The organism is Amycolatopsis sp. NPDC054798 (genome assembly GCF_053611505.1).
The window spans coordinates 1-162,005 of sequence record NZ_JBSHAM010000010.1; the positions used below are offsets into that span (position 1 = coordinate 1).

Here is a 162,005-nt window from a genome sequence, read left to right on the forward strand (position 1 = left end):
TCGGCCCGATCACGGCCCGCCCGGGCCGGATCACCGCGACCACCGAGGACGCCGACGACGGCCCGTACCGCACCGGCGTGCACCTGGCCGAACTGTCCACAGCGGACTGGGACCTGCTGCTCGACCGCGCGGCCGACCACTCCGGGCACCTCGCCGCCCTGCTCGACCGGCATCTGCCGCCGGAATTGGCCGAGGTCGTCCCGCTGCTGCCCGGCATCGGCGACCTCGACCCGGACTGCGACTGCCCCGGCTGGGAACTCCCGTGCCGGCACGCCGCCGCGCTGTCGTTCCAGGTCGCGTGGCTGCTCGACGCCGACCCGTTCCTGCTGCTGCTCGCCAGGGGCCGGACCGAGCAGGAGGTGCTGGACGAACTCGGCCGCCGCACCGCCACCCGGGTCACCACGGGAATGCTGGCCGCGGACGCGTACGCGCGGGAGGTGCCGCCGTTGCCGGATCTCGCGGAGTTCACGCCCCGCGTCCGCTGAGCCTGCTCTGCCGCGGGCGGCAAGGGCCCGTTGAAGTCGCTCTGCCACCAGGCGGCAGGCCGCACAGTCGCCGGTCACCCGATCCGGTTGCTCGCACCCCAGCGACTCTGCCCCCGGCATTGGGGGACAGGCGCCTTTCGGCATGGATTTCCTCAGGCTGATCCCGGGCACGACGGCCACTGGTGGCAGGGCTTCATCTCGGCGGGCGCGGCGGCGGAGCGCCGAGCGGACGGCGGTCGGCACAACCGCTGGCTCCGCATTCGCAGGCCCATCGGTAGGGCGGCGCGGTGCTGCCGGGAATCACGTCGCGCCCGGTGGCCTCGGCCCAGAGCCGTCCCTGCCGAGCCGCGACGTCGTTCTCGAACGCTCTCTGCTCGGCCAGTTCGCGCCCCGGAGCGAGCCTGCCGGTGATGCCGGGCGCGAGAGCGGATGCCACGGCGTCGTACGTCGCGGGCCAGTCCGGGTCGTCGGGCACCTCGATCACCGGGCGACCGGCAGCGGCGGCCTCGCTGCGGACCAGCTCGGCGATCACGGTGTCGCGAGCGACGAGGCGTTCCAGACGCTCCGGATCAGCCTCCGGCCGAGACGAGCGCGCCGCGCGCGTCCGCTCCGGCGAGGGTAGGAGGAACACGGCGCTTCCTATCGGCAGCAAGGCAGCCATCGACGGCAGCAGCTGCGGCCCCTCGACCAGCACGGGCACGGGTTCCGCGGCCCGGGCGCGCACGTCGGCGACGATGAGCGGCAGGCGCGCGTGCGCGGTCGCGACGAAGGCGGCAGCGGCGTGCTCAGGGCCTTGAGCGAGTTGCTCGTCCAGGGTCGTGCTCGCTGCGGGGAGCCGCTCCTGGTGGTCGTAGGTCCACAGATCCACCGGGTGCAGCGGAAGATCGAAACGCCGGCTCACCAGCCACGCGATCGTCGACTTGCCAGCTCCTTGCGCGCCGCCGAGCCAGATCATCGCCGGCCACGGCCTGTCCATCACAAATCCCGGTCCATCACAGCCCCCCGCAGTGCTGACGGTCTCCGACCGGGTTGAGCGGGTTTCCCGGCACCCCCAGGGAAGCCGGGAAACCCGCTCAACCCGGCTACGTCCTCATCGCTGCGAGCCGAACCATTGCAACAAGCGCATGTCCAGCTCGTGCTGATCCTCGCCGGCCCAGACCACGTGCCCGTCCGGCCGCAGCAGCGCGGCCGGCACGTCGAGGTCCTCGCTCACGTCCACGACGCGGTCGACCCGGTCCGCCCAGCCCTCCGCGGACAGCTGCCCGTTCTGGTCCAGCAGCAGCCCGCGGCCCTGGTGCATCAGCTCGTACAGCCGCCCTCGCTTGAGCGCCAGGTCCGGCATCCGCCGCCCGAGCAGCGGATGGCCGTCGCCGAAGTCGTAGCGGATGTCGAGCGCCAGCACCTTCTCCAGCAGCAGCCGGTTGACCTCCTCGAAGGCCATCAGCTCCGTCATCAGCCGCCGCATCGCGCGGCCGTCCGGATCCGGCGACATCACCACGGCCTGTGCGCGGACGTTGTCCAGCACGGCGTCCGCGACCGGATGCCGTTCGGCCTCGTAGGTGTCCAGCAGCCCCTCCGGAGCCCAGCCGTTGACCTCGGCGGCGAGCTTCCACCCGAGGTTGAACGCGTCCTGAAGGCCGAGGTTGAGCCCCTGCCCGCCCAGCGGCGGGTGGACGTGCGCCGCGTCGCCGGCCAGCAGCACCCGGCCGACCCGGTAGTGCTCGGCCTGCCGCGTCGCGTCCCCGAACCGCGAGAGCCAGCGAGGGGAGTGCACGCCGAAGTCCGTCCCGGCGTACTCGCGCAGCTGCTGTTTGACCTCGTCCAGCGTCGGCGTCCGTGCCTCCCGGTCCTCGACCACCCCGGCCGCGGGCACCACCACGCGGAACATCCCGTTGCCGATCGGCCCGACCCCGAACCACAGCTGCGTTTTGCGGATTTCCATGACCAGCGCGGTGATTTCGGCGGGATCCGCCGTCGCCTCCATCTCGCCCAGCAGCACCTCGCGCCGCGCGGGCTCGCCCGGGAACGCGACGCCGAGCGCCTTGCGCACCGTGCTCCGCCCGCCGTCGCAGCCGACGAGGAAGCGCGCCCGCAGTTCGCTGCCGTCGGCCAGAGAGACGCTCACCCCGTCCTCGTCCTGGCTCAGCCCGACGACCTCGCAGCCGCGCCGGATCTCCGCGCCCGCCTTGACCGCGTGCTCGGCCAGCAGCCGGTCGGTGATGGGCTGCGGAAGCCCCAGCACGTACGGATGCGAGGTGTCGAGCCGTTCCGGCGCGGGCCGAGGGATCCCCGCGAAGAAACCCCCGACCGGGTGCGTCGAGCCCTCCGCGAGGAACGGCTCCAGCATCCCCCGCTGGTCCAGCACCTCCATGCTGCGCGAGTGCATTCCCAGCGCCCGCACGAACTTCGGCGGTTCCGCCTCCTTCTCCAGCACGACCACGCGCACCCCGTGCAGCCGCAGTTCCGCCGCCAGCATCACGCCCGCCGGCCCGGCCCCCACCACGATCACGTCCACCATGAACTTTGCGTCCCCTGTACCGGAGCCGCGTTCCCGCCGGCGGTCTTTCCGCTGGCAGCGGCTCCGGCGGACGATTGTGGAGCACCACCCGGGTCTTGCCGCAAGCCCCGGGTGGTGCTATATGTTTAAGTGGGCAGGGAGAGCTTCCTGCCCACTTCTGTATCCAGGGGACTTTTCTCAGCCCTCCCGGCGGGCCATCAAGTACGCCTGGTCCGTCGAGTCGAACGGCGGCTCCGGAGCGCGCACCAGCCGGGCCTCCACCGCGAAACCGGCGGCGGTCAGCAGCTGCGCGACGAAGTCCGGGTCCAGCCGGTACGCGTCCGCCCCGATGTCGTGGCCGTAGGCGTTCTCGATGCGCTTGCGCTCGTTGCCGCCCACCTGGAACGCGGTCAGCAGCCAGCCGTCCGGGCGCACCACCCGCGCGAGTTCCTTGGCCAGCACCGGAAGCTGCTCCGGCGGCGTGTGGATGAGCGAGTACCAGGCGAGCGCCCCGGCGAGAGAGGCGTCGGCCAGGTCGAGCGCGGCCAGCGACCCGACTTCGAACCGCAGGCCCGGATGCGTCCGGCGGGCGATCTCGACCATCGCGGGGGACAGGTCGACGCCGAACACGTCCAGGCCCAGCGAGGCGACGTACCCGGTCAGCCGGCCCGGGCCGCAGCCGAGGTCGCCCACCGGACCCTCTCCGGTCCGCTCGGCGAACGCGCCCAGCATCGCCCGGTCCCACGTGCTCGCCTTGAGCGCGTCCTTCAGCAATTCAGCGTAATTCTCGGCAACAGTGTCGTACGCGGTCCGCGTCTCGGTCACGTAAACAGGTTCGGTCACGGGCAGGGACAGTAGCCCGCTCCGCCGGACCCTGTCCGGCGAAACACGCGGACTAGACGCGGGCGCGGGCGATGATCGCGGAAATGTCGGTTCCAGCGGGCAAAGTGCCGAAAGCCAGGCCCCAGTCGCCGCCGAACCGCGTGCCGCAGAACGCGTCCGCCACCGCGCGCGGCGCGTGCCGCACGAGCAGCGAACCCTGCAGCACCAACGCCATCGACTCGACGACCCGCCGCGCCCTGAACTCCAGATCGTCCACATCGGACAGATCCTTCTTGAGCCGGTCGACCGCGTCGTCCAGCCGCGCGTCGCCGCCCGCGGCGAGTTCGACCTCGGCGAAATACGCCGCCACCGACTCCGGCTGCCGCCCCATCGCGCGCAACGCGTCGAGCGCGGCGACGTTGCCCGAGCCCTCCCAGATCGACATCAGCGGCGCTTCCCGGTACAGCCTCGGCATGCCCGATTCCTCGACGTACCCGTTGCCGCCAAAGCATTCCAGCGCCTCGGCGGCATGCATCGGGGCACGCTTGCACACCCAGTACTTGGTCACCGCGAGCCCCAGCCGGCGGAACGCCTGCTCCTGCTCGTCGCCGGGCCGATCGCCCGCCGCGGCGAGCCGCATCGACGCCGCCACCGCCGCTTCCGCCTCGATCACCAGGTCCGCCAGCACGTTCGCCATCAACGGCTGGTCCACGAGCGCCTTGCCGAACGCGTACCGGTGCGTCGCGTGGTGCACCGCGCGGACCGCGCCCAGCCGCATGCCCGAAGAACTGCCGAGCGCGCAGTCGAGCCGCGTGTTGTTGACCATCTCGATGATCGTGCGGACCCCTCGGCCCTCCTCGCCGACGAGCCAGCCCACCGCGTCGTCGTACTCGATCTCCGACGAAGCGTTCGACCGGTTGCCGAGCTTGTCCTTCAAACGCTGCAACCGGATCGGGTTCCGGCTGCCGTCCGGGAGCACGCGGGGGAGCAGGAAGCAGGACAGCCCGCCGGGGGCCTGCGCGAGAGTGAGGAACATGTCCGACATCGGCGCGCTCGTGAACCACTTGTGCCCGACCAGCCGGTAACTGCCGTCGCCCGCGGGCCGCGCCGCGGTGGTGTTGGCCCGGACGTCCGAGCCGCCCTGCTTCTCGGTCATCGACATGCCCGCGATCAGGCCGCGTTTCGTGCCCGGCTCGCGCAGCCCGAAGTCGTATTCGGTCGACGCCAGCAGCGGCTCGTACTTCCCGGCCAGCTCCGGATTCGCGCGCAACGCCGGAACCGCCGCGTACGTCATGGAAATCGGGCAGGTGTGCCCGGCCTCGGACTGGCTCCAGACATAGAACTTCGCCGCCCGCGCCGCGTGCGCGCCCGGCCGCTCGTCCCGCCACGGCGCGGCCTGCAACCCGTGCGACACCGCGACGTTCATCAGGTCGTGCCAATGCGGATGGAACTCGACCTCGTCGATCCGGCGCCCGTAACGGTCGTGCGTGCGCAGCACCGGCTCGTTCTCGTTGACCAGCCGGCTCCACTCCTGCACCTGCTCGCTGCCGGCCAGCCGCCCCAGCTCGTGCAGCTCGTCGGCGACCCACGACGCGTCCGTGCGCCCGACCGCCTCCGCCAGCGCCGGATCGGCGGCGGTGTCGTGCTCCAGCGGCGGAACCTGATTGACGACCTCATGCGTTGCGGGCATTCGAACCTCCCAGTGACCGCACGACGAACGTGCGCAACTCGCTGACCTCAGCCGACCCGCCGCTGGTCAGCGGGCCGATCAACACCTCCGCCGCGGCGCCCACCAGCGCCGCCGCGCTCACCGCCGCGTCCTGCGCGGGCAACACCCCGGCCCGCACCCCCTCGGCGACGTGCCCGGCCACGACGTCCCGGAACACCCGCCGGAACTCGAGCCGCTCCGCGTCGATCACCGCGTCCACCGGCTCGGCCAGCAGCGCATACGCCAGCCGCGGCGCCTTCAACGCCCGCATCGCGAACGTCTCGAACACCGCCACCACCCGCGTCACCGGATCGGCCGGCCCGGCCGCCGCCGACCGCACCGCCTCGACCTCGCGCGACACGACCTGCCGGAACACCCGCACGACCAGATCGGCCTTGGTGGGGAAGTGCCGGTAAACCGTGCCGACCGCGACGCCCGCCCGCTCGGCGACGGCCGCTACCGAGCAACCGGCGTACCCGTGCTCGGCCAGCTGCTGCACGGTGGCGTCCAGGATGGAGTCGCGAAGCGCGTCGAGACGCTCCTGGACTTTGGGCGTTCTGCGGTAGGCCACGGCAAGGAGTGAACCACTGATTCACAACTTGCGTCAACGGTCTCGTGCGGATGCGCGTCACCGCCTTATTCGCTTGCCGCACCAGGTCCGGCCCCGGGACCATGCCCGGTATGCGCTTCTCGATCAACATCCCGAACTTCGGCGACTTCGCCGATGCCCGGACCGTGGCGAGAGTGGCGGCAGCGGCCGAACAAGAAGGCTGGGACGCGCTGTTCCTCTGGGACCACGTGGTCCACGACAAAGAAATCCGCCGAGGCCAGCCCTTCGGCGACCCCTGGATGCTGCTGACCGCGGCCGCGCTCGCGACCTCCAAGCTCAAAATCGGCACCCTGGTCACCGCGGTGCCCCGACGCCGCCCCGAACACCTCGCCCGCCAGGTGGCCACCCTCGACGCCCTCAGCGGCGGACGGGTCATCTTCGGCGCCGGGCTCGGCGGGCCGATCCAGGACGAATTCGGCAGTTTCGGCGAACCCACCGACCCGGTCGTCCTCGCCGAACACCTCGACGAAAGCCTCGGCCTGCTCGACCGATACTGGTCCGGCAACCCCGTCGACCACGACGGCAAGCACTACCAAGTCCGCGACGTCACGCTCCTGCCCGCCACCGTCCAGCAACCGCGCCCGCCGGTCTGGCTGGCCGCCGTCTGGCCCAACCGCAGGCCCGTCCGCCGCGCCGCACGCTGGGACGGCATCGCCCCGCTGTTCAAAAACGCCACCCACGGCGTCGTCCCGGCCGCGGAAGACGTCCGCGATGTCGTGTCCTACGCCCGAAAACACGGCGCGGGGGAGAAGTTCGAAGTCGTCGTCGGCGGCCGTACCCCGGGCGACCCGGCCCGGGCCCGCGACCTCATCGCCCCGCTCGCCGAAGCCGGCGCGACCTGGTGGGACGAACGGCAGCTGATCACCACCAGCGACCTCGACCGCCTCGAACCCACCCTGCGCCGCATCAGCCAAGGCCCGCCAAGGGGAGTGGGCTAAACCTCGACCACCAGCACCCGGCTCAACCGCTCCGCCAGCGGCCGCACCGACTCAGCCGACACCCCGCCGCGCAATCCGGCAGCCGGGAGAAACCGCACCGTCGTCCCGGTGGTCCCGTCCGACGGCACCGCAACCAGTTCGTCAGCCGGGATGCCGTGGTGATACCGCTGCGTCCACGCACCCTCGGCGCGGCGATTCGTATGCACCAGCCACTCGCTCAACGCGGCGACCACCGACATCCCGTACCGCGGATGCCCGTCAGGAAGGGGAGTGGCGGGCGGGGAATCGAAGTACCGCAAGTCCTTCGTCGCCATCACCGGTTTCCGCACCGGCCGCCCGTCATCGCCGACTGTCATCTGCGTCCCGCGGCCATCGTCCGAAATCGAAACCGAACCATCCGGGTGAAATTCGACCACCGCGCGACCGGCACCTTGATCCTCAGCCTCGTCAGCGGCGTAGGCGAGCACTTCGAGAATCAGGTGAGCCATCCCGGCAGGGGCGTACCGCGCCGGATTCTCGCGGATCAGCCGCAGATGCTCAGGATCGTGATCACGGGACCAGTCGTGTGTCGTCGGCTCAGGCAGCGGCATCCACCGATCCTTCCACCGCAGCTTGACCTTGTCTGCACTCCAGCACCTAGCGTCGCGGCCATGACCACAACACTGATTACCGGTGCCACCAAAGGACTCGGCTACGAAACCGCCCGGCGCCTGATCGCCGCCGGACACACCGTGTACCTCGGCGCGCGCGACACGGCCCGAGGCCAACGAGCCGCAGAAGAACTTGGCGCACGAACCGTCCAGCTCGACGTCACCGATGAAGCGTCAGTCCTCGCCGCAGCGAAAACCGTCGAAGCCGACGGGGGACTGGACGTTCTCGTCAACAACGCGGGCATCGCGGTCGAGTTGAAGAGCGACGGAGAGCCAATCGGTGCCGCGGAAGTCACTGCTGACTTAATGCGGGAAACGTTCGAGACCAACGTCTTCGGCGTCGTGCGAGTGCTGCGTGCGTTTCTGCCGCTCCTCGAACGTTCGTCAGCGCCGGTGGTGGTGAACGTCAGCAGCGCGCTGGGGTCGCTGGGCAGGATGACAGACCAGGCGACGCACCAGTACGCGTACGCCGGTGTCGCATACCCGGCGTCGAAGGCTGCGGTCAACATGGTGACCGTGCAGTACGCCAAAGCGTTCCCAGGCATCCGGATCAACGCTGTCGAACCTGGCTACACCCGGACGGACATCAACGGACTCCGCGGCGGACAGCCAGTCGAGAAGGGCGCGGAGATCATCGTCCGGATGGCGCAGATCGGCACAGACGGACCGACCGGCACCTACACGGACATCGACGGCCCGCTCCAGTGGTGATTCGATAGGCGGAGCGCTCGGCCAGCTAGGGGGAGGATGACCGAGTACCACTGGCCGGAAGGCTTCGAGGGTCTCATGGATCGCGCTTCGGCGGCATGGACTGTCACGTGCGAGATGCTGCCGATCGGCTCGCCGGTCCGAGGCAAGGTGATCGGACGGCAGCCGTTCGGCGTGCTGTTGCGCATCGAAGACGTCGCCGATGCGATCGGTCTGACGGAGACCGTCGTCATCCCGCAAGGCAAGCCGCTGCCAGCGCTCGGCGACACGGTCGTCGGCGAGGTGATTGGGCATGCCGCGCACAACTGCCAGATAAGGATCCGGCCCCGAAGCTGACGGGCGAGGGGCCAGCGGAGGCGGCAGGGGCTCCACATCTGCCTTACTTGACATAATGTACATTATCGGCGTTTTGCTGACCTGCGGATCAGCGGGTTGAGGAGAGGTTTCTCCGAGGGTTTCGATGCCGTCGCACAACGCGTCTCTGCACGCGTGGACGTGAGCCCCGAGCGCTCCCGGTCCGGCGGCAGCTGACGTCCCTACGTTGCACCCGGGTTCCGGCCGGGCCTCCAGGAGTCGGCTCGGCGAGCAGCTCGGGATCCCCGACGGGAACTGCCGCACCAGTCGCACTTAATTCGTCACCGTGACGAATTAAGTGCGACTGGCTGGACGTTGAGGTTGGAGCACAACAACTTTCTCCAGTGCGCGGATGCTGACTCAGGCGGCTTGAAGATCCACTCGACCAGATGAACGCGTCGCTGATCCGTCCGAGCGACAGCTCTGCTCGCGGCGCTCAGACAAGCCTGAACAGTGACTTTTCACGTCGTGCAGGGAGCTTTCGGATGCGAGCGGGTTGATCGGAAAGTGCTGTCCCCCAAGGGGATTCAACCCCTTCTCAAGTTCGGCAGAAGCCCTCCCGCGGCCATGTTTCATGCATAATCGCTATTATGCATCATATATCAGACAGCGGGTAGCGTCGAAATTGTCGGTGCTGTGCGGTACAAGATCACTATGCTCGTTTCCGAGGCACAGCAAGCGTTCTTCGCGGCACGGCGGCCGCGCAAGGACTCGCCGCACACCACTGCCGCCTATCGGCGCGACCTCGCCGGGATCACCGCTCTCCTGCTGGCGGAGCTGGGTCGCGACGAGGTGGACGTCGAAGAGCTGACAGCGCCGGTGCTGCGGGCCGCCTTCGGCGCGTTCGCCGACAACCACGCGAAAAGCTCGGTGTTGCGGGCGTGGTCGACGTGGAACCAGTTCCTCACCTTCTGCGTGTCGGACGGACTGCTCCCGGGCAATCCGATGGGCGCGGTCGCGCGGCCCAAGACTCCCCCGCTCACGCCGAAACCCTTGCGGGGCGAGGAAACTCCCGAGCAACTGCTGACCGCGGCGGCCGACGGCGCCCGGCGGGCCCGGGATCCCTGGCCGGAGCGGGACGTGCTGGTTTTGGCGCTGGGTCTGGTCGCGGGCTTGCGGGCAGCGGAAATGCGCGCGCTGACGCCGCGGTCGGTGGTCGGGCGAGACGGCGAGCTGCGGCTGCACGTCCACGGCAAGGGCAGCCGGGACCGGTCGATCCCGGTGCAGCCCGCGATGGCGAAACTGATCGAGGACTACCAGGCTTCGTGCCGCCGGCGGTTTCCGCGGCAGCGCTTCCCGGCGAGCGAACCGCTGCTGCGGGACCGGGCGGGCGAGCCGATCGGCCGCGGTGCGCTGGAGTACCTGGTGAAGTCGTGCTACCGATGGGCGGGCTTGCATGACCGGGTGCCGACGGGCGCGAATCTCCACGCGCTGCGGCATACGTTCGCCACGCGGCTGGCGGAGGACGGGGCGACGGCGTCGGAGATCATGTCGCTGCTGGGCCACGCGAGCCTGGCGACGAGTCAGAACTACATCGAAGCGACCGGCCGGGAACAGCGGGCAGCGGCGGCGAGCAACCGTACTTATCGGGCGTTGAACGGCCTGGCCCGGGAGGACTCTTCTCGAGAGGGCACCGCGCGGGAGGTCGATGTGATTGCATGAGCGCGTGACTGACGAACCCTCGCGCGTCGTGCGCGCCAGCCGTGAGATCGAGGCGTCCGCGGAGCGGATTTTCGAGCTGATCGCCGAGCCGTCACAGCAGCCGAGCTGGGACGGCAACGACAATCTGGCCGAGGCGGAACCGGGCCAGCGCGTTCACGCGGTCGGCGACGTGTTCACGACGATCCTCCGGAACGGCAAGGTCCGGGAGAACCACGTCGTGGAGTTCGAGGAAGCCCGCCGGTTGGCGTGGCGGCCGGCGGAAACGGGCAAGGAACCGGCGGGGCATTTGTGGCGCTGGGAGTTGAACCCGCTCGGCGCGACGCGTACGGAGGTGACGCACACCTACGACTGGTCTGACCTGAGCCTCGAGGACACCAGGCGAGTCACCCGCGCGCGGTCCACGACGGCGGACAGTTTGCGGGCGTCGCTGGAGAATCTCGCGAAGGCGGCGGAACTTTCGCAATCGTAAGCCGGGTTGGCGCGGCGTGGCCGCGGATTCGGTGCCACACCGGATCCGCACCGGGTGCGATCAGGTCAGCTCGCTTTCGTCTCCGCCGCGCTCCGCAGACCACGCGGGCTACCACGCGGACTGCCTGCCGCTGACGACGTCGCACTGGCCCTGAAGGAACTCGCCACCGGCACACTGCGTCCGCTCCCCTGGCGTCGCCGCCGAGCTTCAACACCAGCGGGCGGCGACGCGGGGTGTGCCTCAGACCTGGGCGTAGCCGCCGTCCACGGCGAGTTCGGAGCCGTTGACGTAGCTGGACGCGTCGGAGGCGAGGAAGACGGCCGCTGCGGCGATTTCTTCTGGTTCGGCCAGTCGGCCGAGCGGAACCGATGCCCCGGCGGCGGCGAGTTCGTCGGGGCCGATCAGGTCTTGCAGACCCTGGGTGCGGGTGCCGCCGGGCGAGAGCAGGTTAATCCGGTACTGACGCGTCCCGGCGTCGTGGGCGAACCCTCGGACCAGGTTGCGGAGCGCGGCTTTGGTCGCCCCGTACACGGGCAGGTAGGGCTGGGGGCGCGAGACCGCCGTCGACCCGGTGAGGATGATCGAGGCCCCTGGCGTCAGCAGCGGCAACGCCTTCTGCACGGTGAAGAGCGAGCCCTTGACGTTGGTGGTGAACATGGCGTCGAACTGCTCCTCGGTGATCTCCCCCAGCGGGGCGGCGATCCCGATGCCCGCGTTGGCCACCAGGACGTCGATCCGGCCCGCCTGCTCGGCGACGGCCGCGTAAAGCGCGTCGAGGTCTTCGAGCCGGCCCACGTCGCAGCGAATCCCGGTGACCTCGGGCCCGAGTTCGGCCTCGACCTCGTCGAGCTGCGCCTGGCGGCGACCGGCGACGAACACCCGCGCCCCCTGTGCGCGGTAGGCGCTCGCGATCGCCAGCCCGATCCCCGCGTTCGCCCCGGTCACGACCGCGACCTTGCCCTCCAGCACCTTCATGGCAGCTCCCGTCGATGTTATTGACCACTTAGTCCATAACTTTCCCCATATGGACCGCGCGGTCAATAACCTCAGGAGCCCTGTGCCTCACCCCACAGCAGCAGGAGTGCTCAGGACGTCGGCAGCAGACCGTCGAGCAGAGTCTCGGCCATCGCCGACAACACGGCCTGGTCCTGACCGACTCGACCGAGCACGATCAGCCCGAGCTGACCGGCCAGCACCGCGCGGGCGGTGGCGTCCGGGTCGAGGCGGGGCGCGACGTCGCCCTCGCGCTGCGCTCGTCGTATCGCGCCGGCTAGCACGGCAGTGGTCGATGCGTAGCTGCGCCGCGCTTCCGCGGCCACCTCGGCGGCGTTCACCGACAGCTCCATCGCAGCGTTGGCGAGCAAGCAGCCTCGACGGGCCTGCTCGCCGCTGGGATCACGTACAGGCCCGGTCACGAAACCCCGGATCACCTCGATGCCGCGCTCGGCTTGTTCGAGCTGGCTGCGCAGCATGTGTTCATTGGCCTCGTCGTACATGCGCAGCACGCGCAGGAACAAGCACTTCTTGTCCCCGAACGCTCCGTACAGACTCCCCTTGCCGAGCCCGCTGGCGGCCAGGAGATCTTCGAGCGAGGTGCCCGCGTAGCCGTTGTCCCAGAACGCCGCCTGCACAGCCGACAGCACGCGCTCTTCATCGAACTGTCGTGGACGTGGCACGCGGCCGATGCTACCTATAGTGGACCGGTCGGTCCAGCATCGTCGAAACCCCGGCGCATTCCGCGCGGAGCCTCAGCGAAGCTGTTCGAGATCCTTGGCCGCAGCAGCGATCTCCTCGGCGAGCTGACGCAGTTCGCTTGCCGACGCTCCGTCCGCCGCGGCGGTCACGATGTCCTCCGCCGCGCAGCGGAGCTGGAAGAGCCGGTCCTGGAGGGCGGCGATCTCGGTGTCCGACAGGACGACCGCGTCCTCGGGCAGGCCGCTGCGCTGCAGCGCGGTGCGGCGTTCGTAGGCGCGCTGGCGGCAGGACTGTCCGCAGTAGCGGCGGCGGCGTCCGACGTTGCCCGCTTCGGGCAGGCGGCGGCCGCACCAGCCGCAGTGTTTCGGGGCGTTCGTGCGGCGCGGCACGACGCGTTCGTCGCCGGTCAGAGCGTGTTCGGCCAGTTCCCTCACCCGCCGGACTCTAGCTGTCCATCACGTTCTCACGACGGGGCCACACCGATGGCGCAGACTGGAAGCATGCGTCCACCGTTTCCGTATCTCGCCGACTCGCTCCCCCGTGCCTTCGCCCACCGCGGCTGGCACCTCGGCGACCTGGAGGGGCTGGAGAACTCGTTGCCGGCGTTCCAGCGCGCGGTCGCCGAGGGGTACCGCTATCTCGAAACCGACGTGCACGCGACGTCGGACGGGGTGGTCGTCGTGCATCACGACGCGACGCTCGATCGCACGACCGACGGGCGCGGCGCGATCGCGACGCAGACCTGGGCGCAGCTCAAGGACGTCAAGATCGACGGCCGGGCGCCGTTGTCGCGGCTGGAGGATCTGCTCGAAGAGCTGCCGGACGCGTTTTTCAACATCGATGTGAAGGCCGACAGCGCGGTGGTCCCGTTCGTGCGGGCGCTGCGGCGGACCGGGGCGATCGAGCGGGTCGCCGCGGCGTCCTTTTCGGACTCGCGGCTCGCGCGGTTGCGCCGGTTGGCCGGGCCGGAGCTGCTGACTGCGATGGGGCCGCGCTCGGCGTTCCTGTTGTGGGCGAACGGCTGGGCTCCGTTGCTGCCGGTGAGCCGGTTCGCGCGTGGCTGGCTCGCGCAGGTGCCGGTGCGGCAGGGGCCGTTGACGGTGGTCGACCGGTCGTTCGTGAAGTCGGCGGTGCGGCGCGGGTTCGAGGTGCACACGTGGACGATCGACGACGCGGATCAGATGCGGACGCTGCTGGACCTCGGCGTGCACGGGATCGTGACCGACCGGCCGGATCTGCTGCGCGAGGTGCTGCAGGAGCGGGGTGCGTGGAAGTAGCGGACTGAACCTGACCGCTGCTCCGGGCAGGATCGAGGGCGTGCCGAAAACCTCCGCGCGGCTGTTGTCGCTGCTTTCGTTGCTTCAGGCTCGGCGGGATTGGCCGGGTGCGCTGCTGGCCGAGCGGCTGGAGGTCAGTCCGCGCACGGTGCGCCGAGACGTGGACCGGTTGCGGGAGCTCGGCTATCCCATCGTCACGACGAAGGGACCGGACGGCGGTTATCGGCTGGATGCCGGTGCGCAGCTTCCGCCGTTGCTGTTCGACGACGACCAGGCCGTGGCACTCGCTATCGCGTTGCAGGCGGCGACCGGGGCTGGGATCGAGGAGGCGGCCAAGCGGGCGTTGCAGACGGTGCGGCAGGTGATGCCTGCGCGGCTGCGGCATCGGGTGGACGCCTTGAGTTTCACTGCCGTCGAACACCCGGTGCCCAGCGCGGATCCGCAAACCCTCGTCGCGTTGAGCGCCGCGGTGCGCGCCCGGGAGGTGCTGCGGTTCGATTACGCCCCCACGGACACCCCGCCGCGGCGCGTGGAGCCGCATCATCTCGTCACCTGGGGCCAGCGCTGGTACCTGGTCGCGTGGGATCTCGATCGCGAGGACTGGCGCATCTTCCGGGCGGACCGGATCACGCCGCGCACGCCCACCGGGCCGCGGTTCGCCGAGCGCGGGCTGCCCGACGTCGCCGCGTTCGTGGCCGCCCGGTTCCGCGGGATGGATCTGTCCGGCGAATGGCCGTGTCGCGGCGAGGCGATCCTGCGTCTCCCGGCGACGGAAGCGGCGAGTTACCTGGCCGGCGGCGTGATCGAGGCGCTCGGGCCGGACCGGTGCCGGGTGAGTATCGGCGCCTGGTCGTGGCGGGGGCTGGCCGCCTTGTTCGGCCGGGTCGACGCCGAGATCGAGGTCGTCGGCCCGGCCGAGCTCAAGACAGCGTTCCGGCAGCTCGCCGCGCGCTACGCCGCTGCGGGGCAGGTCAGCGCGGAGCCTTGCCTTCCCACGCGGCCTTCCACGTCTTCGGGCCCAGCCGGCCCGAGTCGTTGATGCCGTTGGCGCGCTGCAGGTCGAGGACCGCGGTGCGGGTCTTGTCGTAGTAGCAGCCGGTGCCGCTGAAGCCGTAGCCGAAGGCGTTCATCCGCAGCTGGAAGGTGCGCAGTGCGGGCGCGCAGTCGCCGTAGGCGTAGACGAGGCCGGGCCAGGCGGGGGTCGCGCCGGGCGGTCCGGGAGGCGGGGCGGGCTGCGGCTTGGGCGCGGGCGGGGCCGGGAGTCCGCCGCCGCCGATGTAGGCGGCCTCTTCCCAGGCCGGGACGCGCTTGCTGCGGGCGTCGCCGTCGTTGGACAGGCCGAGCATGCCGCCGCATTCCCAGGGCTGCCAGCCGCGCATCCGGTAGAGGTAGAGCGCGCGGTAGTCCTGCTCGCGGGGGGTGGCCTGGTCGGGGCGGCCCTGGCCGCCGACGCTGCGCCAGGTGGGGAGGTCGAACTGGTAGGCGCCGTAGTAGCCGTTGCCGGTGTTGATCGTGTAGCGGCCGCTCGACTCGCACATGCGGAGCTTGGCCCAGGTGCCCGAGGCGGGGTCCGCGGAGGCGGCGCCGGTGACGACGAGTTCCATGCCGAGGACGGCGACCACGAGCAGGAAGGCTCTGGCGGCGGCCCGTCTGGCAGTGCGAACGCGGTTGGTCATGTCACGCACACTAAGCACGCGACTCAGGGACCACAAGAGTCACACCACGCCCAGCAGTCTCACATGACACGCCCGGAAATCCCGGCAGCGACACGCCCGGCGCGGCGTGTCGCGCGTTCCGCCGCACGGCGTGGCGGAAACCGGAAGCGACGAACCGGACACGGTTTGCCCCCTTCGGCGGTACCGTGCGGGCCGGCGCCAGTAATGTCCGGCGCGACCTGGAGATTCGCGACCGAACGAGGAGCCGTGGATGACGCTGGCCGAGACCCGGGACAGCAAGCGGGAACGGTGGGGCTGGTACTTCTACGACTGGGCCAACTCGCCGTTCTATTCGTCGGTCACGACGGTGTTCGGGGCGCTCTATATGAGCACTGTCGCGGCCGCGGACGCGAAGCAGAACATCACCCTTAACGGGGACAGGGCTTGTCTCAACGCGTCCGGAGTGGACGACAAGCTCAACCACTGCGACGTGTCTCTGTTCGGCCTCCACTTCCCCGCCGGTTCGCTGTGGGGCTACCTGCTGTCGGTGGCGACCGTGGTGCAGGTCCTGGTGCTGCCGATCGCGGGCGCGGTGGCCGACCGCAGCCGCAACAAGCGCAAGATCCTCGGCGGGTTCGCGGCGCTGGGCGCGGCGGCGTCGGCGCTGATGTTCTTCATGGCCGGTTCGGACTGGCAGCTGGGCGCGGCGCTGTTCATCGTCGCGAACATCGGGTACGGCGGCTCGCTGGTCGTCTACTACTCGTTCCTGGTGGACATCGCGACGCCGGACGAGCGCGACGACGTCTCGGCGAAGGGCTGGGCGTTCGGCTACCTCGGCGGTGGGCTCGCGCTCGCGCTGCAGCTCGCCTTCTACCTCAGCCGCGAATCGCTCGGCATCGACACCGGCCTGGCGGTGCGGATCTGCTTCCTCACGTCGGGCATCTGGTGGGCGGTCTTCACCGTCCCGACGCTGCGCAGGCTCCCCCGCATCCACGTGCCGGCCGCGACCGAACGCGGCGTCTCCGTGCTGCGGTCCGGGTTCCGCGAACTGCGCCAGACGCTCGGCGAGGCGAAGGCGTATCCGCTCACGCTCGCTTTCCTCGGCAGCTACCTGCTCTTCGCGGACGGGATCAACACCGTCGTCACGGTCTCGGCGCAGTACGGGAAGGACGAGCTGCGCTTCACCGACGAGGTGTTGATCATCACGGTGCTGGTGATCCAGTTCCTCGCCTACGCGGGCGGCGTCCTGCACGGCCTGGTCGCGCGCCGCCTCGGCGCGAAGCGGACGATCCTGGTCAGTCTCGTGCTGTGGGTCGTGGTCCTGGGCGGGGCGTACTTCGTGCAGCCGAGGCAGCCGCTGCAGTTCTTCGCGGTGGCGATCGGCATCGGGCTGGTGCTGGGCGGGACGAACGCGCTGGCCAGGTCGCTGTTCAGCCAGATGATCCCGGCCGGGAAGGACGCGCAGTACTACTCGCTCTACGTCGTGGGAGAGAAGGGCACGTCGTGGCTCGGGCCGCTGGTGTTCGCCGGCGTCGGGCAGGCGACCGGGTCGTTCCGGCTGGCGATCATCGCGCTCGTGGTGTTCTTCGTGCTCGGCTTCGTGTTCGTCGCGCTGGTGCCGGTGCGGCGCGCCATCTCCGCGGCCGGGAACCGTCCTCCGGAGGTGCTGTGAGGCCCAGATAGGGTCGGGCGTCGTGACCGCTGCAGACGACGTTGTTCTCGACGACCCCACCGACGCGCTTTCCGCGGCCCCGCCCGCCGGGGCCCGGCGCAACGGTCCCGCGCGGGGACGGCTGAAGTTCTGCTACGGCCCGATGGACTGCGGGAAGTCGACGCTCGCGCTGCAGATCGACCACAACCACGCGCGCCAGGGCCGCCGCGGTCTCGTGCTGGTCCGCCACGACCGCTCCGGCGCGCCGCAGATCACCAGCCGGATCGGCCTCGCGCGGCGGGCGACCGAGGTCGCGCCGGGCACCGACCTTCGCGACCTGGTGCGCGAGCAGTGGGCGCGCGGGCACCACGTGGACTACGTGATCGTGGACGAGGCGCAGTTCCTCTCCCCCGCGCAGGTCGACCAGCTCGCCGAACTCGCCGACGAGGCGGGCGTGGACGTGTACTGCTTCGGCATCGCGACGGATTTCCGCAGCAGGCTGTTCCCCGGGGCCGCCCGGCTGTTCGAGATCGCCGACGAGCTCCAGCCGGTCCAGGTCGAGGTGCTCTGCTGGTGCGGGCTGCCCGGCCGGTTCAACGCGCGGGTGCGCGGCGATGTGATTCTCCGTGACGGAGACACCGTTGTGGTAGCAGATACCGAACACTCCGTAGTTGAATCTTCAGCTTCAGCACCGTCTGATGCTGAACCGGTCACGGTCCGTTATCAGGTACTGTGCCGTCTCCACTTCCGCTCGGGGGATCTGGGACCCTCCGCTGCCCAGTACGGTCAGTTACGGTTGTCCTAGAGCTAACCTAACTAGCCCGACTGGGGGATATCCGCACTAAGAAGGCGGTATCCGCGTCACGTCAGAGGGCGAAACGACTCCCTCTGGAGGAAGCTGAAGACCACGGGTGACGCAGCTCATCGTGAGCAGCGACATGGTGTGCCGGGAATCCCCCGGGCACCTCGTTCGTTGCATAGGGTGAGCATCACCCTGGCTCCACCCGGAGCTGACTGAAAGGAATCCCACTATGGCCGACCGTGTTCTCCGTGGAAGCCGGCTGGGAGCGGTCAGCTACGAGACCGACCGCAATCACGACCTCGCTCCGCGCCGTACCGTGCGCTACGCCTGCCCCAAGAACCACGAGTTCGAGGTGCCGTTCTCCGACGACGCCGAGATCCCGACGGTGTGGGAGTGCCGCCTGCACGGCAGCGAGTCCGAGATCGTCGACGGCGGGCAGCCCGAGCAGAAAAAGGTCAAGCCCCCCAGGACCCACTGGGACATGCTGCTGGAGCGCCGCTCCATCCCCGAGCTCGAGGACCTGCTGAACGAACGTCTCGCCGAGCTCAAGGGACGCCGGACCAGCCGGTCCGCTTGAGCCTCGGCCAGTAGCTGGCTCCCATCACCGAACAGGAAAAGCCCCCGCGACCTCCCCCCGCGGGGGCTTTTCCGCGTCCGCGGCACTCCGGCGGGCAGCCACAGCGCGGCTCGCGGCCAGCCGGTCCGGTGCGCCGCGAGCGACGCGCCGCCGAGCAGGTGCGGTGCCCGCAGTTGCTCGGCCACGAGCTGGTTGGCCAGGTTTCGCCCCGTCCACTCGGTGCCGCGTTGTCCCGCCGGTCGGACCTGACGAGGCGCACGGTCCGGTCGAACTCGGCCAGTGCCCGGCGGTGTCACTCGAGCAGGTCCCTGAGTTCGATCTCGCCTGAACCCCCGCGCGATCAGGCCGCCGCGTCGGCGCGGGCTCGCCGCCAGCGAGGGCTGTCGACGTAGTGGTTGTCGTACTGCTCGGAGGAAGCGGCGATCTCCTTCGGGTCCGCCTCGCCGCGTGCGACGCGGTCGAGCAGCCGGTAGTAGTCGAAGCGCTCCATGCCGGGGGTGAAGACCACCAGCACATCGGCGGCGGAGCCCGCGGCCGGGCCGAAGGCGTGCGGGACGGTCGGCGGCACGGCGAGGAAGTCGCCGGTTTCCAGGGTGTGCAGTTCGTCGCCGGCCAGGACCTGGAGGGCTCCGCCGAGGACGTAGAAGAACTCGGTCGCGCGGGTGTGGAAGTGCGCGGGCGTACCGAAGACGCCCTGGTCCAGAGTGGCGCGGTTGGCGGTGAACCGGTTGCCGGTGGTGCCGGAGTCGGCCAGCAGGGCGATCAGGCTGCCGGGAGCGTCGGACAGGACTTCGGCTTCGGCGGAGCGGATCAGGGTTGTTCCGGACATCGGTTCCTCCGTGGGACGCTGGTTTGACAAGGGCTACTTTTCCGCCGTTGAGCTGGGCGAACAACGGCGATCCGCGCATCGGTTGATAAGCTCTGGGTTATCGATCGGAGGCGCGGGTGGAACACCGGGACATCGAGGTTTTCCTCGCGCTCGCCGAGGAGCTGCACTTCGGCCGGACCGCGGAACGGCTGCGGGTGTCGCAGGCCCGGGTCAGCCAGTCGGTCAAGACGATGGAACGCCGGATCGGGGCGCGGCTGTTCGACCGCACCAGCCGGCGGGTCTCCCTGACTCCGATCGGCCGAAGGCTGGAGGCCGACATCCGGCCCGCTTACCGCCAGCTGCTGGCCGGGATCGAGCGCGCGGCCGCGGCGGGACGCGGCGTCGAAGGCACCCTGCGGCTCGCCTTCGAAGCTCCGGCGGTGGCGAACCTGATCTCCGCTGCGACGGCCGCTTTCCGGGCCCGGTATCCAGGCAGCGAGGTCGACGTCAGCGAAGCCCCGTTCGAGGATCCGCTCGCCACGCTCCGTTCCGGCGAGGCCGACCTGGCCGTGGTCCTGCTGCCGGTCGACGCCCCCGCGATCACGACGGGCCCGGTGGTGCTCACCGAGCCGATGGTGCTCGCGGTCGCGTCCGGGCATCCGTTCGCCCGCCGGGAGTTCGTCACGTTGGAGGATCTCGGCCGCGACACGGTCCTGCGCGCCGCGCACCCGCCGCCCGCCTACTGGCGAGAGCCGCCCGAGCCGTGGACGACGCCCGCCGGTGTCCCCATCACCCGCGGGCGCGCCTGCCGCACCTTTCAGGAACTTCTGCTGCTCATCGGAGCGCGCGAAGGAATCTGCCCGCTCGCCGCGCACGCCGCCGAGTACTTCGCGCGCCCCGGCATCGCTTTCGTGCCCTTCCGCGACACCCCGCCGGCGCAGTGGGGATTGATGTGGCGCAGCGGCGGGGAAACCGCTCTGGTCAGGGCGTTCGCGACGGTAGCCGCCGAGCACCGGACCTAGCCGACGCCCAGACCACGAACGCGCACCCGGCGAACGCCGCGCCCAGCACGCTGGAGCCGGTCCAGCCCGCCGCCGCGAAAGCGGTGGTCGTCGTGGCCGCTCCCAGGGCGGAGCCGAGCGAGTAGAAGATCATGTAGCCGCCGATGACGCTGCTGGTGCGGTCCGGATGAGCAGCGGTGAGCAGATGCTGATTGCTGACGTGCACCGCCTGCACGGCGAAGTCGAGCACCAGCACGCCCAGGCTCAGCAGCCACAGCGACGGCTGTCCGACGGCCAGCCAGGACGCGGCCAGCAGGACCAGCGCCCCGCCGGTGACCAGGCTCGCGTGTCCCCGGTCGGCCCAGCTCCCGGCTCGGGCGGCGCCCAGCGCGCCAGCTAGGCCGACCAGCCCGAACAGACCGATCTGCGCCGTGCTCAGGTTCCACGGGTCCTCGGCGAGCGGCAGCGACAGGCCGCTCCACAGCGTGCCGAACGAGGCGAACAGGAAGAACGCGATCAACCCCCGCGAGAGGAAAAGCGGTTCGCGGAACAAGCCGCCGAGCGACGTCAGGACCTGCCTGTAGGTGGTGCCGTCGCGGCGCGGGTCCGGCGGCATCGTCTTCAGCACGAGACCGGCGAGCACCGTCAGCAGCACCGCGAGCGCGACGTAGACGCTGCGCCAACCCCACAGTTCGGCCAGCGCACCGGCCGCGACGCGGGCGCCGAGGATGCCGATGACGACGCCGGAGGTGACGGCACCGAGGGTTCGGCCGCGCTCGGCGGGAGTGGACAGCGCGGCGGCGTAGGCGACTGTCGTCTGCACGACGACCGCGAACAGGCCCGCGAGCGCTAGCCCGGTCAGCAGCAGCCAGGTTTGGGCGGCGGCAGCGGCCAGCGCGGTGCCGACGGCGGTCAGCAGCAGGTGTGCGGCGATGAGCTTGCGCCGGTCGACGAGATCGCCCAGCGGCACCAGCGCGGCGAGCCCGGCCAGGTAGCCGAGCTGTCCGGCGGCGACGATCCAGCCCAGGCCGGCGTCCGGGATGCCCAGGTCCCCGCCGATCTGCGCCAGAACCGGCTGAGCTGCGTAGATGCTCGCGACAGCGACCGCGCACACCGCGGCGAAGACAGTCCGATGGCCCGTGGTGAGGCCCATGAGTCCCCCAATCAGTAGCGAATTGCAACTAATCGCACCGTACGGCAGAATGGTTTCAAAGAGCAACTCATCGAGGAGGCGCGAGAGCGTGGACGGCACTCCGGCCTGGACCGACCCGTCGTGTCCGGTCGCCCGCACCCTGGATCTCGTCGGCGACCGGTGGAGCCTGCTGATCGTGCGCGACGCGATGGACGGCGCGCGGGCGTTCACCGACTTCCAGCAGCGCACCGGCATCGCCCGCAACATCCTCACCGACCGGCTGCGCCGCCTCGTCGAACGCGGCGTCCTCGACCGGCAGACCGCGGAGTCGGGCAAACGGCAGGTCTACTCGCTCACCCCGGCCGGGCGCGACCTGTTCACCGTCGTCGTCGCCCTCCGGCAGTGGGGCGAACGGCACGCCTTCTCCCCCGGCGAAAACCACTCAGTGCTCGTCGACGAGGCCGGACACCCGATCCCGCCGCTCAAGCCGGTCGCGGCGAGCGGCGCGGCGGTCGGCGTCGAGACGACCTCGGTGCGCAAAAGCTGAATCCAGCTTCCCCCTTGCCCGCGCGACGTGCCGGGCCTATTGTCAACGTACTGCTTGATAAAGAGATCGGTTGATAAAGATGTCCGTTGACAACCGTGACGACCGGCTGGACCGGGCGTTCACCGCGCTCGGCGACCCGATCCGGCGGGCACTGATCGCCCGTCTCTCGCGCGGCGAAGCGACCGTGAACGAACTGGCCGAGCCGTTCCCGGTCACGAAACAAGCCGTTTCCCGGCACGTGCAGGTGCTGGAGGCGGCCGGGCTCATCACGCGCAGCCGCGACGGCCAGCGCCGCCCGTGCCACCTCAACGCGGCCGCCCTCGAAGAACTGACCAGCTGGATCGACACCTACCGGCTCACCCGCGAACGCGAGTACCGCCGCCTCGACGACCTTCTCGAAGAGACCAAGGAGCAAGAACGATGACCGCGAACCCGACCACCGTCACCGCCCAGCCCGGCAGCCCGTTCATCGAGGTCGTCCGCGAGTTCGACGCGACGCCCGCTCAGCTCTTCCGTGCTTACACCGACCCCGACCTGATCACCCGCTGGCTCGGTCCGCGCGACGTCGAAATGCGCCTCCTCGAATTCGACGCGCACTCCGGCGGGGCGTACCGCTACGTGCACGTCGACACCGACGGCGGCGAGCACGTCTTCCATGGCGTCTTCCATGCCGTGGAGAGAGCCGAGCGGATAGTCCAGACCTTTGAGTACGAAGGCGCGCCGGGCAACGTCAGCCTGGACACCCTGACCTTCGAGGAACTGGACGGCCGGACGCGGCTGCGGACCCGGTCGGTCTTCCCGAGCGTCGAGGTGCGCGACGCCATGATCGCGAGCGGGATGGAACGCGGCGTCCGCGATTCGATGGACCGGCTCGACGAGCTGACCCGCGACCAGGACCGGCCGGGAACGAGCCGGGTGGTCCTGGACATCTCGATGTCGCTGGACGGCTATGTCACCGCGCCGGGAGCCGGTCCGGAAAACGGGCTCGGCGTGGGCGGCGAACCGCTGCACGCCTGGGTGTCCGACCCGACCCCGCGCGACGTGGAGATCCTGCACCGCTCGTTCACCGAGACCGGCGCGGTCATCATGGGCCGCACCATGTTCGACGTCGTGGACAGCCCGAACGGCTGGGCCGACGAGGACGGCTACGGCGAAGGCGAGGACCGGGTCGCCGCGCCGCCGGTGTTCGTCGTCACCCACTCCCGCCCGGAGAAAGTGCGGCTGGGCGAACGGTTCCGGTTCGCCACCGACGGACTCGAGCACGCTGTCGAGCAGGCCCGCGCGGCCGCGGGCGGCAAGGACGTCATGGTGATCGGCGGCGGGTCGATCGCGTCGCAGGTCCTCTACGCCGGACTGGCGGACGTGCTGCGGATCCACCTCGCGCCGATCGTCCTCGGCGACGGAACCCCGTTGTTCCCCAAGGGAAATCCGGGACCGGTGCGGCTGGAGCCGCTCGGTTCGGTGTCGACGCCGGGCGCCGAACACCTCACCTACCGCGTCCTGAAGTAAAAGCCGTCGCCCCGCGCCTGCCGACCCCGTCCTCGAGCGAGACGGCCCGATTCGCGGGCAGACCCGCCACACCGGGACTTGCCAGCGGGGCAAGGAATCCCGGTGCGGCGGCATGCGAGTAAAGCCGTCAGCCGCGGCCCAGCAGCCTCTTCAGCTGGGCCAGGCGGCGCTGCACGCCCCACTCCGCGACCCGGAAAAACGCCTCGGACATGATGCCGCCGCTCATCTTCGACACGCCGATCTCCCGGTCGGTGAAGGTGATCGGCACCTCGACGATGTCGAACCCGGCGTCCGCGGTGCGGCGCGTGAGGTCGATCTGGAAGCAGTAGCCGTGCGAGGCGACCTCGTTCAGCGCCAGCTTCTCCAGCACCGGCCGGCGGTACGCGCGGAACCCGGCGGTCATGTCCGCGACCTTGATCCCCAGTGCGATCCGCGAGTACAGGTTCGCCCCGCGCGAGAGCAGCGTCCGGCGCAGCGGCCAGTTCACCGTGCTGCCGCCGGGCACGTACCGCGACCCGATCGACAGGTCCGCGTCGCCGACCGCGTCCAGCAGCCGCGGCAGGTCCTCCGGCGCGTGCGAGCCGTCCGCGTCCATCTCCACGAACGTCGCGTAGCCGCGCTCCATCCCCCAATGGAACCCGGCGATGTAGGCCTTGCCCAGGCCCTCCTTCGCGGTGCGGTGCAGCACGTGCACCCGCTTGTCCGCGGCCGCGCGCTCGTCGGCGAGCTCGCCGGTGCCGTCCGGGCTGCCGTCGTCGACGACGAGCACGTCGACGTCCGGAAGTGCCTTGTGGAGCCGGTCCAGCACCGGGCCGAGGTTGTCCCGCTCGTTGTAGGTCGGGATCACCACCAGCACCGGTTCGATCGTTTCGGCCCCCCGCGGCGCCTGCGCCATCCGTGTCCTCCGCATCCGGCGGATCAGCCCGCCGCTTCCCCTGCTGTGGTCCCCGTTTCCGAGGCCGGCACTGTCTTGCCGGTACCGCGCCGGGTGCGAAAACGGAGCACGAACCCGCCGGCGAGACCCGCGATCGCCAACGCCAGCAGTCCGTACTCCGTCCACGCACCGATTCGATCCGACAGCGTAGTCTGCGTGCGCAGCGGCACGCGCCCGACCAGGGCGTCCGCCGTGAAAAGGCCGGTGGAGCTGGTGATCGTCCCGTCCGGGGCGACGAACGCGCTCACCCCGGACACCGCCGACACCACCACCGCGCGCCCGTGTTCGACCGCGCGCAGCCGCGCCATCGCCAGCTGCTGGTAGCTCATCTCCCCCGGCCCATACCACGCGTTGTTGGTCGGCACGACGAGCAGCTCGCCGCCCGCGTTCGTCGCGTCCCTCGCGGGGCCGTCGAACGCCGACTCGTAGCAGACGAACACGCCGATCTTCGTTCCCGCGACCGACAGCGCGGCGTTGGAGCCGTCGCCGGGACGCATGTCGCGGGTGTCGTCGATGAACGGCGTCACCAGCCGCGCGATGGCGCGGGCGGGCACGTATTCGCCGAACGGCACCAGATCCTGTTTGACGTAACGCTGCCCCGGGCCGGTCTTCGGATCCCAGACGACAGCCGAGTTTTCCGCGGCGCCGTCCGGCGTGCGCACGAGCGCGCCGATGATCGCGGGGGCGCCGTAGGCCGAGACCATCTGGTCGACGCCCGGGTCGTCGCCGTCCAGCGGGGTCGAGGTTTCCGGCCACAGCAGCAGATCCGGCTTCGGAGCCTGTCCGGATTGGACTTTCCGCAGCAAGCGGGCGCTCTCGGCGAGGGCGTTGGCGCGCAGCAGCCCGCGCTGCCCCTGCAGGGCGAGGCCGATGTCCGGCGCGTTGCCCTGCACGGAGCCGACGGTGAGCGACCCGTTCTGCGCCTCGGTGCCGATCGTCGGCCACACCGCGAGCCCGGCCGCGGCGGGAAGAACGGTGAAGACCGCGGGCCACACCAGCGCGCGGTCCCAGGCTTTGCGCGTACGCCAGAGCCGCGCGATCACCGCCGCGAGGCCGAATCCGGTGAGCACGACGGCGAAACCGACCAGCGGCGCGCCGCCGACCGACGCCAGCGACAGGAACGCGCCCTCGGGCTGGCTGAACGCGACCCGGCCCCACGGGAACCCGCCGAGCGGGAACCAGGTGCGCGGCGTTTCGAGAGCGATGAACACCAGCGCGCCCCACAGCGGCGCCAGCGGCAGCCGCGCCACGACCCGGATCAGCCACCCGGCGAGTCCGAAGTAGAGCGACAGCGCGAACGACAGCGCCAGCCACGGCAGCGGCCCGAAGTCGCGGCCGAGGAAGTCCTGCAGCCACACCAGCAGCGGCACGAAGAACGCCATGCCGAACACGAAGCCGTACCCGAACGCGCCGCGGAACGACCGTCCACGAAGGACCAGCGCGAACGCGGCGAACGCGAGCGGGGCCAGCCACCACAGCGGGCGCGGCGCGAAGCTGAGGTAGTAGCCGTAACCCGTCGCAGCCGTCGCGACGACGCGCGCGAGCCAAGGCTTCCACGCCCGCTTTCGCTTGGTCTTGTGCGCGACGCCCGAATCGGCGTCCGCCACGCTCACTGCCACACCCGGAACTCTATGCGGCCGGTGTGAACTCGTCGTAGATGACCGTGCCGCCGCGGACCGTGCGCAGGCAGCGCGGCAGCGGCGTTCCCGGTTCCAGTCTCGGCAGCGGCGGCACGCCCGAGCGCGGGTCGGTGGACCAGCGCTGCACGCGGCTGTCGGCCGTGGCGACGACCAGGTCGGCCGCGTCCCAGATCGCGTAGTGCGCGGGCGCGCCGGGAACGAGACTGCCGGTCACGCCGTCGTTGACGCCCGCCGCGCGGTGCCCGGCGCGCGTGTGCGCGGTGAACGCGGCGCGGGCGGAGAGGCGCGCTTCGGGAGTGTGGTGGTGCACGGCCGCGCGGACCGCCGCCCACGGGTCGACCGCGGTCACCGGCGCATCGCTGCCGAACGCGAGCACGACTCCTTCGGCAGCGAGCTGCGCGAAGGGGTTCAACGCTGCCGCGCGGGCGCCGAGGCGTTCCGCGTACATCCCGGAGCCGCCGCCCCAGGCTTCGTCGAACAGCGGCTGCACGGACGCGACGACCCCCCACCCGGCGAGTGCGCGCGCCTGGTCGGCGGTGACCATCTCCAGATGCTCCAGCCGGTGGTGCCGGGCGGCGAGGGAACGCTGGCCGACCTGCTTCTCCGCGAGCCGGAAGCCCTCGACCACCTCGCCGGCGGCGGCGTCGCCGATGACGTGGAAGCCCGCCTGCAGCCCGGCTTCGGTGCAGGCGACGAGATGGTCGGCGATGACCGCGGCGTCGGCGTAGAGGGAGCCGGACGTACCGGGCTCGTCGGAGTACGGCGCGGTGAGGGCCGCGGTGCGGGAGCCCAGGGCTCCGTCCACGAAAAGGTCTCCGGCGACGCCGTGCGCGCCGAGGCGGCGGGCGGTCTCGATGCCGTCCAGCTGGCCCCAGTAGCCGACGATCTCCGGCAGCGTCGGGTCGGCCAGCGCGAGGAGGTCGGCGAAGTCTTCCTCGCCGGAGATGTCCGGGCCCGCGCATTCGTGCACTGAGACGATCCCGCGCGCGGCGGCCGTCGCGAGGAACGCGCGCTGGGCCGCCTGGCGCTGCTCGCGGGTGACCGCGTCGCGGGCCGCGCCGCGGACGCGGTGGTGGGCTTCGCGGGTCAGCGGGCCGTCGGCCGACCATCCGGCAGCGGATTCGACGCCCGGGGCGAGTCTGGCCAGCGCGCTCGACACCAGCGCGGAGTGGACGTCGACGCGGCTCAGGTAGACGGGGACGTCTCCGGCGGCGTCGTCCAGCTCGGACCGGCTCGGCAGCCGCTGATCGGTCCAGGACGACTCGTCCCAGCCGTGGGCGAGCAGGACCTGCCCGGGAACGACGGCCCCGCGCACCGCGGCGAGCAGTTCGGCGGAGCTGCGGACCGCGGTCAGGTCGAGACCGGTCAGGTGCAGCCCGGTAGAAGTGGCGTGCACGTGCGCGTCCACGAACGCCGGCGCGACGAACGCCCCGTCCAGGTCGACCACCTCGGCGTCCGGGTGCAGCGCACGGGCCGGAGCGTCCTGGCCGACCCACACCACGGTGCCGCCGGAAACCGCCATCGCGGTGGCGTCCGGGGAGGACGGGGTGTAGACGCGGCCGCCGAGCAGGAGCGTGGTGCTGTCGTTCACTCCCCGAGTCTCCCGCCTGGTCTCCCGAGCAGGGCAGACCGGGTCACCGTGCAGAAAGATTTACGGTCGACTAACGTTATGGCAGGATATTTTCACGCGTTCCCGACGACTAGGAGTACAGATGACTGCGATCCAGGAACCTGTGCCGACTGCCGCCGCCTTCGACCAGCCGTACGAGTACGTCCGCGCCGAGTTGGTGGAACCCGACTGGCGCCGCTTCCCCGGCTGGCACGACGTGACCGAAGCAGAGTGGCGGGACGCCCAGTGGCAGCGCGTGCACTGCGTGCGCAACGTCAAACAGCTGCGCGCCCTGATGGGCGACCTGCTGGAGGACCGGTTCTACGAGGACCTGCTCGCCGACCAGCGCGAGATGGCCACGATGTCGATGCTGCTGCCGCCGCAGATGATCAACACCATGGCCCCGCACGCGGGCACCGACCCGGCGAAGGTGACCGAGGCGTTCTACGCCGACCCGATCCGCCGCTACATGCTCCCGGTCCGCAGCGACCGGCACCCGGCGTGGCCCAGCCACCCGCACGCGGAACGCGACTCCCTGCACGAGGCCGAGATGTGGGTGGTCGAGGGGCTCACCCACCGCTACCCGACCAAGGTGCTGGCCGAGATGATCTCGACCTGCCCGCAGTACTGCGGGCACTGCACCCGGATGGACCTCGTCGGCAACTCGACCGAACAGGTCGAGAAGCACAAGCTCTCGCTCAAGCCGGTCGACCGCCAGGACGCCATGATCGACTACCTCAAGCGCACCCCCGGAGTGCGCGACGTAGTGGTCTCCGGCGGCGACGTGGCGAACGTGCCGTGGCCGCAGCTGGAGTCGTTCCTGATGCGGCTGATGGACATCGAGACGGTGCGCGACATCCGTCTCGCCACGAAGGCGCTCGCGGCGCTGCCGCAGCACTGGCTCCAGCCGAAGGTGACCGAAGGCTTGCAGCGGGTCGCGCTCACCGCGCAGGCGCGCGGGGTCAACCTGGCGATCCACACGCACGTGAACCACGCGCAGTCGGTGACGCCGCTGGTAGCGGAAGCCGCGCGGACGGCGTTGCAGGTCGGGGTGCGGGATGTGCGGAATCAGGGCGTGCTGATGCGCGGGGTGAATGCCACTCCGGCGGCGTTGCTGGATCTTTGCTTCGCGTTGCAGGGCGAGGCTAATATTTTGCCGTATTACTTTTATATGTGCGACATGATTCCGAATGCGGAGCACTGGCGGGTTTCTGTGCATGAGGCGCAGGAATTGCAGCACTCGATCATGGGGTATTTGCCGGGGTACGCGACGCCGCGGATTGTGTGCGACGTTCCCTATGTGGGGAAGCGGTGGGTCCACCAGTTGGCTGAGTACGACCGGGAACGCGGGATCTCGTACTGGACGAAGAACTACCTGACCAGCGTCGATGCCGCCGCGACCGACGACCGCGCCGAGGCGCTGCAGCAGCGCTACCCCTACTACGACCCGATCCAGACACTGCCCGAAGCCGGGCAGCAGTGGTGGGCCGGCCAGCCTCGCTGACCCCCTCCGTCGATGCTCCGGTGCCGGGCCATGCGGGCCCGCGCCGGAGCATTTCGCAATTTCTGAGCACATTCAAGGTTCCCGCAGGTCAGACCCCGGTTGGTCCCGATCAAAACTGAACCCCGATATGCCCCAGACCGTCCACAATGTACAACTTAGAAGAACTGCTTCCACGCGCTCCAGGGAAACTTTTTCAGGTTTCCTTAAATCGTTTCATGGCCGAATTTCGGACTCTCGAAGCGTGCTTGGACGCGACCGCGGCGCAGTCTTGCGGTCGCAAGGACGACGCGGAATGGACGCTGGTCGGCGAGATCGACGTCCAGGCCGACAACCCGGTGATCATCCCCGAACAGACCCGCATTTAACTCCCTGTACGTGTACGGTGGCTGCGCGCACTTGCCCTGACGGGCGGCTTTCACATCGACGTCGACAAGGTCGACGAAGCAGCGTCAGGAATACGGCAGGGCGTCGCCGACCAGGACAGCTTCGCTCTGCGGGGCCTGTGCGGCGACGCCGAACTGTACGGCCACGCCGGCATCCACGACGCGCTGATGAACGTGTGCGTGCGCTGGAGCGACGGCCTCGACACCCTGACCGGCGACGCCGGCGCCATCGGCGACGTCCTCGACCGTGCGGCGAAGGCGTACCGGGCAGCCGACGGGGCCGCGACACGAACTCTGAAGACCGACCCCGGTCAGGGAGCGGTCGACGATGGCTGAACTCGGCGAGACCGGCGACCCGCGGGCGCTCGTGCCGGGCAGCCCGGACGCGATCGAGGAGAACGTCCGCGTGCTCGCGGCCCGCGGCGACGCGGCCGAGCGTGCCGCCGAAGGCCTGCGGTCGATCGACACCGGGGCCTGGGAAGGCCCGGCGGCGCGGGCCTTCCACGACAAGTTCAGCTACGAGCCCAACAAGTGGTATGACGCGTCCGATTCCCTCCAGCGAGCCGCGCACCTGCTCGGCGACTACGCCGGCACGCTGCGCTGGGCCCAATCGCAAGCAGGTGAGGCCGTCGCCCTGTGGGACAGAGGACAGGCCGCGACCGAGCGAGCCAAGGCCGCCCACGACAAAGCCGTGGCGCAAGCCTCGGCCGCCGACCAGCCCCCGCCCGCCTTCGCCGACCCCGGCGAGCCGGACCGGCAAGCGGCACGGGCCACCCTCGATCGCGCCCGCACACGGCTCGTCCGGGCGGGCGACTCGATAGCGAGCATGCTGGCCGCCGAAGCCGACGAAGCTCCCCGGCAGTCCGACTGGCTCGACGACCTCGGGAACTTCGCCCGAGACTTCGGCGCGCACGCGATCAACGGACTGGCGTCGTTCGGCAAGGCCATGCTCGACCATCCGGTCGAAACAGCGGGATTCGTCGGCGGAATCGCGCTCACCGCCATCAGTGCCGTCGGCGAGGGTGGCGGCCTGGTCTTGGACGCCACCGGTGTCGGCGCCGTCGCCGGAGTGCCGCTCAACGTGGTCTCCGCCGCGGGCATCGCCACCGGCGGCGCGATGGCAGTGGGCTCGGCGAGCGAACTCGCCCGCCACGCGATGACCGACGACAAGGTAGAAGTCGTCAAGCCGCGCACGAACCCGACGACGCCGACCAAGACCGACCGCCTCAAGGAACACCTGACCGAGAAGGACCTCGACGGTGCGCGCCGCGAAGCCGCCGGCGAGGTCGTCAAACGCAAAAGCTCCGGAGTCCCCTACGATCACGTCGACGAAGTCCGCAACGCACAGGACGGCCTGGTCAAACGCATCGACCGGCTGAAAAGAATGCTGGGCGATTCCCGGCTGAAGCCGGACGACCGCCCTCCGCTGGAAAGCGAACTGTCCGAGGCGAGTAAAATTCTGGACTATTCCGAGCAATGGCTGCCCAGACACTGATGCGCGCACAGGCGGCGGAAGGCGGGAACATGGCGAACGACCAGGCAGAGAACCAGTATCGGACCCTCGAAGAGATCGAGGGAGAGTCGTGGGGCGACGCCCCTGAGGACGAGTCCTACCTGGTGCGCACCGTTCACCGGCTCCGCCGGAAACCTCTCGGGCAGCTGACCGTGGAGGATCTCCGCATTCTCCTGGGGCAGAACGTCGGCACAGAACACATTCTCCCACTCGGTTTGAGGAAACTGGAAAAAGACCCGCTCGCGGAGGGAGACTACTACCCTGGCGACCTTCTGGTCGCTGCGATGAAATTGCCCGTGGAGTCATGGGCGAAGCATCCGGACTGGGAAAACCGCATGGGACGGGTCGTCTCGCAGGTCGAAGCGACCGACCCTGCGACGAACCCGGACGTAGACGACCAGTTGCTCGGCAAAATCAAGGAATACCGCGACGCCCGCACCTGCCGGTAATCCAGAACAAGACTCGCCTCTGGACGGACCCAGCCGGGCCTCGAGCCAGACCCCGGAACCGGGCGACTCAGCCAGTCCCCGCGCGAACCCGCACATGGAGGCACCGGCAGGACGCCACGACATCACCTGTCACGGGCACGCTCCGGCAGTTAGCCTCGTGCTGTCGTCGGGAGGTGCCGTCCATGGCCGGTGAGAACGCAGTGAAGCTCGCAGTGCTGATCGACGCGGACAACGCACGGCCCTCGATCATCGAGAGCCTGCTGGCCGAGGTCGCCAAGTACGGCACCGCACACGTCAAGCGCGCCTACGGCGACTGGACCGGCACCAACCTCAAAGGATGGAAAGACCACCTCCTGTCCCAGTCGATCCAGCCCGTCCAGCAATTCGCCTACACCACCGGCAAAAACGCCACCGACGCAGCGATGGTCATCGACGCCATGGACCTGCTCTACTCCGAGCGCTTCGACGGCTTCTGCCTCGTCTCCAGCGACAGCGACTTCACCCGCCTCGCCTCCCGCCTGCGCGAATCCGGCCTCACCGTCTACGGATTCGGCGAACGCAAAACACCCCAGCCCTTCGTCGCCGCCTGCGACAAATTCGTCTACACCGAAAACCTCGCCTACCCCCACAGCCCCGCCGCGCCGGCCGAAACCCCGCCCAGGCAAAAATCAGTCATGTCCGCCGCCCAGCTCAAGTCCGACACCGCGCTGGTCAACCAGTTGCGCAATGCCGTCGAAGCAGCCTCCGACGACGACGGATGGGCAACGCTGAGCGCCATCGGAAACATCATCACCAAACAGCGGCCCGACTTCGACTCCCGCACCTACGGCTACCCCAAACTCAGCACCCTCATCACCGCGACCACGCTGTTCAACATCGAACGGCACATCCCCGGCGACGGCAAACCAGCAGTCGTCTACGCCCGCGACAAGCGACACCTGCCGGACAAACAGGTCTCATCGTCTGCAGGAGACACCTGATCGCGGCAGGTGACCTAATACGCCGCTGTGCCGACGCAGGTTCAGGCAACCTGCGCCCTGCTCTCCGGTCGACGAGTCGAATTCCTCGACGTCGCGCCATGATTTGCCGGTGGCCTTTGAAGAGCTGGTGGCGATTGAGCCGGCTGACGACGAGCGCGAGGGTGCCGCGTCGACAGGTGCCGGCTGCGGACGGCGCGCCTCGCCATCGAGCCGCTGAGCGCGCAGGATTGGCGACGGATGCTGGTTGCCGCGGAAATCGTCTTCGCGAGCGACGCGTTCGGGTACGGCATGGACCGGTCGATCTTGACCGGCTTCTCGGACAAGCAGGCGATCAAGATCCTGCTACGGTCGCAACGAACGATCGCCCGCGCTCCGCATCGCACTCCACCGTCGCGACGACCGAGCGTTCCAGCCCCGGCCGTTCCTGGCCCGTGTACATTCTCGACGGGCCGGCCCCGTACACCACGTCGCCGTCTAGGCCGCCGACCCCGACGACGGCGCGCTGGCCTCGCTGCTGGCCGAGCTGCGCGTCGCCCCGCTGCCCATACGTCCCCGCCCCAACGCCGTCGAACTCGCGCCAATTGCCCACGCCAGCCACGTCCGCACCGGCGGAGGCCGCATCTTCCTCGTCGCTTCCGCCGACGGCCGCCCAGCCGACATCGCCCACTCCCAGGCCGGTGCGCTGCCCCGCTACTCCCTCGGGCGAGTCCCGACGCGGGCGACCAGCACCGGGCACAGCGCGTATGAGATCAGCGCCTGGCTCGTGGATCCCAGCGCCAGGCCGCTGAACCCGCCCCGGCCCCGGCTGCCGACGACCAGCAACTGTGCCCGGTCGGCAAGATCGAGCAGCACCTCGGCCGGACGCCCCGCCCGCACGACCTGCTCGACGACGACGTCCGGATATTTCTCCTGCCACCCGGCCAGCCGCTGCGCGAGCAGCTCGTGCTCGTGCTCCTCGACTGCCGCGCGGTCCATTCCCCGCCGACCCTCTTCGAAGATCTCGGCCAGGAACGTTTCGCTCCAGCTGTGGACCGCCACCAACCGCGCATTCCGCCAGGTCGCCTCTTCGAATGCGGCCGCGATCGCGGCTTCGCCGTTGGGAGTGGCGTCGACGCCCAGCACGACCGGCCCCTCAGTCGGAGCTTCGTCCTCACCGACGTGCGGCCGGATCACCGCGACCGGACACGGCGCGTGCGCGGCCAGCGCGACCGACACCGACCCGAGCAAGACCCGGCCCGCCGTGCTCCGGCCGGGACTGCCGAGAACGATCATGCTCGCGTCGGCCGCCTCGGCCAGCAACGCCTCCGCTGGCCCTTCGGTCCGCACCGCGGTCGCCGCCTCGACACCCGGCGCAGCCTGGGCAGCCGCGTCGCCCGCTTCGGCCAGCACTCGCGCGCCGCGCGCGCCGGCAGCTTCCTGCATCTGCTCGAACGAAAGCTCGGCTGCGGGAAAGGACGCCGGCAGCTCAGGCAACGCATGGACCAGGCGAAGACCCCGGTGACGTTCCCGCGCGACCCGTGCCGCCCAGCGCACTGCAGTCAGAGCGGCCGCGGAACCGTCGACGCCGACCACCACTGCTGACTCCGACCCCGTCATCCGATCCCTGCTTTCCCTTGTACGGACAGTCCGTGCAAGGAAGCTACCGGCCGAAGGCCGTTCCAGCCCGTCGTCACACCCCGACGGGGGAAGAGACAGATGTCGACCGCGGCTCCTGCCGGTACACAGTAGACAGTCGCCGGTGTTCACCCGCCCAACGTCGGATACGCGATTTCACGAGTCTCAAAGGCAGTCATTGGCGACGAGGTTCCGTGCAGCTCGCCACGATCTCGTTTCCATTCGGGACGCAGACCGGAGGGGATCGGAATATTTCGCCAACGCGCAGCCGGTCCCTTCGGCCGGATGACCTCCGACGACCGTTTCCAGACACTGCGGCTGCCCGGACCCGAAAACAACGGAGAACCCATCCAGGCAGCGCTGACCGCTGAATCCGAAGAGTTCGCGCGCGCCAACGTATCCGCCGCGCTCAACCTCTTCCTCCGCCGATCCTGACCGATCGCGCCACCGGAGTCTCGGCACCGAGAACCCGGTTGTCGTAGCGGAGCACGGGACGGTCAATGGACAGCGGACAACCGTCCGGTCGCCGGTCGCCGGATGCTGAGCTATGGTGACGGTGTCGCGAAAAACGATGCTCCGCGGTGCAAACCGCCGAACATCGCGCACACATCGACGCAGACGTTTCTGCTCGGTCAGCGGCTCCTTGCCGAGATCGGGTCTTTCCGCCCCTTCTCGGAGAACAACCTTGCCGGCGCGTGCCGGCTCGACAGAGGAGCGCACCATGCAGAAGTCCGTCGCCATCATCGGAGCGGGGCTGGGCGGCCTGACGCTCGCCCGGGTGCTTCAGGTCAACGGTGTCACCGCGACGATCTACGAGGGCGAGGCGTCGGCGACCGCCCGCGCGCAAGGCGGCTTGCTCGACATTCACGAAGAGACCGGACAAGCCGCTCTCCGCGCAGCCGGTCTGTACGACGAGTTCCTCAGCCTGGTCCGTCCTGGCGAGGACGCCAAGCGCGTGGTCGACCACGCCGGCACGGTCCTGTTCGACCTGCCCGGGGATCCCGGATCGGCGCGCCCGGAGGTCGATCGCGGCGAACTCCGGGACCTGCTCATCGAGTCGCTCGCACCCGGCACCATCAAGTGGGGGCACAAACTCGACTCGATTCGGCACCGTCCGGAGGACGGCTACGACCTCGCCTTCGCGACCGGGAGGGCCGCGCACGCCGAACTGGTCGTCGGTGCGGACGGGGCCTGGTCGAAGGTGCGCCCGCTGCTCACCCCCGCCAAGCCGCTCTACAGCGGGACCTGCTTCATCGAGATCGGCCTCGCCTCCGGCGGCCCGGACCACCGGGCGAGCGTGGAGGCGATCGGCAGCGGCACGCTGATGGCGGTCGAGCCGGGCAAAGGCATCATCGCCCATCGCTATGCCGACGGGCGCGTATCCGGCTACGTGGCGCTGAACAAGCCCGAGGAGTGGGCGAAGTCGATCGACTTCGGCGACCCGTCCGAGGGCCTGCGCCAAGTCGCCGCCGAGTTCGCCGGCTGGTCGCCGCTGCTTACGGCGTTCGTCTCCGAAAGCGACGTGGAGCCGCGGCTCCGGCCCATCTACGCCCTTCCCGTCGGCGTCAAGTGGGACCGGGTACCCGGCGTGACGCTCATCGGCGACGCCGCGCATCTGATGTCCCCCTTTGCCGGCGAAGGCGCGAACCTCGCCATGTACGACGGTGCCGACCTGGCGGGCGAACTGGTCGGGCAATCCGACGTCGAGGGCGCGCTCGCCGCCTACGAGGAACGGCTGTTCCCGCGTAGTGGCGAGGTGGCCGGCCTCTCGGCACAGAACCTGGAGAACTTCTTCGGCCGGGAAGCGCCGCATAGCGTGGTCGCTCTCTTCGATCGCTCTTAGGGAGCCGCGCGACGGCTTGGCCTCGGCACCGCGAACGCCGAGGCCAAGCCGAAAGTCCGCTAATCGCCGGTGCAGCAGGACGTGCGGGCGCTCTCCACGTAGCGCGGGTCGTGCCACCAGAAGGCCGCGTTGTCCGGATGATCCGGAACCGGCGTGCGCCGGGTGCTGGCCGGAGCGGCTGAGCTGGCCGACGCGAACGGGGCGAGCAACTCGTCCACTGTGTGCACGCGCCCGCTCGCGAGGACCTGGCGGACGTCGGCGGCGGCCTTGATATCGGTGAGCGGGTCGCTGCCGAGGACCACCAGGTCGGCGTGACAACCCCGGGCGACGCGGCCCAGCGGTTCGCCCAGGACGTCGCCCGGGATGCTCGTCGCGGTGATCAGCGCTTCGTACGGGGTGAAGCCGTAGGCGACCATCGCACGCAGGTTCATGTGCGTGCTGACCGCGGTGTGGTCGATCGGCGAATCGGTGCCGGTCACGATCCGGCCGCCGCCGCGCAGGATCGCCGCCGCCTCTTTCACTTGGCGGGCCAGGCTGTTGAGCGCGGCGGTCTGGTCGGCGGTCTTCGCGATTTCGACGGTCTTCTGCAACGACTTGTACTCCCACGCCGGATACAGTGTCCGCACCCTTCGGTCGGTCGCCAGGCTCTCGTCGTCGCGGAACAGCGCGGTGGCGGCGAACAGCGTGGGCGTGCGCGCGGCGCCGCGGCGCAGGAACAGGTCCACTACGTCGTCGTATCCGGCGCCGAGCAGGGAGTATGTGCGGGAGTAGCCGAACCGGCTGGTGGCGCCCATGTGCTCCATGCCGTCGCCTCCGAAGGCGAGCGCCGGGTAGTGGTAGTGCGAGGTCGTCGGCAGCCGCCGCTGGTGGCCCCATTCGATCACCCGGTGCTGCATTTCCGGGCTGATCCGCACGTAGGCCTTGAGCAGGTCGTAGTCGAGCTTCTCGGCCCGTTCCAACTCGAGTTCCAGCTGCCGCTCGTCGAAAGTGGGCCGCATGAAGTTGTAGAAGACGCGCGAGCCGTCGATCGCCTCGCCGGTGGCGAAATACCGCGGCCCGAGCCGGGCGCCGGACTGGATCGACTCCCGCTCCTCCACCATGTGATACGCCGGGCTGCCCGGCGATCGCGTCGTGGTGAACCCGAGCGACAGCCACAGCCTGCCCTGCCGGTCGCCGTAGCCGTATCCCTGCATCTGGCGGTGATGGTGCATGTCGACGAGCCCGGGGATGACCACGCCGTCGCGCGCGTCGACGATCTCGCCGTCCAGCCCGCTGCCGGTCGGCTCCACCCCGGCGATCCGGCCGCCGTCCACCACGATGTCCACGTCCGTGCGCGAAGTGTGCGAAGTCCCGTCCCACATCCGCCCGGCGCGCACAATCACCCGGCCGCGGTTGCGGGCGTTGGTCCAGGTCAGGCGCGTCGGCACGGTGCGGGGCGCGCCGCCGACCGCCGCGATCAGCCGCAACCGGCCGTTGTTCAGGTACAGCAGGGTCTTCGAGTCGCCGCTCCAGCTCGGTGCGTCGGTGACCTCGTCGGTGACCTGCCGCGGCGGGCCGGCGGGCGTGCCGTCCGGGTGCACGTCGACCACCCACAGCACGCTGGCCGCGACGAACGCCATCCGCCGGCCGTCCGGCGACCACACCGGGCCGTCGTCACCGCGGGTCTGGATGGACCGCTCCGGCATCGGGTCCACGTAACGGCCGGCGCCGGTTTCAGTGTCGACCAGCAGGATCTTGTTCAACCCCTCGCGGAAGCGCGTCGAGTACGGCTTCACCGCGGCGAGTGCGATGACCTTGCCGTCCGGCGACCAGGACGGACGGCCGGGCTCGAAGGTCGCGGTGAATACCTGCCGCACGGTGCCGGTCGCGACCTCGACCGTGTGCAGCGCGCCGGTCTGGTCGAGGAACGCGACCCGGGAGCCGTCCGGCGACCAGGCGCTCGACGTCGCGGCCAGATCCGGCAGGTTCGTCAGTTGCCGGTCCCGTCCGGTCTTCAGATCGCGGATCCACAGGTCGAGCGTGCCGCCGCGATCGGTGGAGTAGACCAGCCTGCCTCCGTCGGGCGAGAACGCCGGATCGCTTTTCCACCACGTGTCGCGGGTCAGCGGGCGCGGCAACCGGCCCAGCTCCATCAGATAAAGGTCGTTCAACGCGCGGAACACGACCTGGCGGCCGTCCGGCGACAGCACCGGGCTGCCGATCCCGACCACTGGTTTCGGGGTGGTTGAGGCAAAATCCCGCGGACGCGCGTGCAGCGGCCCTTCGGCGACGGTGACCGGCGCGCAGAACGGGATGTCCGTCGCCGCGCCGCCGCCGAGCTTCCGCCGCCGCAGCGCACCGTCTGCGGTGTAGAGATATTCGTCGTCGCTGAGCCAGGAAACGCGGAAGGGGAACACGTCCTCCCCGGAGAACAACGGTTTCCTGGCGCACGCCAGCTCCACCGCGGCGGGCGGCAGCGGCTTCGGACCGCCGACGACCCGGGTGTACACGACGTCCTTCCCGTCCGGAGTCCACATCGGACTGTGCAGCACCGCGTCCGGTTCGCTGACCAGCGTGGAACGGGCGCCGTCAGCGACGGAGACGACGTCGACGCGTTTGGCGCCTGCGACGAACGCGAGTTTGGCGCCGTCCGGCGACCAGGCCGGTTCGTACTCCTCCTCCGGGCTGTCGGCGATCACCCGGCTGGTCCCGGAAGCGATGTCCAGCACCCGGATGCCGTAACTGCCGCCCTCGTCGGAGGAGTAGGCGACGGCGCGGCCGTCCGGGGAAAAGACCGGTTCACGGTGATCGAACGGCCCGCTCGTCAGCCGCCGCAAGCCGCTGCCGTCGGCCCGGATCGTCCACAGATCGAAGATGCCTTCGCGGTAGGACTGGAACACCAGCGTCGTGCCGTCCGGGGACCAGGACGGCAATCCGATGTCGAAAAGGTCCCCGGTAAGCCGTTTCGCCGTTCCGCCCCGCGACGGCAGCAGCCACAGCACGCCGAGCAGGTCGATCGCGACGGTCCGGCCGTCCGGCGACAGCTGAGCCGCCACATTCGTCCCCCGCCGGACCGAAAGTGGTTGCGCAGCAGGGGATTCCGCCTGCGCCTCGGGTACCGGACCGGTCACGCCGAGCCCCACCGCCCCGGCCGTTCCCGCTACTCCGGCCAGAAAACCACGCCTGTTCACCGTCATCTGCGCCCCCAGTGCACTGCCGTTCGATGATCTGGCCCAGCCTAACGTCGTTTCCAGGCATTCAGCCGCGATCATCCTGTCGGCTGTAGGCCCAACTGCCGCACCGTAATGCCGCTTCCGTGCCGAAACCGCGTTTTGCCCCCTGGCCACCGTCCGCAAAGACGAGAACTTACGAGGACTTGCCGATCGACGCCGTGCAATCGCTCGGCGAGCGGAGCTGTGCGCGTGGGACCCGGTGGCCGAGACATGGGCTCGATCAAGGTCGGTGCCGGGGCCCCTTCTTGTGCGCAGTGAACCACTCCGCAGCTCGGCGGGCGAGGTCCTCGACGGACGCTCCGTCTGCGGGGTGGATCAAACCGTCGGGTCCCGATAGCTCGATCAGGGCGTCCTCCGCTCTCACCTCACCGTCCCAGTTGAGGCAGGCCGGGCTCCATCCACCGCGAATGCCACGCTCGTCGAAGTCCAGTCGCAAAGTGGCGAGCACAGCGTTGTCTTCGACGATGTCGAGGGAAATCAGGAGCCAGGGGGTGCCATCGTCGTCAGCGTGCAGCCAGTAGTCCAACCCAGGAACGAGCGCGTCCAACGAGAGGGCGAAGACGCGTTCAGCCTCCGTCGCTACGCCCTCGCGCTGCCCACCCCAGTCGATCTTCCCCGCGGTCACCAGACGAATGTAGTCGCCTGACGCACCGGCTGACATTCGAGTTTCTGAGCAAGTGCGCCGAGAAGTGACAGATGGCTTGGTCAGGTGAAGTTTCCCCGATCGGCACTTTTCCCACTCATTGTTCGCGGTTCTCGGATGCGGGCTACCAGTCACCGGAGGCGAGGACGCTCGCTCATCCGGCCCCGTGGTCGGCGGATCGTGGTTGAGCGCTGCAGGTTGCCGGTTGAGCGACCTGGCTGGCGTTGTGGTCCTCCACGTGGACGGCCAGATGAGTCAGGGGGATCGGCCGCGCCCACCTCGCAGAGTGGGGCGGCGGCCGCGCTGCGGGCCAGCTCGATTCTGACCCGCAGCGTCATCCACTGCGCAAGCGCTCCGACCAGCCGCGCGGTGCCTCGCGCGCCGACGATCATCATCGCAACGCGGTTGAAGCCGCTCAGTGCGCCGCAGCCGCCCGAAGGATCGCTGCGGCCGAGCGCTCGACGTCGGACTCGGTGGTCGACCAGTTCGAGACCGAGATTCGCAGGTAGCGACGACCGCGCCAGGTGGTGCCGCCCAACCAGCAGGTGCCGTCACGTTGAACCGCGTCGATGATCGCGTCGATGCGGTCGTCATCGCCGAATCCGACCAGCACCTGGTTCAGGACGACGTCGTTGGCGATCTCGGCGCCACCTTCGGAGAGGATCGTGGCGAACCGACGCGCAAGCCTGCAGCAGCGGTCGACGAGGTCGGCCACCCCATCGCGCCCCAGCTCCCGCAACGCCGCCCACACCGCGAACACCCGTGCGCGACGCGATGCCTCGAGCGTGAGGTCGCCCATTCGGGACAGCTCGGCAGAGCCTGCGAGGTAGGGCGCGCGGTAGGCGATGGTCTCGGCGTGCAGCGCCGGGTGAGCGCAGAACGCGAAGCCGGAGTCGTAGGGGACGTTCAGCCACTTGTGACCGTCGCACGCCCAGGAGTCGGCCAGCTCCAGGCCGTCGACCAACGCCGCTGTCGCCGGGTTGGCACCTGCCCAGAGTCCGAAGGCGCCGTCGATATGGACCCAGGCACCGTGCCTCTTCGCGAGCGTGCAGGCGGCGCGCAGGTCGTCGCAGGCACCGGTGTTCACGTTTCCCGCCTGCAGACAGACGATCGTGGGGCCCTCGCCCGCGACGAGAACTCTGGCCAGGTCCGCAACGTCGATCGCGCCCTGCGGACCCGCGGCCACCTCCTGGATCGCCCTGGTTCCGATACCGAGCAACCGCAGCGAGCGGTCGATGGTCGCGTGCCGCTCGGCGCTTGCGACAACCCGGAGAGCGGGCGCTCCCGCCAAGCCGTCCCGTTCGACGTCCCACCCGGCTTGAGCGAGGACGTGGTGACGCGCCACCGCGAGCCCGACCGTGTTGGCCTCCTGCCCTCCGGTGACGAACCCGGTCGACGCGGTGGCCGGAATGCCCAGGAGGTCCCTGAGCCACCTGCCGGCGACGTCCTCCGCAGCGGCCGCGGCAGGCGACAGAGCGGGGTTGAAGCTGTTCTGGTCCCATGCCGCCGCCAGGAAGTCCGCCGCGACGGCGGATCTCAAGGCCCCGCCGATGACCAACCCGAAGAACCGCGGACCCGCCGTTGCCACGAGCCCGTCGTCGGCGATGCGAGCAAGTTCGTCGACGACGGCTTCAGGAGGGGTGGAGCCGCGAGAAAGTTCTTCTCCGAATGCTTGCCGCAAGACCGCGAGGTCGACAGGCTGCGCGACAGGCCGATCGTCCAGGCCGGCCACATATTCGGCGGCCAACTCCGCGGCCCGCGTGAAGAGAGAGTGCTCCTCGTGCATGAACGTCCTTCCGGATGCCACGACTACGTGGTTTGTCAGGCTTCTCATACGCCTGAACGGTGATTCGGTCAACGACGCATCAGGCCGCTGCGGGTGATCGAGGAACACGACATCCGTTCCGGGAAAACAGGTTTCACAACCAGCACGTCGTCCGAAGTCGCAGAAGCTTTTAACCGCACGACATGCAGCCGCCCTGCTTGAGCCTGGTGGATCCGGCAACAGAGACTTCTCTAGCCCAACAAGCGCGAACCCGGCTCCACGATGCGCGTATCGGCGAAAGCGCTGATGAAGTACGAGAATCCGACATCGTCGAGCGGGCCGACAGCATCTGCCGGCACCTTGAAACAGTGCAGAACGGCACGGACCTGCTCCACGGTCACCGGATATCCCTCGGGCAAGGACAGGTCGTCCATGCCGAGCACGGCCTCCAAGGCGGGATGGCTGATCCCGGCGGGAAGATCCACGGACCAGTCCAAAAGTTCGTCCGACTCGCGAAATGCCTCGATCTGCCACCCGACGACACGATCATCCACGGTTCGACCTCCCGAGCGGGAACAGAGCTTCCCCCAGGAACCGGCTGGCCTGTGCTGGGATCAAGAACACCTCGACGCAAGCCACGCCAGTCATACCTCTCCCCTTCGCCGTGCGCGAGTCCCACTCGTAGATCCTCCTCTTGCTGTCGTTCTGGCAAGACGGCGGGCGTCGGCGGCCCGGCGAGCGTCTCCCGTCACGGCCGCTACAGCGCGCCGTCCGGCCCTCGAACGCCGCGCGTAGTCACGGCGGCTCTCGCACTCGTCGAATTCTGCCTGGAAACATCTGGGCAGGCGCACACAGCACCAACGGCAAAGATGGACGCGGAACGCATTCCATTGGCGGCTTCGCGGGCCGGGACGATCTCGATGCCGGTGAATCTGGCAGGGGCGAGCCCGTCGAGGTGCTCGGCGAAGGACAGCGCCCTGGCGATGCAGCCGACGTTGGCACCGCGTTTCGGCGCACGGCGGTAGAAAAGGCGGAGGTCATGGTCAAGTCGTAGCGCGCTCCGGCGGGTTGGATGCCATCGGTGGAGAATCCGTGTTCATCCACACCGCCAGTCGCGTGTATGGCGCGCCCGGCGATCGGTTCACCCATACGAGTGCCCTCGCCTGGTCCAGTTTCGTCCTGGTGTAGCAGGACGGGGCCCCTGAGCGACTTCGCGGTGGAGAGGTTCGCGACCGAGCTACCACCGTGGATATGGAGCGCGACATGGGCTGGTCTGGCTGGCACCCGATTGCGGAAAACAAGATCATTTACGTCTCCGTGCACGAGCTCCCGAACAAACAGCATCTCTTCGCACGCGACGTCGGTGGCGCGTATTACCACTGGGGCGACTGGAATGCGCCAGCCATGGATCCTTCCAGCTGGGTGCCGTTCGACATCTCCTTTGTCGCAGCCGACTGGGCGGCGCCGGCGATTGCCGCAGCCTCTTGGGACCAGGGGCGGGTGGACGTCATCTCGATCGAAGACCACGGCCATGGCCAATTCCCGACCCATCGGTTCCGGTTCAATTTCCCGTTCGGCGAGTGGACTGCATGGCAGAACATCGGCGGGCAGCCGACGACGATCGCGATGCCAGCTGTCACCGCGGAACGTCCCGGTCAGCTGAACCTCTTCACAGTCCAGTACGGCCCGGTGCCGAAGAAGATCATTCATCGCTGGTACGTGAACGACCGGTGGAGCGGCGGCGATGTGCTTGACAGTTCCAATGTCGACAGCATCAGCGCCTGCAGCTGGGGACCGGGCAGGCAAGACGTGTTCGCTATCGGGCCGGTGCAGAACAACGTCGTGCACATGAGGTATGAAAACGGGTGGTCGGGCTGGGAAAGCCTCGGCGGATGGTCAAGTTTGCCGCCCGCGGTCGCAACGTGGCCAGGTCGCATCGACGTCTTTATCACGGGTGGCGACCGGCACATTTACCACAAGGTATTCGCTGATGGCAGGTGGTCTCCGGATTGGGAGCCGCTCGGCGGCACGGTCCATGATCGGTATCGACACCTGGCCGCTTCCGCGGGCAACGGCGGACCGCTTCGTGTTTACCACACCGGCACGGATCTTAAGATGTACGAGAACTGGCTGATGTGATCGCTATCGGCTTGCCATGAATCCCGCAGGTGATTGTCACTCAATCGAACCCGGCCCTTGGGAGATCGTACTCGGCGGGGCGAAACACCCCGTTCAGGTACGGGATGGGACGGCTCGCGCGCCGCAATGGCTATACCGAATACCCGAAGCCTTGCGCTCCGCGGTTGCCTTCGGCGTAGTCGCTACTGCGGAAGTTTCCGCCGTCTCGACAAGCCAGGAAGGTCGTTTCAGTCGTCGAACAGTTCGCGTCGGGATGCGCGAGGTCGCTTATCGGGTGCTGCGTAAGAGGCTGTTGGTCCCCGTTTCGCGGTAGTTCCGGCCCTGCGCGCGATCTCGGATATGCGGGAGCGTGGACACCGGCCGTCACGCGCGGGTGCCGAAGGAGAACCCCTCCCATGAGGCGTTTCAGGCGAGTCCGGAAAACCCCGGGAACGGCAGCGAGACCCCGGTCTCGTACACCCCGGCGCGCAGCAGTCCTGGCGTGCGGCGTGCTCGCCGCCGTGTCGGCGACAGCCGGGCCCCCGCAGGCGGCGTACCCCGGCGACAACGGCAAGATCTTCTTCACCCAGTCCGGCGCCATTCTCTCGATGAATCCGGACGGCACCGGGGTCGCCACGGTCGTCGGCGGGCAGGACTCCTTCATCCCGCGCGTGTCCGCGGACGGGACCAAGGTCGCGTTCGAACGGCGCGTCGGCCCCGATGTCCAAGTCTTCACCATGAATCCGGACGGCACCGAGATCACCCAGATAACGTCCGGAGCCTACGCCGACGGCCAGTCGCTGACCTGGTCCCCGGACGGCACCCGGATCGCCTACAGCTCCTCTGACGGGCTGATCTCCACCATCAAGCCCGACGGCACCGGGAATGCCCCTCTGGTAAGCATTCCGGGCCATACCCTGCACCACCCGCGCTGGTCTCCGGACGGCACGCAGATCGCCTTCTGGGCATTCACCTTCTCGGCATTCAACTCCGATCCGCCGGGTGCCCACGTCTACACGGCGAACGCCGACGGCACCAACCCGACCAACATCTCCGGCGCCAACGACAACGACGTGTTCCCCGTGTGGTCCCCGGACAGCGCCCTGATCCTGTTCATGGTCGACACCCAAGGGCTGCTGGTGATGAACGCCGACGGCACCAACCGGACCCAGATCTACGCCAGCGCCACCGGCATTCCTCCGAGCCCCGGCGATTGGGCCGCCGTCCCCGGACCAAGCCCGCGGCCGCTTCGTCCCCAACTCGACAACCTCCACCGCGAACAGCCCGCGCGGCCCTGGCGCTGAGGCTGTGCTTGCCCGCGCAGCGTGGAACCATCTCGCCGAGAGCAAATCGGCGCAGGACTCGGCCACGACAGCCGATTCCTCGCTCGCCGCAGAACGGTCGCGCGGCCTCAGGACGCCTAGCGCTGGACGCGGATCGCCGGCGTTGCCAGCGTTGCCAGCGCGAGCAGCATCGGGCCGAAGCCACGGCCAGCCATCATGGTCCAAGTACCCTTCTGGTCTGCGGCTGGACCCGCGGTCGGCCACGCTGATCGCCTGCGCGTCGAATACCCCATCGCACCGCCCCGGCTGTGCGCCGAACGGCCGTCGCGTCGATTCGCGCCAACCCGCCGGATCGAGTCGACGGGCCGTTGGATGCCGCGTTCAAGACGTCCCGGGAGTCGCCTTGAACGCGGCTGGGTGCAGCAGTGCATTTCCGGGATGGACAAGGCAGTTTCAAGCGTCGGGGCGTTGATCGTCTGCAGCAGCGGGTGTGCCGATGAGGTTCTGCACGACCTGGTCGAAGTCGAGCGCGAAGGTGTGGATTCGGTCAGGCGACCAGCCCGGGAGAGCGCTCAGCACGAGATCGTTGAGGCGCGCGCGCAGCGTCTGGATGCAGCGCTCGCCCTCTGGCGTCAGCTGGAGCACGGTGGCACGCAGGTCGTGGGGGCTGGGTTGCCTTGTCAGCAGCCCGGCCTCCTGCAACCGGGTTGCGTAACGGGTGGTGACGGTGCGGTCGAGGCCGATCTGGTCGGCGAGTTCGCTGGCGGAGGACGAGCCGACCCGGGCGAGTCCGGAGAGCACCGGGTAGGTCCACCGATCGATGCCGGTGTGGCCCTCAAGGAGCGTGTCGTAGAGATGCATCCGGTTTGCGCGCAACAGCAGGGCGCCGATTGCCGAAGCGATGCGCTCGGCGTCGGCGTGCGCCGGCTTGTCCTGTGACATGGCCACGATTTTACGTGCGCCACGCACGCGCATGAGTTAGGGTGGCAAATGCGTGCACGGCGCACGCTTATAGAGGAGGAACCATGTCCAAGCCGATTCGCCCCGAAGACGTCCTGCCCGACGGCGTCGACCGCACTACCCTCGGCGGCCTCGAGGTCCGCAAAGGCGCCGTCGCGGCGTTCGTGGCCAACGTGAAGCAACTCGAGCAGGCCGAGCCGGGAGGAACCGAACACGAGCAGATCGTCGACCAGCTCAAGCAGCTGGTCCCGACCTTGCGGGCGGTGGGCGTGCTGGACGTCTTCCAGCCACGTTCGGCGGCGGTGGCCCAGCTCATCGACGCGGTCTAGGTGTTTTTGCATCCCGCGGCGGCCACCTCGGCGAGGCGACCGTTGCGGGATGATGAGAACCGCGGAGACCACGCACACCGCGGCAAGATCTGGCAACAGCCACCGCAGAAGTCGTGCTCGCCCGGTCAACCAGCCCGGTCGGCGGTGTCCGACAGCGTCTCCGCCATTCGTTCGGCGAGGCGCAATGTCCGGCGGTCGTCGAACCGTGCTCCTTGGATGGTCAGCCCGACCGGAAGACCTGTCGCGGGGACAGTCAGCGGGAAGGTGACCATGGGTGCCCCGAGCATCGCGCCTGGCGTCGTGTTCCGGGTGTAGAGCTCGAAAGCGTCGACGCGGCTGCCCAGATGCTCCACAGTCTCGTCGCAGTCGACGGGCGGAGCCGGGGCGGGCGTGGCGGGAAATGCGAGCGCGCTGAGTTCGTGCCTGCGCAGCAGTTCCGCGTAGCGCTCTCTCGCTTGTTCGGTTTGCCGCTGGGCGATCGCGTACTCGTCGGGCGTCACCGGGGACGACGCCTCCGCTTCCAGGATCTGCCGGACATCAGGACTGCGCACGTCAGCGACCAGCCGGGCGAACGCCTGCTCGGAGTTCATGCCCAGGGCGCGGGCGGCGACGTCTCCGAGCAGCCGGCGGGCTTCCCAGCAGACGATCGGCATCGCCGCCGCGCGGCTGAGTTCCCAGATCTCCGCGAGCTTCACCGGCACCAGCTCGATGGTGTCCGCGAGCGCGTCCAAGGCCGGTTCGAGCGCCGCTCGCGTGCTGGGGTGCAGCTCGCGGACCAGCTCGGCGGGCACCCCGATCCGCGGGCGCGCAAGGTCCTGGTGCGTTGTTCCGCCGAGCATCGTCAGGTCGATCTCGGCGAGGCGCCGCACCGATCGCGCGAAGACCCCGGGGGCGTCCCGCGTCCACGACAGGCCGACGATGCCCGCGCTCGGCCAGCGTCCGGTGCTGGGGCGGAATCCCGCGACCCCGCACAGGCTGGCCGGGATCGAGATCGAGCCCCCGGTGTCCGTGCCCAGTGCGACCTCGGCGTGGCCGCGCGCGACGACCGCGGCGCTGCCGCCCGAGGATCCCCCTGCCGAGCAGTCCGGACGTCCGGGCAAGCGCACCGCGCCGTAGGAGGCGTTTCGAGAAGTGATCCCGAAGGCGAGTTCGTGCATGTTCGCCATGCCCACGACCACCGCGCCGGAGCGGCGCAGCTGCGCGACGACCGGGGCGTCGGCCTCCTCCGGCGCGATGTCCAGAAGCTCGCATCCCGCGGATCGGCGCAGTCCGCGCACCGCGATGTTCGCTTTCACCGCGAGCGGATACGGCTTTCCGCCCGCCAACGGAAGCTGGGCCGCGATTTCGCCGGCAGTACAGGTTTGCGTCCACTCTCCCGGTTCCGGTCGTTCGACTGCGGCCAGGACAGCGGGGGGGGGGCGGTGACGCCCGCTGAGGTAAGCGGCATCCGGGGCTCCTTTGCAGCGAATGAGGCTTATCCGGGAGTCTCGGCATGCCGCGCGGCCTCCGCCATCGTCATTTCTGACGATGGCGGAGGTGGTGTGCCGCCAGGGCCGCGCGGTTGGCGGCACCGGTCTTGGCGAACGCGTTGCTCAGGTGGGTCCGCAAAGTCGGCGGCGAGATGCCGAGGGCCGCGGCGATCTGCTTGTCGCTGTAGCCGTCCGCGACCAGCTCCGCGACCTCGGTTTCGCGCCGGGACAACGGTTTCTGACCGGACGGCGCCTCCCGGGGCCAGGTGCGGGCGACCAGATCCCCGAAAGACCGCAAAACCCGCGCGTCCGCCTCGGTGAACGCGCGGCCGCCGCGTCCACGCCACAATCGCAGGTCGACGGAACCGGGGCCGGCGCTCGCCGGGAAGTAGTTCATGCCGTGGTACATGCCGCCGCGATGCAGGAAGTCCTGGACGAACTCGGCGGAGACCCCGGCGGCCGGAGTGATCCGCGAAGCGCTCCCCCGCGCGAAAAGCTTCGGGGTCAGGTCGTCGACGTGCCGGAAATGCCGGTGGTAGGCGCGAAGCGCGCCGTCGCCGAGGTCGAGCTGAACCGGATCGGCGTAGGGCCCGGACGTATCGCAGACATAGGAGGCGAAGATGTCCGCCCCCAGCATGCGACGCAGGACATCGCCCAGCAGAAGGCGCTTCGCCTTCACCGGAGAGTCAGAGAGGACGATATCGATCGCTTCGCACGTCAGTGCGTACTGCTGGCCCATGCTGCCTCGCTTCGGTGCGAAGTAGCGAGCGCGACGCTGGCTCAGCTACGTTGGCTCCCTGTTCGCACGGAAGTGTACGGGGGCCTCGCGCGTGCGCGAGATGCCCGCGCGGCTGTCGGTGGTGTCACCGCGTCACCGCTTGCCGCAGCGAGTTCAGGAACGCCGCGCGCGATGCGTCGAAGACCACGGTGGCGTTCGCGGGGCGCGCGGTGAGTCCTGTGTGGTCGATGACGGTCTGGCCGCGCCCCAACCCGTCGGCGGTGTCGATCTGGACCGGGAGGGCGGCCTTCCTCGTGGCGACACCGGGGTCGAGCGCGACGGCCATCGCGATGGGATCGGGGAGGTCGAGCCCGGCCAGTTTCGAGGAAGTGCGGGCGAAAACCGAGACGGTCCGGTTGATGTCGACAGCGAACTCCGCGAGCGGCCCGAGCCGGCGCAATTCGTCGAGTTCGGCGTCGTCGAACACGGCGTGCTTGCGGGAGATGTCCCAGCCGACGATCTCCAGCGGCAGGCCCGACCGCATCACCATCTGCGCGGCGTGCGGGTCGGCCCAGACATTGAACTCGGCCACCGGCGTGATGTTCCCGCGCCCGTCGCCGGTGCCGCCCATGACGACGCACCGGGTGACCCACTGCGCCAGCCGCGGTTCGCGCGACACGGCGATCGCGAGATCGGTCAGCGGCCCCAGCGCGACCAGAGTGACCTCGCCGGCGTGCCGTTCCGCCGTCGCGATCAGCGCGTCCACCGCGTGCCCGGCCGCGGCGGTCCTGCCATGCAGCGGCAACCCCAGATCTCCCATCCCGTCCTTGCCGTGAACGTGCTGGGCCGTGGCCTGCTCCACCAGCAGCGGCCGCTCGGCGCCGCGATACACCGGCACGCCACCGGCACCGGCCAACTCGGCTGTATACAGAGCGTTCTGCACGCCTTGGTCGACCGGCACATTGCCTGCCACCACCGTGATGGCCTCGACCGTGACGTCCGGATGGCGAAGCGCCATCAGCAGGGCGACAGCATCGTCGGACGCCGTGTCCGTATCGATGATCATGTGGGTCATGCAGCACTCCTCCGCGCTTCGCTGCGGCGGGACGGTAGTCAAACGAATGACTTGGGTCAATAGAGCTTCTGTTGAGGACAAGTCATACGTTTGACTCAGCGTGCTGTCATTCGTACGCTGCCGCCAGTACGGGAGTTGATCGAGAGGACCGCTGGTGAGCGTTCTGCCCTGTGTGCCGCCGAAGGTCGAACTGCACCTGCACCTGGATTGCTGCCTCAGCTATGCCTGCACCCGCGCGCTGCGCCCCCAGACGAGCCTCGCGGAGTACCTGCACGATTACGCAGCTCCAGCGAAATGCGGAGATCTGGTCGATTTTCTGCGGCGTCCGACGAGGCTCGTGGAACTCATGCAGACCGAGGCCGCACTGCGGCTGGTGACCGACGACCTGTTCGCCCAGTTGCTGGCCGACAACGTCGTCTACGCCGAGATCCGCTTCGCTCCCCTGTTGCACACCGACGGCGGGCTGACCGCGGCGCAGGTCGTCGACACGGTCGAGGCAGCAGTAGCCGAGGCCAGCGCCGCGACCGGCGTGTGGTCGAGCGTCATCTTGTGCACGCTGCGGCACTACACCCGCGAGCAAAGCATGACGACCGCGCGGCTGGCTGCCGAACGGCTCGACGGCGGAGTGATCACCGGCCTCGATCTCGCCGGCGACGAAGCCGGCTTCGGCTTGGACGCGCACGTCGACGCGTTCCGCTTCGCCCGCGAACACGGCGTGCGCCTCACCGCACATGCCGGCGAGGCACGCGGCGCGGCCAGCGTCACCGACGTCCTCGACCGCCTCCGGCCGGAGCGGATCGGACACGGCGTGCGCAGCATCGAGGATCCCGCCACCGTCCAGCGCCTGGCCTCCGAGGGCACCCACCTCGAAGTGTGTCCCACCTCGAACGTGCAGACCATGGGCACGATCGTTCCCGCCTACCGCGACCACCCGATCGACGCGCTCAAACGAGCCAAGGTGGCGGTGTCGGTCAACACGGACGCGCGCACGGTTTCCCGCGTCACTCTCGACCAGGAATACGCCCGGCTCCGGCAGGCGTTCGGATGGACCGACGCCGATTTCGCCGACTGCAACCGCGCCGCGATCGACGCGTCCTTCACCACCGAAGAGACCAAGCAGACGGTGCGAGCCCTGCTCGCCGCGCCCGGCCGCGCCGAGGCCCACCGGCTATGATCCCGGCACCATGACACCCGCGCACCGCCGACGCCCGACCGGACGGGACGTCGCCCAGATGGCCGGTGTCTCCCAATCGACGGTTTCGCTCGTCTTCTCCGGCAAGGCACAGGGCCGGGCGTCCGCTGAAGTGATCGCACGCGTCCAGCAGGCCGCGGCCCAGCTGGCGTACCGGCCGCACGCGGGAGCCAGCACCCTCCGCGGCGGCCGGGCCCGCACTGTCGGCCTCATGGTTCCCGACGTCACCAACCCGTTCCTCGGCCGTGTGCTGCGAGGTGCCCAGCAGAGCGGAAGAACCAGCCGCATCACCGTCGCGCTCATCGAACCCGGGCCCGAACGGGACTGGCAACTGACCGCGATGGACTCGCTCAACGCCGCCGCGATCGACGGCACCATGCTCTTCGCGATCGAACCGCGGCCCCTGACCACCCCCGATCAGCTCGGCCCCACGGTCCTCGTCGAAGCCGTCGCCGACGGCTTCCCCAGCATCCTGCTCGACGTCACTCAAGGCACCAAGGACGCCATCGACTACCTGCTCGAACTCGGCCACCGGAACATCGCCCATCTCGGCGTCGACCTGCCGCCGACGACCTTCGCCGCACGCAGCAGCCAATGGCGGCGCAGCCTCGGCGCCGCCGGTCTCGCGCACGTCCCGGCACACGAAATCCTCACCGGGTTCGACCTGCACGCCGCACGCGGCGCAGCCCATCAACTGCTGTCCACCGCGCATCCGCCGACCGCGCTGTTCTGCGACGACGACCTCCTCGCCGCGGGCGCGTTGCTCGCCGCACACGACCTCGGCGTCAACGTCCCCGAAAAACTGTCCATCATCGGATTCGCCGGCACCGTTCTCTCCGAAGCCGCCACCCCGCAACTGTCCACAGTGGCCGCACCCGCGGAGAAACTCGGCGAACTGGCGATGCAGGCGCTGATTCAGGTGATGGACGGCCAACCCGCGGACTCACAGCACGTTCCGATGTCGCTCGTGCCCAGAGCATCCACCGCCTCGGCACCGCCTTCCTGACCGAGAAACGGGGACGTATGCACGCGGTGGCGTCGCCCGCTGTCGAGCAGGGTCGGCTTAAGGAATGGTGATCCCGAAGGGTGGATCGCCGTCCTGCTGCCCCGCGACCGGCGGCTTGTCGCCGACGTTCAATTCCGCCGGGCGGACGTCCGTTGTCTCCGGGCCTGGCTGTGCTTTGTCGCTCAAGGCGTTCAGCACTTCGTGCGGTTCTTTGTGCAGCCAGGGCCGGTGGTTCAACGCGAGCTGCTGTGCGGGGGTGAGCTGCAGGACGGTGAGGAGGCCGTCTGCTTTCACGATGAGCACGGGTCCCATCCGCACCACGGCGTTCTGTTCCGGTTGCAGCGCGGTGATGACGCCTTGCACGCCGTTCATCAGCTTTTCGGCGATGACCGCGTCCTTCTCCAGCGCGACCCGCTGCTCCAGTCCGTGCAGGGCGACCGCCATCGCCTCTCTTCCGGCCGGAGTCGCAGCGGCCTCGCGCAACCGTGCGCGCATGTTGCGGAACCACGACCCGCGTTGCGGGTCCTCGCGTCCGATCACCGACATTCCGGCCTGTGCCAAGGCCTTCTCGACGGCGGCTTCGATCCGTTCGTGGTCGCGGCCGTCGCCGAGATAGATCGAGACCGGTAAAACAGGCGCTTCCTCCCTCGTCCGACGCCAGACACGGCTGCGCAGCAGGGCCCTCTCCTCGGCACCGACCAGCACGGTCTTCACGCTCTTGAAGTCGACCGTGGCGGCTGCGCGGTCCACGGCCGTGTCCTCGTCTCCGGTCTCGACCGGATTTCTCGGCGATGACTCCTGCAGGAGCCGGAGGAGGTCTCGGCCTTCCCGCACCACGTCGAGATGGAAAACAGCTGCGCTGGGGTAGCGAAGTTCGGTCGACGCGGTGAAAGCGGTTGCGGTGAGCGCCGTGCCGGGGCTCCGCTCCCCCAACCAGGTCTCCACCTCGTGAGCCATGGCGGCGACCGCGTCGTCGGAACTCAGCACGACATCAAGCAGGAACCGCGCGCTGCCGAAAGGACGACTGGACCCGGGCGGCTTCTCCCTGACCACGGCCTTCGCGCCCGGCAGTTCGCCGAGCCGGTGTCCCAAATCGTCGAGCGCGGCCCGGCCCGCGTCGTCCTTCACGGTCATCACGATTCGGATCTCCGCCATCGCCCCTCCGTCCGTCGGCACACCGCAGCGTATCGCCGATATGAGAGGAGATGTCCTGCCAACGACGGGAGCACTTGACGCGGGCCGGGATCGTCAATGCTGCCAACGCAAGCAGGCGGCAGGACCCGCGGGGCCAGCTCGACCTACCGCCTTCGGGCGTCCTCGTTCGGTGCGGTGTGGCGGTGAGGCCGTTCAGCATCCAGCCCAGTCGCCGCTGACTCGGTCGTGCGCCAGGCCGCCCGAAGCGCTTCGAGTTCGTGCCGGGGGAAGGGGCGGCCCCACTGGGTTTGATAGCCGGCCTCGCTCAGGTCGGCGACGAGGGTGTCGAACGCCCTGAGCACAGCTTTGGCGAGCGTGGCCGTGGGCTGTTCGCTGTGCCAGATCAGGGTTCCGTCGTGCTGCGGTGTCCTCGAGTCGGCTGCGTGGACAAGCCGGATGGCGACTGTGTTCGCGTCCCGACGGAAGAACCAGCGGTAGACGTCGGGTTCGGCTTCGAATTCGGCCTGCGTATCGGTTTCGTACAGAGTAATCCTGGCTACGGCCCGCAGCAGTTGTTCGGGACCGTCGGTGACGTAGGACGCGACTGCCTCGGCGCTGGTGTGCTGGTCCGTGACCGAGCAGAAGGCCCAACCGTGGTGTTTCAGCGTCCAGGTAAGTCGCACGTTCGGCATTATGGCCGGACACGATGCCCGTCGTCATACGTCAATGAAATGCGCGGATCTTGGCCCGGAACTCTCGCCAAACCTCCCGGGACGCAGCACCCGTCATTGCTCGATGGCGCGGCCCGGCTGACGGTCCGGGTGCGGTGCGGCGGTGTCCGTCGTCGGCGCGGTCCAGCTGGCGAGCAGGTTCATGGCTCGCCGGGACGGTGACCCTTCCCGAGTCGTGTAGACGAACAGGGTGGTGTCCGGGTCGCCGGGCGGGGTGAGGGTCTCGTATTCGACGGTCAGGTCCCCGACGAGGGGGTGGAGCAGCCGTTTCGATCCGTGCGTGCGCTGGTGGACTCGGTGCTGGTCCCACCACTGGCTGAATTCACGGCTGTGTGCGCGGAGTTCGGCGACCAGCTCGGCGGTGGCCCGGTCGTCGGGATCGCGCCCGACCTCGAACCGCAGGTTCTCGACGGCGGCCCTGGCTTGGTCCGGCCAGTCCACGAACAGCGATCGGGCGTCCTCGTCGAGGAACATCCAGCGGGCGTAGTTGCGCCGGGCGGCCGGCAGCTGGTCGAAGTCGGCGAACAACGCCTTGGCCATCCGGTTGGCGGCGAGGATGTCGGTGCGACGGCCGAGGACGAGCGCGGGTTCGCCGTCGAGGGCGTCGAGAAGCTGGTGGAGACCGGGACGGATGCGCTGCGCGCTTCGGGCTTGCCGGCGAGCCGGGGCCGTGGCGTGTCCGATGAGGTCCTCGAGGTGGGCGCGTCCAGCAGTGTCGAGTTCGAGCGCGCGGCCGATCGCCGCCACGACTGCTGCGGAGGGGGTGATGCGGCGTCCCTGCTCGAGACGGGCGTAGTAGTCGGTCGACACGCCGGCCAACCGGGCGACTTCCTCGCGACGCAGACCAGGCACGCGGCGCACGCGTCCGTCCGGCGGCAGCCCTGCCCGCGCGGGGTCGGCCTGGGCACGGGCGCGCCGCAGGAAATCGGCGAGTTCGCGATTGGTGTCGGCCACGCGCTCCATTGTCTCCGACGTCCCTGGTCCGCGCCTGGACCTGTGCGTCCTAGGATGCCGGGTCCGAGGTCGCACAGGGCGCGAGATGAGCCGCTGACCAGGGTTTCGTTCCGGCACGCTTGAGCCGTGCCGGAAACGGGCGCCGCGGGACGGCAGGTCCCGGGAACAGTCAGCAAAGGATTCGATTCGTGAGCAAGATTCTGATCGTCATGTCCGCCGCGAGCACCTGGGTGCGCACCGACGGCTCGTCCTATCCGACCGGCTACTGGGCCGAGGAACTCGCGGCGCCGCACCAGAAATTCGCCGAAGCCGGCTACACGGTCGACTTCGCGTCCCCCGGCGGCGTGCTGCAGCCGCTCGACCAGCACAGCGCCGACCCGGAGATCGCCGGCGCGAACTGCGCCGAATACGTGGTGCACGCGGAAAAGGCGCTGCGGGAGTTCGGCCCGTTGCTCAACCTCGGCGAGGTCGAGATCGACGACTACGTCGCGGTGGTGCTGCCCGGCGGACACGGCCCGGTGGTGGACCTCTACCAGGATTCCGACCTCGGCCGCCTGCTCGCCGAGGCGGACGCCGCCGGGAAGCTCATCGGCGCCGTCTGCCACGGCCCGGCTGCTCTTCTGTCCGCTGTGGACGAAGAAGGCAAGTGGTTGTTCGCCGGACGGGAAATGACGGCGTTCACCGACGAGGAGGAGCAGCTGTTCGGCACGGCCGACGGAGCGCCGTGGCTGCTCGCCAGCCGCTTGCGCGAGCAGGGGGCGAAGCATGTCGGCGGGCCTGCTTACCAGGCGTTCACCACTCGCGATCGGAATCTGTTCACCGGCCAGAACCCGGCGTCGAGTGCTCCGATGGCCGAAGCCATGATCGCCGCCCTCCGCTGACGGCACCCGCACGCTCGCAACCGGCCAGCCCCTGCGCGTCCAGGGGCTGGCCGCCAAGCCAGGATCCACGATCAACTCAGGAAGAACGGTGAAACTCGGTGGTCGCCTCCCTAACCGAACCCGATGTCGTCGGCCGGGTGGAAAAGCGTCTGCTCATCGACGGGCAGTGGCGGCAGGCAGCGGGAGGAGGAACCTTTCCGGTGGAAGATCCGGCCACGGGCCGGACGTTGTGCGAGGTCTCCGACGGAACGCCCGACGACGCGACAGCCGCCCTCGACGCCGCCGACCGGGCACAAGCGACGTGGGCGGCGGTGCCCCCGCGTCGGCGGGGCGAGATCTTGCGTCGTGCCTACGACCTGCTGATCGCGCGTAAAGACGAGTTCGCGCTGCTGATCACCCTGGAGATGGGAAAGTCGCTCAGCGAGTCGAGGGCCGAGGTCGACTACGGCGCGAACTACCTGCGGTGGTTCGGCGAGGAAGCCGTACGGATCGACGGCAGCTGGAAGGTCAGCGAGGACGGCACGGCCCGAGTGCTGGTCATGAGGCAGCCGGTCGGACCGTGCCTGTTGATCACGCCGTGGAACGCGCCGCTGGCCATGCCCGCCCGCAAAATCGGACCGGCCGTCGCGGCTGGTTGCACCATGATCGTCAAACCGGCGCCCCAGGCGCCACTGACGACAGCCGCCCTTGCCGAAGTGCTCGCCGAAGCAGGCTTGCCCGACGGAGTCCTCAACATCATCCCCACCACGAACGCGGCCGCGGTCACCGAGCCACTGCTGCGGGACGGACGACTGCGCAAACTGTCCTTCACCGGGTCCACCCCTGTCGGGCGTCTCCTGCTGGGCCAAGCGGCCGGCACCGTCCTGCGCGTCTCGATGGAACTCGGCGGGAACGCCCCCTTCATCGTCTGCCAGGACGCCGACCTCGACGCCGCTGTCGAGGGTGCGATGACCGCCAAGCTCCGCAACATCGGCGAGGCGTGCATCGCCGCCAACCGTTTTCACGTCCACGCCGCCGTCGCCGAGGAGTTCAGCGAGAAACTCGTCGCGCGGATGACCACGCTCGCCCTCGGGCCGGGAACCGACCCGGGCACTGACCTCGGCCCGCTCATCGACGAGGGCCAGCGACGCAAAGTCGCCGAGTTGGTCGACGAGACCGTCGCCGCCGGAGCCCGCGTGCGCACGGGCGGCTTCGTCCCGGCAGGACCGGGGTACTTCTACCCGCCCACCGTGCTCACCGACGTGCCCGCCGGCTCTCGCATCACCCGGGAAGAGATTTTCGGCCCTGTGGCGGCGATCCAGACGTTCACCACGGAGGCCGAGGTCCTTCGCGACGCCAACAACACCGAATTCGGTCTCGTGAGCTACCTCTACACCCGCGACCTGAGCCAGGCACTGCGCATGAGCGAACAACTGGAAACCGGCATGGTCGGCCTCAACCGCGGCTACGTCTCCGACCCCAGCGCCCCCTTCGGCGGCATGAAGCAATCAGGCATCGGCCGCGAAGGCGGCGGCACCGGCATCGACGAGTACCTGGAGCAGAAGTACGTCGCCATCGACGCACGCCCCGCCGCCAGTGGAGCACCTCGGTGAGCAGCACGGTCTTCGACTCCTTCTTGTTCCGCAACCTGTTCGGAACAACCGAGATGCGCGCGATCTTCAGCGACGACGCCTACCTGAACACCGTTGTCCGCGTCGAAGTCGAATTGGCCAGGGCCCAGGCGCGGGTCGGTGTCATCCCCGGCTGGGCCGCTGACGCCATTGCCGCGTCCTGCGATCCCGCCCGCCTCGACCGCGAGCGTCTCCGCAGCGGCACCGACAACGTCGGCTACCCGATCCTGCCGATCGTCGCCCAACTCGCCGAGCAATGCGGCGAAGCGGGCGGTTATCTGCACTGGGGCGCCACGACCCAGGACATCATGGACACGGCGACGGTGCTCCAGTGCGCCGAGGGACTGGCGTTGATTTCCGAAGCACTGGACCAACTACGGGAGCACCTGCGGCAGTTGGCGCGGACCCACCTCGGCACGGTCGCCGCCGGGCGAACACACCTCCAGCACGCCCTGCCCATCACCTTCGGCTATCGGGCGGCCGTCTGGCTGTCGGCCCTCGACCGCCACGCCGCTCGCCTGGCCGCGGCCCGGCAGCGGGACCTGATGGTCCAGTTCGGAGGCGCGACGGGAACCCTCGCCTCCCTCGGCCCCGGCCCGGACGGCCTCCGGGCAAGAGCGGCTCTCGCCGACCAGCTCGGCCTGCGCGATCCCGAGATCACCTGGCACGTCGCCCGCGACGGTTTCGCCGAGATCGTCAGCCTGCTCGCCGCGATCGGCGCGTCGGTCGGCAAGATCGGCACCGACGTCGCCGCCCTGTGCTCGACCGAGTTCGGAGAACTGGCCGAGCCCTTCGTGACCGGGCGGGGAGCCAGCTCCACCATGCCCCAGAAACGCAATCCGGTCTCCAGCGAACTCATGATCGCCGCGGCCAAACTGCTGCGGGACAAGTCCTCGGCCATGCTGGACGCGATGGTGCAGGACTTCGAACGCGCCACCGGTCCGTGGCACGTCGAATGGGCCGTCATCCCGGAAACGTTCCTCCTGCTGTCCTCCTCGCTCGCCCAGGCCGTGCACACGATGACCGGCCTCCACGTCGATGCGGAGCGGATGCGCGCCAATCTTGGCCTCACCAACGGGCTCATCGCCGCGGAAGCGGTCATGATGGCCCTCGCGCCTGTTCTCGGCCGCCAGCGCGCGCATGAACTCGTCTACGCCACCTGCGCTCAAGTGATCAGCTCCGGCAGCGATCTGGCTACCGAGCTGTGCAGGCAACCGGAAGTCACGGCGAGTCTCGACGCAGAGCAGATCCTCCGGCTTTGTGATCCGGCCGGATATCTGGGAAGCGCTCAGGCCATGACGCGATCGGTCGTAGGACTGCCGCCTGAGCAGGATTGACCCGGCCGCTGAGCGCGCTGCTTGATCACAATCCAGGACGGTTGCCGGGCGGGATCTCGGCGTGACTATCGGCAGCTTTCCGGACGGCCGTGCGGTTGGCGAGCGTGATTGTGACGCCGGCCAGGAGGACGGCGAGGACGGCACCGAGGGTGTTCATCGCCCAATCGTTGGTGTCGCAGGCGCGTCCGATGGCGGGCACCAGTGCCTGGACGGCCTCGATCGCGGCGGACAGACCCGCACCGGCCGCGAGCATCAGCAACGGCCGCCGCGTGGCCAGCACGGCGAAAAACACCGGCGGGAAAAACAACGCCACGTTGGCCAGCAGTTCCACGCTGGTCAACGTGGGCACGGAAAACTGGATCACGCAGACGACATAATCCACTCGGCTTGAAGCCGGAACAAGGGTCAGCGCAACGACCGGCAGCACGGACAGCAGCACGAGCACCCACAGGATCCGGTGCCTGTAGCGCATCTTGGGGATACGCAGGATCAAGTAGCCGACGCCGACACAGACGACGGCGATGAGGAGCAGCACCACCGGCACCAGCGCCGCGTTGTCCAGCAGGAAGTTGGTGATCATCAGGGAGCTGATCCTACGGCCAGCAGCGCCGCCCAGGCCCCGCGGGCTGACGTCCCCTGGTCGCCGATTTTCGTTCCTGTACGACGGAAGCCGCCAGCAGGCGGCGGCGACGTCGCCCGCCCGCTGACGACCGTCCTCGGTCGCGCCGCCCCCTCAGCCCCCTAGGGCTCGGACGGTCAGCCATTCCGTCAGCAACTGACCTTGACGACCGGACTTATCGTGGTGCCGCTGGCCGACTGCGGCGTATACCCTTTCGGGAACACCACGGAATGGTGCCCCAGGGTGTAGTAGTAGGCGCTGCCGCCTGGACACAGATCGTTGGCTGCCGACGTGACATACGTTCCGGGACCGTACCTGTATCCCCCTACTCCGGCCAGAGCCCAGCCATAGCCGGGCAGCCATCGGTACAACTCAGCCTGCGTGGCGACCGACGGAACCGGAACCGGACAGCTTGTCGTGGATTCGCCGGCGACAAATCCCGGCAGGTGCTGAGATCGATGCGGATAGTTCGCTCTGATCGGGCAAGTGATGACGCTCTGGGCGCCAAATCCTTTGGCGTTGCCGGGTCTGGCGCTCAGAACCACATTTTCCGCAACCGGTGCTGCGGGAATTTCCGCGGACGGCGACTCGGCACTGCTGGCGGCCGAGGCTGGATGCGCCGCGAAGACGCTGAGAAGAACTGCGGCGGTCGACGCGAATACCGCTGCTCGAGATGACAATCTCGTCATGGCCCCTCCTCTGAAGACGTGCGATACCGGACCAGCGTGACCGGCCGACCGTTGGGAAACCTTTGCCGGACCTTGTCAGAGGCTGGCCAGCAGCGCGGCGGTCTGCTTCGCCTCCGGCACGCCGAGGCGGCGGTGGATCGTCAAGGCCTGGCCGAGCAGCCTGGCCGCGCCGGCGACGTCGGCCGGGAGCAGGCAACGCGCCTGTCCGGCCAGCGCGTTGGCTTCGGGCAAGTCCGAGCCGCTGGCGCGGGCGAGGCCGAGGGCCGCGTCGAAGTGGGCGCGGGGATCGCCGGCAGCGGGATGCGTCAACGCCAGTTCGCCCAGCGCGTTGCGGGTCTCGGCTTCGCCATCGGGGTCGCCTAGTTCGGTGAACAGGGCCAGTGCCTGATTGAGCGATTCGGTGGCCGACGTCAGGCGTCCTGTCCGGTGCAGCAGGAGGCCCAGGCCCAGCTCCACGTTGGCGAGACCGTGCCGATTGCCCAGTTCGGCGTGGAGACTTCGTGCGCGGGCGAGGCTGGCTTCGGCCGCCTCGTAGTCGCCTTGGAGGCGCTGCACGTCACCGAGAATGAGGAGGGCCATGGCCTGGCCCAGCGGATTGTCGAGGTCAGTGTGGAGGGTGTGGGCGCGGGTGAGGCTGGTTGCGGCAGCTTCGTAGTCGCCCCGCAGACGCTGCACGTCGCCGAGCGTGGTGAGAGTGGTGGCTTGGCCGAGCGGGTTGTCGAGGTCGGTGAACAGCCGGTGCGCGCGGGCAAGGCTTGAGGCAGCGGCCTCGTAGTCGCCGCGCACGCGCTGCACCAGGCCGAGAATGTCCAGGACGTCGGCTTGCCCCAGCGCATTGCCGAGATCTGCGAACAAGGCGTAGGCGCGGTCGAGGTCCGCGGCGGCTGCGGCGAGGTCGGCCCGCCCGTACTCCACGAAACCGAGGACGGTGAGGGCGGTGGCTTGGCCGAGCGGGTCGTCGAGGTCGGTGAACAGCCCATGCGCGCGGGCAAGGCTTGAGGCAGCGGCCTCGTAGTCGCCGCGTACGCGCTGGACGTCGCCGATGTTGACGAGCGTGCGGGCTTGGCCTGCTCGGTCGTCCGCGCGAGACGCCGCGCGCAAGGCGGTCTGGTGGATTCTGAGTGCGCGGTCCCAATTTCCTTGGGTCCGGAGGAAGTCGTGCATCGCAGCGGCCAGCTGGACCGAGCGAGCCGAAAAGGCGGCGTGCTGCGCGGCCAGTTCGACGACCGAGACCACCGTGGCGGTTTCGGCGCGCAACCAGCCGCGGGCCTGGCCGGCGTCGCCGACCGGACACGGGTGGGCCGGAATCGCAGGTGCGACCGGCGGGCCGGGCAGGCGCCACGCAGGCAGTTGGCGGGCCGCGGCACGGGCGGCGTGCAGGTAGTACTCCAGGATCCGCGCGACAGCCCGATCGCGTTCCTCAGCGTCGAGGCGGGCGGCGCGGTCGCGGGCGTGCGCGCGGAGCAGATCGTGCAGGCGGTAGCGGCCGGGCGTGCTCTCCTCGAGCAGATGTCGGCTGTACAGGGATTCCAGTGAACGCCCGGCGCTGGCGGGAGTGGTGTCGGCCAGTGCCGCGGCGGCGTGCTTGTCGATCTCCGGGCCGGGATGTATTCCCAGCAACACGAACAGGTCCCGCAGCTCCGCGGGCAAGTCGCGCAGGGAAGCGTCGAAAGCGGCGCGGACACTGCGCTGCCCGGATTGGAGTTCGGCGAGACGGTCGTGGTCGTGTGCGAGCTGGTCGGCCAGATAGCGGAGGTCCCACGCGGGATGCGCCCGCAGCTGGGACGCGGTGATCGCGATGGCCAATGGCAAGCGCCCGCACAAAGCCACCACGCGGGCGAGTTCTCCGGAGTCGCGGGGACTGGGTGCGCGGCGCGCCAGGCGCAGCAACATCCGTTCGGCGTCGCCAGGACTGAGAACATCCACCGAAAGCGGCAGCGCACCGTCGAGTTCGAGGAGCCGGTTGCGGCTGGTGACCAGCACCGGACAGCCCGGGGTGCTTGGCAGCAGCGGGGCGATCTGCTCGTAGGTGGCGGCGTCGTCCAGCACAAGCAGCATCCGGCGGCCGGGAATCAGGCTGCGCCACAGCCGGGCCCGGTCCTCGACAGTCTTGTGGCCAGCGATTGCCGAAGGATGCACGTCCAGCATCGTGAGGATTTCCCGGAGCGCGTCGAACGGAGAGCGCGGCTGCTGATCGGGGGAATGACCGTGCAATGGCACGAACAGCTGGCCGTCCGGGCAATGAGGGCCGAGCAGGTGCGCGGCACGCAGGCCTAGCGCGGTCTTGCCCACGCCGGGCATGCCGTCGATCGCGTGGATGACGATCGAGCTGGCGAAGTCGGACGCGCTCGCGAGGATGCGGTCGAGTTCCGCGGCCCTGCCGGTGAACAGCGGCGGTCCGGCCGGAAGCTGCGGTGCGATCCGTGGTGCGTTCCCAGCAGATTCCGCAGATTTTGTAGCCGTGGCAACGGAAAGCTCGAGATCCGCGGTCAGGATCCGCCGATGCAGGGCCTGAAGCGGCGGTCCGGGATCGATTCCCAGTTCCTCGGCAAGACGGCCTCGAATCTGCTGGTAGTGCTCCAACGCGTCGGCTTGCCTCCCGCTGCGGTACAGGGCGAGCATGAGCTGCCCGGCTATCCGCTCGTCCAACGGGTACTGGACGGCCCGATCGTTCAGGGCGGGCAGCAACTCGGCATGCTTGCCGCCGCGAAGCCGGATGTCGGCGTGATCGAGCGCGGCGGACCGTCGCTCGGCGTCCAATGCCGTCCGGACCGCGGTAAACCACGGAGTGTCCAGACCCGTGAACGCCGGTCCGCGCCACAAGCCGAGCGCTTCTTCGAACAGGCACGCGGCACGTTCGTCGTCATCGGCGGCGCGTGCCTCCTCGAGCAAACGCGTGAACCGGTGCAGGTCGACGGTGTCCGGATCCGCCGTGAGCACATACCCGGCCGGGCGGCGCACGATCGCGGCTCCTTCCGCGCCCCGCAGCGACCGCCGCAGCAACGACAGATAGCGGTAGAGAGTGTCGCGGGGATGACGAGGCAAGCATCCGTCCCACACCCGCTCCACGAGCTGGTCCACCGACACGGTCTGGTTCGCCTCGGCCAGCAGCACCGCCAGCACGCACCGCTGGCGAGCATGCCCGATGTCCGCCAACCGGCCGTCGATCCGCGCCTGGACGTCGCCGAGCACACCGAACTCCACCCCCATAGCCCCACATCCCTGGTGCGTCGTCCCTGCCTCGGCGAGCGCTTGTCACCTCTCTCCGCCTTCATTGGATCGGTCCCGGGGCACGACCATGTGCGGCCGGGGGCAGCTGTGTCCGAACGGAGAGAAAGCTGTGACGGCAACGCACTCTGCGCTCAGGTGCGGACCGCTCAACCAGTAACGCCTCGCAGTTCCAGCACCGCGAATGCCTCCCCTGTCTTACTGCGCCGACGGCGTGAAGAGGATTCCGTACTGATTGCGTGCGTTGGCGACACAAAACTCTCCGCCTGGTCGAGATGGCCACGTTTCAGCGTGCGCCGGGCTGCCGTTGCGGTGGGTGTGCACTCAGGCGGGGTCGGTGGCCCTATACGGCAGCCGCTACCCCGTCGTCGGCGTGTGGGCCGCGATCACGCAGTGGCATCCCGACCGGTCAACGCGCGGCGCGCCTTTCCGGGCGTGTGCGGTGCTCGACCTGTTCCCGCCGCTCGCCGACCGTCCGGAAGCAGCCGCGATCGCCCGCGCACCGGGAAAACCGGTACAGCAACGACTGGACCGCCCGCCACCACTACCCCACCCGCCGTCTGCGGGTCGAGCGCACGGCAGTCCCCGGTCGTCGAACTAGCCTGCTGATCCGTCCGCGGCCGACGTTTCCCCCCTGCCCCGCGGACTTCAGATCCTCCACCCGGCCGGCCCGTCGCAGTCGGCGCGACGCTGCTCGTCCGAGTGAAGCGGAGCCGGACGTCGCACAATCTCAGCTATCTCGCCCTATCCTAGGGCGGTCCTGCATTCCTAGAAAAGGGAAAAAATGCGAAAAATTATTTGGCGCGCTGCGGTCGGAGCTTTCGCCGTTACTGCTCTGTCGCTCGTGGGCGGCACCGCGGATTCCCAGGGTGCCGCGGGCAAGGACGCCGGCACCGCGAGCCCGGCAGCTAGCGTCAAATTCGCACCTCTTGAGGAGTTAGACGTCAAAGAGGTGGGGATCGCGGGCTCCGCGACTGTGGCACTGATTGCGTGACGTTCGCGCACGATGGACCGGGGTCGACCACCAAGGGCGAGCGGCCACCCGACAGGCCACTGCCCGGCAGCGAACCGAACTGCAGGCACTGTCGGCCTGTGACCATTCATCAGCCGTCCCCGCAGGTGACTCAAAGCAACACCGAGCACAAATGACCCGTCGGCCAGCGGCGGATATTCCAGGCAGTGGAGCCCGTAGATTTTCCTCACATCCGAGCTGCGGACTGTTCCCTTGAATTCAACGGCCGGTCGCGAACTCCGCGAACCCGAAACTTAATTCAGAAATTCTGATCTCGTCGGTGGTCGCGAAATCTTCTCTACGAGACCGGTTTGGTTCATGTCGCCGACTGCTTCGGCGACCTCCGGTGTCGAGATCGTGTCAAAGGAAGGACATCGGCGACCTCGCGACCCTGCATGGCGGATCAGCCTGACTGGGCATGCCCACGTCCGTCGAGGTGCCCGGCCCGGTCACGATCACCGGTGGCGCGGTGCGGTTAAGCCATCCGCTGGCTTGTTCCGCTGTCTACGCGGTGCTCGCCGTTCCGCCGGATGGGGCGAACCATGTCTTGATCGCTTTTGTGAGCCCGTCGGCGCCGGCCCAGGCCACGTTGCCGTCCGGGCGGATCAGCAACGCATCAGCGGGCGGATCGTCGCAGTGGGCCTTGACCACGTCGATCCAGTCGTCCTGGCCGCCGTTGAGCCTCGTCTCGGCGCCCAGGTCGAGCAGGACGGGACGGCCTCGACGCATGAGTTCGGCCACCCGTCGTGCGCCGGTGCCGGTCGTGAGCGGAAGGTCGGGCACCAGGCGGCCGACCAGGGGCTGACCGGTGGCGGCGTATGGGGTGTCGCTGCCGTGCAGCAGGTCGGCCAGGTGCCGCAACGGTTGCTCGTAGGCGAACACCTCGGTGAGCAGTGTGCGCAGGGCCTCGCCGTCCTCGCCTTCTAGGCGGTCGAGCGCGGCTTGGGCTCGGGTGTGCACAAGGGCGCGTTCCGCGGCGGGCCGTCGCTCGGATTCGTAGGTGTCGAGCAGGTCCTCCGGGCCGCGGCCGTGAAGCCGGGCGGACAGTTTCCAGCCGAGGTTGACCGCGTCCATCATGCCGATGTTGAGCGACGAACCGCCCGCGGGGAACAGGTGGGCGGCGTCCCCGGCCAGAAACACTCGGCCTGCCCGGTAGTGCTCGGCGAGCCGGGCCTGGGCCACCGTGCTGGACAGCCAGGTGGGCTCGCCCAGCGGCAGGTCCCTGCCGAGCACCCTGCGGACGGCCGCCTGGAACTCGCCAAGCGTGACCGGGCCCGGAGTACGGGTTCCTTTCTCCCGCACGCCCACGAGGTGCACGCCCGGCTGGAGCGAGGCGAGGATCAGCCGCCCACCCTCGGTTCGGTTCCAGCCCGGCCGCAGCCCGGTCATGTCGGGGCTGTCGAAGACTCCGGTCCTCGTGTCGGTGGCGAAGTGACCGAGTCGCAGCACCTCGTCGTCCGTCGTGCCCGGGAAGTCGATGCCCGCAAGCTCCCGGACCCGGCTGCGGCCACCGTCGCAGCCCACCACATAGCCGGCCTCCAGGCGGAAACCCGCACCGTCGAGTGTCACGCCGGTCTGGTGCTGGGTGAGCGAAGTCAGCTCGTGGCCCCACCGGATCCGCACCCCCAACTCGTCCGCGCGCTCGCCCAGCAGCCGCTCCAGCCGGGGCTGCTGGATCATCAGCAGGCGCAACGGGATGCCGTCCGCTCCGGCGAAGCGCAGCGGGACCGAACCGAACGGGAACCCCGGCGGGACACCACAGAACGGGCTGCCCGCACTCAGCCGCTCCAGCAGCCCGCGGTGGTCCAGCAACTCGATGATCTGCCCGCCCAGCCCGTTGGCCTTGGGCACCTCGCCCGGCCCTGGCCGCTTGTCGAGCACGACCGGCACCACACCGGTCAGGCTCAGCTCGCACGCCAGCATGAGCCCGACCGGACCCGCCCCGATGATCACAACTTCGTCCATGCCTGTCAGGCTAGATTGACAGAATCCCGGCTGTCAATCTAGCCTGACGCGGTGGAGCTGGAAGAACTGTCCAAGCAGATCAGGTCAGCCGACCCCGCTGTGGGGTTACGCGCGGTCGGCGCGCTGCACCGACTCGCCGAGCAGGTCGAGGCTGTCTCGGTCTCGCTGGCCCGGGAGCAAGGGTGGACCTGGGAGCAGATCGGCGATGCACTCGGCATGTCACGCCAGTCCGTGCACGCCAAGTACGGGAAGTGAGGGATCGCGATGTTCGGCGCGGAGAAAAGCCCCTTCGTCGTCGCCGTGAAAGCCGCGGCCGAGGAAGCCAGACGCCGTGGCGACCGGCGAATCGGCACCGAGCACCTCCTGCTCGGCCTGCTCGCCGCAGCCGAGGTCGCCAGCACCCGCGCACCAGGCGCGGATGTGCTCGGCGCGGACCTGGCTGCCGCCCGAGCCGCGCTGGCAGAACTGGACGCGGCCGCACTGCGCGCAATCGGGCTCGATGTCGATGAGGCACCTCAACCCAGAGCAGTGCGCACACATCCCGCCGTTCCGGCCACCGCACTCACCACGAGCGCCAGAGCTGCCATCAACCAGGCGATCAAGACAACCACGCGCAAGAACAGAAACACTCAAGCCCTCCGCCAACTCCTGCTCGCGTTGCTTACCCGCAACCGCCCCGACCCGGTCGCCGACCTGCTGGAACACCTCGGCGTGGACCGCGCCGCGGCACGCGCGCACATCGCCTCGGGCGGCTAGCACGGCCATTGAGGCTGCGGTCGCTCACCGGCCATAGCTCGAATGCCGACGAGAGATTTCGGCGGCACAGGTTGCGCTGGATGGGTGGACGAGCCGAGCCCGAGCCACTGCTCGACTCCCGCTGGCACCTCCCCGGCTGGGGCCGCTTCCTCACCTCCCGACCCCGCCGGACAAGAAACCAATCACTACGGCTACGCCCATAACGGCCCCATCAACAACAGCGATCCCACCGCGCATACTCCACGGTGAACTTGGGAACAGATATCGGCAGCGCGGTGGGTGGGCTGGCGGCAGCCAGCCTCACTGGTGCCGCTTGCTTCGCGACCGGCGGCATCGGTTGCCTCATCGCGGGTGTTGCGCATGGTTCGCTGATTGGCGGACTTGGCGGCGGGGCTGGCGCACTGATCGGCGGAGGCAATTCCGGTGAAGTTCGGGACGGCTTCCTCAGTGGTGCCGTCGGCGGCATCATCGGATCGGCCGGAGGTGGCGTGAGCGGCAAGATAACGAAGTTTCTGACTCGTCGATAGAGATCAGCGCGGCCAATGGAGCGCAGCGCTGCTGGCCACGTACTGCGAACCCTGGGAGGCGGCACAATGGAACGTCATGAGCCCACCACGGAAGATCAAAAGAAATATATGTGGAAATGTGCCGCAATTCTCGTTGCGCTTGCTGCTGCTTTCTTCTACTTTGCGCTGCAGATTCCGCCAAACTGGCCGATATTGTTCGTTCTGGCGGTCCTTGGCACAGCGGTGATGGGATTCGCCTTGAGGTTCGCGCTTCGCAAGACTCAGAAGAGGAGAACTCGATGAACCACGACGGCACCAAACCGGCACCTCCGCACGGAATCTTCGCAGCCAGTTTAGCGCTGCTCGCGGTGCTATCATCGGCGCAGTGATGGCTGTGAATCATACCTCGACTCTTTACCTGATCCTCGGCATTGTGATCTGCGCGGGCCGTGCGCTGCTGAGCGCCTTATTCGCGTATGCGGGCATCAAAGGCAAGCGTGCTAACCATGGGTGAGCCGAAGAGCGGGCCAGATCACGAGAGGCCGCGCAGCACTGCGCGACGGCGAGGTCTGCGGACTCCCCAAGGTTCAGCGGGCTCGCTCGGGAGACCATTGCAGCAGGAACCGCAGCGCCTCCTCGCTCGGTGAGCCCGGTTCCGCGGTATAGGCGACCAGCAGTTGCTCCGGATGAGTGTCCACTGTGAACTGCTGGACGTCGAGTTCGAGCTTCCCGGCCACCGGATGGCGATAGACCTTCGACAGCGCACGCGGCCCGCGCACCTGGTGATCCGCCCACCACCGCCGGAAATCCGGGTCCCGCACGCTCAGTTCGCCGACCAGCGCGCTCAGCGCCGGATCGTGCGGTGTCCGGCCGGCTTCCATCCGCAGCACCGAGACGCACTCGCGCGCGGCCCGCGGCCAGTCCGCGTACAGCGAGCGGAACGATTCGTCCATAAAGGTCAGCCGGATCAGATTTCTTTCCGGCACCGGCAATTTTTCGAAATCGGTCAGCAATGCGGCGCTCCCGCGGTTCCAGGCCAGCACGTCCATCCTGCGGTGCAGCACCATGGCCGGGACGTCGCGAATCGTGTCCAGCAGCTGCCGCAGCCGGGGCGCGACCTCAGGCCGGGCCGGGGGCCGCGGCGAGACCGGCGCGACGTCGGCGACCGTGAAGAGGTACGAGCGTTCGTCCGGTGCGAGTTGCAGGGCATCGGCGAGCGCGTCGAGCACCGACCGGGACACGCGGTTCGTGCGGCCCTGTTCGAGGCGGACGATGTAGTCGATGCTGAGGTGTGCGAGCTGAGCCAGCTCCTCGCGGCGCAAGCCGGGGACACGCCGCTGTCTTCCGTCGTCCGGGTACCCGGCCTGCCGCGGGTCGAGCGCCGCTCGGCGGGCGCGCAGGAACTCGCCCAGTTCGTTTGCCATGTCTCCAGTGTGCCGGGTGGGTCGCGCTGTTTGCCTGGTACTGGGGTCCATAGGCAGCACTGTCCCTGGTTCCGGCTCTGAACCGCGCCGAAGCTGGAGGCATGCGAAACGACGTCTCCTTCCCCAGCAACAACCTCCGCATCGCCGCCCACCTCTATCTTCCGGACGCCCCTGGTCCGCATCCCGCGCTGGTCGTCGGGCACCCGGGCACCGGCGTCAAGGAACAGACCGCGGGCAAGTACGCCGAGCTGATGGCTGCGCGCGGTTACGCTGCTCTCGCCTTCGACGCTGCTTACCAGGGCGAAAGCGAGGGCCTGCCGCGCGGACTCGAAGACCCGGCTCAGCGAGTCGAGGACTTCAAAGCCGCCGTCAGCTACCTGACCAGCCGCGAGGACATCGACCCCGCACGGATCGGTTTGCTCGGCATCTGCGCGTCCGGCGGCTACTCGCTGACCGCCGCCTCCACCGACCGCCGGGTGCGAGCTGTCGCCACGGTCAGTGCCGCCGATGTTTCCCGCCAGCTGCGCCTGGGCTCCGACGGAACCCAGGACCCAGCGGTGTTCGACGCGATGCTGACCGCTTCCCGCACCGCTTCCGGCGGCCTGCCGGTCTTCCCGGCGAACGAACAGGAAGCCCGTGCCGCCGGCGAGCACGCCTACGAAGGCTGGGAGTACTACTGCACCCCGCGTGGCGCGCACTCCCGGTCCGCCAAGACGTTGACCTGGGACAGCATCGACCGGCTCGCGTTCTTCGACGCTTTCTCGCCGCTCTCGCTGCTCGGCCCGCGGCCGCTGCTGCTGATCATCGGCGACCGCGCTGAGACCGCGTGGATGAGCATCGAGGCGTTCCAGCGCGCGACCGGTCCGAAGGAGATGTTCCGGGTCGCCGGAGCGTCCCATGTGGACCTTTACGACCGTCCGGCGGCGGTCGGTGCGGCGGCGGAGAAGCTGGCCGAGTTCTTCGGCAAACACCTGTGAGCGTTGGGCGGCAGGAGGTTCTCTGCCGCCCCATGAGCCTCAGCGGCGCCAGCGGTTGTCAAGGGAGCGGCGTTGTGCACCGGCCGCAGCGCCTCGTCCCGCGACGAACGCGGGCCGGGCGTTGCCGAGAACGACGAGGCCGAGCCAGGTCCGGGCAGCGGCGGACGAGCCAGCGCTCGACGTCTTCGAAGAACAAGTCGTACAAGCGCGCAGCGCCGCGGCGGCCGGTGCAGACGACCTCGGCTCGGCATGGGCGTCGAGCAGCGCAGATCGTCCCGGGGAAAGAGGTCCCCGCCATAAGCTCAATATGTTCCATCGAAAGGGTGGCCGCTGTTGTCGGCCGCCAGACCATCAACTATGTGTACATGCGTGATCACTCAACGTCCTCCGATGATGGGGAGGCGCGGTTTTCTTGGTGCCGCGGCGCTGGCGGCAGGAGCAACTCTGACCGGCATCGGCGACGCCGCGTCAGCCGCTCCTCAACCATCAGCGACAGCCGACGACGCCAGCAGGGAGTTGGCGCGCAAGCTGCTGCTTGTCGGCGACGACGGCGAGGACCTCAAGCTCGGCTATCTCAAGATCCTCATCGACAACGGTCTGGCAAAGACCTCGAAACCCAAGAGGATTCTTGTTGTCGGCGCAGGCATCGCCGGCCTGGCGGCCGCCGACTTGCTGCGCGAAGCCGGGCACACCGTCACGGTTCTCGAAGCGAACGCCAATCGCACCGGCGGACGCATCAAGACTTTCCGCGGCGTCTTCGCGGACAAGAGTCTGTATGCCGAGGCCGGTGCGATGCGGCTGCCCGACGTCCATCCGATGGTCCTCGCGCTGGCCGACAAACTCGGCGTCCGGCGCAGGCTGTTCTACAACGCCGACGTCGCCCCCGGCGCAAAACCGATCGGCACGCTGCCGCCGGTGACGTACCGCTCCTTCACCGGGCAGTCATGGGCCAACGGCGCGACGACCCGCTTCGAGCCGCCCGCGCCGACGGGACGCACTCTGATGCGCGTCAACGGAATTCAAGTGACGCGCAGCCAGTACGCGGCCAACCCCGCAGCGATCAACCAGTCGTTCGGTACGCGGTTGGGCACGACCACCGCCAAAGCTGTAGATGCGACATTCGCCGCGGTGACAGTCCCGGCGACAGGAAGGATCGAGCACCAGATCGAAGAGTGGGCCAGGCTCATCCGGACCTACGACGACTACTCCACCCACCGCTACCTAGTGGAGACGGCCGGATGGAGCCTGGCCGACCTCGAAGCCGCCGGCACGCTGGAGAACCTGACCTCCCGGCTGCACTGCTCGCTTTTCCCCGCGCTGATGGACCATGCCCTGATCAACCCCGGCTCGCGGTACTGGGAACTGGAGAACGGCACAGCGTCGCTCACTGACAAATTGACCGACAAGCTGGACCGCCACGGGGTGATCCGCCGCGACCGCCGGATGACAGAGCTCGCCCAGACCGCCGGCGGGGTGCGGATCCGGGCTGTCTCCGAGACGGGAGCCGAAGAAAGTGGTTCCGGCGGTCCGACAAAGGAGCACGAAGTCTTCGACGCCGACTACGCGATCGTCGCCGTGCCGCTGACCGCGCTGAGATTCTGCGAATTCACCCCCGCCCTCTCCTATCCGAAACGGCGGACGATCGCGGCTTTGCACTACGACGCGGCGACAAAGGTCCTGCTGGAGTTCAAGACCCGGTTCTGGGAGAAAGGCCCGCAAGGTTTCACCGGCGGCGGCTGCGTGACCGACAACGCCAACCGGTTCACCTATTTCCCCTCGCACGTTCCAGGCTCTCCCGGCGGCGTAGCACTCGCCTCCTACACCTGGTCCGACGACGCGATGCGGTGGGACTCGCTTACCGACGACGAACGCTACGCCTTCGCGCTGGACAACATGGCTCGCATGTTCGGACGGCAGGTCTACGACGAATACACCGGTCACGGCGTCACGCAGTCCTGGGCTCGCAACCGGTACGCGCTGGGAGAGGCAGCCATTTTCACGCCCGGACAGTTGCACGAGTACCACACGGCAACCCGGACCGTCGAGGGACGAGTGCACTTCGCGGGCGAGCACACCAGTCTCAAACCAGCGTGGATCGAGGGCGCACTGGAAAGCGCGGTGCGCGCCGCGCTGGAACTGAACCAGCGATGACCCTTCCGTCACTGGCGCATTCCTGACCGCAGCGGCGTACCCGGCCGCGCTATCGATACGGCCGTGAGTGCCGCCAAACCGGAACTCACCCGTTTTGGCGGCATGACGGGATGACCGCCGGAGTTCCGGGAACTTTTCCTGGCGGGTACTTGCCATCAATTTCTACGGTGAAAAGGTGAAGAATTGATGCGAAACAGGATTCGGCCGCAGTTGTGCGCCGTGCTGATCGCGGCGACCTTGGCCGCGGCCAGCGCCCCTGCCGCGTCGGCCGCGGGGGCTGGGCACGACGTCGATTTCCGGCTGTTCTACGACGCACCGGTCGTCGCCGCGAGCGGCAGCGGAACGCAAACCTTCACCGTGGACAACGCAGGGGCCGACGCCACCGGGGCCGCCGTGCTCGCGATCGCCCTTCCGGCGTTCGTCCGGACCGGTTCCGGCCCGCTCCCCGCCGGATGTTCGGTGTCCTACACCGATCGCGGCGACCCCGCGATGCCCGAAGTCCTCGGATGCGTGCTCCCGCCGCTGAAAACCGGCCAGAACCAGACACTGCCCGTCCCGATCACCGTCGCCGACATCGCACCGGGCGGCGTGCTGTGGGGAACCGGGACGGTGCTGCCCGCCGCGCAGTCGACCGATATCGAACGGAACGCGTCCGACAATTCGGGAACTCCTTCGGCCACCGTGAATCCCGCCCGGCCGCCGCGATCGCCGGCTCAGCACGCCACAGACCTGTACCTGACCACCGACCTCCCGGCGCTGGCGTCCGGCCGGTCGCACCCCGAGGTGTTCACCGCCGGCAACCGGGGCCCCGGTGCCACCTCCGGCCCGGTCCGGCTGGCACTGGTCACCCCGCCGTTCGTCCGCGTGGACCACACCCAGCCCTTGCCCGACGGGTGCGAGTACCGGCTCACCGGGGCCGAGCCCGCCGCGCCGGAAGTCGTACGCTGCCGCTTGTCCCGCGTGCTGGCTCCCGGCGCGGAGACGACCGTCCCGATCCCGCTCACCGCGGAGCCCGGCGCGCCAGTCCAGACGCTCTGGGGCATCGCCAACGTCATGCCCGACCCGGACACGCATTCAGTGGACACCGATCCCGTGCTGGCCAACAACACCGTGTCCGCCGGAGCACAGGCCATCGGATAGTTCAGTCGACGCCCGAGGAAACCGAAGTTCATGCTCGCTGGTGACACCGCGATCCCGATCGGCTCGTGCCCTGCCGCCGGATATCGGCCGAGTGCTGATCGCGGCTCCGTCGACAATCTTGGTCGTCCTTGTCCTGATCGTCCTCGCACTGCCCGGCTCGCGATGACCACGACGGGTCCGGCTTCCGTCATGTTCCGGGGCGTGCCATGGCCGGGGTAGTTCTCTGGTGCGTCCTGGCCGCGTTGTCCGCCACCGCGCTGGTGGGCTGGCTGGCGGTCGGGCTGCGCCGGACCCGTCTCGGCGTGCGACGGCAACGCTGGCACGATCAGACCACCGGCCCGTGCGGCGCGTTGTTCAACGCCCTGTTCCTGGCCGCTTTCGCGATGAGTGCGATCATCGCCTGGCAGAACTATGACCACGCGCGAGATCACGTCGTCGAGGAAAGCACCAGCCTGCTCAAGCTCTCCACCGGAGTGAGCATGCTGCCCGACGGCGCCCGGCTGCGCGGTGAAGTGGTCAGCTACCTCAAAACCGTGGTCGATGACGAATGGCCCTTATTGCCGCACGGAAAATCCTCGGAGAACGCCTACACCGCGCTGACCGGCCTCTATACCGGCATTCTGACCACCGCGCCACGCGATTCCGCCGCCACCACCGCTTGCAGCGAAGCGGCCAAATACTGGAGCGCCGCGTTCGACGCCCGGCAAGCCCGCCTCCGCGACAGCACCACCGAACTCCCCCTGGGCTTGCTGCTCTGCGTCGTCATCACGGCGCTGCTGGTCGTCGGGCACAGCCTGATCATGGGCCTGCCCCATTCGCTGTCGTCCCTGATCCCCCTGTTGGCGAAAACCGCGACCGTGACCGCCGCCATCGTGTTGCTCGTCCTCATCCGCCACCCCTACCAAGGCCCCCTGACGATCGACACCGCCAGACTCGACCACGTCCGCGAGGAGGTACACCCGACCGGTCAATGAGACCTGCCGGCCGCGCCGGCCGCCCCGGCCATCGCGACCGCCAGCACGACCACCGCGTCGGTCAACGGATCGTCCAGTCCGGACGATTCCGGCCGGGGCCCTGCGTCCTGAGCCGGAACAATCATCACCCCAGCGCTGCCTGCGGGCACCGGCTCAGGGACCGGATCGGCAACGGCGGACGGGTCGCCACCAGACGGCGCGACGACGGCCGCGGAAGGTTCCGGGCCCCGGGTTCGATCCGGCTGTGCCCCCTGCGTCGGCGGCACCTCCGCCTGCGGCGCGGGGGCAGACGACCCCGACGCAGGAGCAGTAGTCATCGCTGGCGTCGTCCGCGTCCCCGGTTCCGTCCCGCACCCGGCCGGGGCACGAGGAGGACACTGCGACGGCGGCGGCATGGGACGCGGAAGAGAGGGAGGCAGCCGCGTCGTGGACAACGTCGGTGACGGTGCCTCCGACGGCTCAGAACAGCCGGCCGGTGCCCGCGGCGGGCACGTCGCTGCATGCCCGTCGCCGGAAGACAGCAGTGCCCCGGCGAATGCCACGCACCCGACGACGCACCCTGACAGCCACACTGCCGCGCACGACATTCGCCGAACGTCCGGGCGGCTCACGAGAATCCGCGCCCCAGCACCACGTTCGTCCCTTCCCGAAATCCGTCTTGCCAAGACAACCGCCCCGACCATCGCACCACCGCAGCCGGGCACAACGCACGCCGAAGATACCCGACAAACGCTCTGCGGGCTGTCTTCGAAACGATTTCGACTGCACTCCGCCCGGCGACTGTCCGGTGGACTTCGCCGCCGAAACCACGTTGGCAAGCAGAGGCCGAGCCAGCATGGGCGAACCGAACCTGCGAGCTCGCCAATTGATTTCGACGCGCCAATGCAGCATTTCCGCACTCAGCATCACTAGCCCTATTGTTTAATTCGGTGACGAGCTGGACATCACCGACGCCCTGGGAGACCACCACCACGCCGACCGGCTCGTCCTGGCCCTACCCCCTGGCCAGGCCTCCCGGCTGCTCGAACCACTCGCCGGCACGACGGCGGTATGCACAGCCCTTGGCGCTTTCGATTACGTGGACGTCACCGTCACCGCCCACACAGACGCCGCCTACCTGCCCACAGACCGGCACCACTGGTCCACCAACACCATCACCGTCCACAATGGATGGGCAGAAACCACCACCTGGTACGGCCCGATCAGCGGCGCCCACGTCTTCAAAAGCTGGACCACCCACCGGCCCCAGCCGCCACGAGAACCACTCGCCCGCGCAGACTTCCGGCAACTCCGGCTCACCCCAGCCGCGATCCGCTCCCGCGCCCACCTCCAAGCTGCCCAAGGCGACGGGAATATCCACTTCGCCGGTCACTACCTCCAGTACATCGACAGCCAGGAATCCGCCATCAGCAGCGCCCTCGCCACCGCGCGACGCCTCGCCCCCGGCAGTCCTCGGCTCAAAGAACTCGCGTTCTGACACCGCTGCGGCGTCGCCGGGCACCCAAGTTCAGACCTTCGCTCAGCCGATGATGTTGAGCTCGCGCGGATCGCCCCGGGAAACTGTCGGTGCCGCATGCGAAGGTGGCGACATGGAAGTGCACTTCGACGCTGAGCTGTGGATCTGGGACGCGCGGCGGACCGACACCTGGACCTTCGTCAGCCTGCCCGGTGACATCTCGGACGAAATCCGCGAGCTGGGCGGACCGCGCCGCGGCTTCGGATCACTGCGCGTGCAGGTCCGGGTCGGCAGCACTGCCTGGCGAACCTCGATCTTCCCGGACAGCACGCGCGGCTACGTGCTGCCGGTGAAACGCGCGGTACGCAAAGCCGAGAAACTCGATCCCGGGGACATCGCGAAGGTGACCGTCACGATTCTCGACCTCTGACGTCGGCGAAGCCGGTCTGCCCTGAGCACCGCCGAAACCGCGGCTCACCGACCGGGCAGGGTTGCGGACGCCGCGACAACCTCGCCGGGGAGAACACCCGGCGGAGCTGCGATTGATGTGTTCGCCGACAGCGCCATCGCCGCACCCGACCGCTTCGGCGGTTGCTGGTCCTTCTCGACGGCCAGGCCCCGGCCCGGATCACCAGTTTCGCCACCGACGCACCCACGGCGACATCCGACTGCGCGGCTCGGCCCCGTCGCGGACGTCGTGTTTGCCGAGAACCGCCGCGGGCACCACGGCCGTGCGAAAGCGCGAACGCCAGCCGCCAGAATCAGGCCAGCAAGGAGCCCCCGACGGTCTGCTTCGCCTTCAGCGTGAGCGGCGAGCCGGTGGAACATCGTGCAGAGGCGGGCCGACCACCACGGTGTTGTGAATGGCACCGATCCCTTGCACGGTCATCCGGAGAGTGTGGCCGACCTGCAGAGGCGGTGGTTACCGGTCGCCGTCACCGGGCCCAGGTGTTGCGGCTGGCCGTCCCCGAAATGAAGAGTGCCGGTGCTCAGGCGGGCCGCCTATTCGGTTGTGACCACGCCCGTCGACGTATCGGCGGGCGCCCAGCCCGTCGGACCATGCCACTGGCAGACGAGGCAAGGCTCCTCTCCGAAGGCAAAAGGCGCTGCGCACTCACCGAGCTGGCGTGATCATCCCGGTTTCGTACGCGACGATGACCAGCTGTGCGCGGTCCCGCACGGCCAGTTTCGCCAGCAAGTGGCTGACGTGGGTTTTCACGGTGCCCTTGCCGAGCTGCAGGTGCGCGGCGATCTCGGCGTTGGACAGGCCGCGCGCGACCAGGGCGAGCACTTCCCGCTCCCGGGCGGTCAGCGCGGCCAGTTCGCCGGTGGGCGGCGGCGCGGGCGTTCCGCGGCAGAACTCGGCGATGAGGCGGCGGGTCACGGAGGGGGCCAGCAACGCCTCACCGGCCGCGACGGTTCTGATCGCGGCGAGCAAACCGGCCGGGGGCGTGTCCTTGAGCAGGAAGCCGCTGGCCCCGGCGCGCAGCGCGGCATGGACGTAGGCGTCCAGGTCGAACATGGTGAGGACAAGGACCCGCGTCCGTGCGGTCTCGGGAGAACCGCAGATCCGGCGGGTGGCCTCGATGCCGTCCATCTCCGGCATGCGGACATCCATCAGCACCACGTCCGGCTGGTGGACCGCGGCGAGCGCGACGGCCTCCGCCCCGGTCGCCGCCACGCCGACCGTGACCAGGTCCGGCGCGGTCTGCAGCAGGGCACGGAAACTGCCGCGCAGCAACGCTTGGTCGTCGGCGATCAGGACGCGGATCGGAGCCGCGTCGGCGTGGTTCATTCGTCCGTCCCGGGGATCGTGGCGAGAGGCAGTCGCACGGAGACCCCGAATCCGCCGTCCGGCCGCGGTCCTGCGGTGAATTCTCCTCGGTACATCAGCACCCGTTCCTGAATCCCGATCAGCCCCCTGCCGCCTTCGGTCGCGCTGCCGTGGCCGGTTCCGTCGTCGACGATGTCGATCCGGAGGTCGGCCGCGCTCGCCCGGACAGTCACCGCGCACCGTGCGGGAGCGGCGTGTTTCATCACGTTGGTCAGCGCCTCCTGCACGATCCGGTAGGCCGTCAGCTCCATGCCCGCGGCCAGCGGTGGCGTGCCCTGCACGTCCAGTTCGACCTGCACTCCCGCTGGTGCGGCCAGCCCGGCGAGTTCGTCGAGGCCGTCGAGCCCCGGCTGCGGGCGCAACTGGCTGTCCTCGGCGTGGTCCCGGTCCGGGCGCAGCACGCCGAGCATCCGGCGCATCTCGACGAGCGAATTGCGCCCGGCCGTCTCGATGTCCGCGAGCGCCTCCGCCATCTCGGGATCGGCGTCGGGCCGGGAACGGAGGACGTGGTTGGCGACACCGGCTCTGACCGCGATCAGGCCCACGCCGTGCGTGACGATGTCGTGCAGTTCCCGGGCGATCCGCAGACGTTCCTCAGCGACAGCCTGCCCGGCCATCCGCCGTGCTGCCGACGCGGCGTAGGTCCGTCGAGCCTGAACCGCGCGGCCGAGGGTCCAGGCGAGGCCGAGTGCGAGCGCGCCGACCAGGAGCAGATTTTCGCTGCTGTCGTTCCCTATGGCGGGGTACAGGCCGACCAGGGGAAGCGCGACGACGCCGACCACACTGGCAGCCAGGATCGCTCTGGTCGTCATCCGGGCGCGTCTCGGCTTGGCGAGCGCGACGGTGTAGAGCGCGAACGCGGCGGCGAAGAACGGTTCGCCGACCAGGCCGAGGATCGCCGCCAGAACGGACAGTCCGGCGACCGCGGCGAAGACTGTACGAGGCCAGATCCGCCGTACCGCCAACGGTCCCGCGATACCAGCGGCGAGCAGGCACTCGGTCCAGCTCCCGTGCCTGGCCAGGATGCTTGCCACCAGCACGATGGCGTATTCGAGCGCCAGCAGGCCGTCGAGCGCGATCAGGTGTTTGCGGCCGAGCCTGGCAAACGGTGGCGCCTGGCCGGACTCGTCCATGGCGCAACGCTATCGGTGCCGGTCGCCGCGCACATCCGGCCGTGGGATGTCGGTCTCGGGACAGAGCCGGCGCCGGTATCGGTGCTCCGGCTATGCCTCTGGACAGAGCCGGGAAATCGGATTTCCGGCAGATGTGCGCGACCGGGCGCGTCCGGAACGGTTGGCGCATGATCAAACGACACCTCCGCCGACTCGTCACCGCCGCGGCGGTCGTCGCGCTCGCACCGCTCACGGTCGCCTCGGCGGCCGCGGAACCGGCCTCCGCACCGCGCCTCGCCTGGGGACCGTGCCCGCAGGGCGGCGGCAAGTTCGGGATCGAATGCGCGACGCTCGACGTCCCGGTGGACTGGTCCAAACCACGCGGTCGAACCATGACACTCGCGCTCGGCCGGCTGAAAGCCGAAGGACTCGCCGAAGGCACCGTGCTGGCCGCCTTCGGCGGTCCCGCCGGCGGCTACGTGCGAGGTCTGGGCGACTACCTCGGCGAGCACTACGGCGAGCTGCGCCGCCGGATGGACATCGTCACCTGGGACATCCGCGGCGGCCCCGGCAGTCTCGGCATGAGCACCCCGCCCCTGCGGTGCGATTGGCGGACCATGGCAGTCCCCCAATACCCGCGGAACGAAGCCGAGTTCGAAAAGCTCGCCGCGACGAACCGCGCGGACGCGGCGAAATGCCGCGACACCGACCCGGAGCTGTTCGACCGCGTGGATTCGGCGAACCACGCCAGGGACATGGAGGCGATCAGGCGCGCACTCGGCGAGCCGAAACTGAACTTCTACGGCGCCTCCTACAGCGGCTTCTTCGGTCAGGCATACGCCCGGCTGTTCCCGCATCGGGTGCGCACCATGGTGCTGGACGGGACTTGGAGCCACAGCACCGCAGACTGGCAGGCCGAACTCGGCGCGCTCGCCCAGGACAATGAGCGCACCCTGCGACGGTTTTTCGATTGGTGTGCCACGAATGCCTCCTGCGTGATGCACGGCAGCGATGTGTCCCGCCGCTGGCGCGACGTGACCGCCGCGGCGGACCGTCAGCCGATTCCCGCCCCCGCGGCAGGCGTCAGCTACAGCGGCCGGGATCTGCGCGCCCTCGGGCTGTCCGTCGCGCTTCGGAACCAGGAACGCTGGGGCGAACTGGCCGAGGCCATCCGGGACGCCGAGCGCGGCGACGCTTCGGGATTCGCGCGGCCCGGCGCGAACCTCCCCTACCCGGCTGTCCCGGCTCCCGCCGCGGTGGAATGCCTCGACTGGCCGCGTGCGGGCAGTTATCGGCGCCTGGCCGCCACGACAGACCGGCTCCGCCGAACCGCGCCGCACGTCGGCGCCTCGGCCCCGATCCCGATGAACCTGTTGCGGTGCGAGGGATGGCCGGCCCCGGTGACCAATCCGCCCCAGCCGTTGCCCCGGCACCTGCCGCCGTTGCTCGGCACGGGCGCGTGGAACGAGTCCGACGCGGTCGGCAGGGTCCTCGCGCAGGTACCGGGAAGCGGATCGGTCCGGCACGAAGGAACCGGGCACACGCTGTATTTCGGCAACGGGTGCGCGCGGGCGCACATCGACCGCTATCTCACCGACCGTGTCGTGCCGAAACTTGCGACCGAGTGCTGAGCCGCTGGACCTGGCCCGGCTTCACCGCCGGGCCAGGTCCAGGTTCTTGGTCTCCCGGAAGGCAAATCCGACGACCAGGGACGACACCACCGCGATCGCCATCAGGTAAACCCCCGGCGCCAGCGAGTTGCCGGTGAGCGAGACGAGCCCGGTCGCCACGAACGGAGCTGTCCCTCCGAAGAGGACATACGCCGCGGTGTAGCCGATCGCCGAGCCGCTGGCGCGGACCGGGCCCGGGAACATCTCCACCATCGCGGGCACGTTCGACGTGCCGATGACCGCGACCAGCACGGCGAGCACGGCGGTGCCGACCAGCGCCCCGGCGAATCCGGCGTGCATGAGCGCGAACGCGGGCAGCGTGCACACGACGAACCCGACGCACGACACCAGCAGCATCCGTTTGCGTCCGTACCGGTCGCTCGCCGAGGCCATGAACGGGCAGGCCGCGCTGTAGCACAGCATCGACACCACGCTCGCGATCAGCGCCTGGGTGCGCGAGTAGTGCAGCTGGTCGGCCATGTACGTGATCATGTAGCTGCTCATCAGGTAGTACGCGATCGCGTTGGTGATGCTGTAGCCGAAAAGCGTGCAGATCTGCCGTCTGTGCGAGCGAAGCGCGTCGCGCAGCGGCTTGCGCTGCACGGAGTTCTCGCTTTGCAGCTGCCGGAACACCGGGCTGTCCTCGACCCGGCGGCGCAGATACAGCCCGATCAGCCCGAGCGGGCCGGCCAGCAGGAACGGCACCCGCCAGCCCCAGGTGTGCAGCGCACCGGAGGACAAGGTCGAGGTCAGCAGCACCCCGACCGCCGATCCGGCCACGCTGGCCAGGCCGACGGTGGCGGGCACGGTGCTGGCGAAACGGGCACGCCTGCCGTCCGGCGCGTGCTCCATGATGAACGCCGAAGCACCGGTGTACTCGCCGCCGGTGGAAAAACCCTGCAGCGTCCGCAGGACGAAGAGCAGGATGGGCGCGGCGACCCCGAGCGCGGAGTACGTGGGCAGCACGCCCATCAGGAACGTCGCCCCGCTCATCAGCAGCACGCTCAGCGCGAGCGTCCGGTTGCGGCCGATCCGGTCCCCGTAGTGCCCGAAGAACGCCGCGCCCAGCGGCCGCGCGACGAAACCGCCCGCGAAGATCGCCCACGTGGCCAGCAGCGCCGCGGACGGGTCGTTCTTCGGAAAGAACTCGGCGGCGATGGTGGAGGACATCGTCGCGTAGGCGGCGGAGTCGAACCATTCGGTGAAGTTGCCGATCCCCGAGGCGAGCGCGATCTTCCGCCTGCCGCGGGAAAGGCTCGCGGGCTGTTCGGTCCGGACGGTCATTGGCCGGCTCCTCGTCAGTCGGTGCCGGTACCGCGATCGCGGTCCCGGAGGTCGGCCCGGCGGATCTTGCCGGTGGCGGAGCGGGGCAGCACCTGCACGAATTCGATGTGCCGCGGGTAGGCGAAACGCGAGTAGGTCTCCTTGGCGAACGCGCGCAGTTCTTCGGCGAGCGCGTCGCCGCCGTCGTAACCGGGCGCGGGTTGCACCCAGGCTTTGACCGCCTGGCCGCGCACCGGGTCCGGAACGCCGACCACCCCGGCGTCGGCCACCGCCGGATGGGCCCGCAGGGCGTGCTCCACCTCGAACGGGCTGACCCGGTACCCGGACGTCTTGATCACGTCGTCGGTGCGGCCGAGGAACCAGAAGTAGCCGTCCTCGTCGGCGAAAGCCTGGTCGTTGGTGTGGTACCAGCCGCCGCCGAACACCGCCGCGGAGTCCTCCGGCCGGTTCCAGTAGCCCAGCGGGTACTGCGGGTTCGACCGGGCGCGCAGGCAGATCTCCCCCGGTTCGCCCTGGGGCACGGGCTGCTCTCGCGCGTCCAGCAGCGCGACGTCCCAGCCCGGCAGCGGACGGCCCATCGAACCGGGTTTCACCGGTACGCCGGGGAAATTGCCGACCAGCGGGTAGGACTCGGTCGAGCCGTAGTAGTCCAGCAGCGGCACGCCGAACTGCCCGGTGAACCAGTCGATCAGATCGGCGGTCAACGGTTCGTTCGAGGAGCACACCACCCGCAGTTTGTGCGGGAAGCGCAGGCCCGCGTCCGGCACGTCGGCGGCCATCTTGCGCAGGAACGTCGGGTTCACCAGAGCGGTGGTGACCCCGTTGCGGGACAGGGAATCGAGCAGTCCTTCGGGATCGAACCCGCCGGCCGGGCGGTAGACCAGCTGCGTCGCGCCGGCGCGCAGCGGGCCCAGCAGCTTCGCCATCGACCACGCCCAGTCCCCCGCGCCGTAGAAGACGTCCCCGGGCCGCAGGTCGTGGCAGTAGCGGAACTCGTTGTGCCCCAGCAACGTCCGGTGGGCGTGCACGATGCCCTTGGCCTGGCCGGTGGTGCCCGAGGTGTAGAAGATCAGCGCCGGATCGTCCGCCGCGGTGTCCACGGTCTCGAATCGCGGAGGCAGCTCTTCGATCGCCGGGTCGTCGATCTCGACGATGTGCCCGGCGAAGCCGTCGGCCCGGTCGCGCGCCTCGGGCTCGGTCACGAGCACGGTGGCTCCGGAGTCGGCCAGCCGGTAGCGGATCGGCTCGTCGGCCCACAACAGGGACATGGTCACCAGGATCGCGCCGGTGCGCAGCACGCCGAGGTAGGCGGCCGGGGTGTCGGGCCGTTGCGGGAGAAGCACCGCCACCCGGTCGCCGGGGCGCACTCCCAGGTTCCACAGATGCGCGGCCACCTGGCGGGAGCGGTCCTGCACCTCGCCCCAGGAGATCTCGCGGTGCGAGCCGAGGTGGTCCTCGAAGATCAGCGCGGTGGCGGCGCGGTCGTGGCGGTCGGCCACGTCCGCGGCCATGTTGTAGCGCGACGGGACTTCCCAGTCGTGTCCGGCGCGCAGTTCGTCGTAGTTCACCCGATGCCCCTTCAACGCTGCTTGGCGGCCAGGAAACGCGCCATCTCCCGCTGCGGCTCCCCAGTGGCGTAAGCGGCGGAGTGGATCTTCTTCGCCGCGGTCACCGCCTGCGCCAGCGCCTCGTCGTCCAGTTCGCGAAGCCGCGCCTTGGTGAGCGCGACGGCGCCCGGCGGCAGCGCGGCGACCGCGCGCGCCTGTTCGACTGCGGCGTCGAGCACCTCGTCCTCGGCGACGAGCCGCGTGAGCAGGCCGAGGCGGTGCGCCTCGACGCCGTCGACGAGCTGGGCGGTCAGGGCGAACTCGGCGGTCTTGGCGCGGCCGAGGATGTCCCACATCGCCCAGATCCCGGTGATGCTGGGGATCCCGGAGGCCACTTCGGGCTGGCCCATGGTGACCCCGGCGTGCCCGATCCGCAGGTCGGCCACCAGCGCGTACTGAAAGCCGGAACCGGCCACGACGCCGTTGACCGCGGCGACGGTCGGCTTCCGCAACTCGCGGACCGCGCGGTACAGGCGATCGAAATCGTCGATCCACGCCTCCGCGGCGGCGTGGTCGTCCGGGCGGATCGAGGCCGTCTCCGCGAGGTCCTGCCCGGCGCAGAACGCCCGCCCGGCGCCGGTCAGCACCACGCCGCGGCAGGTCGGGTCCTCGTCCAGTTCCCGCAGGTGCCCGATCAGCCGCTCCCGCATCGCGTGGGTCCACGCGTTGAGCTTCTCCGGCCGGTTCAACGTCAGGACGGCGATCTCGTCCCGGCGGTCGAGCAGCACTGTTTCACTCATGGAGGTCGTTCCTTCGCTCGTCGTCTGCGTCGCGGACAAGAAAAACAGCGGGAGGCCGCCGCTGGCCAACACCAACTGCGACCTGCGGCGATATCAGGTTGGTATGGTTCGGCTGATGGAACTGCGGCATCTGCGGTACTTCGTCGTCCTGAGCGAGGAGCTGCACTTCGGCCGGGCCGCGAAACGGCTGCACATGGCGCAGCCGCCGCTGTCGCAGCGGATCCGGGACCTGGAGCGCGAGCTGGGCGTCGAACTGTTCCATCGCGGCCGGGGCGGCGTGCGGCTCACCGAGGCCGGCGCGCTTCTGCTCGAACACACCCGGCCGGTGCTCGAAGGCGTGGACAGCGCGCGGGAGGCGATGCGCCGGATCCTGCCCGGCACGTCGGGCACGCTGCGCGCGGGAATTCCCCCGGACACGACCCCCACGGTGTTGCGCACGATCGCCGCCGCGTTCGCCGAGAAGGCACCGGACGTTCTGCTGGAACTGCACGAGGTGAGCACGGACGAGCAGATCGCCCGGCTCCGGGAAGGCAAGCTCGACGTCGGAATCGTGCGCCATCCCTCCGACACCGTCGGGCTGGAATCAGGGCCGGTCCTGTCCCGCCCTCTCGGGGTCGTGCTGCCAGTGGCGCACCGGCTCGCGGCCTCGGACGTCGTGCGGCTGCGCGACCTCAACGGCACCCCGCTGGTCGTGTTCCAGCGCGAGATGGCACCGCGGCTGTACGACCACATCCTCGCGATCTGTCGCGACAACGGCTTCCTGCCCGGCGCGATCCGGCACGCGCGCAACCCGAACTTCACACACGGGCTCGTGCTCGCCGGGATGGGCGTGCACTTCAACGAGGAACACCCATTGCCCGACGGCCTGACGTGGCGCCCGCTCGACGAGGGCAGGCTGCGGTGGTCGAGTTCGGTCGTCTGGGTGCCGACGCGGGCCAACGACGTCATCGCCGGATTCGCCGCGGTGGCCGAGGAAGCCCTGCGCGCCGCCGGTCATGGAATGTCTACTGTGGACTAATCTCTGGCAGGGCAAGGCCGCGAGTCAGAGCCGGTCAGGCACCAGGTTCTCGCTTCGGCAAGCAGGCGGATTTCCGCGTCCCGTCCGGCAAAGGAGGGGACGTCCCGGAGCAGCGTGTTCACGGACGTGCCCGGCGACGGGAGTCTGCCTTCCCGCCTGGATGTCGTCGAGTTGCTCGCGCAACCGGACCAGTGCCGCCGCCGCTTCCTCGATCGCGCGGCGCCGCTCCTGTTCGATCGTTTCGCCGGCGGTGACTTTTTCCAGGCATTTGGCGACGTAGCCGGCCACGAGCACCAGGTCGGGCGGGGTGGCGCTGGTGCGGTGAACGCTCTGGTCCTCGGCAGGGACCGACGTAGCCTCGAATCCGGAGGTGGGCCGTGGACTGTCCGAGTTACCGCACCACCAACGACGTGGCGTACGCCGTCGGCGGCTCGGTCGTCCAGACCGGCGTCGTGCATGGCGACATTCATGTCCACGGTTCCGGTCTCCGGTCCGCGCCCCGCCAGCTTCCTCCGTCGCCGGCGCATCAGCGGGCGGGCAGGCGAATTGCGGGCACTGACGGACGCGCTGAGCGGCGGCTCCGACCGGCACCGGCCCGCCATCGCCGCCGTGACCGGTCCGGGAGGGGCGGGCAAAACCGCCGTCGCGTTGCACTGGTTGCATCAGGCGCAGGAGCGTTATCCCGACGGCCAGCTCTACGCCGGCCTGTCCGCACACGGACCGGCTGGCCCCGCCACATCGTGGTGGCGCTGGCAGTGATCGTGGTGGTGCTGTCCGTGATGCTGGTACGCCGGGTCCGGAACCGCGACACCGCAGCTCCGAGGACCTCCTCGGAGGACGAAAGTCCTCGCGACCCATGACATTGGCCGGGTGATCACCAGGCCCGGCTCGACGAAGCTGGACGACGTGCGGCTGGCACCGAAGCGGTGCCGTGGCGATTTCGGTTCGCCGTGCCGGAACGTCCGAAGGAGTCGCGTCTCGTGTCCACCCACCCAGTCCCCGCCAACGATCAGGTGCCCGGGCACCGCGCCCTGCTCGGCGTCCGCCGGTTCCTCACCAAGGAGACCGTCGGCGACCACGGGCGGACCCTGCACCAGATCGACGCGAACGCGTGGGAGTCCTTCTACCGCGACCGCTGGAGCTACGACCGGGTGGTGCGCTCCACCCACGGGGTCAACTGCACCGGCTCGTGCTCCTGGAACGTCTTCGTCAAGGACGACCTGATCACCTGGGAGCACCAGGCCACCGACTACCCGACCACCGGTCCGGACAGCCCGGACTACGAGCCGCGCGGCTGTCCTCGCGGAGCGTCGTTCTCCTGGTACGAGTACTCGCCGTCGCGGGTCCGGCATCCCTACGTCCGCGGCTCGCTGCTCACCATGTTCCGTGCGGGCCTGAAACGCTTCGGGGACCCGGTCGCGGCGTGGGCGGACATCGTCGGCGACCCGCACAAGGCGGAAGCCTACAAAGGACAGCGGGGGCGCGGCGGGTTCGTCCGCGCGTCGTGGGACGAGGCGATCGCGATGGTCGCCGCCGCGCACGTGCACACCACCAAGGCTTTCGGGCCGGACCGGGTCGTCGGGTTCTCGCCCATCCCGGCGATGTCGATGGCCTCGTTCGCCGCGGGCACCCGGTACCACGCGCTGCTCGGCGGCACGCTGCTGTCGTTCTACGACTGGTACGCCGACCTTCCGGTCGCGTCGCCGCAGATCTGGGGCGACCAGACCGACGTCCCCGAGGCCGGCGACTGGTGGAACTCGACCTATCTCGTCATGTGGGGATCCAACATCCCGGTCACCCGCACCCCGGACGCGCACTTTCTCGCCGAAGCCCGCTACCGCGGCACGAAGGTCGTCGCGGTCAGCCCCGACTACGCCGACAACGTGAAGTTCGCCGACGACTGGCTCGCCCCGCACCCCGGCACCGACGGCGCGCTCGCGATGGCGATGGGCCACGTCGTGCTCACCGAGTTCTTCCGCGACCGGGAGGTCCCGTACTTCGCCGGCTACGCGCGGTCGTACACGGACCTGCCGTTCCTCGTGACGCTGCGGGAACGGGAACCGGGCGTCTACGCGACCGACCGGTTCCTCACCGCCGCCGACCTCGGCGACGACGCTCCCGGCGCGGAGCACAAGACTGTGCTGCTCGACGACGCCACCGGCGAACCCGTGGTGCCCAACGGATCCCTCGGCTTCCGCTACGGCGCCGCGGGCGAAGGCCGGTGGAATCTCGACCTCGGCGAGGTGGTCCCCGCACTCGGCGTGCTCGGCCACGCCACCGGTCAGGTCGCCGTCGACCTCGCCCGGTTCGACATCGGCGAGACCGAGGGCGGCGCCACGATGCGTCGCGGAGTCCCGGTGCGCCGCGTCGGCGGGCAGCTGGTCACCAGCGTCTTCGACCTGTTGATGGCCCAGTACGGCGTCCGCCGCGGCGATCTGCCCGGAGAGTGGCCCGCCGGTTACGACGACGCCGACGCCCCGCACACCCCGGCGTGGCAGGAGCGGATCACCGGCGTGCCCGCCGCGCTGGCGGCCCGGATCGGGCGCGAATTCGCCCGCAACGCCGAACGCAGCCAGGGCCGGTCGCTCATCGCGCTCGGCGCGGGCGCGAACCAGTGGTTCCACTCGGACATGACCTACCGGGCGCTGATCGCACTGGTCGCCCTCACCGGCTGCCAGGGAGTCAACGGCGGCGGCTGGGCGCACTACGTCGGACAGGAGAAGGCCCGCCCGCTCACCGGGCAGCAGCACCTGAGCTTCGCCTTCGACTGGCAGCGCCCGATGCGCCACCAGGCCGCCACGCCGTTCTGGTACCTGCACACCGACCAATGGCGCTACGAGAAGGTGCCCGCCGACGAACTCGCCTCGCCGCTGGGGCAGGGCAGGCTGGCGGGCTTGGCTTTCGCTGACACTGTCGCGGCGGCGCAGCGCATGGGCTGGTCGCCCGGCCACCCGGCATTCGACCGGAACCCGCTCGACCTGGCAGACGAGGCCGCCGCCGCGGGAGTGAGCGCCGCCGAGCACGTCGTCGGCGAACTGCGCGCCGGTCGGCTGCACGCGGTCGCCGACGATCCCGACGACCCAGCCAACTTCCCGCGCTGCCTGACCCTGTGGCGGGCCAACCTGCTCGGCTCGTCCGGCAAGGGCAACGAGTTCTTCATGAAGCACCTGCTCGGCGTCGATTCCCTCGCCTCGGCCGACGAATGCGAGCCCGGCGAGCGCCCGCGCGACGTGGCGTGGCGGGACGACGCCCCCACCGGCAAGCTCGACCTGCTCACCACCATCGACTTCCGGATGACGAACACCGGCCTGCACTCGGACATCGTGCTGCCGACCGCCACCTGGTACGAGAAGCACGACATCTCCACCACCGACATGCACCCCTTCGTGCACGCCTTCTCCCCCGCTGTCGAACCGCCGGCCGGGGTGCACACCGACTACGACGCGTTCCTCGCCCTCGCCGACAAGGTCAGCGAACTCGCGGTCGCGCACCTCGGCACCCGCCGCGACGTGCTGGCCGCGCCGCTGCAGCACGACACCCCCGACGAGCTGGCGACCCCGTCCGGGCGCGTCCGGGACTGGGGCCGCGGCGAATGCGAGCCGGTGCCGGGCGTGACGATGCCGAAGCTGATCGAGATCGAGCGCGACTACACCCTCCTCGGCGCCAAGATGCGCACCGTCGGACCGCTGCTGGACAAGCTCGGCACCACGACCAAGGGCATCACCGTCGACGTCGCCCCCGAGCTGGAATACCTGCGCCGCCGCAACGGAACCGTGTCCGGCGGGCCGTTCGCCGGCCGTCCGTCGCTGGCCACCGCGGACCGGATGTGCGAAGCGATCCTCGCGCTGTCCGGCACTACCAACGGCCGCGTCGCGCACGAAGGATTTCTGCAGCTGGAGAAGCGGACCGGACAGCCGTTCACCGACCTGATCGAGGGGCACGAGACCGACCAGGTCACCTACGCGGCGACCCAGGAGGCGCCGCAGCCGGTCTTCACCAGCCCGGAGTGGTCCGGTTCGGAGAAGGGCGGACGCCGGTACTCGCCGTTCACCGTGAACGTCGAACGGCGCAAACCGTGGCACACCCTCACCGGACGGCAGCACTTCTTCGTGGAGCACGACTGGATCGCCGAACTCGGCGAGCACCTGCCCGGCTACCGGCCGCCGCTGAACATGGCCCGGCACTTCGGCAAACCCGGCGAACTCGCCGACGGCGGCGTCACCGTCCGGTTCCTGACCCCGCACGCGAAGTGGTCGGTCCATTCGATGTACCACGACAACGAGCTGATGCTCGCGCTGTCCCGCGGCGGCCCGGTGATCTGGATGAGCGTCGAGGACGCGGCGAAGATCGGCGTGGCGGACAACGACTGGGTCGAGGCGGTCAACCGCAACGGCGTGGTCGCCGCGCGCGCGGTGGTCAGCCACCGGATGCCCGAGGGCACGGTCTTCCAGTACCACTCTCCCGAGCGGACGGTCAACGTCCCGAAGACCGAAAAGGACGGCCCCGGCAAGGGAAAACGCGGCGGCTACCACAACTCGATGACCCGGCTGCTCGTCAAGCCGACGCATCTGGCCGGCGGGCACGCCCAGCTCACCTACGCCTTCAACTACTACGGACCCATCGGCAGCCAGCGCGACGAAATCACCGTGATCCGGCGGCGCGGCCAGAAAGTGGAGTACTGACATGCGCATCCGCGCCCAGGTCGCGATGGTGATGAACCTCGACAAGTGCATCGGCTGCCACACCTGCTCGGTGACCTGCAAGCAGACGTGGACCAACCGCGAAGGCACCGAATACGTGTGGTTCAACAACGTCGAGACCAAACCCGGCATCGGCTATCCCCAGCACTACGAGGACCAGGACCGCTGGAAGGGCGGCTGGCAGCTCGACGCGAAGGGCAGGCTCGTCCTGCGTTCCGGCGGCCGCGCGAAGCGGCTGTCGCGGATTTTCGCCAACCCCGACCTGCCTTCGCTGGAGGACTACTACGAGCCCGCGAAGTTCGACCGCGACGCCCTCGCGGCCGCACCGTCCGGACTCGCCGACACGCCGGTCAACCAGCCGCGCTCGGCGCTGACCGGCAAGCCGATGAACCTGGAATGGGGTGCCAACTGGGAAGACAGTCTCGGCGGCGCTCCCGAACGGGCCGGCACCGACCCGAATCTCGTCGCGATGGACCCCGAAGCGGCGGCGAGGGTGAAATTCGAGTTCGAGAAGACGTTCATGTTCCACCTTCCGCGCATCTGCGAGCACTGCCTCAACCCCGCGTGCGTGTCGGCCTGCCCGTCCGGCGCGATGTACAAGCGCGAGGAGGACGGCATCGTCCTCCTCGACCAGGACCGCTGCCGCGGCTGGCGGATGTGCGTGAGCGCCTGCCCGTACAAGAAGGTCTACGTCAACCACTCCACCGGCAAAGCCGAGAAATGCACTTTCTGTTTCCCGCGCATCGAAGCGGGCCAGCCCACGATCTGCTCGGAGACCTGCGTCGGCAGGCTGCGCTACCTCGGGCTGGTCTTCTACGACGAGGACGCCGTGCTCGCCGCGGCCTCGGTCGAGGACGAGCACGAACTGCTCGCCGCGCAGCGCGACGTGTTCCTCGACCCGCACGACCCGGAAACAGTGCGGCTGGCGACCGAAGCGGGGCTGCCGGAGGAATGGGTGCTCGCCGCGCAGGCCTCGCCGGTGTGGCGGCTGATCAGCGAATACCGGATCGCGCTGCCGCTGCACCCGGAATACCGCACCCTGCCGATGGTCTGGTACGTCCCGCCGCTGTCGCCGGTGCTGGACGCGGTCGGCGCCGCCGGGCTCGACGACACCGATCCGGACGACGTCTTCCACACCATCCGCGACCTCCGGATCCCGGTCGAGTACTTGGCCGAACTGTTCACCGCGGGCGACGCGGACGCGGTGGCCGGTGTGCTGATGAAACTCGCCGCGATGCGCTCCTACATGCGCGCCCGCACGCTCGACGGCACCGTCGCGGACGAACTCTGCGAAGCCGTGGGCATGACCGGCGAACAGATCGAAGCGATGTACCGGCTCCTGGCCATCGCCAAGTACGACGATCGCTACGTCGTTCCGGTCGCCTACACGAAAGACGCCGCCGCGCTCGAAGCACAGGCAGCGTCCACTTCGGACTGCTCGCTCGACTGCGCGGGCGGCCCGGGGATGACCGAAGCGGCCGCCGCGGAGCGGTTCCACCTCGTCGCGGACGACCAGCAGGTCCGCCCCGGCCGGCGGAATCTTTTCAGCCGCCGCAGCGACGGCAGGCTCGGCCTGACGATCGACCCGGCCGGAGGACGGTCATGACAGTGTCCGCGGAGGACCGCGCCCGGTTGTTCGACCTCGCGTCCGTCCTGCTTTCCTACCCCGACGCCCGGCTGTTCGGCGCGGCGGGCGAACTGCGGGCCGCCGTCTCCCGAATCGCCCAACCGGAAGCGCGCGAACGGCTCTCGGCGTTCCTCGAGTGGTTCCTGACCGCCGATCCGGTCGACGTCGAAACCCACTACGTGCACACGTTCGACCTTCGCCGCCGCAGCGGGTTGTACCTCACTTACTACCTGCACGGCGATACCCGCAAACGCGGCGTCGCCCTGCTCGCGCTCAAACAGCGGTACCGCGCGCACGGCCTGCGGCTGGCCGATGGCGAACTGCCCGATCTGCTGCCGGTGGTGCTGGAATTCGCCGCTGCCGCCGGTCCGGGCGACGGCGAAGCTCCGCTGCGCCAGCACCGGCGCGGACTGGAACTGCTGCGCGGCGCACTGGAAGAAACCGGTTCGCCGTACCGGCATTTGCTCGAAGCAGTCGTCGCCGCGCTGCCGCCGCTGACCGACGCCGACCGCGAAGCGATCCGGGCCCTCGCCGCCGACGGACCGCCCGCGGAATCGGTCGGGCTCTCGCCCTACGGCGCCGACGTCGACGCGATCGGCCTCGGCCCGCGACTCAGCCCTGGCTCGTGCCCTTCCCTGGAGCGTGTCCCGTGAACACCTTTGCCTGGATTGTCCTCCCCTACGCCTGCCTGGCGGTGTTCGTCCTCGGGCACGTCTGGCGCTGGCGGCGCGACCAGTTCGGCTGGACCACGCACACCAGCCAGCTGCTCGAAAGCCGCGTTCTGCGGCTGGCCTCGCCGCTGTTCCACCTCGGCGCGTTCGGCGTGATCGCCGGCCACGCGATGGGCCTACTCGTGCCCGCCTCGCTGACGCATTGGCTGGGCGTGCCGGAAGGGCTCTACCACGCCACCGCGGTGTGGGGCGGCACGATCGCCGGAGTCGTGCTGGTCGCCGGGGTGGTGCTGCTCATCGCCCGCCGGATCGTCAACGGCCGCGTGCGCCGCACCACGTCCGCAATGGACAAAGTGCTGTACGTTGCGCTCGCCGCGATGGTCGTGCTCGGGATGACCGCGACCGTCGGCACGAACCTGCTCGGCGACGGCTACGACTACCGCGAAACCGTCGCGGTCTGGTTCCGCGGGGTTTTCTGGTTCTCGCCGGACACCAGCCTGATGCTCGACGCGCCGCTGGTCTACCAGCTGCACGCGCTCGGCGGGTTCCTGTTCCTCGCGCTGTGGCCGTTCACCCGGCTCGTGCACGTGTGGTCCGCTCCGCTGGCATACCTGTGGCGTCCCTACGTCGTCTACCGGGCCCGCCGGGGCGCGCCGCCGGTCCCGATGCCCGCGCCCGCGGTCGTGCGGGACCGGGCGCTTCGCGAACGGCGGAACGTTGCCTGACGCCGTCCCGGCGGAGCTGATCGGCAAGACCGTCGGGGAAGTTCTGGTACGGCTGCCCAAAACGCTCCCGCTGGACACCTCGGTGGGCCAGGCCCGGACGTGCTTCGCCGACGACCACGTCCATCTGCTCCTGCTCACCGGCGGCGGCAAGCTCATGGGCACCCTCGCCCGCGAGGACCTGCCGCCGGAGCTGGACGGCTCCGCGCTCGCACTCACGCACTCGCGAATGGCGGGCCGGACAATCCCGGCTGATCTTCCGGCAGAGGAGGCGCGTCAGCTTCTGCTGGCGCGCGGACAGCGGCGGTTCGCCGTCGTCGACGACACCGGCGCACTGCTCGGCCTCCTCTGCCTGAAACGCCGCCGGACCGGTTTCTGCAGCGACGCCGACGTCGCCGCTCGCTGATCTCTTTCCCTTGCTGTGAAACGTGTTTCGCTGTCCAGTCCGCAGTGGACGGTCGAGGACCAAGGTCCGTTTCCCGGAGGACTTCGGCTCTGTCCGCGACGGCGCGGCGCGACGGAAGCTGGACGTGCCCGCCGCCCGGCGGGCCGATCCGTGCGAAACGAATGAGACGCCGATGACTGCGACCTCCGAACACCCTCCGCCGACCGGCCGCCGGGTGCTGATGCTGGGCCTGGCCACCGCCGGGTTCGCGATCAACTTCTGGGCGTGGGCGCTGCTGAGCCCGCTGGGCCCGCTCTTCAAGGACTCCCTGCACCTGACCGCGTTCCAGCAGGCGCTGCTGGTCGCGGTGCCGGTGGTGGTCGGGTCTCTCGGGCGCGTCCCGGTCGGCGCGCTGACCGACCGCTACGGCGGCCGGATCATGTTCCCGGCGATTTCCGCACTGACCGTCATTCCCGTCCTGTTCCTCGGAATCCTCGGCCATTCGTCGCTGATCGCGTTGCTGTTCGGCGGCTTCTTCCTCGGCCTCGGCGGCACGACGTTCGCGATCGGCGTGCCGTTCGTCAACGCGTGGTTCCCGCCCGAACGGCGGGGGCTCGCGCTCGGCGTGTTCGGAGCCGGGATGGGCGGCACCGCGCTCAGCGCGCTGACCACCGTCCCGCTCGTCAAGACCGGCACGGTCGCGACGCCGTTCCTCGTCACCGCCGGGGCGCTGGTGCTGTACGCGATCGTCGCCGCGCTGCTGCTGCGCGACGCCCCCGGCCGCACGGTGCCGGCCGAACCGCTCGGCCGCCGTCTGCGCGACACCCTCCGCCTGCCGGTGACCTGGCAGGCCTCGGCGCTCTACGCACTCGCCTTCGGCGGTTACGTCGCGTTCTCTGTGTACTTGCCGGCCTACCTCAAGACCGGCTACGGGCTGGCCCAGGCCGACGCCGCGAACCGGATGGCGGGTTTCGTCCTGGTCGCTGTGCTGATGCGCCCGGTGGGCGGCTGGCTGTCCGACCGGTTCGGCCCGGTGCGCGTGCTGGCGGCGGTGTTCGCGGTGGTGGCCCTGAGCGCGGCGGCGCAGGCCTTCTCGCCAGGGCTCGTGCCGCTGGGCACCGTGGCATTCCTGTCGATGGCCGCCGCGCTCGGCGCGGGCAGCGGCGCAGTGTTCGCGCTCGTCGCTTTGCTCGCCCCGGCGAACAAAGTCGGTTCGGTGACTGGCGTGGTCGGCGCGGCAGGCGGCCTCGGCGGCTTCATCCCGCCGCTGCTCATGGGTGCGCTTTATGGCGCTGTCGGCTCGTACGCTCTCGGTCTCGCCGCGTTGGCCGCAGTGGCCGGGGCGGCTCTCGTGTTCACCGCCGTGATGGCGCGGCGGGGCCACGACCACCCGGTGGGTGTGTGACCGTTGTGCAGCCGGGGCCTCCAGGGTGTTGCCCTGGAGGCCCCGGGGCCGCGGGTCAGCGCAACGGAGCCGACCACTCCAGCCGGACCCCGTTGCCGGGCGAAGACTCCAGCGTGAACTCCCCGCCCGCCGATTCCGCCCGTTCCCTGAGGTTCCCCAGCCCGCTCGGCGTCACGCCCTCGGGCAGCCCTACCCCGTCGTCGGTCACCGACACCCGCACCATCTCGTCGCGGACCGCCACCGAAACCGAGAGCACCGACGCGTCCGCGTGCCGGACCGCGTTGCTCACTGCCTCCCGCACCGCCGCTTCCACATGCTCGGCCAGGTGCGCGGGCACCGCGTCCAAGGTTCCCGACATGCTGACCGTCGGATGCAGCGGGGCGTCGTCGGTGAGTTCCGCGATCGCGTCGTGCAACCGGTTCCTCAGCCGGACTTCTCCCGCCGCGCCGCCGTGCAGGTCGAAGATCGCGGTCCGGATTTCGTGCACGGTCTCGTGCATCTGGTCGATGCTTTCCTGCAGCCGCCGCTGCACTTCCGGCGCCTTCGTGCGGCGTTGTGTGCTCTGCATGGCCAGCCCGACCGCGAACAACCGCTGGATCACGTGGTCGTGCAGATCCCGGGCGATCCGGTCCCGGTCCGACAGCACGTCCCGTTCCCGCGCCGCCCGCTGCTGCGTCGCGAGCTGCAACGCGAGCGCGGCCTGGTCGGCGAACGACGCGAGCACCGGCAACTGGGCCGTCTCGAAAGCGGGCGCACCCGGTTCGCGAACCGCGATCAGCACGCCTGAGGTGTGATCGCCCGCGCGCAGCGGCACGACCAGCGCGGGACCGTAGCCGCGATCCTCGGACAACGCCAGCGTCGCCACCCGCCGCGGCGTGCGATCCCGGTAGACCGAGCCCGGAACGGTCCCGGCGATGTCCATCCGCACCCCGCCGAGTTCGTCGGCGCCGTTCCCCGAGCACACCGCTACGGTCAGCTCCGCGGGATCGGACTCCCACTCCTCCTCGATGTCGAGCCTGCCCGAGCCCGGCAGAGCGAGCATCGTGGCGTCCGAGCCGGTCAGCTCCAGCGCGCGGCCCGCGATCAGCTCGAGCGCGTCGACCGGATCGGTGCCGCCGAGCAGTTCCGTGGTGACCTCACTGGTCGCGCCGAGCCACCGCTGCCGCAGCCGCGCCTGCTCGTAAAGGTGCGCGTTCTCGATCGCGATCCCCGCCGCGGCGGCCAGCGCCTGCACGATGACCTCGTCGTCGTCGGTGAACGCCGCGCCGTCGTTCTTTTCGGTGAGGTAGAGGTTGCCGAACACCTCGTCGCGGACCCGTACCGGGACTCCGAGAAACGAATGCATCGGCGGATGATTCGCCGGGAACCCCACCGACGCCGGATGCGCCGAAATCTCCTCCAGCCGCAACGGCTTCGCGTCGTCGATCACCAGCCCCAGCAGCCCGTGCCCCTCCGGCAGCGGACCGATCTTCGCCCGCGTCGGCTCGTCGATGCCCAGGTAGACGAACTCCGCCAGCGGGCCGCCGTCGTCGCCGAGCACCCCCAGTGCGCCGTAGCGGGCCTCGACCAGCTCCACCGCCGCCTGCACGATGCGGCGCAGCGTGGTGTCCAGCTCCAGCCCGGACGCGACCGCGAGCACCGCGTCCAGCAGGCCGTCCATCTTGTCCCGGGTGCTGATCAGCACCTCGATCCGTTCCTGGAGATCGCGCAGCGTCTCCCGCAGGCGCAGCTGAGAACGAGTTCCCGACAGCCTGCGGCCGCCTTCTCCGGTCTCCGGCATCAGATCCGCAAGCCCTCTCGACGTTGGGCGCCGTCCCGGAAAGATGACTTTCGCCTCTGTGTCCTCACGCGACAAAGACGCATCCTGGCGGAACGACTACGTACGACACCATTGTGCCGCCATCCGCGGCCCCGGGAGAACCATGACCCTCAATGTGGCGCCTGTCGGGCAGCTCAGCGCCGACCAGGTGGTTTCCGTGCTGCGCTCAGCCACTCTCGCACCGTCGACGCACAACACCCAGCCGTGGCTGTTCAGCAGCGGCCCCGCGGGCATCGAACTGTACGCCGACGCGGACCGCACACTGCCCGTAGCCGACTCGGACCGGCGCGAGCTGCTGCTGTCCTGCGGGGCGGCGCTGTTCAACCTGCGCACCGCGATCCACGCGACCGGCGTCCACCCGGGCACGACGCTCTTCCCCCGCCGCGACGACCCCGACCTGCTGGCCGTCGTCCGGCCCCGGGCCACCGCCCCGATCGACCGCAGGCTCGCCGTCCTCGCCAAGGCGATCCCCCGGCGGCACACCAACCGCACCCCGTTCACCGCCAAACCGGTTCCCGCCGCCGTCGTCGGACGGCTGCGGCACGCGGCGGAGGTCGAGCACGCCTGGATGCCGCAGCTCGACGAAGACCAACTCGCCGGGCTCCGCGACCTCGTCGGGGAAAGCCACCGGGTTCAGGTCAACGACCCCGCGTTCCTCGCCGAATGGCGGCGCTGGACCGGGCGGGCGCGAGGCAGCCGCGACGGCGTGCCCTACGCGGCCGGAGGAACCACGACCGCCGACGACACGTGGGTCCTGCGCGATTACGGCGACGGCACCCGCACCTCGGGCGCACCGCCCTTGGTGGTCGTGATCGGCACCTTCGGCGACACCCCGACCGACCGGCTCCGCGCCGGACAGGCCATGCAACGCGTCCTGCTCACCGCCACCGCCGACGGGATCGACGCCTCTTTTATTTCCCAGCCCGTCGAAGTGCCCACCATCCGCACTCGGCTCCGGGACCTGCTCGGCGGCGGGCTCTGGCCGCAGATCGTGCTGCGCCTCGGCTACGGCACCCCGGTCTCGTGGACCCCGCGCCGGGACCTCGGCGAGGTCCTGGTCGACCCGCCGCCCTCGCTCAGCGCGTGATCGCGGGCTACCGCCGCTGGTTGCGCAGCTCCGTCGCGAGCACGGCGGCTTGGGTGCGCCGTTCCATGCCCAGCTTGGCCAGCAGCCGGGAGACGTAGTTTTTGACGGTTTTCTCGGCGAGGAACATCCGTTCGGAGATCTGGCGGTTGGTCAGGCCTTCGCCGATCAGCTCCAGCAGCGTGCGTTCCTGCTCGGACAGCTGCGCCAGCGGGCCCCGCTGCTTCTGCGCGCTGTCGCGCAGTTTCGCCATCAACGCGGCGGCGGCGTGCCCGTCGAGCAGCGATTTTCCGGCTCCGACGTCGACCACCGCCGCGACGAGGTCTATGCCTTTGATGTCCTTGATCACGTACCCGCTGGCTCCGGCCATGACGGCGTCGAGCATCGCCTGCTCGTCGGTGTAGGACGTGAGCATCAGGCACTTCAGCTCGGGCATCCGGGACCGCAGCTCACGGGCCAGCTCGATGCCGTTGCCGTCGGGCAGCCGCACGTCCAGCACCGCGACGTCAGGCTGCAACGCGGGAATCCGGGCCAGCGCCTGTGCCACATTTCCCGCCTGGCCCACGACCGTGAGCCGTTCGTCCTCGTCCAGCAGGTCAGCGACTCCGCGGCGGACCACCTCGTGGTCGTCGACCAGGAAAACCCGCAGCATCCGTTCCTCTCCAAGGTCGGGCACGGCATGGGGCCGTGGGGCCAGGAACGAGCATACGGCCGGACCGCCCCGCCCGGCGATGACCTGATGCCTCACTCCGCCCAAGGACGTCCTCCCAACGCCGGAAGGACTTCGAGGGGTCAACGACTGTCCATTGTGGTCGTTGCCCCCTCGAAGCCGCCTACTCCGGCGCCTGGAAACCGCCGATCCGCGGCTCGAGCAGTTCGGCCAGCCGCAGCGGAGTGCGGTCCTCGAACATCGGGCCCACCACCTGCACCCCCACCGGCAGCCCCTCCGGAGAGAAGCCCGCCGGCATGGCGGTGGCGGGCAACCCGGGCATGGTGGCCAGCCCAGCCCAGACCAGCTGGTCGAAGAACGGGTACTCGACGCCGTCGATGTCGATCCGGCAGGCCAGCAGGTCGGGGTTGTGGTCGTGCGGGAACGCGGGAGTCGGCGTCACCGGGCACACGACGGCGTCGAACTCGGAGAAGAACTGCCGCCAGCCGTGCCGGTGCAGTTCGCGGCGGCTGTTCACCTCCATCCAGTCGCGGTGGCTGAGCGTCATCCCGCGCAGCCGCGACGCGTCGAGGCTCTCGTCGTCCGGACTCAGTCCGGCCGCGCGGGCCTGCAACTGCTCGTACGCCTCGACCGGGAACCGCGCGACGGAGCCGGAGAACAACAGCTGCGTGTAGAGCGTTGCGGCTTCGGCCAGGTCAGGCAGCAGCGCGCTGTGCCGTTCCACGCGGGCGCCGCCGTCGGCGAGTGCGTCGGCCACTCTGTTCACCCCCGCCCGCACCGAGGCCCCGGTCGGAATGAACGGATGCTCGTCGAGGACCAGGACCCGGAAGTCGCGCAGGTGCTCGTGGCGCGCGGGCGGCAGGGCCAGCTGGTGCGCCACGCCGTACGTCAGCGGGTCCGGCCCGGCCATGACGTCGAGCAGGAGCGCGAGATCACGGGCGGTGCGCGCCATCGGGCCGACAACGGCGAGATCGAGGTCGACCGGCAACGCCGGCGCGGTCGGCAGGACCATCCCCCGGTTCGCCACCAGCCCGAGACTCGGCTTGTGCCCGTAGACCCCGCAGAAATGCGCGGGGGTGCGCAGCGATCCGCCGATGTCGGAGCCGATCGACAGCGCGCCGAAGCCCGCCGCCAGCGCCGCCGACGAACCGCCGGAGGAACCGCCCGGCGTGCGATCGTGGTCCCACGGGTTGTTGGTGGTGCCGTACACCGGGTTGGAACTCTGCAAGCCCTGCAGTCCTAAAGGGACATTGGTCTTGCCGAGGATCACCGCGCCCGCGTCCTTGAGCCGCGACACCTGGACCGCGTCCTCGCCCGGCAGGAAGTCCCGGTGCTGCGGCATGCCCCAGGTCGTGGGCAGACCGGCGACGTTGTAGCACTCCTTGACCGTGACCGGGATGCCGAGCAGCGGCCGGTCCTCGCCGCGGGCGCGCGCCCGGTCGGCTTCGAGCGCGGCGGTGCGCGCCCGGTTGAAGTCCGGGACGCAGATCGCGTTGAGTGTCTTGTCTTCCCGCTCGATCCGGGCGATCGCCTCGTCGGTCAGCTCTACCGAGGTCACTTCACCGGCCCGCATGGCGGCCGAGAGTTGTTCGGCCGATTGAAAGTTCCGCTGCATGAATGCGACCGTAACGGGCACCGGGCGGAGCCATAAAAGGTCAATTTGCACAACGGGGCGGAGGCATCTTTCTGACCCATGTCTGTCGGAGGAACGCGGCCTCTGGGCGGACGAGACGAGATAGTCCACATCGGACGGTGCAGGGTTCCCCGGAGAGAACGCGGAGCTGAGCCGCGAAACGGTCACGGGGCGTGCGTCGACAGGCCGCCGAGGAACATCTCCGGCTCCGCTGTTCGCTTAAGCAAATACCTACGTGTCGTTTCGGCGGATCCGGGCTTACGTTCGAGCCATGGCGAACGAACTGACCATCCCGCTCCTCCCCTGCCGGGACATCGACGAGATCGCGTCCTTCTACCAGATGCTCGGCTTCTCGATCACCTATCGGCAGACGCGGCCGAACCCGCACGTCGCCTTGCAGCGCGAGGACATCAACCTGCACTTCTACGGAATGGACGGCCACATTCCGGAGAATTCGCACAGCACGTGCCTGGTCATCGTGGAGGACACCAGCGCGCTGTTCGAAGCCTTCGCGGCCGGGATGCGCGCGGTGCACGGGAAATTGCTCGTCTCCGGCATCCCGCGGATGACCCGGCCCCGGCTGCGCAACGACCGGTACACCGGGTTCGCCGTCATCGACCCGGGCGGCAACTGGATCCGTATCCACAAGGCCGCCACGTCACCCGAAGCGACCACCAAACTCGCGAAAGCCATGGAAAACGCAGCGCGGCTGGCGGACGCGAAGGGCGACGACCAGCAGGCGCTGAAAATCCTCGAGGGCGCGATCAAACGGGCCGACGGCTCCGAACCGGAACTGCCGGACGCTCAGGCCTACCGCGACGAGCTGGTCGAGCGGATCGCCGGGGCTGACCATCGCCACTCGTAGGGGAATTCGCGGCGGGTGAGCTGATTTTCCCGCGTGCTACGGCAGCGTCGAGGTGTTCACCCCGACGCTGCCGATCAAGATCCGGCGCGGCCAGTGCCCTGCCCGCGTCCAGAAGTCTCAGGTGCACCGTCAGGCAGGAACGCAGATCATCTCCGCGGAACAAACGCTGCCCCGCCGGACCTGGTCAGCGGTCCCAGAACCCCTGCTTCTCCAGTAAGGCCACCGCGCGTTCGCCCGCGTCCGCGAGGTGTTTTTCCACCAGCGTGCGCGCCCGGGCGGCCGAGCGCGCCGACAGCGCGGACAGGATCAGCCGATGGTCGTCCCGGGCTTTGTCCGGCCAGTCCTCGTGCGCCTCGTAAAACCCGTGCGACACAGTCTTGGCCAGGATGCCGATGAGCGACACGAGCCGGCGCGAGTCGGCGGCGTAGTTGATTCTCCGGTGGAATTCGTAGTTCAGCCGTTCCTGTTCGGCAGGGTCCACCGCGGACTCCATCCGGTCCGCCAGATCGTGCAGCGCCTGCAGGCTTTCCGGGGACAGGTTCTTCGCCGCGCGCTCCGCGGCCAACCCGGACACGACGCCGAACACGCGGTAGTGGTCCCGGATGTCGTCGCGCGTCATCCGGGCGACAAACGCGCCGCGGCGGGCGATGTGCTCGACAACGCCTTCGTGGTCGAGGGTGATCAGCGCTTCCCGTATCGGCAGTTTGCTGATGCCGAGTTCGTCGGCCAGCGCCTCCTGGTCGATCTTCGCCCCGGCGCGCAGCTGACCGGAGAAAACCCGGCGGCGGATTTCCTGCGCGGCCATCGCCTTGAGGTTCGCCGGACCGGTGCGGCGCGGTCCGGCGCTCGTGGTTTCGGGCATCGCCACGACCTTCTCCCATCCCCGCGTCGGCGGCGGTATCGGATGAAGTATTACACGTCCGGGGCACGCTCAGGCGGCCGCGCCGTCTGAGCCAGCAGCGCCCGCAGCTCCCAAAACTGGCACTTGACCTGCAGATGTGCACCCACTAGGCGTCGCCCGGCAGTGTGAGCCATTCGATGATTTCTGATAAAGTATTTTCCCGCCGGGCGGTCTGGGTCATAGTGGGAGGCATGGCAGCAGCGGTTACCCCCGAGGACTTCCGGCCGATCCTGGAACTGGTGCGCGACTTCGTGCGGGCGAAGGTCGTTCCGCGCGAGCAGGAGATCATGGACGGCAACGCCATCCCGGACGATCTGCGCGCGCAGGCCGCCGAGATGGGCCTGTTCGGCTACGCGATCCCGCAGGAATGGGGCGGGCTCGGGCTCGACCTGGCCCAGGACGTCGAGCTGGCGATGGAGTTCGGGTACACCTCGCTCGCGCTGCGGTCGATGTTCGGCACCAACAACGGCATCGCCGGGCAGGTCCTGGTCAACTTCGGCACCGACGAGCAGAAAAGGCAGTGGCTGGAACGCATCGCCTCGGGCGAGGTCGTCGCGTCCTTCGCGCTGACCGAGCCCGGCGCCGGGTCCAATCCGGCGGGACTGCGCACCAAGGCCGTGCGCGACGGCAGTTCCGACGACGCTGGCTGGGTGATCGACGGGCAGAAACGCTTCATCACCAACGCGCCGATCGCGGACCTGTTCGTCGTCTTCGCCCGCACCCGTCCGGCCGACGATTCCGGTCCTGGCATCGCGGTGTTCCTCGTGCCCGCGGACACGCCCGGACTGGAAGTCGGGCCCAAGGACAAGAAGATGGGCCAGGAAGGCGCCTGGACCGCGGACGTCACGTTCAGCAACGTCCGCGTACCCGGCTCCGCACTCGTCGGCGGGGACGAGGACGCCGGGTACCGCGCCGCGATGACGTCGCTGGCCCGCGGCCGCGTCCACATCGCCGCGCTGGCTGTCGGTGCCGCGCAGCGGGCGCTGGACGAGTCCGTCGCGTATGCCGCTTCGGCGACGCAGGGCGGCCAGCCGATCGGGGATTTCCAGCTGGTGCAAGCGATGCTGGCGGATCAGCAGACCGGGGTGATGGCGGGGCGCGCGCTGGTGCGCGAGACCGCCGCGCGCTATGTGTCCGGCGAGGACCGCCGGATCGGCCCGTCGGCCGCGAAGCTGTACTGCACCGAGATGGCGGGCAAGGCGGCCGACCTCGCGGTGCAGATCCACGGCGGCACCGGGTACATGCGCGACGTGCCGGTCGAGCGGATCTACCGCGACATCCGGCTGCTGCGGCTTTACGAGGGCACCAGCGAAATCCAGCGTCTGATCATCGGCGGCGGCCTCGTCCGTCAGGCGAAGAAGGCGCAGAAATGACCAGCCGCGCGGCTGCCCGGACACGGGAAGCCGCGACCCTCCTGTTCGTCCCGGGCGACCGGCCGGAACGCTTCGGCAAGGCGATGGCCGCCGGGCCGAGCCTGGTCGTGCTCGATCTGGAGGACGCCGTCGCTCCCGGCCGCAAGGAGTACGCGCGGGAACAAGCCGTCGCGTGGCTCGAGGAGAACCCCGAGTGCGCGGTGCGGGTAAACGCCGCCGGCACCGCCTGGCACGACGAAGACCTCGCTGTGCTCAGGCGGCGCCGGTGCACCGTGATGCTGCCGAAGGCCGAACCGGCGACGACGCGCGCCGCGGCTGAACAGCTCGGGGTCCTGCCGGTCGTGATCGCGTTGGTCGAAACCTCACGCGGCGTCCTGGACGCGCGGGAGACCGCGACCGTCCCGAACGTGCAGCGCCTCGCGTTCGGCAGCTTCGACCTGGCCGCGGAACTCGGTGCTGATCCGGCCGACCGGGACGCGTTCGTCGCCGCGCGGGGCGCGCTCGTGCTCGCCTCCGCCGCGGCAGGGCTGCCCGGGCCGATCGACGGCGTCACGGCGGACCTGGACAACGAGCTTCACCTCACCGACGAAGTCCACTACGCACGACGGCTCGGGTTCGCCGGAAAGCTGTGCGTGCACCCGAAACAGGTACCCGTCGCCGGTGCGGCGCTGCGCCCGACGCGCGAAGAAGTCCGCTGGGCGCAATCGATCCTCGACGCCGGCGCGGACGGCGCGGTCGCAGTGAACGGGCAGATGGTCGACAAGCCGGTGCTGGAGCGCGCCCAGCGCGTCCTCCGGCAGGCACGAGAAGGGAACGGGCAGGTGTCGAATTCCTGATGACGCTCACCGACGACGAACAGCAGATGGTCGCCCTGGTCGCGGAGTTCGTGGACGAACGGGTCCGGCCCCGGGTCCGCGAATTCGAAGCCGACGACATCTATCCGGCCGAGTTCATCGACGAGATGAAGAAACTCGGCTTCTTCGGCCTGCTCGTCCCGGCCGAATACGGCGGGGTTGACGTCAGCACCGCCTGCTTCGCCCGCGTCACCGAAGAACTCGCGCGCGGCTGGATGAGCCTGGCCGGAGCGATCGGCGGGCACTCCGTCATCACGTACTTGATCAAGACGTTCGGCACGCCGGAGCAGCGCGAGAAGTACCTGCCTGCCATGGCAGAAGGCCGCATCCGCGCGACGATGGCGCTGACCGAGCCCGGCGGCGGCAGCGACCTGCAGGCCATGCGCACCCAGGCGGTGCCGGGCGACGAGGGCTACACCATCACCGGTTCGAAGACCTGGATCTCGAACGCCGCGCACTCCGGCTTGATCGGCCTGCTGTGCATCACCGACCGCGACGCCTCCCCCGCCCATCGCGGGATGAGCGTCCTGTTGGTGGAACCCGGCGACGGCCTGACCATCTCCAAGAAGCTCCCGAAACTCGGCTACCGCGGCGTCGAAGCCTGCGAACTGGTCTTCGACGGCCAGAAGGTGCCCGCCGACGCCGTCCTCGGCGGGACGCCGAACCTGGGCTGGTCGCACATGATGCGCGGGCTCGAGGTCGGCCGGATCCAGGTCGCCTCCCGTGCGCTGGGTGTCGGCCAGGCCGCGCTGAATGACGCCGTCCGCTACGCCCAGGAGCGCGAATCGTTCGGCAAGCCGATCTGGAAACACCAGTCCGTCGGCAACCTCCTCGCCGACATGGCCACCAAAATGCGCGCCGCCCGGTTGCTCACCTTGGACGCCGCGGAGAAGCTCGACGCGGGCGAACGCGCCGACATGGAAGCCGGGATGGCGAAACTGTTCGCGTCGGAAACCGCGATGCAGGTCGCGCTCGACGCCATCCGCGTCCACGGCGGCTACGGCTACTCCAGGGAATACGACGTCGAACGCTACTTCCGCGACGCGCCGCTGATGATCGTCGGCGAGGGAACGAACGAGATCCAGCGCAACGTCATCGCCGCCCAGCTCGTCGCCCGCAACAAGATCTGAGGGAACGCCATGACTCTGCTCACCGGCCGGACCGCTGTCGTCACCGGCGGCGCGCAAGGCATCGGACTCGCCATCGCCCAGTTGTTCGTCGCGAACGGAGCCCGGGTGGTGCTCGGCGACATCGACGGCGCGGCTGCCGTGAAAGCGGCCGAGAGCTTGGACGGGGAAGCTGTCGGCGTCGCCTGCGACGTCACCAAGGCGTCCGATGTGGACGCTCTGCTCGCCGCTGCGGCCGAGTCGTTCTCGCCGGTGGACGTGTTCGTCAACAACGCGGGCATCACCCGCGACGCGACGATGCGGACCATGACCGAGGACGAGTTCGACCAGGTCGTTTCCGTGCACCTCAAGGGAACCTGGAACGGCACCCGCAAGGCCGCCGCGATCATGCGCGAACGCAAGAGCGGCGCGATCGTGAACCTGTCGTCGCTCTCGGGCAAGGTCGGCATGGTCGGGCAGACGAACTACTCCGCGGCCAAGGCCGGGATCGTCGGGCTGACCAAGGCCGCGGCCAAGGAGATGGCGCACCACGGCGTCCGGGTGAACGCGATCCAGCCGGGCCTGATCCGCACCGCGATGACCGAGGCCATGCCGCAGAAGGCGTGGGACCAGAAGATGGCCGAGATCCCGATGCGCCGTGCGGGCGAGGTCGGGGAAATCGCCTCGGTGGCCCTGTTTCTCGCGTCCGACCTCTCGTCGTACATGACCGGCACCGTGCTCGAGGTGACCGGCGGACGGTTCATGTGACCGGCTGGGAACCGCACGCCGTCACGGCCGCGGAGCTGGTGGACCCGGCCCCGGTCGCGGCGCTGGCCGCGCTCTTCGACAACGGGCTGCCCGCGCCGCGGCCGGGCGACGACCTGCCGCCGCTGTGGCACTGGGTCGCCCTCCCCCGCTGGCCGGTCTCCTCCGAACTCGGCCCCGACGGGCACCCGGCGCGCGGCACCTTCCTGCCGCCGATCGACCTGCCACGCCGGATGTTCGCCGGTGGCGAGGTGCGCGTGCACCGGCCGCCGAAGGTCGGCGAGACGGTGACCCGGCGGTCCATTGTGGACTCGGTGACGGAGAAATCCGGCCGCTCCGGGCAGCTGGTGATCGTCGTGGTGCGGACCGTGCTGTCCGGTGTGGACGGTTCGCCGCTCGTCGAGGAACGGCAGGATCTCATCTACCGCGAAGCGGGCGCTGTCACTTCCGAAGCGGCACCGGTGGAGCCTGCCGATCTGGTCGGAGGGCCGTTCCGCCGCAGCGAAGACGGCTGGGACTTCGCCACCGATCCGACACTGCTGATGCGCTTCTCCGCGGCCACCGCGAACGCACACCGCATCCACTACGACTGGCCGTACGCGACGCGCGTCGAGGGCTATCCCGGCCTGGTCGTGCACGGGCCGTTGATGTCGCTCGCCCTGGCCGAGGTGCTGCGCCTGGACTCCCCCGGCGCGCGAGTGACCCGGCTGGCGCACCGCAACCTGGCCCCGCTGTTCTGCGGCCAGCCGGCGAAGCTGCGCACCGAACCCCGCCCCGGCGGCGCGACCCTGACCCTCGCCCATGCCGCCGGACCGCGCACCAGCGTCGAAGCCGATTTCTCCGAGGAAGGCACTCCCCATGCGTGACGCCGTCATCTGCGAACCTGTCCGCACCCCGATCGGCCGTTTCGGCGGTTCGCTGAAGAGCGTGCCCGCCGCCGACCTCGGCACGGTCGCGCTGAAGGGCCTGTTGGAGCGCACCGGCCTGCCCGCCGACGCGATCGACGACGTGATCCTCGGCCACTGCTACCCCAGCGCCGAAGCACCGGCGATCGGCCGCGTCGTCGCGCTCGACGCCGGGCTGCCGGTCACCGTGCCCGGCATGCAGGTCGACCGGCGCTGCGGTTCCGGGCTGCAATCGGTGCTGCTGGCCGCGCTGCAGGTCCAGGCGGGCGCGAGCGACCTGATCGTCGCGGGCGGTGCGGAAAGCATGTCCAACACCGTCTTTTACGCCAACGACGTGCGCTGGGGCGCCACCGGCGCGGGCGTGATGCTGCACGATTCGCTCACCCGCGGACGGCAGACTCCCGGCGGCAAGCACTACCCGGTGCCCGGCGGGATGCTGGAGACCGCGGAGAACCTGCGGCGGCAGTACGGCATCACGCGCGAGGAACAGGACCGCCTCGCGGCCGCCTCGCATCAGCGGGCCGTCGCCGCCCAGCAGTCCGGGGTGTTCGCCGAGGAGATCATCCCGGTGCCGGTGGAGACGCGGAAGGGGACTGTCGTCGTGGACACCGACGAGCACCCGCGTCCCGACACCACCGTCGAAACGCTCGCCAAGCTGCGGCCGGTGCTGGGCAAACAGGATCCGGACGCCACCGTTACCGCGGGCAACGCGAGCGGCCAGAACGACGCCGCCGCGGTGTGCGTCGTGACCACCCGCGAACGCGCCGCGGAACTGGGCCTGCGCCCGCTCGTCCGGCTGGTGTCCCACGGCGTGGCCGGGGTCGAGCCGAAGGTGATGGGCATCGGGCCGGTTCCCGCCTCCGCGCTCGCGCTGGAACGCGCCGGGCTGAAGATGTCCGACATCGACCTGATCGAACTCAACGAGGCGTTCGCCGCGCAGGCACTGGCCTGCACCCGCGAATGGGGCTTCGGCGAGAAGGATTTCGACCGGCTCAACGTGCACGGCTCCGGCATCTCGCTCGGCCACCCGGTCGGCGCGACCGGCACCCGGATCCTCGCGACCATGGCGCGGGAAATGCAGCGCCGCGAAGCCCGGTACGGGCTTGAGACCATGTGCATCGGCGGCGGGCAGGGCCTGGCCGCGGTGTTCGAGCGGGTGCCGGCGTGACCCGCGTCTTCGGCTCGGCCGACGAGGTCCGGGCCGCGCTCGGCGAGGAGATCGGGCCGACTGACTGGTTCGCCGTCGACCAGGCCCGGATCGACGCGTTCGCCGACGCCACCGGTGACCGCCAGTGGATCCACACCGATCCCGAGCGGGCCGCGAACGGGCCCTTCGGGTCGACGATCGCGCACGGCTTCCTCACGCTGTCGCTGCTCCCGTACTTCGGCGCGCAGCTGGTCCGGCTCGATTTCGGTTCCGCGCGGATCAACTACGGGCTGGGCAAGGTCCGGTTCCCGGCACCGGTCCCGGTCGGCTCGCGGCTGCGTGCGACCGCGACGTTCGCCGACCTCCAGCCCAGCAACTCCGGGGTCACGGTGACCACGCGGTATGTAGTGGAGCTGGAAGGCGCGGCGAAACCGGCTTGTGTCGCCGAAACCTTGGTGGTCGTGGCCTGATGACCGACTTCTGCCGTCTCGACGAAGCCGTCGCCCGCCATGTCCGCGAGGGCGACGCGCTGCACGTCATCCTCGGGCACAGCCGCTGGAGCGCGCTCGTGCGGGAGATCGCGCGGCAGCACTGGCACCGGCCGTCGCGGTTCACGCTGATCATGGCCAGCCTGTCGTCGCTCGGCGCGGCGCTGTTCCGCTCCGGCTGCCTGGAAAAGGTCGTGACCGTCTACTCGGGCGACTCGTTTCCCGTGTTCACGCCGAATCCGGTGTTCCAGCAGTCCTATTCGGACGGTTCGGTCGAGGTCGAGAACTGGTCGTTCCTGACCTACATCCAGGGGTTGCGCGCCGCCGCGACCGGCGTGCCCGCGGTGGTCACCGGCTCGGTACGCGATTCGTCGATGACCGGGAACCCCGGCTACGCGGAGGTCGACACGCCGTTCGGCCGCGTCGGACTGGTCGCGCCGATCACCCCGGATGTCGCGATCCTGCACGCCGCGGTCGCGGACCGGCAGGGAAATCTGGCCATCGCGCCGCCGATGTTCGAGGGCTCGATCGGTGCGTTCGCCGCCCGGCGCGGGGTGCTCGCGACGGTCGAGAAGGTGGTCGACGACCTGCGTCCGTGGGCTCCGTTCGTCCGCGTTCCGGCGCACCGCGTGCTCGCCGTGGTGGAGGCTCCCTTCGGCGCGCATCCAGGCGGGGTCTTCCCCGGCACGGAGGGCGCTCGGCTGCCGGTCGACGGCTACGCCGAGGACGTCGAGTTCTGGATCGCCGCGCGGGAAGCGAGCCGTTCGGCGGACTTCGACGACTGGATCCGCGAATGGATCCTTCTCGATCAGGACGCCTACCTGGCGAAACTCGGCAAACCACGGCTCGACGCGCTCACCCGTACGCTCGGGCAGCCCACTCCGCCCACCGGTCGCGGGGAACACACCGGGCCGGCGACCCGGCCCGAACGTGCAGCGACCTGGCTCGCCGCACTGGTCCGGGCGCGGATCGCGGAAACCGGCGCCGACGGCGTGCTGGCCGGAGCCGGGCTGGCGAACCTCGCTGCCTGGGTGGCCGTCGAGCAGGCGAAAGCGGACGGGCACGAGGTCGCGCTGGCGGCCGAACTCGGCCTCTGGGACTACTCCCCCACGCCCGGCGACCCGTTCATCTTCAGCTTCGCCAATTTCCCGTCGTCCTCGATGCTGCTCGACACCGAACAGGCGCTGGGGAATCTCGTGAACGGCCCTGCCACGCGGTCGATCGCCTGCGTCGGGGCCGCGGAAATCGACCGGCAGGGCAACATCAACACAACCCGGATCGAAGGCGGCACGTATCTCGTCGGTTCGGGCGGCGGGAACGACGTCGTGACCAACGCCGACGAGACCTACGTCGTCGGCACGATGAGCCCGCGCCGGTTCATCGAGAAATGCAGCTACGTCACCAGTCCCGGCGCGCGGGTCCGGGCGGTGGTCACCGACCTTGGCGTCCTGACCCGACGCGACGGCGAACTGGTGCTCACCGCGATCGCGCCCGGTCCGGAGCCGCTGGCCGAACGCGTCGAGCACGTCCGGTCGCGCTGCGGCTGGGACCTCGCCGTAGCGGACGACCTGCGCGAACTGCCCGAGGTGACCGCCGACGACGTGCAGCAACTGCGGAAGTACGACCGCGAGGGCCTGTTCCTCAGCGACGGCAGGAAAGGAGCGGCATGAGTCGCTACGCACAGTTCGAGAACCTGCGGGTCGACGGACCGGACGAGGACGGCGTCATCGAACTCGTCCTCGACGCCCCGAACCTCAACGCGGTGAGCGAAGCCGCCCACGGCGAACTCGCCGACATCTGGCGCGAATTCGACCGCGACCCTTCGGTGAAAGCGATCCTGTTGCGCGGCGAGGGCAAGGGCTTCTCCGCGGGCGGGTCCTTCGACCTGGTCGAGAAGCTGGCGAACGACTTCGAGGCCCGCTCGCGCACCATGCGCGAAGCCCGCGATCTGGTCTACGCCGTGATCGACTGCTCGAAGCCGATCGTGTCGGCGATCCACGGCCCGGCCGTAGGCGCCGGACTCGTGGCCGGAGTGCTCGCGGACGTCTCCGTGGTCACCGCCAACGCGAAAATCATCGACGGCCACACCCGGCTCGGCGTCGCGGCGGGCGACCATGCCGCGGTGTGCTGGCCGCTGCTGTGCGGGATGGCCAAAGCCAAGTACTACCTGATGACCTGCCGCCCGCTCAACGGTGCCGAAGCCGAGCGGATCGGCCTGGTGTCCCTGTGCGTTGACGACGACGTCGACCTCCTGCCGACCGCGCGCGAGATCGCGCACGAGCTGGCGTGTGGCGCGCCCACCGCGATCCGCTGGACCAAACAGAGCCTCAACCTCTGGTACCGGCAGCTCGCGGGCGCGATCTTCGACTCCTCACTGGCACTGGAGTTCTACGGCTTCGGCGGCCCCGAGGTCCGCGAAGGCCTCGCCTCGCACCGCGAACGCCGCAAGCCCGACTTCTCCCGGGTGCACGACGCATGAACCCCTCACTGCTGGCCAGACTGCGGGTAGTCGAGCTGTCCGCGTACGTCGCTACGCCGCTGTGCGGACTCACCCTCGCCCAGCTCGGCGCGGACGTCGTGCGGGTCGAACCGCTCGGCGGGGCCGCCGACCGCACGCGCTGGCCGTTGTCCGACGCCGGAACCAGCCTTTACTGGTCCGGGCTGAACAAGGGAAAGCGCGCCGTCGCCGTCGACCTGGAGTCCGAAGTGGACCGTCGCCGGATCGCCGACCTGATCGTCGACGGCGGTCCGTGTGTGGTCGTGACGAACACTTCGCGGCATCCGGACCTCGGGTACGAGGCCTTGCGCGCCCGCCGCCCCGACCTCATCCACGTCCTGCTGGACGGCCGGGCCGACGGCGGCGCGGCGGTCGACTACACCGTGCAGGCCGCGACCGGTTTCCCGCTGCTCACCGGGACGGGCGCCGCGCCGGTCAACCACGTGCTGCCCGCCTGGGACGTCTGCGCCGGGCTGTACCTGGCGGTCGGGCTGCTGGCCGCCGAACGGCACCGGCAGGTCACCGGGCAGGGCCGGTCGATCCGGGTCGCGCTGGAGGACGTCGCGCTCGCCACCGCCGGGAACCTCGGCTATCTCGCCGAAGCCCAGCTGACCGATCACGAGCGCGCCAAGTCCGGCAACGAAATCTACGGCACCTACGGCGACGATTTCGAAACCGCCGACGGTGTCCGGCTGATGATCGTGCTGCTCACCGAACGGCATTGGAACAAAATGCTCGCCGCGACCGGGCTCGCGGACGCGTTCGCCGGGCTGAGCGAAGCGCTGGGGATCTCGTTCGCCACCGAGTCCGACCGGTACCGGCACCGGGACGTCATCTCGCCGCTGCTCGCCCGGTGGTTCGGCCAGACGCCGTACTCCGAAGTGGCAGAAGTGCTTACGCGGCAACGGATTCTGTGGGAACGCTACCGCAGCTTCGCCGAACTCGGCCGTGACGGCGGGGCGGCGCTGCGAAAACTGGCTCTGTTCGGGGAGGTCGACCAGCCGGGTGCCGGGCAGCATTGGGCACCGATGTCGCCGATCCAGGTGGACGGCGAGCGGCTCGGTCCGCAGCCTGCTCCGGAGGTGGGGCAGCACAACGACGAGGTGCTGCGCATGTAGACGGCGCTGCTGACTGGCGTCAGCCATGACCTCCGCCTCCCCTGGTCCCGGGAAAATGCCGTGGATAAACGCGACTCGGTCACGTTTATCCACGGCTGAAGCGGCAACCCCGTCCGGTGACCGCACCCCCGACGAGGAGACCGGACATGACCGCACCCGGGCCCGAGCCGGACGACGTGCCGGGTCTCGAACCGGGCGGTTCCGTGCCGCCCGGCGACACTCCGCCCGACGCCGGGCAGACCTCGGGACTCTCCCATCCGCAACCGATGCCGTCGCGCGCGCTGCCTGCCCGATGGCTTGTCGCCGTCGCGATCCTCGTGCTCGTCGTGGCGGCGTTCTTCGTCGTCCGCGCTCTCGACTGGTTCTAGCCGAGCCGTTTGCGAGCGATCTCCGCCGGGAATTCGCGCCGCGAGGTGATCGACGTGGTGCGAACCGAGGTGCCGGCGCGGATGGACCGGCTGCCCTGGTCGTCGTGGCATTGGCTGATGCTCGTCGGGCTGGGCACAGTGTGGATCCTCGACGGGCTCGAGGTGACCATCGTCAGCGCGCTGTCGGACCGGCTGACCGAACCCGGCAGCGGCCTGGTCCTGTCCGCGACCGAGGTCGGCCTGGCGACCTCGTGCTACGTCACCGGCGCGGTCTGCGGTTCGCTGGTCTTCGGCTACCTGACCGACCGCTGGGGCCGGAAACGCCTGTTCCTGCTGACCCTCGGGCTCTACCTGCTGGCCACGGTCTTGACCGCGTTCTCCTTCGCCCCCTGGTGGTTCTTCGTCATGCGGTTCCTCACCGGAGCCGGTATCGGCGGCGAGTACGCGGCGATCAACTCCGCGATCGACGAACTCGTTCCCGCCCGCTGGCGCGCGACAGTCAGCCTGTCCGTCAACGGCTCGTACTGGTTCGGCGCGGCCGGCGGAGCGGCGCTCAGCCTGGTCCTGCTCGACGTCGGCCTGATCCCGGCCTGGCTGGGCTGGCGGCTGGCCTTCGGACTGGGCGCGGTGCTCGGCCTGTTCATCCTGATCGTCCGCCGGACTGTCCCGGAGAGCCCGCGCTGGCTGTTCACGCACGGCCGCGCCGACGAGGCCGATCGAGTCGTCACCGGCATCGAAGAACGCGTCAAGGAAGCGACCGGCCGGCAACTCGAACCGGTCGACGACGCCATCGAGGTCGAGGAACGCGCTCGAACCAGCCTGACCGAGGTCGCGGCGACCCTCGTGCGCGGCTATCCGAGGAGGACGCTGCTCGGGCTCGCGCTGTTCGTCGGGCAAGCTTTCCTGTACAACGCCGTCTACTTCACCCAAGGCCTGGTGCTCAGCCGGTTCTTCGGCATCTCCAGCGGCTCCGTCGGGCTTTACCTCGTCCCGCTCGCACTGGGCAGCTTCGCCGGTCCGCTGATCCTCGCGCGGTTTTTCGACTCGATCGGCCGCCGCCCGATGATCGTCACCAGCTACCTGGGCTCGGGTGTTCTGCTCGTCGGGACCGGGCTGCTGTTCCAAGCCGGAGTGCTGTCCGCGTTCACCTTGACGATCGCCTGGTGCGCGGTGTTTTTCCTCGCTTCGGCTGGGGCCAGTTCCGCGTACCTCACGGTGTCGGAGATCTTCCCGCTTGAGGTGCGGGCGTTGGCGATCGCCATCTTCTACTCCGTCGGCACCGGCCTCGGCGGGATCGTCGGGCCGGTGCTGTTCGGCAGCCTGGTGGAAACCGGCGTCGTCGGCAACGTCGCGTTCGGGTATTACCTGGGCGCGGGCATGATGATCGCCGGCGGCCTGGCCGAGGCGGTTCTGGGGATTCAAGCTGAACGACGCTCGCTCGAATCGGTCGCCGAACCACTGTCGGCGAAGGCAGCGGCGAGATGAGTGTCCCAGCCCGCCGGGTCGCGGGCACGAACCGCCATCGACGCCGGGAAGCCGCCGACGTGGTGCCGTGGTCGCTTCGGGTCGCGGCGGCGGCCAGCTGGCGGTTCCTGGTCGTGCTGACCGTGCTCGGGGTCATTGCGTGGACACTCGGCTATCTCGCGCAGGTCACCGTCCCGATCGGGATCGCGCTGCTCCTGTCGGCGTTGTTCGCACCGCTGGTGGAGCGGCTGGTGCGCTGGCACGTGCCGCGCGCGCTGGCCACGCTCGTCGCGATCGTCGTCGGGCTCGCCGTCCTCGGCGGGGTTCTCGCGCTGGTGATCACCACGGTCACCGCGAGCCTGCCGCAACTGGGCAGCCAGGTCGGAGCCAGTCTCGCGCGCATCAACGACTGGCTTCAGCACGGTCCGCTCCACCTGCCGCAGGTGCAGCAGCTCCTCGACAAAGCGGTCAGCGCGATCCAGGGCAACACCGCCGAACTCACCACCCGGGTGCTCTCCACCGCGGCGACCGTCGGCGGCGTGCTGACCGAGATGCTGCTGACGCTGTTCGTGCTCGTTTTCTTCCTCTACAGCGGCAACCAGGTGTGGCACTTCCTGCTGCGGATCGTGCCCGCCACCCTCCGCGACGAGATCGACGTCGCCGGTCGCCGCGGGTTCGCTTCGCTGGTCAGCTACGTGCGTGCGACCGTGGCCGTGGCCTGCGTCGACGCGGTGTGCATCGGCGTCGGGATCTGGCTGGTCGGGGTCCCGCTCGCGGTGCCGCTGGCGGCGCTGATCTTCATCGGCGCGTTCGTGCCGATCATCGGCGCGGTGGTGACCGGTGCGGTCGCCGTGCTGATCGCACTGGTCGCGAACGGATTCGTCTCGGCGGGCATCGTGCTCGCGATCGTCGTCGCGGTGATGCAGCTGGAAAGCCATGTGCTGCAGCCGCTCCTGCTCGGGCGCGCGGTCCGGCTGCATCCGCTTGCCGTGGTCCTCGGCATCGCACTCGGCCTGGAAGTCGCCGGGATCGTCGGGGCCCTGCTCGCGGTGCCGATCCTCGCTGTCGCGAAAGCGGCGTTCGGGTCCCTGCTGCGCGACCCGCATCTGGACCCGGTCGACATCGACCCGCTGCGCCCCGCCAACGCCCGCGCCGCCGGACGATCAAGGGTTTCGGCCGTGCGGAGGCGGGTAACCGCACGTCGGAGGGACTCTGATGACGAGCTTGATCACTGACAACGCCGATGGCGCGGCACCGCGGCGAGGACCGCTCGAACGCGGTTTTCCGCTACCCCGTTCCGCGCCGCCGACTGTGTCCTCGACGCTGCACCGGCTTTCCTCGATGGCGTCATTGCGCGCGTGGGAACAACGCTCGACTCCCGCATTGATGCACCAAGCGATTCTGGACGGCGTGGGCGCTCGCCACGCCGCCGAAGCGGCTCACCTGAGCGTCGAGGAAGCACACGTGCGGTGGGGCGCTTGGGCGGCCAAACGACTGGCCCCGCAGTATCCCGGGATCGCGGCGGAACTGCCGGTACAGCAATTCCTCAAGGTGCACGCGGCTTTCGCAGCGGCTCTCGCGGGCGAAGAGACCTTAACCGCGTAGGTCCGCTTCCAGGGCGGTTGCCGTCGCGCGCAGTGCCGCGACCTGTTCCGGCGGCAGCTCGGCGAGCAGGAGCAGACCGGCCGTCGTCTGATGGACCGGGAAACCATCCCTTCGCGGGAACCCACGCGCAGCGCCTGCGAGCATTCGACGCTCGCGATGAACCGGGCGGTGTCCCCGGTCCGGACGGTCAGGTTCACCGACTCGTCCAGCAGATCGACCAGCCTCCGCAGGTGCGGCAAGGCCGCCGCGCGCAGCTTCGACGCGGCCGACTGCGAGTGCGCGGCCAGCTCCAGCACCGGGCCCACCTGGTAGGCCCGGTTGGCGTCCTGGACAGCGAAATCGCGGTACACGAGCATCGCGAGCCCGAACGTGTCGCCGCGGATGTCCGCAACGGCAAAGTGTCCACGCGGGACGAGACCGGTACGACTGGTGCCGCGGCAGCGGCATTCCCGCGTTATGGCAATGGCTCCCGACTCTGTCACGGAGCGGCGGGGTTGTCGGAAGTCCTGTCGTTGCTGTCCTCCGCCGGCAGCCAACCCGACGATGCCGCGCTGCGAAGGAATCTCGTCGGGTCGGCGATCGATGCGTCTCCAGACGACGGGCCTTGGCCGGACGGATGCGGGCTGTTGCTGGGGTGGCCATCGCGGCGTTGAGGCTTGCTGAGCCGGCGATACCATCGCCATTGTGGTGGGCCAACCGCTGCGAGGCAGGTCCGGTCAAGGTGAATGAAAGGTCCGCGGTGAGCGGCAAGCACGTGCTCGTGGTGTCGAACGCCGTCAAGGCGTTCGGCGATCTCGTCATCCTCGACGACGTCAGTTTCGGGATTCGGCGAGGAGAGGCCGTCGGGGTCGTCGGGACCAACGGCTCCGGAAAATCGACCCTCCTCAAATGCGTCGTGGGCGTGGAGGAGCTCGATTCCGGCGAGGTCATGCTCAACGGATCCCCGCTGGAGGAATCCAGTCCGGCCACGCGGCGGGACATCGCGTGCCTGCTCGACGACATCGATTTCTTCCCGGACCTGTCCGTGATCGAACATCTGAGGTTGTGCGCTTGGGCGCATGGAATGGAATCGCCCGAAGAATCGGCCCTGGCGGTGGTGGACGAGGTAGGACTCTCAGCGGCGAAGGACCAGCTGCCGGCGACCTTGTCCACCGGGCAGCGGCATCGTCTCGGGCTCGCCTCGTGCTTCGTCCGTCCACGCCGGGTGGTGATCCTGGACGAGCCGGAGCAACGGCTCGACTCCGCAGGGATCCAGTGGCTCACGGAAAAGCTCATCGAGGAGAAGAAAGCCGGCCGGGGACTGCTCATCGCCTCGCACAACGGGCCGTTGCTGGACACCGTGGCGGACACCGTCGTGAAGGTCGGTGCTTAGTGCTCCAGCAAGAAGCGGCGACCGTGCCCTCGGCACAACAGGCCAAGCGATTGGTCCGCTCCTGCCGATCGAGACGCACGCCAATCCGTGAACGGGTCGCTGACCTGATGCTCGCGGCCATGTACACGGCGATGATCGCAGGGCTTGCCGCCGGGGCCGCTCAGCTCGGCTTCGAACGCGCGGCGACCATGAACAGCAGCGTCGCGTCGACGGTATTGCGTCAGTGGGTCGTGTCGATCGGCGTGTTGATGGCCGCCATCGCGTGCGCGAAAGCCGCACTGCGTTTCGGACCGGTTCTGGTTCAGGGGCCCGCGCAGTCGTGGCTGCTCAGCAGCCCGGTTGACCGGCGCGGGCTCCTCGGCGGACGGTTCGCGATCGTCCTCTCGTCCGGCGCGGTCGCCGGCGCTCTGCTCGCCCTGCTCGCGATGATCGCCGGCGGCGGAACCGCTCCGTTGGTGCCTGGCGCGCTCGCCGTCGGTGCGGCACTGGGCTGTGCGGCCGCGTCGGCGACGGTGGCCGTCCAAGCGAATGTCCGCATCCGTCCGGTGCAGGCAGCGCTGAACCTCGCGCTCGGACTTTGCCTCGCCTCGATAGTGGCAGTGCTGGTCCTACGCCCGGCGACTCCTCCGGCAGCGGCTCAGCTGATGACGGACCGAGGCGTCGTCGCGGCAGGCGTGGCTGTCTTCGTCGCGGCCGTGCTCACTTGGTTTGCCCAAGCACGCCTTGCGAAGCTCTGCAGGGCAAAGCTCTCGGTTGGCGCGAACATCGCGCAGGCGGCTTCGGTCGCGACGACCTTTCTCGAGCCCACGATCCTGTGGGGTGCGCTCCTGGCCGAGCACGCCCGACGGGTCGGGCGCGTCCGCTCCGCGCCATTGCGGGGCACCCGGATAGCGGCGCTCGCGCGAGCCGACTTCGTGCGCGTTCGAAGGACTTGGTCCGGGCTGGCGGTGTGGGCCGGGCTGCTGCCTCTGCCGTATCTGGCGGAAGCGATCGTGACTCCGGTCGCGCTCCCCGCCGTGCACGTGATCACGGCGTTCCTCGCCGCGGACCGGCTCGCCGGCGGGTTGCGGATCATCAGCCGCTCACCCGCGCTCAGGCGGATGCTCGGAGGCAGCGACCGGCAACTGACCCTCGCGCACCTGGTGCTGCCGGCTACCGGCGCGGTCGTGTGGTGTGCGGCGACAGCACCGGCGTTGCCCAACGCGGCCCTTCTGGTCTGCGTGTTGTCCGCGATCGGAGCCGTTCTCGTCATTTACCGGATGGCGACGCGCCCCCCGATCGAGTACGCGACTCCCACGCTTGAACTCGGCTTCGGCACCGGTGGCGTGCCTATCTGGCTGTCGATCCAACTCAGCCGGGGCCCCGCCCTCTTGCTGGCGCTCGCGTGGGCGCAAACCGCCCTCGCCGGTTGATCCTCGGGGCTCTTGCCGATTCAGGATTTCGGGCCAGGTCGCGCATCTCCGGTCTTCAGCGCTCTTGAACCGCCCGGACAGCCAGCGGTCGCTGCCCAGGCAGGTGTTTCGCGCACGCCCGCGCGTTGGGCTCCGCCACGATCGCCGACTCGGTGTTGCCCGGCGGATAAACCCGCAACCCATAGACCGGACGGGGCGCGCAGCTCGCGGGATCGTAAACGTCGACGTCGACCTGGTCGACCCACGCCGTGGCGGACTGGCCGGGCGCCAACGTCAGCCTCGGCGCCACCCCAGGTTCGCGTACCGCGGCATCGCCCACCTGGTGCCGGTCCGGGCCTGCGACGTAGGAAACCCCGGGGTGACCGGCCAAGGCGCAGGCGTCGCGGCCGGAGTTGGTGAAGACGATCGGCACGTAGTAGTGCCCGGCCGCCCCCTCTCCCCGGCCGAGGGTGACGTGCAATCCGCTGGTCCGGCACGACGCCGTGAGCGCGGAAGCTGGCTGGGCCGCACCGGTCGCGCCGGCGAGTGCGGCCACGACGCCGCCGATTACGAGGTACCGGGCCGAGATCACTGTCGTTCTCCCGTCGTCCGAGATTCCGCTGATGCTTCATCGTGGCAACGGCCGCCCGGCCGTTCGAGAGGCCAAGGACCCTCGTTGAGTCACTGCCTCCTACCGGCAAGGGCTCACCCCGCCGAAAACCCCGCCTTCTGCGGCTGTGCACGAAGGAATCCGCACCCATCCCGCCCTTGCCGCGATAGGCAACAATTTCTAGGGCATATTCTGCGGCGGAGGGGCGGCCCGATGACGGTGCGAGTCTTGCTGGTCGAGGACGACGCCCTGATCAGCGAAGCGCTTTCCCTCGCGCTCGCCGACCAGGGCTGCGCGGTGACGCAGGCCGCGTCCGGTGAAGAAGCGTTGCGGATGCTCGATTCCACGAGGGTGGACGTGGTTCTGCTCGACCTGATGCTGCCCGGAATAGGCGGGCTCGCGGTCTGCCACGAGTTGCGCGTGCGCGGCGATTTGCCGGTCATCATCATCACCGCCCGTGCCGACAGCCAGGACGTTATCGCGGGTTTGGAAGCCGGTGCCGACGACTACGTGACCAAGCCGTTGGTCGCCGGTGAGCTGGCGGCCCGGATCCGCGCGTTGCTGCGCCGGGCAGCGCCGGTCCGGCGGTGCTGCCTCCAGGTCGGCGATCTGCTGTTGAGCACGCACGACGAGACCGTTTCCCGCAACGGGTGCCCGATTCGCCTCACCCGCACCGAATTCCGGCTGCTGGCCGAGCTGGCGGCCGCCGACGGCGAGGTCGTCACCCGGGAACAGTTGCTGCACCGGATCTGGGGCCGCGACTACTTCGGCGGCACGCGGCTGCTCGACGTGCACATCAGGCGGTTGCGGCGCAAGGTCGAGCCGGATCCCGACTGCCCGCGCCTGGTGCTGACCGTCCGGGGAATCGGCTACCGCGCCGAGCCCCGCCCGTGAGCCCGGCTTCGATGTCCCGGCTTTCCTTGCGCTGCAGGGTTTCCGCGGCGTTCGGGCTCGGCCTGCTGGTGGTGGTCAGTGCACTGTCGGCGGCGACCTGGCACCTTGCCACCGGGTACCTGATCACCCAGCGCCAGCAGAGCGCCGACCGCCATTCGCGGGTGAACGCGCGGCTCGTCGACAACGAGGTCCAGACCCAGTCCGACGGCCTCGGCGAACTGCTGTCCGGCCTCGCCGCCGGGCCGAATTCGACGATCCTCGTTTCCCTGCCCGGCGGCTGGCGCACCGCCGGGCGCCCGGTCCGGCCCGAGACGCTCCCGGCCGGCCTGCTGTCGCGGGCCCGCTCCGGTGCGCCCGCGCACGAACGCTTCACCGCCAACGGAATCCCGGTCCTCGCGGTCGCCCAGCCCCTCGCCGGCGCGAACGGCTTCTACGTCGAGCTTCATCCGTTGATAGGGCTCGAACGGACCTTCCAGCACCTGCGCATGATCCTCGTCTCGGGCACTGTGGCGTGCGGGCTGTTCGGCGTCGCCGTCGGCGCGTGGACGGCCCGGCGCGCGCTCCGTCCGCTCGCCGCGTTCACCGAGACCGCCGCGCGAATCGCCCGCGGTGATCTCCGCGCCCGGCTCCCCGAACAAGCCGGGCCGGACCTCGCTCCCCTAGCCACGACCTTCAACGCGACGGCCGACGCCCTGGAACAACGCGTCCGCCGCGACGCCCGGTTCGCCGCCGACGTGAGCCACGAACTTCGTTCCCCGCTTACGACAATGACCAACGTCGCGGAAGTCCTCGAACGCCGCCGCGACGCCATGCCCGCACCCGCGCAGAAAGCGCTGGCGCTCCTGCTGGCCGAACTGCACCGGTTCCGCGGCATGGTTCTCGACCTCCTGGAGATCTCGGCGGTCGACCAGGCCGACAACGGCGAGGAACGCGAACTGGTGGATCTCGGCCCGCTCGTCCGCAGCGCAGTCGGGAACAGCCCCGCCTCGCGCCCCGCGCTGGACCTTCCCTCGGAGCCCCTGCTGGTCACCGCCGACCGGCGCCGCCTCGACCGGGTACTGGCGAACCTGCTCGACAACGCGGCCCGCTACGGCGGCGGTGCCGTGCGAGTGGCCGCGCACGCGCGAAACGGCGTCGTGCGCCTCGAGGTGGACGACGCCGGCGACGGGGTTCCCGCCGAACTCCGGGAACGCATTTTCGAGCGGTTTTCCCGCGGAGTGCACGCCGGGCGGCGGGATCCCGACTCGGGAACCGGGCTGGGATTGGCGATCGTCGCCGACCACGTGCACCGCCACCACGGCCGAGTCTGGGCGGAGGGACGGCCGGGCGGAGGGGCGCGGTTCGTCGTCGAACTTCCCGAAGCGCACGGCTGACCTGAGCACGCAGCGATCGGAAGCAACTCCCGGGGCACAGACGATATCCACACCGGCGAGCGCTCGACTGAGTGGCCGCACGTGATGTGCCAGTCATCTGAAGCCCACGTTGCCCGGGCCGCTTGTTCTGCCGTTCGGAGGTGTCGCGACCGGGAGCCCGGCTGGATACTGCGATACGGGGAGTCGCTAATCAGCGACCAGGAGTGATACCTCATGAAAAGGAATTGCCTCCGTACGGTGTTCGCGATCGCGGTCCTTGTCCTCGGTGCCAGTCCACCGGCGGCGGCCGCCGGTCATTCCCGGCAGCAGCTCGCCGCGGGCGATTGGCCGACCTATCACCACGACAACGCCCGCACCGGCGAAGCGGCCGATCTCGCTCCGCTGGGCACCCTCGGCACGGCCTGGCAGGCCACTTTGGACGGTGCGGTGTACGGACAGCCGCTGGTGGTCGGCGGTCAGATCCTTGCTGCCACTGAGAATGACACCGTCTATGCGCTCGACCCGGCGACCGGCGCGGTCCGCTGGTCGGCGCATGTCGGCGAACCGGCGAGAAGAGCGGAACTGCCGTGCGGGAACATCGACCCGCTCGGCATCACCGGCACCATGGCCTACGACCAGGCCACGTCACGGGTTTTCGCGCTGGCCGAGCTCACCGGCGGGCAGCACGTGCTGGTCGGGGTGAACGTCACTACCGGCGCGGTGGAGGTGCGCACCGAGCTGGAACCGCCTAAAGGGGATCGGCTGGCCCACCAGCAGCGAGCGGCGCTGACCGTGTTCGGCGACCGGGTTTACGTGGCCTACGGCGGGCTGGCCGGGGACTGCGCGAACTACATCGGTTCGGTGGTGTCGGCGACCACCGCGGGGACCGACCCGCTCAGTTACAGCGTGCCGACCACCAGGGAAGCCGGGATCTGGGCGCCGGGCGGCGGCGTCGTCGACGGGCAGCGGCTGCTCTACGCGGTGGGCAACGGCGAATCCACCACGGGCTACGACGACAGCGATTCCGTACTGGCCTTGTCGCCCACGCTGCAACGGGTGGATCTGTTCGCCCCGGACACCTGGGCCGACGACAACGCGCAAGACCTCGATCTCGGTTCGTCCAGCCCGACGCTGCTCGGCGATCATGTCATCGCGGTCGGCAAACGGGGAACCGGATACGTGCTGCACCACGACAATCTCGGCGGAATCGGCGGGCAGCAGGCCAAAGCGGAGATCTGCCAGTCCTTCGGCGGCAGCTCGACCAGCGGCGACACCGCGTACCTGCCCTGCAACGACGGTCCGCGCGCGGTCCGCATCGCCGCGGACGGCACCCCCACCGTGGCGTGGCATGCCGACGGGACCGCGAACGGCTCGCCGACCGTAGGCGGCGGCGCGGTGTGGGTGGTGGACTGGAACGACGGCGTGCTGTACGCGCTGTCACCGGCTGACGGGACAGTACTGGCTCAGCTGGACATCGGCGCTCTTCCGCATTTCGCCTCCCCCACTTTGTCCGGCGATCACGCCTACGTGGGCACGATGACCGGCGTGGTGGCGGTCTCCGGTGCCTGACTGAACTGCGCGCATCGGGGCACGGAAGAACCCAGTCCCGACAGCACAAATCCCCGGGTTGCCGTTTCCGGCGGCCCGGGGATTTGTGTGCTGACAAGGATTCGAGCCCGCTAGCTGCGATTCATGGACAGGTTCCGGATTTCGAAAGAGTGGTTGAAACAGGCCACGCGATCAGTACGGGGTTCCGCCGCCGTCTGCGTTGACTGCCTGGCCGCGAATGGCGAACGCGTTCTCGGAGAGGAGGAACGAGATGACCCGGGCGACCTCGGCGAGGTCGAGATGCCGTCCGGCCTGCTCGGTGATCATGGCGTCGAAGATGTCGCCGGCGGGTTCGTGGATGCGGTCGGAATAGGCGTCGGCCACCTGGCGGAGCATCGCGGTCGGCAAGCCTCCGGGGCAGACGCAGTTGACGTTGATGTCGGCGTGGGCCAGCGCCGCCGACATCATCCTGGTTTCGTTGATGAGCGCGGCTTTGCTCGCGCTGTAGGCGAGCGATTGGGCGTGGCCGACCTTTCCCGCCTCGGACGCGACGTTGACGATCGCGCCGGGCCTGCCGTCCGCGATGAGATGCTCTGCCACCAGCCGGGAGAGTTCGTACGGCCCCACGACGTTGACCGCGATCTGTTCCTCCCAGTCCGGCCGCGGAATCCGCAGGGGGTCGGAATGGCGGACGATTCCGGCGACGTTGGCCAGCCCGTCGACGCCCGAGAAGTGCGAAATGGCTTCGGCTGCCGCGGTTTCGATGCTCTCGGGCGAGCTCAGGTCGACGACGAACGGCGCTGCTCCCCGTGCTTGCCCGCCGAGTTCGCGCGCCGTGGCGGAAACAGCGTCGCCTCGGACGTCCAGCAGCGCGACGCGAGCGCCTTCCGCGAGCAGCAGCTCCGCGGTCGCTCGTCCCAGGCCGCCGGCCGCGCCGGTGACGATGAAGCGCTTGCCCGCGTGAACGGGAAACACCTCCGGTTTCCGGACCGGCAACGTCCGGGTCGCCGTGGTCTTGATGTGCATGATGGGTTTTCTCCTTGCTGGCTGGCAGGATTCGCCTATTCCGCGGAAACCGCCGGTGTTTCGGCAGCGGCTCGCGGGGAAGAGCGCCGCTGCAGCCCGTTGAAGACCAGGTTGAGGACCACTGCCACGACTGCGGTCACGACGATTCCGCTCTGCAGCACCATCTGGAGTCCCTGCGGGAAGGCGTTGAAAATCTCCGGATAGGAAGTGGGGATGAAGCCGGCTCCGAGGCTCAGCGCGACGACGATGAGGTTGCGATCGTTGTGCAGGTCGGCCTTGCCCAGAGTCTGGATGCCGACGGTGGCGATGATGCCGAACAGGGTCATCAGGGCCGCGCCGACCGCGGGTGCCGGCAAGGCAGCGGCTACGGCGGCCACCTTCGGCAGGCAGCTGAGCACGACCATCAGAACGCCGGCGGCGGCCACGACCCAGCGGCTTTTCACGTTGCTGGCCCGTACCAGGCCGATGTTGCCGTTGAACGTGGTCGGCGGCACCGAACCGACGATTCCGCCGAGCACGGCGGCGACGCCTTCGGCGAGGATGCCGCGGCGGACTTCCTTGTCGGTGGGGCCGCGTCCGAGGATTTCGCCGACCGCGAAGTAGCTGGACGTGCATTCCACGCCCACGATCAGGATGGCGACGGTCATCGCCAGTACGGCGCTGAGGTTGAAGGCCGGCAGCCCGAAGTGGAACGGCAGCACGAGCGAGAACCAGCCCGCCTTGGCGACTCCGCTGAAGTCAGCGATCCCGACGGCGGCGCTGACGGCCCCTCCGGCGACCAGGCCGACGAGAATGGCGATGCTTTTCAGCAGCCCTTTGCCGAAGCGGTAGATCAGAAGAATCGCGAGAAGGGCAGTCGCGGCTACCGTCAAATTGGCCGCGCTGCCGAACGACTTCGAGGTCGGCTCGCCGCCGCCGATCAGCTTGACCGTGATCGGCAGCAACGAGAAGCCGACCATCGCGATGACCGATCCGGTGACCACCGGGGGAAAGACCCGCAGCAGCGCCCCGTACAGCGGTGCAGCCGCGGCGAGCACGAGCCCCGCGATGATGGAAGCCCCGAAGATGGCCACCAGTCCGCCGATTCCGCCGCCATTGGCGTTGCCGATGGCTATCGCCGGGCCGATCACCACGGCCGAGCCGCCGAGCACCAGCGGTTTCCTGATCCCGATCCGCCAGACGCCGACCGTCTGGACGATCGTGGCGATGCCGCCAGCCAGAACCGTGGCGGCGAGGAATACCACGGTTTCCGCCTGCGGAAGGCGGATGCCGGCCGCGATGATGACCGGGAGCACGAGAACCGTCGCGTAGAAGGTCAGCAAGTGCTGGACGCTGTAGAGCGCGAACCGTCCGAATCTCGGCACCTCGTCGACGGCCGCGTCGGCGGCGGGAACAGTCTTCGAGGCGGTGGGGGCAGTGCTGGGCCGATCGACCATGATCGTCTCCATCGGAACGGGGGTGGACTGAGCTGGGTCGAGCTGTGCGCCCCCCGCGCACGAGCGGCGGCCGGACGGCCGCCGCGAGGTCAGGCTGGGCGGGTCACTGCGCAGAGCGCGTTTCCCGGACCCAGGTCGGGGTGGTCCCGGCCGGGATCTCCTCGTAGTCGGGCAGGGACCGGAAGTTCCGCTCCTCCCCGCCCGGGCTGTAGGTCACGATCAGCCGCAGCGCACGCCATCCGGTGTTGAAGGTCGAATGGTCCGCACCGCGCGGCACGAATACCGCGTCGCCGGTCTTGATCGGGAACGGTTCGCCGTCGCCGACCGTCTGCACCCCCTCGCCGTCGATGACATAAATGACTTCCTGGGCGTTGGGGTGGTTGTGGATCGCGTGCCCGCGTCCGGGGTAGACGATCACTTCGCCGACGGTGGTTTCGGCCTCCTCGATCGTGGACGGGTTCACCAGCCACTTGAGGGTGCCCCAGTCCAGGACCATTGTCGGCGTCTTTTCCGGTTCGACATGCATGCGGTTCTCCTCGATTCGGTGGTGCCCGCGGAGTTATGCCCGCAGGGCGGTGAAGGCCTTGACCTGGTCGACGATCGCCCGCTCGGTCGGCAGGCGCTCCATGGACGAGGCGCCGAAGAAACCGGCGACCCCGGTGGTGTTCTGGAGGACGTAGCCGACGTCCTCGGGTTCGGCGATGGGACCGCCGTGGCAGAGGACGATGACGCCGGGGTTCTCCGCCACGGCGGCGTCGCGCATCTGCTGGACGCGCTCGACCGCGACCTCGAGCGTGACCGCCGTGCGGGCCCCGACGGAACCTGAGGTCGTCAAGCCCAGGTGGGCCACGACGATGTCCGCTCCCGCGGCGGTCATGGCCTTGGCCTGCTCGGGGTCGAAAACGTAGGGCGACGTGATCAGGTCCCTTTCCCGGGCCGCGGCGATCATGTCCACCTCGAGCTGGTATCCCATCCCGGTCTCTTCGAGGTTCTGCCGGAAAACGCCGTCGTAGAGCCCGACGGTCGGGAAGTTCTGCACTCCGGCGAATCCCATGTTCTTGAGTTCGTCGAGGAACTTCGGGATGACGCGGAACGGATCGGTCCCGCACACGCCCGCGAAGACCGGGATCTCGGACACCACCGGCAGGACCTCGCCCGCCATTTCGACCACGATCGCGTTGGCGTCCCCGTAGGGCAGCAGTCCGGCGAGAGACCCGCGGCCGGCCATCCGGTAGCGCCCGGAGTTGTAGATGACCAGCAGATCCGCCCCGCCCGCTTCGGCCAGCTTCGCGGAAAGACCGGTCCCGGCGCCGGCTCCGATGATCGGCGCGCCGGAGCCGATCTTGGCGCGCCAGGCGGAAAGGCGGTCAGTTCTCTGCATTCTGGTCCTCCTCGGACGCGGTCAGATAGCGGAGCAGGGTCTCTGCTGCCGCGCGGGCGAATTCGGGGTCGTTGATGTGGGCGTCGACCTGGACGACCTCGACCGGACTGTCGGCGACGGCGGCGATCGCGGCGCTGGTCAAGGCCTCGTCCGCGGCGGTGTCTTCGAACAGGCCGCCGGAAGTGTCCAAAGCCGAGACGCCTCCGCCGGGGATGACCAGTGCTGTGGGGCCTGATGCCGAAGCGAGCTTGCGCCCGACGATGGTGCCCAGTTGCGCTGACTCTTCGGTAGTCGTGCGCATCAACGTGACGGTCGCGTTGTGTTCGTACAGCAGGCGCGAGGCGAACCGCGGGGGAACCGTGTCCCGGGCTCCGAAGTTGACCATGTCCAGTGCGCCCAGGCTGACGACTTGCGGGACGCCGTGCGACCCGGCGGCGGTGAGCCGGTCCGGACCGGCGGTGAGCACCCCGCCGACCAGTTCGTCCGCCAGCTCGGTGGTGGTCAGGTCGAGGACGCCGGCCAGGAAACCACCTGCTGCCAACCCTTCCAGCGCACGGCCGCCGGCGCCGGTCGCGTGGAAGACGAGAACCTCGTACCCAGCGTCCTCGAGAATGGCGCGGCACGCTTCGACCACCGGCGTCGTCACTCCGAACATCGACGCGGCCACGAGCGGCCGTTCGTCCGGCTGGGGTTCCCGGCGGGCATAGGCCTCGGCCATCCCGGCTACTGCTGCCACGGCGTTCCCGAGCACTGCCTTCGAGAGCCGGTTGATCCCGGCGATGTCGACGACGCTGTACATCAGCGTGACGTCGGACGCGCCGACATAGGGCGAGACGTCCCCGGAAGCCATCGTGCTCACCAACAGCTTCGGGAAGCCGACCGGCAGCACCTCCATGGCAGCGGCGGCGATGGACGAGCCTCCCGAACCGCCCGCCGAAAGGAACCCGTCAATCGAGCCGTCCCGGGCAAGTCTGGCGACGACCTGGGCGGCTCCGGCGCCCATCGCAGCCAGTGCCTTGCCCCGGTCGTCGTCCTCGATCAGCTCGCGAATGCTCGTTCCGGCAAGCCTGGCGACCTCTTCGCGCGTGGTCTCGGCCGCGCCAACCGGCTGGCCGGCGACACCGACGTCGATCAGGTGCACGCGGTGGCCCGATTCTTCGAGCCGGCCTCGCATCCACTGAAACTCCGCGCCTTTGGTATCGAGGGTCCCGAGCATCGCCACGGCAGCCATTGACTCCCCTACGGATCATCGTGCGCCGACTTCGTTGTGCGGCCAGGCTAGAGTGTGCACACGGGATAATTGGATCATCTAGGCCAATCGGCGATAATTGGCTGGAGGGCTTGATGCGGCAGGTATCCGCGGCGGAATTCGCGCAGGCCGTCGCAGGCTGGCAGCAGCACGCCGGCCGCAAAGCGGAACAGGTGGCCGCGGCGCTTCTTGACGCGCTGGAAGCACAAGAGATCCCGTTCGGCTCGCTCCTCCCGGCGGAACGCGCCGCGGCCGCCGCGGTGGGAGTCAGCCGCACGACGATCACCGAGGCGTATTCGCTGTTGCGAGAGGGAGGTTTGCTGGAAAGCCGGCAAGGAAGCGGCTCTCGCCTTCGCCGGCCCGACGGCAACCGGAAAAGTCCGTCGTTGCCGAGCTTCGAGCCGGACAGCCGCCTGCGCAGCTTCTCGGACCGGGACAGCGACGAGTCGCGTCCGGGACAGTTCGTCGATCTCTCCAGCGGCAGCCTCCCCGGCCTGGCCCTGGTCAGCGAAGCCTGGCAGCGGACCGCCGACCGGGGCATCGACGCCTTGCTGGCCGCTGACGGCTACGAGCCGCGCGGCCACCTCCCGCTCCGCGAGTCGATCGCCGCGCTCTGCACCGACACGGGGGTTCCCACCGATCCCGACCAGATTCTCGTCACGTCGGGCTCCCAGCAGGCCCTGGAGATCATTTCCCGCACGTGGATCGACGACGAAGAGCCCATCGTCGTCGAGGATCCTTCCTACCGCGGCGCGCTCGAAGCGTTCCGGGCCCGCGGCGCGCAGATGTACACCGTCCCGGTCGAACGCGACGGCGCAGACGTGCAGGTATTGGAGCGGATCACCCGGCGCACCCATCCCCGGTTCGTCTATCTCCTCCCCACCTCGCACAACCCCACCGGCGTGCACATGTCCGCGGAGAAACGACAGGCGGTCGCCGATCTCGCGAACGAGCGCGGCTTCGTGGTGATCGAAGACGCGTCCTGCGCGCACCTCGCCTTTCGCCCTCCGCCGGCCGCGAACCTGTTCGGATTGGTCGACGCCGCGCAGTCGGTCCTGATCGGGTCGTTGTCGAAGCTGTTCTGGGGAGGCCTGCGGGTCGGCTGGATCCGCGGGCCGCGTCCGATGATCGAGCGGTTCCAGCGAGCGAAAGTCGCCATGGACCTCGGGACGTCGCTGCCGAGCCAGATCCTCGCGCACGAACTGCTGCCCCGCACCGCCGAAGCCATGAAAACGCGGGCAGCCGCGCTGCTCGACGGCCTCGCGGAACTCGAACACGCACTCGCGCTGCACCTGCCGCATTGGTCGTGGACCCGGCCGGACGGTGGAAGCGGACTGTGGGTCAAAGCTCCCGGAGTCGACACCGAGAGCCTGGCGGACGCGGCAAAGCGCGCGGGCGTGCGGTTCACGCCAGGACCGGCCTTTTCCTCAGTCGGCGGGCAAACCGAGATGCTCCGGCTTCCCTTCGGCAGAACCGGCGGCCTGGAGGAAGCAGTCGCACGGTTGTCCGCGATCGCGGCTGCCAGCTGACTTTCCGGCCAGTCGTGCACCGCCGCGCCTGGCCGGTTCCGGGCGGAAGGGACGGCCGGGCGCGGCGGCGGTTATGCCTACCAGGGCATCCAAACGCCGTTGTACCACTGCTCATTCGCGCTGTCGTTGTGGTGATCGCCGTCGAAGTCGACGCCGTAGTGGTTGATGTGGTCGGCCGGGTAGCCCAACGGGCTGGCGGAGGTGTCGCAGACGTAGTCCACGGTGCAGATCGATTTGACCGGCACATTGCCGAAAAACCGGTCGACCCCGGCGAGCGGCGCTCCGACAGCCGGGCCGAACACGGCGGTTCCGCCGTCGGCTCCCGGGGGTCCCTGGCGCTTGGGGTCGGCGACGAGGATGGCGTTGACGTTGTCGAACGTCGTCCAGTTGGTGGTGACCCAGACGTGCACCACCGCGGCGCCCATGGAGTAGCCCATCATTTTGACGTGCTGGCCCGGGCACGCCGCGCGCTGCTCGCGGACCAGGCGGTTCAGCTCGTTGACGCCCGCCTGGGTGCTGGCGCCGTTGGGGATGTCCGTCGGATACCCGACGTGCTGGGTGACGTTGTAGAAGCGGTCGTCGTACCAATGGCTCCGCCACCCGCCGACAGCGATCGAGTACGTGCCGTCGCACGGTGCCGTGTCGGCCCGCGCGACCGGTCCGGCGGCGAGCGAAAGCCCGGTTGTCGCCAGCAGGCCGGTCACCAGCGTCGCGATGCTTTTCTTCTTCATGCGAACCTTTCCTGTGGCTGGTCGAATCCCCTTCGACGATGACGGCGAGGCCGGGGAAACGCCCGGTCAGGAGGCCAGTCATGGCTGACCGGTCCGGCTTAGCCGCCTGTCACGGCGGGTTCCAGCGCACTCAGCACTGACTGGTGGGTGATCCACCCGGTCAGCTCATCGGTTCCGGTGAGCACGGGAAGGCCGGTGCCGGGTGCTTGGGCGAGCGCGTCGAGAGCGTCGGCAAGGGTGGAGTCGCTCGTCACGAGCGGGGGCAGCTCCGCGAGATCTCCGACCCGGCCCGCGTGGTCCTCGGCCACTGCCTCGGCGACCGCTCTCGCGGTGGCGCAGCCCTGGTACCGGCCGGCCTCGTCGATGACCGGCAGGATTCCGTGGCCGGACAGCGCGAGCGCGTGTGCGGCCAGTTCCAGCGGCAGGTCCTCGCGCAGCGGCTCCGGCAGCGGTTCGGTGACCGCGGAGACTTTCGTGCCCGCCAGCCGTTGCGCGGAGGGATGCTTGTCCAGATCGATGCCGCGGCGGCGGAGTTTGAGCGTGTAGATCGTGTCGCGGCTCAGCGCGCGGCTCACGGCGGTAGCGATCACGATGGCGGTCAGCATCGGCAGGATCACCGTGTACTGGCCAGTGAGTTCGAACAGCACGATCACCGCCGTGATCGGGGCTCGCGCCGAACCCGCGAAGGCCGCGCCCATGCCGATCAGCCCGTATACGCCCGGCGACGCCGTCACCGAGGGGAACCATGTGTGCACCGCGATCCCGAACGCGGTCCCGGCCATCGCGCCGATGAACAGCGACGGCGCGAACACCCCGCCCGAGCCGCCGATCCCGATCGTCAGGCTGGTCGCCACGATCTTCCCGACCATGAGCACCAGCAGGAACCCGAGAACGTACTTGCCCTCGACCGCGTTCTGCAGCACGGGATAACCCACCCCGTACATCTGCGGCAGCGCCAGCAGCAGCCCGCCGAGGAAGATCCCGCCCACGGCCGGGCGCAGCCACTCCGGACCCCGCCAGAGCCGGTCGCACAGGTCCTCGATCCAGTACAGCACCCGGGTGAACAGCACCCCGCACGCGCCGACGACCAGGCCCAGCGCCACGAACAGCAGGTACTCCACCGGGTTCCGCAGCGTGAACGGCGGCAGGTCCAGGAATGGCGCGTTCCCCAGCACCGCGCGCCCGACGACGCTCGCCGTCACGCTCGCGAGCACCACCGCCCCGAACGACTCCGCCGCGAAATCCCGCAGGATCAGCTCCATCGCGAAGAACGGACCGGCCAGCGGTGCGTTGAACGTCGCCGCGATCCCGCCCGCCGCGCCGCACGCCACCAGCACCCGCAGCCGTGATTCCGGCAGCCGCGCCGCCCGGCCCAGCGCCGACCCCAAAGCTGAGCCGATCTGCACGATCGGCCCCTCCCGGCCGACCGAACCGCCGGAGCCGATCGTCAACGCCGACGCCAGCGCCTTCACCACGCTCACCTGCACCGGAATCCGCCCGCCCCGCTCGGCGACGGCGTACATCACCTCCGGCACCCCGTGCCCGCGCGCCTCCGGGGCGAACCGGTGCACCAGCGGCCCGTACACCAGACCCGCCAGCACCGGGGCCAGCAGCAGGAACCACGGACCCAGCGCCGGAAACCACGAATGCGCCGCCCGCCCGGCCGCCGAGTAGTCCTCGTGCCCGGAAAACACGTGCGTGAACGTGGTGATCAGCCACCGGAACACCACCGCGCCCAACCCCGCGCCCGCACCGATCAGCACCGCCAGCCCGACCAGCCCGGCCCGGCTCTCCCGCACCCACCGGCCCACCGGCTGCCGGACCGGCACCACCAGCCCGCGCTTCCCCGCGCTCGCCTCCGAAGACATTGGTGCAGTATGCAACAATTGCGTCGGACATGGTTGCGGAATCGCTCACACCTGACTGGAATTTCTCAAGCGCCATAAGGGCTTTCGTCCGCTTTGCCCGTCATCGGGAGTTTCCTCGGACGGCGGGTCAGAACACGAAGTAGCGCAGCCACAGGTACGGCGCGGCCACCAGCACGGTGATCAGCGTGACGATCGCGCCCTTCTTGGTGAACTCCCAGAACGAAATCGGCGCGCCTGCCCGGGCGGCGAGACCCAGCACCACGACGTTCGCGCTGGCCCCGACCGCGGTCATGTTGCCGCCGAAGTCCGCGCCGATCGCCAGCGACCACCACAGCGCCTCGGAATGCGCCGGGTCCGGGATGTCGTGGGTGAGAGCGAGCACGAGCGGGCTCATCGTTGCCACATAAGGGATGTTGTCGATGACGCCGGACAGCAGCGCCGACACCCCGAGGATCAGGAACACCGCCAGCAGCGCGTTCCCGCCGGTGGCTCCGGCGGCGAGCTTCGCGAGCCAGTCGATCACCCCGGTTTTGACCAGCGCCCCGATCATGATGAACAGCCCGGCGAAGAACAGCAGGGTTTCCCATTCGACGCCGTCCAAGTACTGCTTCGGCGGGGTGCCCGAGAGCAGCACCAGCAGGCCCGCGCCGAGCAGCGCGACCACCGACGGGTCCAGGTGCACCACCGAATGCAGCACGAATCCGGCGAACACCAGCAGGAGCACTGCCCCGGACTTGACCAGCAGCTTCGGCTGCCGGATCGCTTCGCGTTCGTTGAGCGCCATGACGTCGGCGACGCGTTGCGGGTCCACAGTGAACGAACCGCGGAACAACCACGGCAGCACCAGGCACAGCACGACGAGTTCGAGCGCGACGATCGGCGCGAGATTGACCAGGAAGTCGTTGAACGCCAGCCCCGCACGGCTGCCGATGATGATGTTCGGCGGGTCGCCGATCAGGGTCGCGGTGCCGCCGATGTTGGACGCCAGCACCTCCGCGATCAGGAACGGGACGGGGTTGATGTCGAGCCGGTCGCACACCAGCAGCGTCACCGGCGCGATCAGCAGCACCGTGGTGACGTTGTCCAGGAATGCCGAGGCCACCGCGGTGATCAGCACCAGCAGCAGCATGATCCGCAGCGGCGACCCCTTGGCGCGTTTGGCCGCCCAGATCGCGACGAACTCGAACACGCCGGTGCGGCGCAGGATCCCGACGATGATCATCATGCCGAGCAGCAGGAACAGCACGTTCCAGTCGACGCCGGTGTCCTCGGAGAAGAACGCGTCGCCCGACCCGCTCACCCCGGTCGCGAGCACCACGCCCGCCCCGGCCAGCGCGGCGGTCATCTTCGGGATCTTCTCGGTCGCGATGAACACGTAGGCGACCACGAACACGACGACCGCGATGACCGTGCTCACCGGCGGACCGCCCGGACCAGTCCCGGCCGGGTCAGCGAGGCGTCAGCGCGTGCTCCAGCAGCCGCGACGCGGACACCACGCCGAGCAGCGTCCGGTCCCGCATGACCGCCACCAGCGGGCACCGCAGCCGGGCCATCGTCGCGGCGAGCTCCACGATCGTGTCGTCGCCGTCGACCCTCGGCAATTCGCGTGGTTCGTCCGGCAGCAGTTCCCGCACGGTCCGCCCGCCGAGCTTGTCCGCGATCCGGTCCGCCATCGACTCGCTGAGCACCCCGGCCAGCGACGGATCGTCGCGTACGTAGGGCGGCACCAGGAACTGCACCACGTCCGAGGCGGGCAGCACGGTGTGCGGGCACCCGGACGCTTCCGTCACCACCAGGCCGGGCAACCGGTGCTCGGCCAGCAGACGCGCGGCCTCCAGTGCGTCCGAATCGAGGTCGACGACCGGGAACTCCTCGGCCAGCTCCGCTGCGCGCATCCCCCCAGGCTACGGCGAGCCGGGCGGTTTTGCCGGGACTCATGAATTCTTTCCTTTCTCTTTGCGGCCGGCGTCCGGGTTCTCCGTTTTCTCCGGACGGCCGGTGGGCAGGTTGTCCGGCGGCTCCACGCGCAGCAGCTTCGCGATCGGCACGTCGGTCGAGGAATGGAGCACGATCGACAGCGCGATCGTCACCGCGACCAGGTCGAACACCAGCTCGCTGTCGGCGATTCCGGACTGCAGCGCCAGCAGCCCGTACACCACCGACGCGAACCCCTTCGGCCCGAACCACGCGGCCGTCGCCCGTTCCCGCCCCGACATCGGGGTCCGCAGCAGCGACAACGCCAGCGCCGCGGGACGCACCAGGACGATGGCCAGCACCGCGAGCACCCACGCCCCGGCGCTCAGGTGCGACAGCCGGTCCGGCGTGATCAGCGCGCCGAACACCAGCAGAGCGGCGAACTTCGTGATCTCCGAAAGCAGATCGCCCAACGGCTCGAAATGCTCGGCCGCCGTCTTGTCCACAGTGGCCAGCGTGGAACCCGCCGCGAAGGCAGCCAGGTACGGGTTGGCGTGCGTCAGGTGGCACGCCGCGTAAAGCAGCACCGCGACCGCCAGCGGGCCGAGCGCCTGCAGCCGCGGCTCGGCGGTCAGCACCCGCAGCCGCCAGGCGAACGCGACCAGCGCCGGAATCGCGATGCCCAGCACCAATCCCAGCACCAGCTCGAAGGCGACGGCGCCCAGGTCCGACGACGTGTTCGTCGCGGTGGCCAGGAAGATCAGCACGAACGGCAGCGCGAGCCCGTCGTTCAGCCCGGACTCCACATTGAGCAGCCGCCGCAGCCGCAACGGCACGTCGTCCCGGCCCACGATCGCCGCGGCGAACACCGGATCGGTCGGCGAGAGAATCGCGCCCAGCAGCAGCGACGTCGGCCAGTCCAGCCCGACCAGGAAGTGTGCCGGCACCGCGATGCCCACCATGGTCAGCGGCATCCCCAGCCCGAGCGCCCGCCCGGACAGCCGCCAGTTCTCCCGCAACGCCGGGACATTCGCCCGCTGGCCGTCGGTGAACAGCACGGTGAACAACGCGATGTCCGCGAGCGAGGTGACCAGCGGGTCGCGCGGCGCGATGTGGATCAGCCCGAAACCGCCGTCGCCCAGCAGCGCACCGGCGAGCAGGAACAGCAGCGCGGTCGACAGCACCGTGCGCGCGGCCACGCCCGAGAGCGACACGCTGACCAGCAACACCACGCCGAACGCCAGCACCAGCGCCATCGGACTCCCCCGGGGTCGGTTCGCCCGCCCGCCGCCCGGCTGGGCACGAGCAGGCCGACCAGACTTCCCGGCACTCCACGCGTAAAGATGCCGCAAAGAACCGCCCCGGGCAAACCGGGGGAGATTTCGCGAGAGCCGTGGCTCCGGGAGCCGGTGATTCAGCGGGTCATGGCCGCCCGGGCACGTCCTCGCGGGCTCAATCCCGGGCTCCGACCCAGCGGCGATAGGCGGCGGCGTCGACGTTGCTTCCGCAGACGACGGTGGCCACGTGCCGTCCGGCAAAGCGGTCGCGGTCTTCGAGAATCGCCGCGATCCCGAGCGCGGCCGACGGTTCGACGACGAGGCCGGCGCGGTCGAGGAGCAGCCGCATGCCGGCGATGATCGACGCCTCCCGGACCAGGACGGCGTCGTCCGAGACCAGCAGCAGGTCGTTCAGCACCGCCGGGATCGGTCGCCGGCCCGCGACGCCGTCGGCGATGGTGTCGGTCGCGTCGGTCGTGACCACGCGGCGTTGCCGCCAGGAGTACGTCATGGCCGGTGCGCCCAGCGGCTGCACACAAATCACCTCGGTCCCGGGCGCGCACGCCTTGAGCACGTGGCCGATCCCGGTGGCCATCGCTCCTCCGCCCAGTGCGATCAGGACGGCGTCGAACGAGGACGCGGCGTCCGCCAGTTCGAGACCGATCGTCCCCGCGCCCTCGCAGGTCTCGATGTCCAGGCTGTCTTCGACCAGCCGGATGCCGTCGTGCCGCGCGATAGCCGCTGCTCGCTCGCGAGCCTCTTCGAAGTCGCCGTCCACCAGCTCCAGCCGGGCGTCCAGCGCACGGATGCGATCGAGCTTCGCCGCAGGCGCGAACCGGGACGCCACCACGGCGACCTCGAGTCCCCGGCGACGCCCGGACCAGGCCAGAGCCTGCCCGAGGTTGCCCGCGCTGGCGCACACGGCGGCTGGCGAGCCGGAACCGGCAAGCAGGCTGGCGACCACCTCGGTACCGCGACCTTTGAAGCTCCGGACCGGATTCGCCGTTTCGAGCTTGATGCTCACCGCGCATCCGAGGTCCGGCTCCATCGCCTCGCAGCGGTACAGCGGAGTGTCGAGGAAAACCGGGTCGATCAGCTGGCGAGCCGCCCGGATCCGGGCGGTGTCGAGGCGCGTCCCTTGCACGGCCGAGCAGCGTAGCCGCTTGGCCGTGGCTGTCCCGCGAAGTCGTTGATAAAATCCGGGCGAGCCGTTACTGGCGTATCGAGATGGATCTGACCATCGGGAAGCGGCTCCGTCCCTCGGGACGTCGTGCCGCGCGCCTGGGCCTCTGGAATCGGCCTGGGAGGCGCGACTGTGGCACAGCATCCGGATTCCTCGCCGCCGCTTCGCCGCGAGCGGCCCCGGTTGATCGGGATCGTCAACCTCACCGCCGACTCGTTCTCCGACGGCGGCCGATATCTGGCCGCCGAAGACGCGGTGGCGCATGCCCGGCGGTTGTTCGCGGAAGGCGCCGACATCATCGAACTCGGCCCGGCGGCGAGCCATCCGGACGCGCAGCCGGTAACCGCGGACGAGGAGATCCGGCGGCTGGCCGACGTCCTGGCCGAGCTGGTCGCGGCCGGCATCCCGGTGTCGGTCGATTCTTTCCGGCCCGAGACCCAGCTTTTCGCCGCCGCGCACGGAGCCGCCTATCTCAACGACATCCAGGGTTTTCCCGATCCCAGCCGGTACCGGGACCTGGCCGGCCTCGGCTGCCGGTTGATCGTCATGCATTCGGTGCAGCGCGAAGGACCGGCCACCAGGGTCGAGACCTCCGCGGAAACGGTGTGGGCCGGCCTCGGGCGATTCTTCCACGAACGGTTGACCGCGCTCCGGGCCGCGGGCATCGACCGGGAACGGCTGATCGTCGACCCCGGGCTCGGCTACTTCCTGGGACGGACTCCGGAGCCGTCGATAGCGGTCCTGGACCGGCTCGCCGCGCTCAAGGCCCGGTTCGGCCTGCCGGTCCTGGTCTCGCCCTCCCGCAAGTCGTTCCTGCGGACGCTCACCGGGCGTGGTCTCGACCGGATCGGACCCGCCAGCCTGGCGGCGGAACTCTGCGCCGCCAGCCGCGGCGCCGATTTCCTTCGCACTCACGATGTCGCCGCCATCAGTGACGCCCTCACCGTTTTCCAGGCGCTGTACGAGACCTATTGACTCGCCGCCCGGTGCGCCGCCTGCCGCCGCCCGAAGAACACGATCAGCGGAACCGTGAACAACAGCGGCCCCAGAATCGCCAGCGGCCGTTCGGCCCACCAGATCCAATCCGGCGCGCGATCGTCGGCCAGCTGGCGGTCGAACCCGAAGTACACGACCGCCCGCGCCAGGGCCATTCCGGTGGTGTGGAAGAGAAACAACGGCAACGCGAACCGGGTGAACACCGCGGTCGCCCGCTGCCAGCGCGGCCGGGCGAGCCTGCGTTCGACGGCCGGGCGCAGCACCTCGCACAGCCCGATCTGGAAGACCAGCAGCGCGACGATGACGAACGTCGGCGGCGACATGTTCGACATCCGCTCCCCCGGGACTCCCACCATCGATCCGGGATACAAGCCCGACAGCACCAGTCCGGCGAGCGCGAACAGCCCGGCCCACATCAGCACCGCGGCAGTGCGCCGGCCCGCTTCGGCGATGCGGTGGTGGAAGAACCCGGCCTGATAAGCCAGCCCCCACACCGCGGCCACGTTGACCCAGCTCACCTCCGTCCAGCCGAAGCGCAGCCGCAGCACGTCGACGAGCAGGGCGGCGCCGCCGAGCCAGACCAGTACGAGCACGTCGAACCGCTCGTGCAGCCACGCCATGACCGGCAGCAGGAGCAGCAGTCCGACGTACACCGCGAGGAACCACAGCGGGCTGAGGATCAGCATCACCGTGCCGCCGATCCACCGCACGCCGAGCGTCTCGGCCAGCACGATCCCGAGCGCGGCCCAGAGCAGGATCAGCACGCCGGCCGGCGCCACCAGTTCCTTGACGTGGTGCCAGACATACGACCGCCGCGACTGTCCGTTCGCGCGGGCGCGCTGCCAGGACGCGAGGTGGACTGAGCCGCCGACGTAGAAGAACACCGGCAGCACCTGCAAGAACCAGGTGAGGACCCACAGCCCCCGGAAGTACGCGAGCGGGTTCGTGGGCTGCGGGCCGGTCGGCGTCCAGTGCAGGATCGTGAAAGCCCAGTGCCACAGCACGACGACGACCAGGCTGACCGCGCGCAGGAAGTCCAGATACGGTTCGCGTTCCTTGGTCGTCATCGCCATTGTCCCTTTCCGGGGGCACACTGGAATGACGATGTCTGCTACCGCTGTTGTCCCGAAACTGCCGGAAGTCACTCCTTTCCGGCGTCGTGCTCTTGCCGTGCTGCCCGCGGTCCTGCTGCTGGCGACGGCCACCGTGCTGGCCAACCGGGTGCTGCCCGGCTGGGCCTACCCCGTCTGCGGCGCGGTCACCGCTGCCGCGCTCCTGTTTCTCGCCCGCTTCGCCGGCGTCCGCTGGGCCGAGATCGGGTTCAGCCGCGAGCACGCGCGCCGGATGCTGTGGTTCGGTCTCGGCGGCTTCGCGGTCGTGGCGTTCGGTTTCGGTCTGGCCGCCGCGATCCCGGCGCTGCGCGTGCTGTTCCACGACGGCCGGATCGGTTCGCCGGGCTTCGGGCAGCTGATGTGGCTCGCGCTGGTGCGGATCCCGCTCGGCACCGTGCTGGTCGAGGAAATCGCGTTCCGCGGCGTGCTCCCGGCCCTGCTGGGAGCGGGCGAGCGCTGGCGCTGGTGGCCCGTGCTCGGCGCGTCCGCGCTGTTCGGGCTCTGGCATTTGCTGCCCTCGCTCGCCCTCACCCAGAACGCGGCCGTGCACCAGACGGTCGGCGGTCTGCCGCTCGCGATGATCTCGGTGCTGGCGATGGCCGCCGCGGCCGGGGCCGGCGTGTTCCTCTGCTGGTGGCGCTACACCGGCCGCGGGCTGCTCGCCCCGATGCTGGTGCACCTGGCCACCAACTCCGGCGGGCTGGTGCTCGCCTGGGCGCTCGTCAGCTGACTCCGCGCCTCACGCGCGGACGATCGTCCCGGCCGTTCCCGCCACCAGCTCGCCCGCCGCGGTCAGCCTGCCGATCGCGGCGAACTTCCCGCCGTTCTCGACGAACCGGCAGGCGGCGTCGACCTTCGGCCCCATCGAGCCGGCCGGGAAACGCCGGGAACGCAGCTCGCGGCTGCTGACCTCCCGGATCGGCCGGGCCCTCGGCGTGCCGTAATCGTCTTGCACCGCCTCGACATCGGTCAGCAGCACCAGCGCGTCGGCCCCGATCTCGCGCGCGACCAGCGCTGCGGTCAGATCCTTGTCCACGACCGCTTCGACGCCTTCCAAACCCTGGCCCGTGGCAGCGACCGGGATCCCGCCGCCGCCCGCGCACACGACGATCGCACCGGCTTCCATCAGGGTCTTCACGAAGGGCAGCTCGATCAGCTCGACCGGTTCCGGCGACGGCACCACCCGTCGCCACGAGGAGCCGTCCGGCCGCACGTCCCAGCCGCGCTCGGCGGCAAGCCGCTCGGCTGTCGCACGGTCGTACACCGGGCCGACGAACTTGGCCGGGTTCGCGAATGCCGGGTCGTCGGCACGCACCAGCGCGCGGCTCACCAGCCCGGCCACCGGCCGTCCGGAAGCGTTCTGCAGAGCCTGCGCGAGCCAGTACCCGATCATCCCCTGGGTCTGCGCGCCGAGCACGTCGAACGGATACGGCCTGCGCAGCGCCGGATCGCGTTCGCTCTCGACCGCGAGCAGCCCGACCTGCGGGCCGTTGCCGTGGGTCAGCACGAGTTCGTGTTCCCGCGCCACCGGGGCGAGCGCTTCGGCGGCGGCGAGGACGTGCTCCTCCTGGATGTCGGACTCGGCCGGTTCCCCGCGTTCGAGCAGGGCGTTCCCGCCGAGTGCGACGACGATCCTCATGCTCCCACCGTAGCGGCCATCACGGCTTTGATCGTGTGCATCCGGTTCTCCGCCTGGTCGAACACGACCGACGCCGCCGATTCGAACACCTCGTCGGTGACCTCGAGGGCATCAAGCCCGTACCGTTCGCCGAGCCGCTGCCCGATCGCGGTGTCCCTGCCGTGCAGCGCGGGCAGGCAGTGCAGGAATTTCACCGCCGGGTTTCCGGTCGCGGCGACGACTTTCGCGTTCACCTGGTACGGCAGCAGCTGTTCGATGCGCGGCCCCCAGGCTCCCTCCGGCTCGCCCATCGACAGCCAGACGTCGGTGTAGAGGAAATCGACACCGTGCACGGCCTTCGCGACGTCGTCGGACACGAGGAGTTTCGCGCCCGAGTCGCGGGCGAGGCCCGCCGCGACCCGCCGGATCTCTTCCTTCGGCCACAACGGTTCCGGGGCGCAGACGCGGACATCGAGACCCAGCAGCGCGCCGGTGACGAGCAGCGAGTTGGCGACGTTGTTGCGTCCGTCTCCGAGGTAGCAGTACGCCACGTCGTCGAGGGAGCCCGGCGCGTGGTCGCGCATGGTGAGCACGTCGGCCAGCATCTGGGTCGGATGCCAGGTGTCGGTCAGCCCGTTCCACACCGGGACCCCGGCGTAGGCGCCGAGCGTTTCGACCGCTTCCTGGGACGAGCCGCGGAATTCGATGCCGTCGAACATCCGGCCGAGCACGCGGGCCGTGTCCTTCACGGATTCCTTGTGGCCCAGATGCGATTCCTCGGGGCCGAGATAGGTGATGTGCGCGCCCTCGTCGTGCGCGGCGACCTCGAACCCGGACCGGGTGCGCGTCGAGCTTTTCTCGAAGACCAGCGCGATGTTGCGCCCGGCGAGCCGCCGCATGCGCGTGCCCGCTCGCTTCTCCTGGCGCAGCCGGGCGGCGAATTCCACCAGGGAAAGGAATTCGGCGGCGGTGAGGTCGGTTTCCTTCAGCAGGTTGCGGCCCTGCAGATTCATCGGTTGCTCCTGTCTGGCAGGTCGGTAAGGGCGGGCGGGCGGTGCGGTCAGCGGACCGGGTCGCGTTCGATCGGGCAGCTCATGCAGCGCGGGCCGCCCCGGCCGCGGCCGAGTTCGCCGCCCGGCACGGTGACCACCTCGACACCGTGCTTGCGCAGCATGGTGTTCGTGGCGACGTTGCGGTCGTAGCCGACGACGACGCCGGGTGCGACGGCGAGGTAGTTGTTGCCGTCGTCCCACTGCTCCCGTTCCGCGGCGCGGACGTCCTCGTCGGTGGAGAGCACGGTGACCTGCTCGACGCCGAGCGCCTGGCCGATGCTTTCCCACAGGCTGTCGTTCTGCCGGATCTCGAGCGCGCCCAGCTCGCCGCCGGGAGTCACGGTCCACGAACGCAGCTTCGGGTCGAAGTACGGGCAGAGCACGAACGTGGCGGCGTCGACCATGGTCATCAGCGTGTCCAGGTGCATCATCGCGTGCGACCGGGGCAGTTCGACCGCGAGCACCGTATGCGCTTGGCCGCTCTCGAACAGCGCCCGGGAGAGCAGTTCGACAGCCATCGGCGTCGTCCGCTCCCCCATGCCGACGAGCACCGCGCCGCCGCCGAGGACGTGCACGTCGCCGCCTTCCACGGTCGCCGGGAAGTACTCGGCGTCGTCGTCGCCGAAATACGTGCGGAATCCGGCTCCGGCGAACAGCGGGTGGTAGCGGTAGATCGCCCGGGCGTGCAGGGTTTCCCGCTGCCGCGCGGGTTTCGCCATCGGGTTGATCGAGACGCCGCCGTAGATCCAGCAGGAGTTGTCTCGCGGGAACAGGTGATTCGGCAGCGGCGGCAGCACGAAATCGTCGGCCCGCAGGGTGTGCCATTTCAGGCTGCTGGTGCGCAGCGGATGCAGGTCGGCTTTCAGGACGCCGCCGATCAGCGACTCGGCGAGGCTCGCGCTGTCGAGATCGTCGAAGAGTTTCCGCAGCGGCGATTCCAGCGCCGGGCCGACGGTTCGCGGCGTGCAGACCCGGTCGAGCACGAACGCGCGGCCTTCGGGATCGTCCAGGGTTTCGGCGAGCAGCCGGTCGAAGTAGTGCACGCGCACGCCTTGCTCGCGCAGCGCCTCGGCGAAGACGTCGTGTTCCTCCTTCGCCTTTTTCGCCCACATGACGTCGTCGAAGAGCAGTTCGTGGATGTTGCGCGGGGTCAGCCGGGAGAGTTCCGTGCCCGGGCGGTGCAGGATCACCTGCCGGAGCCGGCCGGTTTCGGACGCGACAGCGAAGCTCATGGATGTGTTGCCTTTCGTGGTGACTGCCTGAATCAAGCTGCGCGCGGCCACTGCTCGCCGGTCTTTTCAGCGGGTGCCGTGTGCTTGCCGCGCGCAGCGGCGCGGCCCTTGAGCACTGCGTGCAGGACCAGACCCACCAGCAGGACGAGCATGGCCTCGTACACCGCGGCGTAGCCGGCGGCGAAGGTCACCCACAGGGAGAAAAGCACCGCGGCGGCGGTGATGCCGAGGTCTCGGACCAGCAGCCAGCCGTGCACGCGGCGCCGCCGGGACACCAGGTAGGCCAGCTGCGCGCAGGCGGAGAAGAAGTACGGGATGGCGACCGTGACGACGGCCAGGTTCACCAGGAACGAAAACACCGCGAGCCCGGTGCCCGAGGTGTAGCGCCACACCATCAGCAGCGACGGCAGCAGAGCGGCCAGCACGATGCCGAACCACGCGGTGTCCTTGCGGTCGGCCCAGGCGAACGCCCGCGGGAACAGCCCGTCGGCCGCCGCGGCACGCGACACCTCGGTCGTCACCAGGGTCCAGCCGTTCAGCGCGCCGATCCCCGACACCACCGCGAGCGCGGCGACCAGTTTCCCGGCCCAGCCGCCGCCCGGCAGGATCGCCTCGAACGCGGGCACGAACGGGGTTCCGCTCGAAACCAGCACGTCGTGCGGGACGAGCCCCATCACCGCCGCCGACACCGCGAGGTACACCACCGCGCTGGCGGCGGTCCCCAGCAGCGAGGCCCGGCCGACGTTCCGTCCCGGCTCGCGCACCCGTTTCGCCGTCACCGCCGCGACTTCGACCCCGATGAACGCGAACAGCGCGACGCCCGCGGCGATCCCGATCGCGGTGTAGAGGCTTCCGCCGGACGCGTTGAACGCGCCGAAATTGCCCTTCGACACGAAGAACCAGCCCACCACGCCCACGAACAGCAGCGGCAGGAACTTCAGCACCACAGTGGTGTTCTGGAACCACGCCATCTGCCGCACCCCGGCGAGATTGATCGCGGCCGGGATCCACAGCCCGGCCAGCGCGATGCCGAGGTCGACCCACGTCGAAGGATGCTCGATGCCGAAGAGGGCTTCGACGTAGAGCACCCAGGACGCGACGATCGCGGCGTTGCCCGCCCACGCGGAAACCCAGTAGCACCAGCCGACCAGATAACCCGCGAAATCGCCGAACTCGCGCCTGGCGTAGGCGTACAGGCCGCCGTCGGAATTCGGCGTGCGCTTCGTCAGCTGTCCGAAAAGGACAGCCAGCACCGCGGTGCCCGCGGCGACCACGCCGAGCACCAGCAGCGAACTGGTTCCCGCGCCGGCCAGCACGGCGGGCATGGTGAACACCCCGGTGCCGATCACGCTGCCCGCCACCAATCCGGTCGCCGAGGTCAGGCCCAGCGCCCGGCTCCGGGACTCGGCCGGGTCTTCCCGGTCCGTTTCGTGTGCTCTGGACATTTCACTCCTGTCGTCGCAACAGTCCCGATCGGCTGTCATGGAACCTCGCGGACGCCCGGCGGCGGCAGAGGTCTTTCGGCCCGTGCGCGCCCGCGAAGGTCACCGCGGCGCCGCGGCGGGCGAAGACCGGCGAAAGTCCCTGCCCCCGGGGAATTCCGGCCCTGCCCGGATCCCTTCGCGACTGCCACTGTCGACGCATCACCGGACGAGACAAGGCAGGTCGCCATGGAACGCGGACTCCCCGACGACTACACCGTCACCACAGCGGTCGGGATGGCCGTCCGTGCGCCGTCGGTGCACAACTCCCAGCCGTGGCGGTTCGCGGTCGGGCACCGGTCCCTGCACCTCTACGCCGATCCGTCGCGGCAGCTCGCCCAGACCGACCCGGACGGCCGGGACCTGATGATCAGCTGCGGGGCCGCGCTGCACCACGCGCGCATCGCGTTCGCCGCGCTCGGCTGGCGCGCCGAGGTCCGCCGGCTGCCCAATCCCTCGGAGCCGGACCACCTCGCCTCCATCGAACTGCACCGCCACGAACCCACTCTCGACGAGGTCGCGCTCGCCGCCGCGATTCCCCGCCGCCGCACCGACCGCCGCCGGCACAGCTCGTGGCGCGTGCCCCGCGGACATCTCGAAAGCATCGCCGAAACCGTCGCGGACGAAGGCGTCGTGCTGCGCATCGCCGAAGACGCCGAGCGCTACTACCTGGCCACGGCGGTCGAAGAGGCCTCGCTGCGGCACCGGCACGACCCCGCCTACCGGATCGAGCTCGCCGCTTGGAGCGGACGGCACGTGTCCCCGGACGGCGTGCCGTCCCGCAACACCCCGATGCCCGACCTGACCCCTGGCGCGCTGCCCGGCCGTCAGTTCTCGGACCCGGAGCTGACCGAAGCCGCCGGAGCTGCCAGCGAGGACGACGAAACGGTGCTGCTCGTGCTGAGCACCGCCTCCGACGACCGGATGTCCCGGCTGCGCGCCGGGGAGGCGACGAGCGCCGCGCTGCTCACCGCGACCCGGTTCGGCCTCGCCAGCTGCCCGCTGACCGAGCCGCTCGAACTGCCCGACGTACGCCGCACCGTCGAGCAGAAGGTCACTTCCGGGGCCTTCCCGCAGATGGTCCTGCGCGTTGGCTGGGCTCCGGCGAACGCGGACCCGCTGCCCGCGACCCCGCGGCGCCAGCTCGACGACGTACTGCGACCGCTCGAAGCCGCCGACCCCCGTCAGCGGTCCTGAGCCGAGGAGAAACGATGATGTACTGGCATTACGGATCCGCCGCCGAATGGGTCGGACCGGTCGTGATGAGCATCGTGGCCGTCGCGCTGCTCGCGGCGATCGGCGTGGTCACCGCGCTGCTCGTCCGCCGTCCGGCCGGGTTCGGCCCGGAGCCCGACGCCGCCACCGCCATTCTGCGCCAGCGGTTCGCCCGCGGCGAGATCGACCAGGAGGAGTACGACCGCCGCCGCGAAGCGCTTCGGCACTGACCGTGGTGACCGCGATGCGCCGCACCGCCAGCGCGATCATCGCCGCTGCCGGGCTTCTGGCGCTGTCCGCGTGCAGCCAGCACAGCGGCAGCGGCGCGCCCGCACCGAGCGCCTCCCCTGCCCCCTCGACGACCGTCGGCGCGACCCCCGCACCCACGACTCCGGCGAGCCCGCCCGCCACGACCTCGGCGCCGCCCAGCTCGACTCCTCCGCCGCACCCGGGCACTCCCCCGGCCTCGCCGAGCTGTCCGCCGACCGGCTGGGGCACCGGAGCGAAGGATGCCGCCGGTTCGAGCACCGACGCGCTCTACCTCGTCCGCGTCGGCAAGCACGACTGCTACGACCGAGTCGTGTTCACGATCAACGGAACGGCCAAGGCCGGATACTCCGTCCAGTACGTCCCGCTGGTCACCGCCGATCCGTCCGGGCGCCCCCTGCCAGTGCCGGGCGGAGCGGTGCTGCAGGTCGTCATCCGGGCCCCGGAACAAGGCGCGGACACCAGCGGGCACCAGCCGGGCCGTGTCCTCGCCGCCACCGGCGACTACCTCTACCCGTCCGCGCAGCTCGCGAGCTGGCCGTCGTTGCGGGCGGTGCGCTTCGCCGGCTTCTTCGAGGGCCAATGCACCTTCGCCGTCGGCACCCGGGCGAAGCTGCCGTTCCGCGTTCTCTCGCTGCCCGATCCGGTGAACCACGTCGAGCGCATCGCCCTCGACCTCGCCCACTGACCCGAAGGGAGGCCGCCGTGGAGCGGCTGAGCCCACTCGACGCGGCGTTCCTCGCGATCGAGGACGAAGACCCGCACGCCTCGCTGGCGATCGCTTCGCTCGCGATCGCCGGCGGACCGGCGCCGAGCCAGGAGGAATTCGCCGCCGCGGTGGCCGCCGGGCTGCCCCGGGTCCCCCGGTACCGGCAGAAAGTCCGGCGGGTCCCGTTCGATCTCGGCGCCCCGGTCTGGGTCGACGACGATTCCTTCGACCTGACGGCGCACCTCCGGCGGCTTTCCGTCCCGGCGCCGCACGACGAAGCCGCCCTGAGCGAACTCGTCGCGCTCCTCATGGCGGAACGGCTGGACCGCGGCCGCCCGTTGTGGCAGTTCTGGATCCTCGAAGGATTGCCGGAAGGGCGCTGGGCCCTGCTGTCCAAAGTGCACCATTGCCTCGCCGACGGGATCTCCGCGGCCGGGATGCAGCAATTGCTGTTCGCTCCGGCCGCACCGCCCGCCCCCGCGTCCGCGCAACCCGACCCGGGCGCCCTGCGGCTGCTGAAGTCGTCGCTCGGCGATCTCGTGACCGGGCCGTTCACCCAGCTCGGGACGATCGCCGGCAGTCTCTGGCATCCGCGTGCTCTCGCGCAGCGCGTCACCGACGTCGCGCACGGTCTCGCCACGCTGGCCGAGGCGCTGATGCCGGTCGCGCCGTCGTCGCTCGGCGGTCCGATCAGCGGCCCGCGCGGTTACGCGCTTTCCTCGGTCCCGCTCGCGGACGTGGCCGCTGTCGCCACCGCCTTCAAGGTCACCGTCAACGACGTGCTTCTCGCCGCGGTCACCGGCGGGTTCCGGGAAATTCTCGTGCACCACGGGGAAGAGCCAGCACCCGACAGCGTGCGGACCCTGGTGCCGGTCTCGGTGCGTCTGGGCAGCGACGCCGCGACGGGCAACGAGGTTTCCCTCCTGCTGCCGCTGCTGCCGGTGGATCTGCCCGATCCCGCGCAGCGGCTGGTCCGCGTGCACCACCGCCTCCGCGCCTGCAAAACCGGCAAGGAAGCCACCGCGGGCAAGTTCGTCGTCGCCGCGGCCGCGCGCGGACCGTTCGCCCCCGCCGCGTGGGCGCTCCGGGCCGCGCTACGGCTCCCCCAGCACAACGTCGTCACCGTGACCACGAACGTGCCCGGCCCGGCCGAACCGCTCACCGTGGCGGGCCGGGAAGTCGTGGCGCTCTACCCGTACGTCCCGATCGCCCTCCGCCTGCGGACGGGTGTCGCGATGGTGACCTATCGCGACCAGGTCTTCGTCGGGGTGACCGCCGACGCCGGGCTCGAGGCGGACGCTCAGCTGCTGGCCGGCTCCGTGGTCTCGGGCGTCGCCGCGCTCAAAGCCGAGGCGACCTCTTCCTCCAGCGCGGCGACGAGATCACCGGGTTTGGGCAGCAACCGCCGGTCGGTGCCGAACCCGAACCGCACCTGACCGGCGTAGCTGAACACGCACACCGTGATCGCTTGCTTGCCGGAACACGGCGCCCAGCCCACGATTCCCTCCACCCGCGCCCCCGCCAGCGTCCGCGCTTCGCGGGGGCCGGGCACGTTCGTCAGCACGCCGACCGCTTTCGCCGACAGGAGATCGCTCAGCCGTCCGGCGAGCGGGCCGGGCGCGCGGGCGATCAGGTGCTGCAGCCCGTAGTTCACCACCGGCTCGTAGGAATCCCGGATCCGCGCGACGCGGCGGTGGGTCTCGGCGAGCCGTTCGGCGAACGTGCGCAGTCCTCGCGGCAGCCGCGCGAACACCAGCGAGAAGTGGTTGCCGAGCCGGTCGGGCAGTTCCGCGTCGAACGCGGTGAGGCTGACCGGGACGAGCCACGGCAGGTCGGCACGCGCGCTGGCCTCCCCGTGCCGGTCCAGGTACCGGTCGAACGCTCCGGCGACCAACGCGGTGCACACGTCGTTCACTGTCGTGCCGGTGGCGTGGCCGAGGCCTGCCAGCGCCGCCAGCGGGACCGGGTCTCCCCAGGCCGCGGTCTTCTCCGTGCCCGGCTGCCCGGTCCACTCCGGCTCCGCTTCCCGGGCGAACGCCAATCCGGCCAGTCCGGTCGCGCTGTGCCGGAGCGAGGTCACCGCCGTCGCGGCCCGGTCGAGTGCCTGCCGGGGGCCTCCGCTCGTCGCTGCCGCTGCGAAACCCGTTGCCGCGGCGGCGATTCCGGCTGTCGCTGTCGCCGCGTACACCGGCACCGCGAGGAGGCTTTCGGCTACCGGCCCTGCTTTCGCCGCCCCTCGCTGAATCGCCGCGCCCAGCTCGTCGAGGGAGCGCACGACCGCCGCTCCGGCATGCGCGACCGGGCGCGTGCCGGGCGGACGGTGCGGAGCCGCACCCCCGACCCTGGCGGGCGGCAAGCCGTCGCCGGACTCTGGGTCGAGCAGGCTGAACAGCACCTGGGTCAGGCGGATCCCGTCGGCCATCGCGTGGTGCGTGCACACCACTACCGCACTGCCCGGGCCGTACCCCTGCAGCAGGTCGATCGTCCACAGTGGATGATCTGGATCAAGCGCGCCGCCCCGCCGGGCCGCCACGAACTCCTGCAGCTGCGCCCGCGTTCCCGGGCTCTCCAGAGTGCTGATCCGCAGGTGCCGGCCGAGATCGAAGTCCGGATCGGTTTCCCAGTGCGCGCCCGCCGGACGCCGCAGGTAGACCGGGTAGCGGGCGAGCAGGCGGTCCGCGACGACCGACCGGAGCCGGTCCGGGTCGACCGGGGTGGCCGTCCAGAGCACTGAGGTGACGGTCATCCGGTTCTCCGGCCGGTCCAGCCGCAGCCACAACGCGTCCTGCGCGGCGATCCGCGGCGCGGGCAGCCCGGTCACGACTCCCGCCCGCCCTGGTCGAGACGGAACGGCGGGTATTCGTCAGTGAGCAATGCGACGTAGGCGGCGACGCGCAGCGCCCAGCGGTCCAGGCCGAGCACGAAATCGAACACCGGACGCGGGTACGCACCGGTGCACGCCAGCACGATCGCGGCGATGAGCACCAGCACGGCGATCAGTCCGCCGCCCCAGCCCGCCGACGAATGCGACGGCGACCAGCCGCCGCCCGCGAACACGGCGACGACGATCAGGTGCGGCAGCGCCAGCAGCCACCACTTGACGAGCACGAGCCCGCGGGAAAGTCTTTCGGGATAAGCGATTTCGAGCCGCGCCGGGTAGTCCGGGACGTCCGCCAGGGTGAACGGCGGATAGCGGTCGGTGCCCAGCGCGGCGTAACCGTAGTAGTGCACCCGCCAGCTCCAGCGCAGCACCCCGACGGTGAACGCGAACAGCGGGCGCGGATAGCGGCCGGTCGCCAGGATCGCGAAAAACGCGCAAAGCCACGCCAGCGGAAACACGATCCACAGCAACGACAGCACGATCAAATGCGGGATCAGCAGCAGCCATTTGACCAGCCACAGCCAGCGCGAGAGCGATTCGTCCAGATCTGCCTCGACCCGGACCGGTGCGGTAGCCGCTTCGATGCTCATCCGCCAAGATTCGCCGGGTTCCGCGCTTTCCGGCCAGAGCAGGAAGTCCCTGGCAGAGGGGACGAAATCGGCCCCAGGTCCAGCCCTGCCGCCCTGGCGGCGCAGCGGCTCGCGGGCCGAAGCTGAACCTCCCATCGTCGCGAGGGAGATCCCATGAGCGCACCGGAAACCCGCGAACTGCTCGGCGACCGGTTCATCCCGAAGCCGCATTTCTCGCTCGTCCGGCACGCGATCGTCGACGCGCCGGTCGAACAGACCTACGCCGCGGCCCGCGAGGTCGACCTCACCGACCTCCACAGTGGACTCGCCACGGTCGCGGCCAGGCTCCGCGAGCTGCCCGCCCGGTGGCGGGCGCGGCGGCACGGCCCGCCCCGCCGCCCGACCCGGCTGACCGTCGACGACCTCGCCGCCGGCACCGAATGGGCGCTGCTCGGCGAACATCCCGGCAGCGAGTTCGCGCTCGGGGTGGCGGGGAAATTCTGGCGGCCGGTCGTCGTCTGGCGACGGGTCGGGCCGGACGAGTTCGCCGCGTTTTCCGAGCCGGGCTGGGGAAAACTCGTCCTCACGGTCGGCGTGCGGCCCTACGGCGCGCACCGGAGCCTGCTGACGCTCGACACCCGCGTGCTGCTGACCGACCCGCCGAGCTGGCTCAAGTTCCGCCGGTACTGGCGGGTGGCCTCGCCGTTCGCGCTGGTGGTCCACGCCGGCTTGCTGCGTACGATCGCGCAGGACGCCCGCCAGCGCGCGCTCGACGCCTACCGCCGCGAGGACGGCTGACTCCCGGTCACCGCCGGACGGCGTAGAGCGCGGCCGCGTCGTCCCGCTGCTCGGCAACGGTCGTACCCGCCGCGCTTCCACGCGGCGAACGCTGAGGCGTCGAGGAACGGCAGCCGGTCCCGGCCACCACGCACTGGTCGATCGGCCAGTGCGCTCGCAGCATGTCCTCGAGCCAGGCCGTCGCGACGTTCTTGCCGTTCGCGGTGACGAGCGGTCTTTCTTGCGGGCCGGACACGGTGAGGAAGCCGTCGCGGACCGCGCCGGGGTCGCCGGTCCGGGGTCAGAGGTCTACACGATCGACGCCGGGTCGGCTGCCGCGCTGGGCCTCGCGCCGCGCAGCCGCCCGGCTCCAGCCCCGTCAGCTCGGCCAGATCGTCGATGACCAGCGTCTGATCCGGCTTCGCCTCCCGGGGTTCGCGTTCACTTCCGGCTCGGCTGGGTGCGCGACCGGAGCCCCGCGCCCCACTCGCGCGCCCGCTCGGCCTCTCCGGCGGACAGTTCTGTCTCGTCGCCGTGCACCTCGACGAAAAAGCTCTCCTCCGGAGCCAGCGGCGGATGGCCGAGGTCGCGCAGCAGTTTCCCGACCGTGCGGGCAGCCGAACCGGTCAGCCAGCGCGGTTTGCCGAGCCGGGTGTCGAACACCGCGGTGTCCATCGCCGGGGGCAGGACGCCGAACTCGCCGAGCCATTCCCGGATCCCGGGTTCGCGGGTGCGGACGCCCTCCGGCCGCTGTCCGGCCGCCGCCTTGCGCGTCGACGGGCGGCTCAGGCCGTGCGCGTGCGTCGGAGCCCCGATCACCAGCAGGTCGTAGCCGTCGAGTTTCCGCGGAGCCCCGTCGACCGGGTACAGGTCCGCGGTGTCCAGCCCGGCGGCGACCGCCCTGGCGACTTCCTCGGTATTGCCGAACATGGATTCGTACACGACGATCGCGTGCATCGCGTTCCCCTTTCTCATCGGAGCGGTGCGAGCCGGCGGACGGAACATCCTCGGTTTCCCGGGGAGACGGCGGCCGGCCGGAATGCGTGCCACCGGCCCGGAATCCGGGCCCGGACAGCAGATTCCGGGTGACAAGGCCGGTCGTCCCCCTTGTGGGGAAGCTGACCGCCGTCCTGATCTCGCAGCGGATCCGTGCGCGGTCCGTTCATCGCGGTCCTGCCCCTTCCGGCCGCCGCCCAGCTTGCGGCAGGGAAGGCTGGTCGCGAGAGGGGCGCAAGTCCCCCGCGGGGACGACGACTGTCCCCGGGTCGCGCCCGGCCCGCCCTCCGTCCCGCGGCCTGGGGTCTTTGGCCCCTTCCCCTGCCCGGCCCCGATCGCGTTGGCTGGGCGGAATCCGACGAGAGGCGCCTGACATGCAGACCGTGGACGTCGGCGAACTGGCGGTATCGGCGTACCGCACGGTCGCCCCGGACTGGATTCTCGACGCGCTCGGCACGGTCGCCGGACGGCTGCGCGGGGCCAGGGTCCTCCACCTCAGCGCGACCCCGTACGGCGGCGGGGTGTCGGAGCTTCTCCGGTCCGTGGTCCCGCTGTACCGGGACCTCGGCGTGCACGCGACATGGAAGATCATCAGCGGCGAGCCGCCGTTCTTCACCGCCACCAAGAAGCTGCACAACGCGCTGCAGGGCGCGCCCGCTCCGCTCACTCCCGCCGAGCGCGCCGTCTACGAAGAAACCGCGCGGCGCAACGCGGCCGATCTGTCCGAGGACGGATTGCGAGACTGGGACTTCGTGTTCGTGCACGATCCCCAGCCCGCCGCCCTCCGGTCCTTTGTGGACCAGACGAACGCGAAGTGGGTGTGGCGGTGCCACATCGACACCTCCCAGCCGCAGCCGGAAGCGTGGGACTACGTCGCGAAGTTCGTCGACGGCTACGACGCGACCGTGTTCACCCTCGCCGCGTTCGTCCCCCGGTCGCTGTCCGCCGACCGGGCCGACATCATCCCGCCCGCCATCGACCCGCTCAGCCCGAAGAACCTGTCGCTGGACGACCGGACCGCGCACGCCGTGCTCAACTGGATCGGCATCGATCCGGCCCGGCCGCTCATCACCCAGGTCTCCCGTTTCGACCCGTGGAAAGACCCCCTCGGCGTGATCGCGGCCTACCGGCTCGTGCGCGACGAGGTCCCCGGGCTCCAGCTCGCGCTCGTCGGGTCGATGGCGCTGGACGACCCGGAGGCCTGGGACGTCTACCGCGCCATCACCGACGCGACCAGGACCGATCCCGAGGTGCACGTCTTCACCAACCTCACCGGCGTGGGCAACGTCGAGGTCAATGCTTTCCAGCGGACCTCGAAAGCGATGGTGCAGAAGTCGGTCCGCGAAGGATTCGGTCTCGTCGTGTCCGAGGCGCTGTGGAAAAACACGCCCGTGGTCGCGGGCCGGGCAGGCGGCATCCCGCTCCAGGTCGCCGACGGAAGCGGCGGCGTCCTCGTCGATTCGCCCGAGGAGTGCGCCCGGGAACTGTCCGCGCTGCTCGCCGACCACGCACGCGCGGCGGCCCTCGGCGCGGCCGGGCACCAGCGCGTCCGCAGGCACTTCCTCATCCCGCGGCTCGTGCTCGACGAACTGACCCTGCTCGACGGCCTGGCGCACGGCGACCCGCCCGGCGCGCTCATGACCCGCCACGGCACCAGGGATCCCGTGTGCGGGCTGTCGCTCGTGCCTGGCGACGCGTCGTTCACCGCGACCCGCGACGGCACGCAGCTCTCCTTCTGCTCGGCCGGCTGCCGGGACGATTTCCTCGCGACGGGCGGGAAAGGACGATCATGACCACGCGTCCGTGGCACGGCGGCCAGTTGCGCTGGAACAGCGAAACCCAAGCCTGGTCGATCCTGGCTCCCGGCAGGCAGGACCGTCCGCACGTCAGCGGCAGCGCCGGATGCCCGTTCTGCCCCGGCCCCGGGGAGGACACCCCGCCGGAGACCTGGCGGCTGCCGGACGGCGACGACTGGCTCGTCCGCGCCGTGCCGAACCGGTACGCACTGTCCGACCGGCACGAGATCGTCATCGAATCGCCGCGCCACGACTGGGATTTCGCGACCGCGACCGTCGCCGAGACGGCCAACGTGCTCTCGGCGTGGCAGTCCCGGCACCGCGCTCTGCGCGACGGCGCCGCCCAAGTCGCGGTTTTCCGCAACCACGGCGCCGCGGCCGGTATTTCTCTCGGCCATCCCCATTCCCAGGTCGCCGGATTGCCCGTGCTCTCCGAGGCGGCCCGCCGGAACCTCGAAATCGCTCGCGCGCACCACGCCGTGACCGGGCGCAGGCTCGCCGAGGACGTGCTCACCGTGGAATTGAGCACGGAGAGCCGAATCGTCTGCGCGGACGAGGAAATAGTCGCCTTCAGCCCGTTCGCCGCGGCCGCGAGCTACGAGGTGTCTTTCGTGCCGCGGACGCCTGCCGCGGATTTCGCCGCCGCGCCGCGTTCGACTGTCGTCGCGCTCGCGCGTTCCTTGCGGGCGGTGCTGGCCGCGCTGCGCGCCGAACTTTCCGACCCGGCCTACAACCTCGTGGTCCACACCGCGCCGACCGGATACGAGAAAGCCCCGTACGCCGCGTGGTCGGTGCAGCTCCTGCCTCGGCTGGAAATCGCCGCCGGTCTGGAACTCGCCACCGGGGTGCCAGTCGTCACCGTCGCCCCGGAAACGGCGGCGGCCAGGCTGCGCGCGCGGATCGCGCCCAGCCTGGTGTCCTGAACCAGCCCGGAATGAAGGAGGAGCAGCGATGCAGGCATCGAAGTTCGTCGTGGTCGGGGTGGACGGCTCCAGCGCGAGTGTCGGCGCGCTGCTCTGGGCCTCCGCCGCGGCAGCCGCCAGCGGGGCGGAACTGCACGTCGTCAACGCCTGGCTGCACGACCCGCTTCTTGACGACCTCTCGGTCGGGCGGAGCGTCGACGAGGCCGCGGCGGCGCATCTGGCCGAACTGGAGGCATTCGTCGCGGAAACCGTCACGGACCCGCCCGCGGCAGTGCGGTGCTCGGCTCCGGAAGGCGATGCCGCGAGCATGCTGATCGACCACGCCCGCAACGCGGCGCTGCTCGTCGTCGGCAGCCACGGCAAGGGAATGGTCCGGCACGCGCTCACCGGATCGGTGAGCACCGCCTGCCTGCGGCGCGCGTCCTGTCCGGTCGCCGTCGTGCCGCCCCGTGCACTGGCCCCGGGAAGCCGGCTCGGCCGGAAGGTCTCGGAGATCACCGGCGGCTGACCCGCGCGAGGAGACTCAGTTCCGCGGCACGGACGCCTCCGGCTCTTGCGCGCGCGGTTCGCTCAGCAGCCGCCGCACGGTCCGCACCACCTCGGGGACCGCCGCCTCGACCGCGGGCGTCAAGCCGGTTCCCAGCCCGAGGTCCTCCGCCTCGACCGCGTAGACGACCAGTTTCCCCGGCATCCGCCCGAGCGCGGCGCCGAGCCGCACCGCGTCCGGGATGCCGAGCGCGTGCGAGCCGCCCGCGGTCACCGTGTGCGGCCACTGGTCCACAGTGGAATTCCAGACCCGGCCGGGAGTGCTGGGCTCGCAGAGCACCGCGTCGACCACGACCGCGGTGTCCACTTCGGACCAAGCGGTGAGCAGTCCGGCCGGTTCGCCGTCGCAGAGGACGAGCCGGACGCCGGGGATCGGCTCCTCCTCCAGCGCGGTGAGCACCGCCAGCGCCACCCCGTCGTCGCACCGGTACTCGTTGCCGACGCCGATCACGACCGCCCGGTTCACTGGTCCTCCCTGGCGAAATCGAGGAAGTGCGCCGCGCAGGAGATGCACGGGTCGTAGTTCCGGATCGTGCGCTCGGCCAGCGCGGTCAGCGCGGCGTCGTCGGCGTCGAGGCGTTCGCCGAGCACGTGCCGCAGGTCGGCTTCGATCGCGGCCTGGTTCTGCGAGGTCGGCGGCACGATGGTGGCGGACCGGATCAGGCCCGCCGCGTCGAGTTCGTACCGGTGGTACAGCGTGCCCCGGGGCGCTTCGCTGATCCCGTGGCCGATCGCTTCGCGCGGCGGCACTTCGACGTGTGCCCGCGGCGGCCGTTCGTACTCGTCGAGGATGCGCAGCGCTTCCTCGACCGCGTACACGATCTCGACCCCGCGGACGAGAATGCTGCGGAACGGGTTCCGGCAAGCCGGTCCCAGCCCGGCTTCGGCGGCGACCTGGCGGGCAGTCTCCGACAGCTGGTCCGAGTTCAGCGTGTACCGGGCGAGCGGGCCGGTCAGGTAGCAGCGGCCGCCGAGTTCCGCGTGCAGGGCGGTGGAATGCGGGACCTGCTTTTCCACGACGTGCGAAGGGAATTCGGCGGGCGGGAACTCCAGTCCGGAGGCGGTCCGCAGCTGCCCGGCGGCGATCGCGTACCTTCCCGGTTCCGCGGCGGCGAGCAGGTCGTGGCCGAGTTCGACGTCGGGGAACTCGAATCCGGCGGTCCACCGCACGGTGGCGATCGCGTCGTCGAGAGCCCGCCGCAGCGTTTCGGCCAGCGGCCGCAGCTCGGCCCTCGGCGGGAGCGAGTAGAACCCGCCGACCCGGACGTTGACCGGATGGATCGCGCGCCCGCCCACCGTCTCCATCAGCGCGTTCCCGGCCTTTTTCAGCGCGAGGCCGCGCTCGACGAGGTCCCGGTGGCCGTTCGCCAGCGCGATCGCGTCCGGCAGCCCGAGGAAGTCCGGGGCGTGCAGCAGATAGATGTGCAGCGCGTGGCTGGAAATCCACTCGCCGCAGTAGAGCAGCCTGCGGACCTCCGCGAGCGGCCGGTCGAGCACGACCCCGCAGGCGTCCTCGATCGCGTTGCACGCGCTGGTCTGGTACGCCACCGGGCAGATCCCGCAGATCCGCGCGGTGATGTCCGGCGGTTCGGTGTGCGCGCGGCCGCGCAGGAACGCCTCGAAAAACCGGGGCGGTTCGTAGATGTTCAGCTCCGCGCGCTCCACCCGCCCGCCGGAGATCCGCACCCGCAGGGCGCCCTCCCCTTCGACCCGGGCCAGCGAGCTGACCTTGAGCTGCCTGCTGCGATGACTCATTTCTCCCCCGGTTCGCGTCGCGTCTCGGCGACGGTGAAGGTGCTGAACACCCGGTCCACGTCGCCCTCGCTCATCCCCCGCGAACGCAGCAGCGGAATGAGCACTGGAGTGTTGGGCTTCGCCATCGGCCCGAAACAGCCGAAGCAGCCTCGCCGCACGCCCGGACACAGCGCGCCGCAACCGGCCCGGGTGACCGGGCCGAGACACGGCGTGCCGCCCGCCACGAGCACGCAGGTGAGCCCGCGCCGTTTGCATTCGGTGCAGACGCTGGTGTCCGGCAGATCCGGTCGCCTCCCGGCCAGCAGCGCGGTGATCGTGCCGAGCAGCTGGCCGCGGTCGATCGGGCAGCCGTGCAGTTCGTAGTCCACCGGCACGTGCGCCGAGATCGGGGTCGAGGTCGCCAGTGTTTCGACGTACTCCGGGTGGGCGTACACAATGGACGCGAACTCCCCCACGTCGGCGAAGTTCCGCAGCGCCTGCACGCCGCCCGCGGTGGCACAGGCCCCGATCGTCACCAGGATTTTCGAAACGGCCCGGACGTGCTGGATCCGCTCCAGATCTCCCGGCGTGGTCACGGATCCTTCGACCAGCGACACGTCGTACGGTCCGGGAAGCACGGTGCTGGACGCCTCGAGGAAATGCGCGATCCGCACCTGCTTGGCCAGTTCCAGCAGTTCGTCCTCGCAGTCGAGCAGCGTCAGCTGGCAGCCGTCGCAGGAGGCGAACTTCCATACCGCGAGCGTCGGGACGGCCATCACAGCTCCTTCACCGCGAGCAGCGGGCCCGCGATCGTGTAGTCGACGACCGGGCCGTCCCGGCAGACCAGCAGCGGGCCGAGCTGGCAGTGCCCGCACAGCCCGATCCCGCATTTCATGGCCCGCTCCAGCGAGACCCGGATCGCGGCCGCCGGGATCTCCTTGTCCCGCAGCACTTCCGCGCACGCGCGCATCATCGGCTCGGGGCCGCAGAGGAACGCGCGGGTGTTCGAGGGATCGAGGGTCAGCGACGCGAGCGGCGCGGTCACGAAGCCGACCGGACCGGTCCAGCCCTCGGCCGGGCGGTCCACGGTGCGGATGACCTCGACGTCGTGCCGCCGTGTCCAGGAATCCAGCTCGTGCGGGAAAAGGAACTCCTCCGGGGTCCGCGCCCCCGCCACCACGACGAGCCGCCGGTAACGCTCGCGTTCCTCCAGCACCGCGGCGAGCACCGGCCGCAGCGGGCACAGTCCCGCGCCGCCCGCGACGATCACGACGTCGCGGCCCGCCGCGTCCTCGACGTCCCAGCTGGTGCCGTACGGCCCGCGCACGCCCACCACGCTTCCCAGGGCCAGGTCGTGCAAAGCCCGGCTGACCGCACCGACCGCGCGGATCGTGTGCGCCGGCCCCGGCCCGCTGACCGAGATCGCCGCCTCGCCGACGCCGTGGGCATACAGCATCATGAACTGCCCGAGCCGCGCCTGGCGCACCGGTTCGCGCACCGGCTCCAGCCGCAGGGTGACCGAGTCCGCCGTCTCCACGACCCGTCCGGCCACCCGGTAGGGCACCGGAAGCATCGGTTCGGCGGTCATCCGGGAGCTCCGGTCAGCTTCGCCGCTTCCTCGGTGATGTCGATCCCGGCCGGGCACCAGGCGATGCACCGGCCGCAGCCGACGCAGCCGGAGGAACCGAACTGCTCGTGCCAGGTGCCGAGCTTGTGGCTGAACCACTGCCGGTACCGGCTCGCCCCCGACGTCCGGACGCTCCCGCCGTGCACGTAGGAGAAATCGATTTCGAAGCAGGACGCCCAGCGCTGGCTGCGCCCGGCGTGCCCGCCGGCGAGGTCGGTGTGGTCCTCGGTGGTGGTGCAGAAGCACGTCGGGCACACCATCGTGCAGTTCGCGCAAGTGAGGCACCGGCCGGCGACTTCTTCCCACTGCGGGGATTCCCGGCCCTCCCGGATCGCCGCGGGCAGGTCGGCCTCGGGCATCGCCCGGCCCATCCGGTCCGCCGCCGCGGCGACCTCCGCCCGGGCTTCCGCGGCCTCGGACGACGACGCCGGGCGGGTGCGGATCCGGTCCAGCATCCGCAGCCCCGCCGCGCTGCCGGACTCGACGACGAAACGGTGCTCCCCCGCGCCCCAGCGCTCGGTCAGCGCGAGGTCGTAACCGGGACCGGCCGCGGGCCCGGTGCCCATCGAGGCGCAGAAGCACACCCCGCCCGGTTCGGTGCAGTTCGCCGCGATCACGAACAGTTCGCTCCGGCGGCGCCGGTACGCGCCGTCCGGATGGGCTCCCGCGCCGAGCACCCGGTCGAGAATCGCGATCGCAGCCAGGTCGCAGCCGCGCACCCCGAGGAACGCGTAGCGGACGTGCTCGGGCTCGGGCTCGGTGAACCGGCCGTCCGGGCCGGCTTCGAAAAGCTTGCGGTGCGGCGGATGCAGGTAACGTTTCCACGCCTGCGGCCCGGCCGAATGGCCGAATACGGCGCCGTCGTCGCGGCGGCGCAGCTGGTATTGCCCGGGCCCGGTCGTCACGCCCCAGCCCGCGGGCAGTTGCGCGGCGCAATCCAGTTCCGCCAGCACGATCGCGTCGTCGCGCACGGTCGGGCCGATCACCCGGTACCCGTCCGCGATCAGCGCGCCCATGAGCGCGTCCAGTCCGGCGAAGTCGATCGTCACCGCGTCGCCGCCGGTCCTCTCGTCAGCCTCCACTCCGCACACTGAACCGGGACAGCTCGGACGCGGCCTAGAGCCGAAGGTCACCGATGAACCCGATCAAGGGACCAAAGCCACTTCGCCGGGTACTTCCTGCCCCTGTCCGCGGCGACCGTCCTCGCGAGACGGTGACGCCGAAGCGCGTGGCAGGAGGGCAGCGATGGCGGACATCCCGGGCGACGGCCGGGTGCGGATCGACGTCCGGGGCACCGTGCAGGGCGTCGGATTCCGGCCGTTCGTCCATCGTCTCGCCACCGGACTGGGTCTCGACGGCGACGTCCGCAACGCGGGCGGCCGCGTCGTGATCCGCCTGGCGGGCAACCGAATCGGCGATTTCGTCGCGGCGCTCACCTCCGCCGCGCTGCCGCACGCCCGCGTCACCGGGGTCGAGGTGACCGGCCTGCCCGCCCGCGAGGTGCTCGCCCCCGGGTTCCGGATCGCGCCCAGCACCGCGGGCCGCGGCGGCGAGGTGCCGCCGGACCTGGCCACCTGCCCGGACTGCGTCCGCGAACTGTTCGACCCGGCCGACCGCAGGCATCGCTATCCGTTCCTGTCGTGCACCGCCTGCGGCCCGCGAGCGACCATCCTCCGGCGGCTGCCGTACGACCGGTCCCGCACTTCGATGCGAGCGTTCCCGCTCTGCCCGTACTGCACGGCCGAGTACCGCGATCCGGCCGACCGGCGTTTCCACGCCGAACCGATCGCCTGCCCCGAATGCGGGCCACAGATCGCGTGGTCCGCAGCCCGAGGGGAGGACGCTCTCGCCGCGGCGTGCGCGGTACTCGCCGACGGCGGAATCGTCGCGGTGAAAGGGCTGGGCGGCTTTCAGCTGGTGTGCGACGCCGCCGACGAATCCGCGGTGCAGCGCCTCCGCCGGGGCAAGGCACGCCCGGCCAAACCGCTCGCAGTCCTCGCCCGCGGACTTGCCGGAGCCCGCGAACTGTCCTCAGTGAACAACACGGCGGCGGAGCTGCTGACCTCGGCCGAAGCTCCCATCGTCCTGCTCCCCCGCCGCACCGGCGCTCCGCTCGCCGAAGGAATCGCACCCGGGCTCGGCGAGGTCGGCGTCTTCCTCCCGACGACGCCGCTGCACCATCTCCTGCTGGCGACGCTGTCCCGCCCGCTCGTCGTGACGAGCGGCAACCGCTCCGGCGGCCCGATTTTCGTCGACGACGCCGACGCGCGGGCGACGCTCGGCCCGATCTCCGACGGCATCCTCGGCCACGACCGGCCGATCTGGTCTCGCTACGACGATTCCGTCGTCCGCGTCACGAACAGCCGCGGCAGCGTCGTCCGCCGAGCGCGGGGGTACGCACCAGCGGCGCTGCCCTTGCCGTACGCCGCGTCCGAACCGCTGCTGGCGCTCGGAGCCCAGCTGAAGCACACCTGCACGCTGGCTCGCGACGGGCTGGCCCATCTCGGCCCGCACACCGGCGACCTGGAGAACGCCGAGACGTTCGCGGCGTTCGAGCGCACCGCCGGGGACCTGCTCCGATGGCACGAAACCGAGCCGTCCTGGTGCGCGCACGACCTGCACCCCGGCTACCTGTCGACCCAGTACGCCAGCCGCTGGCCCGAAACGCGGCGGATCGCCGTCCAGCACCACCACGCGCACGTCGCGGCGACCGCCGCCGAGCACGGCGTGACCGAACCGTTCGTCGGGGTCGCACTGGACGGGCTGGGCCTCGGCGCCGACGGCACGTTGTGGGGCGGCGAAATCCTGCTCGCCGGGCACCAGGACTTCCAGCGGTTCGGCCGGTTCGCGACCGCTCCGCTGCCGGGCGGCGCCGCGGCGGTGCGCCGCCCGGCCCGGATGGCGCTGGGCTATCTCTACGGGGCCGAAGCGCTGGGCTCCCGATTCCCCGAGCACCTCGCCGCCTCGCTGCTGTCCAGAGTGGACGATCGGGAGCGAACCGTTGTCCGCACCGCGATCGCGCGTGGAATCAACAGCCCCCGCGCGTCCAGCGCCGGCCGGCTTTTCGACGCGATGAGCGCGTTCCTCGGCCTCTGCGACGACAACAGCTACGAAGGCGAAGCCGCTGTCCGCCTCGAAGCGGCCGCAGCGGGTCACGACGCCCGCGCCCCTCTGGAGTGGGAACTGCACGAGCAAGACGGCCTCTGGGTCTACGACCCCGTGCCCACCCTGTGTGACGCGCTGCGTTCCGTGCCGGACGCTCCGGTCGGCGAGGTCGCCGCGCGGTTCCACCGCACGGTCGCCGAGGTCGTCGTCGCCATGGCCGCGAAGGCAGCGGCGGCGCTGGGCACCGACGTCATCTGTCTCGGCGGCGGAGTCTTCCAGAACAGCCTGCTGACCGCTCGCGTCCTCGACGGCCTCGCCGGGGCGGGGCTGCGTGCGCGCGCCGGCGAGCGCGTCCCGATGAACGACGGCGGCGTCAGCTACGGCCAGGCGGCGGTCGCCTGTGCCCGGATGAGCGGGAGGTGAGTGCGATCTGCCTCGGGATTCCCGGCCGGATCGTCGAAGTGGCCGACGGCCCGGCGCTGCGCATGGGCACGGTCGACTTCGACGGCGTACGGCGGCCAGTGTGCCTGGCCTACGCGCCCGACGCGGACGTCGGCGACTACGTGATCGTGCACGTCGGGTTCGCGATCAGCCGCGTCGACGAGGCGGAGGCCGCCAAGACCCTGGCTGTGCTCCGGGCGATCCCGGACGCGCTGGAAAGCGAACTCGGACCGGAGGCTGCCCGGTGAAATATCTCGACGAATACCGCGATCCGGTGCTGGCCCGGCGGCTGCTGGCCGAACTGCGGGCGACCGCGACCCGGCCGTGGGCGATCATGGAGGTGTGCGGCGGCCAGACGCACACGCTGGTCCGCCAGGGCATCGACGAACTGCTGCCCAGCGGGATGCGGATGATCCACGGGCCCGGCTGCCCGGTCTGCGTGACTCCGCTGGCGACCATCGACAAGGCCGTCGCCCTCGCCGCGCGCCCGAACGTGATCTTCACCAGCTACGGCGACATGCTGCGGGTGCCCGGCACAGCCGGGGATCTGCTCGGCGTCAAGGCTCGAGGCGGCGACGTCCGGGTGGTGTACACCCCGCTCGACGCGGTGGCGATCGCGCGGGACAACCCGGACCGCGAGGTGGTGTTCTTCGCCGTCGGGTTCGAGACCACCGCCCCGGCCAACGCGATGGCCGTGCTGCACGCCGCCGCCGCCTCGGTGCCCAACTTTTCCGTGCTGGTCAGCCACGTCCTGGTGCCGCCCGCGATCACCGCGATCCTCGACGCGCCGGACAACCAGGTGCAGGCCTTCCTCGCCGCCGGGCACGTGTGCGCGGTGATGGGCTGGACCGAGTACGAGCCGATCGCCGCGAAGTACGGAGTGCCGATCGTGGTGACCGGCTTCGAGCCGCTCGACCTGCTCGAAGGCATCGTGCTCGCGGTGCGCCAGCTCGAAACCGGCCGCGCGACCGTCGAAAACCAATACGCGCGCGCGGTCCGCCGCAGCGGGAACACCGCGGCCCAGGACGCCGTGCGGCAGGTTTTCCGGATCATCGAACGAACCTGGCGCGGGATCGGCCCGATCCCGGCGAGCGGGCTCGCGCTGACGCCCGCTTTCGCCGCCTACGACGCCGAACAGCGTTTTCCCGGCGGCGAATCCCGTGCCGTCGAACACCCCGACTGCATCGCCGGGCAGATCCTTCGCGGCACCGCGGTGCCCACCGACTGCTCCGCCTACGGCACCCGCTGCACCCCGCTCACCCCGCTCGGCGCGCCGATGGTCTCCGCGGAAGGAACGTGCGCGGCGTTCCACCACGCCGGACGCCGCCCGCGGGCTTCCAGCTGTCCGTGAAGGGCTCCTTGAGGGAATCTGATTCCCTCAAGGAGCCCA

153 protein-coding genes, 3 pseudogenes and 1 riboswitch are annotated in these 162,005 nt (G+C 69.8%); of the genes and pseudogenes, 86 read left to right on the forward strand and 70 right to left on the reverse strand.

The genetic code is table 11. From position 1 onward, the window contains the following. A partial coding sequence (locus tag ACWGIC_RS08745; RefSeq protein WP_452075300.1) for an SWIM zinc finger family protein occupies positions 1-485 on the forward strand: 485 nt, incomplete at its 5' end. 193 nt (positions 486-678) lie between these two features. On the opposite strand, the gene ACWGIC_RS08750 is transcribed toward ACWGIC_RS08745, so the two are convergent. From ACWGIC_RS08750 to ACWGIC_RS08770, 5 genes are all read right to left on the reverse strand, one after another. After that, positions 679-1,461, reverse strand: a complete 783-nt coding sequence (locus ACWGIC_RS08750) for a hypothetical protein (protein ID WP_452075301.1) — start codon at positions 1,459-1,461, stop codon at positions 679-681. A 114-nt stretch (positions 1,462-1,575) separates the two neighbouring features. Beyond that, positions 1,576-3,003, reverse strand: a complete 1,428-nt coding sequence (gene rox, locus ACWGIC_RS08755; protein WP_452075302.1) for a rifampin monooxygenase — start codon at positions 3,001-3,003, stop codon at positions 1,576-1,578. 177 nt (positions 3,004-3,180) lie between these two features. After that, positions 3,181-3,825 carry a class I SAM-dependent DNA methyltransferase gene (locus ACWGIC_RS08760; protein ID WP_452075303.1) on the reverse strand — a complete coding sequence of 215 codons (645 nt, stop codon included), beginning with the start codon at positions 3,823-3,825 and terminating at the stop codon, positions 3,181-3,183. A gap of 52 nt (positions 3,826-3,877) precedes the next feature. After that, positions 3,878-5,494, reverse strand: a complete 1,617-nt coding sequence (locus tag ACWGIC_RS08765; protein WP_452075304.1) for an acyl-CoA dehydrogenase family protein — start codon at positions 5,492-5,494, stop codon at positions 3,878-3,880. Beyond that, entirely contained in the window at positions 5,478-6,083 is a 606-nt protein-coding gene (locus tag ACWGIC_RS08770; protein ID WP_452075305.1) for a TetR/AcrR family transcriptional regulator, read from the reverse strand. The genes ACWGIC_RS08765 and ACWGIC_RS08770 overlap by 17 nt, the downstream gene beginning before the upstream one ends. 110 nt (positions 6,084-6,193) lie before the next feature. Here ACWGIC_RS08770 and ACWGIC_RS08775 point away from each other — a divergent pair, with 110 nt between their 5' ends. After that, positions 6,194-7,060, forward strand: coding sequence for an LLM class flavin-dependent oxidoreductase (locus ACWGIC_RS08775; protein ID WP_452075306.1), 867 nt, complete (start codon positions 6,194-6,196; stop codon positions 7,058-7,060). On the opposite strand, the gene ACWGIC_RS08780 is transcribed toward ACWGIC_RS08775, so the two are convergent. Then, positions 7,057-7,650 carry a hypothetical protein gene (locus ACWGIC_RS08780; RefSeq protein WP_452075307.1) on the reverse strand — a complete coding sequence of 198 codons (594 nt, stop codon included), beginning with the start codon at positions 7,648-7,650 and terminating at the stop codon, positions 7,057-7,059. The genes ACWGIC_RS08775 and ACWGIC_RS08780 overlap by 4 nt on opposite strands. Positions 7,651-7,710: 60 nt before the next feature. On the opposite strand from ACWGIC_RS08780, the gene ACWGIC_RS08785 reads away from it, so the two are divergent. From ACWGIC_RS08785 to ACWGIC_RS08800, 4 genes are all read left to right on the forward strand, one after another. Next, positions 7,711-8,421: an SDR family NAD(P)-dependent oxidoreductase gene (locus tag ACWGIC_RS08785; RefSeq protein WP_452075308.1), complete on the forward strand. Its 711-nt coding sequence runs from the start codon at positions 7,711-7,713 to the stop codon at positions 8,419-8,421. A 36-nt stretch (positions 8,422-8,457) separates the two neighbouring features. Beyond that, on the forward strand, positions 8,458-8,754 hold the full coding sequence (locus ACWGIC_RS08790) for a hypothetical protein (RefSeq protein WP_452075309.1): 297 nt from the start codon (positions 8,458-8,460) through the stop codon (positions 8,752-8,754). A 654-nt stretch (positions 8,755-9,408) separates the two neighbouring features. Further along, positions 9,409-10,434: a tyrosine-type recombinase/integrase gene (locus ACWGIC_RS08795; RefSeq protein WP_452075310.1), complete on the forward strand. Its 1,026-nt coding sequence runs from the start codon at positions 9,409-9,411 to the stop codon at positions 10,432-10,434. A gap of 4 nt (positions 10,435-10,438) precedes the next feature. Then, positions 10,439-10,903, forward strand: coding sequence for an SRPBCC family protein (locus tag ACWGIC_RS08800; RefSeq protein WP_452075311.1), 465 nt, complete (start codon positions 10,439-10,441; stop codon positions 10,901-10,903). 240 nt (positions 10,904-11,143) lie between these two features. On the opposite strand, the gene ACWGIC_RS08805 is transcribed toward ACWGIC_RS08800, so the two are convergent. The 3 genes from ACWGIC_RS08805 to ACWGIC_RS08815 all read right to left on the reverse strand — a co-directional run bounded on the left by ACWGIC_RS08805 (position 11,144) and on the right by ACWGIC_RS08815 (position 13,032). Continuing rightward, positions 11,144-11,878 carry an SDR family NAD(P)-dependent oxidoreductase gene (locus ACWGIC_RS08805; RefSeq protein WP_452075312.1) on the reverse strand — a complete coding sequence of 245 codons (735 nt, stop codon included), beginning with the start codon at positions 11,876-11,878 and terminating at the stop codon, positions 11,144-11,146. 110 nt (positions 11,879-11,988) lie between these two features. Beyond that, positions 11,989-12,579, reverse strand: a complete 591-nt coding sequence (locus tag ACWGIC_RS08810) for a TetR/AcrR family transcriptional regulator (protein ID WP_452075313.1) — start codon at positions 12,577-12,579, stop codon at positions 11,989-11,991. Between the two features lie 72 nt (positions 12,580-12,651). After that, complete coding sequence (locus tag ACWGIC_RS08815) at positions 12,652-13,032, reverse strand: hypothetical protein (RefSeq protein ID WP_452075314.1); 381 nt, start codon at positions 13,030-13,032, stop codon at positions 12,652-12,654. Positions 13,033-13,098: 66 nt separating this feature from the next. Here ACWGIC_RS08815 and ACWGIC_RS08820 point away from each other — a divergent pair, with 66 nt between their 5' ends. Next, entirely contained in the window at positions 13,099-13,875 is a 777-nt protein-coding gene (locus tag ACWGIC_RS08820; RefSeq protein ID WP_452075315.1) for a glycerophosphodiester phosphodiesterase, read from the forward strand. Positions 13,876-13,915: 40 nt separating this feature from the next. Beyond that, on the forward strand, positions 13,916-14,914 hold the full coding sequence (locus ACWGIC_RS08825; protein ID WP_452075316.1) for a helix-turn-helix transcriptional regulator: 999 nt from the start codon (positions 13,916-13,918) through the stop codon (positions 14,912-14,914). Here the strand turns inward: ACWGIC_RS08825 and ACWGIC_RS08830 are convergent. After that, on the reverse strand, positions 14,847-15,551 hold the full coding sequence (locus ACWGIC_RS08830; protein ID WP_452075317.1) for a transglycosylase family protein: 705 nt from the start codon (positions 15,549-15,551) through the stop codon (positions 14,847-14,849). The two genes, ACWGIC_RS08825 and ACWGIC_RS08830, sit on opposite strands and share 68 nt — an antisense overlap. Before the next feature lie 250 nt (positions 15,552-15,801). On the opposite strand from ACWGIC_RS08830, the gene ACWGIC_RS08835 reads away from it, so the two are divergent. The 3 genes from ACWGIC_RS08835 (at position 15,802) to ACWGIC_RS08845 (ending at position 18,560) form a co-directional block, all read left to right on the forward strand. After that, entirely contained in the window at positions 15,802-17,202 is a 1,401-nt protein-coding gene (locus tag ACWGIC_RS08835) for an MFS transporter (protein WP_452075318.1), read from the forward strand. A 22-nt stretch (positions 17,203-17,224) separates the two neighbouring features. Continuing rightward, a complete protein-coding gene (locus ACWGIC_RS08840) occupies positions 17,225-17,986 on the forward strand; it encodes a thymidine kinase (protein WP_452075319.1) in 762 nt (253 codons plus the stop codon). Positions 17,987-18,212: 226 nt separating this feature from the next. Beyond that, positions 18,213-18,560: an RNA polymerase-binding protein RbpA gene (locus tag ACWGIC_RS08845; protein ID WP_204096238.1), complete on the forward strand. Its 348-nt coding sequence runs from the start codon at positions 18,213-18,215 to the stop codon at positions 18,558-18,560. A 340-nt stretch (positions 18,561-18,900) separates the two neighbouring features. Here ACWGIC_RS08845 and ACWGIC_RS08850 read toward each other — a convergent pair whose 3' ends face one another. Then, positions 18,901-19,389: a cupin domain-containing protein gene (locus ACWGIC_RS08850; RefSeq protein ID WP_452075320.1), complete on the reverse strand. Its 489-nt coding sequence runs from the start codon at positions 19,387-19,389 to the stop codon at positions 18,901-18,903. A 116-nt stretch (positions 19,390-19,505) separates the two neighbouring features. Between ACWGIC_RS08850 and ACWGIC_RS08855 the strand changes: the two genes are divergently transcribed. Continuing rightward, positions 19,506-20,390 carry a LysR family transcriptional regulator gene (locus tag ACWGIC_RS08855; RefSeq protein ID WP_452075321.1) on the forward strand — a complete coding sequence of 295 codons (885 nt, stop codon included), beginning with the start codon at positions 19,506-19,508 and terminating at the stop codon, positions 20,388-20,390. Here the strand turns inward: ACWGIC_RS08855 and ACWGIC_RS08860 are convergent. Continuing rightward, the gene (locus ACWGIC_RS08860) at positions 20,350-21,522 is read right to left on the reverse strand and encodes an MFS transporter (protein ID WP_452075322.1); all 1,173 of its coding nucleotides are present in this window, start codon (positions 21,520-21,522) and stop codon (positions 20,350-20,352) included. The genes ACWGIC_RS08855 and ACWGIC_RS08860 overlap by 41 nt on opposite strands. Positions 21,523-21,571: 49 nt before the next feature. Between ACWGIC_RS08860 and ACWGIC_RS08865 the strand changes: the two genes are divergently transcribed. The 3 genes from ACWGIC_RS08865 (at position 21,572) to ACWGIC_RS08875 (ending at position 23,557) form a co-directional block, all read left to right on the forward strand. Then, positions 21,572-22,048: a winged helix-turn-helix transcriptional regulator gene (locus ACWGIC_RS08865; protein ID WP_452075323.1), complete on the forward strand. Its 477-nt coding sequence runs from the start codon at positions 21,572-21,574 to the stop codon at positions 22,046-22,048. A gap of 79 nt (positions 22,049-22,127) precedes the next feature. Further along, the gene (locus ACWGIC_RS08870) at positions 22,128-22,472 is read left to right on the forward strand and encodes an ArsR/SmtB family transcription factor (RefSeq protein WP_452075324.1); all 345 of its coding nucleotides are present in this window, start codon (positions 22,128-22,130) and stop codon (positions 22,470-22,472) included. Next, entirely contained in the window at positions 22,469-23,557 is a 1,089-nt protein-coding gene (locus ACWGIC_RS08875; protein WP_452075325.1) for an SRPBCC domain-containing protein, read from the forward strand. The genes ACWGIC_RS08870 and ACWGIC_RS08875 overlap by 4 nt, the downstream gene beginning before the upstream one ends. A 127-nt stretch (positions 23,558-23,684) precedes the next feature. Here ACWGIC_RS08875 and ACWGIC_RS08880 read toward each other — a convergent pair whose 3' ends face one another. From ACWGIC_RS08880 to ACWGIC_RS08890, 3 genes are read right to left on the reverse strand one after another with little or no spacing between them, the layout of a single operon-like run. Further along, positions 23,685-24,452 (reverse strand): polyprenol monophosphomannose synthase, encoded by a 768-nt coding sequence (locus ACWGIC_RS08880; RefSeq protein WP_452075326.1) that lies wholly within the window; start codon positions 24,450-24,452, stop codon positions 23,685-23,687. Positions 24,453-24,475: 23 nt separating this feature from the next. After that, positions 24,476-26,110 carry an apolipoprotein N-acyltransferase gene (lnt, locus tag ACWGIC_RS08885; RefSeq protein WP_452075327.1) on the reverse strand — a complete coding sequence of 545 codons (1,635 nt, stop codon included), beginning with the start codon at positions 26,108-26,110 and terminating at the stop codon, positions 24,476-24,478. A 10-nt stretch (positions 26,111-26,120) separates the two neighbouring features. Then, complete coding sequence (locus tag ACWGIC_RS08890; protein ID WP_452075328.1) at positions 26,121-27,722, reverse strand: amidohydrolase; 1,602 nt, start codon at positions 27,720-27,722, stop codon at positions 26,121-26,123. Between the two features lie 121 nt (positions 27,723-27,843). Between ACWGIC_RS08890 and ACWGIC_RS08895 the strand changes: the two genes are divergently transcribed. The 6 genes from ACWGIC_RS08895 to ACWGIC_RS08920 all read left to right on the forward strand — a co-directional run bounded on the left by ACWGIC_RS08895 (position 27,844) and on the right by ACWGIC_RS08920 (position 32,569). Next, positions 27,844-29,244 carry a KamA family radical SAM protein gene (locus tag ACWGIC_RS08895; protein ID WP_452075329.1) on the forward strand — a complete coding sequence of 467 codons (1,401 nt, stop codon included), beginning with the start codon at positions 27,844-27,846 and terminating at the stop codon, positions 29,242-29,244. A gap of 215 nt (positions 29,245-29,459) precedes the next feature. Next, a complete protein-coding gene (locus ACWGIC_RS08900; RefSeq protein WP_452075330.1) occupies positions 29,460-29,609 on the forward strand; it encodes a hypothetical protein in 150 nt (49 codons plus the stop codon). 186 nt (positions 29,610-29,795) lie between these two features. Further along, complete coding sequence (locus tag ACWGIC_RS08905; RefSeq protein ID WP_452075331.1) at positions 29,796-29,963, forward strand: hypothetical protein; 168 nt, start codon at positions 29,796-29,798, stop codon at positions 29,961-29,963. Beyond that, complete coding sequence (locus tag ACWGIC_RS08910) at positions 29,956-31,122, forward strand: putative T7SS-secreted protein (RefSeq protein ID WP_452075332.1); 1,167 nt, start codon at positions 29,956-29,958, stop codon at positions 31,120-31,122. Before ACWGIC_RS08905 ends, ACWGIC_RS08910 begins: the two co-directional genes overlap by 8 nt. A gap of 29 nt (positions 31,123-31,151) precedes the next feature. Continuing rightward, on the forward strand, positions 31,152-31,589 hold the full coding sequence (locus ACWGIC_RS08915) for a contact-dependent growth inhibition system immunity protein (protein WP_452075333.1): 438 nt from the start codon (positions 31,152-31,154) through the stop codon (positions 31,587-31,589). A 182-nt stretch (positions 31,590-31,771) separates the two neighbouring features. Then, a complete protein-coding gene (locus ACWGIC_RS08920; protein WP_452075334.1) occupies positions 31,772-32,569 on the forward strand; it encodes an NYN domain-containing protein in 798 nt (265 codons plus the stop codon). A 690-nt stretch (positions 32,570-33,259) separates the two neighbouring features. On the opposite strand, the gene ACWGIC_RS08925 is transcribed toward ACWGIC_RS08920, so the two are convergent. Beyond that, on the reverse strand, positions 33,260-34,165 hold the full coding sequence (locus ACWGIC_RS08925; RefSeq protein ID WP_452075335.1) for a universal stress protein: 906 nt from the start codon (positions 34,163-34,165) through the stop codon (positions 33,260-33,262). A gap of 303 nt (positions 34,166-34,468) precedes the next feature. Between ACWGIC_RS08925 and ACWGIC_RS08930 the strand changes: the two genes are divergently transcribed. Both ACWGIC_RS08930 and ACWGIC_RS08935 read left to right on the forward strand, forming a co-directional pair. Continuing rightward, positions 34,469-34,618: a hypothetical protein gene (locus tag ACWGIC_RS08930; protein WP_452075336.1), complete on the forward strand. Its 150-nt coding sequence runs from the start codon at positions 34,469-34,471 to the stop codon at positions 34,616-34,618. A gap of 286 nt (positions 34,619-34,904) precedes the next feature. After that, on the forward strand, positions 34,905-36,026 hold the full coding sequence (locus tag ACWGIC_RS08935; RefSeq protein WP_452075337.1) for an FAD-dependent oxidoreductase: 1,122 nt from the start codon (positions 34,905-34,907) through the stop codon (positions 36,024-36,026). Between the two features lie 59 nt (positions 36,027-36,085). Here ACWGIC_RS08935 and ACWGIC_RS08940 read toward each other — a convergent pair whose 3' ends face one another. The 4 genes from ACWGIC_RS08940 to ACWGIC_RS08955 form a co-directional block, all read right to left on the reverse strand. Further along, the gene (locus ACWGIC_RS08940) at positions 36,086-39,202 is read right to left on the reverse strand and encodes an amidohydrolase family protein (RefSeq protein WP_452075338.1); all 3,117 of its coding nucleotides are present in this window, start codon (positions 39,200-39,202) and stop codon (positions 36,086-36,088) included. Positions 39,203-39,458: 256 nt separating this feature from the next. Next, positions 39,459-39,863, reverse strand: a complete 405-nt coding sequence (locus tag ACWGIC_RS08945; RefSeq protein WP_452075339.1) for a hypothetical protein — start codon at positions 39,861-39,863, stop codon at positions 39,459-39,461. Positions 39,864-40,296: 433 nt separating this feature from the next. Then, positions 40,297-41,667 (reverse strand): pyridoxal phosphate-dependent decarboxylase family protein, encoded by a 1,371-nt coding sequence (locus ACWGIC_RS08950; protein WP_452075340.1) that lies wholly within the window; start codon positions 41,665-41,667, stop codon positions 40,297-40,299. Positions 41,668-41,897: 230 nt separating this feature from the next. Beyond that, positions 41,898-42,200 (reverse strand): hypothetical protein, encoded by a 303-nt coding sequence (locus ACWGIC_RS08955; protein WP_452075341.1) that lies wholly within the window; start codon positions 42,198-42,200, stop codon positions 41,898-41,900. Between the two features lie 697 nt (positions 42,201-42,897). Here ACWGIC_RS08955 and ACWGIC_RS08960 point away from each other — a divergent pair. Next, the gene (locus ACWGIC_RS08960; RefSeq protein ID WP_452075342.1) at positions 42,898-43,785 is read left to right on the forward strand and encodes a hypothetical protein; all 888 of its coding nucleotides are present in this window, start codon (positions 42,898-42,900) and stop codon (positions 43,783-43,785) included. 488 nt (positions 43,786-44,273) lie between these two features. After that, positions 44,274-45,068, forward strand: a complete 795-nt coding sequence (locus ACWGIC_RS08965) for a TolB family protein (RefSeq protein WP_452075343.1) — start codon at positions 44,274-44,276, stop codon at positions 45,066-45,068. A gap of 432 nt (positions 45,069-45,500) precedes the next feature. Here the strand turns inward: ACWGIC_RS08965 and ACWGIC_RS08970 are convergent, their stop codons facing one another. After that, positions 45,501-45,989 (reverse strand): MarR family winged helix-turn-helix transcriptional regulator, encoded by a 489-nt coding sequence (locus ACWGIC_RS08970; RefSeq protein WP_452075344.1) that lies wholly within the window; start codon positions 45,987-45,989, stop codon positions 45,501-45,503. Between the two features lie 83 nt (positions 45,990-46,072). Here ACWGIC_RS08970 and ACWGIC_RS08975 point away from each other — a divergent pair, with 83 nt between their 5' ends. Then, positions 46,073-46,336: a hypothetical protein gene (locus tag ACWGIC_RS08975; protein WP_452075345.1), complete on the forward strand. Its 264-nt coding sequence runs from the start codon at positions 46,073-46,075 to the stop codon at positions 46,334-46,336. A gap of 125 nt (positions 46,337-46,461) precedes the next feature. Here the strand turns inward: ACWGIC_RS08975 and ACWGIC_RS08980 are convergent, their stop codons facing one another. The 3 genes from ACWGIC_RS08980 to ACWGIC_RS08990 all read right to left on the reverse strand — a co-directional run bounded on the left by ACWGIC_RS08980 (position 46,462) and on the right by ACWGIC_RS08990 (position 49,598). Then, positions 46,462-47,631, reverse strand: coding sequence for an amidase family protein (locus ACWGIC_RS08980; RefSeq protein ID WP_452075346.1), 1,170 nt, complete (start codon positions 47,629-47,631; stop codon positions 46,462-46,464). Positions 47,632-47,851: 220 nt separating this feature from the next. Beyond that, entirely contained in the window at positions 47,852-48,544 is a 693-nt protein-coding gene (locus ACWGIC_RS08985; RefSeq protein ID WP_452075347.1) for a LuxR C-terminal-related transcriptional regulator, read from the reverse strand. A 124-nt stretch (positions 48,545-48,668) separates the two neighbouring features. Further along, a complete protein-coding gene (locus tag ACWGIC_RS08990; protein WP_452075348.1) occupies positions 48,669-49,598 on the reverse strand; it encodes a nucleoside hydrolase in 930 nt (309 codons plus the stop codon). A gap of 154 nt (positions 49,599-49,752) precedes the next feature. Here ACWGIC_RS08990 and add point away from each other — a divergent pair, with 154 nt between their 5' ends. Together add and ACWGIC_RS09000 are read left to right on the forward strand one after the other, a co-directional pair. Next, complete coding sequence (gene add, locus ACWGIC_RS08995) at positions 49,753-50,772, forward strand: adenosine deaminase (RefSeq protein ID WP_452075349.1); 1,020 nt, start codon at positions 49,753-49,755, stop codon at positions 50,770-50,772. A 10-nt stretch (positions 50,773-50,782) separates the two neighbouring features. Further along, positions 50,783-51,796: a LacI family DNA-binding transcriptional regulator gene (locus ACWGIC_RS09000; RefSeq protein WP_452075350.1), complete on the forward strand. Its 1,014-nt coding sequence runs from the start codon at positions 50,783-50,785 to the stop codon at positions 51,794-51,796. Positions 51,797-51,853: 57 nt separating this feature from the next. Here ACWGIC_RS09000 and ACWGIC_RS09005 read toward each other — a convergent pair whose 3' ends face one another. The 3 genes from ACWGIC_RS09005 to ACWGIC_RS09015 all read right to left on the reverse strand — a co-directional run bounded on the left by ACWGIC_RS09005 (position 51,854) and on the right by ACWGIC_RS09015 (position 54,615). Next, positions 51,854-52,951, reverse strand: coding sequence for a hypothetical protein (locus tag ACWGIC_RS09005; RefSeq protein WP_452075351.1), 1,098 nt, complete (start codon positions 52,949-52,951; stop codon positions 51,854-51,856). 143 nt (positions 52,952-53,094) lie between these two features. Then, a complete protein-coding gene (locus ACWGIC_RS09010) occupies positions 53,095-53,613 on the reverse strand; it encodes a hypothetical protein (RefSeq protein WP_452075352.1) in 519 nt (172 codons plus the stop codon). Between the two features lie 102 nt (positions 53,614-53,715). Then, positions 53,716-54,615 (reverse strand): helix-turn-helix domain-containing protein, encoded by a 900-nt coding sequence (locus ACWGIC_RS09015; protein ID WP_452075353.1) that lies wholly within the window; start codon positions 54,613-54,615, stop codon positions 53,716-53,718. A gap of 188 nt (positions 54,616-54,803) precedes the next feature. Here ACWGIC_RS09015 and ACWGIC_RS09020 point away from each other — a divergent pair, with 188 nt between their 5' ends. The 3 genes from ACWGIC_RS09020 to ACWGIC_RS09030 all read left to right on the forward strand — a co-directional run bounded on the left by ACWGIC_RS09020 (position 54,804) and on the right by ACWGIC_RS09030 (position 58,443). Next, on the forward strand, positions 54,804-55,496 hold the full coding sequence (locus ACWGIC_RS09020; protein ID WP_452075354.1) for a type 1 glutamine amidotransferase domain-containing protein: 693 nt from the start codon (positions 54,804-54,806) through the stop codon (positions 55,494-55,496). 98 nt (positions 55,497-55,594) lie between these two features. Next, complete coding sequence (locus ACWGIC_RS09025; protein WP_452075355.1) at positions 55,595-57,088, forward strand: NAD-dependent succinate-semialdehyde dehydrogenase; 1,494 nt, start codon at positions 55,595-55,597, stop codon at positions 57,086-57,088. Next, positions 57,085-58,443 (forward strand): class-II fumarase/aspartase family protein, encoded by a 1,359-nt coding sequence (locus ACWGIC_RS09030; RefSeq protein WP_452075356.1) that lies wholly within the window; start codon positions 57,085-57,087, stop codon positions 58,441-58,443. Before ACWGIC_RS09025 ends, ACWGIC_RS09030 begins: the two co-directional genes overlap by 4 nt. Positions 58,444-58,468: 25 nt before the next feature. On the opposite strand, the gene ACWGIC_RS09035 is transcribed toward ACWGIC_RS09030, so the two are convergent. From ACWGIC_RS09035 to ACWGIC_RS09050, 4 genes are all read right to left on the reverse strand, one after another. After that, positions 58,469-59,023 carry a VanZ family protein gene (locus ACWGIC_RS09035; RefSeq protein ID WP_452075357.1) on the reverse strand — a complete coding sequence of 185 codons (555 nt, stop codon included), beginning with the start codon at positions 59,021-59,023 and terminating at the stop codon, positions 58,469-58,471. Between the two features lie 188 nt (positions 59,024-59,211). Beyond that, positions 59,212-59,751 carry a hypothetical protein gene (locus ACWGIC_RS09040; RefSeq protein WP_452075358.1) on the reverse strand — a complete coding sequence of 180 codons (540 nt, stop codon included), beginning with the start codon at positions 59,749-59,751 and terminating at the stop codon, positions 59,212-59,214. 75 nt (positions 59,752-59,826) lie between these two features. Beyond that, positions 59,827-62,961 carry a BTAD domain-containing putative transcriptional regulator gene (locus ACWGIC_RS09045; RefSeq protein WP_452075359.1) on the reverse strand — a complete coding sequence of 1,045 codons (3,135 nt, stop codon included), beginning with the start codon at positions 62,959-62,961 and terminating at the stop codon, positions 59,827-59,829. A gap of 1,534 nt (positions 62,962-64,495) precedes the next feature. Continuing rightward, on the reverse strand, positions 64,496-65,956 hold the full coding sequence (locus tag ACWGIC_RS09050; protein WP_452075360.1) for an FAD-dependent monooxygenase: 1,461 nt from the start codon (positions 65,954-65,956) through the stop codon (positions 64,496-64,498). 51 nt (positions 65,957-66,007) lie between these two features. Here ACWGIC_RS09050 and ACWGIC_RS09055 point away from each other — a divergent pair, with 51 nt between their 5' ends. The 5 genes from ACWGIC_RS09055 to ACWGIC_RS09075 all read left to right on the forward strand — a co-directional run bounded on the left by ACWGIC_RS09055 (position 66,008) and on the right by ACWGIC_RS09075 (position 67,732). Further along, positions 66,008-66,211 carry a hypothetical protein gene (locus ACWGIC_RS09055; protein ID WP_452075361.1) on the forward strand — a complete coding sequence of 68 codons (204 nt, stop codon included), beginning with the start codon at positions 66,008-66,010 and terminating at the stop codon, positions 66,209-66,211. Between the two features lie 9 nt (positions 66,212-66,220). Beyond that, positions 66,221-66,712, forward strand: coding sequence for a Clp protease N-terminal domain-containing protein (locus ACWGIC_RS09060; protein WP_452075362.1), 492 nt, complete (start codon positions 66,221-66,223; stop codon positions 66,710-66,712). A gap of 245 nt (positions 66,713-66,957) precedes the next feature. Then, the gene (locus ACWGIC_RS09065; RefSeq protein ID WP_452075363.1) at positions 66,958-67,239 is read left to right on the forward strand and encodes a hypothetical protein; all 282 of its coding nucleotides are present in this window, start codon (positions 66,958-66,960) and stop codon (positions 67,237-67,239) included. Positions 67,240-67,305: 66 nt separating this feature from the next. Continuing rightward, the gene (locus ACWGIC_RS09070; RefSeq protein WP_452075364.1) at positions 67,306-67,521 is read left to right on the forward strand and encodes a hypothetical protein; all 216 of its coding nucleotides are present in this window, start codon (positions 67,306-67,308) and stop codon (positions 67,519-67,521) included. A gap of 82 nt (positions 67,522-67,603) precedes the next feature. Continuing rightward, positions 67,604-67,732: a hypothetical protein gene (locus tag ACWGIC_RS09075; protein ID WP_452075365.1), complete on the forward strand. Its 129-nt coding sequence runs from the start codon at positions 67,604-67,606 to the stop codon at positions 67,730-67,732. Positions 67,733-67,805: 73 nt separating this feature from the next. Here ACWGIC_RS09075 and ACWGIC_RS09080 read toward each other — a convergent pair whose 3' ends face one another. Further along, positions 67,806-68,642, reverse strand: a complete 837-nt coding sequence (locus tag ACWGIC_RS09080; protein WP_452075366.1) for a helix-turn-helix transcriptional regulator — start codon at positions 68,640-68,642, stop codon at positions 67,806-67,808. 101 nt (positions 68,643-68,743) lie between these two features. Between ACWGIC_RS09080 and ACWGIC_RS09085 the strand changes: the two genes are divergently transcribed. From ACWGIC_RS09085 to ACWGIC_RS09100, 4 genes are all read left to right on the forward strand, one after another. Further along, positions 68,744-69,619, forward strand: coding sequence for an alpha/beta hydrolase (locus ACWGIC_RS09085; RefSeq protein WP_452075367.1), 876 nt, complete (start codon positions 68,744-68,746; stop codon positions 69,617-69,619). A 333-nt stretch (positions 69,620-69,952) separates the two neighbouring features. Then, positions 69,953-71,770, forward strand: coding sequence for a flavin monoamine oxidase family protein (locus ACWGIC_RS09090; RefSeq protein ID WP_452075368.1), 1,818 nt, complete (start codon positions 69,953-69,955; stop codon positions 71,768-71,770). A gap of 186 nt (positions 71,771-71,956) precedes the next feature. After that, a complete protein-coding gene (locus tag ACWGIC_RS09095) occupies positions 71,957-72,910 on the forward strand; it encodes a hypothetical protein (RefSeq protein ID WP_452075369.1) in 954 nt (317 codons plus the stop codon). Positions 72,911-73,152: 242 nt separating this feature from the next. Beyond that, complete coding sequence (locus tag ACWGIC_RS09100; RefSeq protein WP_452075370.1) at positions 73,153-73,884, forward strand: bestrophin-like domain; 732 nt, start codon at positions 73,153-73,155, stop codon at positions 73,882-73,884. Here the strand turns inward: ACWGIC_RS09100 and ACWGIC_RS09105 are convergent. Further along, positions 73,878-74,009: a hypothetical protein gene (locus tag ACWGIC_RS09105; RefSeq protein WP_452075371.1), complete on the reverse strand. Its 132-nt coding sequence runs from the start codon at positions 74,007-74,009 to the stop codon at positions 73,878-73,880. The two genes, ACWGIC_RS09100 and ACWGIC_RS09105, sit on opposite strands and share 7 nt — an antisense overlap. Before the next feature lie 953 nt (positions 74,010-74,962). Between ACWGIC_RS09105 and ACWGIC_RS09110 the strand changes: the two genes are divergently transcribed. Both ACWGIC_RS09110 and ACWGIC_RS09115 read left to right on the forward strand, forming a co-directional pair. Further along, entirely contained in the window at positions 74,963-75,361 is a 399-nt protein-coding gene (locus ACWGIC_RS09110; RefSeq protein ID WP_452075372.1) for an FAD-dependent oxidoreductase, read from the forward strand. Between the two features lie 112 nt (positions 75,362-75,473). Next, a complete protein-coding gene (locus ACWGIC_RS09115) occupies positions 75,474-75,770 on the forward strand; it encodes a DUF1905 domain-containing protein (protein ID WP_452075373.1) in 297 nt (98 codons plus the stop codon). A gap of 684 nt (positions 75,771-76,454) precedes the next feature. Here the strand turns inward: ACWGIC_RS09115 and ACWGIC_RS09120 are convergent. Next, positions 76,455-77,135: a response regulator gene (locus ACWGIC_RS09120; RefSeq protein WP_452075374.1), complete on the reverse strand. Its 681-nt coding sequence runs from the start codon at positions 77,133-77,135 to the stop codon at positions 76,455-76,457. Next, positions 77,132-78,307, reverse strand: a complete 1,176-nt coding sequence (locus tag ACWGIC_RS09125) for a sensor histidine kinase (protein WP_452075375.1) — start codon at positions 78,305-78,307, stop codon at positions 77,132-77,134. The genes ACWGIC_RS09120 and ACWGIC_RS09125 overlap by 4 nt, the downstream gene beginning before the upstream one ends. A gap of 167 nt (positions 78,308-78,474) precedes the next feature. Here ACWGIC_RS09125 and ACWGIC_RS09130 point away from each other — a divergent pair, with 167 nt between their 5' ends. Further along, positions 78,475-79,917, forward strand: a complete 1,443-nt coding sequence (locus ACWGIC_RS09130; RefSeq protein WP_452075376.1) for an alpha/beta fold hydrolase — start codon at positions 78,475-78,477, stop codon at positions 79,915-79,917. Between the two features lie 21 nt (positions 79,918-79,938). Here the strand turns inward: ACWGIC_RS09130 and ACWGIC_RS09135 are convergent, their stop codons facing one another. The 3 genes from ACWGIC_RS09135 to ACWGIC_RS09145 are packed head-to-tail and all read right to left on the reverse strand — an operon-like array spanning position 79,939 to position 83,587. Continuing rightward, positions 79,939-81,240, reverse strand: a complete 1,302-nt coding sequence (locus ACWGIC_RS09135) for an MFS transporter (protein WP_452075377.1) — start codon at positions 81,238-81,240, stop codon at positions 79,939-79,941. A 14-nt stretch (positions 81,241-81,254) separates the two neighbouring features. Beyond that, the gene (locus tag ACWGIC_RS09140) at positions 81,255-82,808 is read right to left on the reverse strand and encodes an acyl-CoA synthetase (RefSeq protein ID WP_452075378.1); all 1,554 of its coding nucleotides are present in this window, start codon (positions 82,806-82,808) and stop codon (positions 81,255-81,257) included. An 11-nt stretch (positions 82,809-82,819) separates the two neighbouring features. After that, complete coding sequence (locus ACWGIC_RS09145; RefSeq protein ID WP_452075379.1) at positions 82,820-83,587, reverse strand: enoyl-CoA hydratase/isomerase family protein; 768 nt, start codon at positions 83,585-83,587, stop codon at positions 82,820-82,822. On the opposite strand from ACWGIC_RS09145, the gene ACWGIC_RS09150 reads away from it, so the two are divergent. After that, complete coding sequence (locus tag ACWGIC_RS09150; protein WP_452075380.1) at positions 83,586-84,605, forward strand: LysR family transcriptional regulator; 1,020 nt, start codon at positions 83,586-83,588, stop codon at positions 84,603-84,605. The two genes, ACWGIC_RS09145 and ACWGIC_RS09150, sit on opposite strands and share 2 nt — an antisense overlap. Positions 84,606-84,629: 24 nt before the next feature. On the opposite strand, the gene ACWGIC_RS09155 is transcribed toward ACWGIC_RS09150, so the two are convergent. After that, positions 84,630-84,893 (reverse strand): hypothetical protein, encoded by a 264-nt coding sequence (locus ACWGIC_RS09155; protein ID WP_452075381.1) that lies wholly within the window; start codon positions 84,891-84,893, stop codon positions 84,630-84,632. 180 nt (positions 84,894-85,073) lie between these two features. On the opposite strand from ACWGIC_RS09155, the gene ACWGIC_RS09160 reads away from it, so the two are divergent. From ACWGIC_RS09160 to ACWGIC_RS09190, 7 genes are all read left to right on the forward strand, one after another. Beyond that, positions 85,074-85,364 carry a hypothetical protein gene (locus tag ACWGIC_RS09160; protein ID WP_452075382.1) on the forward strand — a complete coding sequence of 97 codons (291 nt, stop codon included), beginning with the start codon at positions 85,074-85,076 and terminating at the stop codon, positions 85,362-85,364. A gap of 221 nt (positions 85,365-85,585) precedes the next feature. Beyond that, on the forward strand, positions 85,586-89,287 hold the full coding sequence (locus ACWGIC_RS09165) for a nitrate reductase subunit alpha (protein WP_452075383.1): 3,702 nt from the start codon (positions 85,586-85,588) through the stop codon (positions 89,285-89,287). A 1-nt stretch (position 89,288) separates the two neighbouring features. Then, entirely contained in the window at positions 89,289-90,911 is a 1,623-nt protein-coding gene (gene narH / locus ACWGIC_RS09170) for a nitrate reductase subunit beta (RefSeq protein WP_452075384.1), read from the forward strand. After that, the gene (gene narJ, locus ACWGIC_RS09175) at positions 90,908-91,585 is read left to right on the forward strand and encodes a nitrate reductase molybdenum cofactor assembly chaperone (RefSeq protein WP_452075385.1); all 678 of its coding nucleotides are present in this window, start codon (positions 90,908-90,910) and stop codon (positions 91,583-91,585) included. Before narH ends, narJ begins: the two co-directional genes overlap by 4 nt. After that, positions 91,582-92,328: a respiratory nitrate reductase subunit gamma gene (gene narI / locus ACWGIC_RS09180; RefSeq protein ID WP_452075386.1), complete on the forward strand. Its 747-nt coding sequence runs from the start codon at positions 91,582-91,584 to the stop codon at positions 92,326-92,328. The genes narJ and narI overlap by 4 nt, the downstream gene beginning before the upstream one ends. Then, positions 92,321-92,731 carry a CBS domain-containing protein gene (locus ACWGIC_RS09185; protein ID WP_452075387.1) on the forward strand — a complete coding sequence of 137 codons (411 nt, stop codon included), beginning with the start codon at positions 92,321-92,323 and terminating at the stop codon, positions 92,729-92,731. Before narI ends, ACWGIC_RS09185 begins: the two co-directional genes overlap by 8 nt. 172 nt (positions 92,732-92,903) lie before the next feature. Next, positions 92,904-94,115 (forward strand): MFS transporter, encoded by a 1,212-nt coding sequence (locus ACWGIC_RS09190; protein ID WP_452075388.1) that lies wholly within the window; start codon positions 92,904-92,906, stop codon positions 94,113-94,115. 55 nt (positions 94,116-94,170) lie between these two features. On the opposite strand, the gene ACWGIC_RS09195 is transcribed toward ACWGIC_RS09190, so the two are convergent. After that, positions 94,171-95,895: a GAF domain-containing protein gene (locus ACWGIC_RS09195; RefSeq protein ID WP_452075389.1), complete on the reverse strand. Its 1,725-nt coding sequence runs from the start codon at positions 95,893-95,895 to the stop codon at positions 94,171-94,173. A gap of 142 nt (positions 95,896-96,037) precedes the next feature. Between ACWGIC_RS09195 and ACWGIC_RS09200 the strand changes: the two genes are divergently transcribed. After that, positions 96,038-97,021 carry an Acg family FMN-binding oxidoreductase gene (locus tag ACWGIC_RS09200; protein ID WP_452075390.1) on the forward strand — a complete coding sequence of 328 codons (984 nt, stop codon included), beginning with the start codon at positions 96,038-96,040 and terminating at the stop codon, positions 97,019-97,021. A 7-nt stretch (positions 97,022-97,028) separates the two neighbouring features. Here ACWGIC_RS09200 and ACWGIC_RS09205 read toward each other — a convergent pair whose 3' ends face one another. Together ACWGIC_RS09205 and ACWGIC_RS09210 are read right to left on the reverse strand one after the other, a co-directional pair. Beyond that, positions 97,029-97,670, reverse strand: coding sequence for a response regulator (locus ACWGIC_RS09205; protein ID WP_452075450.1), 642 nt, complete (start codon positions 97,668-97,670; stop codon positions 97,029-97,031). 181 nt (positions 97,671-97,851) lie between these two features. Continuing rightward, the gene (locus ACWGIC_RS09210) at positions 97,852-99,303 is read right to left on the reverse strand and encodes an amidase (protein ID WP_452075391.1); all 1,452 of its coding nucleotides are present in this window, start codon (positions 99,301-99,303) and stop codon (positions 97,852-97,854) included. A gap of 289 nt (positions 99,304-99,592) precedes the next feature. Here ACWGIC_RS09210 and ACWGIC_RS09215 point away from each other — a divergent pair, with 289 nt between their 5' ends. After that, on the forward strand, positions 99,593-100,186 hold the full coding sequence (locus ACWGIC_RS09215; protein ID WP_452075392.1) for a hypothetical protein: 594 nt from the start codon (positions 99,593-99,595) through the stop codon (positions 100,184-100,186). Between the two features lie 184 nt (positions 100,187-100,370). Here ACWGIC_RS09215 and ACWGIC_RS09220 read toward each other — a convergent pair whose 3' ends face one another. Further along, positions 100,371-101,048: a GntR family transcriptional regulator gene (locus ACWGIC_RS09220; RefSeq protein ID WP_452075393.1), complete on the reverse strand. Its 678-nt coding sequence runs from the start codon at positions 101,046-101,048 to the stop codon at positions 100,371-100,373. A 230-nt stretch (positions 101,049-101,278) separates the two neighbouring features. Between ACWGIC_RS09220 and ACWGIC_RS09225 the strand changes: the two genes are divergently transcribed. The 14 genes from ACWGIC_RS09225 to ACWGIC_RS09290 all read left to right on the forward strand — a co-directional run bounded on the left by ACWGIC_RS09225 (position 101,279) and on the right by ACWGIC_RS09290 (position 114,777). Beyond that, positions 101,279-102,460, forward strand: a complete 1,182-nt coding sequence (locus ACWGIC_RS09225) for an acyl-CoA dehydrogenase family protein (RefSeq protein WP_452075394.1) — start codon at positions 101,279-101,281, stop codon at positions 102,458-102,460. Next, positions 102,457-103,296, forward strand: coding sequence for an HpcH/HpaI aldolase/citrate lyase family protein (locus ACWGIC_RS09230; RefSeq protein WP_452075395.1), 840 nt, complete (start codon positions 102,457-102,459; stop codon positions 103,294-103,296). Before ACWGIC_RS09225 ends, ACWGIC_RS09230 begins: the two co-directional genes overlap by 4 nt. After that, a complete protein-coding gene (locus ACWGIC_RS09235) occupies positions 103,296-104,444 on the forward strand; it encodes an acyl-CoA dehydrogenase family protein (protein ID WP_452075396.1) in 1,149 nt (382 codons plus the stop codon). Before ACWGIC_RS09230 ends, ACWGIC_RS09235 begins: the two co-directional genes overlap by 1 nt. A gap of 9 nt (positions 104,445-104,453) precedes the next feature. Continuing rightward, positions 104,454-105,188: a 3-oxoacyl-ACP reductase FabG gene (gene fabG / locus ACWGIC_RS09240; protein WP_452075397.1), complete on the forward strand. Its 735-nt coding sequence runs from the start codon at positions 104,454-104,456 to the stop codon at positions 105,186-105,188. Next, positions 105,185-106,051: an FAS1-like dehydratase domain-containing protein gene (locus tag ACWGIC_RS09245; RefSeq protein ID WP_452075398.1), complete on the forward strand. Its 867-nt coding sequence runs from the start codon at positions 105,185-105,187 to the stop codon at positions 106,049-106,051. The genes fabG and ACWGIC_RS09245 overlap by 4 nt, the downstream gene beginning before the upstream one ends. Next, positions 106,044-107,258, forward strand: coding sequence for an acetyl-CoA C-acetyltransferase (locus ACWGIC_RS09250; protein ID WP_452075399.1), 1,215 nt, complete (start codon positions 106,044-106,046; stop codon positions 107,256-107,258). The genes ACWGIC_RS09245 and ACWGIC_RS09250 overlap by 8 nt, the downstream gene beginning before the upstream one ends. Continuing rightward, positions 107,255-107,707, forward strand: a complete 453-nt coding sequence (locus tag ACWGIC_RS09255; protein ID WP_452075400.1) for a MaoC family dehydratase — start codon at positions 107,255-107,257, stop codon at positions 107,705-107,707. Before ACWGIC_RS09250 ends, ACWGIC_RS09255 begins: the two co-directional genes overlap by 4 nt. Next, positions 107,707-109,395 carry a CoA-transferase gene (locus ACWGIC_RS09260; RefSeq protein WP_452075401.1) on the forward strand — a complete coding sequence of 563 codons (1,689 nt, stop codon included), beginning with the start codon at positions 107,707-107,709 and terminating at the stop codon, positions 109,393-109,395. Before ACWGIC_RS09255 ends, ACWGIC_RS09260 begins: the two co-directional genes overlap by 1 nt. After that, a complete protein-coding gene (locus ACWGIC_RS09265; protein WP_452075402.1) occupies positions 109,392-110,204 on the forward strand; it encodes an enoyl-CoA hydratase/isomerase family protein in 813 nt (270 codons plus the stop codon). Before ACWGIC_RS09260 ends, ACWGIC_RS09265 begins: the two co-directional genes overlap by 4 nt. Continuing rightward, entirely contained in the window at positions 110,201-111,340 is a 1,140-nt protein-coding gene (locus tag ACWGIC_RS09270) for a CoA transferase (protein WP_452075403.1), read from the forward strand. Before ACWGIC_RS09265 ends, ACWGIC_RS09270 begins: the two co-directional genes overlap by 4 nt. Positions 111,341-111,486: 146 nt before the next feature. Next, positions 111,487-111,708: a DUF6480 family protein gene (locus ACWGIC_RS09275; protein ID WP_452075404.1), complete on the forward strand. Its 222-nt coding sequence runs from the start codon at positions 111,487-111,489 to the stop codon at positions 111,706-111,708. Between the two features lie 54 nt (positions 111,709-111,762). Next, a complete protein-coding gene (locus tag ACWGIC_RS09280) occupies positions 111,763-113,193 on the forward strand; it encodes an MFS transporter (protein ID WP_452075405.1) in 1,431 nt (476 codons plus the stop codon). Further along, positions 113,190-114,407 carry an AI-2E family transporter gene (locus ACWGIC_RS09285; protein WP_452075406.1) on the forward strand — a complete coding sequence of 406 codons (1,218 nt, stop codon included), beginning with the start codon at positions 113,190-113,192 and terminating at the stop codon, positions 114,405-114,407. The genes ACWGIC_RS09280 and ACWGIC_RS09285 overlap by 4 nt, the downstream gene beginning before the upstream one ends. Then, complete coding sequence (locus ACWGIC_RS09290) at positions 114,388-114,777, forward strand: hypothetical protein (RefSeq protein ID WP_452075407.1); 390 nt, start codon at positions 114,388-114,390, stop codon at positions 114,775-114,777. Before ACWGIC_RS09285 ends, ACWGIC_RS09290 begins: the two co-directional genes overlap by 20 nt. Positions 114,778-114,941: 164 nt before the next feature. On the opposite strand, the pseudogene ACWGIC_RS09295 reads toward ACWGIC_RS09290, so the two are convergent. Then, a pseudogene (locus ACWGIC_RS09295) lies at positions 114,942-115,460 on the reverse strand (hypothetical protein); the annotation flags it as partial. Positions 115,461-115,516: 56 nt separating this feature from the next. On the opposite strand from ACWGIC_RS09295, the gene ACWGIC_RS09300 reads away from it, so the two are divergent. Both ACWGIC_RS09300 and ACWGIC_RS09305 read left to right on the forward strand, forming a co-directional pair. Beyond that, positions 115,517-116,149, forward strand: coding sequence for an ABC transporter ATP-binding protein (locus ACWGIC_RS09300; protein WP_452075408.1), 633 nt, complete (start codon positions 115,517-115,519; stop codon positions 116,147-116,149). A gap of 119 nt (positions 116,150-116,268) precedes the next feature. Beyond that, positions 116,269-117,561 carry a DUF6297 family protein gene (locus ACWGIC_RS09305; RefSeq protein ID WP_452075409.1) on the forward strand — a complete coding sequence of 431 codons (1,293 nt, stop codon included), beginning with the start codon at positions 116,269-116,271 and terminating at the stop codon, positions 117,559-117,561. 55 nt (positions 117,562-117,616) lie between these two features. Here the strand turns inward: ACWGIC_RS09305 and ACWGIC_RS09310 are convergent, their stop codons facing one another. Beyond that, positions 117,617-118,132 (reverse strand): DUF4232 domain-containing protein, encoded by a 516-nt coding sequence (locus ACWGIC_RS09310; RefSeq protein ID WP_452075410.1) that lies wholly within the window; start codon positions 118,130-118,132, stop codon positions 117,617-117,619. 231 nt (positions 118,133-118,363) lie between these two features. On the opposite strand from ACWGIC_RS09310, the gene ACWGIC_RS09315 reads away from it, so the two are divergent. The 3 genes from ACWGIC_RS09315 (at position 118,364) to ACWGIC_RS09325 (ending at position 121,965) form a co-directional block, all read left to right on the forward strand. Next, positions 118,364-119,044 carry a response regulator transcription factor gene (locus ACWGIC_RS09315; RefSeq protein WP_452075411.1) on the forward strand — a complete coding sequence of 227 codons (681 nt, stop codon included), beginning with the start codon at positions 118,364-118,366 and terminating at the stop codon, positions 119,042-119,044. Between the two features lie 11 nt (positions 119,045-119,055). Beyond that, positions 119,056-120,417: a sensor histidine kinase gene (locus tag ACWGIC_RS09320; RefSeq protein ID WP_452075412.1), complete on the forward strand. Its 1,362-nt coding sequence runs from the start codon at positions 119,056-119,058 to the stop codon at positions 120,415-120,417. Between the two features lie 237 nt (positions 120,418-120,654). After that, on the forward strand, positions 120,655-121,965 hold the full coding sequence (locus ACWGIC_RS09325) for an outer membrane protein assembly factor BamB family protein (RefSeq protein ID WP_452075413.1): 1,311 nt from the start codon (positions 120,655-120,657) through the stop codon (positions 121,963-121,965). A 171-nt stretch (positions 121,966-122,136) separates the two neighbouring features. Here the strand turns inward: ACWGIC_RS09325 and ACWGIC_RS09330 are convergent, their stop codons facing one another. The 5 genes from ACWGIC_RS09330 to ACWGIC_RS09350 form a co-directional block, all read right to left on the reverse strand. After that, positions 122,137-122,970, reverse strand: a complete 834-nt coding sequence (locus ACWGIC_RS09330; protein ID WP_452075414.1) for an SDR family NAD(P)-dependent oxidoreductase — start codon at positions 122,968-122,970, stop codon at positions 122,137-122,139. Between the two features lie 35 nt (positions 122,971-123,005). Then, positions 123,006-124,406, reverse strand: coding sequence for a solute carrier family 23 protein (locus ACWGIC_RS09335; RefSeq protein ID WP_452075415.1), 1,401 nt, complete (start codon positions 124,404-124,406; stop codon positions 123,006-123,008). A gap of 103 nt (positions 124,407-124,509) precedes the next feature. Beyond that, a complete protein-coding gene (locus ACWGIC_RS09340) occupies positions 124,510-124,932 on the reverse strand; it encodes a cupin domain-containing protein (protein ID WP_452075416.1) in 423 nt (140 codons plus the stop codon). Positions 124,933-124,965: 33 nt separating this feature from the next. Next, positions 124,966-125,787, reverse strand: a complete 822-nt coding sequence (locus ACWGIC_RS09345; protein ID WP_452075417.1) for a phosphoenolpyruvate hydrolase family protein — start codon at positions 125,785-125,787, stop codon at positions 124,966-124,968. Beyond that, positions 125,774-127,018 carry a Tm-1-like ATP-binding domain-containing protein gene (locus ACWGIC_RS09350; RefSeq protein WP_452075418.1) on the reverse strand — a complete coding sequence of 415 codons (1,245 nt, stop codon included), beginning with the start codon at positions 127,016-127,018 and terminating at the stop codon, positions 125,774-125,776. Before ACWGIC_RS09350 ends, ACWGIC_RS09345 begins: the two co-directional genes overlap by 14 nt. Positions 127,019-127,131: 113 nt before the next feature. On the opposite strand from ACWGIC_RS09350, the gene ACWGIC_RS09355 reads away from it, so the two are divergent. Continuing rightward, on the forward strand, positions 127,132-128,565 hold the full coding sequence (locus ACWGIC_RS09355) for an aminotransferase-like domain-containing protein (protein ID WP_452075419.1): 1,434 nt from the start codon (positions 127,132-127,134) through the stop codon (positions 128,563-128,565). A 77-nt stretch (positions 128,566-128,642) separates the two neighbouring features. Here ACWGIC_RS09355 and ACWGIC_RS09360 read toward each other — a convergent pair whose 3' ends face one another. The 6 genes from ACWGIC_RS09360 to ACWGIC_RS09385 form a co-directional block, all read right to left on the reverse strand. Continuing rightward, positions 128,643-129,296, reverse strand: coding sequence for a cutinase family protein (locus ACWGIC_RS09360; RefSeq protein ID WP_452075420.1), 654 nt, complete (start codon positions 129,294-129,296; stop codon positions 128,643-128,645). 98 nt (positions 129,297-129,394) lie between these two features. Further along, entirely contained in the window at positions 129,395-131,164 is a 1,770-nt protein-coding gene (locus tag ACWGIC_RS09365) for a chloride channel protein (RefSeq protein ID WP_452075421.1), read from the reverse strand. Between the two features lie 127 nt (positions 131,165-131,291). Further along, positions 131,292-132,581, reverse strand: coding sequence for an ArsB/NhaD family transporter (locus tag ACWGIC_RS09370; RefSeq protein ID WP_452075422.1), 1,290 nt, complete (start codon positions 132,579-132,581; stop codon positions 131,292-131,294). Positions 132,582-132,612: 31 nt separating this feature from the next. After that, positions 132,613-133,059, reverse strand: coding sequence for a CBS domain-containing protein (locus tag ACWGIC_RS09375; RefSeq protein WP_452075423.1), 447 nt, complete (start codon positions 133,057-133,059; stop codon positions 132,613-132,615). Between the two features lie 39 nt (positions 133,060-133,098). After that, a complete protein-coding gene (locus tag ACWGIC_RS09380; protein WP_452075424.1) occupies positions 133,099-134,334 on the reverse strand; it encodes a cation:proton antiporter in 1,236 nt (411 codons plus the stop codon). Between the two features lie 196 nt (positions 134,335-134,530). Continuing rightward, positions 134,531-135,499: a threonine ammonia-lyase gene (locus ACWGIC_RS09385; protein ID WP_452075425.1), complete on the reverse strand. Its 969-nt coding sequence runs from the start codon at positions 135,497-135,499 to the stop codon at positions 134,531-134,533. 56 nt (positions 135,500-135,555) lie between these two features. Next, a riboswitch (ZMP/ZTP riboswitch) is annotated at positions 135,556-135,649 on the forward strand. Positions 135,650-135,721: 72 nt separating this feature from the next. Between ACWGIC_RS09385 and folP the strand changes: the two genes are divergently transcribed. Next, positions 135,722-136,513, forward strand: coding sequence for a dihydropteroate synthase (folP, locus tag ACWGIC_RS09390; protein WP_452075451.1), 792 nt, complete (start codon positions 135,722-135,724; stop codon positions 136,511-136,513). Here the strand turns inward: folP and ACWGIC_RS09395 are convergent. Next, positions 136,507-137,601, reverse strand: a complete 1,095-nt coding sequence (locus ACWGIC_RS09395) for an acyltransferase family protein (RefSeq protein ID WP_452075426.1) — start codon at positions 137,599-137,601, stop codon at positions 136,507-136,509. The genes folP and ACWGIC_RS09395 overlap by 7 nt on opposite strands. 37 nt (positions 137,602-137,638) lie before the next feature. Here ACWGIC_RS09395 and ACWGIC_RS09400 point away from each other — a divergent pair, with 37 nt between their 5' ends. Next, positions 137,639-138,376, forward strand: coding sequence for a CPBP family intramembrane glutamic endopeptidase (locus ACWGIC_RS09400; RefSeq protein ID WP_452075427.1), 738 nt, complete (start codon positions 137,639-137,641; stop codon positions 138,374-138,376). A gap of 9 nt (positions 138,377-138,385) precedes the next feature. Here the strand turns inward: ACWGIC_RS09400 and ACWGIC_RS09405 are convergent, their stop codons facing one another. The 4 genes from ACWGIC_RS09405 to ACWGIC_RS09420 are packed head-to-tail and all read right to left on the reverse strand — an operon-like array spanning position 138,386 to position 142,993. Next, on the reverse strand, positions 138,386-139,285 hold the full coding sequence (locus ACWGIC_RS09405; protein WP_452075428.1) for a carbamate kinase: 900 nt from the start codon (positions 139,283-139,285) through the stop codon (positions 138,386-138,388). Continuing rightward, on the reverse strand, positions 139,282-140,277 hold the full coding sequence (argF, locus tag ACWGIC_RS09410) for an ornithine carbamoyltransferase (RefSeq protein ID WP_452075429.1): 996 nt from the start codon (positions 140,275-140,277) through the stop codon (positions 139,282-139,284). The genes ACWGIC_RS09405 and argF overlap by 4 nt, the downstream gene beginning before the upstream one ends. 47 nt (positions 140,278-140,324) lie before the next feature. Next, entirely contained in the window at positions 140,325-141,548 is a 1,224-nt protein-coding gene (locus ACWGIC_RS09415; RefSeq protein WP_452075430.1) for an arginine deiminase, read from the reverse strand. A gap of 32 nt (positions 141,549-141,580) precedes the next feature. Then, complete coding sequence (locus ACWGIC_RS09420; RefSeq protein WP_452075431.1) at positions 141,581-142,993, reverse strand: amino acid permease; 1,413 nt, start codon at positions 142,991-142,993, stop codon at positions 141,581-141,583. Between the two features lie 225 nt (positions 142,994-143,218). On the opposite strand from ACWGIC_RS09420, the gene ACWGIC_RS09425 reads away from it, so the two are divergent. The 4 genes from ACWGIC_RS09425 to ACWGIC_RS09440 are packed head-to-tail and all read left to right on the forward strand — an operon-like array spanning position 143,219 to position 146,656. Then, on the forward strand, positions 143,219-144,226 hold the full coding sequence (locus tag ACWGIC_RS09425) for an Acg family FMN-binding oxidoreductase (RefSeq protein WP_452075432.1): 1,008 nt from the start codon (positions 143,219-143,221) through the stop codon (positions 144,224-144,226). A 14-nt stretch (positions 144,227-144,240) separates the two neighbouring features. Continuing rightward, a complete protein-coding gene (locus tag ACWGIC_RS09430) occupies positions 144,241-144,474 on the forward strand; it encodes an SHOCT domain-containing protein (RefSeq protein ID WP_452075433.1) in 234 nt (77 codons plus the stop codon). A gap of 14 nt (positions 144,475-144,488) precedes the next feature. After that, positions 144,489-145,199 carry an AMIN-like domain-containing (lipo)protein gene (locus tag ACWGIC_RS09435; protein ID WP_452075434.1) on the forward strand — a complete coding sequence of 237 codons (711 nt, stop codon included), beginning with the start codon at positions 144,489-144,491 and terminating at the stop codon, positions 145,197-145,199. Between the two features lie 17 nt (positions 145,200-145,216). Continuing rightward, complete coding sequence (locus ACWGIC_RS09440) at positions 145,217-146,656, forward strand: wax ester/triacylglycerol synthase family O-acyltransferase (RefSeq protein WP_452075435.1); 1,440 nt, start codon at positions 145,217-145,219, stop codon at positions 146,654-146,656. On the opposite strand, the pseudogene ACWGIC_RS09445 reads toward ACWGIC_RS09440, so the two are convergent. Continuing rightward, positions 146,635-147,966, reverse strand: a pseudogene (locus ACWGIC_RS09445) (WS/DGAT domain-containing protein); the annotation flags it as partial. The gene ACWGIC_RS09440 and the pseudogene ACWGIC_RS09445 sit on opposite strands and share 22 nt — an antisense overlap. Before the next feature lie 77 nt (positions 147,967-148,043). After that, positions 148,044-148,691, reverse strand: a pseudogene (locus tag ACWGIC_RS09450) (DUF4389 domain-containing protein); the annotation flags it as partial. A 153-nt stretch (positions 148,692-148,844) separates the two neighbouring features. Between ACWGIC_RS09450 and ACWGIC_RS09455 the strand changes: the two are divergent. After that, on the forward strand, positions 148,845-149,468 hold the full coding sequence (locus ACWGIC_RS09455) for a hypothetical protein (RefSeq protein ID WP_452075436.1): 624 nt from the start codon (positions 148,845-148,847) through the stop codon (positions 149,466-149,468). Between the two features lie 7 nt (positions 149,469-149,475). Here ACWGIC_RS09455 and ACWGIC_RS09460 read toward each other — a convergent pair whose 3' ends face one another. Further along, positions 149,476-149,703 (reverse strand): hypothetical protein, encoded by a 228-nt coding sequence (locus ACWGIC_RS09460; protein WP_452075437.1) that lies wholly within the window; start codon positions 149,701-149,703, stop codon positions 149,476-149,478. Positions 149,704-149,888: 185 nt separating this feature from the next. Further along, positions 149,889-150,404 carry a flavodoxin family protein gene (locus tag ACWGIC_RS09465; RefSeq protein WP_452075438.1) on the reverse strand — a complete coding sequence of 172 codons (516 nt, stop codon included), beginning with the start codon at positions 150,402-150,404 and terminating at the stop codon, positions 149,889-149,891. A gap of 413 nt (positions 150,405-150,817) precedes the next feature. Here ACWGIC_RS09465 and ACWGIC_RS09470 point away from each other — a divergent pair, with 413 nt between their 5' ends. From ACWGIC_RS09470 to ACWGIC_RS09480, 3 genes are read left to right on the forward strand one after another with little or no spacing between them, the layout of a single operon-like run. Continuing rightward, the gene (locus tag ACWGIC_RS09470) at positions 150,818-152,236 is read left to right on the forward strand and encodes a glycosyltransferase (RefSeq protein ID WP_452075439.1); all 1,419 of its coding nucleotides are present in this window, start codon (positions 150,818-150,820) and stop codon (positions 152,234-152,236) included. Beyond that, a complete protein-coding gene (locus tag ACWGIC_RS09475) occupies positions 152,233-153,162 on the forward strand; it encodes a galactose-1-phosphate uridylyltransferase (protein WP_452075440.1) in 930 nt (309 codons plus the stop codon). The genes ACWGIC_RS09470 and ACWGIC_RS09475 overlap by 4 nt, the downstream gene beginning before the upstream one ends. Positions 153,163-153,190: 28 nt before the next feature. Continuing rightward, on the forward strand, positions 153,191-153,670 hold the full coding sequence (locus ACWGIC_RS09480; protein WP_452075441.1) for a universal stress protein: 480 nt from the start codon (positions 153,191-153,193) through the stop codon (positions 153,668-153,670). Positions 153,671-153,685: 15 nt separating this feature from the next. Here the strand turns inward: ACWGIC_RS09480 and ACWGIC_RS09485 are convergent, their stop codons facing one another. From ACWGIC_RS09485 to ACWGIC_RS09505, 5 genes are read right to left on the reverse strand one after another with little or no spacing between them, the layout of a single operon-like run. Then, positions 153,686-154,174: a hydrogenase maturation protease gene (locus ACWGIC_RS09485; RefSeq protein ID WP_452075442.1), complete on the reverse strand. Its 489-nt coding sequence runs from the start codon at positions 154,172-154,174 to the stop codon at positions 153,686-153,688. Next, positions 154,171-155,463 carry a Ni/Fe hydrogenase subunit alpha gene (locus tag ACWGIC_RS09490; RefSeq protein ID WP_452075443.1) on the reverse strand — a complete coding sequence of 431 codons (1,293 nt, stop codon included), beginning with the start codon at positions 155,461-155,463 and terminating at the stop codon, positions 154,171-154,173. Before ACWGIC_RS09490 ends, ACWGIC_RS09485 begins: the two co-directional genes overlap by 4 nt. Further along, positions 155,460-156,218: an NADH-quinone oxidoreductase subunit B family protein gene (locus tag ACWGIC_RS09495; RefSeq protein WP_452075444.1), complete on the reverse strand. Its 759-nt coding sequence runs from the start codon at positions 156,216-156,218 to the stop codon at positions 155,460-155,462. The genes ACWGIC_RS09490 and ACWGIC_RS09495 overlap by 4 nt, the downstream gene beginning before the upstream one ends. Beyond that, on the reverse strand, positions 156,218-157,030 hold the full coding sequence (locus ACWGIC_RS09500) for an FAD/NAD(P)-binding protein (RefSeq protein ID WP_452075445.1): 813 nt from the start codon (positions 157,028-157,030) through the stop codon (positions 156,218-156,220). The genes ACWGIC_RS09495 and ACWGIC_RS09500 overlap by 1 nt, the downstream gene beginning before the upstream one ends. Next, positions 157,027-158,151: a 4Fe-4S dicluster domain-containing protein gene (locus ACWGIC_RS09505; protein WP_452075446.1), complete on the reverse strand. Its 1,125-nt coding sequence runs from the start codon at positions 158,149-158,151 to the stop codon at positions 157,027-157,029. The genes ACWGIC_RS09500 and ACWGIC_RS09505 overlap by 4 nt, the downstream gene beginning before the upstream one ends. 163 nt (positions 158,152-158,314) lie before the next feature. Between ACWGIC_RS09505 and hypF the strand changes: the two genes are divergently transcribed. From hypF to hypD, 3 genes are read left to right on the forward strand one after another with little or no spacing between them, the layout of a single operon-like run. After that, positions 158,315-160,597, forward strand: coding sequence for a carbamoyltransferase HypF (hypF, locus tag ACWGIC_RS09510; RefSeq protein ID WP_452075447.1), 2,283 nt, complete (start codon positions 158,315-158,317; stop codon positions 160,595-160,597). Then, on the forward strand, positions 160,594-160,863 hold the full coding sequence (locus ACWGIC_RS09515; RefSeq protein ID WP_452075448.1) for a HypC/HybG/HupF family hydrogenase formation chaperone: 270 nt from the start codon (positions 160,594-160,596) through the stop codon (positions 160,861-160,863). Before hypF ends, ACWGIC_RS09515 begins: the two co-directional genes overlap by 4 nt. After that, positions 160,860-161,966 (forward strand): hydrogenase formation protein HypD, encoded by a 1,107-nt coding sequence (hypD, locus tag ACWGIC_RS09520; RefSeq protein ID WP_452075449.1) that lies wholly within the window; start codon positions 160,860-160,862, stop codon positions 161,964-161,966. Before ACWGIC_RS09515 ends, hypD begins: the two co-directional genes overlap by 4 nt. Positions 161,967-162,005: the final 39 nt, after the last annotated feature.

What these genes read in the sequence shown, in the direction of transcription:
- ACWGIC_RS09135 (WP_452075377.1), bottom strand. Translation starts at nt 81,240, where the DNA reads ATGACCGTCCGGACCGAACAGCCCGCGAGCCTTTCCCGCGGCAGGCGG.
- ACWGIC_RS09120 (WP_452075374.1), bottom strand. Translation starts at nt 77,135, where the DNA reads ATGAACCACGCCGACGCGGCTCCGATCCGCGTCCTGATCGCCGACGAC.
- ACWGIC_RS09210 (WP_452075391.1), bottom strand. Translation starts at nt 99,303, where the DNA reads ATGCAGCGGAACTTTCAATCGGCCGAACAACTCTCGGCCGCCATGCGG.
- ACWGIC_RS08765 (WP_452075304.1), bottom strand. Translation starts at nt 5,494, where the DNA reads ATGCCCGCAACGCATGAGGTCGTCAATCAGGTTCCGCCGCTGGAGCAC.
- narH (WP_452075384.1), top strand. Translation starts at nt 89,289, where the DNA reads ATGCGCATCCGCGCCCAGGTCGCGATGGTGATGAACCTCGACAAGTGC.
- ACWGIC_RS09205 (WP_452075450.1), bottom strand. Translation starts at nt 97,670, where the DNA reads ATGCTGCGGGTTTTCCTGGTCGACGACCACGAGGTGGTCCGCCGCGGA.
- fabG (WP_452075397.1), top strand. Translation starts at nt 104,454, where the DNA reads ATGACTCTGCTCACCGGCCGGACCGCTGTCGTCACCGGCGGCGCGCAA.
- ACWGIC_RS08805 (WP_452075312.1), bottom strand. Translation starts at nt 11,878, where the DNA reads ATGAAGGTGCTGGAGGGCAAGGTCGCGGTCGTGACCGGGGCGAACGCG.
- ACWGIC_RS09035 (WP_452075357.1), bottom strand. Translation starts at nt 59,023, where the DNA reads ATGATCACCAACTTCCTGCTGGACAACGCGGCGCTGGTGCCGGTGGTG.
- ACWGIC_RS08850 (WP_452075320.1), bottom strand. Translation starts at nt 19,389, where the DNA reads ATGTCCGGAACAACCCTGATCCGCTCCGCCGAAGCCGAAGTCCTGTCC.
- narJ (WP_452075385.1), top strand. Translation starts at nt 90,908, where the DNA reads ATGACAGTGTCCGCGGAGGACCGCGCCCGGTTGTTCGACCTCGCGTCC.
- ACWGIC_RS08970 (WP_452075344.1), bottom strand. Translation starts at nt 45,989, where the DNA reads ATGTCACAGGACAAGCCGGCGCACGCCGACGCCGAGCGCATCGCTTCG.
- ACWGIC_RS09320 (WP_452075412.1), top strand. Translation starts at nt 119,056, where the DNA reads ATGTCCCGGCTTTCCTTGCGCTGCAGGGTTTCCGCGGCGTTCGGGCTC.
- ACWGIC_RS09215 (WP_452075392.1), top strand. Translation starts at nt 99,593, where the DNA reads ATGGCGAACGAACTGACCATCCCGCTCCTCCCCTGCCGGGACATCGAC.
- ACWGIC_RS09200 (WP_452075390.1), top strand. Translation starts at nt 96,038, where the DNA reads ATGACCCTCAATGTGGCGCCTGTCGGGCAGCTCAGCGCCGACCAGGTG.
- ACWGIC_RS09365 (WP_452075421.1), bottom strand. Translation starts at nt 131,164, where the DNA reads ATGTCTTCGGAGGCGAGCGCGGGGAAGCGCGGGCTGGTGGTGCCGGTC.
- ACWGIC_RS09380 (WP_452075424.1), bottom strand. Translation starts at nt 134,334, where the DNA reads ATGGCGCTGGTGCTGGCGTTCGGCGTGGTGTTGCTGGTCAGCGTGTCG.
- ACWGIC_RS08835 (WP_452075318.1), top strand. Translation starts at nt 15,802, where the DNA reads ATGACGCTGGCCGAGACCCGGGACAGCAAGCGGGAACGGTGGGGCTGG.
- ACWGIC_RS09265 (WP_452075402.1), top strand. Translation starts at nt 109,392, where the DNA reads ATGAGTCGCTACGCACAGTTCGAGAACCTGCGGGTCGACGGACCGGAC.
- ACWGIC_RS09095 (WP_452075369.1), top strand. Translation starts at nt 71,957, where the DNA reads ATGCGAAACAGGATTCGGCCGCAGTTGTGCGCCGTGCTGATCGCGGCG.
- ACWGIC_RS09150 (WP_452075380.1), top strand. Translation starts at nt 83,586, where the DNA reads ATGGAGGTCGTTCCTTCGCTCGTCGTCTGCGTCGCGGACAAGAAAAAC.
- ACWGIC_RS09415 (WP_452075430.1), bottom strand. Translation starts at nt 141,548, where the DNA reads ATGAGCTTCGCTGTCGCGTCCGAAACCGGCCGGCTCCGGCAGGTGATC.
- ACWGIC_RS09275 (WP_452075404.1), top strand. Translation starts at nt 111,487, where the DNA reads ATGACCGCACCCGGGCCCGAGCCGGACGACGTGCCGGGTCTCGAACCG.
- ACWGIC_RS09470 (WP_452075439.1), top strand. Translation starts at nt 150,818, where the DNA reads ATGCAGACCGTGGACGTCGGCGAACTGGCGGTATCGGCGTACCGCACG.
- ACWGIC_RS08935 (WP_452075337.1), top strand. Translation starts at nt 34,905, where the DNA reads ATGCAGAAGTCCGTCGCCATCATCGGAGCGGGGCTGGGCGGCCTGACG.
- ACWGIC_RS08880 (WP_452075326.1), bottom strand. Translation starts at nt 24,452, where the DNA reads ATGGCGCAGGCGCCGCGGGGGGCCGAAACGATCGAACCGGTGCTGGTG.
- hypF (WP_452075447.1), top strand. Translation starts at nt 158,315, where the DNA reads ATGGCGGACATCCCGGGCGACGGCCGGGTGCGGATCGACGTCCGGGGC.
- ACWGIC_RS09290 (WP_452075407.1), top strand. Translation starts at nt 114,388, where the DNA reads ATGACGAGCTTGATCACTGACAACGCCGATGGCGCGGCACCGCGGCGA.
- ACWGIC_RS08860 (WP_452075322.1), bottom strand. Translation starts at nt 21,522, where the DNA reads ATGGGCCTCACCACGGGCCATCGGACTGTCTTCGCCGCGGTGTGCGCG.
- ACWGIC_RS08845 (WP_204096238.1), top strand. Translation starts at nt 18,213, where the DNA reads ATGGCCGACCGTGTTCTCCGTGGAAGCCGGCTGGGAGCGGTCAGCTAC.
- rox (WP_452075302.1), bottom strand. Translation starts at nt 3,003, where the DNA reads ATGGTGGACGTGATCGTGGTGGGGGCCGGGCCGGCGGGCGTGATGCTG.
- ACWGIC_RS08905 (WP_452075331.1), top strand. Translation starts at nt 29,796, where the DNA reads ATGAACGTGTGCGTGCGCTGGAGCGACGGCCTCGACACCCTGACCGGC.
- ACWGIC_RS09045 (WP_452075359.1), bottom strand. Translation starts at nt 62,961, where the DNA reads ATGGGGGTGGAGTTCGGTGTGCTCGGCGACGTCCAGGCGCGGATCGAC.
- ACWGIC_RS08975 (WP_452075345.1), top strand. Translation starts at nt 46,073, where the DNA reads ATGTCCAAGCCGATTCGCCCCGAAGACGTCCTGCCCGACGGCGTCGAC.
- ACWGIC_RS08985 (WP_452075347.1), bottom strand. Translation starts at nt 48,544, where the DNA reads ATGGGCCAGCAGTACGCACTGACGTGCGAAGCGATCGATATCGTCCTC.
- ACWGIC_RS09195 (WP_452075389.1), bottom strand. Translation starts at nt 95,895, where the DNA reads ATGCCGGAGACCGGAGAAGGCGGCCGCAGGCTGTCGGGAACTCGTTCT.
- ACWGIC_RS08750 (WP_452075301.1), bottom strand. Translation starts at nt 1,461, where the DNA reads ATGGACAGGCCGTGGCCGGCGATGATCTGGCTCGGCGGCGCGCAAGGA.
- ACWGIC_RS09350 (WP_452075418.1), bottom strand. Translation starts at nt 127,018, where the DNA reads ATGGCTGCCGTGGCGATGCTCGGGACCCTCGATACCAAAGGCGCGGAG.
- ACWGIC_RS09225 (WP_452075394.1), top strand. Translation starts at nt 101,279, where the DNA reads ATGGCAGCAGCGGTTACCCCCGAGGACTTCCGGCCGATCCTGGAACTG.
- ACWGIC_RS08870 (WP_452075324.1), top strand. Translation starts at nt 22,128, where the DNA reads ATGTCCGTTGACAACCGTGACGACCGGCTGGACCGGGCGTTCACCGCG.
- ACWGIC_RS09435 (WP_452075434.1), top strand. Translation starts at nt 144,489, where the DNA reads ATGCGCCGCACCGCCAGCGCGATCATCGCCGCTGCCGGGCTTCTGGCG.
- ACWGIC_RS09285 (WP_452075406.1), top strand. Translation starts at nt 113,190, where the DNA reads ATGAGTGTCCCAGCCCGCCGGGTCGCGGGCACGAACCGCCATCGACGC.
- ACWGIC_RS09080 (WP_452075366.1), bottom strand. Translation starts at nt 68,642, where the DNA reads ATGGCAAACGAACTGGGCGAGTTCCTGCGCGCCCGCCGAGCGGCGCTC.
- ACWGIC_RS08790 (WP_452075309.1), top strand. Translation starts at nt 8,458, where the DNA reads ATGACCGAGTACCACTGGCCGGAAGGCTTCGAGGGTCTCATGGATCGC.
- ACWGIC_RS09430 (WP_452075433.1), top strand. Translation starts at nt 144,241, where the DNA reads ATGATGTACTGGCATTACGGATCCGCCGCCGAATGGGTCGGACCGGTC.
- ACWGIC_RS09160 (WP_452075382.1), top strand. Translation starts at nt 85,074, where the DNA reads ATGTCCACGGTTCCGGTCTCCGGTCCGCGCCCCGCCAGCTTCCTCCGT.
- ACWGIC_RS09475 (WP_452075440.1), top strand. Translation starts at nt 152,233, where the DNA reads ATGACCACGCGTCCGTGGCACGGCGGCCAGTTGCGCTGGAACAGCGAA.
- ACWGIC_RS08820 (WP_452075315.1), top strand. Translation starts at nt 13,099, where the DNA reads ATGCGTCCACCGTTTCCGTATCTCGCCGACTCGCTCCCCCGTGCCTTC.
- ACWGIC_RS09490 (WP_452075443.1), bottom strand. Translation starts at nt 155,463, where the DNA reads ATGAGTCATCGCAGCAGGCAGCTCAAGGTCAGCTCGCTGGCCCGGGTC.
- ACWGIC_RS09005 (WP_452075351.1), bottom strand. Translation starts at nt 52,951, where the DNA reads ATGGCGGAGATCCGAATCGTGATGACCGTGAAGGACGACGCGGGCCGG.
- ACWGIC_RS09330 (WP_452075414.1), bottom strand. Translation starts at nt 122,970, where the DNA reads ATGCACATCAAGACCACGGCGACCCGGACGTTGCCGGTCCGGAAACCG.
- ACWGIC_RS09315 (WP_452075411.1), top strand. Translation starts at nt 118,364, where the DNA reads ATGACGGTGCGAGTCTTGCTGGTCGAGGACGACGCCCTGATCAGCGAA.
- ACWGIC_RS09105 (WP_452075371.1), bottom strand. Translation starts at nt 74,009, where the DNA reads ATGATTGTTCCGGCTCAGGACGCAGGGCCCCGGCCGGAATCGTCCGGA.
- ACWGIC_RS08960 (WP_452075342.1), top strand. Translation starts at nt 42,898, where the DNA reads ATGGAGCGCGACATGGGCTGGTCTGGCTGGCACCCGATTGCGGAAAAC.
- ACWGIC_RS09500 (WP_452075445.1), bottom strand. Translation starts at nt 157,030, where the DNA reads ATGACCGCCGAACCGATGCTTCCGGTGCCCTACCGGGTGGCCGGACGG.
- ACWGIC_RS09345 (WP_452075417.1), bottom strand. Translation starts at nt 125,787, where the DNA reads ATGCAGAGAACTGACCGCCTTTCCGCCTGGCGCGCCAAGATCGGCTCC.
- ACWGIC_RS09115 (WP_452075373.1), top strand. Translation starts at nt 75,474, where the DNA reads ATGGAAGTGCACTTCGACGCTGAGCTGTGGATCTGGGACGCGCGGCGG.
- ACWGIC_RS08920 (WP_452075334.1), top strand. Translation starts at nt 31,772, where the DNA reads ATGGCCGGTGAGAACGCAGTGAAGCTCGCAGTGCTGATCGACGCGGAC.
- ACWGIC_RS09190 (WP_452075388.1), top strand. Translation starts at nt 92,904, where the DNA reads ATGACTGCGACCTCCGAACACCCTCCGCCGACCGGCCGCCGGGTGCTG.
- ACWGIC_RS08895 (WP_452075329.1), top strand. Translation starts at nt 27,844, where the DNA reads ATGACTGCGATCCAGGAACCTGTGCCGACTGCCGCCGCCTTCGACCAG.
- ACWGIC_RS09040 (WP_452075358.1), bottom strand. Translation starts at nt 59,751, where the DNA reads ATGACGAGATTGTCATCTCGAGCAGCGGTATTCGCGTCGACCGCCGCA.
- ACWGIC_RS09000 (WP_452075350.1), top strand. Translation starts at nt 50,783, where the DNA reads ATGACACCCGCGCACCGCCGACGCCCGACCGGACGGGACGTCGCCCAG.
- ACWGIC_RS09480 (WP_452075441.1), top strand. Translation starts at nt 153,191, where the DNA reads ATGCAGGCATCGAAGTTCGTCGTGGTCGGGGTGGACGGCTCCAGCGCG.
- ACWGIC_RS09250 (WP_452075399.1), top strand. Translation starts at nt 106,044, where the DNA reads ATGCGTGACGCCGTCATCTGCGAACCTGTCCGCACCCCGATCGGCCGT.
- ACWGIC_RS08930 (WP_452075336.1), top strand. Translation starts at nt 34,469, where the DNA reads ATGACCTCCGACGACCGTTTCCAGACACTGCGGCTGCCCGGACCCGAA.
- ACWGIC_RS08950 (WP_452075340.1), bottom strand. Translation starts at nt 41,667, where the DNA reads ATGCACGAGGAGCACTCTCTCTTCACGCGGGCCGCGGAGTTGGCCGCC.
- ACWGIC_RS09060 (WP_452075362.1), top strand. Translation starts at nt 66,221, where the DNA reads ATGTTCGGCGCGGAGAAAAGCCCCTTCGTCGTCGCCGTGAAAGCCGCG.
- ACWGIC_RS08925 (WP_452075335.1), bottom strand. Translation starts at nt 34,165, where the DNA reads ATGACGGGGTCGGAGTCAGCAGTGGTGGTCGGCGTCGACGGTTCCGCG.
- ACWGIC_RS09230 (WP_452075395.1), top strand. Translation starts at nt 102,457, where the DNA reads ATGACCAGCCGCGCGGCTGCCCGGACACGGGAAGCCGCGACCCTCCTG.
- ACWGIC_RS09420 (WP_452075431.1), bottom strand. Translation starts at nt 142,993, where the DNA reads ATGTCCAGAGCACACGAAACGGACCGGGAAGACCCGGCCGAGTCCCGG.
- ACWGIC_RS09235 (WP_452075396.1), top strand. Translation starts at nt 103,296, where the DNA reads ATGACGCTCACCGACGACGAACAGCAGATGGTCGCCCTGGTCGCGGAG.
- ACWGIC_RS09455 (WP_452075436.1), top strand. Translation starts at nt 148,845, where the DNA reads ATGAGCGCACCGGAAACCCGCGAACTGCTCGGCGACCGGTTCATCCCG.
- ACWGIC_RS09270 (WP_452075403.1), top strand. Translation starts at nt 110,201, where the DNA reads ATGAACCCCTCACTGCTGGCCAGACTGCGGGTAGTCGAGCTGTCCGCG.
- ACWGIC_RS09070 (WP_452075364.1), top strand. Translation starts at nt 67,306, where the DNA reads ATGGAACGTCATGAGCCCACCACGGAAGATCAAAAGAAATATATGTGG.
- argF (WP_452075429.1), bottom strand. Translation starts at nt 140,277, where the DNA reads ATGAATCTGCAGGGCCGCAACCTGCTGAAGGAAACCGACCTCACCGCC.
- ACWGIC_RS09465 (WP_452075438.1), bottom strand. Translation starts at nt 150,404, where the DNA reads ATGCACGCGATCGTCGTGTACGAATCCATGTTCGGCAATACCGAGGAA.
- ACWGIC_RS09335 (WP_452075415.1), bottom strand. Translation starts at nt 124,406, where the DNA reads ATGGTCGATCGGCCCAGCACTGCCCCCACCGCCTCGAAGACTGTTCCC.
- ACWGIC_RS08785 (WP_452075308.1), top strand. Translation starts at nt 7,711, where the DNA reads ATGACCACAACACTGATTACCGGTGCCACCAAAGGACTCGGCTACGAA.
- ACWGIC_RS08900 (WP_452075330.1), top strand. Translation starts at nt 29,460, where the DNA reads ATGGCCGAATTTCGGACTCTCGAAGCGTGCTTGGACGCGACCGCGGCG.
- ACWGIC_RS09405 (WP_452075428.1), bottom strand. Translation starts at nt 139,285, where the DNA reads ATGAGGATCGTCGTCGCACTCGGCGGGAACGCCCTGCTCGAACGCGGG.
- ACWGIC_RS09495 (WP_452075444.1), bottom strand. Translation starts at nt 156,218, where the DNA reads ATGGCCGTCCCGACGCTCGCGGTATGGAAGTTCGCCTCCTGCGACGGC.
- ACWGIC_RS09145 (WP_452075379.1), bottom strand. Translation starts at nt 83,587, where the DNA reads ATGAGTGAAACAGTGCTGCTCGACCGCCGGGACGAGATCGCCGTCCTG.
- ACWGIC_RS08915 (WP_452075333.1), top strand. Translation starts at nt 31,152, where the DNA reads ATGGCGAACGACCAGGCAGAGAACCAGTATCGGACCCTCGAAGAGATC.
- ACWGIC_RS08830 (WP_452075317.1), bottom strand. Translation starts at nt 15,551, where the DNA reads ATGACCAACCGCGTTCGCACTGCCAGACGGGCCGCCGCCAGAGCCTTC.
- ACWGIC_RS09130 (WP_452075376.1), top strand. Translation starts at nt 78,475, where the DNA reads ATGATCAAACGACACCTCCGCCGACTCGTCACCGCCGCGGCGGTCGTC.
- ACWGIC_RS09220 (WP_452075393.1), bottom strand. Translation starts at nt 101,048, where the DNA reads ATGCCCGAAACCACGAGCGCCGGACCGCGCCGCACCGGTCCGGCGAAC.
- ACWGIC_RS09360 (WP_452075420.1), bottom strand. Translation starts at nt 129,296, where the DNA reads ATGAAGAAGAAAAGCATCGCGACGCTGGTGACCGGCCTGCTGGCGACA.
- ACWGIC_RS09305 (WP_452075409.1), top strand. Translation starts at nt 116,269, where the DNA reads ATGTACACGGCGATGATCGCAGGGCTTGCCGCCGGGGCCGCTCAGCTC.
- ACWGIC_RS09085 (WP_452075367.1), top strand. Translation starts at nt 68,744, where the DNA reads ATGCGAAACGACGTCTCCTTCCCCAGCAACAACCTCCGCATCGCCGCC.
- ACWGIC_RS09050 (WP_452075360.1), bottom strand. Translation starts at nt 65,956, where the DNA reads ATGGACGAAGTTGTGATCATCGGGGCGGGTCCGGTCGGGCTCATGCTG.
- ACWGIC_RS08875 (WP_452075325.1), top strand. Translation starts at nt 22,469, where the DNA reads ATGACCGCGAACCCGACCACCGTCACCGCCCAGCCCGGCAGCCCGTTC.
- ACWGIC_RS08780 (WP_452075307.1), bottom strand. Translation starts at nt 7,650, where the DNA reads ATGCCGCTGCCTGAGCCGACGACACACGACTGGTCCCGTGATCACGAT.
- ACWGIC_RS09340 (WP_452075416.1), bottom strand. Translation starts at nt 124,932, where the DNA reads ATGCATGTCGAACCGGAAAAGACGCCGACAATGGTCCTGGACTGGGGC.
- ACWGIC_RS08910 (WP_452075332.1), top strand. Translation starts at nt 29,956, where the DNA reads ATGGCTGAACTCGGCGAGACCGGCGACCCGCGGGCGCTCGTGCCGGGC.
- ACWGIC_RS09425 (WP_452075432.1), top strand. Translation starts at nt 143,219, where the DNA reads ATGGAACGCGGACTCCCCGACGACTACACCGTCACCACAGCGGTCGGG.
- ACWGIC_RS09395 (WP_452075426.1), bottom strand. Translation starts at nt 137,601, where the DNA reads ATGACGACCAAGGAACGCGAACCGTATCTGGACTTCCTGCGCGCGGTC.
- ACWGIC_RS09375 (WP_452075423.1), bottom strand. Translation starts at nt 133,059, where the DNA reads ATGCGCGCAGCGGAGCTGGCCGAGGAGTTCCCGGTCGTCGACCTCGAT.
- ACWGIC_RS08990 (WP_452075348.1), bottom strand. Translation starts at nt 49,598, where the DNA reads ATGACCCACATGATCATCGATACGGACACGGCGTCCGACGATGCTGTC.
- ACWGIC_RS08940 (WP_452075338.1), bottom strand. Translation starts at nt 39,202, where the DNA reads ATGACGGTGAACAGGCGTGGTTTTCTGGCCGGAGTAGCGGGAACGGCC.
- ACWGIC_RS09260 (WP_452075401.1), top strand. Translation starts at nt 107,707, where the DNA reads ATGACCGACTTCTGCCGTCTCGACGAAGCCGTCGCCCGCCATGTCCGC.
- ACWGIC_RS08775 (WP_452075306.1), top strand. Translation starts at nt 6,194, where the DNA reads ATGCGCTTCTCGATCAACATCCCGAACTTCGGCGACTTCGCCGATGCC.
- ACWGIC_RS09125 (WP_452075375.1), bottom strand. Translation starts at nt 78,307, where the DNA reads ATGGACGAGTCCGGCCAGGCGCCACCGTTTGCCAGGCTCGGCCGCAAA.
- ACWGIC_RS09355 (WP_452075419.1), top strand. Translation starts at nt 127,132, where the DNA reads ATGCGGCAGGTATCCGCGGCGGAATTCGCGCAGGCCGTCGCAGGCTGG.
- ACWGIC_RS08865 (WP_452075323.1), top strand. Translation starts at nt 21,572, where the DNA reads ATGGTTTCAAAGAGCAACTCATCGAGGAGGCGCGAGAGCGTGGACGGC.
- ACWGIC_RS09400 (WP_452075427.1), top strand. Translation starts at nt 137,639, where the DNA reads ATGTCTGCTACCGCTGTTGTCCCGAAACTGCCGGAAGTCACTCCTTTC.